Genomic DNA, 230,686 nt, shown 5'->3' with positions numbered 1-230,686 from the left:
CGTTTTAGTACTTTTTCCTTTGATTACATTTCCCTCTTTATCAAGAAACATATCTTTTGTAGCTGCTAATGGTGCTTTTTCACGGTAATCTAAAGTCCCCGTTTCTCCATTGGCTTTTCTATACACCATAAAGCCGCCACCGCCTATGTTACCTGCATAAGGATAAGCAACAGCAAGAGATAATTCTGTGGCAACCATAGCATCAAATGCATTTCCGCCTTTTTTCATGATTTCGACACCAATCTTAGAAGCTTCTTCTCGTGCCGAAACGACCATAGCTTTATTGGCAACCAGTCCTGTTGGTTTTACTGAAGTGTTTTGAGCTTTACAACCGAAACAAATGACACTAAGTAGAATAATAATTTTTTTCATTTCTGGGGTATTTTAATAATTGTTTTGGAATAGAATAAATTATAAATTAATTTTAAAAACCAACGGCTTTATTGTCTTCTCTTTTATCTGCACCACCTTCTAATTTTCCATTGGCCAAGATTAAAATTGCATCAACCTGACCCACTATTTCTTTATTAGTCTCATTGACTTTATATCCTTTTTCTTTTACTTTTTTCAATAGTTCTTTATCAAATGAGTTGGGCTCAAATGTGATTTCGTCAGGCAACCACTGATGATGAAAACGAGGAGCATTAACCGCTTCTTGCATACTCATATTATACTCATATACATTCAAAATCGTTTGTAAAACTGAGGTGATAATAGTAGATCCTCCTGGAGTTCCAACTACCATGAATAGTTTTTTGTCTTTTTCTACAATAGTTGGGGTCATAGAACTTAGCATTCTTTTTCCTGGAGCGATACTATTCGCTTCAGTGCCTGTAAGGCCATAGAGGTTAGGAACACCAGGCTTAGCACTAAAATCATCCATTTGATTGTTTAGAAAAAAGCCTAATTCATCGCAGTATATTTTAGAGCCATAATTATCATTTAAAGTTGTTGTAGCTGAAACGGCGTTACCTTCGGCATCTACTATAGAGTAATGTGTGGTTTGTTTGCTTTCGTAGCCTGGGATTTTACCTTTTCCAATTTCAGAAGATTTTGATGCTTTATCGAATGAGAAATCACTCATTCTATTTTTGATATAAGTAGAATCTAATAGTTCTTTTACAGGAAGTTGTACAAAATCAGGATCGCCTAAGAATGAATTTCTATCCGCATACGCTCTGCGTTCGGCTTCTGTAATTACCTGAATTGCTTTCACGCTGTTGTGTCCCATTTGTGCCAGATCAAAAGGCTCAATCATTTTCATTATTTGGTTCAAACAAATTCCACCGCTACTAGGCGGAGACATAGATGTAATTTTTAAATCTTTGTATTTAAAAGTAATTGGTGTTCTCCATTTTGCTTCATAGGTATTTAAGTCTTTAACAGTCATATTACCTCCTTTGTTATTCAAAAAAGTAATTAGCTTTTGAGCCGTTTCCCCTTTGTAAAACTCATCACGACCATTATCAGATATTCTTTGTAAAGTGGCAGCTAGTGCTGGATATTTTATAGTGTCTCCCGCCTTATATTCTTGAGAAAACAAACTATTTGGGCCATTGGTTTTAATAAAAGTAGCTCTATAATCAGATAAGCTTTTTGCTTGATGATCGGTGACAACGACTCCTTTTTTAGCTAAAGCGATTACGGGAGCCAGAATTTCCGCAATCGGTAAAGAACCGTATTTTTTATGCACGGCAAATAAACCAGCGAGTGTTCCAGGAACTCCTGAAGCAAATGCAGTTTCTCTACTTTTACCTTCGATTACATTTCCATCTTTATCTAGAAACATATCTTTCGATGCAGCCAAAGGTGCTTTTTCTCTATAATCTAAGGCCCCCGTTTCTCCGTTTGCTTTTCTATATACCATAAAACCACCACCACCTATGTTTCCAGCTTGCGGATAAGAAACAGCCAAAGCCAGCTCAGTCGCAACCATAGCATCAAATGCATTTCCGCCTTTTTTCATTATGGCAACTCCTATTGTTGAGGCTTCTTCTCGTGCTGAAACAACCATTGCTTTATTTGTTACAAGACCAGTTGGGGATATTACTTTTTCATTTGACTTACAGCCTAGAATACTTAAGGAAAGGAATAGAATTATTTTTTTCATGGTTTGGTTGTGGTTTATTATATGTTTTATAAGGTTGTTAATTTTTGTATTACATGTGCTCTTAAATCTTCAAAGAAATCAGTGAATTCCTGTTCAAAATCTACATAAAATTCTTGAAGTTCCTCGGTAGCAAAACGCATTTGGGATTCGTTTTTTGTTCGACTGTCCATTTGAGTTAAAATTTGATTTATTCCAGCTACTGTTTGATAACTCAACAACCAATTTTGTTTGATCATATAGGGCATTAACCCAATCGTTTTTTCAGTAAGTACTGGTTTGTTATCATTTAAAGATTGATAAAAACGTTGTATATACTCTTCGAGATTTTCATCAGAATAAGTAGTCCAGTTTTTCGCCAAAAAATGGTCGTAAAACACATCGACAATTACACCAGCATAATGATGGTATCTTTTGTGCAATTTTTTAGTACTTTGTCTAAAAACGGGATGGGCATCTGTAAAAGTATCAATGGCTCTATGCAAGACAATCCCTTTTTGCACATCCAAGGGAAAAGTTTCAAAATGTTTCCCTCGAATACCATCAGCCATAAAATTGCCAATTTTGATTAAATCATTGTCGCCTGAAAGATAGATGTGTGCTAGAAAATTCATTCGCCTAAATTATGAATTCTAATTGACTTTTTTAAACTGTCAATTATTATATTTGTGGAAATTATAAATAAATCACTCAAAATTTAAATAGATATAAATGACTTTAATAAAATCAATTTCAGGAATTCGTGGAACTATAGGAGGTAAAGTGGGAGATAACTTAACGCCAGTGGATGCAGTAAAATTTGCTTCAGCATATGGTACTTGGTTGAAAAACAATACACTAGAAAGAACAAATGCTAAACTAAAAGTAGTCGTAGGTCGTGATGCTCGTATTTCAGGACCAATGATTCATAACTTAGTAGTAAATACCTTGATTGGATTAGGAATTGACGTTATTGATTTAGGTTTATCTACAACTCCTACAGTAGAAATAGCAGTTCCTTTGGAAAATGCAGATGGTGGAATTATTCTTACCGCTTCTCATAATCCAAAACAATGGAATGCCTTAAAGTTATTGAATGGAAAAGGGGAATTCTTGAATGGAATTGAAGGAGAAAAAATCCTTGTTATTGCTGAGGCTGAAGCTTTTGATTTTTCGGATGTAGACAGTTTAGGAGAAATTACAGAGAATGATGCTTATATGGATATTCATATTGATGAAGTATTGAATCTTCCATTAGTGGATGTTGAAGCGGTAAAAGCAGCTAAATTTAAAGTGGTAGTTGATGGTGTGAATTCATCTGGAGGGATTATTATTCCTAAATTACTAGAATTGATGGGAGTGGAAGTAGTAAAATTATACTGTGAACCTAATGGTCATTTTCCTCATAACCCAGAACCTCTAAAAGAACATTTGACTGATATTTCGGAATTAGTTGTTAAAGAAAAAGCAGATTTAGGTGTTGTTGTTGATCCAGATGTGGATCGTTTGGCTTTCATTTGTGAAGACGGAGAAATGTTTGGAGAAGAATATACCCTTGTGGCTTGCGCCGATTATGTATTGAGTAAAACGCCAGGAAATACAGTTTCTAATATGTCGTCTTCTCGTGCTTTGCGTGATGTGACAAACAAGCATAACGGGAATTATGAAGCATCGGCTGTAGGTGAAGTAAATGTAGTTGACTTAATGAAAAAGAACAATGCCATTATAGGTGGTGAAGGGAATGGTGGAATCATTTATCCGGAATCGCATTATGGTCGTGATAGTTTAGTAGGCGTAGCGTTGTTTTTGACGCATTTGGCCAATAAAAAAATGACAGTTTCTGCTTTGCGTGCTTCCTATCCAGAATACTACATGAGTAAGAATAAGATTGAATTGACACCACAAATTGATGTTGATGCTATTCTGGTTGCTATGACTGAGAAGTATAAAAACGAAGATATCACTACAATTGACGGAGTGAAAATTGACTTTGCTAATGAGTGGGTGCATTTAAGAAAATCAAATACGGAACCGATTATTCGTATTTATACAGAAGCACCTACGCAAGCTCAAGCGGATACGTTAGCATTGCGCATTATAGATGAAATAAAAGCGGTAGCTGGAATTTAAAAGACGTATTTATTAAATAGTAAACCCCTTTCAAATTTTATTTTGAAAGGGGTTTTGTTTTTAAGCTTGAAATGGAACGAACATAATTTAAAAAAAAGTAATAGCACTAATTTATTTAATCCCATTTATTTGTTGTTGAAATTGCATATTTCCCACTACCTGAAAAGAATAAAGCAAGGGCACCTAAAAGGTATAAACCTATTAATTCCAATTGCCAACCACCATTTTCGTTTAAAGAAAATAAATCTCCAGTGTGTACTAATAGGGTAGCAAATAATAAACCAAAAATATAGGCTACAGAGGCTAATCTTGTTCTATACCCAATTAGAATTAGGAGCGGTGCAATAATTTCAGTGATATAAACCCCATAGGCTAGAAAAGAGGGTAGCCCTTTTTCGCCTAACATACCTTCAATGAATGATACGCCTCCTAGTTTTGCGATTCCATGAAATAACATTAATGCACCTACTGAAATTCGAAGTATTAATAAGGCTAGATTGGTATTTTTATTCATAATATTAATAATTGATTAGTGTTTTTTTGAAGAGATGAAAAGACAGAATAGTACTTTAAAACTAATTAACTTCATTTATTTAGTTGTACTATTTATATGTTTTGTTATGATTATTATATTTTATCAGATGACAAAGAGTCGAAAGTTTTTCTTTTGTTTTCAAACCATGCATTCATTCCTTCCGGAAAATGCATGAGTTCTTGCATTTCTCTCAAAGCTTTACTATGTGGTTCATCCCCTTTTTGAATCATTTCCATAGCGTGGTTTTTGCTCAATTCAGCTATTTCTTCAAAAGTTTTAGCTTGAAATGCAGTATCACACGCTCCTCCTAGTTGTTTACATGTCATTGTTTTCATAAGGTTGGTTTTTAATTAATAATGGACTAAATACGCAGATTTGAAATTCTATTTAAGATAAAACTAAGCAGATATTTTAGTCATAATACGGTGTTATACTGTAAATATAAAGGAATTAAAATACAAATTGATTGGTTTTGATAAAAGTATTTAGAAGATAACAATTGAGATTAAGTTTAAAAAGGTCTGTTTTTATAAATAGTAAAACCCTTTCAAATGCTTGTTTTGAAAGAGTTTTATTTTTTAAATGCGATTGGGTTGGGTTATAATACCGCTGATTTGGCATTATTATATTCATAGTGTAGCGGTAAAATAACGGGTTTAGGTTCTTTGACACCGTGTTTGTTTAGAATTGGCATTAGCGCTTGTCCAAACTCATTGAACTTATCTGCGTTTTCCCATACATCAACTACTTTGACGCCCTTATCGGTTGGAGCACCAGCATGGTGAATCAATCCTTGTGGGTTTTGATGTCCAGCGGCACGAAGGTCATTCCATATTTGATCGTATTCCTTTACTGACATTCCAGGAAAGTCAAATTGAACCATAACTTTTTTCTTATTTTCCATTTTGTAGTAATTTTATTTTCTACTCGTTTGGCTTTTCGATAACGCCCCGTTTTTAAAATGGTTTCTGGTCTCCACTTTTTATAAAATTATATTTCATTTATAGGAGTAGTTGGTAATTATTCTGGAAAAGTATTTAATAACTAAATAAATAAGAGTTTAGTAGGGTACTCCAATTTTATTTTTATTAAAAATACAAATATTAAAAAATCTAAAGTATTAAATAACAGTTAAATAGATGTTTTTTAACATCCGTAGTTTTATAAATAAAAAAAATAGGACTAAAGGATTGTTAATTAAAAGACTAAAAAAAAAAGAAGCACAATGGCTTCTTGAAATTGCTATGACTTATTGATTTTAAACTCATAGGGGATGGATGTAGAGCGGTTCCGTTTAATACGGTTTTAAGGTTTGTGCTACAAGTGCAACTAAATATAAGCGCTTAGTTATTAATATATTTTATTTTTTTATTAGCTCGAAAGGGTAATTTTCGAAAGGACTAGATGTTAATTTTAGATGTTTTTTTTCATCATTTATTTCAAAAGAAACATCTGCTTCTTGATTATTTTTAAAGTGTAAATCAAGCGTTGTAATATCACCCCTAAATATGTCCCATTTACCCTTTCCCTGCTGTTTTAATCCAAGTAAATTGTTAAGTTCAAAAGTTCCATCAATTTTGATCTTTAAAACTATTTCGTTTTTTCCGAGGATATTATAATGTCCAACTACATTTTTTTCAAAATTATTTTGAATTACTTCCATTAAAAATAAATGAATGATTGGCAATGAAATAAAAAAGATTCCGGTAATGATTCTAGATTTATCTTTTCTTTTATAATATTGAAATATGCCAAAGATTAGTAAAATTATGCCAACTATTGGACAAACAAAATACAGAGGAAAAATCCAAAGTGCTTCCATTAATTAAAGTTTTTTTATTTATGTTCTGTCCAATTTAGACTATAATAATCTTTTCCAATGAATGCTTTTATATCAAACTTATATTTGAACTCTAGATGAGAAAAAGAAAAAGCAAATAATCACAATTGAACAACAAAGAATTGTTGTTAAAATTAATCCCTTGAAAATCTTATGTTTTATAATAGATTTCATTTTACTTTTAATTCGGTTTTCTAAACTAACAGTCAACTTGTATATAGTCGCTACTAAGTAGTGCATTTTAATCAAATATAGCATTCTTTTTACAAGAACAGGGATTTATCTTTAAGACTATTCGTATAAAAATAGCTAAAATGGAATGTATGAATTAAAAGATATACTATTAAAAATTCACTCTAAAACTCAAATTAGGAGTCATAACAAGGGATTTGTTATCCACTTTTATCGTTTTATTAGAATCATTTGGGTCTACTTTGTAATACCGGTTGATTACATTGTCTTCGTTGGTTGTATTAATCACTCCAGCACGAAGGATTCCCTTGATTCCGGTTGCAAGATTAAACTGGTAACTGCAAGAGGCATCGAGACGCATGAAATTATCCAAATTTTTACTATTAGGAGAATCGTAATTCACCATGGTTGTATTACCATTTTTCACTGTTTCATTACCTTCTAATGGTACCGTGTACGGTTGTCCATTTCGCCAAATTCCACCTACTGAGAGTTTGAAATTTTTCACAATATCATAATTGAAACCTAGAGAAACAGAATGTCTGATGTCTACATTGTTTGGAAATGTATTGGGTGTGAAACTATCAAATTCATAATTATTAATACTAAAAGTATAGCTTAACCAAGTGCTGTATTTTCCTGCCGTTTTATTAGCCAAAAACTCAATTCCTTTTGCGGTATAGCTTCCATGAGCATTTTTATATTGAAAATTATTATAAAAACCTTGATTGGACGCAGTGATGCCATTAACCACTTTGTAAAATCCAGTCAGGTCAATATTGAGTTTATTGGCATTAAATTCTACACCAAAAGAACCTTGTTTGCTTGTGGCAATAGGAATACTTTGATTATTGACTAATACCCAACGTCTTTTTTCAACACCTAGAAAATCATCTTCAAAATCAATAATTTGAGTAGCGGTTTGGTTTTTAAATTCCCCTTCCAGTTTTAGTGCAAATTGATTGGATAGTTGCTGCCTGATGTTTATCCTAGGTTCTACGAGTAATTTATCAAACTTTTGAAAATAATTCAAGCGAACGCCAATTCTGAAATAGGTGTTGTTTTTATGGTATTCTCCTTCCGTAAATAGTCCGTGATTATCTAGTACGTCTTTCTTAGTGCTAGAGTAGGATGGAGCACTTACGGTGGTCTGGTTGAGCATACCCGTTTCATTAAATTCATAACCTGCCAAGAGGGTAAAGTATTCGTTGGCTTTATAATGGGTATTTAATTTAATTCCTGTTTCCAATACTTCATTGGCTTCGGTTTGTCGTTGAGCTGTTTCTATTCTGTAATCCGCAGCATCAATATTGTATTTGGAAAAATACGTAATCAGATTGGAACTGAATTTAGAATTCCATTGTGCTTTCCAGTTTCCCCCAAACCCAATATTCTTTTGCGAAAGCGTGCTTGCTTTGGTTTCGGAATTAGTGTCATTAGCATTGTATTCTGTATAATTCAAGGCGTTGTTGATTCCAATAAGATTTGCTCTAAATTGGTTTTTTTCGTTGAGATCAAATAAAATTTTAGCGGTATAATCGTAAAAGTAAAAATCCGAATTGGTATTGTTCTGATGGCTGTCGGCATTAATTTCACTATCCTGAAAACTTCGTTTGTAATAGTTGGTAAACGTTGGCGTGTTAAAAAGATCCGTTACAGAACGCCTTCCAGAGATGTCAATTTCTAAGTTTTTAGCTATGGGAATAGCCAAAAAAGCATCAGCATTGATTAAGTTAATTCCTGCACCGCCCGAAAAGGAATTGCTCACTTCATCATTGGTAAACATATTGATGGTACTGGAAACCCCATCACTATATTCTGCACTGGTTCCATTTTTAGTAACAATAACTTTATTAGTCAAATTGGGATTATAGGCGGATATAAGTCCAAAGAAATGACCTGAATGGTACATTTTTATATTGTCCCAAACCATTAGATTTTGGTCATTTGTGCCACCACGCACATTGATGTTGGCAATACTTTCATTCGTACTTTCTACGCCTGGCAATGCTTGAATCGATTGCAATACGTCAGGTTCAATTAAACCCGGTAAGATTCCGAATTTCTTAGTGTTTAAAACGGTGCTTCCGTCTAAGTATTTTTGTAATCCCGGAGTCAAATACACATTGATTAAAACGGGATTCAGTTCTTCATTGCTGGATTTTAAAAGTATTTCTTTGGGTTTTGTTTGATTCGAAAATAATTCGTTTGCTCTGTATTCTCGAGACTCAAAACCGATATATGAAATAGTAACTGCAGCAGTTATTGGAATATTTGTTAAATTAAAAGACCCGTTTTTGGTTGTAATTGCAACCTGATTATCAGCGATTATTGTTGCTCCATTTAAAGGATTTTTCGAATCTTCTAAAAGGACCACACCAGCGATCGATATTGTTTTGTTAAGAACAGAAACAGTAACATAGCGGTTGTCTAATGCTTTAAAGTTCAACAGCACTTTGGCGTTCAAGTAATCAATTGTTTGTGGTAATGAAAGTGTAGTTGCTGGTTTTTCGATAGTAATTCCAGCGACATCTTCAACAGCATAAGAAAATTTCACATTAAACTGTTGTTCGATTGTACTAATAACTTGAGTAAGCGGAATTTTATCAGTCGCTTTTTGCGCATAACTTATACTTCCTAGGAGCAATAAAAAATAAAAGACCCATTTATTGCACTCCATAGTTGTAAAATATAACGGTTTTCCCTTGTAGCTTGTAACTTAGTTTAAGCGGAATTGTAATGGCTTCTAATGCTATTTTTTGATCTGTATGGGTAAAACTTCCTGTAAACAATTTAGAAGTATCCACGCCTTCGGTTTTTATTTTAATATCATATTGGCGCTCTAATTCGGCTATAACCTGATCTAGAGGAATGCGGTCAAAACTGGATTCTTTTTGCATCCACGAAGGATTTTGGGCATTAAAATCAGGTACATCTTCAATTTTATTATTGATCAATCTAAAGGTTTTTCCTGGTGGTAGCTTAACGGTTTCGTTATTATGGGTTACACTAACTAAGCCTTCAAAACAACTCACCTCGAAATAATTTTTGCGTTGCTTTACGTTAAAATGTGTTCCTAGCACTTGAACAACACCATCAGCAGTGTTGACGCTAAAGGTTTGTCCTTTTTTTACCTGAAAATACGCTTCTCCATCTAAGGTTAAATCACGTTTATTTTCCCATTCTTTTTCCTTGAAAGTTATTTTTGAAGCCGCATTCAATAATACTTCAGAATCATCCGGAAGGTGGAACGTTTTAGTTTGGGCTATTTGTGTTTCAAATGCGGTTGTAGTATTATAAAACAGGAAGTAGGCACTGGTTAATAACACAACGATAGCGGCAGCTATACTATAAATAGTTTTAAAGTGTAGTGTTCGAACTTTAGTTTCGTTTTTAGATTTGTCTCTGGCTTTGAATTGGTCTAATGCTTTTTGTGCATCTACTTTTGGAGTTTCCAACAGTGATGAATAATGAGCGATTTTTTCCAACGTGTCCGATCCTTCCGATTGTTTTAAATCTTCAATTTCTTGATTGGAGAGTTCCCCATTGAGCCATTTTAGTATTTCTTTTTCGTTTTTCATTTTGAACCTCTATAATAGTAAGACAACTCATTATGGAATTACCCTACTACAAATCAATTATTTATATGTTTTCGATCTGCTCTTTTAATATTTTGAGTGCACTGGACATTCTTTTTTCGACTGCTTTTTGTGAAATATCAAGTAACTCGGCAATTTCGCGGTATTTTTTACCGTCAATTCGATTCATTAAAAACACTTCACGTTGTGCTTCTGTTAATGAGGCAATAGTATTTTGAAGTTTCTCTTTGAATTCTTCTTCTTCTAATAGGTATTCAGGACTTTGATTTGTAATGTCGAGATTGGGAGATTCTTTGGCGTAAGCCAGAACCACTTTTTTATGCTTAATAGTGTTTAAAAATAAATTATTTACAGTTGTAAGTAAATAGGTTTTCACTTTTGTAAAATCAATTTTGGAACAATTCTCCCATATTTTGGTAAAGGCATCTTGAACCAAATCTAAAGCCGCATCGCTATCACCACATTTGTAATAAGCAAAATTCGTAGCCGATTGTACATTTTTAAGATAAAAGTGATTGAAGTGCTTTTCGTCACAAAGATTCGTTTTTTCGTCGGTCATTGCATGCAAATTCGTTTTTAATAGATTGTAAAAGTAAAATATTTTTTGAATCTATTGTTTTGATTTTAAATTCCCAATTTGTTTTATGGATAATCGGTAGGAAACAATAGAAAAAAAGAACTGTATTAAGAACCGTAAAATATGGGATATATTTCATTACGCTATTTGATATAGTTTTTGGTTTCTCCAATAATTGTGTAAGTTCTAATGATAATTTTATAATAGTTCTAAAATATATTTTGGATAATTTTGCTTCCAAACCAATAGGAAGTATAAAGGGATATTATAAATTTTTATATTTTTTTTAAAATTTGGGTAGGGTAAAAATAATGTTAGTTGTCTTACTAATAGAAAGGCGTAAAAAACGTCAATAGTGATACAAAACATTAAAAATAAAATTATGAAAAAGTTAAGAATTATTACAGGAATCGCATTAATGTCAATATTAGGTTTTACATCATGTCAAAGTGAAGTTAATGATGTTCAAGGTCAAAACCCAAACACAAATGCTGCTAACTCAACAACAGCTAATAACCTAAAACGTACTTCGATGTATGATGGTTCATTTGATGATTTTATTGATGGTGCTTCATGTTCTTCCATTGTTTTACCTGTAACTGCAACAGTAAATGATACAAAGGTTACTCTTTTAAGCCAATTGGATTATACACAAGTAATATCGATTTTAGGACAGTTTAACAATGATCAAGATTCAGTTACACTTCAATTTCCATTAAAAGTGAAAATGAGTAACTATACAGAAGTTACTGTAAATAGTCAAGCAGAATACAATGCTATTGTAAATGCATGTACAACGGCACAATCTTCTGGTCAAGATGCTATTTCATCTGTAAATATTACTTTTCCTATTACTATTTTAACTTATAACATAAGTTTAGAACAAACAGGAAGTATTGTTATTACATCCGAACAACAATTATATGCGTATATGTCTACAATGAGTAGTTCAGAGTTATTCTCGGTAAAATATCCAATGACAGTAACTCTAATTGACGGAACAAAAACAACTGTGTCTAGTGATGCTGAATTTCAAGCTGCTATAAACGCTTCACTTAAAACGGAAGCTACAATGCAGGAAGCGGTTCAAAATTCAAAAAAACTGGAAACTATATTAGTGAATGGTGCTTTTAAAGTACAGTCTTTTGTAAGTGCAGGAGTAGATTCAGCTAATACCTACAAAGACAATACCATTGATTTCGCAAACGATATGTCAATAAAAGTGGTAAACACCTTGAGTACAACTGCAACAGGAACTTATGCGATGAGTTCGCAAGTAGATGTTTTCTTGAAATTGAATTTCACAGGGAACGCTTCTTTCAATTTATTGAATAACACTTGGAAAGTATCAAGCTTCAGTGCGTCATCAATCACTTTGCAAAGCACTACAAATGCGGGTGTAACATTGGTTTTAAACCAAATATAATCACTAATTGAATTAGTACATTTTTGAACAACAGTTCACTTTGATTAAGGAACTGTTGTTTGAAATAAAAAATTAAAAAGAAAAAAAATGAAAAAAAGAATTGCAGTCTTGGCCATGATTTTTGCTTTAACGCTGTCTTGTTCTAAACAAGATGCTTCAAATGATATTACAGTTGGAGGGAATTTAGTTTCCAATAATAAAAAAGCAACAGGAAGTTCTTCCTATGATTTATTGGCTGAGGATACTTTTAAAAGTATGGTTGTTGAAGTGGTATACGTTCAAGGATATGAGCCATCGACTGCTGCAATTAATAATTTTGTCAGTTTTCTTAATGAAAGAGTTAATAAATCACAGGGAATTAGTATTGTTAAAAGAGCAATTGCATCCTCAGGTAAAGCCACTTTTACCAATGAAGAAATTATAGCCATTGAAGATGGGAACAGAACAAAATACAATACTTCAAATCAAATTGCTGTGTGGGCATTTTTTGTAGATGGAGAATCAGCGAGTAATACCAGTTCAGGACTGGTTCTGGGAACGGCTTATAGAAATACATCATTCGTTATTTACGAAAAAACGATTCAAGGGTTAAGTGATAGTCCTTTTAAGCCCAGTAGAAGTTTATTAGAAACTACGGTCATGACACATGAGTTTGGTCACATATTAGGTTTAACTAATTTAGGAGCAAAGCTGCAAAGCGACCATGAAGATATAGATCATGCAAAACATTGTAATGTACAAAGTTGTTTGATGTATTGGTCAGCCGAATCAGGAAGCGGAATTACTAATATGGTTTCGGGAGGAACAGCCCCAAAACTGGATGCACAATGTTTAGCCGACCTGAAAGCAAACGGAGGAAAGTAAAAACTTAAAATTTGAATACTATTAAAAATAAATAATAAAAAACAAACAAAATGAAAAATACCTATTTAACACTTGCTTTATTTTTTGGTGTACTATCAACAATGAGTGCACAAGACCATTCAGTTCCAAAATCAAATGCTGGGATAAAAGGAGGATACAATTTAGCCGCTGTCAATTATGATGGTAATGGAGAAACAGGACAACGTCATGGTTTTCATGTGGGAGTTTATGGAGAATCTTTCATTAGTGAAAGCTTTTCTATTCAACCAGAATTAATGTATTCTCAACAAGGATATGAGATAAAAGATGCTAATGGTACTTTTACTCAAAAATTAGATTATATCAATTTACCCGTTATGCTTAAAGCATATCCATCTAAAAATTTCTTTTTGGAAGCAGGTCCACAAATTGGATTGGCAGTTTCTCACAAGGAAGTTTATGAAGGGTTATTCAATAGTTCACAGCAGTACGACCCAAACAGTTTTGATTGGGGAATGAATTTTGGAGCTGGTTTTAAAACAGATTCTGGAATAAGCTTAGGAGTACGTTATCATTTAGGTCTAGGAGATTTGTATGATAATGATAAAGCACACAATCGTGTTTGGCAATTTTCAGTAGGATTTGATTTATAATCGTACTAGTTAACTACTATATTTAAACCCTCTCAGAGTACTACTTTGAGAGGGTTTTTTAGTCGAGAGTGATTTAAATTCGATTTATTTATGAATGGACAGTGATGATTTTGATAATTTTATAAATTGTAGAATCCACAATAATCAATATATTTACGCTTTAATAAATGCATATCATGACCGTTACAGATACACCAACTCAATTAGAACAATATTTCCAACAATTTCGTAAGAATATTATAGGAATCGATCAAGATTTTTTATCCCCATACGGACCACAACAAATCATCTATACAGATTGGACAGCAAGTGGACGTCTCTATCGTCCTATTGAAGAAAAGTTGATGAATGATTTTGGACCTTTTGTAGCCAATACGCATACAGAAACAACTGTATCTGGTACGGCTATGACCAAAGCCTATCATAAAGCACGTCATATTATTAAACATCATGTTCATGCGAATGCAAATGATATCTTGATAACAGATGGTACTGGAATGACTGGAGTAGTAAATAAGTTTCAAAGAATATTAGGACTGAAAGTTCCTGAGAATTTGAAAGATTTCATAAATATCCCTGCCGAAAAACGACCTGTTGTTTTTATTTCGCACATGGAGCACCATTCGAATCAAACTTCTTGGTTGGAAACGATTGCTGATGTTGAGGTAATTCCTTCTACTGAAGATGGGTTGTTTAGTATTGAAAATTTAGAAATACTACTTGAAAAATATAAAGATCGAAGCTTTAAAATTGCTTCAATCACTTCTTGTTCTAATGTAACCGGAATACGAACTCCTTACCATGAAGCTGCTAAAGTTATGCATCAACATAGCGGACTTTGTTTTGTTGATTTTGCCTGCTCTGGTCCATATGTAGAAATAGACATGCACCCTAAAGATCCAGAAAGCTATTTAGATGCCGTTTTCTTTTCTCCACATAAATTTCTTGGTGGTCCTGGTACTTCTGGAGTATTAGTTTTTAATAAAAAATTATATCAAAATTTAGTTCCTGATAATCCAGGTGGTGGTACTGTTTCCTGGACCAATCCTTGGGGGGAACATAAATTTATCGATAATATTGAAGATAGGGAAGATGGTGGAACTCCAGGTTTTCTACAAGTGATTAAAACAGCACTTGCGATTCAGTTAAAAGAGAAAATGGGAATTGAGAATATACTAAAAAGAGAACATGAAATTGTTGATTTTGTATTCTCAGAACTGGGAAATGTATCTAATATTAAAATATTGGCTGGTCAACATCAAGATCGATTAGGTGTCATTTCTTTTTATGTTGATGATCTACATTTTAACTTGGGAGTGAAGTTACTGAATGATAAATTCGGAATTCAAACTCGCGGTGGCTGTAGTTGCGCTGGTACTTATGGACATTTTTTACTGCATGTAGATCAAGAAACGTCGCATAAATTGATTGATGAAATTAGTTTAGGGGATTTGATAAGAAAGCCGGGTTGGATTAGAATGTCCATTCATCCTACAACTACTACTGCTGAAATTGAATTTGTATGTAATGCAATTAAGGATTTGGCCAAAAATCATGCATCTTGGGCTTTAGATTACGATTACAATAGAGATACGAATGAGTTTGTGCATAAGAAAGCAAAACCATTAGAGGATGAATTAGTAAAAGAGTGGTTTTCTTTGTAAAAACAATTTTACTAAAAAAAATTGGAGCTATGTTGTCTGTTATGAACTGCAAGACAACATAGAGCTTCCAATTTTTTCTCTGGCCCAATCGGGTCTTTTGGCAAACCATTTTTCAAATTTTTCTTGTTCTAAATAGGGGTTTTTCAATAGAACATGCAATTCTTCTAGTATCGAATAATCCTCTTTTTCTGCCGCTTCAATTGCTACTTGAGCCATATAATTACGCAGCACATATTTTGGGTTTACTTTATCCATACTTAGTTGACGATCGGCATCAGTTGTGTCTTCCTGTTGCAAACGATTTAAATATTGGGTAAACCAATACAACCAAGAGTCTTTTATTTGGGAAGTAATTGCGTCGGTAGTGTAGAATGAGTCAGTAATCACTGAAAATGCATTTTCAACGGATTCCTCTTTCTTTATCTGACTTAATTTTCGAAAGAAAATAGTCATGTCCGTTTCTGTCAGTTGAAGATTTTCGGTTAAAATATGTAGGAGTTGATTGTCATTTTCTTTTTGGGTAACCAATCCTAATTTGTTTCGCATCATATCGGCGTAATCCGCTTCATACAGGGACTGATAATCATGTAAAATGGTTTCTAATGGAGCAGCTTCTTCAATCAAAGGAAATAATGCATTGGCGAGTTGGTATAAATTCCAAAGGGCAATGTGAGGTTGATTCCCAAAACGGTATCTGCGGTTTTCACGATCGGTGGTATTAGGAGTCCAATTTGGATTGTAATCTTCAAGCCAACCGTAAGGTCCATAATCTATAGTAAGTCCTAAAATGGACATGTTATCGGTATTCATCACGCCATGTACAAAGCCCACACGTTGCCATTGTAACACCATTTCGCGGGTTTTATTAGCCACTTCATTAAAAAATTGGATGTAGCTTTCTTTGGGAGTTCCTTTTATTTCAGGAAAATAATATTTGATAGTAAAATCAGCCAATAATTTTAAGGTTTTCAAGTCATTTTGGGAAGAGAAAAGTTCGAAATTCCCAAAACGAATAAACGAAGTGGCAACGCGACAAACTATGGCTCCTTTTTCATACTCAGGATGACCATCGTACATCACGTCACGTAAAACTTGGTCTCCTGTAAGAATTAAAGATAGCGAGCGGGTAGTAGGAATGCCCAGATGAAACATGGCTTCACTGCATAAATGCTCTCTAATAGAAGAACGTAAGACGGCCAGCCCATCAGCTCTACGGGAATAAGGCGTCATTCCTGCTCCTTTTAGCTGTAAGGTATATGTTTTTTGTTGATTGTTTTCTATTTCGGCAAGAATAATAGCTCTCCCATCACCTAATTGTCCAGCCCAATTGCCAAATTGATGTCCTGCATAACTCATAGAATAGGGGCGAGTATTGGGAAGTATTTCTTTTCCAGAAAACACATTGGTAAAGACAGTAGACTGTGCTTCCTCTTTAGAAATTCCAATCAAATCCAAAACTTCTTCCGTAAAATGAATGAGTTGAGGTTTGGATGGGATTTTTGGAGTAACATAGGAAAAACAAGCCTTATGCACTTGGCGTGGTACATTTGTTTCATCAGTATCTGCTGGTAATTCTGTACTAAACCTATTGTTGATTTTTAAATTCATTTGGGTAGTGTATTAGTATCAAAATTAATGAAATATTAGGGGAACAACCGTTAATTAAAACTTAATTAGGCATTTATGTCTTTTAGTCTGTGTTTCCATCTTCGATGTGTCCAGAAATAAAACTCAGGAGCTTCGTGAATTTGTTTTTCAACTTCCTGTAAATAGTCGTGTGTAATTCCAAAATCTGGAATTGACTTTGCATTGTCACTTAGAGGAATTAATGTGGCTTCATAATACCCTCTTTTTACTTTTTTTACTTTTACATAAATGACATTTAAATCATATTTTTTGGCTAACATTTCGGCTCCAGTATGCACAGGAACTTCTATGCCCATGAATTTATCCCAATGAAATATTCTGTTTGCTGCGGGCGATTGGTCACTTGGTATGCCATATATGGAAAGAATGTTTTTTCGATTATTGTCCGCAATCAATGGTATTGTTTTATTTGAGACAACTAATTCGGTATTGTATTTTGATCGAATGTCTCTAATGAGTTTGTCAAAATATTTATTATTTATTTTTTTATAAACTCCTACACCTTTATAGCTTATTTTTTGATTAAGAGTGATAAGCCATTCCCAACTGGCATAATGTGATACTAATAACATGATGCTTTTTTCTTTTGCCTCATATTCTTTAATAACTTCCAAATTTGTGATAACAAATCGTTTATTCATTTCTTTGGATGAAATGGTCATAGTCTTGATCATTTCCATGAACATATCACACATATGGCGGTATGATTTTTTTTCGATCACAAGACGTTCCTCATCGCTAAGATTGGGTAGGGCCATAGCTAGATTCTCTCGTACTGTTTTTTTACGATAGCCTATTATATAATAGATTAAAAAGTAAATGGCATCTGATAATAAATAAAAAATGCGAAAAGGAAGAATAGACAGTAACCAAAGTAGGGGATAAGCTATAATAAAAATGAGAAATTGCATGCACTATTTTTTTTGCAAATATAAGTCAAAAATGAATAAACAGATAAAATTTAAAGACATACTAGACGAATCTTAGAGAATCACTACATTTACAATTCACTATAAATAGATTTTATGAATACCATTTTGATTGCAATAATCGTTGCAAATGCATTGTTTAGTTATAAAGGGTTTAATGATCATACATTTTTCAGAAAATACGAATTCCACATAGGAAGTATTAGATCAGGAGAACAAATAAGATTACTTTCGTCTGCTTTCCTTCATGCTGATATAGGGCATTTGGCTTTTAATATGATTACGCTTTACTTTTTTGCACCAGTTGTAATTGGTTATTTAGGAACCTTTTCATTTGTAATCATCTATTTTGGTAGTTTAATTTTTGGTAGTTTATTGACTATTCTTTTTCATAAAAATGATTATAATTATAGGGCTGTGGGAGCATCTGGCGCTGTTACTGGAATTTTATATTCGGCTATATTACTGGAGCCTAATATGATGTTAGGAATCTTTTTTATCATTCCTATCCCAGCATATATTTTTGGAATTTTATATTTGCTATATTCTATTTATGGTATGAGAGCTAAGAATGATAATATAGGTCATACGGCGCATTTTGGAGGTGCTATTGGGGGGTTTTTAATTACACTTATAACAAACCCTCATTTGCTTATAGAAAACACCTTAATGGTAGTGTTATTAATGATTCCTATAGTAATTCTTTTTGCCATGGCCAAAATGGGGAAAATTTAATGGCATAACTTTTGAAAGAATACTATTGCAAATAAATAATTTAAATATTTTAAAATGAAAAAATCATTATTAATTCTTTCGATGTTGTTTATGACAATGTCATACGCTCAAGAAGTAAAACAAATTCCTCAAATAAGTGTAACTGGAGAGGGGGAGATTAAAGTAGTACCAGATCAAGCAACTATTTCGGCTACGGTTGAAACTAAAGGGAATAATGCTAAAGACGTAAAAAAACAAAATGACGAACAGATTGAATCTGTTTTGAAATTGATAAAAAAGATGAATTTAGCTCCTGCTGATTATAAGACGCAACGTGTTGCTTTAAATCCACAATATGATTACGAAAAAAAGAAAACGACTTACAATGCTACTCAAACAATTGAAATCATAGTGCGTGATCTTTCTAAATATGATGAATTGATGGAGGGTTTAGTTAACCAAGGGATAAATAGAATTGACAATGTTGTTTTCCAGTCTTCTAATTTAGTCAAATATCAATCTGAAGCTAGAAAATTAGCAATTAAGGATGCGAAGATGAAAGCAGAGGATTATGTGTCTGTTTTAGGACAAAAAGTAGGCCGTGCAATGACAATATCCGACAATTCACAAAATTACAATCCGCAGCCAGTCTATGCGAGAATGATGAAAACGGAGATGAGTGATATGGGTGCGCCTAGAGAAACACTAGCAGTAGGTGAAATTAAAATAACGGCTAACGTAAGTGTAAGTTTTATTTTGGAATAAATAGAATATTGGTTTTATAAAAGTCCCGTCTAATTTAATAATTAGACGGGACTTTTTTTTGATATTATAAAATTGTTACAAAGTATATGGAACAAAAAAAACGCTGCAATTACTTGCAGCGTTTTGTGGGGAGAGTAGGATTCGAACCTAGTCGGCTGAACCCTTATCTGTGCTGCATTTCTATAAATTTATAACCTAATGTGCCACGATGTTGCCATAAGAACTGAATGAATTAATTTCAAAGCTAAATTATCTTTTTTTCAGCTAATTGACTTGATTTTAATGAACGAAAATAATTCCTGTTTATTGAATTACAAATATAACTAATTTTAGATTAAAATTGTAGTAGCTTAATGAAATTATTGTTTTTCTTTTGATTCTTAGCAAGAATATTATTCAATCTTTTGAGGGTATACTTTAACGTAGTTGTAAAGATAATCTTCAAATATTTAAGCACTTTTGGAAATCTAAAGGGGCTATTCAATTATGCAAATATTATTTAAAAAGAAGGTAGCAAATTTATAGTCGATTGCAGTTTATAAAATCAAGATGATCTTGATAATATACTTACCGTGATTCCATTACGGTCTCGCGATCACTTGCTAATGTAAAAAAAGGGTTGATTTTCAGTCATTCACTCCAGTAGAGTGGATGGGAGCGCAATCGAGCACCTTTTTCCTATTTTAACTTTTTTAGATGGTCTAAAACTATGATTTTAAATATTAAGTGTATCACTTAAAGAAATGATTTGCTTAAGCTTTTTTTCTTACGGAGAAAGAGGCTCCGATGCCTTTATAACAGTCCCAGTTTTTACTGAGCTTTCGAAACATTTTTTAAGAACGGGGTCACTAATAGGGCCACTAGACTTTCAAAGTCTTTTTTTTAACTTGGTAAATGTAAGAAATAAGAATTTAATTAGTTGATTTTTATAAGGTAAAACGTTATAATTATTCAAAGGTTATGACAATATAAAGAGTTGTTTTTAGAAAAAACCTGAGTAAATGAAAGAATAAAAAAATGTTTAAAAAAACTGTAAAATAAGCTCATCAAATTAGTTAAGTTGTTTGATATTATGTCAGTAAACATTGTTTATTAATTATAACATTAACCTTTTGGGTTTAAGTAAATTATTTGTGTTTTAATATTATTTATTGGTTTCTAAAAAAAATATTTATAGATGAACTGTCTTTTTGGTGTTTCTAATTTAACTTGGTTCTGTCGCATCTGACAATAACTTTTTATCTTAGGGGCTTATAAAACATTCCCTCGATGAATATCAAAGGTCACTGCTATCCAAAATCTATTATTCTTCAAGCTGTATACTTCAAACTTAGGTTTACTATAAGCTATCGAGATGTTGAGGAGATAATGAAGATGCGGAGAGTTCAGGTTGACCATGCTACAATTCAACGTTGGGTATATAAGTTTGCGCCATTTATTGAGGCGAAAATGAGCAAACGTAAACGAATAGTTGGTAGTAGTTGGAGGATGGACGAGACATATATTAAAGTTAAAGGGCAGTGGTGTTATTTATACAGAGCAGTTGATAAATCAGGTAATACAGTTGATTTTCTATTGACCAAACGAAGACAAAGGATGAGTGCTCAATCTTTTCTTATTAAAGCAATTGCTAATAATTGTAAACCAAGAATAATAAACATTGATAAAAGCGTTAAAACATAAGTGCCATCAAAGTTTATAATAAGCGTTCCTTTTCTAAAATAACAATTCGGCAATGTAAATATCTTAATAACATTGTTGAACAAGATCATCGTTTTATCAAGTGGAGAATTTTAAATGGATTAAGATTTAAAAATTTTGAATCTGCCAGACGAACGCTAAGTGGAATAGAGTTTGTACACATGTTGAGAAAGAAACAGATGATTAATCCTAGGATTACTATGTTTAAATCATTCTATAAACTTGTAGCATAAACTTAGTATAGTTTAATTCATTTGCGTTTTATTAAATAGATTCGACAGAACCAGAAAACCCTTTTACTAGATAATTCTAATAAAAGGGTATGTATGATTTTATTAACCAAACCTAAATTAAACCACTGTATTTCTAAGAATTCCAATTCCTTCAATTTCTAATTCTATAATATCTCCTGGTACTAAAGGTCTATGTACTGAAAAGTTGTTTTCTATTAAACTTCCCCAACCTACGGTACCTGAACCTAATATATCTCCGGGCATCAAGGTTACATTGTTTTCTGAGGCGCGTTCCATCATTTGAGGGAAAGTCCAATGAACGGTGTTGTAATTTCCTTCACAAATAGTTTCTCCATTGATTCTAGAAATCATTTTGATGTCAAAACGATCTCCACAGCTTTTCGGCATGGTCAAATGTTCTGGATGTGACTCTCTAGAAATACTGCAACGGTATTTTTCAAACTCATCTTTGGTCACGATACAGGGTCCAAAAGCATTAGCAAAATCCTTTCCTTTATGGGGACCAAGAGGCACTGTCATTTCGTGTTTTTGAATGGCACGGGCTGTCCAGTCATTAAAAACAGTATAACCAAAAATATGGTCATCAGCATTTTCAGGTTTAATATCTTTTCCTTTTCTACCGATTATAACGGCCATTTCTAGTTCGATATCGAGTTTTTCTTCGCCTGTAGGGCGCTGAATTTTATCTTCAGGACCGTAAATTGCTTGGTGGTTGGTGAAATAAAAAATAGGAATTTCGTACCAAGCTGCTCCTACAGTATGTCCGAATGATTTAGAAGCATTCAACATATGTTGCTCAAAACCGATATAATCACGTACACTTCTAGGATTAGGTAATGGAGTTAATAATTTCACTTCCTCTAATGTATAATGTGGTTTTACGACACCAAGTGCTTCGATAATTTTAAAGTTTTCTTCGTGGTTGTCTATAAAAGTAAGCATGTCAATTGGTAATCTAGAATCGGCAAGATTCATATCGACAACAGCGTCGTCTTGTAACCAACCTGCACGGTTTTCACCAGCTTTATTTTCGAATGTAATTAATTTCATTTTGTCTTTTTTAGATAGGTTGTGTAAGAGCCATGCATGTTTTTCCCATTGTTGCTCCAATATTTGCGCCCTCTGGTAATGGTTTTCCTTCGAATGTCATTAATTCCCATTCTCCTAGTTTTTCAGAAGCTTCCACAACCATTTTACATCGATTGTATCTTCGCTCCATAAATCTTGAAAAAATAGCCTCGGCACCATCTTGTTTTTTCATTTCTTCGGCTAAGACCACCGCATCTTCAATTGCCAATGCAGCGCCTGAACCTAATTGTGGAATTGTTGCATGAGCAGCATCACCAATGATAATAACGTTACCTCTATACCATGGTGCAGGTAGATTCATTGTTTCTAAAGGTCTATAGTTTACCAATTTTGGATCGACTACCTGATCAATTAAATCTTGTATCATTGGAATAGGATATTCTTGCATATAAGACTGTAGCTTTGGAATCATTTGGTCCTCTTTAATAAAAGGATTGTCAACTCCTTCAGCGGAAACGACAAATATGTAACAGCTGTCTTCGGTCATAGGAATTATTCCTAATTTACTTTTTTCACCAAAATAGATGTAACCTGTGTCTAAATCCTTAGGTCTTTTAAATGCATAACGCCAGTTCGATAATCCAACATAGTTAGGTTTTGATTTCCCAAATATTAAGTTTCTTACTTTAGAGTTTATGCCGTCCCCACCAATTAAAATATCATAACTTCCTGTCGAACCATCAGAGAAAACAACATCAACACCATCACCTTTATCTGTAATTGTATCTACGGTAAGTCCCATACGATATACAGCGCCAACTTCTTTACTTCTTTCGAATAACACGTCGTGCAAAACTCTTCTTGAAATTCCATTATGACTTGGAAATCGTCCAATAGGAGGTGTTCCCGCTTCGGCTATTTGATGACCAGTTTGGGTGCACATTTTTACCATAGGGTAGGGAGAGCCTCTTTTAAGGGCTTCGTCTGCACAGCCTAATGCATCAAGAGCTCGTAATGCATTGGCTTGTTGAATAATTCCTACGCCATACACATCAAATTTGGGTAGAAGTTCTACTATCTCAACTTCAATACCTATTTGCCTTAAAGCAATTGCTGCAGATTGTCCACCGATACCACCACCAACTATGAGTACTTTCTTCATGTTTTTAAATTTTTAATATTCGATGGATTCTAAATAACGAAATTATTTTTTCATTTCTCTAGCTACCCAATCAAACATGTTATATGTTTTTGTAAAATTATCAATCTGACAATGTGCAGAACCACTACTTTCTTTAGGGATGATTTCAACGGTTTTTTCACAAGTTAAGGCCTCACTTAATTTATAGGCATTTTCTACAAAATTCTGTCTGTCATCTTCTCCATGCAAAATATAAGTCGGCATAGAAATTTTTTCAGCTACTCCTTCTAAAGTAAATTCTTTAAGTAATTCTAATGTATCAGGCATGTTGTCTGCTCCAACAATGTGCATCACGATCTCAGCTAATGGGTGATTTGTTGGACGATTTTTCCATATATCATGATACGACCATACCGCTCCCCAAATACAACAAATTTTAAAACGAGATTCGAATGCTGCCGAGCGCGCCGCCATATAACCTCCCATAGAAACGGCCATAATACCAATTCGTGAAGTGTCAACATCGTTTTTTAAATTTTCCAATACCCAATCAAATGCTACCGTTGCAGGTACATTATAATCATGTCGAGTATGAACGTGATTGACACGTAGAGTAGCACCTTGCCCAGGACCATCTATCACGAGTAGAGCAATCCCTCTTTCATTTAATATTTGGCTTGGGCCAAAATACAATTCTTCGGCCAAACTATCCAATCCACCAAACATAATCATTACTGGTGCATCTATTACACCTTCAGGTGAAAATAAATACCCTTGCATAAATGAATCTTCAAAAGGAATTTTCACTTGTTTTGGTTTGTGATCAAACAAAGCGATTGCTTTATGAAAAGCTTCGATTGCTTTTAAATAGGCGGGTAATTTTCTATCATCTGAGGGTTTTAAAAAAAACTCACAAGTTCTTAAGTAATTAAAAGCTCTTAAATACGCTCTTCTAGCCGTTGCTGTATTGTTGTTTTTTGATGCGTTTTCGCCTTCTTCAAAAATGGTATTTCCAATTTTTGACCAAGCATTATGAAAACTTTCGTTATCACCCGGTGTTATTTCGCTAGCTGCTTCTAGAATTTCAGCAAATTCACCTCCACCATAATGTGCTTGAGTTAGCGCACGGTTTACTTGGTAAGAAGGCATGTATTGATTAGGAAAATAGTGCCACATAAGTTTTTTATTTTATAATTTAAATTATTTTTATGAATGTTGAAAAGTTGAATTTTCAAACGTATTGTTATAAGTCAACTGGTTTTGTTTCTAAACCGCCTATTTTTCCTTTTGCCATTTCTTCAAAAGGGTTTGTATTTCCCCAAGCATCATTCGGATTGTCTCTCAAGTAATGCACATCCGGACCGTGATCTGGTGCAAATATTAATCGGGCACAAGCATATACTTCTAATAGAATTCCAGTGTGAGGCTCCATAATATAGAAGAAAAAGCCTTCGTCTGCTTTATGGCGAGTAGGGGCTCCCCAAACGCTTTTGTATCCTTTTTCAGTAAAATAATCTAAGGCCAAAAGCACTTCTTCGCGACTGTCTAAATTATAACAGATATGATTTGCAATACCTTGTCCAGGTTCTAGATTAGGATCTGAAAACACTGCAATGTCATGAGATAAATTTGCAGTTGTCCATAGCCCACCAATAGGAGGGATGTGGTCTTCGATTCTGATTTCATCTGGATTTTTAAGTCCCATACCTTGCCAGAATTCCTTTTCCTTCGCATATTGATTTTTAGCAACTAGATAAGTAAAGTGGTCAATACGTCGCACATTGGCACCGATTCTTCTATTACTGGAATACCTGTCAGCATAGATACTTGCTTTTTCTCCTGTTTCTCTAAGCCAATTTACATCCCAGAAAACTTCATGTTTATGACCATCAGGTGATTGAAATTTAAAGGCTTTTCCACGACCTAAGTCAGCCTCTATCCATCCTTTTCCAGCCCCAACTTTATCAAGGTAATTGACACATTCATCAAGTGCATCTTGGCTGTCCGCTCTCCAACCAACTGCCCCTAATCCTTTAGTATCGGATTGTGTGATTTTTAATGTGTGAAAGAAATAATCACCCCAAGCTCTTAAATATACCGAATTATCATCTTTACCGGTTTGATCCATTCCAACGATATCCGTATAAAATCGTACCGTTTCGTCAAGATTTGTACTTAATAATTCAATATAGGCTAATTGTGAAAAAAAGTGTGGATTCTTTGCCATTTGTATTTTTATTTATAGTTTTTTTTACATTATATCTAATAACAAAAGTAGAACGATTCGTTATTATAAGTGAATCAATAATATTCTATTGCTATTCAAAATCAATTCAATTTAATTTTTAATGTAGTGATAAGGCATGTTTAGTATTCTTTTTATGCAAATGTGCCTCCATCTACTGCCATGGCGTGGCCTGTAATAAAAGTAGATTGATCTGAGCACATCCATAAAGCTACATCAGCAACTTCTTGTGGTTGTCCCATTCTTTTCATTCTTTGTAAGTTGATTGCTTTTTCCAGTGCTTCTGGGTTGTAGGCCAGTTTTCTTCTGCCTTCCATAATCATAGGTGTTTCAATGGCAGTGGGGCAAATCGCATTGATGCGAATGTTTTTGGTAGCATTTTCTATAGCGGCACTTTTTACAATTCCGATTACTCCATGTTTTGATGCAGAATACGGGACATTATCAGGTTGTCCCACCAATCCAGCAGCCGAGGATACACATACAATGTTTCCACCACCTTGTTTTAGCATTTCAATTAATTGGTATTTCACACAATACCAAGTTCCTGTTAGGTTGATGTTTATTTGTTGCAACCAAGCCTCTTCGGGATATTCATGTGTTGGTAACGACAGTGTTCCAGCTATTCCAGCTGAATTTACAGCACAATCCAATCGGCCGTATGTAGCAACTGTTTGTTGTACTAAGTTTTCAACTTCCATTCTATTAGAGATGTCGCACTTTACAAATAGTGCGTCATGTCCTAAGTCAATAATTTCCTGTACTACAAGTGCTCCTGCTTGTTCATTTACATCCGATACGACTACTTTGCCTCCTTCTTTAGCAAAAGAAATAGCGGTTGCTTTTCCTATTCCTGATGAGGCACCAGTAACTAAGCATACTTTGTTTTCAAATCTTTTCATAATTATTTATTTTTTAAAAAGCTCAATTCAATTCCGCTACCAATTGGTAACAATACAGTGTCAAAAGCTTGGGTTTCTAGTATTCTATTTTTATAAAGGGTTGTTTCTTGTAAGGAATGTGGCGGGAATACCATATTATCACTAAGTACCCATGCTTCTGGATTTAGTTTTGGATAAAACAAATCAAAACAAGGCAAGTATAATTCTTTCCATATATCCACTAATACAAAATCAAATTTTTCAGTTGCGTTTGCAATATTTTCGAGTGCATCTCCTATCCGCCATTCTACAAAATCTGAAAGTCCAGCTTCCTCAATTTTTTGTTTTGCATAAGCTGCCTTTTCAATATTATTTTCTAAAGTAATAACGCGTCCACCATTTGCTCGGGCTGCTTCGGCAAGCCAAATAGTAGAGTAACCATAAGATGTGCCTAATTCTAAAATGATTTTTGAATGTGCTGATTTAATCAGAGTATTAATGAAAATGGCAGTTTCTAAACCAACAGACAATAAAAACTCATCACGACGTTTCATCCCTTCTGCTACAGGAAGTGATTTCATGAGAATAGATTCTGTTTCAATTCGCTGATGATATGTTTTTAAAACAGTATCAATTTTAGTATCAAATGATATCATTGTAATAATTATTTATTATAAAAGAGTTAATTTCCATCACTGATAGTTGTTCCTCCATCAATGATTATATTTTGACCTGTCATATATCCCCCAGCTTTTGATGCTAGTAAAAGGGCCATCCCAGCAACTTCTTCCACTTTTCCAATTCTACGTAAAGGAGTTAGTGCAATTCGTTTATTCATGAGTTCGGGATTTTCTGTCAATGGTTTTGCAAATTCCGTATCAATAACACCTGGCGAAATCGCATTAACTCGAATATTATCGGGTCCAAATTCTACAGCAAGGTTGCGTGCTAATTGTGCTAGCCCCGCTTTTGAAATACCATATAATCCCAAGTTTTTATTGCCTCTTACACTGGATAAACTCGCCAGGAAAATAATAGCACCTTCTTTTTTGGATTGCATAATTGGAACTACTTTTTGAGTTAAGTAAATGGCATTTTCTAAATTAATTTGCATTGTTTTCGCAAAATCCTCCGACTTTATATCTAAAAATGAACCTGGAATAGCTATCCCAACACAATTCACTAAAATGTCAATTGGACCTACTTTTTCTTCTGATTCAAATACTAGTTTATCTATTGCTTCTTTTTTTGAAACATCACAAGTAATTGTAAGTGCGTTTATTCCTTTATTTTCAAATTCTATTAGAGTTGCATTACATCCTTTTTCGTCATTACTGGAAATAATTACTGTAGCTCCGTGAAGCCCTATAATTTCAGCAATTGCTTTGCCCATTCCGCTAGTTGAGCCAGTTATTAAAGCGATTTTACCCCTTAAATCGAATAGATTATTCATATTGTTTTTTGTTTTAAAACGTATTGCATATTAAAACTAATGCTACTTAATAAAATCATTGTGATTACCATAGGAACTGCGCTGCCATTTTGAAAATAGCTGAGTATTCCTGTGACTAGGGCACTCATAGCCATTTGTGTCACCCCCATTATAGCATTGGCACTACCTATGTTTTCTGTAAATGGACGAATGGTTATGGCCATACTGTTGGGAGAAATCAGCGCTAGAAACAACATGAAAAAACACATTCCTACTAGAAGATTAACGACTGTTAAGGAGTAAATAGCGGTATATAATAAATAACAACAAACTATTAATTGCATTCCTACTGCCCAAAAGGCGATGTCATAACTGCTAAATCTGCGCAATAAAAGTCTGTTAAATTGACTGCCTACTATCATGCAGCTGGCTGTGCTGGCGAAGATCCATCCAAATTGCTGCTTGCTAATTCCCAATATTCCAATAAACAATAAGGAAGAACTTGAAATCCAACTAAACAATACTGCTGAAGCCAAAGCTGTAATGAAAGCGTATCCCATATAGCCTTTTGTTAGAATTACTTTTTTATAATTTCCTACTATCGCTTTTGGTTTTAAGGAATAGTTGGCATTCGCTTTTGTTACATGAGGGAGAAAAAAATAAAGTGCTATTAATAAAATCAACGACATTACGGACAAAAAGATAAAAATACCTCTCCAATCAGAAAAGAGAAGAATAAAACTTCCTAAAGTTGGAGCAATAATAGGTGCAATTCCCATAATTAGGGAAAGTGTAGAAAAGGTCGAAGCAATTTTTTCAACAGGAAATACATCTCGCACCATCGCTCTACTTCCTACTGAACAAACACTAATACTAATGGCTTGAAAAAAACGAAAAACACATAGAAGGATTATATTTCCAGCTACCGCACATCCTAAAGAAGTCAGAAAAAATAGAGCTAATGCAATTAACATCGGATTTTTGCGTCCAAACCGATCCAATAATGGCCCATTAAAAAATTGACCAACGCAAGCTCCAGCAAAAAAAGCACTCATAGAAAGAGTAATCATTCCCATATTAGTTCCTAAATTTTCGGCCATTGCAGGAAATGCAGGTAAATATAAATCGGTTGAAAAAGGCATTAACCCATTCAAACAACCTAATAGAATAATTAAGGATTTTATGCTAATTTCTTTCGTTTTTGTCATCTAATCTTATTTCCAATGAATCATTATTAGTTCCATTTATTACTCAATAAGCACTCCATTTGACAATTTCATAATTGCAAAATGTGGCCTATTGTGCTGAATTTTAATGCTGCATGTATTTAGGAAGCGGTATTCCGTTTATTTCAAATGGTTTTGCCTCAATGAGTATAAAAATAATTCTGCAAACTTCAGTTTCACTTGGATTTTTCCATTTGTGAACCGTACCGCGTTGAATAATAATTTCTCCAGCACTAATTCTCTTTGAAACATTGTTTTCTAATTCCAATTCGATTTCCCCGCTAACTATTATTCCATAATCGATGCTGTCCGTTCGGTGTAGTGGAGAAGAAGCTCCCGGCAACATATCAACAATACGAATCACCGATCCTCCTGTTAGCGTTGTGCCGGCATCTCTTTTGGCACCATCCGTTTCGTCATTACAATCTGCTGGAACGGTTGCTGTGGTCCATAATGTAGACATCGCTGCATCTCCAGATGGGATAATCACGGTTTCAAATTCTTCGTCGGAAGTAAATACTGCAGTACCTTCGTGAGTATGACCGGTTACAATTCTTCTTATTGGTAAATTCATTTTGCTTCTTATTTTAATCTTTTTTATTTTCTATTGGAGTTGATTTAAGCTTTTTCATAAAATCACTGAATGCTGGTCTAAAATCACTAAAAAGTGCATTGTCTCTGTTTTTTAACATCACTTCACTAAACATTTTTAGTCCAATTGCAAATTCAGTTGCTTGATTTTCGGTTTGGAAAAGATTTCTATTTTTCATTCGTTCAGCAATTATGAAAATATTATCATGATTGTCAAATTCCAATTCTATCGGTGGATAGATTGTGTCATCAACTCTAGTTGTTGACAACAGTTCGAGTTTTAATTTGTATTTATTGGTTCGTTTTTCCATTTTTTTGTTTTGTGTAAATTATTAAATATAAACTAGTAACTAATTCCATCACCATAATGAAATAGTGCATATCCTTTGGGTTTCAAATATCCTGGAACATCCGATTGGTTTTCTAAAACAGCTTTCATTGAAATAGGTGTTGTAAATGGCATTTTTCCAGTTGGATTAAATTTTCCATTTATTACGGCTAGTAGTGCTTCTGGTGTTGTTCCAAAAGTGGCGAGGACAGTTGTTAGTTTTCCATTGTCTATTTCATCAATTACCCATGGACTGGTATAATTTATAACAACGATAGTGGGTTTGCTTTGTGTAATATCATTGACATGAGCAATATCAATTCTATTTTTTGACAATCTCAAATCTATTGGACTACCATTCGCAGCAAACAAACCTCCTGAATTAGGGATTAGCCAAAGTAAAACCACATCAGCTGCTTCTTTTGAATCGACAAATTCCATATTTAGATACTTGTTGTTTGGTTTGTTAACAGTAATCGGGCTATTCGACTTTCCATTATCATAATAAGTCTCAAAATATACTTTTGTTTTTTTTGTAATGGGTAAAAGTTGGGAATCATTTCGAAGTAAGACAATGGATTTTCTCTGTGCTAAATCAGCTTTCTTTTGAAATTCTGTATTGCCTACTATTTTAATGGCTTCCTCAGTATTTACATAAGGATTTTCAAATAAGCCTAATTCAAATTTCTCTCTTAATAATCGCGTAACCGATTCGTTGATTCTTTCTTCAGTAACAAGTCCTTTTTTTACAGTTTCCAATAGTACAGCAGGATCAGCATTACCTGAAAATAAATCAACACCACATAAAATTGCTTTTTGATAGCGTTCTAAAATACTTTTGTTTTCTACACCCCAAGGCATCATTTCAATGGGACCAGTATCTGAATTAATAATTCCTTTGAAGCCCATTTTTTCTCTTAGTAAATCATGAATTATCGCTTTATTATATGAAAAAGCAACTTCTTCATACGGTGTACCGATAGGTTTTGCATAATAAGGCATAATGGAAGAAGTTCCTGCTTCAATAGCCGATTTGAATGGTTTTAGATGATATTCAAGCATTCCACCAGGATAATGCTGGTCTTTTCCCCATTCAAAATGAGGGTCTTGTCCATCAACTTGTGGCCCTCCACCGGGAAAGTGTTTGGTTGTCATTGCCACTGAATTTTTATTCAATTGCTTACCTTGAAATCCCAATACAATTTCACGAATCATATCGGCACCTAAATCAGCATTTTCACCAAAAGTTCCTTCAATGCGTTGCCAGCGTGGTTCGGTTGCTAAATCGGCCATGTACATATAGCCTTTTCTTAAACCAACAGCACGCCATTCTTTGGCAGCTATTTCTGCAAACTCATGAGTCAATTTTAAATCTCGCATGGCAGCAAGCCCTAATTCACTAGGCCATTTAGAGAAAACAGTGGCACCAACACTTAAACCAATTGCATCATCTACTGTAATGTGATTTCTAGGGTTTGAAGCTATAATCGAAGGGATTCCTAATCGGGAACTTTCAGATAACGCTTGTAAATTATTGGACCAGTCGGCCATGATTTTTGAACTCGTATTGGCTCTTACAATAAAATGACGTAAATTATAGGTCAATATACCTTTTGTCGTTCCTGCAGCAGTCATGATAGGATCCTGTAAAGGTTTGTGAGTAAACATATTTGCATTATCAATTAAATCTTCTTCGTTAAAACCGCTTGTGATTTCAGATTTTGGCGCATTTCGTTGAAAAGAATAGTCACCCGCAAGACGAGTAGTACTGATAATCATAAAACCTATTTTTTCCTCAATTGTCATTTTAGAAATAAGGTCTTTTATTCGAATATCATTAGAAAGTCTCCAATCTTCGTATTGATCCAGCTGATGGTTTTTGTTTAAATCTTTGAATTGTAGTCCATCAATTTTAAAAATAGGGACAGACCGAAAACCCAATTCAGGTTGAATGGTGCTTTTTACTGTTTTGGTAGAATTACAGGACCAAATGGACAGTATAATTATAACGACAAACCAGAAATATTTTTTCATTTTTTATGTTTAATTTAAATTTTACTTATTTTAATACCCTATCTTTTTTCAACCCAAACTCTTTTGTTTGGTTGATATCCAATGAAGAAGCGCCTATTTTAATTGTATATTTTCCTGCTTCGGCTATCCAAGACGAAAGAGTTGGGTCATAAGAAGCTAGTTCACTTTGAGTAAGCGTAAAACTGATGGTTTGTGATTCGTTGGGTTGTAATAGCTTTGTTTTAGCAAAGCCTTTCAACTCTTCAGCTGGTTTTTTTAATTTTCCGGTTGGAGCGGTTAGGTACAATTGAACCACTTCTTTTCCAGCTACTTTTCCCGTATTTTTAATGCTAATGGTTGCAGTGATTTTATCTTTAAAATCAGTTGAATTCAGTTTAATATCGCCATAAGCAAATTGGGTGTAACTCAAACCAAAACCAAATTCATAAGCAGTTTTTACCTTTTTAGTGTTGAAATAACGGTAACCCACATAAATATCATCATCGTATGTTATTTCAGCTGGATAGGTCGGCATTACAGGATCTAAAATTTCACCTTCCTTTAACGGAAATTGTTTTCCAGGGAAATTTTGTGATGATGGCACGTCAAGATAAGCAATAGGAAATGTAGCTGTTAATTTTCCAGACGGATTTACCTTTCCCGAAAGGATATCAGCAATGGCATTACCACCTTCCATTCCTGGTTGCCAAGCCATCAAAATAGCATCGGTTAAATGGCTCCAACTCTCCATTTCAATAACACCACCAGCATTGATTACGACAATAACTTTCTTGTTTTGAGCATGAAATGATTCTGAAAGTGTTTGAAGTGTTTGCTTTTCAGTATCCGTTAAATTGAAATCATCTGCAACTTTGCGATCTTTTGATTCACCGGACAATCTACTAATTGTGATAATAGCCACATCAGATTTAGCTACAGCTGCTGTAATCATCTCGGTTTTAACAGGCATTTCTTTAATAGTAAAAGGATTAAAAACATCCATAAAGGAAGGAACTGGCCTTTTAGTATTTTCATACTTTACGTAATCTTCATAAATAGATTTAGTGTTTTGTTGCAGTTTGAATCCTGAATTAACTAAGCCTTCATCAAGAGAGATAGTGTATTTTTTTACCACATCACCACTTCCTGTTCCACCAGCAATAATGTCATAAGAAGCATTGCCAAATAAGGCAATAGTACTGGATTTTGGTAATGGTAGCGCCTTATCATTTTTTAATAAAACCATTCCTTCGGATGCTATTGTTCTAGAAACAGCTGCATTTGCTGTTAAATCCGGTTTGTTTGAATAGTTGTATTTATTGAAAGTTATGCTTTTGACAATAAGATTTAAAACGCGTTCTACACTTGCATCTAAATCTGTCATTGAGAGTGAACCCTTTTTTGCTGCATTGAAGATAGTTTGTGTTTGATCGGGTCTTCCTGGCATTTGTAAATCATTTCCAGCGCTTAATGAAAGAGCAGCGTTTTGTCCTGCAAACCAATCACTCATCACTAAACCTCTAAAACCCCATTCTTTCCGTAAAATGTTAGTTATTAAATCTTTGCTTTCAGAAGTGTAAATTCCATTGATAAGATTATACGAAGTCATCAATGTCCAAGGATTTGATTTTTTGACCGCTATTTCAAAACCTTTTAGATAGATTTCTCTTAAGGCACGTTCGCTTACAATCGTATTCAATTTCATTCTATTGGTTTCTGTATTATTAGCTGCAAAATGTTTTACTGAAACTCCAATACCCTGTTTTTGAATGCCATTCGTTACCGCTGCAGCAATAGTGCCTGAAAGAAAAGGATCCTCTGAATAGTACTCAAAATTGCGACCCCCTAAAGGATTTCTTTGGATATTAAAAGCAGGAGTCAATACAATATCTATTCCGTATTCTTTAGCTTCACGACCTAATATTTCACCCGCTTTTTGGGTCATAATAGTATCCCAAGTACTGGCTAATAATGTACCAATTGGAATCGCTGTAGCATATTTTGGTTTTGCATTGGTTAAATCCAAAAAATGAATACCCGCCGGTCCATCTGATAGGGTAATGCTAGGAATTCCTAATCGGGTTACAGCATGGGTTCTACCAGAAGTTCCAGGGATTTTTGGTGCTATTTTATCATCTTCGGGGTCATTAGGTGGTAATAAACCTGCTGGAGCTCCCGGAATATACATTCCCATACCTACCACTAATTTGACTTTTTCTTCAAGAGTCAAAGCTTTGATAACTTGCTTTACGTTGCTTTTGTTCAATTGAAGTGTCGATTTTTCTTGTGCCGAAACCATCAAGTTAAAGCAAGCAAAACCTATTATAAGAAGTGATTTTTTCATGATGGTTTTTTAAGAGGATAGACTTCAACCGAATGCTATTTCTGCACTAATTCAATTTTTTATTTTAAAGCTATTTATTGGCTTTAATTATTTTTTGATATTCAAAATAACTTTGTTTAGGAATGCGTTCTTGGGTTTCAAAATCAACATAAATCAATCCAAAACGTTTGGTGTAACCAAAAACCCATTCGAAATTATCCCAACCACTCCAAGGAAAATACCCAATTAGGTTCACACCATCAGTTTTGGCTTTTAGTGCTGCTACAACATGACGTTGAATAAAGTCAGCACGAAGCGGGTCTTTTACAATAGGCTTCACTTTTATATCTTCCCCTTCAAAACCAGCACCGTTTTCAGTAATCATCATTTTTGGACTGCCATAATCATTTTTTATTCGTGTTAATAAATGATATAATTCATCTGGTCGTACGGGACCATTGTGCGATTTTACTTTATCAGTGTTATTGTCCATCCAAGTACTGGCAAAAGGCGCTTTTTCATCATAACTAACTAGTGCAGGGGCATAGTAATTAATCCCTAAAAAATCAGGTTTAGTTTCCGCTAGTATTTTCATTTCAGATCCTGAAGGTTGAAAGGAAGGATCGTATTTTTGGACTGAATCAACAACTTGTTGGGGATAGGTCCCTTTAAATAAGCCGTCCAAAAAGAACTTGTTTAAAAGTTTATCTTCAAATTCACTTGCTTTTATGTCTTTAGGGTTATTTGAATCTAAAGGCAAACAAGGCGATAGATTTAAAGTCATTCCAATTTGACCTTTTAAATTCATTTCATGAAACATTTTGATAGCTGCTGCGTTTGCCAATAATTGACGATGTGCTTTTTGAATTCCTTTAGCAAAACGAACGGTATTTGGTTCTTTGCTTTGCTCCATATTGATTAGGTATTCAGCAACCATGAATTCAATATAAGGTTCATTGAAAGTGATGAAATACTTTACTTTTTTACCATAACGTTTCAAAACAACTTCGGCATAATTTTTATACCAATTAATCATTTCTGGATTTCCCCATCCTCCTTTTTGTACTAAAGCCATTGGGTAATCAAAATGATAAAGCGTAACAACAGGTTCGATCCCTGCGGCTTTTAAATCATCGATGAGGAGGTCATAATGTGCCAAGCCTTTTTCATTAACCGCACCAATACCATCCGGAATAATGCGGCTCCAGTCTAATGAAAAACGATAGGAATTCACCCCTAATTCTTTCATCAATTGAATATCTTTCAAATATTGGGTTCTATCATACATATTGATAGCCACATTTCCTGTTTGTTTTTGACCGATTAAGAACTGAGTTACACCAACTTTATTGGTTAGGAAATCCCATTTTGATTCTCCTTTTCCATCCGCTCGATACCCACCTTCTACTTGATAAGCAGCCGAAGCTATTCCCCATAAAAAAGGGTTTTTATTTTGTGCTTTTACACCAATTCCCGAAAGAAGAATTATGCTTAAGTTTATAATAATTTTTTTCATGATAATTTTTATAATAGTTCAATAATCTCAATTAAATTTCCAGTATTGTCCCTAATGAATCCCATCATAGCATCTTTGGGAGGGCTCAATAGTGGTCCCATGACGACATCAACACCCGTGTTCTTAAAGCGTTCGAATAATGCTATTAAACCAGATTCAACTTCATAACAAATATGTTTGGTTCCTTGTTGTCGCATGTCAGTAAGCGGATGTTTTCGTGTTTCTGGAATGGCTTCGGTTTCATAATGTTCAAATAATTCGAGTTTAAAATTCCCATGTTGCAGAAATACTATTTTGGTTTTTATCTCAGGAAAATCTTTTTCCCAACAAAACTCAAAATCTAAAGTTTGTTGATACCAATCGATTGCGTCTTGCATATTGGCAATACTGATTCCTACATGGTGTGCTTTTAGATAGGTTGTACTCATTTTATTCGAACTCATTTTTGTTTATTGACTCGTCAGATTTTGCTAAATAAGAATGAAATAATCCTTTTGGATCTCTTACAGCTCTAATTGCTTGCAGTTTTGCGAAATTTTCATCCGAAATAAATCTTCTTTGATGTTTTGTAAAATCAGAATCTCCAAGATATTGTCCTTCGGTTACTTTTTCTATTCGATTTATTTGTTCGTTGAGCCAAGTTTTACATTTTACATCTTCGTCTTCGGTTTCCCAAAGCGTATATATAGCTAAATAAATATCAGTTTGAAGCGAAAATGCCATATCTGGCAATTCACGTAAGGGTGCCATGCTGAACCAAAGTGTAAATGTTTTATCGTTTGGTAATTTGATAAAACTATCTTTAATTACTGGCACTACTTCATCAGGAGTCCCTTTTAGCCACGCATTACTGACCGCCCATCGATGTCCTTCGGGATTGTTTTTAACTTGTACCTCATACTCAGCTGCCAAGGTGGTAGGTTGAGCGGTTTTATGAACTATAGCTTTGGTGATAAAAGGACATTCTTCAAAAGGAGCAAGTGCTTTTTGGGCCGCTTCAGCTGTGTCTTCAAATGCCATTGCATGAACGACGATTCCTGTTCCAAAATCAAATGTTTGACCAACTGCTACGATTTCAACGGTGTTTGCAACTGTAGTGTGCATCGTTTGTAACCAATGTAAAACTCCTTCACAAACGTCAGCTGGATATACATAGGTACTGGCAGTTATTGCTTTTGGAAGTGGGCGAGTTTTTAGATGGAAGCAGGTAACAACGCCGAAAAATCCTGGACCAGCACCTCGAGCAGCCCAAAAAAGATCCGGGTTTTGGTTGAGATCCGCTTTCACTAATTCACCACTGGCAGTTACCACATCAATCGATTCAATTTGCTCTGCCGCCCAACCCCAACCACGGGCATTCCAACCTTGTCCACCTTGTAATAAAAAGCCACCAATGCCGACAGTAGGGCAATGGCCTCCTCCAAAAAACAGGTCGTTATCTTTTAAAAAAGGAGCTAATTCTTGTCCGCCTTTAGTTGCAGGACCTGCACTTACAATACCAGTTGTTTTATTTAAGGATATTTTATTTAAATGTTTTAAATCCAATAAAATCCCTTCATCCCGCACGCTCCAAACAGCCCAACTATGGCCACCTGAACGAGTAGCTATTTTATATGATTTTTCATTAGCTAGTTTTACAACTTCCACAACATCATTAGCATCTTCTGGAAAAAAAATAGCAACAGGAAATCGATTTGGACGTAGGTGATTGAAAACCCTTCCCACTCGCGCTTCTTCATAACCAGCATTTCCTTTATAATATATTTTACCTTTGAAATTCATTTGCTTTAAAATCTGTATTAATAAGTATAGTAATCGTTTCTACCATTTTGATGCGCCACCATCAATAGGAAAATCAGCTCCTGTTACCCAACTAGATTCATCTGATGCTAAATATAATGCGGCGTAAGCAATATCGTCAGGTGTACCAATTCTACCAATCATGTGTTTGTCATTTAGGAAAGGTCTAATCTCAGGATCGTTTACCAAATGAGAAGTGGCTTCTGTGTGAACCAATCCAGGAGAAATTGTATTTACCCGAATATTATGTTGACCACCTTCCATAGCCATTTGAATCGACATGGAATAAACAGCACCTTTTGTAGCGCAATGCACTAATGCAGGCGAGCCTTTTAATGCTTGTCTCGCATTTGCGGAAGCAAAATTGATAATAGAACCTCCATTTATTTTTAAATATTTCCAAGCTTTTTGACAACTCAAAAACACGATATCCAATTCTCCTGCAATACTTCTTTTCCAAGTAGTTTCGTAATCTAAATCTTCAATCCACTCAAAAGCGCAAAAAGCAGCAGCATTTACAACAATATCAATACCTCCAAAAGCTTCGACAGCTTTTTCCATTAATAGCTCGACGTCTTTCTCTTTGGTAAGGTCAGAAGGGTGAAAGCTTTGCATAGACAAACCTTCCTGACGGGCTATTTCAAGTGTAGCTTTGGCAGCAGTGGCGTTAATATCACAGCCAAATACATTTGCTCCTTCTCGGGCAAATAGCAGTGCGCAGCCTTTTCCAATACCCGCTCCAATACCCGTTACTATTGCGGTTTTACCTAAAAGTCTTTGATTGTTTTTTTTTGGTGTCATTGTATATTAGTTTGTAATTGTATTGATTTTTACTTTTGTTTCAATCATCATAAATGAGGCAATTCCAGCTACTAAAGCGGCTAAACCAGCAATGTAAAATGGAACCGAAATACCATATTTATCGGCTAATATACCTGCAACTAATGGCGCAATCATACCACCTACAATTTCTCCAGCTCCACCTAACATTCCTATGGCTTTACCAGTAGAATGCATCGGAATTATTTCAGAAGGAATGGCGGATAAAACAATCGGAAATGTTCCAAAGAAGAAGTAGGCTATAAACATACTTGGAACTTGGAGACCAGAATTTTGCATAAAAAGGATTGCCATTGGATAGAAAACACCAACAAAAGCAAAAAGCATTACAAAGGGTTTACGACCATATTTATCGGATAATGTAGGGACAACAATTCCAGAGATCAGTGATGACAATCCCATAAGTCCCATAATAGCTCCAATTTGCCCTTCGGTAAGGTGTTGGACTTCAATAAAAAATTTTGGTAAAAACGCAATACTACAATTAAGCCAAGTCATCATACAACAACTAATTAAAACGCCTACTCGAATGTTTTTATAAGCCCATAATTCTTTAAAACTTAAACTTTTATCTTCTAATTTTTGTACGTTTTCAACTGTATTTTTTCGTAAAAATTTCCAATTTACAAAAGCTATAATTAAACCAGGGACACCTGCAATTAAAAAAGTAGAACGCCAACCAAATTTTTCTGCTAGTAGTACTAAAACTATTGGAGCTATCATAAAACCAAATAGGGTAGAGCCAAAACTTTGTAAAAATCCCATATTAAATCCAATACGATTTTTTGAAGATTCTTTAGCTATAAAAGATTGGATTAAAGGTAAAGTTGGCCCTTCTGACAGTCCCATTAATAAACGAGTTACGAGCAATACAGTAAAAGTTGTTGCTAACGCTGAGCTAATGGAGGAAAGTGAAAATAAAACTACCGCTCCAACAAACACAGTTTTTTTCTTGTTATGCTTTTCTGCCCATGAAGTTGAAATATATCCTGATATTGCCCAAGTAAGGGATAGCCCAGAAACTAACATTCCAAGTTGGGCATTGTTTAATCCTAAGTCTTTTATTAGAAATGGAGATAGGTAGGTCAATGCCATTCGATCAACAAACACCAATCCAAAGGTGATGCTCATTAATACTAAAAGTTTATTTTCGTAGGTAAAAAGTTTGTTTTTCATAAGTAAAAAAGAGTTTTCAATAAGAAACAAGGATTAGTTAATGCTATTTTTATTTTAAAATATTCATTTTTTAATGAGGAGTAATTTTTAATTCCAGTTTTCCAACAGGTCTTTGTATTTGTTTAAATTATGAACTACTCATTATATTTGTGTTTTTATTAAAGGATATTATATATTATTTTCGAATTGAAAACGGTCAATTTTTACTAATTCTTTCTCATATTCGTTATATGATGTTGGGAAACCTAAAAAATTAGTGGTTTTTGGATCTATAATCTGTAACCATAAAGCATGAACTCCTTCGGGTACTTTTACAGGTACTTTTAAGGTAATCCATTCCTCGTTTTGTTTAGCAGGTACTTCAATTTTGCCTACGTTTATTCCCCAAGAATAATCAAGGTTTAAATTAATTACACAAGGTTTATCACTTGGTGCGACTTTTATAGTTATTGAATTGGCTCCTTCTTTGAAATCTAAATATTTGAATGCTGCCTTATCGTTTGATTGGATATTACCTAAACCTTCATTCTCATTCGAAAAAGTCTTAATGCGAATGTTTCCAATTACTAAACAGGCTCTTGCTGCATCTATTTCTTCAAAAGCATTTAAGGGTGGTGCAGCACCTTGTGAAGTCATTTCGACTTCGGGGATTGTGCCGTCTTCTCTAAAAGTAATAGGTTCAAGGCAGGATTTCCTCATCGAAATACTACCGTTGGTTGCACGGTGATAAAACACATACCATTTGTTTTTAAATGCTACTAATGAACCATGATTGTTCCATACAGCTGGGTCAGAATTATTGTTGTCAATGATAATACCTTGATATTTAAAAGGTCCCATTGGAGAACGACTAGTAGCATATCCTAGACAGGTGGGTCTTCCTGCACGACTTATATCAGAATAAATCAAGTAATACAATTCTTTTCGTTTAACCATATATGCTCCTTCATGGAAATAATGTTCTTTTTGTGTAACAATATTTTCTTTTATAGTCGTAGTATCTATTTCGGTCATGTTGGGTTTTAATTTAGCAATTTTAGCATTAAACTGTCCCCAAATGTAATAGCTTTGTCCATCATCATCTACAAAGACACAAGGATCTATTTGACTAATTTTTTTGGTATAAATAGGATGATTGTTTATAAAAGGTCCTGTTGGAGAGTTAGATTCAGCTACCCATTCAGCTTTTACAAAATCAAACATGCAATAGTAGAGGTAATATTTTCCATTGCGGTATTGCACATCAGGCGCTAAGAGCAGATCATCCATAAAGCTAATTTCTGAACCTTTGGCTTTATTAGAAAAACTAACATCTGATAAATCCCATTTATTTAGGTCAGAAGAAGATAATACGCGATAACTCAAAGAACAATAATACTTTGGGCTTTCGTCTCTAGAGCCGTACACGTACATTTTACCATCCTTCCATACATGTGCAGATGGATCAGCAATGAATGTACCGGGAGGCACAATAGGATTTTGTGAATATCCATTTTGGATGTTAATTATAAATAATAGGAATAGATATTTTTTCATTTTTAAAAAACAGTTTGTAAAATGATGTATGATTTTAGTTTTTTTGGAATTTAATAAGTATTTAAAATTACGGACTACTCATTATATTTGTATTTTTTTTACAGTATGTTGTTTTTTATTTTTAATAAAATAAATATAATATAAATTTAAGATTACAAATATGGCAATGAATTAAGCTTATTTGTGAATCAAAAAACAACTAGGGCTATTCAAAATCAATACTTTTTTAATATTTCAATACGATTTATTGAAATATAAGTTTAGATTTTTGACACAATAGATTGCGGTTTTTAAATAAAAAAAGCCTTCCGTTTAGGAAGGCTCTTAATAACTAAAACAAAATACGATTAAAATTTATACGCGAGCGTCAAGAAGTACGCTCTTGCAGGAATTGCAATCGCTTGATGAAAGGCAGTAGGATTAGCAGCAATATCTGCTTTGGTAAGTCCTTCTAAATTTAAGTTGAAAGGAAATGAACCAGGTCCTACCCATCCCATAACGCCATAAGAATTCAATACATTATTTACATTGGCACTCACTCTTAATTTAGCGCTAATATCATAACCCATTGCTAGATTAAATTGACTGAAGGCTGGTAATTCGAAAGCATTGGCAAAATTAGCTTGTCTGGCTCCCATATAAGACCATGTTACATTAGCATAAAAACTATTAGAAGTATATTCAGGAGTAATATTTACCATTAAATTAGGTACGTTTGCCGCCTTATTTCCAGAATTGTCAATCATTATATCCGTTCCAGCTGTTGTATGCGAGTTGTCTGTTTGGTGAATCCAAGCGTTGTATTTTGTTGCTTTTGCATCTTGTGCAGTAATAACTCCTCTAATATTGAAATTATTAGATAACTTAACAGAACTCTCTAATTCGATACCAAAGGTTCTGATGTTATTGTACAAAGCAGGTGGATTGTATAATAAACCAGTTGCGTCATTTGTAAAAGTTACGCTATTAGGAATATCAGATAACAAACTATAAAATGGTGTAATGGTAAATATAGCATTCTCTATTTTTGACTTATAACCTACTTCATATTGCTGGATTATTTGTACTTGAGGATCTAAACTACTTGCTCCAAATTCAGTGCTAACATCATTATAAATATTATATCCAGGTGCTTTTTTACCATTGGAATAACGAAAATATAAGGCCGTTTGATCTGAAACTTTATAATTTAAAGCCCCTGAATACGAAAGATAACCTAAAGTTTTGTCATAGGAAAAAGGGCTTCCTAATGCAGATGAAGTATTGTCAAATAATGTTAACGGATTTCCATCAATACCTCCAGTGTTAGAAACGACTAATGAAGGAGCATTGTTGGTTCCGTGAATGCGAACATTTTCGTATCGTGCTCCCCAATCAAATGTTAATTTGTCATTGATTTCCCAAGTATGGGCAAAATAGATTGCTTTTTGATTTTGTTTAGAATTTATAATCGTATAGCCTTGATCTGCTCCTACGTTTACTATTCCGTTTGGATTGGTAACTTGATAGGTTACATTTCCAGGATTAGTTACGGATATACCAACAGTTTGTGGGTGGTTTTGAATTGTATTTAAAGAAACTCCCATTGATCCAGATACTCTGTATAATGATGAATTATCAAAAAAACCACCAATATTGAAAGTATGATTCTCTATTTTTTTATTAAAATTAAATTGATCTCTAAATTCATTTACCTTACTGTAATTATAAATTAAAGGAGTAAAGAATAATGAATTTGGTGAAAGTGCACTTCCAGGAGCTGTATTGCTAGTAACAGTATAATCAAATCCACTAAATGATTTAATCGTCATAATGGGTTGTCCTCCTTGTGAAACGGTATAAGTACCAGGAATAACCTGTGTTGGTGGATGCAAAGCTCCTAAAACAAAATAGGTAACAATATTATCCATTGCAATAGGAGAAACCGTACTCAAGGGTGTGAATGCTTCTACTGACATAGAAGATAAGCGGGCATTATTTGTGAATTTCCAACCATTTCCTAGTTTTTGCTCCCAGTTTAAACCAACTGAATTGTCTTTTGAATGCCATAAATCTTTCGATTTATAAGTAACATCACCTCTAGTAGGGACATAAGTAGTTAAAGAAATGGCAGGGGGTAAAACTGAAGAGGTATTAGAAAATCCTACCGATGGTTTCATATCGGTATAACTATTTGTAGGGATTCCTTCTGCTGTTAGATTGTGATCATTTAAACTTTTTACTAACAATTTCAAAGACCCAGTCTCATATTTATAAACTAAATTTCCTTTTAATTGTCCGCCAAAGTTAGAAGCATATCCAGGATATTGAGAACCGTCTGATTTTCTATAAAAACCACCAACGTTATAGGTTAAGTTTTTTGCTAATGGCCCTCCAAGATTAAAATCGGCTCTGTAATAAGGATTTTTCCCGTTTCCTTCAAGACCAAGTTTAGTTCTAATTTCACCTGCAAATTTTTCACCACCCGTTTTTGAAATATAGTTAAAAACACCTCCAGGAGCATTTGCGCCTGTAATAGAAGCAGTTCCGCCACGTACTGCCTCTAATTTATCAAGAGTGGCGTCAGCTCTTAAAAACATATCAGGACCAAAGTTAGCAAATATGGCATTGGTCACTGGAAGTCCGTCTTCCTGCATAGAAACGTAATCATATCCCCATCTACCATCATTGTTTCCTGTAGTAACTCCACGGGAATAAACGGTATTTCTTATTTCTCCAAGAGAGTTGTTGACAAAGATTCCAGGCACATTTTTTAATAATTCTGCAGCACTTGTTGGAGCCATTTTTTGAATTTGAACGGCATTAACCGTAGAAATAGCTATAGATGAATTAAGTGCTGAGCGTTTATCAAAAACACCTGTTACAACCACTTCGTCTAAGGCAGCTTGATCTTCTTGTAATGCGATATTTAATATGTTGGATTGAGGAACTTTTACCGTTACTTTTCGGGTGATAAAACCAATATATGAAACAGCGATTTGATAGCTTCCGTTTGCTACATTATTTATGGCAAATTCTCCATTAGCATCTGTATTGGAGCTTTTGTTGTTTTCCACTACAACGATTGAGGAACCTATCAAAACTAAACCTTTAGAATCGGTCACTTTTCCTTGAATTTTTCCCTCCTGCGCTAATGTAGTAGCCGAAAAACTAAATCCGACAATCAGGATTAAAATCCTAATAAATTGCGTTGTTTTCATAATTTTGGTCTTTTTTAAATTAGATTGATTTTTTTTGGTTTGAATAAATGAACAATTAATAATTTTCATTTTACAAATTTGGGGTTCAAAAATCAATTCTGTTAATCAAAAAAAGGCTGCTACTATTCTAAATCAACACTTTTGTAAATATTCCATCGGAGTAGTTCCAGTTTGTTTCTTGAAAAATCGGGCAAAGTTACTAGGGTTTTGATCGCAGAGTTTTATAGCGATTTCAGAGATGTGTAAATCGGAATATTTAAGGAGTGTTTTGGCTTCAAGAATTAACATTTCTTTCAGCAAATCTTGGGCAGTTTTATCAGTACTGGCTTTGACACATTTATTCAGATAATTTGGGGTAATATTCAGTATTTTAGCGTAATCTGAAATGTTTTGGTGTTTATAAATGTGTTGTCCTAAAGCATGTTTGTAGCGCTCTGTAATTTCGAAAAAAGCGTTTTTTGTTTTCTTATTTTGAAAAGGAATTTCCTTTTTTATCTCTTCAAAAATTACTAATAAATTATACGCGATTAGGTTTTTATTCGCCTTGTTTTCTCCTTTATACAATTCTAGCAACCTATTCAAAATACATTCTATGTTATTTAAGGTGCTTTCAGATATTTCAATTACAGGATTAGATTGAAATTGAAAAAAGGAAAATTGTTCACTAAGGTAATTTTTAGGCAGAAATTCGAATATTTTTTCATCAAAATGAAAATAAAAACCTTCGGCATCTGAGCTCATCATCTCATGTTGGGTGATTTGATATGCAGGTAAAAAAAACATAGAAGAAGGACCAAACTCATATTTGCTTAGTCCTTTACTTCTTCTGGAAATACCTTTTTTTAGAAATATAAAATCATGAACCGTTTTGCGGTGTGGTAATACTTGAAAACTCGATTTATTAGAGATTTCTTCTAATCTATTGATGTGGTATTCCTGATGACTAGGGTTAGATATAACTGGAGTCCAACTGGTAGTATGGGAATGAAACCCATGTATTTCAGAGGGAACCAGTGTTGGGATATATTCTTTATTAGACATCTTGATTTGTTTGTTATATTTTATAAAGTTACAAAAAAAATGTTACTCTATTATGGCTACAGCTCTGGTCCATCCTGCGCTTGCTCCCTTGATTTTTGCAGGAAAACAGGCTACTTTAAATCCAAATGGAGGTAAAGCTTCTAAATTTGCTAATTTTTCAATTTGACAATATTCTTTTTCGATTCCAACATAATGGGCTTGCCAGATAATTCCCGGACGTGGATTGTTTCTGAAATCTTCTGCTTGAATGTGTAGCGGAATATCCCAGCCCCAACCGTCAGTTCCCATCACTTTGATACCTTGGTCAATCAACCAGTGCGTCGCTTTTGCGGAAGCGCCCACATGAATGCGGACAAAATCAGCATCATGAATACGCTTATCAGCATCACAACGAATCAGTACAATATCAAAAGGCTTCAACGTATAGTTTATAGCGGCTAATTTCTCTATCAAATCTTCTGGCTCAAACATATAACCATCAGGTTTATCGGTAAAATCCAAAACTACCCCATCATGAAAAAACCAATCTAATGGCATTTCATCAATCGTGCGAGAAGGTTTTCCTTCGCAAGTTGGATAGTAATGATACGGAGCATCAACATGGGTTCCACAGTGACTGGTTACCGATAGGAATTCTCCGGCAGGACCATTGCCTTCAATGAATACATCAGTTAATCCTTCAAAAAGTTTTCCGCCCATTTTTTTAGCCCCTTCTTTGTGGTCTTCATAAACTATTTTGGTTGGTAACGGTTCTTTTATTTCTTCAGAAATCGTAACCGAAAGATCTATTATTTTCATGGTGTCTATTTTTTTAATTTTAAAATGAATCAGGTATCAATAACAATTTTTATTCTTTGTGTTTTAAACAAATGATTATAAAACCATCGTTGCGAAAAAGTTTACCATATAAGGGATATAAGGACATTTAAGCTAGGAACTAAAAAGAGTAATGTCTTATACGGTTAAAATTTAAATGGTTTTTATTTCAAAAGTCTTCCGCCATCTACTGTTATGATATTTCCGGTGGAAAAAGTCAGTTGAGTAGCTACCGAAAAGACAGCATTGGCTACATCTTCACCCAATGCAAATCTTCCCAAAGGTGTATTGTCTTTTTGAATTTTCAAAAAAGCAGGATCCATTGTAGTGGTGTATTCTCCTTCTACAAATCCTGGAGATACGGATACTACTCTTAATTTTGGTGCCAAAGCTCTTGCCAAAGAACGCGTCATAGAATCTAAAGCAGCTTTTGAAGCACAATAAGCAACATTGCTTCCTGTGCCAAAAATCCCTGCTATAGAGGAAATATTTACTATCAATCCGGTATCAGAAGTTGATTTTTGCAACAAATCTTTAAAAGCTCTTGTCATGGCAAAGGAGCCTCGAAAATTAGTTTGCATAATTCGGTCAATCCATTCATCACTCAAACCATCAAGGTCGTCATGAGGAACTGGTGTTGTAATACCGGCATTATTTACTAGAACATCTAATTTACCATATTTCTCTTCAACGAATAGTTTAAAAGCTTTTACTTTTTCTGAATCAGTTGTTGGAGCATGGAACAGCGAATGGTTTCCTTCCGGTAATGTTGCCAGGAATTGTTCGGCTCTTTTAGAATTAGAGTTGTAACTGATTATGATGTCAAATCCATTTTCGGCAAATTTTCGGCAAATTGCTGAACCTATTTCACCTGAACCACCTGTAACTAATACCGTTTTGCGCATGGCGTTTATTTATACGTTTTTATATCTTCTCACTCGAATATCAGCTTGTTCTTTGTGTCCCCAGAAATTTTCTATGGCACACAAACGAGAGCAATATTCTCCAATCATAGCGCTCGCTTCCGGAGTTCTGATTTCTTGATAGGAACAGGTTTTCATGAATTTTCCAACCCATAATCCGCCTGTATATTTTGCTCCGTGTTTCGTTGGTAAAGTATGATTGGTTCCAATTACTTTGTCACCATAAGCCACATTCGTATATTTTCCTAAGAATAAAGCACCAAAATTTGTCATGTGTTTCAAGAAGTATCTTGGATCTGCAGTCATTACCTGAACGTGTTCACTGGCAATTCGGTCTGCTTCGGCTACCATTTCATCAATGGTGTCAACAACTATGATTTGACCGTAATCTCTCCAAGAAATACTGGCTACATCAGCTGTAGGTAACGTTTTTAATTGTCTTTCTACTTCAGCCAAAGTTTCATAAGCTAATTTCTCAGAATTGGTCAATAAAATAGAAGGCGATGTTGGTCCGTGTTCTGCTTGTCCTAACAAATCTACGGCGCAAATCTCTGCATCAGAAGTTTCATCGGCAATTACCAAAGTCTCCGTAGGGCCTGCTAATAAATCAATTCCTATTTTTCCAAATAATTGTCTTTTGGCTTCCGCTACATACGAGTTTCCGGGACCTACAATCATATCTACAGATTCAATGGTTTCAGTTCCTATTCCCATGGCAGCAATAGCTTGAATACCTCCCAGTAAATATATTTCATCGGCACCAGCCATATACATTGCGGCAACAGTTGCAGCGGGAATTTGTCCATTAATTGGTGGCGTACATGCAATAACGCGTTTTACCCCGGCAACTTTTGCAGTAAGTACACTCATGTGAGCCGAAGCTACCATTGGGTAACGACCTCCCGGAATGTAACAGCCTACACTGTTTACGGGTACATTTCTATGTCCTAGAAAAACGCCTGGAAGTGTCTCCACTTCAATATCATGCATGGAATCTTTTTGATGCTGTGCAAAATTTCGAACTTGTGTTTGAGCAAATTTAATGTCTTCTAAAACTTGTTCTGGAACTCCACTAATTATTTCTTCAATTGTTTCTTTTGAAAGCAGAAAACTTGCCGGAGACCATTTGTCAAATTTTTCAGATAAAGAACGAACAGCAGCGTCACCGCCATTTTTAACTTCTTCTAATACGTTTTCAACTATTTCTCTTACTTTTTTATCATTAGATTCCGCTTCAAATAAAGCGATTCCTTCTTTAATTATTCTTTTCATGCGTTGATTATATTTTATTGATGGTTTGAAAATGTTCTGCAATAGGTGGATTCTGGAAATGAGGAGATAAAATAGCTCTCCATTGGGTGAATAAAGGAGATTCCCTAAAGCCAATAGATTGCTCTTTTATGTCAAAAGTTGCTATTTTTAATATCATATTCTAGTTGAAATTATTTTATTGTTTCAGTAATGGCCTCGTAATCTATTTCTAAAAAGTCTTCAACTTTTGTCGACCAATAATTTTTTATGAAAGCAAGATGATTCGGATGGTATGAATAGATTTGATAGGCTTCGTCATCTTTGAATATCATTGAAATGCCATAATCAAATTTGGTTTTTATATTCGTTTGTTTTAATATTTCAAATTTTTCAACTCCAATTATAGCTGCTAATTTATTAACCTCTTCAAAAAACTGTTTTTTATCAAGATCGGTCAGTGTGTTTTTTAATTTAAAAACGACTGAATGACGAATTGAACGATTACTTTTATCCATTGCTAAAATGCTTAAAGGAAGCGGAGTACTAATTGTTGGAGCCACATTAGTGATTTTATCACAATACATTATTGATTGTGTAACTGAATTCAAATTATTAGGCAGGTCTTTTTGGTCTCGTTCAATATTGATGTTTCCTGTGAAATTTTGACGTTTTAATTCCGCGAAAACTTCAGGGAAATTTATCATTCCAGTTCCTATTGTTACGTCTTTTATAGTAACATTATTGTATTCGGCAATATCTTTAAAATGTATTCCTAAAATATGACCTTCTAATTTTTTTAAACCCTTCACTGGATTGATACCGCTTTTAGGCCAGTGCCCTATGTCTGGACAGGCTCCTAAATTAGGATGGTTTTTTAATGCTGCTAATACTAAGTCAGGATTCCAGTAGTCACTTTTACCTTTCCAATGATTGTGAAGTGCCACTTTTATTCCATAAACACCTGCTAAACTATCAATAGCATCCAGCATGTCTAATGGAGGTTCAGCAGAAACGAATTTGACATTTAATCCTTTGGCCAGTTCAAAATCTCTTTTCCACTTATCTATTGTTTCTCCTCCGAGAATAAATAATGATTCCATTTTAAGCCCACTTTTTTGAACCATTTTGTTCAGTTTTTGAATGCCTGACGGAGATAAGTTCATTATTAAAGAATCTCGTAATTCTGGACCCGCTTTTCCAAAAGTATATCCCTCAATATATTTTAAGCCTGTGCTTTTTGCTAATTCCAATTGTTCTGGGAAAGAATAATTGTTAAAAGTAAATAATGCAATCCCTGATTTCCAATGAACCGTTTCGCTAAAACCTGCAGTCTTTTTTATTGCTGTTGGGTAATCTGTGATCGATTCAATGCTAATATCTTTATAATAAACTTCTGCTCCTTCGGATTGTAATTGTATTTTGCCTTTGGATAATGAGGTTACGGACAAATCTTGTTTTTGAGTGCCTATATTTTGTATAGCATTGACAATGTGTCCGTTAACAAGATAAACTGCTGAATTTCCGATAGTATATAAATCAATTGTTGTCCATTTCGAAAGTTCACTTTCAAAGTTTTCAGACCTATTGAATTCGCCCACTTGCAGATTGCCATAGTAAGAATTTAATGGAGATTTTACATTCCATTTTTCTCCTTTCGCCTTTCTTATATTAGCAATTGTATTGGATGTAAAATCATTATTAGGTATTAAAAATGCGTCACCAGTAGATCCTTGAGCAATTTGAAATTCAGCTCCCATCAAAAAAGCTCCCCAAAAGGCATCTTCATCACTACCTGCAAGATGGTACATAATTCCAGTATCTCTAGATAGATTCAATCTAGGTTCCCATTTTTTTGAGCCCCATTTGTATTTTAGTTGCAAATGGTAATTTTCATATTGCGCTTTAGTTGTTAATCCTCCATATATTTCTCCTGTAACTTTTAATACCTTTTCGCCATTTAGAGTGATCACTTTAAACACTTCTTTAGGGTCGTTAGCTCCCATAGATTTTCCATACATTCCATCACCAGTAGGTGTTCCTGGTGGTAAACCTTGTACAGTTTTATGTGGCACCCCCATCAATTTATACCAATAGGTTAAATTATCATCTAAAAGGTTTACTGGGTTGCCAATAGCCTTATTTTTAGTTTGAGCATTGCTGTTAACTATTGTGAATAAACAAAGTATCAATATTAAAACTGAGCTTAATTTAAGTCGTACAGATTGTTTGTTAAATCCTTTTGTTTCTTGCATAATTTAAATTTTATAGTATTATGAAAAAGTTAATATTTTATTATCGTTTTCCGAAAATAGATTTAGTAAAAAAAACACCTAATTAAGCTTATCATCTTTTTAATATTGAATACTAAAATATAATTTTATTGAAAGTTATTAATTTGGCTTCTTTTTTATCGGACAACAATTATTTTTATTAGTATTTAAACTAATTATAAGCTGTCAATAATTTCAAAGTGTTCTGCAATAGGAGGATTCTGGAAATGAGGAGATAAAATAGCTCTCCATTGGGTGAATAAAGGAGATTCCCTAAAGCCAATAGTGTGGTCCTCTAATGTTTCCCATTGTATAAGTACAACAAATTTGGTAGGTATTTCTATGCAATGTTGAAATTCCAATCCAATAAATCCTTTGGATTTTGAGACCACTAATTTGGCTTCCTGAAAGGCATCTATAAAAGCGGTTTGAGATTGCTCTTTTATGTCAAAAGTTGCTATTTCTAAAATCATATTTCTAGTAATGGAGTTAAAATAAGTCTATTAGTTAATTTAAATACTTTATTTTTTATACAATCAATAATTAATCAAAGTAATTTTTACAAAAATCTTAAAAATTAATACAAAAAGAGAATCATTTAAACGCTAGAAACAATCAAAATCAATCATTTTTGACGTTTTATTTTAAATTTAAAGAGGTATAGTATTCAATTTTAACAAATGTTGATAGTCAATAGACTAATTATGATTCTTTTTGGCTGTTGTTACTTCTAAAAATAATAGGCGAAAGACCTGTTTGTTTTTTGAACAATCGAGAGAAATAAGCGGGATCTTTAAAGTGTAACAAATACGAAATTTCAGAGATGGAATAGGAGGAGTACAGCAGGTGTTTTTTTGCTTCTGTAATGCAGTATTCATGTACAACCTGTAAAGCTGTTTTTTGTACTAAAGTCTGGCAAATACGGTTCAAATGTACAGGAGTAATTCGCAATTCACCAGCGTACTCTTTTATGAGTTTAGATTCAGGTAATGTTTTTTTAATCAGTTTTTGAAAAGCGTGAAAATAACCTAATGTTCTATTGTTAGAGGACTCTTTTTGATCTTCAAATGTGCTGTATGAATTATAAAGTCCTATAAAAAATAATTGAAATAGTGATTGAAGGCTGATTTGTTTATAAGGATTACTTTCGGAAATTGTTTTTATTATCTTATTTTTAAGGTAAATAAAATCATTTAAATCATGGTTTTCCAAATTAAAACTGTACTGTTTCACTTTATTTAATTCCAATAAAATAAGTGGGGTGTTTTTAAAAATACTTTCAATAAATTGTTCTGAAATAGTGAATACTTCGCCACTCACATCTGACTGAAATTCAAAACCATGAAAGGTGTTTGTTGGGATTAATAGTATGCAGGGAGTCATTAAATGGATTCGTATGTTGTCTTGAATTAAGACACCTTCTCCCGAAGAAATTATGAAGATTTGGAACAAATCGGTATGCAAGTGAACGTTTATTTCCCAATTGTAGACCTTACTTCTGGTAGCCAATAATTCATGGTGTACAAAATCACCAAAATCACGTTGGTTATTGTCGCCATAGAGCCCTTTGTAATGAAGAAGATTTTTTTTCATAGTCCGTTTGTGATTGCAATAGTATTAATTATTTTTTAATAAAATATACAAAATGTTTCTTTTGTACAAGAATTTAAGTAGATAGTCCAAAAAGGGAACCATCCTATTGGATACATTTGTTTTATAGATTTTTATAACTACTAATACTATTTATATGAGTGATTTTATAGAAAGCTCTTTTGATATAGAAGTGCAACCATCGTTTTTGTATCCAGATTATACTTCTACAATTTTACGGTCACCGAGTAAACCTTTGATTGTTTTGAAAAAATCATTAGCAGAAAAAACGGGGCCACTTTTTGAAGATTTTAATTTGGGAATTTTAGACCATGATTTGACTAAAAATTCAATCAAAAACGGAGAACCAATAGGCGAACGTATTGTGGTTCATGGAAAAGTGATGAATGAAAAAGGACAGCCTATACCGCATACGCTGATTGAAATTTGGCAAGCCAATGCTGCGGGTCGGTATGTGCATAAAGTAGATCAACATGATGCGCCCTTAGATCCTAATTTTTTAGGAACTGGACGTTGTATGACTGATTCTGAAGGAAATTATCGATTTTATACCATTAAACCCGGAGCTTATCCGTGGGGAAATCATCCTAATGCTTGGCGTCCCAATCATATTCATTTTTCGTTATTTGGCAACGAAATTTCCAGCCGATTAATCACACAAATGTATTTTCCTGGTGATCCGTTGTTACAATATGATCCTATTTATCAAGCCGTAAAAGCGAAAGGTCGTGAACTGTTGATTTCTAAATTCGATTTAGACAGTACCGAACCTAATTTTGCACTTGGGTATCGTTTTGATATCGTTTTAAGAGGAAATCAGGCTACACCATTTGAAAACAGATAAGAAATTCCATAGAAATAATGAATAGTAAAATGTTACAAACACCTTCACAAACTGTTGGTCCTTATTTTGCTTATGGACTTGCGCCAGTGCAATATTCCTATGATTTCAAAAGTTTAGTAGGAAATCGCATCGCTGATAAAACCTCGGATTTGATAACGATAAAAGGGAAAATTTTAGATGGGAAAAATAACCCTATTCCTGATGCGATGATAGAACTTTGGCAAAATGACGGAGTAAATCAATTTTTTGGTAGATTTGGTACAGGGACGGATGCTGAAAATCATTTTATTTTTGAAACCATAAAACCACAATCGGTTGATGGTCAGGCTCCTTACGTTACTCTTATTCTATTTATGCGCGGACAATTAATCCATTCGTATACAAGGGTTTACTTTTCGGATGAAGAAGTATTAAATGAACATGATTTTGTTTTAAATACGATCGATTCAGAAAGAAAAAATACCATTATTGCCCAGAAAAAAGAAGGATTTTACGAGTTAGATATTCATATGCAAGGACAAAAGGAGACCGTTTTCTTTGCTATTTAGCCATTAATTTTAAAATAGTATTTATGAGCTTATACACCCAATTATTTTATTCGAAAGAAGTAGATGCGATGTTTTCGGATTCAGAAGCTATCGCACAAATGCTACGTGTGGAAGTGGCTTTGGCGGAAGCCCAAGCAAATAAAGGGTTGTTTTCTAAAATAATTGCCGAAACAATTAAGGCGTGTGGTATTGTTTCTAAAATTGATATTGAAAAATTGAAATCTGAAATTGCACTTGGCGGAAATGCGACAATTCCCTTAGTCAAACAACTGACTCAAATTGTAAAAAATAAAGAGATTGAAGCTTCTAAATATGTTCATTTAGGAGCAACTAGCCAAGATATTGTTGACACTGCAATGGTTTTGCAAATACAATCATTTATATTATGGTTGGAAATAAAATGCAGTCAATTAGAACAGCAATTACTTGAATTAACAATGGCGCATCGAGAAACAATTATGGTAGGCCGCACGCTTTTGCAACAAGCAAAACCTACGACTTTTGGCTTCAAAACTGCGGGATGGTTAACAGCCATTTCAAGAAGTAAACAACGCTTGCAAGAAATTAAGAGAAGAATTTTAGTGGTGCAATTGGGTGGAGCAGTTGGGAATGGGAATACGAATATTTCTATAGAAATTCAAGAAGAATTGGCTCGTTTATTAGGATTGTCGCCTTCTTTTACTTGGCATTCCCACCGAGATAATTTGGCTGAAATGGCTAGTATTTTGGGAATATTAAGCGGCAGTTTAGGTAAAATAGCCAAAGATATTTCGTTGTTAATGCAAACGGAAGTCGGAGAAGTTTTTGAAGGTGCAGCTGAGGGTAAAGGGGGTTCTAGCACAATGCCTCACAAACGCAATCCGGTAACTTGTGCTGCTATTTTGGCGAATACAAATCGGTTGCCCCATTTGGTAGCTACAATTCTTTCGGCAATGGCTCAGGAACATGAGCGTTCGGCTGGGTTATGGCATTCGGAGTGGGAAGTATTGACCGAAATTATGCAATTAACTGCGGGTTCATTAGAAAAAAGTATCGCTTTAATTGAAGGATTGGAAGTAGATGAAAATCGAATGTTAGAAAACCTTGAATTGACAAAAGGGTTGATTTATGCTGAGAATATAACTTTGGCTTTAGCCCAAAAAACAGGAAAATTGGCTGCGCATGAATGGATAGAAAATGCTTGTAAAAAAGCCATTCAAGAAAAGAAACATTTAAAAGAAGTCGCTCTCGAAATGAATATTGATGTAGCGGATTTGGATTCTTTATTTGATCCTAAAAACGCGATTGGATTGAGCTTTGATTTAATTGACCAAGTTGTAAAAAAATTCCAATAAACGGAGATGAAAACAAATTATAAAATATCAGGAACGCCAAACAGTCCCGTATTCGTTTTTTCTAATTCATTAGGAACTACTATGGGAATGTGGGATGAATTAGTTCCGTTTTTAATGCCTTATTTTCGAGTATTGCAATATGATACACGAGGTCATGGCGGAAGTGAAGTTACTCAAAATCCGTATTCAATCGAATTATTAGGGAATGATCTCATTGATTTGTTGGATGACTTAAATATTGAAAAAGTATATTTCTGTGGTCTTTCGATGGGTGGATTAATAGGGCAATGGCTCGGAATTCATCACGCTGATAGAATTATAAAATTGATTGTTAGCAATACTGATTCTAAAATAGGATCGGCTACAACTTGGAATGAGAGAATTGATATCATTACCAAAAAGGGAATGCCGACAATAGTGGATGGGACGATGGAGCGTTGGTTTACAGATGTTTTTAGAGAAAAAAATCCAGGTAGAATTGCTGAAATTAAAGCAGATTTTATTCAAAATAATGCGCTGGGTTATGCCAATTGTTGCGCTGCTGTAAGAGATGCCGACTTTAGGGATCACTTACATAAAATTAGCGCTCATACCCTAGTTATTACAGGAAATGAAGATGTTGTTACCAATGCTGAACAAGCAGAAGTATTGGCGAAAAAAATACCAAATGCAAGTTTAAAAATACTTAAAGCTCGTCATTTATCAAGTACTGAACTTCCAAAAGAATATGCTGGATTACTTATCGATTTTATAATTGGTGAAAGCACTTTTGAAAAAGGAATGCATGTAAGAAGAACCGTTTTGGGAGATGCACATGTAAATATAGCCATAGAAAGTAGCAATGAATTCAATGGCGAATTCCAAAATTTCATCTCTAATTACGCTTGGGGCGAAATCTGGACACGACCAGGATTATCAAAACACAATAGAAGTTTGATCACCATTGCGATGCTAATCGCTTTAAATCGAAAAGCGGAATTACAAATGCACATTAAAGCGGCTTTTAACAATGGAGTTTCTAAAGAAGAAATAAAAGAAGTCATTATGCAATCAGCATTGTATTGTGGCTTACCAGCAGCAAATGAAGCTATTCATACTGTAGAAAACGTGTTTAAAGAAAATAATTTATAGACGAAAAGACACTTTAAAAAATGAAAAATATTAAAACTCAAGTTGGCATCATCGGTGCTGGCCCGGCTGGACTTACACTAGCAATTTGGCTTAAAAAAAATGGAATCGATTCAGTAATATTAGAGCGTAAAAGTCGAGAATACATTGAAAATCGAACACGTGCTGGATTATTAGAACAAAATACGGTTGATATTTTTAAAAGTTTGGGTGTTGCTGATCGTTTAATAGAAAAAGGATTGGAACATCATGGTGTTTTTTTAAGTTTTAATGGTAAAAGAGTAAGAGTGCCATTTGATGAACTTACAGGAGGCCGAAAAATAACCGTTTATGGTCAGCAAGAAGTAATAAAAGACCTTGTTGCAGATTGGATTTCCTCAGGAGGCAAAATTTATTTTGAAGCGCAAGCGGAGAGAATTGAAGATTTTGAAACGAATAATCCAAAAATAAAATTCATTCACGAAGAAGAGGAAGGAATGATTGATTGTGATTTTGTGATTGGTTGTGATGGGTTTCATGGAATTGGAAGAAAAACATTGCCTAAAGAAAGTTATACTGAATATTCCCATTGCTATCCATTTAGTTGGTTGGGAATTTTAGCGCATGTTGCGCCATCGTCTGAAGAATTGATTTATGCCTATCATGAAAATGGTTTTGCACTTTCAAGCCTTCGGTCTGAGAATATTAGTCGTTTGTACCTTCAAGTGGATAATAATGATTCACTGGAAAACTGGTCTGATGAACGCATTTGGGAAGAGTTAGCCATTCGTTTAGGAACAGAAGGATGGGAATTAAAAACAGGCCCTATTTTTGAAAAAAGCATTACACCCATGCGTGGTTTTATGATTGATAATTTACAATTTGGGAGATTATTCCTAGCGGGAGATTCTGCTCATATTGTGCCTCCGACAGGTGGTAAAGGACTCAATTTAGCAGTTGCTGATGTAAAACATTTAGTTGATGGATTACTCGATTTTTATAAAAATAACTCAATGGAAACTTTGAATGGTTACACTGAAACAGCCTTAAAACGCATTTGGCGTGCACAGGATTTTTCAAATTTCATGACAGCGCTTTTCCATAAGCAAGAAGAGCACGGTTCTTTTCAATATAGCATGCAGGCTGCAAAATTTGATTATATAGCAATTTCTAAAGCCTATGCGACAACAATTGCCGAGAATTATGTTGGATTGCCTTTTGAAGTCTTCGAATAAAATTTTGATCTAAAAATTCTATACCATTTACAAAATTATTATAAAAAAAGAAATGAAACAAGTCCCTATTATAGATTTATACACGGCGGCCAAAATGGTCAATGAAGGTGATATACTGCTTCAAGGTGGTTTTGGAATGACAGGAAATCCAGTTCATTTGATGCATGCATTGGCTGAAATTGGAACAAAAAACCTAACATTTATTGGAAACAATACGGGTGAAGCTGGCCTTGGAGGCGGACGTTTATTGAGAAATGGCCAACTTAAAAAGATGATTGGTTCTTTTTTTACTTCTAATCCAGATGCAGTAAAAGCAGCGCAAATTGGTGCAGTGGAGTATGAATTGTTACCACAAGGTTCACTTGCCGAAGCAATTCGAGCTGGTGGCGCCGGAATAGGAGGTTTTTATACGCCAACATCTGCTGGCACTTTGATTGCTGAAGGAAGAGAAACCAAAATAATTGATGGGAAAGAACAGGTTTTTATTAAAGGAATTCGTGGAAACGTTGCCTTTATTAGAGCTTGGAGAGCAGATACGGCTGGGAATTTACAATATAGAATGACCGAGAATAACTTCAATAAAGCGATGGCAACGGCTGCCGATTTAGTGATTGTAGAAGTGGAAGAAATTGTAGAAGTTGGAGAAATAGAACCTGAATTTGTCCATACTCAAGGTTGTTTTGTAGACTTTTTAGTAGAAGCCCAAATTACTATGGAAGATTTAGGAAGTTCAGCTTCTGTTTCAACTTCGAAAAAAGTGGATGAAAGCCGAATGAATATGGCCAAGCGTGCTTTGATGGAATTAAAAAAAGGAGATGTAGTCAATTTAGGTATCGGAATTCCAACATTGGTTGCCGATTTAATTACAGAAGAACATGGGATTATTCTACATACTGAAAATGGAATGTTAGGTGTAGGCCCTGTTCCTAAAGATGGTGGTGGTGCGATGGATTATCCAGTAAATGCAGGTAAAATTCCAGTAACTGCATTAAAAGGAAGTAGTTATTTTGACAGTGCCGATTCCTTTGCAATGATTCGTGGAGGTCACGTAGATACTGCAATTATGGGAGGCTTAGAAGTAGATGAATTTGCAAATTTAGCCAATTGGGCAGTTCCTGGAAAGCCATTATTAGGCGTTGGAGGAGCAATGGATTTAGCAAAAGGAGCCAAACGTTTAATCATCACCATGACCCATTCTAATCCTGATGGTTCGTCTAAGATCGTTCCTAAATGTGTTTTACCATTGACAGCTTCTGGTGTAGTCGATTTAGTCATTACTGATTTAGCCGTTTTTACTTTTGAAGAGGGTAATTTAACATTAATTGAAATTATGCCAGGAAGTACTTTGGAAGAAGTACGAGCCAAAACGAGTGCGAAATTTATTGAAAAATTAAACTAAAAAAATATGAATCAATCGTATATCATAGATGCAATTCGAACTCCGATAGGGAGTTTCGGAGGAAGTTTATCCACTGTAAGAGCCGATGATTTGGCAGCTTTAACCATTCAGGAATTAGTAAAAAGAAATCCGAGTATTCCAGTAGAGGCAATAGATGAAGTAATTTTAGGGAACCACAATCAAGCGGGTGAAGACAATAGAAATGTAGCAAGAATGGCTACTTTATTAGCAGGTTTACCTTTTACGGTTCCGGCTCAAACAGTTAATAGACTTTGTGCTTCGGGTATGTCGGCAATTATAGACGCATCGCGTAGTATAATGGTGGGTGATGCTGATATCATGATAGCAGGTGGAATGGAACACATGACGCGAAGTCCATGGGTAATTTCTAAGACTTCAAAACCTTTTGGGAATGATGCTAAAATGTTTGACTCCAGCTTTGGATGGCGATTTGTAAATCCAAAAATGGAAGCCATGTATGGTACGCATCCAATGGGAATTACGGCAGAGAATTTAGTCGAAATGTATCAAATAAGTCGGGAAGACCAAGATTTATTTGCTTTCAATTCACAACAAAAAGCATTCTTAGCACAACAAAATGGAAGACTTGATAAAGAAATAATTGCAGTAGAGTTAATTGATAAGAAGGGAATTGTAACCCTGTTTTCTATAGATGAATTTATTAAAGGGGCTACTTCATTAGAAAAATTAGCGACATTAAAACCCGCTTTCAAGAAAGATTCTGGAAGTGTGACAGCAGGTAATGCAGCAGGTCTTAATGATGGTGCTGCTGCTATGTTTTTGGCTTCAGAAAAAGCCATAAAAAAATACAATTTGAAACCTTTAGCCCGAATTGTTGCATCGGCAATTGTTGGGGTGGAGCCTCGAATCATGGGGATTGGACCTGTTGGTGCTACTCAAAAAGCACTTCAAAAAGCGGGCTTGACTTTAGATGATATAGGGATTATTGAACTTAACGAAGCCTTTGCTGCACAAGCTTTGGCCTGTACAAGAGCATTAGGAATTCGTGATAATGATCCAAGAGTCAATCCAAATGGAGGAGCAATTGCACTCGGACATCCATTAGGAATGTCGGGAACTCGTTTGATTCAAACCGCTGCAATTGAACTTCAAAAACAAAATAAAAAATATGCCTTGTGTACCATGTGTATTGGTGTAGGTATGGGGTATGCCGTAATAATAGAAAATGTAAATCTTATATAAATAATAATAGAAATTAGAATATTTAATTTTTAAAGAATACAGTACTAAATAATGCTAAATTATGAGTAAAGAAAAATTAAGAAGAGAAGCTTTGGTTTACCATGCTAAACCACAGCCAGGCAAGATAAAAATTGTACCTACAAAACCGTATGCAACCCAGCGCGATTTGGGATTAGCATACTCACCTGGAGTAGCTGAGCCTTGTTTAGAAATTTTTAAAGACAAGGAAAATGTATATAAATATACTGCAAAAGGAAATTTAGTAGCAGTAATTACAAATGGAACGGCAGTTTTAGGACTTGGGGACATAGGACCAGAAGCTTCTAAACCAGTCATGGAAGGGAAAAGTTTGTTATTTAAAATTTTCGCAGATATTGACAGTATAGATATTGAATTGGATACAAAAGATATCGATAAGTTTATTGAAACTGTAAAAATAATGGCGCCAACTTTTGGAGGAATTAATCTGGAAGATATCAAAGCTCCTGAAGCTTTTGAAATCGAAAGAAGGTTAAAAGAAGAATTAGATATTCCAGTAATGCACGATGATCAGCACGGTACGGCCATTATATCGGCCGCTGCTTTATTGAATGCGCTAGAAATCACCAATAAAAGAATTGAAGAAGTCCGTATTGTAATAAGTGGTGCTGGAGCCGCTGCAATTTCATGTACAAGACTGTATAAGGCTTTTGGTGCATTGGGTAAGAATATTGTCATGATTGATAGTAAAGGAGTAATTCGTACCGATAGAGAAAATTTGTCCTCTGAAAAATTAGAGTTTGCTAGTGATCGAAAAATTGATACACTTGAAGAAGCAATGGTTGATGCTGATGTTTTCATCGGGCTTTCAATTGCTGATGTGGTTGATCCAGCCATGTTGCTTTCGATGGCAAGTGACCCTATTGTTTTTGCAATGGCAAATCCTGATCCAGAAATTGCTTATGATCTAGCGATTAGCACAAGAAAAGATATCATTATGGCTACAGGTCGTTCAGACCATCCTAATCAAGTTAATAATGTTCTTGGATTTCCATTTATTTTTAGAGGTGCTTTAGATGTAAGGGCAACTAAGATTAATGAAGCCATGAAGATGGCGGCTGTAAAAGCTTTGGCTGATTTGACTAGAGAAGCTGTTCCTGAAGAAGTGAATATTGCTTACGGTGAGACGCGTCTTACTTTTGGAAGAGATTATATTATTCCAAAACCATTTGATCCAAGATTAATATATTCTATTCCTCCTGCTGTTGCAAAAGCGGCTATAGAAAGTGGTGTAGCCAAAAATCCAATTGAGGATTGGGATAAATACAAAGAAGAATTACTACAGCGTTCAGGAAATGACAATAAGGTAGTTCGAATGTTACATAGCAGAGCAAAAGTGAATGCAAAAAGAATCGTTTTTGCAGAAGCGGATCATTTAGATGTTCTAAAAGCAGCACAAATTGCCTATGAAGAAGGAATTGCACAACCCATATTATTAGGAAATAGAGAAACTATTTTAGAATTAAAAAAAGAAATAGAATTTGACGCCGATATTACAATTATTGACACACATGATGACGAATCCAGTGCTTTAAGAAATAATTACGCTATTAAATTCTGGAATAACAGGAAAAGAAAAGGGTTGACTCTTTATAGTGCAAAATCTAAGATGAGAGAGCGCAATTATTTTGGAGCTATGATGGTTCATGAAGGAGATGCAGATGGGATGATATCGGGATATTCAAGAGCCTATTCAACAGTAGCAAAACCTGTTTTTGAAGTAATCGGCAAAGCCAAAAAAATTAAAAAAGTAGCAACCGTAAACATTTTGACAACTGAAAGAGGCCCTATGTTTTTAGCAGATACCGCTATCAATATTGATCCTACAGCAGAAGAATTGGCTGATATTGCCCAAATGACAGCAAATGTAGCGACCACTTTTGGTTTTGATCCCGTTATGGCGATGTTGTCGTATTCTAATTTTGGCTCTTCCGTACATCCTCATGCTACTAAAGTTAGAGAAGCTGTTGGAATTTTACATGCTAAAAAACCAGACTTGGTTGTGGATGGAGACATACAATCTGATTTTGCGTTGAATACTGACTTGTTGCAAAGTAAATTTCCGTTTTCTAAATTGGCTGGTAAAAAAGTAAATACCTTAATTTTTCCAAATTTAGAATCGGCAAATATTACGTATAAATTAATGAAAGAACTGAATAAATCAGATTCAATAGGTCCAATCATGATGGGATTAAATAAATCAGTTCACATTTTACAACTAGGAGCCAGTGTAAATGAAATGGTGAATATGACTGCGGTAGCCGTAATTGATGCTCAGGAAAGAGAGAAAAGAAAGAGTGCAAAATTAAATATTTAGTAAATTTGTTTATATTAAGATTCCTTTTTTTTTATGAATTTTGATTAACCTAATTTAAGGATTGTCTTTAAATTTATAATGAGTTTTTAGCACCTAATCTGCTTAAAATTATTTAATAAACAAATACAGTTTCAGATTTTTTTAAAAATTTGAAACTGTATTTGTTTTAAAACTATATTAAATCTCAATGCTAAAAAGTACAGCGACATTTTATCCGAGTAAATTTTATTTAACGGATTAAGATATTATTCGTAACATTGTGAATCAAATTACTTCTTAAATTTGTTTCTAATAATTTAATTTTTTATGAAAAAGTCTTCAAAAATCGATAGTCTCAGAATTGATGAATTTTCAGCTACTCCTAAATACCAACAATTGGTTAATGCAGTACTGAATGCCATAAAGCAAGGTGTCTTTAAAAAAGGAGATGCTATGCCTTCAATTAATGAACTAAGTTTTGAATATGAAATATCAAGAGTTACCATTGAAAAGGGGTATAATAAATTAAGGAAAATAGGTATTTTAGAAGCATTTCATGGCAAAGGTTATTTTATTGCTAATACTGATATTTCACAGGATTTAAAAATTTTCTTGATGTTCAATAAATTAAGTGCACATAAGAAAATTATATATGATTCATTTGTTGATACTTTAGGAGAAAAAGCAGCTATAGATTTTTATATTTATAACAATGATTATGCTTTGTTTAAAAAGTTACTAAATAAACAAAAAAATGATTATACCCATTATGTAATCATTCCTCATTTTGTTGAAAAAGCAGAAGGGTATCAGTTGTTAATTGAAGAAATACCAAAAGAAAAACTCATTATAGTTGATAAAAAAATCGAAGGTATTACTGGAAATTATGGTACCGTTTATGAAAATTTTGAAGATGATATCTATAATGCTTTAAGCAAAGCTTTAGATCCTTTGAGCAAATATCATACGCTGAAATTAATTTTTCCTGTTGACAGTTATTTTCCACAAGAGATTGTGAAGGGATTTAAAAACTTTTGTTATAATTATACTTTTAATTATAAAGTCGTAGATGATTTTGACCTTGAAGAAGTACATGAAGGAGAGGTTTATATTAATTTAATGGAATCTGATTTGGTGAAAATTTTAGATAAAATCATTGCTCTTGATTTGACCATTGGGGAACAAGTAGGAGTGATTTCATACAATGAAACCCCTTTAAAAAAATTCATCATGAATGGACTTACAACCATTTCTACTGATTTTGAAAAAATGGGTAGAACTGCAGCACAATTAGTTTTAGACTCTTCTAAAGAACATATCGAAAATCCATTTGAACTGATCCTAAGAGGATCTTTATAATAATATAATAATGGAATTACGTAAATTAAAATCATTTCTTGTTGTTGCTAAAGAATTGCATTTTGGAAAAGCAGCAAAAAAATTAAATATTACACAACCCGCTTTAACCCATCAAATTCAACAATTAGAAAGTGAGCTGGGTTTTGATCTTTTTGATAAGGAAAAAAGGATAAATCATCGAAAAGTAGAGCTTACTGAAGCTGGATCTTTTTTGATGAAAGAAGTGAGTCGTGTCATAGATCTTCTTGATAGGACGTTAAAAAGTGCCAAAGTAAATAGTGAAAAAAACAAACAAATAAAGTTGGGTATTCCTAAAATGTCGTCAGTAAATGAAGTGATCGCTGTTTTGCAAAAACTACAACTGAAGTTTCCTGAAAGTACTTTTAAAATAGTAGAATGTACTACAGTGGTATCTGTGCAAGAAGCATTGTTTAAGGGGACTATTGATATTGGAATTAGTAATTTACCATTGGTTTACAAATCGTTAGATTATGAGGTTTTTGAAAATGGTTTTCTGAATGTGATTATGTCAAAAAATCATCCATTGGCAAAATACCAAAGAATTAAGATAGAACAGCTTCGAAATGACAAATGGATTGAGTTACCTAAAGACTTATGTCCTGCAATTTTGGAAGATGTTGAAGTACTTTGTAGAAATGTAGGATTCTCTCGTGATGCCAATATTGAACAAGAAGTGTCTAATGTTGAATTATTAGTAGGGTTGGTAAATGCAGGAATTGGGATTGCAATATTTCCTAGTAGTTACCCAACAAATTTAGAAGAAGTAGTTTCTAAAGAATTGACTTTTTCTCAAAATACGCAATTAGAAATTACTAAAATAATTGCCTTCAAAGAAACCCTGGATGACGAATACCAACAAAAAATAAAAAAAGGGTGGTAATTAATTTCGTTGTTAAAAAGCTTACTCTTTATTAAGCACATTCTTAACTGTTCTAGTTTCTAACGCACCCTATTTTATTTTTTTTAATTACAGATATTTATCAGAATTAATCAATAAAATTTATTAAAATGCTTGTAACGATAACGATTGAATAGGACAGTTATTTTTTTTATTTTCACTTATTTTACAATCAACAAATACAATAAACCTATTTAATTATTTAAAATGGAGTTTATTGTTTAAAGAAAAGTAGGGTTTTTGCAAATTCCTATTGTTGATTTTAATATTCATTTGATAAAATTAAAAATAACTTTCAATTTATATATTTAAAAAACATGAAAAAATATTCCAGATTAATATCTGTTTTCTCCTTGGTACTTATTTGTAATAGTACATATGCACAAGAAAGTAAAGATGCCTTATTAAATAACTTTGAAACACCTCCTAATTCAGCTAAACCTCGCGTATGGTGGCATTGGATGCATGGAAATATATCCAAGGATGGAATTCAAAAAGATCTTTTGTGGATGAATCGTATAGGTATTGGTGGTTTTATGAATTTTGATGCTGCAATGACAACACCACAAATTGTTTCTAAAAGATTGACATATATGACTGCTGATTGGAAAGATGCTTTTCAATTTACAACAAAATTAGCCGATTCTTTAAAGTTAGAAATGGCAATTGCCGGATCTCCAGGTTGGAGTGAAAGTGGAGGACCATGGGTAGCTCCAAAAGATGGGATGAAAAAATTAGTTTGGAGTGAAATACGTGTAAAAGGCGGAAAGAAATTTACTGGAATTTTACCAAAAGCGCCAACTAAAACGGGACCATTCCAAAATATTCCTTTCTCTGAGGCAATGCCGATAGGAGAACCTGTGGGAGCGCCAGAAGATTATTATGAAGATATCAGTCTAATGGCCTATAAATTGCCAGAAGCCGAAATTAATTTAAGTGATTTAAAGCCAATAATTACTTCAAGCGGAGGAAGTTTTACAATCAAGCAACTTACAGATGGGGATTTAGCTACTACTGTTTTATTGCCGGTAACCAAAAATGATGAAAGTGCATGGATCCAATTTGCTTTCGCAGAAGCAGAGACTTTTAAAGCAATTACCGTTGTAGGAGGTGGAGATAAAGGTCCATTTGGACTTTTTGGAGAAAAAGCAGATACACGCTCACTTGAAGTAAGTGATGATGGTATTCATTTTAATAAAGTTACATTTATACCAGCTGGAGGTGTATTGCAACAAACCATTAATTTTCCAAATACAACAGCTAAATATTTTAGGGTAACGTTTAAAAACCCACCGCCACTTTTTAGTTTTGCAGCGATGATGGGATCTAATGAACCTCCAATTCCTTCACCAGGAACAGATGTTGCTGAAATAGTTTTGCATGCTACAACTCAAATTGATCGATTTGAAGAAAAAGCGGCGAATGCTGCAGTTACAAATATTGATGTAAATGGGACTTCAAGTACTACCGATGCAATTGCTCTCGAAAACATAATTGATTTATCGAATAAAATAAATGCCGATGGCACATTAAACTGGATCGTTCCAGCAGGAAATTGGAAAATAGTACGTTTTGGTTTCTCCTTGTTAGGAATTACGAATCATCCTGCATCACCAGAAGCAACAGGATTAGAAGTAGATAAATTAGATCCAGTTGCTATAAAAGCCTATTTTGAAAATTATTTAGATCAATATAAAAATGCTACTGGAGGTTTAATGGGAAATAAAGGAGGCTTACAGTATATTGTTACGGATAGTTGGGAAGCAGGAGCGCAAAACTGGACTAAAAATTTACCAGCTGAATTTGCGAAACGTAGAGGGTATGAATTAGCACCTTGGATGCCAGTATTAACTGGTGAAATTGTTAGAAGCGCGGAAGCTAGCGAGCATTTTTTATGGGATTATCGTAAAACGTTAAGTGAGATGGTGTCTGAATACCATTACGATCAGTTAACAACATTATTGCATGAACGTGGAATGAAACGCTATTCAGAGTCACATGAAAGCCGACGTGCATTAATTGCTGATGGAATGGAAGTAAAACGAACTGCTGATATTCCTATGGGAGCCATGTGGACACCTGGACAAATTGGAGGTGACGGTAAAACATATAATGTTGATATTAGAGAATCAGCTTCTGTTGCTCATATTTATGGACAAAATTTAGTGGCGGCAGAGTCATTTACCGCAATTGGAAATGCTTTTGCTTTTTCGCCAGAGCGCTTAAAACCAACTGCTGATATGGAATTGGCCAGCGGACTAAACCGTTTTGTTATTCATACTTCGGTACATCAACCTACAGATGATCATTTTCCAGGTCTGGGACTTGGGCCATTCGGACAATGGTTTACACGTCATGAAACTTGGGCAGAGCAAGCAACTGCTTGGACAAAATATTTAGCTAGAAGTTCGTATTTGTTACAGCAAGGTAAATTTGTTGCTGATATTATCTATTATTATGGAGAAGACAATAATATCACTTCACTTTTTGGACAAAAACAGCCTAAAATTCCTGTTGGTTATAATTATGATTTTGTTAATGCTGATGCGTTATTAAACGTGTTATCAGTGAAAGATGGAAAAATTGTAACTCCAAGTGGGATGCATTATAAAATATTGGCTTTGGATACCAATAGTCAACAAATGACACTAAAAGTAGCTAATAAAATAAAAGAGTTGGTAAATGATGGGGCGGTGGTTGTAGGTCTTAAGCCAATTGGAACTCCAAGTTTAACAGATGATAAAGCGACTTTTGATGCCATAATCAATGAATTATGGGGAGCTGATAATACCGTAAAATCAGTTGGAAAAGGAAAAGTGTTTACTGGAGAAAGTATTGAAAAAGTGGTAACCGCTTTAAATGTAAAACCCGATTTTGAATATACTAAACCACAAGCTGATTCTCAATTGTTATATGTGCATCGTGAATTACCGCAACAAGAATTGTATTGGGTGAATAACCGCAACGATAGAACCGAAAATGTAGAAGCTACTTTTAGAGTTTCCGGAAAAACGGTTGAAATATGGCATCCTGAAACTGGAAAAACGGAACCAGCTTCCTATTCATTTGATGGTGGTCGTACCAAAGTAAATTTGCGTTTAGAACCTAATGATGCAGTATTTGTTGTGTTTAAAGAAAATACAACAACTGTGGCTCAGTCAATACCTGCTTTGACAGAAACTAAATTAACGAAAATAGAAGGGAACTGGAATTTAAGTTTCCAAAAAGAAAGAGGAGCGCCTTCAGCAATTACAATTGATAAGTTGACTTCTTGGACTGAAAACATGGATGCTGGAGTAAAATATTTTTCAGGAACTGGAACGTACACTAAAACTATTGATGCTCCAAAAACTTGGTTCAAGAACCAGGGACAGTTGTGGATTGACCTTGGTGAGGTAAAAAACCTAGCCGAAGTTATTGTTAATGGAAAATCAATTGGAATTGTTTGGAAAAAACCATTCAGAGTAGATGCGACTGGTATTTTAAAACCAGGAAAAAATACTTTAGAAATAAAAGTGACCAATCTTTGGGTAAACCGCTTGATTGGTGATATGCAACCCGATGTTGTAAAGAAAATTACGTACACTACCATGCCGTTTTATCAAGCAGATGCTCCCTTATTACCTTCGGGGCTATTGACTACGGTTAATATTTTATCAGTAAAATAAAGGCAATTATAGATTCTAAACTATTTAGAATTTAATTTTAAAGAGGCGAACCACAAACTAAAAATAGTGTGGGTTCGCCTCTTTTTATTTCTAAGATTTAAATCCTTTTCATTGTGTTTGTATTTCAATTTGAGTTACTTTTTATTGATTTTTATATTCTACAAGTTTTCTCATTTATGTGTTTTAATTAAAAAGAGGGTGGTTTTTAAGTAGTTTATTCTCAATTTATTAGAATAGTTGTTAATCATTTCAAATAGTGTATACTCTAGTTTTACTCGACAATCTTTTACTGTCATGGTTTTATAATAATAAAAATTTATTATTATAATAAATAAATTTAATTAATATAGGTCACTTCTATTACGATTGCGTAGGACAGTTGAAAGAATGAGTATTGTTAAATTTGAAATATATAAAACATTTAAATGTGTTATATATAAAAAACACCAAGAATAAATAAATACTAACTAAAAAAACCACAAAATGAAAAATTTTTTAAAACAACATCGAGTTACCCTGTTCCTGTTAAAGGCATTAGTGTTGTATTTGGGATTTTGTACCCAAGCCATGGCGCAACAAGTTATTCAGGGAAAAGTTACTGATGAAAATAATCAACCAATAATTGGAGTTAGTGTAGCAGTAAAAGGTACTACTAATGGAGTCAATACAGATGTTGACGGAAAATATAGTATTGAAGTTAAAATTAATTCTATTTTAATATTTAATTATGTAGGCTTTAAATCAAAACAAGTTGTACTTACAAATCAAACTACTCTCAATGTAGTTTTGCAAGAAGATACACAAGCATTAGATGAGGTTATTGTAACTGGAATGTTTGATAAACGTACCAGAATGCAATCTTCGGTTTCTATTTCTACTATAAGTGCCAAACAATTTGATAAAATTGCGATTACAAGTTCTGCTGATTTGTTGAAAAATATTCCGGGAGTATTTGTGAACTCCTCTTTAGGAGAAATACGTAATACAGTATATTCTCGTGGGGTATCTGTAGGGTCTAATGATGGAGCTTCGGGTTATTATTATATTTCGATGCAAGAGGATGGTTTGCCTGTGACAAATGCTACTTTTGGAAATTATGGACCAGATTATTTCTTACGTACTGATGCTACTTTAGGCAGATTAGAAGCAGTAAGAGGAGGAACAGCGTCAATTTTAGGAAACAATGCACCAGGAGGAATATTTAATTATGTTTCAAAAACAGGAGGTAAAACTTTTGAAGGAGAAATCCGTGCTAAATATGGTTTAGAAGGGAATGGTAAAAATCCATATTACCGTACTGATTTTGATTTTGGCGGACCTTTGAGTAGGGACAAATCAGTTACATTTAATTTAGGTGGATTTTTACGTCAATCTGATGGAGCTAGATATTCTGGATATCCAATGAATAATGGAGGACAAATAAAAGCGAATTTGCAAAAGAAATATAAATCAGGTTCTGTTACGGTATTTGCAAAATACCTTAATGATCACAATGGATGGAACGAATTTACTCCAACTATTGGTTTTACGAACCCACATTATCCTGCAGGCGTTACAAACACTACTTCTGTATTGATTCCTGCAGTTACAGCTGATTTTACAGTAAACCAATCAGGCGAAAAGATGCATTATGACTCAAGAGATAAAGTACATTCGATTGATAAATCTATTGGAATTAATTGGGATCAAGACTTAGGAAGCGGATGGAAACTAGATAATAAAATTCGTTATTCAAATAAAAGTACTGTTTGGAATACTACTGCCGTAGTGTATCCGTTTGCTACTGATACTCCTGTTTTTTATGCTGTTTCTGGAAATTTATTTAATTTTGGAACGTATTCTTTTAATGATCATGCAACTGGAACCCAAATAGGTTCAGTTACTCATTCTCCAAATTTTATTGGTGGAAATTTTGCTGGATTTAATGAAACTGTAAATTACAGTAACTTTCCTGGAGCTTCTATACAGCCTAACTCTTTGTACTTTAATCCTGTGTTCTTCAATCAAAATAAAATGAAAGAAATCATAGATCAATTTACAATTACCAAGAAAATTGATAAAATGACTTTTACGGGAGGTATGTTTTATGCTAAATCTGATTTAGATCGATTATCTTCTACTGGTATTGGAGTATCGTATTCTCAAATGACTTCACCTAGACCTTCTTTAACAGATATTTCATATGTTGGTTTATATGATGGTCAAACCTATAATGTTACTAATCCTGACGGAATTACAGGTGGTTCAGGTAAAAGTGCGCCAGTAGATATTATTACTGTATCTCAAAAACAATTGGCTTTTTTCTTTGGTCATACTTGGGAGATGAGTTCAAAAGTAAATTTTGATTGGGGAATTCGTTCTGAATCCGTTTCTTTTAATGGAAACAATCAAATTTCTGAAAGTGTTGCCACAGTTAATCCTGGTGGAACAGATGGAAATCCATTTACTTTATATGACAATACTATGGGGCAAATTAAAGCCACCTATGCTTATTCTAACAAGAAAGTAAATACATTTTCTTTTTCAAGTGGTTTGAATTATAAATTTGCAGATAATCAAGCAATATATGGCCGTTATTCACTAGGTAACAAAGCGCCAGATATGGATATGTTTGTGACTACAAATACTGCTTTTGGAGCAGCTAACTTAGATCCTACAGCTCAAAAAATTCAACAATATGAGGCGGGATATAAATTGAAAACGGGGGCGACAAATTTATTTATAACTCCTTTTTATAGTATAGTGAGCAATGTTCCGCAACGAACAACTGGTCAAGAAACTGATGATATTACTACAGCTTATAATACACCTGCATTGTATAATAAATTTAGAACAATGGGGGTTGAATTTGAAGTAAATCAGGAATTTACAGAAAAATTTAGTGTAAGAGCAGTAGCTACTTTTCAAGATTCTAAAGCAGTTGTTTACAAAACATGGGATTTGGGTGCTAATGGTTCAGCAGATGATAAAATAGTGGATTACTCTGGAAATGAAACGGATAATAATGCGAAAGTTATTTTAAGAATTTCACCTACTTATACTTCAGGAAAATTCTATTCATCACTAGATTTCTCATATATGGGAAAACGTGCGGCTAACGTTCCAAATGCATTTCAATTGCCTTCTTACAATCAAACTAATTTGAATTTAGGATATAATTTGACTTCAAAAATTCAATTGCAAGCTAACATCAACAACCTTTTCAACCAAATTGGAGTGATGGGGTGGTCAGCTCCAGGAGGATTTCCAGCAGCATTAGACAGACAAGGATTTACAGCAGAAAAATTGGCAGCAAATCCAAACGTAGTATATTCTACTTTGAGCTTACCGGCTAGAGCTTATTTTATTACTGCGACATATAAATTTTAAGTTTCATGATTTGTTAATTATGAATGACCAGATAAGGCTTATTGTCTTATCTGGTTTTTTAGGTAACTTTCAGTCTTTAATTTTATTAAAATAATCTGAAATTTTTCAAAATGATAAAACAAACTTTATTTCTAGTCCTATTATTGAGTTTTACAATAAGTAACGCTCAAAAAGTTATTCCACTTTACAAAGGAAAAGTTCCTAATTCTAAAGATATAGCTGGTTTGACAGATACTACCGCTATTTTTCCTTCTGGAAATAAAATGATTCATTTTGTTCTAAGAGTTGCCAGTCCAGATTTGACTGTTTTTTTGCCAGAGAAAAGTAAAGCTACTGGTATAGCGGTTATTATTTGTCCTGGTGGAGGTTATTCGGGTTTAGCAATTGACCATGAAGGGTATGATATTGCTAAAAAATTAAATGAAAAAGGGATTGCGGGTTTTGTTTTAAGATACCGTCTTCCAAATGCACAATATGTAGAAAATAAGGAAATAGTGCCTTTGCAGGATGCACAACGTGCTATTCAATTGGTTCGGGAAAATGCTAAAAAATGGGGAATCAATCCTCATAAAATTGGTATAGAAGGAAATTCGGCAGGTGGGCATTTAGCTTCCACGGCTGGAACTCATTATCAAAAAGCACTAATTGACAATCCGCTAAAAACCAGTTTGCGTCCGGACTTTATGGTTTTAAATTATCCTGTTATCAGTATGGCGGATAGTTTGACACATATGGGGTCAAGATACAATTTGATAGGTGATGGATTATCTCCTAATGAATTGAAAGTAGTTATGAGTGACTGGAAAACATCGGAACAAAAATTAGCCAATCTACCAGTGAATGGAGATAAAATTAAAGAATATTCTAATGAGCTTCAGGTGACTGCCGATACACCTCCTACATTTATAACGCATTCGGTAGATGATAATACGGTTAAAGTGCAAAATTCATTACTTTTTATCGCTGCATTACAAAAAAACAAAGTTCCAGTTGAATCCTTTTTTTATGCCAAAGGCGGACATGGTTTTAGTATGGATAATCCAACAACTGATGTAGAATGGATAGACTCTTGCATGGATTGGATTTTAAAAATAAATAAATAAAACGAATTAAAATTTTCAAAAAATGAAAAAACACATTTTACTTATAGTATTCATTTGCTTCAGTTCAATAGCTTTTGGACAAACCAATCTTCGAAACCTTACAGTCGAAAATGCAACTAATCCTATTGGAATAGGAGTGGAAACACCTCGTTTTAGTTGGCAATTGGTTTCTAATAAACAGAATGTTAAGCAAACTGCTTACGAAATTCAGGTAAAAGAAGGAACCAATACCCTTTGGAGATCTGGAAAAGTGATATCTGATGCTTCTATTTTTAATAGATACGGAGGTTCGCCATTGGTATCTAATGCTAAATACTATTGGCAAGTACGCGTTTGGGACAATCAAGGAAAAGTTTCTAATTGGGCAACAGCTTCATTTGGAACTGCCTTGCTTCATTCGAATGAGTGGAAAGCGACTTGGATCTCCTCTGGTTTAAAAAGTGATACTGTAAATGGTGTTGTACCCCTGTTCAGAAAATCATTTTTGGCCAATAAAAAAATTGCTTCAGCGAAAGTATATGTCACCTCAAGAGGTTTGTATGAGGTTCAAATCAACGGAAAACGAATGGGTGATTCTTATTTGTCGCCAGGATGGACAAGTTATGATAAGCATTTGCAATATCAAACCTATGATGTTTCTAATTTACTTTCAGAAGGTAAAAATGCCATCGGAGCGATTGTAGGAAGTGGTTGGTACCGCACGCGTTTAGGTTGGGAAAACAGGCAAAATATTTATGGAAAAGAAACAGCGCTGCTTTTTCAAATGGTAATTAAATACACTGATGGAACAACTGAAACGGTAGTTTCTGATACTTCTTGGAAAGCGAGCAATAGTCACATTATCTCTTCTGAAATTTATAACGGCGAAGTTCAAGATGCCCGTTTGGAACAAAAAAACTATAGTGTTGCTAATTTTGATGATAGCAAATGGACAAATGTTGTTAACAAAGACTTTCCAACAAATTATATTACGGCTGCTATCAATGAGCCAATTCGCAAACACGAAAATTTAAAACCAATAGCTGTTTTGACTTCTCCAAAAGGGGAAACAATTTTAGACTTTGGTCAAAATTTAGCCGGTTGGGTAAAAGTAAGTGTTCAAGGAAAAGCGGGTGATATCATCAAACTTTCTCACGTAGAAATGTTGGATAAAAAAGGAACTCCTTATTTTGAAAACTTACGTTCTGCCAAAGCACAAGCTACTTACACTTTAAGTGGTAATGGAATTGAAACTTTCGAACCTCATTTTACGACTTTTGGTTTTCGTTATTTAAAAGTAGAAGGAATTACAGGGAAAATAAACCCAAATGATTTTACGGCAATTGCATTATATTCTGACATTAAAAAAACGGGTGCTTTTGAAACTTCAAATGCATACCTAAACAAATTACAATCTAATATTCAATGGAGCCAAAGAGGGAATTTCTTGGACGTACCTACAGATTGTCCACAACGGGACGAACGTTTAGGCTGGACCGGTGATGCCGAAGTATTTTCAAGAACAGCTTCTTTTAATTTTAATGTGGATCAGTTTTTTGCAAAATGGCTAATTGATGTTGCGGCAGACCAAAAAGAAAATGGAGCAGTGCCATTTGTTATTCCAAATGCTTTGAAAGGATCTTTTTTTGATATGCCTGTTGGAGCTGCAGGTTGGTCGGATGCCAGTATTATAATTCCGTACAATATGTATGTGAGTTTTGGCGACAAGGAAATCGTAGAAAGACAATATCCAAGCATGAAAGCGTATTTGGGCTATGTGCAAAGTACTGCCAAAAATGATTTGTGGAATACTGGTTTTCAGTTTGCGGATTGGTTGAGCTATAGAGTGGATGATTCAAAAGGAATGATAGGAATGAAATCCGCTATTACCGATAACTATTTGGTTGCCCAATGTTTCTATGCCTACAATACTCAAATTATGATAAAAGCTGCTACTTTATTGGGTAAAACCGATGAAGTACAGGAATATCAAGCGCTTTTGGAACGCATAAAGAAAGCATTTCAAACCGAATATATGACAGCATCAGGCAAGTTAATTTCGGAAACACAAACTGCTTATATTTTGGCTTTACAATTTGATATGTTACCAGAAAACTTAAGAGCGCAAGCGGTTGATCGTTTGGTAAAAAATATCGAAAGTTATGAGTATCATTTGACTACCGGATTCTTGGGAACACCTTTTTTAAATCCCGTTTTGACCCGTTTTGGACGAAATGACGTGGCTTACAAATTGTTGCTTCAAGACACCTATCCTTCATGGTTGTATCCAATAAAAGCGCACGGAGCGACTACAATTTGGGAACGTTGGGACTCGATGAAACCGGACGGTACTTTTCAAGATCCAAGCATGACTTCCTTTAATCATTACGCGTATGGTGCAGTGGGAGATTGGATGTATAGAACAATTACAGGTATTGATACTAAAGAAGCCGAAGGTGCGGGTTATAAATCAATTATCATTAAACCTGAAATAGGGGGGGATTTGACTTTTGCCAAAGCAAGTTTAGAAACCAATTATGGCTTGGTGTCTTCTTCTTGGAATATTGAAGGAAACAAATTTATGTTGGATGTTGAAGTTCCAGCCAACACCAATGCGACTATTGAATTTCCAACAAATAAAATGGAAACCATAAAAGAAAATAAAACTGTTATTAATGCCAAAAGTATAACTGTTGGCTCGGGTAAATATCATTATGAAATGGAACTTTAATTTATTTATAATCAATATAATAACGGATCCACTCAGGAGAATGTAATCAACTACTCCTGGATTTACATTAAATATTCCGCTCTTATGGAATTTCCAAAGGATAAGGAGAGTAGAGGAAAAAAAGGTGCTTTTGTAAGGACTGTATAGGACTGTTTTGTTCTAGATATTCTCTTATTTTACAACACCAGAATCAATAACTATAAATTAAATTACCAAATGGAATCATTACTCGGATTGCTTTTTCACTCGATAGGAGGTTTCTCTTCAGGAAGTTTTTATATGCCTTTCAAAAAGGTTAAAGGTTGGGCTTGGGAAAGCTATTGGATTGTTGGAGGTTTTTTCTCCTGGTTAGTAGTTCCGCCAATAGCAGCGTATTTGACTATTCCAAACTTTACTGAAATCATTAGCGCAGCTACACCTACTATAAAAGCGTTTACCTATTCCATGGGATTGATTTGGGGAATTGGAGGACTTACTTACGGTCTTGGTGTTAGATACTTGGGAATGTCTTTAGGAAATTCCATAACCTTAGGTTTCTGTTCTGCATTTGGAGCATTAGTACCTTCAATATACTATAATTTTTACCCTACAGAAGGTAAGGTTTCTTTTTCTGATATGTTGCACAGTACCGGTGGTCAAATTGTTTTATTAGGTGTTTTAGTTTGCCTAATAGGTATTGCCATTTCAGGAAAAGCAGGAATGCTGAAAGAAGCTGATTTTGCTACTGGACATGAAGACAAAGACAAAGATTTTAGCCTTGTCAAAGGATTAATGATTGCCATAATATCAGGGATACTTAGTTCCTTTTTTAATTTCGGAATTGAAGCGGGTAAACCTATGGCAGAAGAAGCGGTAAGACAAGGATTTAATCCTTTGTTTCAAAATAATGTAACCTATGTAGTACTGCTTTGGGGCGGTTTAACAACCAATTTTATCTGGTGTATGTACCTTAATTTCAAAAATAAAACTTTTGGAGACTATACCAATACAGAAACTCCAATAGCAAAAAACACTTTATTCTCAGCTATTGCGGGAACCATGTGGTTTTTACAATTCTTCTTTTATGGAATGGGGGAAAGTAAATTGGGTAACGGAGCTAGTTCTTGGATTGTACATATGGCTACCATTATTTTAACAGCTAATTTTTGGGGGTTTTATCTCAAAGAATGGTCAGGGGTATCCAAAAAGACTTTTAAAACTTTTCTTTGGGGAATTGGTTTGATACTCGCTTCAATCGTATTGGTTGGAATAGGAAATTCACTTTAATAATAAAAAAAATCAGATTCTTATATATATCACTTTTTATACAACACAATATGTCAAATATAAATACAAATAACATGACTTTTCAGCACGTAAGCTACCTTTGGGATGAAGCTAAAGCCAAGGAATTAGCAGGAGACGAAGTAGCACTTTTTATCTATCGTTCTAATTTATTAGGAGCCGATTTGAGGCTAACTAATTATGGAGGAGGAAATACTTCTGTGAAGATTACAGATAAGGACCCATTAACTGGAACGGAGTCCGAAGTAATGTGGATCAAAGGTTCAGGTGGAGACATTGGAACATTAACAAAATCAGGATGTGCGGCACTTTATTTAGAAAGGTTGCGAAACTTGGAAAATGTATACAGAGGCATTGAATTTGAAGATGAAATGGTAGAGTTATTCAATCACTGTATTTTCGATTTAGCTTCAAAAGCCCCTTCAATTGATACGCCTTTACACGGTTTCTTACCTTTCAAACATATTGATCACTTACATCCAGATGCTGCAATAGCAATTTGTGCTGCAAAAGAGGGAAAGAAAATTACAGAAGAATTATTCGACGGAGAAATTGGTTGGGTTGGATGGCAACGTCCTGGTTTCGACTTAGGTTTGCAAATGCGTACATGTCTAGAAGAAGCGGAAAAGAAAGGAAAAAAATTAAAAGGAGTAATGTTAGGTTCTCACGGTTTGTTTACTTGGGGAGATACTTCTTATGAAAGTTACATCAATACACTGGAAGTAATTGAAAAATGTGCAGAGTATTTAAAAAGCAAGTATGGTAAAATACGTCCTGTATTTGGAGGACAAAAAACCGAAAGCCTTCCAGTTGATGCACGTCAATTACAAGCGGCAAAATTAGCTCCAATTTTGAGAGGTTTCTGTTCTTCAGAACGTAAAATGATTGGGCACTATACAGATGATGCTAGAGTGTTGGAATTCATCAATTCGAATGATTTAGAAAAATTAGCTCCTCTTGGAACTTCTTGTCCAGATCATTTCTTGAGAACTAAAATAAGTCCTTTAGTAATTGAATTGGCTCCAAATGAAGATTTGTCGGATGTTGAAGCTATCAAAGCGAAGTTGACTCCAGCTTTTGAAGCATATCGTCAAATGTACTCTGAGTACTATAACACTTGTAAAAAATCAAATTCACCTGCAATGCGTGACCCGAATCCTGTGGTAATTTTATATCCAGGTGTAGGGATGTTTACTTTTGCAAAAGATAAAACAATGGCTCGCTTAGCATCAGAATATTATACAAATGCGGTAAATGTTATGAAAGGTGCGGAAGCAGTTTCAGAATATACGGCTTTACCTCGTCAAGAAGCTTTTGATATTGAATATTGGTTATTGGAAGAGGCGAAGTTGCAACGTATGCCAAAGCCTAAAGCATTGTCTGGACGAATCGCTTTGATTACAGGTTCTGCAGGTGGAATAGGTAAAGCTATTGCAAAAAGATTTGCTGAGGAAGGCGCTTGTGTAGTTATCAACGATATCAATGTAGAACGTTTAGAAGGTGCTACAGCTGATTTTATTAAAACTTTTGGTAAAGATGCTATTTCAAGTACTTTATTAAACGTGACTGATGAAAAAAGTACAGAAAAAGCGTTAGATGCTGCTTGTTTGGCTTTTGGAGGGGTTGATATTGTAGTGAATAATGCTGGAATTAGTATCTCAAAATCAATTGCAGAACACAGTTTAGAAGACTGGGATAAATTATATGATATCTTGGTGAAAGGGCAATTTATTGTTTCTAAGGCCGGAATAGAAGTCATGCGCAAACAAGGATTTGGTGGAGATTTAGTAAATATTGTGTCCAAAAATGCAGTAGTTGCAGGACCTAATAACCCTGGTTATGGTTCTGCCAAAGCGGCTCAAGCGCACCTTACTCGTTTAATGGCTGCCGAATTAGGTCCTGACAAAATCCGTGTGAATACCGTAAACCCAGATGCCGTAATCTCTGATTCCAATATTTGGTCAGGTGGTTGGGCTGAAGGTCGTGCTAAAGCGTATGGAGTTACAGTTGCAGAACTGCCTGCTTATTATGCGAAACGTACGTTATTGAATGAAATTATATTGCCCGATGATATTGCCAATGCTTGTTTTGCATTTGTAGGTGGTTTGTTGAATAAATCAACTGGAAATGCCTTGAATGTGGATGGTGGTGTAGCAATGGGCTTTTACAGATAAATTTGAATTTGGTTTTTAAATTGATTTTTCTAACGTCCGTATCTTTCGGGCGTTAGATTTATTTAAATTTGTAAATAGAATTTATATGGAAAAAGTAGCTTTTAAAATGCAGCTTCATCAAGAGCAGGTTCAAGAATACCAACGCCGACATAATGAAATCTGGCCAGAACTTGTAGCTTTACTAAAAAATACTGGAGTTACCGATTATTCTATTTTCTTAGACCCAAGCACAAATGCTTTGTTTGCAGTCTTAAAAATTAAAACCCCAGCTTTATTAGACGAACTATCGAAGCACCCTACAATACAGAAATGGTGGAAGTATATGAGTGATATTATGGAAACGAATCCTGATAATTCACCATTAACTACTACTTTAAAAGAAGTTTTTTATTTACCTTAAAAAAAACACTATGTTAATTGATTCAAACAAAATAGCCTTACATAATGAAGATTTAATTAAATCTCATACCAATAAATTAGTTTTCACAGCATCAGAAGTTGGTGAAACCGAAAGTATTATCCAAAAATTAATTGACTTTCAAATTGCCATTCCATCTTGGGCTTTAGGTACAGGCGGAACTCGTTTTGGTCGTTTTCCAGGTGGTGGAGAACCTCGTTCATTAGAAGAAAAAATTGAAGATGTTGGTTTACTTCATGCATTAAACAATGCTTCAGGTGCCATTTCGTTGCACATTCCTTGGGACATACCAACTGATTATCAAGCGATCAAAAACTTAGCCACACAGCACAACTTAAAATTTGATGCTGTTAATTCCAATACGTTTCAAGATCAATCTACTCAAGAATATTCGTATAAATTTGGTTCCTTGCAAAACGTAAATAAAGCAGTCCGTAAACAAGCGATTGCTCATAATATTGAAGTAATTCAGCAAGGAATTGCTTTGGGTTCGGAGTCGTTAACAGTTTGGTTAGCGGATGGATCTTCATTTCCAGGGCAATTGAATTTCCGTCGCGCCTACCAGAATACCTTAGAAAGTTTAGAAGAGATTTATGCTGCTTTGCCATCCAATTGGAAATTGTTTTTAGAATACAAATGTGCAGAACCCAATTTTTATTCCACTACAGTTGCTGATTGGGGACAATCGTATTCTTATGTAAAAAAACTGGGAGACAAAGCACTCACTTTAGTCGATTTAGGACATCATTTGCCAAACGCCAATATTGAACAAATCGTTTCTTTATTATTGATGGAAGAAAAATTAGGTGGATTTCACTTTAATGATTCAAAATATGGGGATGATGATTTAACGACAGGTGCATTAAAACCATATCAACTATTCTTGATTTTTAATGAATTAGTGGAAGGAATGGATGCTAGAGGAATGAATCATGCTAAAGATTTAGGGTGGATGATTGACGCTTCTCACAACATTAAAGATCCTATGGAAGACTTATTGCAATCGGTTGAAGCGATAATGGTTGCTTATGCGCAAGCACTTTCTGTGGATAAAAAAGCATTAGAAATTGCTCAAGATGAAAATGATGTGGTTAAGGCACAAGAGATATTACAAAATGCATACCGTACGGATGTTCGCGCACTTGTTGCTGAAGCACGTTTGCGTTCTGGAGCTGCATTAAATCCTGTTGGGCTATACCGTGATCTTGCGGTAAGAAGTAGCCTTATTTCTGAGAGAGGATTCAAAACAATAGCTACAGGCTTATAAAATCACTCAAAAATGAATGTAGTTGCAATTTTTGATATTGGCAAAACAAACAAAAAAGTTTTTCTGTTTAATGAAAACTATCAAATTGTTTGGGAAAAATCAGTAAATCTTCGTGAAACTTTGGATGAAGATGGTTTTACATGTGAGGATATAGTGGAACTTAAAAACTGGATAGTGAATCGATTAGCAGAAATGCAGGCTTTAAAAGAATATTTTTTAAAAGCAATCAATTTCAGTACGTATGGAGCTAGTTTTGTCTATATAGATGAAAACGGAAAAGCGTTGACTCCACTGTACAACTATCTTAAAGAGTATCCCGAAGTTCTTAAAAAAGAATTTTATGGTAAATATAAAGGAGAAGAGTCTTTTGCTTTAAAAACAGCTTCTCCTGTTTTAGGAAGTTTAAATTCTGGAATGCAGATTTACCGTTTAAAAGAAGAAAACCCTGATTTATTTGCTAAAGTAAAGTATTGTTTGCATTTACCTCAATATTTAAGTTCTCTTTTAACAGGCAAGTATTTTGCTGATATTACGAGTATCGGTTGTCATACAAATCTTTGGAATTTTAAAAAGATGAAGTATCACAAATGGATAAAAAAAGAAAATATTGGAGATAAAATTCCGCCTCTTCATAATGCTGAAAATACCATAAATGTATCTGGAGGAATTGCGGTTGGAGTAGGATTACATGATAGTTCATCTGCAATTATTCCTTATATGATAAATTTTACGGAGCCATTTGTTTTATTGTCAACGGGAACCTGGAGTATTTCCATGAATCCGTTTAATGAGACCCCTTTGACTTTTGATGAAATGCAATACGATTGTTTGTGCTATTTACAATACAAAAAAAAGCCTGTAAAGGCAGCTCGTTTGTTTGCAGGAAATGAACATGAAGTGCAAACCAAAAAGTTAGCAAGTCATTTTGGAGTTCCTTTGGATACTTACAAACAAGTGTTATATGATAAAAAAATCATTTCTAAATTAAGAGAGATAAACCTTAAAAAGTATTCTTCTAAAGTTAATAAATATAAAATCCTTCGCGAATCTCCTTTTGGAAAGAGAAATCTTGGAGATTTTGAAAACTATGAAATTGCCTATCATCAATTGCTGTTGGATATCATTGCGCAACAAATTATTTCAACTCAATTAGTTATTCATAACAGTCCCGTTAAAAAAGTATTCGTAGACGGTGGTTTTAGTAAAAATTCTATTTTTATGAATTTACTAGCAGAAGCTTTTCCAGAAATGGAAGTATACGCTGCTTCAATGGCGCAAGCTAGTGCTTTAGGTGCTGCATTGGCGATTCATAATAATTGGAATCCAAAACCGATTCAGAATGATTTAATAGATTTGAAATTTTACAAACATTAATTATTTGTAATCTGTGTTAAAATAATAAAACGTTCGCGTGGCGGACATTCATACTATAAAAAACTACACATGAAAATTGGACTTTTTATACCCTGTTATGTTGACCAGTTTTATCCAAAAGTGGCAATTGCAACCTATGAATTATTACATAAACTAGGTTGTGAAGTTCATTTTCCAATGAAGCAAACCTGTTGCGGCCAGCCTATGGCAAACAGTGGATATTCTCATTTGACTAAAGGTTGTGATGGAAATTTTATTTCTAATTTTGCCGAATTTGATTACATTGTTTGTCCTTCGGGCAGTTGTGTACTGCATGTCAAAGATCATTTACATGATGACAATAAGGAAGAATTGGCTTCTGAAATGAGAAAGCGTGTTTATGAATTAACCGAGTTTATAACGGATGTTTTAAAAGTCGAAATGATTTCTGGAAATTTCCCTTATAAAGTGGGAATGCATCAAAGTTGCCACGGACAACGTGGATTGAAGCTTTCGCAAATGAGTGAGTTGAATGCACCATTTTTCTCCAAACCAGAACAATTATTAGGAAAAATAAAAGGAATTAATCTGGTCTCATTGACTCGAAAAGATGAATGTTGTGGTTTTGGAGGTACGTTTTGTGTAACCGAAGAAGCTATTTCAGTAAAAATGGGACAAGATCGAATAAAAGACCATGAAAAACATCAAGTGGATTATATTACTGGTGGCGATATGTCTTGTTTGATGCATTTAGAAGGCATTTTAAAAAGACAAAACAGCCCAATAAAAATCATTCACATTGCCGAAATATTAAACACTACTATATGAAAAACAATTTAGAACATAGTAGTGCTGCAACGATTTTTAATAAAGATGTAGATAGAGTAGACTGGCATGACGAAACGCTTTGGTTTGTTCGTAAAAAACGTGATAAAGCAGCACATCAAATACCAGAATGGGAAAAACTGAGAGAGACGGCCTCCCAAATTAAGAATAATGTGCTGTCCAATATTCATAATTATTTGCTGGAATTTGAATTGAATGCCAAGAATAATGGGATTATCATTCATTGGGCAGCAGATGGTGATGAACATAATAAAATAGTGCATTCTATTATGGAAAAGTACAGCGTAAAACAAATGGTGAAGTCAAAATCAATGTTGACAGAAGAATGTCATTTGAATGAATTTTTAACCGAAAAAGGAATTGATGTAATCGATTCTGATTTGGGAGAACGCATCGTTCAATTGAGACAAGAACCGCCAAGTCATATTGTTTTGCCTGCCATACATCTCAAAAAAGAAGACGTAAGTGAAACGTTTCACGAACACCTTGGGACAGAAAAAGGGAATAACGACCCACAATATTTAACCGAAGCGGCACGATTGCACCTTAGAGATACTTTCTTAACTAGAAAAGTGGCTTTGACAGGAGTTAATTTTGCAATAGCGGAAACAGGTGAATTCGTGGTTTGTACCAATGAAGGAAATGCAGATATGGGGGCGCATCTTGCCGATGTACATATTGCTTGTATGGGTTTTGAAAAAATTATTCCACAACGCAAACATTTAGGGGTTTTCCTCAGATTGTTAGCAAGAAGTGCAACAGGACAACCGATTACTACTTTTTCCAGTCATTTTAAAAAACCTATTGAAGGAAAAGAAATTCATATCGTTATTGTAGATAATGGGAGAAGTACACAATTAGGCAGAGAAGATTTTAGGAATTCATTGAAATGCATTCGTTGTGGTGCTTGTATGAATACTTGTCCCGTTTATAGACGAAGTGGAGGACACAGTTACCATAATGCAGTTGCTGGACCTATTGGTTCTATTTTGGCACCCAATCTCGACATGAGTAAAAATGCCGATTTACCTTTTGCTAGTACACTTTGTGGTTCTTGTACCAATGTTTGTCCTGTGAAAATCGATATACATGATCAATTGTACAAATGGAGACAGGTATTAGTAAAGGAAGGACATACACCTTTAGGAAAAACGGTAGCCATGAACGGAATGGCAACAGTTCTGGCCAATCCTATGGTTTTTGATTTAGCAGGAAAAGCGGGACGTTTTGTGATGAAACACGCACCTGTTTTAGTAAATAACAGCTTGAATCCTTGGTATAAACAAAGAGAAATGCCTGCACCACCCGATGAATCTTTTAGAGAATGGTACAAGAAAAATGCAAGAGAATCTAAAGAAAAAAACAATGAGTAGTAGAGCCAAAATCTTAGAAAAAATTAAGCAAAATCAGCCTGTAGTTGCTAGTGAGTTACCGAGTTTAAGCTTTTTAGGACTGGATACTTTTGATTTATTGGATCAATACAAAACTGTTTTAAAAAGTATCGGTGGAGATTTTGTAGAAGTTGCAAATTATAATGAAGTAATTTCTTTTGTCAAAAATAATTATAGCAATGAAAAAAGAAAAATTACAACCATTGCAGAACTTGCTGAAATTGCAACGATTGATTGGTTCAAGGAGGATCCACATACGTTAGCAAATGTAGAATTAACATTGGTTAAAGCGCATTTTGGAGTTGCCGAGAATTCAGCATTGTGGGTAACTGATGATTTGTTAGGACAGCGTATTTCGGTTTTTATTCCGCAATATTTGGCCATTATTGTCCATAAAAAAGATATAATAGCGACGATGCATCAAGCGTATGATCGTATTGGAAATCAGGAATATGGTTTTGGTACTTTTATTGCTGGTCCCTCAAAAACTGCTGATATTGAGCAGTCTTTAGTATTAGGAGCGCATGGAGCTAGAGGATTGATAGTGTTTATTATGGATTAGAAAAGTATCTGATATTGCCCATCAAACGGATAAAAATACAATTCTACTACTGGATCTATTATTTTAAGCAGATTGGATATACAAACAAAAACTGCATAGTGAGAACGGAGAAAATTATCTTGACTTTTACTCCTGATTTTTTTGCATATCCACAATTTCGTTTACTAAATTGTTAACCACTCAAAATAAAAAGGCATCAGATGCCAATTGGAAAAACCGGTCAAATTGACCACCCTATTCCAGTGCAAATTGACCACCAGTTTCGGAGCAAACTGACCACCACTTTCCAGTCCAAATTGACCACCTGATTTTGGGTTAAAATTGTACATTAAAAACTAACTTTTTCATGTTGTTAGCGCCATACATTCGTTAAAAAAAAACGGATTATGGCAAACAAAATAACAGACATCAGTAAAATTAGAAAAGCAATTAAGTTCTACCGTAACGGAAGAAGTAAGTTATTTATAAGCAAGTACTTATCTCTTTCTAGAAATACGGTAAAGAAGTATATTCTTTATTTGAAGTCCTCGGATTAAGTTTTGAAGTAATTAGTGAAAAAACTGATGCTGAGTTAGAACTTTTGTTCTCACACACTCCCGTGGAATCAATCAGTGCCAAATTGCAGAAACTTCATGTTTTTTTTCCTAAAATGGAACGGGAACTAAAAAAAGTTGGAGATACCGTACACCATATGTGGGAGCAATATATTGCCGTAAACCCTGATGGCTACAGGAGCTCACAATTCGGCCATCACTACAAAACATGGTGTAAACGAGTCAATCCAATGATGCACATGAATCACAAAGCTGGTGATAAAATGTATGTGGATTATGCTGGAAAAACACTCTCGGTCATTGATAAAGACACGGGAGAAATTAAAGAAGTACAATTTTTTGTAGCTATATTAGGAGCTAGTCAATACACCTATGACGAAGCTTCCACGAGCCAACAAAAGGAAGATTTTGTTACATCGGTAGAAAATGCTATGCGTTTTTTTGAAGGTGCTCCCGCGGCAATTGTTCCGGATAATTTAAAATCTGCAGTGATAAAAAGCAGTCGTTTTGAACCCACCATTAATGAAACCTTGGCTGATTTAGCCGAACATTACCAGACTACAATCTTGCCAGCCAGGGCTTATAAACCTAGAGATAAATCATTAGTTGAAGGAGCTGTTAAGGTATTATATCGAAGGATTTATGTAAACCTAAAAGAAACTAAATTCTTTTCTCTGGAAGAATTAAACCAGCAGATATGGGATTTATTAGATGCTCATAACGGTAGAAAACTCACAGGACGTCCTTACTCTCGTATAGAATTATTTTTAGAAGATGAGCAACAAAAACTAAGTCCATTACCACAAGAACGTTTTGAAATCAAATACCAATCCTTTGCAACAGTGATGTAAAACGGACATGTTCAATTAAGTCAGGACGAAAATTACTACAGTGTTCCGTATCAATATGTCAAGAAAAAAGCGAAACTATTGTATACCAAATCAACGGTAGAGATCTATCACAAATACAATCGAATAACCATCCATCCAAGGAATTACAAACCTTATATCTATACCACAACCCCGGAAAATTTAGCTAGCACGCATCAATTTGTAGCCCAGTGGAGTGCTGCTCGCTTCATTGATTGGGCCAGTAGTATTGATGAATCCGTTGGAGAATATATTTTGCAAATAATCGAAAGCAGAAACCATCCTGAACAGGCTTATAAAAGTTGTTTGGGAATATTAGACTTCGGTTAAATACCGTTTACCGATAGCCCTTAGAAAAGGTAACAACGCTCTGTTTTTTTTTATTATGCGGTGATCACCTTATATATTCATCGCAATAATGCGGTGATAAATTGAAATAATCACCGCATTATTATTTGTTTTCGTTAAATAATCCCACTTAGGTTGAGGCCGAAAAATTTAACTACAATAAATTCTATTAACACATACCTCAAATATAGAAGGTATAGAAGGTATAGAATTTTCATTTTTAGCAGGAAATCAAAAACTCCTTTTTTGACAACTAATAATCCCGAATTGACAAGTGCGCCATATTGCTATAAATCAAAAAAAGATGCCTAGGCATCTTTAAATTATATATTGTAAACTAAAATCATTAATATTGATTGTACTCTAATAATTCTCTTGGATGTTTGCCTAATCCTTTCGCTAAATCTAAAAGAGTAGTAAAAGATAAATTTCTTTTACCATTTTCGATATCGCTTATTGTGGCTTTAATAAGTTTATCACTGTTTAATGCTACATTATCTTGACTCAAATTTAATTCAGTACGAAGCTTCTTAATATGCAAACCAAATTTTATTAACTGCTCTTCCTTAAGTTTATCCATTTTCTAGCTTTTAAACAAAAGGCGTTATATTTATTTAAAAAAATGTTATAAGAACTTATAACAAATAAGTATTTTTTGTTATATTTGTTTATTATTTAAATTTTTATCAAGTAATATTTGCTTTAAGTATTAAATTAAATAATTTTGCGATCCTTCATTTAAAATTTTTGAAGCATTCGCTTTGAATCTCGTTATCGAAAACTGGCGTTTAAATAACCACGAGATGATAAGTAAGATGCTCACGTCCCATGGCGTGGGCTCACTTATTCGTGGTAAGGTACCGCCAGTACCCCGATAACGATAAGCTGAGTTCCATGCCATTTTTTATGCCAATTATTTAGGCAAAACTCAACTTCCATTCTTAGCACTGCCTCTTCTTATTAGTCTCGCAATACCAATAATTATTGAATTAGTTGGGAAAGGCACTGCCTGCGTTTGGCTGCAACAGGCAACGGCAGTAAGCTTTTCCTATTTAAAAAATTTTAAATGAAATGCCTATGCAATAAAAGAAAATCAAATCCACTCTTTTAGTCATCCGTCTAACTTTCGACTTTAAGACTTTAGTCTTTCGACTAATAAAAATGGCCCTCTAACACGCCGGCAAGCTATACTAGAGGACCACCGCTAACAAAACTAACGTTTCAATTAACTAACCCAATATTATGAAAAAAATTTCATTTTACAAAGGTGGATTGGCTTTTTGGTACCTGATTATTATCGGGTTCTCATTATCCTGTACCCCTGCTCTAGCCAACAAGCTACTGAGGCAAAATCACTCCTTACCGCAACAAAGCCAAATAAAAGGTACCATTACGGATGGCATCAACCCCTTAGCTGGTGTTACCATTAGGATACAAGGGCAACAAAAAACAACTATCTCTGACTTTGAAGGGAGATTTACAATCACCGCATCTCCCAACGATATGCTCCTTTTTACCTATATGGGCTACAAAACCCTAACTATTCCTGTTGATGGCCAAACTGTGATCAATATTGAAATGCATCAAGATGCGACTTCACTTCAGGAAGTCAAAATTAATGCTGGTTACTACTCCGTAAAAGAAAGCGAACGAACGGGAAGCATTGCTAAAATTACAGCAAAGGATATCGAAAAACAACCCATAAATAACCCTTTGGCGGCTTTGCAAGGTCGTATGACTGGTGTAAATATTACACAAGCCACTGGAACTCCTGGTGGAGGTTTTGACATACAGATCAGAGGGATAAACAGTATTCGCACTGATGGTAATGCGCCGCTATATATTGTGGATGGAGTACCATACAGTTCGCAATCATTAGGCTCAGTAATGACATCGGGCAATATCTTGGCAGGATCAGCAAGTCCTCTCAACAATATTAACCCCTCAGATATTGAGAGTATGGAAGTACTAAAAGATGCTGATGCTACCGCAATCTACGGTTCAAGAGGATCCAACGGCGTGGTCCTCATAACAACCAAAAAAGGAAAACAAGGAAAAACCAAATTCGATATGACTGCGTATTCCAGTTTTGGAAAACGAACTCGTACCATGGATTTACTAAATACACCACAATATTTATCCATGCGTAAGGAAGCCTTTGCCAATGATGGAATTACAGACTATCCAGGGTACGCCTATGATGTAAATGGCACTTGGGATCAAAACCGTTACACCAATTGGCAAAAAGAATTACTGGGAGGTACTGCAAATACGAACAACATTCAAACTACGGTCTCTGGCGGAAATGCAGAAACTCAATTTTTATTAAGTGGCACCTACCGTAACGAAACCACCGTTTTCCCTGGGGATGCAAAATATGAAAAATTGGCGTTTCATAACAGCCTAACGCACCGCTCTATTGACAATCGTTTTAAAATAAGCTTTACTGCAGATTATGCTACTGATGAGAATAGCCTACCCGCAAACGATCTAATGTACCAAGCTACAATTCTGGCGCCAAATGCCCCAGCTCTATACGATGCCCTAGGAAATTTAAATTGGGAAAATGGCACCTGGAACAATCCGTTAAGCTATTTGGAAGGCAAATATGCAGCCAACACAACCAACCTAATTGCTAATACTGTTCTTTCGTACAACATACTAGAAAACTTGGAAATAAAAACAAATCTAGGATATACAGACTATCATATCTCCGAAAATCGGACATTTCCTTCTACCATGTACAATCCAGCGTATGGACTGGGTAGTGAAGTTTCCACGCTTATTATAAACAATGCCAAACGTAGCTCATGGATTATTGAACCTCAGATCAATTGGAAGAAAACGGTAGGCAATTCAGAATTAATGCTATTGGCAGGCACAACTTTTCAAAAGCAAACCGGGCAACAATTGGCACAAATCGGATCAGGTTTTGCAAGTAACAGTTTACTGCACAATATTGGGCAGTTTTTACAATAATGATAATTCTGAAACACAGGAATTACGCAAACAACTAGAGGAGCTAAAAGAAGAACTAGCAAAAAAGGAAGAACCACCAACTAATGTTGTTGAGAATCAATTGGAGTTAATGGAGAAATCGTATCAGATGGCGGCTAAATATTTGCCAATCAGTTCAGCTTCGAATGAAAACAACGCAACTGAACCTTCTTCACCACCTAAAGAAGTCTTTGTTTCGATAATTCCAGAAAGTCAAATTGTTGTTTCTAACCTGCAGCAAAGAGTTGAGGAAGATCAATTGATAGCGGCTCTCAATAGCACATTCACCAGTAGTAATCAACAACAGCAAGCAAAGAATAGTATTCGTGCTGTTGTTCAAGAAACACAACTAGTATCCGAAGAAACTAGTGTTAGCTTGCGTTTATTGGAACCCGCAAGAATACAGAACAAAACGATCCCAATCGGTACTGTAGTAACTGCAAATTCAAAGTTTCAGCAAGGTAGGTTACAACTGAAGATCAGCTCTATTGAGTTGGAGGGAAATATTCTCCCCATTGAGCTCACTATCTATGGTTTGGACGGACAACAGGGATTGGCAGTGCCTTATTCTCCAGAACGTACCGCTATGACCGACATAGCAGCCAATATGGGACAAACTTCTGGCAGCTGTATAATGCTGTCAACTTCTGCTGGACAACAGATCGCAGGGGATTTAAGCCGAGGATTAGTTCAAGGTGTTTCAAATTATTTCTCAAAAAAAATTAAGACTCCAAAAGTTACCCTAAAAGCAGGATTGCAAGTACTGTTAGTCTCAAAAAAATAATTATTCAAAAAATAAATGGTATAATATGAAAACAGCTGTAAAAAATACTTTGATGATACTAATTTTAATGTTAGGATACACATCAATTACGCACGGGCAAGCGGCCTTGTGCACAAGTGCAAAGAAAGATCTAACTATAATAGAACCATACAGTATAGAACTAACATTCGATAAAACTTCGCATCTATTATTTCCCTCTGGTATACGTTATGTAGATTTAGGTAGTACTAATTTGGTTGCGAGTAAGGCTGATGATGCTGGCAATGTTTTACGAGTTAAGGCTTCTGTACGCGATTTTGAAGAAGAAACCAATTTTTCAGTAATTACAGAAGACGGAACTTTCTATAGTTTTAATGTCGCCTACAATTCATGTCCTAGGGTTACTAATTACAGTTTAACTAAAACTGTTATGAGTGATCGTGGATGGAGCTCAAAACCAATTTTGTTTAAAGAACTTGGAACGAATTCACCCGAATTGGTCGACGAATTAATGGAGGAGATTTATAAGCAAGACAAGCACTTTATAAAACAAATTGGTACCAGAAAATTTGGAATAGAATTTTTATTAAAAGGTATTTATATTAACGATGACAAATTTTATTTTCATACCCAAATTAGGAATTCAAGCTTCGTTACATTTCCAATTGATTTCATCAATTTTAAAGTGATAGATAAAAAGAAAGCCAAACGCACGGTTGTACAAGAAGTAATTAAACATCCAGTACGAGTTTATAAATCTATCGATGAAGTACAAGGAAAAACGGTTTCCAGAAATGTTTTTGTTTTGGATCAATTTACGATCGCAGATGACAAAGTACTTCGCATAGAACTCCATGAAAAGAATGGTAGCCGATTACAGATATTAAAAATTAAGAACTCACATTTACTTAAATCTAAACTAATCCAGCAGGAGAATGTTAGGAAAGATAAAGAGAGATACTTCGAAAGAGATGTCAAATAAAAAACCTGTATAGGATCAAAACGGTTTGATGAAGTGATTGTTTTACTATTTATAGTTTAACAATCACTTTTATTTTAATTAATCAAAAATACATCTTAACTACTTAAAAATGAGTTGTTTATTTTTTAAATAATTAGTTTTTTTATGTACATTTATATTGTTGAATTTTTAAATATTTGCATATGAATCCTGCATTGTTTTTAAGTATAGTTTCTCTCTTTATAGGTTTTAGCCTTCGGTACTGGATCAACAGACGAAAGTTTTACAGAAGAGGACCAATGGGAGTGGAAGGGTTTTCGAGTTATGAAAAAGCAGTAGTAATAACATTCTTTGAAAGAGTGACCAAATGGATTTCCATTGGATTTATAATTTTTGGACTACTTATCTTATGGAGTTATTCAAGAAAGAAGTCAAGCGAAAAGAAACTAACTCAAATCAAAGTTGAAAATGTGAAATAAGAGAGCGGCATTCTTTTGCTTCTTTTCTTTTGACGCTGTTGTGGAAAGAAAAGAAGCCAGAAATAAGCAATAGGATGAAGAATATCCTATCATTTAACTCGAACCTTTTCAGGAAAAATAGAAGAGAGCGTTGCGTACTGATTACTTTTTTCTGAAGTGGTTCAACCAACTTCTTCAAAAAGACTTTCCAGACTATTAAGAAGGGAATGTCTTTTTGAAGTTCAAGATTTCAAGATATGTATTCCGTAAAACTAAAAAACGATACTAATAAAAATAGACGGCCACTATCGAACTGGGCCGTCTATAGTTTTTAAAAGGCTTATTAATTAAAGCAATTCACACCCATTTTTTGAAAATTAGTACAGATTTCAAAAGCTTTTTGAGATTTTAATTGTGCAGTACCTCCCAAAATAATGGATTGCAATTTGGCTTCACTATCCTTGTAGCTACGTACATTTTGGTAGTAGCCTGTTACAGCGTTGTACGCTCCAAATAAAGTTCCTTTTGTCGTGTTCATTTGTTGTGATTCGCTTGTCATAGCATAGGCAAAAGCATCTTCAACGGTATTCTTAAAAACTGTGGATATTTCGTCCTCATTTCCAGCCTTAAGATTTTGTAAGGTTTCTTTGTTAGGGCAAAGTGCGAATTGGATCATTTTTTTAACCTCATGATCGTTCACTTTCACTTTAGCCCAATTATTAAAAATATCCTCTAATTGATTGCTAAATTCGTTTGCTAATCCCATTACTTTGTGCGCATTCTCCAAACGTTGTTTAGCTCCCGAAGTATGGCGTATGCGTACTACATTACTCATATTGCGAAGCGAAGCGTTTAGGGTATTTTGGCAAACTATTCTAACGGGTGTAAAAGCTGCCGTAATGCTTCCGCTACCATCGTGTGAAGTGGTAAGGAAAATATATTTTTCTGTAACATCATCACCATTGCCCACACGAATATAGTCCGGTAATTTAGCCGTAATAAAAATACGCTCTCCATTTCCTAAAGCGCCTGCAGTCTCGTACAAAATCCCATCTGTACCACCTACAATGGAATCGAAAAAACTAAATGCTTCACGATTTTGTACAATGTGATAGTCTTTACCGACTACACCCAAAACGGTATTGTTATCCGTGCGGGTCGTAGCAAAATAATTGGGTACGTTGATCTCGTTATTTTCTAGCTCTAAATTGTCAGTAGGATCGATTATGTTTGACGCCTTGGTATAAAGCGGACTTTTTATCACTTCATAATCAAGTCCTGCGTGCTTAATTGCTTGCGCGCTTGTTGGATAGTCCGTTACTATTTGCCCCAAACCATGCCAAGCTTTTTCTTGTACGCTAAAAAAGGAATAGCGACCAGTTCTTTCGTTGAAATTTAAATTGTGTGCCATGATATTAAAATTTAAGAGTTATAAAAATGATTAAATAATAGTGTTAAAATGGTAGGTCATCTAAAGGCTCCGCTAAAATGATCTTTGTATTTTCTTGTTTTCCGATAGCCTGCGCCTGTTCTATTTTCTTACTACCTCCGTGTAATTTAATAGTCGAGGTGTGAAAATTTAAACTCGATCTTAATTCTCCGTTAGTAGCTGTCCAGGCTCTTGTGCTCACTCTTCCTGTTAGCTCTACTAAAGCCCCTTTAAGGAGTATTTTGGCAACATTTGGACTTATCCAATAGGAGCAATCAAAATAGCTAGTTTGCTCTATGCGTTCGCCTTGCTTATTTCGGTAACTATCATTGATCGCTACTGAAAAATTTACCACTTTTTTTTCCTGCGGTGTTGTGTGTACTTCCGCATCCTTTGTTAATCTTCCGATGATGTTCATAGTTTTTACTTTTTAGATTTATTTTTTTTAATTAATTTATTCGGTAATGAGAGGAGGTGCTGTTTTGTTTCAGTCTAATTCCAATATAAATAGTATTAAATTTCATTGTTGACATTTTTTTTATTCGTCCAAAGAGCCGGAGTATGCTATGTTTCGTTTCGAGAGCATAAAAGGTTAGTGTTTAGTAAAAACAAGGTTTTATCAAATAAATACAACCCGCATGGGTAGAGATTTTTTGATAAACCCGTAGGGCTTGACCTTTTTTTTGCGTTAAAAACACTAGAATACCTTTGCTCTTGAATTGGGACAATTGAGCATACTGGTTTTTGAAGAGTAATAGACTGGAAGCAAGGTTGTAAAGAAGATTATTTGGGATTATAAAGAAAAAGCGACTCTTCAAATAAGTACTGTGTAATATCATCAATGCACTATTTATCCAAAATAATAAAATGGCTATATAAGCCATGTAATAGGATCTTGAAAATTATGGGTAGGTAGCGGCTTAAATTTTCAAGATTCTTTTATTAATTATCCGACTAAGCTCTTTTATGCTGGAGCAGAGCGGAAGTATAAATGTGCTTTGAGGATTCGAGTTAAGTTGAAATTAAGCGAAGTATAGATTTGACTGTTCTAAAAGTTAATTTTGAAAAAGGGATATTAGAATAGTACTATAAGGTTATGTGAACTGCCATTAGAGGACAAATAACACCATTGATAATCAGATATATAAATGACTTGTTTTATTTGCATACTTTAGAGTAAAAGAAGTAGCACTAGACTATTTGCTGAATTGCACTTTGTAAAATTGAATAGCTTTCTGTTTTAAAAAACTGTAAGTAAAATAAAGAGCTACTTGAAATTAAAAGGGAGAGATGTATTGTTTAAATTTTAAATAAAAGGAGATTATGAATGACATGATAACAAAAGAAGATTTGAGGCAGTTTGGTTTGGAGTTATTAGGTAATATTGGTACTTTAATGACACAGACGAAGGAAGTCCAAGGTGAAATAGTAGACCAAGAATGGATAAAAAGCAAGCAAGTAAGAACATTAATGAATATGTCCCCAGGATCTGTTCAAAATTTAAGAGTGACCCAAAAGATACGATTTAAAAAAATACTCGGCTCGTACTACTATAATAAAGTTGATCTACTAAAACTTTTTACAGATGAAAGGCACAAATAAACTTTCCGATGATCGGTTAATGAATTCTTTGCAAATATATATGGAAGATCCAAGATTAAACGTTTGGCACTTCGCGCTGTTGCTAGCTATCCTTACTCTAGGATATAAGCAGAGACAAAAACAAAATATTAAAGTTAGTCGTAGCAAGATCATGGCACTTTCGCATATAAATACGATACCGACTTATCATAAATATTTTAAAGAACTACAAAGTTTAGGATACATCGAATATTTTCCTTCCTACCATCCCGGTGTTAAAAGTGAAGTCTATCTGAAAGACAAAAAGGTTGCTCCATGATGGTAGCAACCTTTTTGCGTTTTGAATTAATATGTTCCAGTTGTCTTCAAGTTCTAGATAATAAACAGTATTTGCTGTGATTTCAAGATAAGTGATACTTCTGTTTGATTTTTTTTATCTCCTTTTCTAATCTGGTAAGGATGGCTAGATCTGACTCACACATTACTGGATCCGTTTTATTTATCCGTTTATTAAGCAATGCCATTTCGCGTCCAACTGTAACTTGCTCGGTAATAGCGTAGGCTTCTGTCTGCTTCACAGAGGAATGTCCAAGCATTTCCTTCACAACATTTATCGGTACATTGTTTTGTAACGTAACAGTGCTTCCGAAGGTCCTGCGAGCCATGTGTGTGTTGAGAGTAAAAGGAAAAGCACACAGTAAAGCAATCTCTTTCAAATATTCGTTCATTTTTTGATTTGAGGCTACAGGCAAGACAGTGCCACGTTGCATACAAAGAGGATGATCCTTATATTTATCGATTATTTTAAGGGCTTGCGGTAGGAGAGGAACATTAGTTGCAGAGCCTGTTTTTTGTCTTTCAGACATGATCCACGATTGTTTATCGACACCCACTTTAATATCAGTCTTTTTTAATTGATATACGTCGATATAAGCTAATCCCGTATAGCATTGGAAGACGAACACGTCTCTAACTACATTGAGTCTATCAGTACTAAAGTAATGTCGTTCTAACTCATATAATTCCTGAGTTGAAAGTGGTTTTTTTATAATTTTTGATTTTTTAGCTTTAAAGTTCTTAAATGGATCTTTCAGGATAACTTCATTATCAATAGCACGAAGTACTATTTTTTTAAAGTTAGCGATATATTTTAAGGTTGTATTATTGCTGCAATTGCGAACAGAACGTAAGTAAAATTGAAAGTCTTTTATAAATTCAAGATTCAAATCAGAAAATTCAAGATCTTCGGCATTAAATTTAAGTCGGATAAAAGCTCTTAAATGATTAATAGTGATAGTAAAACGGTCGAGAGTTCCTTTTGCGTATCCTTTACCCAGCAAAGCCGTCATTTCATCATTATGCTTTTGGAACTCTTCAAGTACTTTGACTCTCGCAGCATTTTTCCCTAAGATGTAATCCATAACTTTCTGAGCAGTAATAAGCTTTCCGTTATACATGTTCTCGGTTTTGTACTCATTGATTTTTAGTGTAAGAGACTCTAAGAACATATTAATAGATTTCGCATCTTCTTTAGTTCCGACTGCTCTTTCTAATTTTTGATCCCAACGCGAGATATCCCATTTGCGTTTTGTAGATGTTTCTTTAGGTATCCCATCTACGGTAATTCTAAGATAAATGGTTCTAATTTTACTTTCATTGCGGGGGATTTTCAAAAAGAAAACCAGCCCAAAACTGCTTTCTAACATAATTCAACTTTTAAGGTTAATAAATGTAGAATTATAACGTCAAAAAATCAAGTCGTTAAGCACGTTAACCCCTGTGTATATAAGGGTTTAACTCATATTCTGTGGCACATTTTCGAAAAACACAAATGTGCCACGATTCTGCCATAGAAACTTTGAGCGCTTTTATAAATTTTGACAAAGTGCAGAAAATGAAAAAAGCCTGCAAATCGTTGGATTTGCAGGCTTAACACTTTTTTTGAGGACTTTTGAAAAGATTGAAAAACTTTCATTTTTTAATCTTAATCCCTTTTAGTGGGGAGAGTAGGATTCGAACCTACGAAGACGTAGTCAGCAGATTTACAGTCTGCCCTCGTTGGCCGCTTGAGTATCTCCCCGAGGCCTTTGAGTACAACACTTATGTTGTTGTAAGCGGTTGCAAATATAGAAACTGTTTTGGTTTATGCAAACTAATTTTGCACTTAATTTCACTATTATTTTTAACGTATTGGTATTGAATAAAATAAAAAAATCTCCACTAGGGAGATTTTTTTATTTTATTCTAAGAATTCGATTATTTAGCCAAAAGTTCAATAATTTTTGCTCTAAGTTCATCGCCTCTTAAGTCTTTTGCAACTATATTACCTGATGCATCAAGTATGAAAGTGGCTGGAATAGCTTCTACTTTATATTGAGCAGCTATTGGTTCATCCCAAAATTTTAAATTGGATACTTGTGTCCAAGTTAATTTATCTTTAGCAATAGCTTCTTTCCATTTTGCTGCGTCTTTATCTAAAGAGACACCTACGATGTTAAGTCCTTTTGAATGTAACTCTTTGTATATAGCTACAACATTTGGATTTTCTTTTCGACACGGACCACACCATGAGGCCCAAAAATCAACGATTGTTACTTTTCCTAAACTTTCTTTAAGAGAAATTACTTTTCCTTCAGGATTGGGTGCCGAAAAATCGGTACTTCATCTAGCGTCACCAGCAGTTGGGGCAGTGGCTCCAGCAGCAGGCGCTTTCATTTGATCAAGTCTAGTTTTTATTGCTTTACCTGGTTTAGTGTTTTTTAATGATGCATCGAAGCTATTATAAATTGCTTCTGTTTTTTTAGAATCAACACTTGGATCGTTAGCCATACCTTGAATAATTAAGGCACTTATGAACGATTTTGGATGAGATTCTGCATAAGTTACATACTTAGCTTTAGACGCTTCTCCAACTTCTTGTTGTATTTCTGAAAACTGTTTCATTAATGAATTGATTACAGCAGTATCCTTAGTTTGTTGTGCTGTATTCATTGCTTGCATGTTTTTAGTTTGGAAATCCATAAGTTTCTTTTGAACTACTTTTATTTCCTCATTAAATTTTACATACTCATCATTGTTATAAGTACCTGATACTTTTGATTTTTGAATACTGTCTTTATCGATAACAATAGAGATTTCTCCAGATTCTAGTATAAAAGGAATTTTACTTGTAGCAGATTCTAATTGTAATGTATGAAATGCGGGTTCAGTAATTTTTCCTTTAATTTCAAATTTACCATTTTCAACCTTTACAGTATCAATAGCAACCATTCCCATATCGTTTTGTGTCTCAAGGATAATTGTTTTTCCATTTTCAATACCTTTTGCAGTACCAGAAATGATGTATTCGTCTTTTCCAACTTTGCTGCAAGAAATTAAAACAACAGCAGCAGAAAGTAATAAAATTATTTTTTTCATTATTAATTAGTTAATTAAGTTAAGTCTGCAAAAGTATTTAATTTTATTAAAGTATAAATAATTTTATAACCTAAATTTTTGTTATAATTTAATTTATTTTTAGTATAAGTTAGTGCATGTATCTCTTTTTAGTTGTTAAAAAAGACAATGGAATTTTTAAAATAATGAGCAGCAGTATTTGATGAGAGTGATTTTTATTGAATTGTACTTGTTTTAGAGATTCAATTAGCTTTCACGATACGTTTTCAGTTGACTCGCATTCTAAAATATCAGATTCTGCTTGTTCGATCTCGTTATTTGTAATTTTTATTTCTAAATTGATTGTTCTTAAGTCTTTATGTAAATCAGAACTTATTGGGTTAGTTTTTAGTTTTGAATCAATTTCTTCTCTTTGTTTTAATAGTGTCTTAAGTGTTTCGGTGGCTTTATTGTATTGAGATTTATACAAATTGCATGGTTTGGTCATGGTTAGTTGGTTTGGTTATTTTTTAAGGTTGGCTAAAATACTAAAAATAAGTATATTACACAATTAAAATTAGTATTGTATGATTTTTTTTACTTTTGAAAAAGTTATGATAAAAAAAAAGCACTCTTTATTAAGAGTGCTGATTTATATAGAAGTTTTAAAACTTAATCTTGGTTAATTGTTTTTCTCCAAGTAAAAGAATTAAGGATGTGTCTTTTTGCGAATCTTCCAGGAGAGTCAGCATTTACCATTTTTACATAAGTAGCTTTAGGAACACTAATGTATTCGTAAACACTACCATTTGAAAAATTAATGATCAATCTTCCTTCAACAAATTTATAATCAGTAATTGTTGATGTTGATATTGTTTCGGTGTATTCTGGTAAGTTTATTTTAGTAGTTTCTGGATTGATGCTTACCAAAAAGTGATATGCTTCAATAATTTTCTTACTATTTTCTTCTGCAGCTTTTAAACCAGCTTCATCTCCTTGAAATTTATCAGGGTGTGCTTCTTTCATCGCGTTGCGATAAATGGTTTTTAAATCTTTTAATTCTGCAGTTTTGTCTACATTTAGCAACTTGCGGTATTCAACTATTTTTTTCATAAATAAGGTAACTACTTGTTTTTTAATATGAAATTATATTTTTTAATTTCAAAAACAACAATTTTTTGCAAAGGTACACTTTTTTTTAAGTTTTTACTTTGTCATAAAAAAAAAATCACTATTTGTCTTTTTTTAATTTAATTTTAAAAAAGAAATACAAGAATTATTGTTCGGGTTTGTTATTTGCTTTGTCAAAGTTTTTTGACTTTTTAGGATATTTATTATAACTAATATCACTTGGGTTTTCAATGATAGATTTTATTGTAATCCAATCACCTACAATATGTTTTGCTTGAACCATTTTATAATCTAAAAGATAAATACCACAAAAAAAATTGTTGTTTTCATCTTTTTCAATTATCCCAGTGTATACCCCTTTTTGCAACATTTTTTCTTCGGAACCTTTAGTCATAATGTAATTTTTAAAATATTCTAAGTTGCAAAGTTAATGATTTATTTAATGGTTTTTCTCTTCTTTACTTTCTGATTATATTTGCGCATGGAAAAAAATTTTCGCCCAAGCCCAAATTCTTTTAAAAATACGTTTTGTATTTTTAATGAAGAATCATTAGAAAAAATTAAAGACCTTAAAATACAATATCAAAGTAAGGCGGGAAGTAGTTATTATTATACAAATCTAGGTATGTATAGAGTTTCTAATCATTGGGGAAGATTAGCTAATAGTAAATGGCGTTTAATTCCATTAGAGCCTGAAACGGCATCAAAATTTAAATTAGGGTTTGCTAGTTGGGAAAGTTTTTACCCAGATAATGATACTGATAAACTCTATTATCTAGAGGCAGATTATACAACAAATACGGTAAACTATCAACATAGAAACAATCCCAATTACGATAATAAAGCTGTACTAAGAACCAGTTTTGAAACTACCAAAAAAATCAAACAAATTCGAAATTTATTTAATTTGACTTCTTGGGCAAAATATTATGAATATGATGATTTAAATGTTTTGAGAAAAAGCATCATTGATCAATTGATATATACCAATACAACTTTAGAAGAAATTAAAAATTTAATTTAATTTCTTCTAATCTGATGAAGCTATTAATTTTAAATCATTTAGGCTGATTGGTTTTGACATATAGCCTTGGATATCACTATTGTTTTTAGCTTTTAATTTATCATCAACAGCAATGGATGAGCTTGAAATATAAATCATTATTTTAGATTGAAGTTTTGATTTTAGAATGGCCATTTCACTCATAAAACCCCATCCGTCCATAACTGGCATTTCAATGTCAAGAAGAATAATTTCGGGTAGGTCATCATTACTTTCTATTGCTTTTTTTAAAGCATCTATAGCTTCTTTTCCATTTGAAAAAGTAACAGTTGAAGTGAAAATTTCGGATTTAAGGATAATTTTTTTCATGATGGTTTTATAAATTATATCATCATCAATTACCCAGATTTTTCTTGTTTTCATGTTATATAAATTTTAAAGGTAGTTCCTACACCAGGTTTGCTTTCTATTGTAATACTTCCTCCCATGGCTTCAATTTGATTTTTAGTAATAAATAACCCAATACCTTTAGCATTAGGATTATCACTAAATGTTTTATACATACCAAAAACTTTGTTTGCATTTTTCTCCAAATCAATTCCAATTCCATTGTCTGAAATTTCAATTACTTTAAGGTTATTCTCTTTTAGAAAATTTATTAAAATTTTTGGTTCTCGATCCTTGTGACTGTACCTGATGGCATTTGATATTATATTAAAAAGAATACTTTCTAGATAAGCTGGGTTATAATTAATTTCAATATCGTCACTAACATTAGAAGTGATATGCGCCCCTTTTATTTTGATTTGTTCTGCAAGGATATTGAAAGTATTGTCTATGTACTTTTTTAAATTTATTTTTTCAGAAACTAACCCAATATTAGTTTGGATATTTACAACTTCATTTAAGTTAAATAAAGTCTCATTAAGGGAATTAGATACAGTTTTTAATAATTGAACCATTTGTTCTCTCTCTTCATCAGATTCCGCAGTTTCAATAAGCCCTGTCAGTGATGTAATATTACTGGTATGCGATCTTAAATTATGTGACACTATATAGGAAAAATTCAGCAATCTTTTATTTTGTTCCGAAACTAAAAAAAAGGAACTGTTTAGATCTTTTTCGATTTCCTTAGTTTTAGTAACATCAATCATAATTCCTCTTAAACTGACTGCTTTATTATTTTTTGTTATTACGTTAACAATATCTCTCAACCAAACGATATTGCCATTTTTGGCAATCATTCGATATTCAAAATCATGGTCTAGCATTAAATTAGTTTGGTTTGAACAATATTTTACTACTTCTTCTTTGTCTTCAGTATAAATATGATCTGCCCAAAAAGTAGGACTTGATAACCATTCTTCAGTAGTATATCCCAAAATATTTTCTACCTTTTTACTAATAAATGTAAATTGGAATGTTTGTGCATCGCATTCCCAAACGATTCCATCAATAGTATTGATTAAAGATTCGATTCTTATTTGCGAATTGAGGATTATTTTTTCCTGTTTTTTTCGTTCGGTAATGTCCTCAGTTGAAATTATGACTCGCTCTAAAGTATCTTCATACCCCTTCATTACACTATAAATAAAATTGACATCTCTTATTTCCCCTTTTGGATTTTTTATTTTAGCATCCATTATTAAACTATTTTCATTTCTGCAAATTGCGATGATATGATTTGTGAATGAGGGGATTGCTACATCACTAAAAATAATGTCAAAATTAGTTAATAGTTCCGATTTAGTTTTGGGATCATATTGTATTAAACATTCATTATTTACATCAATAATATGAACTAAAGAAAAACATTTTTTAATTACTTCAGGATGTTGTTTTAAATATGAACTAATATTTTCCTTGGATTCATTGATTAGATTTAATTCTTGCAGATATTTTTTTACATGTGAATAATCTTGTTCCCACAATGGAAGAGGAGAATCATCAAAAAGACTTTTAAATCTAATTTGGCTTTGTTTAATAAGTTGTTCCGCTTCTTTTTTTTGTGTAATATCTTCAATAATTACAATGTTGCTAGTGGGTTTTTCGTTTTTTTTCCAAAGTGGAGTTACAGATAAATTGACCCAAATAACATCTCCCTTTTTGGTTAGATACCTTTTTTCTACGGTATAGTCATTGATCGTTCCGTTATTAATTTTCTTTACGGTAGCAATGTCATCTTTTAAATCATCTGGATGTGTAATAGATTGATAGTTCTTTTCTTTCATCTCTTTTTGAGTATATCCCAAAAGTTTACAAAATTGATTGTTTATTTCCAAAAATGTACCTGTGATGGGATCAACATTAGAGATACCAATTGCGGCTTGATCAAAAATAGTCTTGAATTTAATTTCGTTATCAATTAAATTAGATGCTTGTTTATCCACTAAGACTTGTAACTCAGCTGGTTTTTTCAACAATAGAAGAGTTAAAAAACCAAAGGTTAGTGCCAAGATGAAGCTTAAAATAATTGATACAATAAAAGAGGTTAGCGCATTCGTTGATTTTGTATCAATTAGATATAATTTCCAGTCCCCATCAGGAATTGTATTGGTTACGAAACTATTTTCTGATAATTTTATTTTTTGAGGTAAAAAATAAACATCTTTTTGAGTAATTGGATTTCTCTTAGAGATTTGAAAATAATATTTAGTTTTATCAATAGCATTTATACCAGAAGTTTTTAAAAGTTTGTCTAATTTAATAATGACTGCCGAAAATCCCCAAAATTTATTTTTTATGTACACAGGAAGCCTGCCCACAATTCCTTGTCCCCCCTGCCTTAATTCAAGAGGTCCTGCAAAGTACATTTTTTGATTTAAGATGGATTTTAAGGCTTCTTTCTTAAGATATGCTGACTTCAAAATATTCAACCCCATAGCAGCTTCATTATCTTTCATTGGGTAGATATACCTAATAATTCCATTTGGTACTAATTGTACAGCTTCGATACTATTATTGGATTCTATTAAACGTTGACCAATGGAATTAAAATCTTCAGGAATTCCATCATCATTAATAGTAAGTGCTAGTGTGAGTGTAGTTGTATAACAGTTTTTTAGAGATTGTTCTATGTTTTGTCGTAATACTTTAAGAGTATTATCCATCTCATCCTTTTTATTTTGTTTTTCTATATGATATTGCTGTATAGAGATATAGGAAAACACAACACTTAGGCTTAGAAATACTATGAAGCCTGTTGATTTGGGTTTATTTAAAAACCAGTTAATCAATTTCGACCAATTTATTTCAGATTTCATTTATTCTTTTTCTTGGTCTTAGATAAACCCATTATATTTAAAAGCTAAATGTAATTATTATGTTTTTAATTAACAAGTAAATATTTGTAACTAACATAAAATTCAAGCTTAAAACTAAAATCATTTAAATCTATGATTTGCTTAAATTTAAGGTTCTCAACTAAATTTATTTTAATAAAGGAAGATCATAAGAATGCATTAATGCAATTCTAAATTAAATTCACGAACTTTGCACGAGTTAAATTCAGGAATTTTCCTTTTTATATTTCATTAAGGATGTTTATGAAAAATTTAGTGCTAAAAAAAATGGAGTCTATTTAAAGTTAGATTTAAATATAAAAAAAATGAGCAGGAATAACGAAAGAAATATTAAAAAGCATAACGACAAGTTGCATAAAGCGCAGGATAAAGTGAAACAAGCTGAAATAACTCGTAAAGAGAAGTTAAAACAAATCGTTAAAATGTTTAACGAAGCTAATGCTATTGATAAAAAATAGAATTTATGGAAAACGATAAATTTGAGTTGTTAAAAAGTAATGTTCAGGAAATTATTGATTTGATTGCAAGTAGTAATGCAATTGAAGCCAATAATAAGTTGGTGGATGTTAGTGAACAATTGGATGAATTATTGGACCATTCTGATGAGGATGAAGATCTACGAGAAATCAGTAGGTATCAAGTTTTATTGAATAAACTTCATGAAAAAATCTTGGCTCTCGATGGTCTAGTTTAAGTGGTAAGTTTGATATATTAAAGATGAAATTAAATTGTTATTGTTGTTCTTCACTTTCGTATGAGGAATGTTGTGAACCTTATTTAAAAGAGATTAAAACAGCAGAAACAGCAGTTGTTCTAATGCGTTCACGTTACTCTGCTTATGCTATACAGCATGCAGATTATCTAGTAGCTACGACACATAGTTCCACTCGAAAACTTCATTCTAAAAGTGCTATTCTTGATTGGTCTCAAAGCAATCAATGGATAAAGTTGGAGGTTTTAAATGCAACAGCTACTACAGTTGAATTTAAAGCGTATTTTTTGGACAGCGATCACCAAATGCAAATTCATCATGAGTTTTCCGCGTTTAAAGAGGAAAACGGAAAATGGTTTTATGTAGATGGTACATTTCATTAATTTATAAGCAAGATTGAATTATAAGTGCGAGTTGCGTGAGTGATGGCAGTGGAAATCCCACGCTTTTTTGCGTGGATTGAGAACGTACAGCACGACCCTTGTGGTCACGCCCAAATTTTTTAGAATTAATTTTTAATTTCGCCAGTTGATCCATTAGTTTGTGGTGTTAATTCATAGATAGCATTTGGCTTTAAATTGGGTTCACTTCTATGAGAAACATATAAAATAGCCATATCAGTTTTTTGAGATAAAACCGTAATTAATTGAGTAACTAAAGCTGCATTTTCATCATCCAAACCTTCCACAGGTTCATCTAGAATTAATAAAGGAGGATGTTTGAGTACTGCTCTTACAATCAAAGCAAGCCTTTGTTGTCCTATTGAAAGTTGATTGAAGATGTTGTTTTTTAAATGAGTCATATTAATTAGTTCCAACCACTGACTCACTAGCTTTTTTTGTAAACTAGTAGGTTGCGTGTACAAACCGATGGAGTCAAAAAAACCAGACAAAATCATTTGTTCAAGAGTGTCTCTTTTTTGAAACAAATCGAGCATAGCAGTCGAAAAATAACCAATATTCTTTTTGATGTCCCAAATGCTTTCTCCGCTGCCTTTCTTTTTCCCAAAAAGGTAAACGTCTTGACCGTAACCTTTAGCATTTTCTCCAGTAATTAACGATAATAGAGTACTTTTTCCCGAACCATTTGGACCTAATAAATGCCAAAATTCTCCTTTTTTAATGGTCCAGTTTATGGTTTTTAAAATCGGTTTTTCCAAGTAACTCACATTGACTCCGTTCATTTGAATTAATATGGTATCTTGATATACAATGGGGTCAAATGCATCCGGAATTGATTTGAAATATGTGGTTGTCGTTTCTTCAGCTAGTTTTAAATCTTCTAACACAAACGAATTGTTTTGAATATGTGCTTTGTTGAGGATGAAGGAATGTAGGTCGGTATTGCGATTTACAATTTGGATCAATAGTACTTTTTTGGCCAGTTCTTCTAATGCAATTGTAATTGATTTTCTTGAATTTATATCCAAATGATCCAATGGATTATCGAGAATTATATAATCAGGTTCTTGCTTGATACAATAATTTAAAAATACTTTTTTTCGTTCCCCCGATGAAAAGCTGCTTAATTTTCGTGTAGTGTCAGTTGCAGCTTCAATGGAGTCGTATTGGTATTCTTTTTTGATGAAATTAGCAATGGCAATATCTGAAAAAAGCATTCCACTTTTGGTATTGAAATGACTTAGTTTCCCAACGGATTTGCCTTTAAGAATGGTTTCTATAAACGCTTTTTTATCTACTTGATTGGACAAAAGTATATCCCAATGTTCGTGTTGTTGCATTTTTAATTTTTAAAAATATAAAATTAAACTTATTTCCTATAATAGGATACAATTAAAATGAATTGTTGTAAAAAAATCCATTTTAACTAAAAATTAGTAATCGTTTGTCAAGGCTTTATTTTAAAATGATGTAATTTTAAAGTCTATGGAAAACGATAATAAAAAAGGTTTTTATTTCAAGCAATATGAAGCGCCAAATCAATCTCCGTTTGACAAACTCTTTGGAATTTTCAAGGAATTAATTACACATACTTCGGGAGATTTTGATGAAGCGATCGATTGGTTGCGGGAATTAGACAAGGAATATAAACTCACCGATGAACACTATACCATTGATGATTTTATCGAAGATTTAAAGAAAAAAGGGTATATCAAAGATGAAGTTAAAGAGGATGGAACTTCAGGATTGGGAATTACTGCTAAGACAGAACGTGCAATTAGACAACAAGCCTTAGACCAAATTTTCGGTAATTTAAAACGTTCTGGAAGTGGTAATCATAAAACGAAACACTCTGGAAACGGTGATGAGCACACTGGAGAGTTTAGAGAATTTCATTTTGGTGATGGTTTAGAACGCATTTCCTTGACGGAGAGTTTGCGTAATGCCCAAATTAATAACGGTGTGACTGATTTTATGTTAACCGAAAATGATTTGGTTGTCGAAGAAACCCAATACAAATCCCAAATGAGTACGGTGCTGATGATTGATATCAGTCACAGTATGATTTTGTATGGAGAAGATCGAATCACACCAGCCAAAAAAGTGGCGATGGCATTAGCTGAATTAATTACTACACGCTATCCGAAAGATACTTTGGATATTTTAGTTTTTGGAAATGATGCATGGACTATTGCCATTAAGGATTTGCCGTACTTAAAAGTAGGTCCTTTTCATACCAATACTGTTGCTGGATTGCAACTAGCAATGGATTTACTGCGTAGAAAACGAAATACGAATAAGCAAATTTTCATGATTACGGATGGAAAACCGAGTTGTGTACGAGAGCGAGATGGATCGTATTACATGAACAGTAATGGACTTGATGAGTACATTGTGGATAAATGTTACAGTCAAGCACAGCAAGCCCGAAAACTGCATATTCCCATAACCACTTTTATGATCGCTAATGATCCATATTTACAAAAATTTGTCAATAAGTTCACCGAAGCCAATCAAGGAAAAGCATTTTATACCGGACTGAAAGGTTTAGGTGAAATGATATTTGAAGATTATGAGACGAATAGGAAGAAGAGAGTGAAGTAAGTTGCAAATTTTCAAAGCTTTAAAGTTTCAAAGAGACAGAGTAACAAAGTTTAAGTGTTTCAAAGTTAAAATAATAAATAAGTTGAATTTTAAATCATTCAATTTTTAAATAATAAATATGAAAATAGAGAATATACATACATTAGGAGAATTAAAAGCAGCAGGATATAAAAGTATCTCGATTAAAGAGGAATTGCGTACTAATTTAAGAGAAAAGATTAAATCTGGAAAATCCGCATTTGAAGGGGTTCATGGTTTTGAAAACACCGTAATTCCAGAACTGGAACGTGCTATATTATCTCGCCATAATATAAATTTGTTAGGGCTTCGTGGTCAAGCCAAAACTAGGTTGGCGCGCAAAATGGTTGATTTATTAGACGAATACATACCGTTTGTGACGGGTTCGGAGATTAATGATGATCCTTTAAATCCAATTTCTCGTTTTGCCAAAGATATCATTGACATCAAAGGCGATGATACTCCAATTTCATGGTTGCATAGAAACGATCGTTTTTCAGAAAAGTTAGCAACACCAGATGTTACGGTAGCCGATTTGATAGGTGATGTTGACCCAATAAAAGCCGCTAATTTAAAGCTTTCCTATGCTGATGATCGTGTGATTCATTTTGGAATGATTCCGCGTGCTAATCGTTGTATTTTTGTTATCAATGAGTTACCTGATTTACAAGCGCGTATTCAAGTGGCTTTGTTTAATATTTTGCAAGAAGGAGACATTCAAATTAGAGGATTTAAATTGCGTATGCCACTAGATATGCAGTTTGTATTTACGGCAAACCCAGAAGATTATACCAACCGTGGTAGTATTGTAACGCCTTTGAAAGACAGAATAGGTTCTCAAATATTAACGCATTACCCAGAAACCATAAAAATTGCTCGTACCATTACGGAGCAAGAAGCGAAGCTTGATACAGTGCAAAGTGATATGGTTTATGTTCCTTCATTGGCCAAAGATTTACTGGAACAAATTGGTTTTGAAGCACGTGAAAGCGAATATATAGATAATAAAAGTGGGGTGAGTGCTAGAATGAGTATTACGGCTTATGAAAACTTATTGAGTACTGCGGAGCGTCGCGCTTTAAAAGCAGGTGTTGATAAAACAAGTTTGCGTTTGTCGGACTTTATGGGAATTATTCCTGCCATTACTGGAAAAGTAGAGTTGGTCTATGAAGGAGAGCAGGAGGGTGCTGCAGCTGTCGCTCAAAACTTGCTAGGTTCAGCAATTCATACTTTTTTCCCCGCTTATTTTCCAAAAATTGAAAAGCTAGAAAAACCAAATGAGAAAACAGCTTATACGGATTTAATAGAATGGTTTTTTGCCGAAAGTGGTTTCGAATTATTAGATGATGCAAGCGATGAAGAGTACCAAAGAATATTGGGAGCCATTGTCCCACTTGAAATTTTAATTAAAAAATACCAACCAGAATTGGCTAAGGAGGATAAGTTATTTATGAAGGAGTTTATTCTTTGGGCTTTGGTAGAGTACAATAAACTGAGCAAAGATCGTATATCAGAAGGATATCAGTTCAAAGATATTTACGGAAGTTATATTAGTAAGCTTTAATAGCTATTATTATCATTATTTAAAAAGCGTTTAGAAGTAGTTTTCTAAGCGCTTTTTTTTATTTCATAATTAAGGCAAAATGAGAATAGTATGTTATAAGTGATGTAATATGTACTACCTTACAACAGTTAGCCGTCCTTGCGGTTAATGAAAACCTAATGGAAAATAGCTTTGAAGCTTTGATTGCCACTTATATTGATAATAAAGTAGGTATATCTGAAAATTTTTTAAGTGATGAATTAGCTAATAATTTAAAGCAAAATTTACTCGCGTTAAACCAACAAGATTTATTGATTACTGCTGGAACAGGAAACTCAGAAGCGATTGCTTATGATAGTGCAGTGCGCAGTGATTCTATTTATTGGTTAGATAAAAAGAATAATAATGTGTTTGAAAATCAATTTTTTGAACAAATGGAAGCGTTTATCAATTATTTAAATGAAAGTTGTTATACCGGAATTACGGGTTATGAATTTCATTACTCCTTGTATGAAAAAGGAGATTTTTATTTGCAACATTATGATCAGTTTCAAAATAACCCGAGTCGAAAATATTCGATGATTAGTTATTTAAATAGTAATTGGCAGCCTGCTGATGGAGGAGAATTATTAATTCACCAGGATAATAACAACCAGAAAATTGCGCCCACACAAGGCAAAACAGTTTTCTTCAAAAGTGATGAGTTACTTCATGAAGTCTTAGTAACTCAAAACACCCGAATGAGTATTACGGGCTGGTTGAAATGTGATTAGTATTGATCTATTATTATTATTATTATTAGGAGAGTGTCAAATGTTCAATCTCTAAATAGCTTTAGTGTATTGTTTCTAGTTCAAGATACAATCTATTGGCTTCGTTTTCTAGTTGATCAATTTCTTTTCTCCAGTTTTCTATATCATTTTGTATGGAACGAATCTGTTCGTCTTTAGTACTTTCTGATCGTAATAATCTAAAATCTTCGGCATCAATTAGGTTGTTTTTCGATTCGACCAATTGATTTTTATCTTCAATAAGTAAATTTTTGATTTCGGCTAGACGAGTAGTAATGGAATCTTTTCTTCTTTTGTTATTATTTTCAGATTCTATTCTTTTTTGTATTTCTTCCTGAATGCGTTGTTCGTTCGATTCTTTTTGTTGTAGATTAATTTGTTCGTTACCAAACTCTGTTTGTTTGTTTTTTATGTCTAATTCATTTCTTTTATTATTCTGAATGATATTCAGTACTAAGACAATTATCATAATCGCTAAAAAAGCTATAGCCAAAAAGAAATAACTTTTCTTAAGGCCTAAAATAGTTTTAGATGTTTCGGTAGATTTTACTTTTTGAGTAGGACTAGCTCGTTTTATAGGTGGAGGAACAATATTAAAAAAAGGCCTCAAATCGGCTATCTCAATTGCATGTTTCCATTCGTCCATACCTTGATGCCAGACTAATGTGGTTTCCTTTATTTGTTGGGTTTTTAGTTCCTCTAGCGTAAATGGTCCGCCATTTTCATTGCCGTTATTAATGTAATACGTTCTCATTGATATGCTACAATTTTCTATGTAAAAGTACAGCGTAATATTACAAAAAAAATAGTATTCCTATTTAATTTCGTGAGTTGAATTGTTTTGAAATTCACTGCTATCACATCAAGAGATAATTAACAAAATACTCTCGTTAATTAGTTTATGGACTTGTTTATAGTTAGTTTTTTATTTATTTGTTTTCACAAAAAATCAACCGTATACTCTTGAAACATAATTTCCTTTTAGAAAGGCATTGGAATCAATTTGACTTTGCAAGATAGCACCTTGTGGATTAGTCTCCAGTAATAGTTGTGCTGCTTGTACTAGAGGAGCTGCCGTAGTAGTTTGTATGGCTCTTAAATAATGTTTCCCTACTAGAATAGGTAATATGGTTTTAGCTATTTCTCGACGGCGCAATACACCCTCTATATCCTTGCCTTCTACAGCAGCATATAATACAATTTGATCGTCTTCAACATGTGGAATAGCTACTTCCATTTTGTGTTGGAGTTTTTGAATTGCTGTCGTAGTATTGTCTTTGGTATTAATTTGTTTTTCTATCCATGCATAGTGACCAGGAAAGCGCAGCGTTTTATAATCGAGTGTACCTACTTTTCCAGTTAAGGCATCAGGCAAATCGGCAGCACCGCCAGAGGTTAAATCTTCCTCGTAGGTAATACCATCAATTATAATTGTAGCTCTTTCAGATAGAGAAGGGAGTGTCGTTTTATTGTAATCACGCAGCACAATGGTGTCTTTCAAATATTCAGTAGCTACACCTACGGGACTCCAAGTAAAACCATAATAATGTGGAGCAACAGCATTTTTAGTTAATGCACCTACTTTGAATTCTAAGGTATGAACGGAGTTGACTTTGTAATCAATACAAAATTGCTGAAATAATCCATTGGCTAATAAATCTATATAACCTGGGGCCAAACCAGTCTGAAGAATAAATCCTGTTTGTGAATTTTTGGCTAAGGCAATTATTTTATTAGTTTCGTCAACATATTCCGTAAGATTGGCGTAATGAAGGTTGTATTCTTTAGCGAGTTGTGCCATTTTGGGTGCTTGACTGCCTGGTAAACAATCCAATATGATATCGGCTTGCTTTAAAATGGTTATCATTTCAGGTGTAATTCCATCTTCAGGCAATAGAAACGGTTTAATAGTGCATGGTTTTGTACATCCGTTTTCTACCCAATGGGCTACTTTTATAGCTTTGGGTATCGATCTATTTCCTATAAAAATGCTGGGAGTAACTTCGCTCCATTCCATCAATAATAAAGCAGCAGCCTCAGCAATGCCTCCCGCACCAGCAATAATAATATGGAATTGCTTTTTCATTTATTAAAGTTAGTGAATTTTATTTAAATTGCTGAATGTTAGTTATTTAATTTAATAGTAAGTAGTTTGATGTAAAAATATTATTTTGTAAAGTAGTCTTTCTGTCAAGGATAGTAACGAAAAGCCCGCAAGGAATGAAGCCTTTTATAAAACAAAGCCCAAAACTGCGACCAAAGGAAGCTCGTTTTTGGGCTTATATTTTATGGGCTGAATACCGCGGACTTGAAGTGAATAGCCTGCTTGGACAGCCAACTTATTTTTAGAAGAAGTTTTGAATGTTAAGTTTATCTTTTGTTAGTTTAAAAATTCTTTAGATGTTATTCTAAAACACTGTTCTGTTCCTAAATACAAAGGATTCCCGTGTTTTTCGGACCAAAAGCCATCGAGTATGTCTTTGTTGATGCATTTGTAGACGGCAACACCTTTGTAGATGGTTTCGTCTTCGCTACGGTAGTTAAAATTAATAACTAGGATATTGTCTTTGAAAAAACCAGTGCCGTTTTGCACTTGATCACTTATTAACCAATGGGCTACAATTCGGTTATTTTCATCAAGAGATAAAGTGAGTACCCCTTTGTAACTGAGTTGTGCAATGCCGTCTTGATTTCTACCTTCAATAGTGTAGGTACCTACTAAATCTTGAATTGTCATTTTTTATTATACTTGATGTTTTTATTATTGCTTCAACGAGTGATTTTTCTTTTTCGACTTTTTGTATTCAAATCTTGCCGGATCATAGCTTTTAATACATTTTACAAATGGTACTATTTTATTTGAAATAGCGGTGCAGTAAAATTTGATATTTTCGACCTATAGGAATAATTTTCCCATCACACATCGTTAATGATTTTTGAGAGGTAGATTGAATTTTATTTGTATTAATGATATAGGAGCGATGTATTTGCAGAAAATTAGCATTATCTAATTCAATGGTTATATTAGATAAAGAACCATATATAATCACTGGTAGTTTTGCTTTTGTACTGTATAGCTTTATATAATTACCTAGGCTCTCAATATAAACAATATCGTCTAGCAGGGATTCCACTATTTGACCGTTAAGACGATAAGTAAGAACTTCGTCTTTTTTATTTTCGTCTTTTTTTAAACTTATTCCAGAATAATAGGTTTTTGCTTTTTCAATTGCTTTTTCAAATTTTTCAAATGAAATTGGCTTTAGTAAATAATCAATGGCATCATTTTGATATGCGGAAAGAGCAAAGTCAGAATAGGCTGTTGTTACAATTGTTATTGGTCTATTTGGTTGCATTTCCATCAGTTCAATTCCTGAAATGATAGGCATATTAATGTCTAAAAAAATAATATCATAGTTATTTTCATTCAGCATTTTAAGTGCTTCTCTTCCATTATAGGCACTTCCAGAATGTTCTAAATCTTCATACTTAGCAATATGTGACGCTAAAGCCTTATGAGCTGGCGTTTCATCATCAATTATGAGACAACGGTAGGTAAGTTCCATATGTTTAATTTTATACTAAATGTACTTTTTTCTTTTTTAAAATTAAGCTCATGTTTCAATCCGTAAACTTCTAAACGTCTGTTAAGGTTTTCGATTCCTATTCCTGTACTTGAAAGATTGGAATCGGTTTCTAAACAATTGTTTTGTAAACTAAAAGATAGATTTCCGTTTTTTAATTTTAATTTTAAAACTATTGTAGGATCAGACATTTCTCCAGAAAATTTAATTGCATTTTCTACCAATGGCAAAAAGAATAAAGGGGGTATTTCAATTTTATCAAAAACGCCTTCAAAGTTTTGGGTAATAACAAGTCGCTCATTTCTAAAAGTATAATATTCGATGTATTTTTTTACAAAGTTTATTTCTTCTTTTAAAGGTACTAAATCTTTTTTGGTTGCCTCAATTTGATAACGAAGCATGTCTGAAAGATTTAATATTCGGTCTGGCAATTTTTCTGGCTTGGTTAAGGATTCTCCATATAAATTATTCATTGCATTAAGAAGAAAATGAGGATTGAGTTGCTGTTTTAAAAATGAAAGTTCCGATTTGAAATTAATAATTTCTTTATCTGTTTCTGTAATTTTTTTTGTGATTACAATATGCAGGAAATAAAAAGCAACTCCATTTACAATAAAAGATAATATAGAAAATGTTCTTAATCTACCAAGTCCAACTGCAGGAAAATACCAATTCATAAAAATGTAAAAACTGACCCAATAAACAATAAAAAGAAAAAGAAAAATTCTATATTTTTTTTTGAATAATAATTGTTTAATTAAAAAAAAGTTAAAAAAGGTGATACAGAGGATACAAGGCAAATAACCCAGTGCTATTTTCTTTAAAATATAGATAAAATTGTGGTTCAGCGGTTGTACTTCGTCATATATACTTAAAAACAGAATGCTTAAAACGATTATATTTAGAAAGAGGTTTCTAAGGAAAAAGTTTTGATATATTTTAAGGATTTTCATAACTGCAAAAATAAAGGAATATTGTGTTTTACAATTATTTTTGTTGTAAAATTATTTGAACGCCATTAGTATAAATTGTAGGCCGTTAGTATAATTAGTCGATTGTATTTGATGCTTCTAGAGTATTTTTGCATTAGTTTCAATAGAAAATGACAATTATAAATTAGCTCCTCAATTATGATAAAAAAGATTATTTGTATTTTAATTCTATGTAATTCATTGCATACATTTGCTCAAGAAAAAACAAGTTTAAAAACTTTTGGTAAAGCAATAACCGATAAGTTTCCAACAACACGAACATTTGATGTTCAGTATGAGCAACTAGGAACGACTAATTTTAATTCAAAGCTCTTTGATCTGCCATTTGAAAATGGTAGAATTGATAATCATAGCCGATTTAAAGTGGCATTTAATTTACCTTTTTATGTTTCAAACTCGAAACGGTTTGTTTTAACAAGTTCGTTGCGCTATAAATATGAAACTTTCGATCTTGGGACTTCAGCTAACACAAATCCCATTGGTCCATTTTCAAACGATAAGCAAGAGTTTCATTATTTATCAGGATCAATAAGTGCTACTTATATATCGACGCTTTTTAAAAAGCCTATAATTTATAATGCAACTTTTACTGTTGATGGAAATGAAAAAAATGCGCAACGTGTAAAAGGATTGATTACTGCAAATTTAGTAATCAAAAAAACCGAATTTACAACCATGACTATTGGTGCTCTGGTCTCTTTAGATCCATCTTCGATAATTCCAGTAACGCCTATTTTTACCTATAATCATAAATTTGAAAATACAAAATGGGATATTGATTTTGTTCTTCCTCAACGTCTTTTGTTTAGAAGACAATTATTAGAAAATGGGCGAGTTTCTTTTGGAACCGAATTGAATTCAGAGAATTTTTATTTAGATCTTAACACCCCCGAATTGAAAGGAATTTATGAATTAAATCAATTAGAGTTAAAATCAGGAATCACTTATGAATTTCGATTTACTCCAAAATTATATGGGTTGTTTAAAACGGGATTAGATAACGTGATCAATACTCGTATTACAAAAAAAGGAGAGCGTACAAATAAATATATCTACGATCAAAAAGTAGATCCTCAGTTTTATTTTAGATTAGGTGTTTCGTATAAATTATTCTAGGAATGTTCTTTTATTTAAATTAATAAGTAGTGTTTAAAAAAGTAATTATGGTAGAGGTTTTTAAAACAAATGTGCAAAAGAAAGCGGTTACGAATTATATAATTTCAATTTTTAAAACTCATTTCCCAGATTATAAAGTCAATTTTGATTTGGAAGATTGTGATAAAATACTCAGAATTGAAGCGGAAAAATTAGATAGTAATAAAATTGTAGAATATGTAAATAGTATTGGGTATCAATGCATAAAATTAGAATAATATTATTCTAATTTTCAAGTCTTTTCATAGAATACTAAAACCATCAAAATTATTATTTTGGTGGTTTTTTATTTTGAATTGGTCTAACCTAATAGATAATAATTGAATTGATTATTGCTAACTAATTATCTATTTGGGGAGCTTTTAATAGTGATTGAAGAATGCCAGATTATTGTGTCTCGATTGCAATAGTAAATAGGTTAATTAGGCTATTAAAAGAATTGGTAAAATTTCTGAACTAGATTCTAAAACCTTTATAAGATTTGCTGATTAAGGCTTAATTAAGAATCAAAATCTAGATAAATAGTATAGTGTTTAATATAGAAAACTATTGACTGAATGGATACTAACTCAAGCAGAATTCTTATTGATTAATATTTTAGATAAAAATAGTTTAATTACAGTAGCACCTGCAAGAAATAGGAATAGTGCAAGCTGGTGTGCTATAGTGGATACTATAATAATTCCTTGAAGACACTAATCCAATAAAGCAAATGAATTAAATCATTTAAATCACCAATACTGTTCTATAATTGTTGTTGGTCGAAATAGTATTTATTGAAACAGAAATTTAGGTTACTATTGTGCGACAATAGTTTAATTAAAAAATTAAATATTCTTCAGATGAAAGATGTTTCGCTATTTATAAGTTTTTTGTTCATCGTACTGTGTACTAGTTGTAAAGAATCAGTGAAGGCACCAAAACCTTATGGTCCATTACCGACCCAAAAACAAATCAATTGGCAAGAAATGGAATCTTATGCTTTTATACATTTCTCGTTAAATACATTCACCAATAAAGAATGGGGTTATGGAGACGAATCACCTCAATTGTTTGATCCTACTGCATTGGATACACATCAATGGGCTCGTGTTGTAAAAGAGGCCGGAATGAAAGGAATCATATTGGTGGCCAAACATCATGATGGTTTTTGCTTGTGGCCTTCAAAATATACGGAGCGCTCTGTGAAAAATTCACCATGGAAAAATGGAAAAGGAGATGTTGTTAAAGAATTAGCAGAGGCATGCAGAGAATACAATTTGAAATTAGGACTGTATCTTTCTCCTTGGGATAGAAACAATCCTGATTATGGCAAACCAGAATATATAACTTATTTCAGAAATCAGTTGAAAGAGTTGTTGACTAATTATGGTGATGTTTTCGAAATGTGGTTTGATGGAGCAAATGGTGGTGATGGATACTATGGAGGTGCTAATGAAACCAGAAAGATTAATACACTGGAATATTATAAATGGGACGAAACCTATCAATTAATTTATAAAATTGCTCCAAAAACATTGGTTTGGGGTGTAGGTCCATCAGAAGCAAGATGGATAGGAAATGAAGAGGGTTATGCTAATGAAACTAACTGGTCTTTATTGCGTCAAAAGGACGAGTTAGCGGGAAAAGTGCCATATACAGATTTTATGTCGGGGCATGAAGATGGAGAAAAATGGGTGCCTGGAGAAACAAATGTGTCGATAAGACCAGGATGGTTTTACCACACTATAGAAGATGATAAAGTACATTCCTTAGATGAAATGGTTGATTTTTATTATCAATCAGTAGGTCGTAATTCGACTTTTTTATTGAACCTGCCTCCAGATAAAAGAGGATTAATCAACGAAAATGATGTCGCAAGATTACAAGAGTTTTCGGCAGTTATTAAAGCCGATTTTAAAATAGAATTATTAGCAGCTAGTACAGTTAGTACTGATAGTTATAGAGGAAGCGAAAGCGAATATGCTGCTAAAAACGTGATTGATGGAGATAAAAATACCTATTGGGCTACCGATGATAATGTTAAAAAAGCTTCATTACTATTTGAATTTAATAAGCCCACAGCTGTTAATCGAATTTTACTTCAGGAATACATAAAATTAGGACAACGAGTGAAAGCTTTTAATGTAGAAGCTAAAGTAGGTGGACAATGGAAAACAATTGCGAAACAAACTACTATAGGATACAAAAGAATTTTAAGATTTGATAGGGTTGTAGTTTCGGCGCTTAGAGTCAATGTTACAGATTCAAAAGCAAGTATAGTAATTGCTAATATTGAAGCATTTAACGCACCTACATTTGTTCGTATGCCAAATATTCAACGGGATAATAAGGGGTTAGTAACCATGAAATCTGATGTAGGGAATAGTATTTTTTATACAGTCGACGGTTCTGTTCCAACGATGAATAGTACCCTGTATAAAGGAGCTTTTAAATATGATGCGGCAGTCGAAATAAAAGCATTTACCAGAAACACTAAGGAGAATATAAGTAGTGCCATTAAAAAGGTAAAGTATGGACAGTCTAAAGAAAAATGGAGAATAGTTTCTATTTCAAGTGGTGATTTAAATAGAGCAAACAGAATAATTGATGGGAACCCAACTACAGATTATAGTTTTGGAGATGGAACGAATAAATTACCGCAAGAAGTGGTGTTAGATATGGGAAGCATTCTTACTATAAACGGGTTTACTTATGTGCCGCAACAAGTAGGAAATAATCTAAACTTAATTTCCTATTATGAATTTTATACCAGTCTTGATGGTAATCAATGGAATAAGCAATCAGAAGGAGAATTTTCAAATATTAAAAATAATCCGATAGAGCAAGTAAAGACATTTGAAAGTGTAAAAGCTAAATACCTTCGATTTGTAGCTAAAGCGGGAGTTGGTAAAATACAAACAGTATCAATTGCAGAAATAAATGTAATTGAAAAACAGCAGACTAATAAAGGAGATTATAAAAACAATTGATTAAAGTTGATAATTATGTTCTTTGCCGAAGACTACTGGTTATTAGTCGAATTTTTATTTTGAACAACTAGCAAATACTTAATTTTATAGTATTAATTAAATGAATTACTGACAAATGATTAAAGAAGGTATAAGTTTTAAAAAGGGTATAGGCTTCAAGGAAGCAGGAAAGTTTGAAGAAACACGTTTTGAAAAAATTCATAATGTAATTTTTGATTCATCGAAAGAAGCTTCAGTATTAGTAGCGCAAGAAATAGCAAATTTAATTCAGAGAAAAGAAGAATTGAATGAGCCTTGTATTTTAGGTTTGGCAACTGGATCTTCACCTATTAAAGTGTATGAAGAACTGGTTAGATTGCATAAGGAAGAAGGGTTGAGCTTTACGAATGTGGTAACCTTTAATTTAGATGAGTATTATTCGATGGATAAAAATAATATTCAGAGTTATTATCACTTTATGCATGAGTATCTTTTTGATCATGTAGATATTAACCCTGAAAATATAAATATCCCAGATGGAAAAGTTAGTAATGAAGAACTACAACAATACTGTATAGATTATGAAATGAAGATTAAATCCTATGGTGGGTTAGATTTTCAACTTTTAGGTATTGGAAGGACTGGGCATATAGGTTTTAATGAACCAGGCTCGCATATCAATTCTGGTACTAGAAGTATTACGCTAGATCATTTAACACGTATGGACGCTGCACCTGCGTTTTTAGGAATTGATAATGTTCCTAGAAAAGCAATAACAATGGGGATTGGTACTGTAAAAAATGCCAAAAGAATTGTACTTCTTGGTTGGGGAATTAGTAAAGCAGGAATCATAAAGGAAACAATTGAAGGAGATGTGTCTTCTCAAGTTCCTGCGACCTATTTACAAGAACATAATAACACAACGTTTGTTTTAGATACTGAGGCTTCGTCGGAGTTAACACGTGTAAAAACACCATGGTTGGTAAAATCATGTTTATGGACCGAAGAGTTAAAATTGAAGGCTGTTGCTTGGTTGAGTGAATTAACGAAGAAGCCGTTTCTTAAATTAACGGATAAAGATTATAACGATAACGGAATGTCTAGTCTTTTAACAGAAGAAGGGACTGCATATGATTTAAATATAAAAATGTTTAATAAAATGCAGCATACCATTACCGGATGGCCTGGTGGAAAACCCAATGAGGATGATACTTATAGACCGGAACGTGCGAGACCAGAGCAAAAACGAATCATCATTTTTAGCCCACATCCCGATGATGATGTTATTTCAATGGGAGGAACTTTTGATCGATTAGTTGAGCAAGGACATGATGTACATGTTGCCTATCAAACTTCAGGTAATATAGCTGTTTCAAATGATGAAGCACTAAAATTTGCCGAAGTTTCTACGGTTTTAAATTCAGTGTCTAGTGAATCTGATAGTATCATCAAATTTTTAAAAAATAAGTCTAAAAATGATATTGATACGATTGAAGTTCGAAAATTAAAGGGCTCAATTAGAAGAAGTGAATCTTTAGGTGCTACAAGATATTTAGGAGTTGCGGATTCAAATGTTCATTTTCTTGATCTTCCTTTTTATGAAACTGGAACAGTAAAGAAAGGGAATCTTACAGATGCTGATATAGATATTATGTGTAATCTCATTGAAGACATAAAACCACATCAAATTTATGCTGCAGGCGATTTAGCTGATCCGCATGGAACACATAAGGTGTGTTTGGATAGTTTGTTTGAAGCTTTAGAGCGACTGAAACATAATAGTTATATGGATGATTGTTGGGTATGGTTGTACCGTGGAGCTTGGCATGAATGGGAATCGTATCAAATTGAGATGGCAGTACCAATGAGTCCGGATCAAGTACTTAAAAAACGTCATGCTATTTTTTATCACCAATCTCAAAAAGATGGAGTGATGTTCCAAGGGGACGATAGCAGAGAGTTTTGGGTACGCGCAGAAGATAGAAATAGATTAACAGCAAAAAAATATCATGATTTGGGATTGGCGGATTATTCAGCCATAGAAGCTTTTAAACGCTATCATTTCTAGTTTTGGTGTTATAATACAGTAAATTATTTGGTTTATAATTTGTTTAGGTTAGTTACCTTGGTTTTAAAATGCAATCATCTTTTTGGTTGCATTTTTTTTGTAATAAATTTTGTGAAAAATGAATAAAAAGAATGCAACATGAAAGCTAAGGAGCACTAGATGGTTTTTTCATGTCTTTAGCAATCTGTAAATGCCAAAAATAAGTACTGAAAATTTAATTTTTTCACCAAATTTTAGATCGATGAGTTTAGAATTCTTTGCTTTACTTCGTCGATGTATGACCTTCCAATAACATATCTAAGTCCTTCTATTTCTATACTATTTCCTTCAACAGCATCAATTTTATCGATAGCAATAGTGTAAGATCGATGTATTCTTATAAAATCTCTTTCAGGTAATAAGTTTGTAAAATCAGCAAGCGTACTGTGAATGATGTATTTCCCTGTTAATGTGTTTATTTTTAAATAATCTTTTAGACTTTCAATGACTAAAATTTCATTTAAAAAGATTTTCTTCATTTTCTTTTTATCAATTTTAACGAAAATGAAGGGATTTTCTTTACTGTTTTCTTGAGGAGCTTTAGAAGTACCTTCCAATCTTTTGTTGATCTTGTTTATCGCTTTCATCAACCTAGGGAATTCAATAGGTTTTACTAAGTAATCTAAAACATCTAATTCGTAGGTTTCAATAGCAAACTGGTCGTAGGCACTGGTAATAACTAGTAAAGGTGGGTTTTCTAAACTTTTTATAAAGTTAATTCCATCAAGGACAGGCATGTTTATGTCTAGAAAAATGACATCAACACTGTTGTTTTTTAAAAAATTAAAACCTTCAATAGGATTACTGAAGCTGTTTATTAATTCAAAATTTTCAATATGTTCTAAGTGATTCTTAATAACATTGATAGCCAATGGCTCATCATCTATAATCAAACAATTTACTTTCATCTCAATCTATTATTTTTTTAAGCGAAATAATTTATAGGGGTATATTCTAAAAAAAAAAGATATCATTTGCTAAGACACTTTAATGATAAGCTTAACGACAAAACTATTCTTTTTATTTTTAAAAGTTAACTTATAATCATTTTTATTGTATCCTAATTCCAGTCTTTTTTTGACATTTTCAATACCAATACCACTTGATCTGTTTAAATTGTCTTTGTGTTTAGTAATTGCAGGCATTGGATTTTTAATGGTAAAATAAAGAAAATCTTCTTTAACTTCGAAGCTAATGTCAATTTTTACTTTTCCAATATTTTTATTTACGCCATGTTTAAAAGCATTCTCAACAAATGTCAGTAATAAAATGGGGCCTATTTCTTTATCATGAATATCTCCAGAAATGGACATATTAATCTCTAATCGGTCGTCATTTCTGATTCTTTCTAAATCCAAATAGTTTTGAATGCATAGAATTTCATTTTCTAAGGTTTGTCTCTTATTTTTTGTTTCATACAACATATAACGCATTAACTCGGAAAGTTTAATTACCACTTTTGGCGTTTTATTTGATTTTTCTACTGATAGCGAGTATATGTTATTAAGTGTATTGAAGAAAAAGTGCGGAGATATTTGAGATTTTAAAAAAAGCAACTCCGTTTCTAATTGTGATTTTTCAAGATCGGTTACTCTTTTTTGTTCATTTAAAAAGTCAAATGTAATTTTTATGGCTGTAACAAATGTAATTACATAAAGTTCGCCAATCATCATGTCTATAAAATAGTTAAACGATAATTTTTCTATTTGTTCGGGGCCTTCTGGCCAAACATTATGGCTAATTAAAAGATAAGTAAGATTAAACTTTACCAAAACCATAATAAATAATGCGGCAATAACCGAAAGGATATATAGTGTATATTTTTTTCGATACACCAAATTAGGCATCAGAATTAAAATATTCAAATAACACAGGGTAATGTGAATTGGGAAACCCAATAAATTTGTTTTAAAAGAGTAGAGATAATCATTGAAATAACTTCCCCATCGAAAGGTGTTGAATAAAAAATAAATCAACCAAAATATTATATGATAATGTAATGGTATTTTGTAAAATTTGCTGGAATTGAAATTCATTTTCTAAAGAATGAGTGTTTGAAACTGTTTTTTTTGATGTTTAGCTCAGTTTATATGTCGTCTGTCTAAATAAGTTTTAAAAAAGGCTAAATTTAAATAATTTTATTTTTATATACAGATAGATTCCTATGAAGAAAATTTCCTTATTTATTTTAGCTGCAGGTTTACTTACAGGTTGTAAGATAAAGATAGATAAAAATGATAGCTCTAAGTTACTTTTTATCGAACATGTTAATCCGTTTATTGGTACTGGTGGGCACGGGCATACTTATCCAGGAGCAACCGTTCCTTTTGGAATGCTTCAAGTAAGTCCTGATAATGGTGTTTCTAGCTGGGATTGGTGTTCGGGCTACCATTATTCTGATTCCATAGTGGCAGGTTTTAGCCATTTGCATTTAAGCGGAACAGGTATTGGTGATTTGGCCGATATATTATTTATGCCAATAAATAAAAAGGTAGATTTAAAAGCACAACCTACTTCTAGAGATTTACTTGCCTATAAGTCGACATATAGCCATTCTAATGAGACATCAATACCTGGATATTACCAAGTTTTTCTTGAAACCCCTAAAATTAATGTGGAGTTAACGGCTTCAAAACGTACTGCTTATCATAAATATACATTTGCTAAAAATGACATGCAGTCTGTAGTAGTGGATCTTGGTTTTGCAATCAATTGGGACAAATCAACAAAAACAGGGATTACGATTGAAAATGATAATACCATAAGTGGTTATCGTTACAGCACAGGTTGGGCTAAAAATCAAAAAGTATTTTTTGTGGCTCAATTTTCTAAGTCTATTACAGGACAGGAATTAATTGCTGACCGAAAAGTTATAAAAGGAACTACAACTTCGGGAGAGAAAGTAACTTCGCAATTGTTTTTTGTTAATAATAAAAACAATGAGTTGTTTGTAAAAGTAGCTTTGTCTTCGGTTAGTTTGGCTAATGCCAAAGAGAATTTAGATACTGGAAATTTTGAAACTACAAAATCAGAAACCAAAACAATTTGGGGTAATACATTATCCAAAATTGAAGTGGAAACTCCAATTGATTCGCTAAAAACGATGTTTTACACTGCTGTTTACCATGCCCAATTAGCGCCAGTTACTTATAGTGATAAGAACGGACAGTTTAGAAGAGAGGATGACCAAATTATAACTGCTACTAATTACACGGCTTATTCTACATTATCGCTTTGGGATACTTTTAGAGCCGAAAATCCTTTGTTGACTTTATTAGCTCCTGACAAGTCTTCGGATATTGTAAATTCTATGTTAGCTTATTACGAAACTAAAAAAATATTGCCTGTTTGGACCTTATACGGGAATGAAACCAATACGATGACAGGTTACCATTCGATTCCTGTGATTCTTAATGCGTATAAAAACGGAATAAAAGGGTTTGATGCTGAAAAAGCCTATTCCGCTATGAAAGCAACCATGATGCAAGACGAACGCGGATTGAATTTATACAAACAATACGGTTATATTCCTTATGACTTACTGGATGAATCAGTAACAATAACTTTAGAGTATGCTTATGATGATTGGTGTGTAGCTCAAATGGCTAAAGAATTAGGAAAAAATGAGGATTATGATTATTTCTTGAAACGTTCTCAAGCGTATCGCTATTTATTTGATCCAATAACTGGCTTTATGCGTGGAAAATCAAAAGACGGAAAAACGTGGAATACACCTTTTGATCCAAAACACTCTAATCATAGAGAACATACTGATTATACGGAAGGTAATGCTTGGCAACACAGTTGGTTTGTACCACAAAATGTAGATGACTTTATTGCATTAAATGGAAGCAACGACATTTTCGTAAAACGTTTAGAACAATTATTTACTGAAAGTTCAGAGATAACTGGAGATAATGTTTCTGCAGATATTTCGGGATTAATCGGACAATATGCACATGGTAATGAGCCAAGTCATCACATTTCCTATATGTTTAATCATGCTAATGAACCATGGAGAACACAGTATTGGGTGCATTATATTTTAGATACACAATACAATACTACACCTAATGGATTGAGTGGTAACGAAGATTGCGGTCAAATGTCAGCTTGGTATGTATTTAGTTCAATGGGATTGTATCCTATGAATCCAGCTTCTGGTGAGTACGAAATAGGAAGTCCAATTTTTGAAAAATCAACAATTCATCTTCAAGATGGAAAAACATTTGTTATACAGGCAGAAAATGTTTCCAACAAGAATTTCTACATTCAATCGGCTACTCTAAATGGAGTTGTATTCAACCAAACAACAATTTCACATCAACAACTTTTACAAGGTGGTATTTTATATTTCGTTATGGGATCTGAACCTAATAAAAAATGGGGTTTAACTATTAAATCAGTAAAGTAATGGATAGCATTGATGTATCAATAATTGTATTTTATATAATATTAACCATAGGTATTGGAGTTTGGATTTCTAGAAAAGCTTCGCAAGGATTAGATGATTATTTTTTAGGGGGAAATTCTATAAAGTGGTATTATCTAGGTTTAAGTAACGGATCAGGTATGTTTGACGTATCTGGAACGGCTTGGATGGTTGGGGTATTGTTTTTATATGGTGTCAAAAGTTTTATGTTTATGTGGCTTTGGCCTATTTGGAACCAAATCTTTGTCATGATGTTTTTGGCAGTTTGGATCCGTAAATCAAATACCATGACAGGATCTGAATGGATTTTAACCCGTTTTGGTAACGACAATGCAGGTAAAGCTTCTCATATAATTGTAGCTGTTTTTGCCATTGTTTCTACGATAGGTTTTATCGCCTACTTTTTTGAAGGAATTGGTAAGTTTATGACCATTATTTTACCTTGGAATTTAGCCCTTCAAATAGGAGATATGATGGTATTAAATTCGGAGCAATCGTATGCTTTATTGGTTATCTTCTTAACAACAATTTACACGATAAAAGGAGGTATGTTTTCGGTGGTGGCAACCGAAGTATTGCAATACGGGATTATGGTGATAGCAGGAGTACTTGTTGCTGGCTATACATTGATTAATTACACTGATGTTCAAATTAATTCTGTAATTACTCCTGAATGGAAAAATGTATTCTTTTCTGCGGAATTAGGATCACACTGGGGGGCAAAATTCAAAGCTTTTGATAATTTAATTAATACTGAAGGCTATAAAATGTTTGGTTCATTAGTGGGAATGTCTTTGTTTAAAGGTTTTTTTGCTAGTATAGCTGGACCAACACCAAGTTATGATTTGCAACGAATTCTTTCCACTAAATCTGTAAAAGAGGCCGCATACATGAGTGGTTTTACAAACCTTATTTTGTTTATTCCTAGATATTTATTAATTGCTGGAATCGTTGTAATAGCATTGGTAACCTTAGCTCCTGAAATGGCTATTAATCCAAATTTAAGTGGTGCCGATTTAGAAGTATTAATGCCAAAAGTAATTAATCTTCATATTCCCGTTGGAATAAAAGGACTGTTATTAGCTGGATTGTTAGCGGCATTTATGTCTACTTTTTCTGCATTTGTAAATGCGGGACCAGCCTATATTGTTAATGATTTATATAAAAAATATTTTAAGCCAAATGAGTCTAGTTCTCATTATATTAAAATAAGTCAAGTTGCTTCTTTCTTAGTAGTTGGTTTGGGTGTTTTTATGGGCTTCTTTGCTGATTCTATTAATTCCTTGACCTTATGGATAACAAGTGCATTGTTTGGGGGTTATGTAGCAGCCAACTTTTTAAAATGGATATGGTGGCGTTTCAATGGTTGGGGGTATTTTTGGGGTATGTTTTCTGGATTAGTGGTTGCGTCTTTAGAATTTGTTTTAGACCAAAATAAAGGGAACTTCACTTCTGGAACATTTCTATACGATTTGTCTGAAATGCAAGCTATCTATTTGTTTCCAGTTATATTGACCTTCTCTACTTTGGGTTGCTTGCTAGGGACTTTCTTTAGTAAACCTACAGATATAGAAGTGTTAAAATCATTTTATACTAATGTAAGACCTTGGGGATGGTGGAAACCAGTTTATAATGAACTAAAAAGTAAAGATCTAACTTTTGAAAAAAATAATGATTTTACAAAAGATATGCTGAACTGTCTTATTGGAATTATATGGCAATCAAGCATGATTGTCCTTCCAATATTTTTTATAATTAGAGATTATCCCAAAACGATAGTATCACTAGTCATTTTCTTGATTACTTCGATTATTTTAAAATATACGTGGTTGGATAAAGTGAGAAAAATAAAAAATTAAAAGAAGAATAGTATAAGTTTAAATCGGGTGTGATTATTAAAAATGAATTAGACCTAAGATAGTGTTAAGTTTAACAAATAAATTAAATATAGTGAGTACAATTCCATGGCAAGATAGACCAGAAAACAGCAATGAAGTAATTTGGAGATATTCAGAAAATCCAATTATTGACAGGTATGCAATACCATCATCAAATAGTATTTTTAATAGTGCAGTCGTTCCTTTTGGAGATGGATTTGCAGGTGTATTTAGATGTGACAACAAAGCAGTCCAAATGAATATTTTTGCTGGATTTAGCAAGAATGGAATGGACTGGGATATCAATCATGAGCCTATTGTAATGCAAGCGGGTAATACTGAAATGATAGAATCAGATTATAAATATGACCCCCGTGTCGTTTTTATTGAAGATCGTTATTGGATTACTTGGTGTAACGGATACAATGGACCAACAATTGGTATTGGATATACATTTGATTTTAAGGAATTTTTTCAATGTGAAAATGCCTATTTGCCTTTCAACAGAAATGGGGTATTGTTTCCACAAAAAATCAACGGTAAATTTGCCATGTTAAGCCGTCCAAGTGATAATGGACATACTCCTTTTGGAGATATTTGGATTAGTTACAGTCCAGATATGAAATATTGGGGAGAGCATAGATGCGTAATGAAGCCAACTCCTTTTGAAGACAGTGCTTGGCAATGTACAAAAATTGGAGCAGGACCTATTCCTATTCTTACTGATGAAGGTTGGTTAATGTTGTATCATGGTGTAATCAATACGTGTAATGGATTCCGTTATAGTATGGGAGCTGCTATTTTAGATACAAATCAGCCTGATATTGTAAAGTATAGAACACAACCTTATTTATTAGCTCCTGCTGAGTTGTATGAGCAAGTGGGTGACGTAGGAAATGTAGTTTTCCCTTGTGCTGCTTTACATGATATGGAAGAAGATAAATTGGCCGTTTATTATGGTGCTGCTGATACTGTTGTAGCGATGGCATTTGGTAAATTAAGCGAAGTACTTCAGTTTACAAAAGACAATAGTTTATAAAAAAAAGCATGGCTGTGAAATTGAAATGGTTATCAGTTGTATTTAGTCTAATTTCTGTTATTGGTTTTTCACAATCAAAAAAAGGAATTATCCCTAAATCGTATGTTGTTCATAAAGTATTTGATACAATCGTTATCGATGGCGATGAATCGGATGCTTCATGGTCAAAAGTGGATTGGTCAGATCCTTTTACCGACATAGAAGGAGTGGAAAAACCAAAGTACAACACTAAGGTGAAAATGCTATGGGATGAGACTAATTTTTACATTCTCGCTAAGATGGAAGAACCACATGTTTGGGCTAATCTAAAACAGCGCGACACTATTATTTTTTACAACAATGATTTTGAGGTTTTTATTGATCCGGATGGTGATACATTCAATTATTACGAATTAGAAATAAACGCTTTAAATACAGCTTGGGATTTATTCTTGACAAAACCCTATCGTGAGAATGATAATGTAGTATTGAATGACTGGAATATATCGGGATTAAAATCGGCCGTTAAAATAAACGGAACAATCAATAATCCCAATGATACCGATGAAGGTTGGGTGCTGGAAATGGCAATTCCTTGGGCAGCTTATAGAAAGTCCTTTGGTGAAAATAATGTTCCAGTAGATCAATTTTGGAGAGTAAATTTCTCTAGGGTAAATTGGCAACATTCTTTAACAAATGGAACATACAAAAGAAAGAAAGGTTCAGACGGGAAATTTTTACAAGAGTATAATTGGGTATGGTCTCCACAAGGTGTAATCAATATGCATGAACCTGAAAAATGGGGTTATGTTTATTTTTCTTCAAAAGCGGGAACCGATAGTTTTATTATTCCACAAGAGGAAAAATTAAAGTGGGAATTATACAGCCTTTACCGAGCTCAAAAAAAATATTACCAAACTCATAAGGCATGGGCTAAATCTTTAGATAGTCTAACTAAATCTAGTATTGTTGTTGATGGTAAAATGGTAAAACCTGTTTTAGAAAATCATTCAACAGGATTTAATATTACAATAAAAAGTCCTTTTTCAAATAAAACGTTAATTATTAAACAAGATGGGAAAATTATATCAAACTAAAAAAACGATGAGACTACCTAAATTATTACTTTTTATCTTAGCATTGAGTATCATTTCATGTGCTAGTAAAAAAGAAGATGAAAAAACTCCATTTGAATTTGGGGTATGGATAACGGCACATAAGGAGAGAACAAATGCAGATTATGCTCAAGAATTTGCGAAGTATAAAAATGCTGGAATTGATGAAGTATTAATTAATACAGGAACCGATCCAAAATTGTTGAAACGATTAGTTCCAATCGCAAAAGAAAATGGGTTAAGAGTGCATGCTTGGATTATGGCCATGAACAGACCAGGTGATTCTATAGCACTTCAGCACCCCGACTGGTATGCTGTTAGTAAAGAAGGAAAGTCTTGTTTTGATAATCGTCCATACGTAGATTATTACCAATGGTTGTGTCCAACTAGAAAAGAATCTAGAAATCACGTATTAGGTTTAGTAGAAGAATTAGCTAAAGTAGACGGAATCGAAAGTGTACATTTAGACTACATTCGGTTCCCCGATATTTTCTTACCAATTGGTTTGTTGCCCAAATACAATTTGGTGCAAGACGAGGAGCTACCCCAATATGATTTCTGTTATTGTGATGAATGTATAAAAGCTTTTGAAAAAATACATCATAAAAATCCAAAAGAAAGCCATAACACATCAATTGATATGGAATGGAAAAATTTCAGACTAAATGCTATAAAAGCAGTTGTTGATGATGCTTACAAAATTGTTCACAAATACCATAAAAATTTAACGGCTGCCGTATTTCCTTACCCAGAAATGGCTGATCACATGGTACGTCAACGCTGGGATAAATGGGATATTGATGAGGTTTATCCTATGATTTATCATGGTTTTTACAATGAAGAAGTAGATTGGGTTGGTTATGCAACTAAACAAGGTGTTTCGGACTTACTAGGAAAAAAAACTAAAATAAATACAGGTGTTTATTTACCCGCTTTTAAATCTCCAGAAGAATTGAAAGAAGCTATTTTATTAGCAAAAGAAAATGGAGCTAAAGGAGTTTGTTTCTTTGATGGACCCGCTATAACTCCTGAACAATTAAGAACGATTAAAGAAACTAAAGAAAGTTTAAAATAATAGTATAATGAAACATGGTCTACTATATATAGTTTTTCTAGCCCTAATATATAATTGCGGTCGGTATGAATCAGGCCATGTTCAATTAACCAATTATGTAAATCCTTTTATAGGCACAGATGGTCCGGGGAATACCTATCCTGGAGCTACTGTGCCCTATGGAATGGTACAGTTAAGTCCAGATATTGGGATTCCAGGTTGGGATAGAATTGCTGGTTATTATTATAAAGATTCTATTATTTCCGGTTTTTCACACCTGCATTTAACGGGTACTGGTGCCGGCGATTTGTATGATATTCTAATAATGCCCACCAACAGTAGATTTGTAAATAGAATAAAAGATAATAACTTCATGCCTTTTTCTAGTTTTTCACATGAAAAAGAAAAAGCTTTTCCAGGCTATTACGCTGTAGATTTATTGGATTTTGGTATAAAAGCGGAGCTAACTGCAACTGCCAGAACAGGTATTCATAAATATACATTTCCTAAAGATAATGCTTCACAAATTCATATCGATTTGGGGTATGCTTTAAATTGGGATGCTCCCACAAAAACATATATAAAAGTAGTCGATAATACCACTATTGAAGGGTATAGAAAATCTACTGGTTGGGCAAAAGACCAAAGGGCATATTTTGTAATAAAACTTTCTAAACCTTTTGAATCCTATCAAATTTACAAAAATGATTCATTGACAACGAGTCCTGCTGAAGCCGTAAAAACAAAAATTGTTTTAAATTATAAGACAACTGATAATGAGGAAATCATTTTAAAAACAGGGCTTTCAACGGCTACTATTAAGGGAGCTTATAAGTCTTTACAAGTGGAAGCACCCGATTTTAATTTTGAAAAATACAAAGAACGAGCAAATAATTTGTGGGAGAAAGAATTACAAAAAATAGAGGTAACCACCGCTGATGAAAATAAGAAGAAGGTTTTTTATAGCATGATGTACCAATCCATGTTAGCACCCACACTTTTAAGTGATTGTTATGGGGATTACAAAGGTGCTGATGGTAAAATTCATAATGCTCAGGTTTTTGATCGGTACGATACCTTTTCATTATGGGATACGTACCGAGCTGCACATCCATTGTACACTATTTTGCACCCAAAAAGGGTGTCAAGTATGATCAATTCTTTATTAGCTCATTATAAAGAAACAGGATTATTGCCCGTGTGGTCTTTGCAAGGAAATGAAACCAATATGATGATTGCAAATCACGCTATTCCAGTAATTGTTGATGCTTATTTTAAAGGAATTAAAAATTTTGATGTAGAGTTGGCTTATAAAGCGTGTAAAGAAAGCTCCATGGTTGATTCAAGACAATATGATAGTTATAAAACTTTAGGATATGTTCCAGCTGATGAAAGCGGCGATAACTGGTCGGTTTCAAAAACGATGGAATACGCATATGATGATTGGTGTTTGGCTCAATTTGCAAAAGCATTAAATAAAGGAACCGATTATAAATATTTCATAAAACGTTCAGAGAATTGGAGAAATGTTTATGATTCAAAAAGTAATTTTATGCGTCCAAAATTTAAGAACGGGCAGTTTTTAAAAGAATTTATACCAAAAGATTATACTCCTTATTTCTGCGAAAGTAACGCATGGCAATATTTCTGGTCTGTTCCTCAAAATATTGAAGGTTTAATTAAAGTGGTTGGTGGAAAGGATGCATTTGAAAAAAAGTTAGATTCTATGTTCACTTTAAAACCATTCCCAGAAGACAAATTACCCATTTTTAGCACAGGGATGATTGGGCAATATGCGCACGGGAACGAACCAAGTCATCATGTGGCTTATTTATATAATTATATTAATAAACCTTGGAAAACCCAAAAGTTAGTGAGAGAGATCTTAGAAACGCAATATAAAAACGAGCCAAATGGACATTGTGGTAATGAAGATTGTGGACAAATGTCTTCCTGGTATATATTGAGCTCATTAGGTTTTTATCCAGTAAATCCAGCACAAAGTATTTATAGTTTTGGTGCACCAATGTTTGACACCGCTACTTTAAATTTAGAGAATAATAAAACATTTGTTATTAAGACAAAGAATAATTCTAAAGATAATATTTATATCCAATCTATTGAATTGAATGGTGAAAAAATGAATAGAAATTATATTACGCATAATGAAATTATGCAAGGAGGGACTTTAATTTTTACAATGGGTAATGTGCCTAAAAGCAACAATAACAGCATGGCATTATCCTCTAAAATTTATAATTAAAAAAATCAAAATCATGTCAAACAGAAGAGATTTTATAAAAAGAACAACTTTAGGAACACTTGCTGTAGGCTCCTTTTTTAGCTTTAAAAGTGTTGCTAATGAAGTAGAGGAAGAAAAAGTAACGGATTTAAAAAAAACTAAAAAACCAGTAATCATTTCTACTTGGAATCATGGTTTGCCTGCCAATGCTGAAACTTGGGTACAATTAAAACAAGGAAAACCTGCATTAGATGCGATTGAATCGGGCTTAAAAATTCCTGAAGCTGATCCCAATATTAGAAGCGTGGGTTATGGGGGATATCCTGATCGTGAAGGAAAAGTAACGCTAGATGCTTGTATTATGGATCACAATAGTAATTGTGGTTCAGTTTCTTTTTTGGAAGGGATAATGCATCCTATTTCGGTAGCCAAAAGAGTTTTACAAAACACTCCACATGTTATGTTATCAGGTCAAGGAGCATTACAATTTGCTTTATCGGAAGGATTTGTAGAGGAGAACTTGTTAACTCCAGAATCCGAAAAGGATTGGAAAAAATGGCTAAATGAATCGAAATATAAACCAGTTATCAATATAGAAAATCATGATACTATTAGTATGCTCATGATTGATGAAGAGGGTAATTTGGCAGGAGGTTGTACTACAAGTGGCGCAGCTTGGAAAATGCACGGACGCGTTGGTGATTCCCCAATCATTGGTGCGGGTCTTTTTCTAGATAACGAAGTTGGTGCAGCAGCAGCTACTGGATTAGGTGAAGCGGTAATAAGAACTGCAGGAAGTGCTATGGTAGTAGAATTAATGCGTCAAGGAAAATCACCCTTTGATGCTTGTAAAGAAATCACCGAGCGCATTTACAACAAGCATAAAAAACATAAAGATATGGAGTACTTGCAAGTTGGTTTTATCGCACTTAATAAAAATGGGGAGTATTCTGGATATAGTTTGCGTTCTGGTTTCAACTATGCAGTTTGCGATGATGAAAAAGGAAACCGAATGGAAGATGCTAAATTCAAAATGACTTGGGATAAATAATTTGTAACTTTTAATGAGAAATACACTCTTTATATTCACTTTTATACTTGCGTCGGTAGCTCCGTCTTTTGCACAGGGGGAAACACCTTTTTGGTTAAATGAAAAAATCAATGCCGATAATAGAGAACCTATGCACGCTTCCTATTTTGTGTATGAAAATGAAGCTTTGTTAGCCAAAAATAATTGGAAACTTTCCGAAAATTATTTGGACATCAATGGATTGTGGAAATTTAAATATGTAGCAAGTCCGAATGATTTGCCTAGTGGATTTGAAAAAAGTGATTTTAATGATACAACTTGGGATGATTTTAAAATTCCAGCCAATTGGGATGTAAACGGTTATGGTTATCCGATTTATACCAATACAACCTACGATTTTGCTAAATATATTGCTATAAATCCCCCTTTTGTCCCAACAAAATACAATCCTACAGGCGTTTATAGAAGAGCAATTACCATCGATAAAAATTGGGATGGGAAACAAATTTTTCTACACATAGGAACAGCCAAATCCAATCTTACTGTGTGGATAAATGGACAGTATGTTGGTTATGGCGAAGATGGTAAATTACCTCAAGAATTCGATATTACCTCTTTTCTAAAAACAGGAAAAAATACCATTACGCTAAAAGTGATGAAATGGAGTGATGGCTCGTATTTAGAATGTCAAGATTTTTGGCGAATGAGTGGCATCACTAGAGAAAGCTATTTGTATGCAAGGAATAAAGTGCATCTTAAAGATTTTGAAGTTACGCCGGATTTAGATGCTTCGTATGTAAACGGGACATTAAAAATTGCAACTGAATTTTCTGGCTATAATAAAAAAGATTCTTATTTCTTAGAAGTAGAATTGAAAGAAGGTGCGAAAACTATTCTTTCGAATACGCAAAAACTAAATACAACCAATAAATTAGTTTTTAATCTTGCTGTAGATAATCCAAAAAAATGGAGTGCTGAAGTTCCAAATTTATACCAACTCAATTTTATTTTAAAGGATAAAAAAGGGAATGTAGTCGAAGTGATTACGCAAAATGTAGGTTTTAGAAAAGTAGAAATCAAAGGAGGACAACTTTTAGTAAATGGTAAAGCGGTTTACATAAAAGGTGTCAATCGTATGGAAACAGACCCTACAACGGGACAAACGATTTCTAGAGCCCGCATGGAGCAAGATATTCAAATATTAAAGCAATACAATATCAATGCGCTTAGAATGTCTCATTATCCTAATGATGAATATTTTTATGAATTGTGTGATAAATATGGAATTTATTTGGTTGATGAAGCCAATTTAGAATCACATGGAATGGGCTATGATGTTGATAAAACCCTAGGAAACAAAACCGCTTGGGAGTTAGCACATTTTCAAAGAATAAGCCGAATGGTCGAAAGAGATAAAAATCACCCTTCGATAATTATTTGGAGTATGGGTAATGAAGGTGGAAATGGTTATAATTTTTATCGTGCCTATTTATGGTTGAAAAATAGAGATGCTTCAAGACCTATTCAGTACGAAAGAGCTTCCTATGCAGGATGGGATGGTAAAAACATGAAATTCGATTGGGATTCAGATATTATTGATCCGCAGTACAGCGCACCAACAGCAATGGAAGAATATATTGCTGCGAATCCAAATCCGGAGCGCCCTTATATTTTAAGTGAATACGCACATGCCATGGGGAATTCAATGGGGAATTTCAAGGATTATTGGGATGTATTTCGCGCACATAAAAATTTTCAAGGTGGTTTTGTTTGGGATATGATAGACCAATCTGTATATAAAACAAGGGAAGACGGAAAGAAGGTTTTTGCTTATGGTGGAGATTTTGGTCCAAAAGATGTTCCTAGTGCCAATAATTTTTTGAACAATGGTGTTTTTAACCCAGAGCGCCAACCAAATCCTCATGCTTTTGAAATGCGAAATGTATATCAAAATATTGGAACTTCTTGGAGTAATAAAGAGGCAACAACTATAAAAGTTTTTAATGAATTTTTCTTCAAAGATTTATCAAATGTGAATCTGCATTGGAAATTAATGTTGGATGGAGTAGAAGATAGTAATGGTACAATTGCTTCTTTGGATATTAATCCACAACAATCTAAAGAGTATGTTTTGCTTATAAATCTACAAGGGAAAAAGTTTCAAGAAGCTTTCGTAAATGTAAGTTATACGTTACAAGAAGAGGAACCATTTTTACCGAAAGATTTCGAAATAGCTACTGAACAACTTATTTTAGTAGGGCGGTGGAAAAATGACGCAAAAGTTGTAGGAGCTGCAAAAATTATAGTTTTAAAAAATCCAAATTCCACAGTTTTTAAAAGTGATAAAACGGAGATCATTTTCGATAAAAAAACAGGATTTATTTCGGGTTATACTTATGATAATCAGACTATTTTAAAAGAAGGCTATCAATTGCGACCAGATTTTTGGCGTGCGCCAAATGACAATGATTTTGGAGCAGGATTGCAACAAAGACTATTGCCATGGAAAGAGGCAATGGAAAATCCAAAGTTGTTATCTTGGAATTTTACAATTACAAAAGACAATAAAATAATTGTAAAAGCAACTTATAGTTTGCCAGAGGTTGCTGCTGAATTAGCTTTGAATTATGAAATCAATAGTAACGGAGAATTGAGTGTTCAGCAAGTTTTGAATATTGATAAAACCAAGGAAGAACCTATGTTGCCTCGTTTTGGGATGGAATTGGTAGTACCAAAAACATTCAACACCATGGAATATTATGGTAGAGGACCACATGAAAATTATATAGATAGAAATTACAGTTCGCATGTAGGTTTGTACAAGCAAACCGTATCGGAACAATATTATCCCTATATACGTCCACAAGAAACGGGAAATAAAACAGATGTTCGCTGGCTGAATTTATCGAATGATAAAATACAATTAAAAGTAGAATCAGAAGATTTATTAGGGATTACCGCTTTGCATTATCTAATGGATGACTGTGATGATGGATTAGAAAAAGATCAGAGAAATGCCGCTGATATTATGGAAAGAGATTTGACGAGTTTAAAGATTGATTTCAAACAAATGGGAATTGGAGGAATTGACAGTTGGCAGTCCTGGCCAATGGAGAAATATAGACTTTTAGATAAAATCTACCAATACCAATTTAAAATTACACCAACCTTAAACCAATAAAAATGAGTAGATTAAAAACAATAATTTTAGCAATACTGCTAGGTATTTCTGGATCTTGTGTGAGTCAAAATGCACTCACAGAGAAAGATATTCATATTATCCCTGTACCTGCTAAGATGATTGTGAATAAGGGAAAATTTCAATTTTCTAATTCCACTAGGTTTATCGTAAATGGAAATTCTCAAAAAGAGATTGCAACTGCTTTAATCAACAAGTTTGAAGCTGCAGCTGGCTGGAAACCGCAATTTGCGACAAAGGTGCCAAAAAGCAATTATATCTTGTTTAAAGTAGATAAAAACCTTAATAGAGAAGCATATAAATTGGAAGTTAATGCTAAAGCTATAATTGTTACAGCTAAGGAAAATGCAGGTTTTATTTATGCTCTTGAAACTATTAGACAATTATCGCCAACTGCGATCGAAAGTAAGTCCATTGTTCCTAATGTAAAATGGGAAGTACCTAATGTGACTATCACTGATGAGCCCCGTTTTCAATGGAGAGGATTGATGCTGGATTTATCCCGTCATTTTTTCGATAAAGCATATGTTCTAGAAACAATTGATCGCTTGGCGATGCTAAAAATGAATGTATTGCATTTGCATTTAGTAGATGATCAAGGATGGAGAATTGAAATCAAAAAATACCCTAAATTAACCGAAGTAGGAGGCTGGAGAGTAAATCAAGAAAATCTATTTTGGAATTCAAGACGTAAGGTCAATGCAGATGAAAAAGGGACTTATGGTGGATTTTTGACACAAGAGGAACTAAAAGAAATTGTAAAATATGCACAATCAAAAAATGTTGAAATAATTCCAGAAATAGAGATGCCCGCACACGTAAGTAGTGCTATTGCTTCTTATCCTGAGTTAGCTTGTTTTAACCAACAGATTGGTGTTCCTTCTGGAGGAGTTTGGCCAATTACTGATATTTATTGCGCAGGTAAAGATTCTACTTTTGAATTTTTGCAAAATGTATTAGATGAAGTTTTTGCTATTTTTCCATCTAAATATATTCATATTGGAGGAGATGAGGCAACCAAAACTAATTGGGAAACTTGTCCGTTTTGCCAAAAAAGAATGAAAGATGAAGGATTGAAAAGTACCCATGAATTACAAAGTTATTTTGTAAAAAGAATGGAAAAATACATCAATTCTAAAGGTAAAAGAGTGATAGGTTGGGATGAGATTTTAGAAGGAGGTCTAGCTCCCGATGCAACTGTTATGAGTTGGAGAGGAACCAAAGGTGGAATTGAAGCTACAGAGCAAGGACATGATATAGTTATGACACCAGATTCTCATTGTTATATTAACTTTTATCAAGGTCCGCAAAACGAAGAACCATTAGCTTTTGATGCCTTTCTTCCATTGAGTAAAGTGTATGAATTTGATCCTATTGTAGAATCAATGACTCCTGCTGAAGCTAAACATGTTTTAGGTGGTCAAGCTAATTTATGGTCGGAATATATTACTACTCCATCAGCATCAGAATATATGATTTTTCCAAGATTAGCTGCTTTGGCGGAAGCCGTATGGAGCCCAAAAGAAGTGAGAAGTTGGAAAAGTTTTATTAATAGATTACCTAGTTTATTGAATCGTTTTGATTATTTAGGAATAAATTATGCTAAAAGTGCTTATCTAATAATTTCTTCTTCAACTGCTGATTTAAAAAATAAAACAGTGAAAGTGGCGTTGAAAAATGAATTGCAAAAAAAAGATATTCGTTATGTTTTTGGCGATAAAAGTTTAACTCATAATCCAATCAAATATACAGATTCGATTGTTCTTAATAAAACAACAATCTTAAAAGCTTCTCTATTCGAAAATGATAAATCAAGAGGAAAAGTCCTTATAGATACCATTCAATTTCATAAAGGGTTTGGCAGTAAAATAAGTTTTAAAACGTCGTACAATGACAATTATAAAGGAAACAGTCCATTAAGCTTAGTAAATATTATTAGAGGTACTAAGGATTTTCATGATGGTCAATGGCAAGCTTGGTTAGCTAATGATATGGAAGCTGTTATTGAGCTGGGAGCTGCTCAAAGTATCAATGAGGTAAGATTAGGTTCGATTGAAAATCAAGGTGCTGGTATATTTTTTCCAATAGCAATAAAAGTATTAGTTTCAAATGACGGAGTTACTTATAAAGAAATGGGGCAACTTTTACATCCATTTGTTACCAATTCAAAATCGGAATTAAAAGATTTTATAATTAATTTTAATGCTATAAATGCCAAATTTGTAAAGGTAATAGCAATCAATTTGAAGAAATCTCCAAAAGGAGAAAGTGTATTTATGTTTTTTGATGAAATTGTAATTAATTAAGATATGAAATATTTAAAATTTTTAGTTTATTTATTGTGTTTTTCTTGTTCGAATAAGACAATTGAATTTTTAAAAACAACAGAAAAAGCAGTCAATGTTGTAGATTATGTTAATCCGTTGATGGGAACTGATTCTGATTATAGTTTATCTAATGGAAATACTTATCCTGTAATTGCGACCCCTTGGGCAATGAACTTTTGGACCCCTACGACATCAAAAATGGGTGATGGTTGGTGTTATAAGTATGATGATAATAAAATTAGAGGGATTAAACAAACACATCAGCCAAGTCCTTGGATTAATGATTACGCTGCCTTTTCATTGATGGCAGTAACAGGAGATTTAAAATATAAAGAAGACGAGCGTGAATCTTGGTTTTCTCACAAAGCCGAAATTGCAAAACCATATTACTATTCTGTTTATTTAGCAGATTATGATGTGACTGCAGAGGTGAGCCCAACGGAAAGAGCAGCTCATTTTAAATTTACTTTTCCAGAAGCTAAAACTTCATACATCATGTTAGATGCCTTTTTTAAAGGATCGATGGTGAAAATTATTCCAGCTGAACGCAAAATAATTGGATACTGTCGTAATAATAGTGGTGGTGTTCCGGATAACTTCCATAATTATTTTGTGGCCGAGTTTGATAAAGATTTTGAAATCAACGATACATGGACTGATGGTTGGAAATTAATGGAAAACTCTACTGAAAGTGAGGGGAAACATGTAGGTGCAATTATTGGTTTTAAAACTAAAAAAGGCGAAGTGGTACATGTAAAAGTAGCTTCATCATTTATTAGTCCAGAACAAGCGCAATTGAATTTAGATAAAGAAATTGGTACTGATACTTTTGAACAAACCAAAGAAAAAGCAAAACAAGCTTGGGAAAAAGAATTAAGTAGAATTCAAGTAGAAGATGATAATATAGATCACATTAGAACATTTTATTCTAGTTTATACCGTGTATTGTTATTTCCAAGAAAGTTCTACGAGTTTGATAAGAATAACAATGTAGTACACTATAGCCCTTATAACGGAAAAGTAAATCCAGGTTATATGTTTACTGATAATGGATTTTGGGACACTTTTAGGGCAGTATTTCCATTCTTTAATATGATGTACCCTGAATTGAATAGTCATATCATGGATGGTCTAGCAAACACTTATAAAGAGTCAGGATGGTTACCAGAGTGGGCAAGTCCAGGACATAGAGATTGTATGGTTGGGTCAAATTCGGCTACGATTATTGCAGATGCATTTCTAAAAGGTGGTAAAAATATCAATGGAGAGTTGCTGTTGGAAGCCATGTTAAAAAATGCAACTGTTGAGAAAGGAAGACCCGTAAGTTCAGTTGGTCGTGAAGGGCTTAATTATTATAATAGTTTAGGATATGTTCCTTATAATGTAAGAATAAACGAAAATGTAGCACGTACTTTAGAATATGCTTTTGCTGATTTTACTATTGGTAAAATGGCTCAAAAATTAGGCAAAACTGATATTGCCAATACGTATTTAAAGAAATCGTTAAACTATAAAAATGTATTTGATCCATCAGTAAATTTAATGAGAGGTAAAAATAAAGAAGGTGATTTTCAAAGTCCTTTTAATCCATTAAAATGGGGAGATGCATTTACAGAAGGAAATAGTTTACACTATACGTGGTCTGTTTTTCATGATGTACAAGGTTTAATTAATTTGATGGGCGGTAAAGATAAATTTGCTTCAAAACTAGATGAAGTCTTTTCAATGCCACCAAGTTTTGATGATTCATACTACGGACAAACTATTCACGAAATTAGAGAAATGCAAGTGGCTAATATGGGGAATTATGCTCATGGAAATCAGCCAATACAACACATGATTTATTTGTATAATTATGCTAATCAATCCTACAAAGCACAGCAAAAAGTAAGAGAAGTGTTAACTAAATTATATGCTGCTACTCCTGATGGATATTGTGGTGATGAAGATAACGGACAAACATCGGCTTGGTATGTGTTTAGTTCACTTGGTTTTTATCCAGTGACTCCAGCAGTGAATCAATATGTAATAGGAAGCCCATTGTTTAAAAAAGCAATACTTCATTTAGAAAATGGAAAAACATTTGAGATTGATGCAAAAGACAACTCTCAAAGCAATTTTTATATTCAGTCTGCTTCATTAAACGGGAAGACGTATTCTAATAGTTATTTAAAATTTGAAGACATTCAAAAAGGAGGGAAATTAGATTTTAATTTAGGAGATATTCCTAATAAAGATTGGGCAGGTAAACCTGAAAATGTGCCTTATTCTTTAAGTAACGAAACTAAATAAGATTTTAAAATTAAAGTTGATTAAAAATTATAAATAGACGAAAGATGAAAAAAGGAATAGTAATACTCGCGATGTTGTTCTCGGCACAACTATTTTCGCAGGCCATATATGAAGATGAACGATATGTACCAGAAACAGATCCATTAGTATTAAAAAATCTAGATGAATGGCAAGGAAAAAAGTTTGGTTTGTTGATGCATTGGGGAACTTATAGTGAATGGGGAATTGTAGAATCTTGGTCAATTTGCCCGGAAGATTATGGATGGTGTGAACGTACAAAGGGAAGCGATCCAGCAAATTATAATACTTACGTAAAAGATTACGAAGGATTAAAAAAGACTTTTAATCCAGTGAAATTTAATCCTGAAAAATGGGCCAAAGTAGCTAAGGCTGCTGGTATGAAATACATGGTATTTACTACAAAACACCATGACGGATTTAATATGTTTGATACTAAATATTCTGATTATAAAGTAACCGATTCCGAATGTGCTTTTAGTACAAACCCTAGAGCAAACATTACAAAAGAAGTTTTTAATGCTTTTCGAAAAGAAAAAATGTGGATTGGAGCTTATTTTTCTAAACCGGACTGGCATAACAAAAACTATTGGAATCCTTATTTCCCGCCTTTTGACAGAAATGTAAATTATGATCCAGCTACTTACCCAGATAAATGGAAAAAATATACTGATTTTACTCATAACCAAATTTTAGAACTGCTTTCTGATTATGGTAAAGTAGATATTTTATGGCTTGATGGTGGTTGGGTTGCTAAAACACCAGAAAATGAAGTGAAAAAAGGGTATGTTGAAAAGTTTGCAGAGAATGAATCAGGAAACGGATTTATAAAACATAGAGTAGTTGACCAAGACATCAAAATGGATGAATTAGTCGTGGAAGCACGTCAAAAACAGCCAGGATTGATTGTAGTAGATAGAGCGGTTCACGGTAAAAATCAAAATTATTTGACACCTGAAAATCGTGTTCCCGAAAAAACGTTGCCTTATCCTTGGGAATCATGTATCACTTCTGGTGGTGGTTGGTCCTATACTCCGGACGCAAAATACATGACAGGAAGGCAAGGAATTCAAATGTTGATAGATGTTGTAGCTAAAGGAGGAAACTTGTTATTAAATGTAGCTCCAGGTCCTGATGGAGAATGGCAGCAAGGAGCTTATGATTTATTAGCACAATATGGAGCTTGGATGAAAGTAAATAGTACTGCTATTTATAATACGAAACCTATTGCTCCTTACAAGGAAAATAATATTTGTATGACTCAAAACAAAGTAGGAAATGTTTTCTTGTTTTATATGGCAAAAACAGGAGAAAATAAAATTCCTTCAGAACTTGTGGTAAAATCAATTAGTCCAAAAAAAGGAACAAAAATTACAATGTTAGGTTCTTCATTAAAATTAAAATGGACAAAACTAGGCGAAGGATTTAGAGTTATCATTCCAGAAAGTTTAAGAAATAATTTACCTTGTAAAGAAGCTTGGACTTTAAAAATTGAAAAGATTAACCGATAGAAAAATTAAAATGTATGTTTTTTAAAAATAGAATTACTATACCCAATACACTGCTTATTTTACTGCTGACTTTTGGTGGTAGTAGTGTGTACGGGCAACAACCAGCAGATTTTGTAAACCCACTTATTGGGACTTCTAATTATGGAGCTACTTTTCCGGGTCCTATTGCACCTAGAGGAATGGCAAGTATCAGTCCGTTCAACGTAGCTGGGTCACAAAATTTGCCTTTAGAAAAAGACAGTCGATGGTTATCAAATTCCTATGTTCATGAAAATACATTTTTAACAGGATTTAGTCAAGTAAATTTAAGCGGTGTAGGCTGTCCCGATTTAGGGGTAATACTGATTATGCCTACAACTGGAGCTGTAGAAATCAATCATTTAAAATACGGTTCAACTTATTCTCAGGAAGTGGCAAAAACGGGGTATTATGGACTTAATATTGACAAATACGATATCAAAGCGGAGTTTACAACTTCCAAAAGAGTAGGAGTAAGCAAGTTTACTTTTCCCAAAGGACAATCCAATATTTTATTAAATCTAGGTTTAGGTTTAACCAATGAAGAAGGTGCGATGGTAAAAGTGGTGTCAAATACTGAAATTGAAGGAATGCGTTCCGTTGGTTCGTTTTGTTACAATAGTCCAGAAGCTGCTTATCCTGTTTATTTTGTTGCAAAATTTTCTAAGCCAGCAGCTACTTTCGGAGTTTGGAAAAAACCATCCAAATATGAAGGTGTAGAAGCACAATGGATGACCTACAATGGCAAAACTAGAATGATGGATAATACCACCAAAATGGTTGTAGGGGACAGTATAGGAACTTATTTTACTTATCAATTTGAAAAAGCCGAAACAGTCGAAGTTAAAATTGGAGTTTCGTATGTAAGTATTGCAAATGCGCGTGAAAATTTAGAAAAAGAAACTGCAAACAAATCCTTTGAAACGGTTTATAAAGAAACCTATGACGAATGGAACGAGGCACTTTCTAAAATTTTAGTAGAAGGTGGATCCACAGAGAATAAGACTATTTTCTATACCGCATTGTACCATACTTTAATTCATCCCAATATTTTAAATGATGTCAACGGAGAATATCCTGAAATAAAAAGAGAGAAAATAGGGAAGACAGATGGGACTCGTTATACCGTTTTTTCACTTTGGGATACGTATCGGAATTTACATCAATTAATGTCATTGGCTTATCCACAGCAACAATCCAATATGATTAAAAGCATGTTAGAAATGTATGATGAAAATGCATGGTTGCCTAAATGGGAATTGAATTCTACCGAAACTTTTACCATGGTGGGTGACCCTGCTAGTATCGTAATTGCTGACACGTACTTAAAAGGCATTCAGGATTTTGATGTGCAAAAAGCCTACGAAGCGATGTTGAAAGGCGCAGATCAAATTGAAAATAATCCATTACGTCCAGGACTGAAAGATTATATTGAAAAAGGATATTTAACGACTAAAGATAGAGGACCTATTTCTACAACACAAGAGTACAATGCATCTGATTTTGCTATTTCACTTTTGGCGAAAGCCTTAGGGAAAAAAGAAGATGCAGATCGTTTTGGAAAACGTTCCTTATCCTACCGTAAATTATTCGATAAAAATTTAAAATTATTGCATCCTAGAACTCCAGATGGGAAATGGTACGAACCTTTCGATCCATTGTCAGGAGCTAATTTTGAAGAAAATATAGGTTTTATTGAAGGCAATGCTTGGCAATATGCTTTTATGATGCCCCACGATATTAAAGGCTTGATAAAATTAATGGGAGGAAATAAATCGTTCAGTAATCAGTTGCAAAAAGTATTTGATAGCAAGCAATTTGATATGGCAAATGAACCAGATATCGCTTATCCTTATTTGTTTAATTATCTAAAAGGAGAAGAATGGAAAAGCCAAGAATTGGTTAAAAAACTAGTTGCTACATACTTTCAAAACAAACCCAATGGATTACCTGGTAATGATGATACAGGAACGATGTCAGCTTGGTTAGTGTATTCTATGATGGGGATTTATCCCATTGCTCCAGGCGAGCCATTGTATGCGATTACTACCCCACTTTTTGATAAAATCACGATAGAATTGGATCCAAAATACTATAAAAAGAAAAGTATAGTCATTGAAAGAGAAATTAATACTGATGGTAAAATAAAAGCCATTCTATTAGACGGAAAAAAACACGATAGTTTCTTTATTTCACATGATGAATTTGTGAATGGAAATACGCTAAAAGTGATTCAGAATTAATTAATACACTACCCAAAATACCACCAAATAATGAAAAGAATACCCTTTATTTTAGTAATGCTACTCGGTTTTTTAAACCAAGGCTTTGCACAAAAAAAATATCCTTATCAAGATGCTAAACTTCCTGTCGAAAATAGACTGCAAGATTTGTTGAGCCGAATGACTTTGGAAGAGAAAGTGCGTCAAATGGATATGTACAAAGGCGAATACTTTAAAGAAAATGAAGATTTTTCGAAAACAAAATCGGATGCTAAAATTGGAAAACTGGGAATAGGTGCTATTCACGATATTTATCCTCGTTCGGCAAAAATGATTAATGATCTTCAAAAAGAAGTAATTAAAAATAACCGTTGGGGAATTCCAGCGCTGATTATGTGTGAGATGCTTCACGGTTATTTAGATGAAGGAAGTACGGCTTTTCCAATGAATATTGGTTTGGGAGCTACTTGGGATACCAATTTAATGGGTAAAGTGGGGCAAGTTATTGGTACGGAAGCCAGAGCTCACGGAGTTCATTTTGGTTTAGGCCCCAATTTAGATTTAGGCCGTGAGCCGCGTTGGGGAAGAGTAGCGGAGACTTTTGGTGAGGATGCGTATTTGAATAGCGAAATTGGATTGGGAATGATTAAAGGAATGCAAGGAGATGATTTAACTTCTGACCGTTCTATAATTGCTGAGCCAAAACACTTTGCTGTTCACGGAATTCCGCAAGCTGGAGGAAATTCGTCTCCTATTTTAGTTGGAGAGCGTTCGGCGCGTGAAGATCATCTTCCCTCTTTTGAAAAAGCATTTAGAAAAGGTGGTGCTTTGGGAACAATGTGTGCTTATTCCGAATTAGACGGAATTCCTTGTGCTGAAAATCATTGGTTATTAACGGATGTTTTGCGAGACGAATGGGGTTTTAAAGGAATTGTTGTTTCTGATTTGGGTGCGATAAAATACCTTCAAACGACGCATTATGTTACCGATTCTCCAAAAGAAAGTATTCATCAAGCGGTTGCAGCTGGTGTAGATATGCAGTTTTATGATTTTACCAATGAGTTCTGGCAACAAACACTGATTGAATTGGTAAACGAGAAAAAATTAACCATGGCAAATATTGACCGTGCTGCGGGAGGTGTGTTGCGATTGAAGTTTTTATTAGGACTTTTTGAAAATCCTTATACCGATAAAAGTTTAATTAAGTTACGTTTTCATTCGAAAGAAAACCAAGCAGTAGCTTTAGAAGCAGGACATAAATCGATTGTATTGTTGAAAAATCAAAACAACCTATTGCCTCTTAGTAAGGATATCAAAACCATTGCAGTTATTGGACCAAATGCCAATGAGTCAAGATTGGGTGGTTATGCTGTAAAAAATAAAGTGGGAACTACTGTTTTAGAAGGAATTCAACAAGTGGTTGGCGATAAGGCTAATGTACTTTATGAAGAAGGAGTTCCACTAATTGTAAAAGGACAAATAATTCCATCCAAATATTTATTTACACCTGATGGTTCGCAACACGGATTAAAAGGAGAATATTTCAATAATAGAAATATAGAAGGAACGCCAGCATTGACTCGAATTGATAGTCAGTTGGAATTTGACTGGCCTTGGAATCCAGGGGCAGGAGTGAATGATGATGATTTCTCGATTCGTTGGACAGGTTATATCCAATCCGAAAAATCATTTGATGGATGGTTGGGTTTAAGTTCTGATGATGGAATCAGAATGTGGGTGGACGATCAATTGGTTATTGACAACTGGACCAAAGGAGCAACGAGTATCGTTACGACTCCCAAAAATATTGAAGCAGGTAAAAAATACAAAGTCCGCATCGAAATGTGGGAAGGAGGCTGGGGAGCCAGAGCCCATTTGCGTTGGAACTTAGATAAGATCAACTTGCAACCCGCCATTGATATTGCTAAAAAAGCCGATGTTGCTATTGTAGTGTTAGGAGAATCGAATGAATTAGTAGAAGAGAATAGAGATGTTGCTACTTTAGACTTGCACGGAATGCAGCAAGAATTGATAGAGGCAATTCAGCAAACAGGAACTCCAGTAGTTTGTGTGTTGTTAAATGGTCGTCCGCTTTCTGTAAATTGGATTAATGATAATATTCCTGCTATTGTTGAAGGATGGTTTCCAGGTGAAGCTGGAGGAAAAGCTGTTGCCGATGTTTTATTTGGCGATTACAATCCAGGAGGAAGATTACCGATTACTTTTCCAAAATCGGTTGGGCAATTGCCAATTTATTACAATCAAAAACCATCAGCAATACATCGATATGTAAGTGAGAGTGAAAGTCCGTTATATACTTTTGGATATGGATTAAGTTACACGACTTTTGAATATTCGAATTTAGCTTTAAATACCAATGAAATTAAAATCGATGGAGAAATAAAAGTAAGTATCGATGTTAAAAATACGGGTAATTATGACGGAGACGAAGTAGTGCAATTGTACATTAATGATATTTATAGTACTGTAACTACACCAAGAAAAACATTAAAAGGTTTCAAACGTGTTTTTATTAAAAAAGGAGAAACCCAACATCTAGAATTTACATTGACTGCTGATGAAATAGCATTATGGAATCGTGAGATGAAAAGAGTAGTAGAACCAGGTGATTTTGAAGTGATGGTTGGAGGGAATTCAACAGATTTATTAAAAACAAAATTTACGGTGGTAAAATAATATTCAAATGAAAAATTTAAGAAAATATTACCCCTTGTTTTTTATAGTATTTCTAGCCAGTTTTACTAAAAGCAATGCTTTAAAAGTTAAATCTCCAAACAAACATATAGAAGTTAGTATTGAAGTAAATGTTGACGCTGTTCAATATTCTGTAAAGTTTAAAAACAAACCATTTATCAAAGCTTCAAAATTGGGTTTTGAATTTAAAGAAGCGCAATCATTAGATAAAAATTTAGAAATTATTGGTTTTGAAAACAGTCATTCTAATACTACTTGGATGCAGGTTTGGGGAGAAAACCAAAAAATTGTTGATGATTACAATAAACTGATAGTTCATTTGCAAGAGAAAGAAGGCTTGAAAAGAAAGATGAATATTATTTTCAAAGTCTATAATGATGGAGTAGGATTTAGGTATGAAATTCCAGAACAAAAAGGAGTTGATAGCATCAATATAACCAAAGAGTTAACTCAGTTTAATTTTATAAAAAATCATACTGCTTGGTACAATCCAGCCAATTTTGATTCTTATGAAATGTTATATAAAAAAGCTTTGGTGTCTGACGTTCCTTCTGCTAATACGCCTATAACATTCGAAACAACGGATGGTTTTTTTGCCAGTATTCACGAAGCAAATTTGACCAATTATGCCGATATGACTTTGTTGAAATCTAAAACGGATCCACTTTCATTCGAATGTAATTTAGTGCCATGGCCAGATGGAGTAAAGGTGAAAACGACTGCACCGATGGAAACACCTTGGAGAACGATTTTAATTACTGATACAGCAGCCGATTTAGTAGCATCAAATACCATTTTGAATTTAAATGAACCTAATAAAATAGAAGATACCTCTTGGATTGAACCTATGAAATACATAGGTATTTGGTGGGGAATGCATATTGGGACTCAAACTTGGTCTATGGGACCACGTCATGGTGCGAACACAATAGATACCAAAAGATATATTGATTTTGCAAAAAAACATAACATTCAAGGTGTATTAACGGAAGGTTGGAATACCGGATGGGAAAATTGGGGTAAAAAAGGAGCTTTTGATTTTGTAACACCCTACGCCGATTTTGATTTGAATGGAATTGCAGCTTATGCAAAAGAAAACAATGTTAGTTACATAGGTCATGTAGAAACTGGAGGCGATGCACAGGCATTTCAAGATAATTTTGACAAGATATTTTCTATGTTTCATAACATAGGAGTTAAAACCTTGAAAACAGGTTATGCAGGTGGAATACAAACACCCGGTCAATTTCATCACGGACAATTTATGGTTAATCATTATGATGCCGTAGTAAAAGTTGCAGCCAAATACCATATTATGATTGATGCTCATGAACCTATAAAAGCGACAGGTCTCCGAAGAACATATCCAAATTTTATGACTAGAGAAGGGGCAAGAGGAATGGAGTGGAACGGTTGGAGTTCTGGTAATCCTCCGGAGCATCATACTATCATACCATTTACTAGAGGCTTGGGCGGTCCTTTTGATTATACTCCAGGAATATTTGATATTTTATATAAAAATGCCAAAAATAGAGTAAAATGGAATGATCTTGATGATGGAACTTCGAGAGTAAATACAACTTTGGCAAAACAATTGGCTTTATTTGTTGTGTTGTACAGTCCGTTGCAAATGGCTTCAGATTTGATTGAAAATTACGAGGACCAACCAGCATTTAAATTTTTTGAAGATTTTGGTACTGATTGGGAAACATCAAAAATCTTAAACGGAAAAATTGGGGATTATATTACAATTGTTAGAAAAGATAAGTTTAGTGACAATTGGTTTTTAGGTAGTATTTCCGATGAAAATACCAGAGATTTAAAAGTTTCCTTATCATTTTTAGAAAAAGGAAAAAAATACCGTGCTGAAATTTATGCAGACGGACCCAATGCAGATTGGAAAACAAATCCACAAGAGATTTCAATTACTCAAAAAGATGTAGATGTAAAAAGCATACTAGATATTAATCTGGCTGCTGGTGGTGGTCAAGCCATCCGATTTACACCAATAAAATAGTTTTTGATAATTGATTAATTACAGTTTGAAATAAAGAGCTGTTTGGGGATCCTAAAGATGATTATTGGTTATCAAAAAAGGTTCCCAAATTGTTTTATGAATTAAAATAGAACAGACAAATTTTTAATATACAATATGAAAATGATAAAAACCCCTAAAAAAATGAAATTAGTTTCACTACGAAAAATCACGTTAGTAAAATGCATTATGATTCTTTTAGTTATAAATTTTCATAATGTAAATGCACAAACAGGCAGTGTTAACGAACCTGTACGCTATATTGGAGGTACACATATTGATCCATTTACCCATGAAGCTGGTTTACAATATGCAATTGGAGTAGAAAATATACAAACATTACGTGCAAATCGTACCCATCCTGAATTAAGTGATGGCTATGGCTGGACATACAATCATGCATCTAATCTGGCTTATTGGAATGGTCAATTTTATCAACAATACATCAGTGGAGAAAAGGATGAACACCGAGCACCGGTTCATACCATGTTGATTACTTCAAAGGATGGGAAAAAATGGAGTTTTCCTAAAGAAATTTTCCCTCCTTACAAAGCACCACAAGGCGTAAAAATTCCTGAAGGTTCAACTGGATATATGATGCACCAACGTATGGGTTTTTATGTGGCACCCAATGGTCGCTTGCTTACTTTAGCTTTTTATGGACATACCGAAAATCCATTTAAAGAAAATGGTATCGGGCGCGTGGTTCGTGAAATCTATAAAGATGGAAGCATGAGCCCAATCTATTTTATTCGATACGACAGCCAAACCAATTGGAATGGATCTAATACTTCCTATCCATTCTATAAAAAATCAAAAGACAAAGGATTTCTTGCCGCTTGTGATGCTCTTTTGGATAATAAATTAATGACCTTACAATGGTTTGAAGAAGATAAGGGAGTGGATAGTTTTTATTCTTTTAACAAGGGCGAACAGGCTTTTAACTGGTATAAGCGAAAAGACGGTAAGATTGTTGGACTTTGGAAAAAATCTTTTTCAGCACTTTCTGATGATGGTGGTAAAACCTTTTCAGATCCTGTAAAAGCAAATACTTTGGTAATGTCTGGCGGTAAAATGTGGGGACAACAAACGGATGATGGGAGATATGCAATTTCGTATAATCCAATTGACCAAACACAATATCGTTTTCCATTATCAATTGTTACTAGTGATGATGGAATTATTTATGATAATCTACTTCTTGTACAAGCCGAAGTTCCAGTACGACGATTCTACGGTATATGGAAGGATTTTGGTCCTTGTTATATGCGAGGAATTAGTCCGGGAAATGGAAACCCTCCAGGTACTGATATGTGGATGACCTACAGCATGAATAAGGAAGACATATGGATATCACGAATTCCAACACCTATTAAATACAAAGTAAATGTAGATGTTACCGATGATTTTGAAAAAATGGATGTTAATGGCTCCATAATCGATTGGAATATTCATTCTCCAATGTGGGCAAAAGCAAGTTTGATAAAAGAAAACAATGGCAATTACATCTTGCAAATGAATGATGAGGATCCTTATGATTATTGCCGTGCAATACGTGTATTTCAGGAAGGGAAAACAGTTACAGCAAGTTTCAAGGTAAAAGTTGTTGCTACAGATACGACTCAATTTGATATTGATATTGCGGATAAGTTTGGTAACAGACCAATACAAATCTCATTCGATACTGACGGTTATATCAAAGCGGCAGCTGGAGTAGCAATGAAACCATTGATCAAGTTTGATGTAGATAAATGGTATTCGTTTAAAGTTGAATATGATACTAATGGAATTGGGAAGTATTCGATTTTTATTGATGGTAAAAAAATTGATGAAAACCTTAATGCAGTAGTGGCTGTAAAATCAGTGGAAAGAATTTCATTTAGAACGGGTACTTATACTAATATGCCTAATAGACAGACGCCAAACGAGGTAGATTATCCTCCATTAAAAGGATCGGATGAAAAGCAAAAGTTATCCACTTATTATATTGATGATGTTTTTATTTCATCCAAAAATAAGGAGTAATAATGATGAAAATAAGTAAGTAGTTTTTCGAATTAATTGTAAAAGTTATTTTTTGTTAGAAAACGAATCCACAAGATATTTCAATTATTCAAAAAGATGTAGATTCAAAAAGTATTTTAAATATTAAGCTGGCTGCTGGTGGTAGTAAAGCCATTCGTTTTAGACCAATTCAATAGTAGTTCATGAAAAAAATAATATGGTTAGTCGTAGCATTTATAGTTTTACCTAATGCTATATTTAGACAAAATTATAAATTTTTTACCTATAATATTCGATATGATAACACAGGAGATGGAGAAAATCAATGATCAAAAAGAAAAGACTTTTTGTGTAGTCAAATCACATTTTATAATCCCGATGTTTTTGGTATTCAAGTAGGATAGCATCATCAAGTTGCATACATTGAAAGTACGTTTGTAGATTATAAATATGCGGGTGTAGGCCGAGATGATGGTTTGAAAAAAGGAGAGTTTAGTGCTGTTTTTTATAATATAAAAAAAATTAAATCTAGTAAAACAAAGGACTTTTTGGTTGTCTGAAACACCTGATAAAGTTTCTGTTGGTTGGGACGCCGCAATGGAGCGTATTTGTACTTATGTTTTATTAGAAGATAAGAAAACAAAACAAAAATTTTGGGTATTCAATACTCATTTTGATCATATAGGTAATGAAGCGAGAATTCAAAGCGCTAAATTGATTGTGGATAAAATTAAGCAATTCAATACAGTGAATTTGCCTGTGATTGAAATGGGTGATTTTAATTTTGAGCCAGAAAGTAAACCCATTCAATATCTTTCATCCGTTTTTAATGATTCTAAAATGGTAAGTATTACTAAGCCTTTTGGACCTTCAGGAACTTTTAATGCATGTAAGCATAACGAAGCTGTAAAAGAACGTATTGATTATATTTTTGCTAGCAAACAAAATATAAAAGTTCAAAAGTTTGCAATTTTAAGTGACTCTAAAGATTGCAAATATCCATCAGATCATTTACCTGTTTTTGTTGAAATTGAAATTCATTAATAGGAGGAGTAAATATTCATGATAAATTTCTACATAAAGAAGATTGTTGATTTAGCAATGGTAATTCATTGTAAAGCTTTTTAAGAAATAACGCAAAAAAATAATGAATCTGAATATATTTTTAGTCGAAAAAGAACTTCAGTAATTGATTAATCTATTTTTTAGTAGGACAACAACATAAAACTAATGGACTTAGATACTCGATGTATTGACCTTTGTAAATTGTTGCTAAATTTTTTGAGGTTTTGACCTAATTCTTACCATTAGATACTTTATCATTTTAATAAGTATTTAGCTTTGCGTTAATAGGGTTTAGTCAATTTTTGATTATAAATATGAACGTATTTTTCATTTGCTAGTATTTTGTTTTTTAACATTAAAATTATTTTTTTTGCTTTTTTTAATTGTAATTATTTAGTTTTTTGGTTTATTTTATTAATTATTTCTGTTAAAATTTCATATAAAAAGATCTCCAAAAACACCTGCATATGTTCTGTGATTTGGTTTGTTTGTCGAAAAATTTGTTAAAAATAACCCAACACCTTTTAAAAATTGTTATTGGTCGAAATTATGATTAAGGTAATGCATTGGATCCTTACTTTTAACTTATGATTAACTTATGATTAACTTAAAAAACATTCTATTAACTTAAAAATTAAATTTATGATTCAAAACGTGCTAAAAGTACTGTTTGTGTTTTGCTTGTTCAGTTTTCACGGTGTTCAAGCTCAAACAACAGTATCGGGAACAATAACAGATGTCAATAGTAGTTTTCCGCTACCTGGGGCAAATGTTAATGTTAAAGGAACAGCAAATGGTGTGTCCTCAGATCTGAATGGGAAATACAGTATTAAAGTACCTAATAAGTCAGCAATATTAGTGTTTACTTATTTAGGTTATGTTGTAAAAGAAGTTGCCGTTTCTGGTTCAACAACTGTAAATGTAGCCTTAGTAGAAAATGCAAATCAGTTAGGTGAAGTTGTTGTAACGGCTTTGGGTATTTCTAAAGATCAAAGAAAATTAGGGTATGCTGTAACGACTGTAGGTGGTGATAACCTAGACAAAGCTAGAGAAACGAACGTAGCCAATGGTTTAGCAGGTCGTGTTTCAGGTCTTGTAGTTAGAGGGACCAATAGTGGTGCTGGTGGAACTTCAAAAGTGCTTTTGAGAGGGATATCAGGAATTACTAGTGGAGGTTCTCCTTTATTTGTAATTGATGGTATTCCAATTGATAATACTCAAAGAGGTTCTGCTGGAGAATGGGGTGGAGCGGATCAAGGAGATGGTATTGGTAATATCAATCCTGATGATATTGATAAAATGACTGTTCTTAAAGGGCAATCAGCTTCTGCACTTTATGGATCTAGAGCTGTAAATGGAGTTATTATCATAACTACTAAAAAAGGTAAAAAGGGTGGCGATTACTCTATTACTTATAATTCAAATTTTATGGCCGATGCACCAGTTGATTATACTGATTTTCAAGATCAATATGGTCAAGGTACAGGGGGGTCAAAACCTTTGACCGCTGGAGCGGCATTAGCTTCAAACAGAAATTCTTGGGGAGGTAGATTAGATGGTAGTTCAGTAATTGGTTTTGATGGTAAACAATATACGTATAGTAAAGCTAAAGAAAGTTATATTGATTTTTATAGAACTGGAACAAACCTTACAAATAGCCTTTCAGTTTCTAAAGGAATGGGTGATGGTGCTTTTCGTTTGTCAGTATCTAATTTAGATTCGAAATCTATTGTGCCAAATAGTGGTCTTAAACGTACTACAATCAATTTAAGTGCGGATCAAAATATTACAAGTAAGTTAAATGTAGCTGCTTCTGTTAATTATACAGATGAAAGTTCAAAAAACAGACCTTTTTTAAGTGATGGTCCTAAAAATCCAAATAACTTTTTATTCTTAGCTCCTAACGTAGATCATAATATTTTTGCTCCAGGTTATGACCCTGTTACGGGTAATGAACTAGTTTTTAGTGATGATAATTACGCTACAAATCCTTATTTTATAGTGAATCAAGGTGTTGAAGATCCTACAAGAAAAAGAACCATTTCTGTATTATCGACTAAATATAGCTTTACAGATAATATCTATGCAATGGTAAGATTAGGAAATGATGTTTCTAATGATACTGAATTTAGTGTTAATCCATGGGGATTAGATTATACTACTAATAAAAAAGGAAGTTTAGATAGTAAAGGGCAATCTACTCGTTCAGAGTTAAATTTGGATGGACTTTTTGGTGCTAAATTTAAAATAACGGAAGATTTTTCAGTAGATGCGTTAGCAGGTGCTAATATTAGACAAAATAAATATGAAAGAATTAAAATAGGAGGAGGTCCATTTGTTTTACCTTATTTATATACGCCAAACAATGTAGTTAATATTAATAGAGAATATAACTATACTGGTAGTGAAAGTCACTCTGCATTTTATTCTTTTGATTTAGGATATAAAAAATATTTAACATTATCTACAACAGGACGTTACGATGTTTATTCTTCATTGTCTTCCGCTGCTTCAACAGAAAATGGAGTATTTACTCCTTCAGTTTCAGGAGCATTTGTTTTTAACGATTTATTACATATTGATGCATTAAATTTCGGTAAATTAAGATTATCATATGCAGTAACAAGTGGTGAAGCAACTCCTTACGCTAATTCTTTGTATTTCAATTCAGGGAATTCATTAGTGAATAATGGAGTAAGTTATGCAACGGGTTCTATTCCATCTACGCTTCCTACTCTTTTAAAACCATTTACAGTAGACGAGGTAGAAGTAGGTTTGGAACTTAGATTTTTCAAAAGTAGGTTAACATTTGATGCTTCTTACTACAAGAAAACATCTCATGATGAGATTTTGAATGCAGAGTATAGTAGGTCTACTGGATTTGCTACAGGTGTAGTTGCAAGTGCTTCTATAGAAAATAAAGGGCTAGAAATTGCTGTAACTGGTGTACCAGTAAAAACAGATAATTTTACTTGGACAACTAGTTTAAATACAACAAATTTTAAAAATAAAGTATTAGCTACTAATGCGGATGCCACTCCAATCGTTTTAGGAAGTAACCGTGGAACCCTAGGAAATGCTGTCACAGCTTATGTTGTAGGCGCTGCTGGGCCACAAATCAGAGCATATGATTATGCATACAATGCAGACGGAAGTATTCAAGTAGATGCTGCTGGATTACCAGTAAGAGGTGAGTTTAAAAATTTCGGTTCCGTTTTACCAACATTTTATGGTGGATGGAATAATGAATTCAAATACAAAAACTTTAATCTGGCATTCTTAATTGATTTCAACTATGGTAATAAAGTAATTTCTGCAACTGAATACTATTCTCGTATAAGAGGATTGAACCAAGCTACATTAGTTGGGAGAGAAACAGGAGTTACAAATAGTGGAATTACTGCTTCAGCGGAAGATTTCTATCAAGCAGAAGCTCGTAACATTACAAGTACAAGTGTTGTGAGTGGAGATTTCATCAAATTGAGACAATTATCATTTGGATATGCTTTCCCAAAAAGTGTAATGGGTAAAATCTCATTCTTAGAAGGAATTGATATTTCATTTGTAGCTAGAAACCTTGCCATCCTAATGCGTAAAGCGGATAATATTGATCCAGAAAGTAGTTTTGGTTCTAACGTTAAATATTATGGAATTGAAGGGACTAGTTTACCTTCAACAAGGTCTTTTGGTCTAAATGTTAACTTTAAAATAAAATAATTATGACTAAATATATTAAAATATTATTCGTGGTCGTTAGTGGTTTGCTAATTTCATGCGATAGTGATTTCGAACAAATTAATACAGATCCAACTAAAGCGGGTTCAGAAATATTTGATCCAAATCTACTTTTACCAAGAGCTCTTTATGATTATGGACAAAGAACTGTTGGTTACGAAGGTCCAATCTTATTTCAAAGTATGTGGGCTCAACTTTTGGCATCACCTTCAACTGGAGGAGCTAATTATTATGATGGTGGTGATAAATATGTGACCACTAGTGGTACTTCTGATTATGATCAAAGAATTTGGAATGGCGTTTACACTGCGGCTTCAACAGCAAATCAAATGTCCATATTAGCAACTCAAAAAAACATGCCAAATTTAGCTGCAATTGGAAAAATCGTAAAGATAATGGCTATTTCTTATATCTCAGATGTATACGGTGACGTTCCTTATTCAGAAGCTTTAATGTTAGATCAAGGTGTTTCTCAACCAAAATACGACAAGCAACAAGATTTATATCCTCAAATGTTAGCTGATTTAGATGCTGCAATTATGACTTTGGATGTTTCTAAAGACAAACCAACAAGTGATATTTATTATAGTGGTGATGTAGCGAAATGGCGTTCTTTTGGGTATTCATTGATGTTGAAAATGGCAATGCGATTAACTGCTGTCGATGCTGCAACTGCTAAAACATATGCTGAAAAAGCGGCTGCAGGGGGTGTTTTTGCTTCTGTCGCTGATGAAGCTATTTCTCCTACTGATGATGCTGATGGTTTTGATAATGGTAATGGTGCTTCATTCACTGTATCTGCGGATGTTTATGAAGTTCGCTGGTCAAAAACATTGATTGATTATTTGAAATCAAACAATGACTTGCGTCTTCCTGTTGTAGCCGAAGTTCCAGCTGCGGGACTTACTGCAAATTATTTATATACAGGAGGAAACACAAGTACAACTGCTCAAATAGGTTTTCCTAATGGATATGATACTAAAGGAGGATCTAGAGATGTAAGTTTAGAGCCGAATTATCCTGGTGCTTCAGGTTCAGGTTCTGATGCTGCTGCAATTGGTAATTATTCTAGACCTACTCCTATGTATAGGAATAGAACTACTCCAGTTTTTATTCTTACTTACGCACAAGTACAACTATTAATGGCTGAGGCTGCTGTAAGAGGTTATTCTGTTTCTGGAACTGCTTCTCAATACTTCAATAATGGATTAGTTGGAGCAATGGTAACTTTGAATAAATTTGGTGGAACTCAAATTACAAATGCAGATGCTGTATTTTATGCTGCGGCACACCCTTTGAACATAACTTCAACTGCTGCTTCTTTAAAAATGATTAATGAGCAAATCTGGGCTACAGCTGGTTTAACTGGTAACTGGGTTGAAGCTTGGAATAACTGGAAAAGATCTGATTTTCCTGTTCTTACTCCAGTAAATTACCCTGGAAACTTTAGTTCAGGACAAATTCCTAGAAGGCAAATTTATCCTTCAACAGAAGGAAGTAATAATACTGCCAGTTATACTCAAGCTGTTTCTAACATGGGTGGAGACACTTGGATTACAAAAATGTGGTGGGATAAATAATATTTTGTTTCAGAAAAGTAATTCTGTTAAAAGGAGAGGAAACTCTCCTTTTAACTTTTTAACTAGTTTACTTGCGTATAAAAAAACTGCTTTTCTATTTAATTTTTTAGAAATTTAGGGGTAATAATTTTTTGTGAATTAATTTTTATTTTAAAAAATATGTTGTTAGAAATCTGTACATCGTCACATCAATCAGCTATAAATGCACAAAATGGCGGAGCACATCGCATTGAATTATGTTCTGAATTAGCTGTTGGAGGCATAACACCTTCATATGGTTTACTTAAAAATGTTTTAGAGAAAGTTACTATTCCAGTTCATGTATTAATCCGACCAAGAAGTGGTAATTTCAACTATTCTGAAGATGAATTTAATTGCATGAAAGCGGATATTAAAATATGTAAAGAATTAGGTTGTAAAGGTATTGTTTCAGGTGTTTTACACGCTAATAATACAATTGATAATAAAAGAACTCAAGAATTAATTGAATTGTCAAAGCCTTTAGAATTTACCTTTCATAGGGCTTTTGATCAGGTTGAAAATTCTCACAAAGCATTACAAGCACTAATTGATATAGGAGTTACAAGGGTTTTAACGTCAGGAGGTAATAATACAGCTGAAAAAGGTATAGAATATCTTAAAAGTTTAAACGAAATAGCAAATGATAAACTTATAATACTGCCTGCAGGTGGAATTAATATCGAAAATGCGCGCTTATTTAAAACAGCAGGTTTTAAAGAAATTCATTGTTCAGCTACATCAATTATTAATAGAATTGAGGTTGTAAAAATCCCAATGAATAATAGTATTTTTTTTGATGAACACATAATTATTCAGTCTGATTACAATAAAATTAAATCTATTTTAGAAAGTATAAATTAGATAATTAAAGTTAAAACGAAAGAATATGAATTTCAGAGATAAGATTTAGAGTCAAATCGTATTATAAATGGTTTGAACATTATAATATAAAATTAAATTTTTAAAATAAGATATATGTCAGCTAGTACTTTATCATCAACTCAGGAAAAAAACACCACATTAATTCCAATTATGATAATTGGGGGATTATTTTTTATTTTTGGATTTGTTACATGGATTAATGGCGCATTAATTCCATTTATGAAAACCATAAACGAATTAACTTCGGCGCAATCTCTATTGGTCGCCTCAGCATCTTATATTTCTTTTGTCATTATGGCTTTACCTGCTTCTTATATTTTATCAAAGGTTGGTTATAAAAAAGGAATGTCATTAGGTTTGTTTATAATGGGATTTGGCGCTTTAGTTTTTATACCAGCAGCCGAAGCAAGAACATATTGGATGTTTTTATCAGGTATTTTTATTCAAGGAGCCGGAATGACTTTATTACAAACGGCATCAAATCCATACATAACTATTTTAGGACCTATTGAAAGTGCCGCTAAACGCATTTCAATAATGGGAATTGCTAATAAAGTAGCAGGAGCTTTAGGTTCTCTTGTTTTTGGAGCCATTTTATTATCTGGTATTGATGAGGTTAAAGAGAAATTAAATGTAGTAGATGCTAGCGAAAAGGCACAATTACTAGATACAATGGCCGATAGTGTGGTTATTCCTTATTTAGTAATGGCAATTGTTTTATTTGTGTTAGGTGTTTTGATAAGAAAGGCTCCCTTACCTGATGTGGAAGCGGAACCAATAAAAAAAGTAAATGATGGAGAAACCACACAAACAAGTATTTTTCAGTTTCCTCACTTATGGTTAGGGGTATTAACACTTTTCATGTATGTTGGTGTTGAAGTTATTGCTGGTGATACAATTATTGCGTATGGTATTTCTTTAGGATTTCCTGTCGCTGATGCTAAATTTTTCACCACTTTTACCTTAATGGCTATGGTAGCAACTTATACATTGGGTGTTTTTTTAATTCCAAAATACATTACTCAAGCTTTAGCATTAAGAATAAGTGCCATTTTAGGCATTGTTCTTTCCTTTTGCATTGTGTTTTCTTCTGGATTTGTTTCCATTTTATTTGTTGCCGCATTAGGAATTGCAAATGCTTTAATATGGCCAGCAATATGGCCTTTAACATTAAGTGGATTAGGAAAATTTACAAAAACAGCTTCGGCATTGTTAATTATGGCAATTTCTGGAGGAGCTATAATTCCACCTTTATATGGTAAGTTGGTAGATTCTAATAAAGCCCAATTTATTGCACAAGGAATGAATGAGGCTTTAGCTACGGCTACGGCATCTACTAAGGGATATTGGATTTTATTGCCTTGTTATATTATAATTTTATATTATGCCATAGCAGGTCATAAGGTAGGTTTAAAGAATAAGTAACCAATTGAAATTACATAGCGCGCTGTAAATTGATTGAATTTATTTTAAGTTTAGTTTTTGTAATTTTATGATTTTGGTCAATACATCATTTATTTTAATATAAAAAATATGAAAAAAGTTTGGTTTTTTATAGGCACAAGTTTATTGGTTTTATCACCTGTTTTTTCACAGCAGACAAAGTTATTTTCTTTGTTAGCTTCAAATGATACAGGGATTACTTTTAATAATCTACTTCCAGAATCTCCGCAACTTAATATTATTACCTATGAATATTTTTATAATGGAGGCGGAGTTGCATCGGGTGATTTCAATAACGATGGATTGATTGATTTGTATTTTACTTCTAATCTTCAACCTAATAAATTATACATCAACCAAGGGAATTTAAAGTTTAACGATGTTACAAAAAAAGCAGGCGTTACAGGACGAAGAGGTTGGAAAACTGGAGTTAGTGTAGCCGATGTAAATGGAGATGGCTGGTTGGATATTTATGTTAGTTACTCAGGTGATGTGGAACCCGAAAAGAGAAGAAATCAATTGTTTATCAATAACGGACCTTCAGCTAATGGTGAAATTACATTCAAAGACAAAGCAGTAGAGATGGGTGTTGCTGATGAGGGACATTCTACACAGGCTGCTTTTTTTGATTATGATAATGATGGTGATTTAGATCTTTATGTTTTGAATCATAATATTAAACAACTTCGTAATTTTGACGCTTCTTTTGTAAAAAAAATGATTGATCCTGATGCGGGTGATCGTTTGTATCGCAATGATAACAATCATTTTACAGATGTTACTGCTCAGGCCAATATTCTTTCAAATCCCATTGGATATGGTTTGTCAGTAATTGTGAGCGATATCAATAATGACGGCTGGGCTGATTTGTATGTTTCTAATGATTATGTAGAAGAAGATTATTTATACATCAATAATGGAGATGGCACTTTTACGGATCATTTAAAAGATGAAATAGGACACATATCTAACTTTTCAATGGGAGCTGATATAGCCGATATTAATAATGATGGTTGGACAGATATTTACACTTTAGACATGCTTCCTGCCGATAATAAAAGACAAAAATTATTATATGCTCCAGACAATTATGAACTCTATAAAAACACATTACAAAATGGATTTTACCATCAGTTAATGCGTAATATGTTACAAGTAAATAATGGAAATAACACCTTTAGCGAGACGGGACAGTTAAGTGGGATCTCGAATACAGATTGGAGCTGGTCTGCTCTATTTGCTGATTTTAACAATGATGGGAACAAAGATTTATTTGTCTCCAATGGTTACGCAAAAGACATGATTAATAGAGATTTTGTTAAGTTTTATGCTAATGAACGATTGAAACACCTTAAAGGTGAAACCGAAGACAATATGTTTCAAATGTTGAAAGGAGTTCCCTCAACACCGCTTCATAATTATGTTTTTGAAAATAAAGGAAATCTTCAATTTAAAGATGTGTCAATGGAATGGGGACTCGAAGATGAAAACTTTTCTCATGGTGCGGTTTATACTGACCTTGATAACGATGGTGATCTTGATTTAGTTGTTAATCGAATGAATGATGTTGCAGCGGTTTATAGAAATAATGCAGTTGAGATGGGAAATGCAGGGCATTATGTGAATATTGGTTTACAAATGCTTGGACAAAATAGAAATGCTTTGGGTACTAAGGTCAAAGTATTCACCCCCAAAGGAACTATAACTCAAGAAAATTATCCCGTGCATGGATTTCAAAGTTCAATGCAACAACCGATGCATTTAGGGATTCCATCTGCTACAATTGATTCTATTTCAATTTATTGGCCTGATGGAAAAATACAGACGATAAATAAGGATATTACAGCAAATAAATCCTTTGTCGTAAAATATGAGGATACCAATACGGCTATAAATACGGCTCAGGAAATTAAAAAAACAGTTTTTACTTCAGTAAGCAATACTATTCCTTTTAGTCATTTAGAGCAAGAAACCAATGATTTTAAAGTACAACCTTTAATGCCAAATATGCTGTCCTATAGTGGCCCTCGTATAACAAAAGGGGATATTAATAAGGATGATTTAGAAGATATTTTTATTGGAGGGGCAAAAGGGCAGGCAGGTCAATTAGTATTGCAACAACCCAACGGGGAATTTATGGCTTACAATCAAAAAGATTTTGATACTGATCGTGCTTCTGAAGATGTAGATGCTTTATTTTTTGATGCTGATAACGATGGTGATTTAGATCTATATGTGGTAAGTGGAGGATATGCTTTTAGTGAAAAAGACCCTGCATTACAAGATCGATTGTACATTAATACAAATGGCATTTTTGAAAGAAAAGAAAATGCATTACCTCCTGAATCAAATAGCGGTTCTTGTGTAAAGGCTGCGGACGTTGATGGAGATGGGGATTTAGACTTATTTGTTGGGAGCAGAGTAGTGCCAGGTAGATATCCTGAAGCTCCAGCAAATATGTTGTTAATAAATGACGGCAAGGGCGTTTTTACGAATCAAATTGCAGCTTTTGCTCCAGGATTAGAACATGTTGGAATGATTACTGATGCTTTGTGGGATGATATCAATAAAGACGGCAAACCAGAATTGATTGTTTGTGGGGAATGGATGAAAATTAGTTGTTTTGAAAACAAAAATGGAAAACTAGTAGACGCCACACAAAAATACTTTCCTCAATCTTTAGATGGCTGGTGGAATAGATTGGCTTTGGCTGATTTAGATGGAGATGGAGATCTTGATTTGGTTGCTGGAAATTGGGGTGACAATAGCCAAATTCATGTAAATGAAAAAGAACCTGCAACACTTTGTTATGGTGATTTTGATAAAAATGGCTCGATTGATCCATTTATTTCCTGCTATGTACAAGGAAAATCTTACCCTATGGCTAGCAGAGATGAATTTACGGATCAAATTGTTAGTTTTCGTCAGCGGTTTCCAAATTATGAATCCTATTCTGATGCTACTATTTCCGAAATTTTGTCTCCCGAGCAATTGAAGTCCGCAAAGGAATTAAAGGCCAGTACTTTTGAGACCCTTTGGTTTGAGAACAAGAATGGCGTTTTTATAAAGCACAGTTTACCTGTTCAGGCAAATTATGCACCTGTTTATGCTATTGGATTAAATGACTACAATAATGATGGAAAAATTGATATTTTATTGGGGGGTAATATTGAAAAAACAAGACTAAAAATCGGAAAAATTGATGCCAACTATGGTGTTTTATTAACAGGAGATGGCAAAGGTAATTTTACTTACGTTCCCCAGTTAAGTTCTGGTTTAAAAGTAAATGGATGTGTTAAGGATATTATTTCTCTTGACGCAAATGGTAGAAAAAGAATCATTTTTGGTGTAAACAATCAAATACCAGAGGTATACAATTATTAATAAAAAACTATGAAAAAAATCTATATCATTTTAAGCATCATTTTGGTAGGAGCTACAACTTTTTCACAAAATAAGGAGTTCTCTTCAAATGACTATGTATCTGCTTTAAAAAAAGTAACAGATGTAATGGTAAATGACGTAACCTCGCCTGTCGCGGCAGCAAGATATTATTCGTATGTTACTCTTGGTTCAAATGAAGCTACTTCAATATTTTATAATTCTAAAAATTCATTTGCACCATCAATAAATCAATTTAAGAAAATTGAAGTACCAAATGAACTTATCGCAAAAAGTAATGCTTCTTTTGCGACCGTATTTACGGTATTCAAAATGGCTGAAAAACTTTTACCATCAGGCTATTTGTTAGCAACAGAAGCCAATTCTTTAAAGGAATTAGCTATAAAAAGAGGCATTTCTAAAGAACAAGTAGAATACACCGCTAAGCTGGTAGAATTGGTTGTAAATCAAATGATGGAATATGTAAAAGCGGATGGATTTAGTAAACTAAGTAGTTATAAGAAATATACTCCTACAGAAGGAGATGGATATTGGCAACCTACAGGTCCTGGATATATGATGGCTATTGAGCCAAATTGGTTTCAAATTAGACCTTTTTACCTAGTGTCATGTGATCAATTTAAGCCAGCACCACCTGCGCCGTTTGATTTAACAAAGACTTCTTCTTTTTACATACAATTGAATGAAGTTTATAAAGTTGTAAATAAATTATCCAAAAAACAACGCGCTATTGCTAGTTTTTGGGATTGTAATCCTTTTATTTTAAATCAAATTGGGCATGTTGAATTTGGTCTAAAGAAAATTTCTCCAGGCGGACATTGGATGGGAATTACTGGAATTGCCTGTTTGAAAAAAGGAACTAGCTTGACACAAACAGCCTTCATTCATTGCAGCGTGGCAATTACTTTGTCTGATGCTTTTATAAGTTGTTGGGACGAAAAATACAGAAGCAATAGAATAAGGCCAGAAACGGCTATCAACAAATGGATTGATAAACGTTGGAAATCAGTTTTACAAACACCTCCATTTCCAGAATATACCTCAGGCCACAGTGTGATTTCGACAGCTGCCGCAACGGTGTTGACACAAATTTTGGGAACTAATTTCTCATTTACTGATACTACTGAATTAGAGTTTGGTTTGTCCCAAAGAAAATTCAAATCATTTTTACAGGCTTCACAAGAAGCAGCTATTTCTAGATTATATGGAGGAATTCATTATAGAGATGCAATTGAAAACGGGGTTTTACAAGGAAGTCAAATTGGAAAATACATTGGGGATAAAATATTGAAATCGGATAAGATGAATGTCGATTTTATAAAATAATTTGTATAATTTTTTAATCCAAACAATAAGTAATGCATTTAAAATTAAAATACTCATTGCTTTTATTAATACTTGGGTATATGTTGTTACCTCTGTACCAAAAAATCCAACAGCGACCCATATAAAGCAGCAATATATTGCTATAGAACCGGTAACAACAAATAGTCATGCTTTTACTCTTGTGGAGTTAAAACCAAATGTGTTACTAGCTGCTTGGTTTGGAGTAAAATATGAAGGAGCTAAAGATGTAGGGATTTATGTATCAAATTATAAAGATGAAAAGTGGTCTAGTCCAAAATGTTTGATCCAAGCGCTAATTCGTGAAAAAGATACTTTGCCTTGCTAGAATCCAGTTTTGTTCAAGAGTAAAAGAAACTCTCTGTATTTGTTCTATAGAGTAGGAAAAAATCCAAGAGAATGGTTTGGAGCAATGATAACTTCTAATGACCAGGGATTAACTTGGAGCAAACCTAAATATTTACCAGAAAATATTTTAGGTTCTATTAGAAATAAACTATTGAAGCAAGTCCAGGTGTTATTTTATGTGGCAGCAGTACCGAAAGTACCATAAATAATGAATGGAGAGCACATGTTGAAAAATATGTAGAAGCCACAGGGAAATGGAGTACCATTTCAATTGAAAATAAGCAAGATTTTGAGATTATTCAGCCTACATTTTTGATTCATTCAAAAAATAAAATTCAACTGTTGTTTAGAAGTAAACGCAATAAAATAATAACTAGTTGGTCTGGTGATAAAGGGGAAAACTGGACACGTACTGATAGTATCAATGTGGTCAATTCAAACTCAGGAATTGATGCATTAACAATTTCTAAAAAGTCTTTTCTATTGGTCAATAATCCTTTGTATCAAGGAAAAGACTGGTTTAATGGTCGTAATATTTTGGATGTTGAACATTCTAAAGACGGTGTACATTGGAAAAAATTATTTGATCTTGAAAACCAAGAGAAAGGGGAATATAGCTATCCTGCCATAATTCAAACAGCTGATGGGAAAGTACATGTTTTGTATACTTATAATAGAAAGTATATCAAGCATGTTTCATTTGAATTGAATGATTATATCTTTTTTAAATTCCAAAAATTCAAAATGACTATATTTAAATGGGGTCCCTTTTTAGTATTAGAAGAAGGGATTTTTTTCCAATTCAGAAAACACCAAAATACACTAAAACCCTTGATTTACAAAGGGTTTAGTGTGTTTCGTGATATTTTGCTAAATAATGCGATTTTATTTACCGATGCAGAAATTCGCAAATATATTACCTAACAATTCATCATTGGTCACTTGGCCAGTAATTGTCCCAAAATGGTACAAAGCTTCCCGAATATCAAGTGCCATTAAATCGCTTGATAAATTTGTTTCTAGTCCGTATTTTACATTTTGTATTTCATTTAATGCTTTAAGTAAAGAGTCGTAATGTCTTGTATTAGTAACGATTGTTTCATTATTTCTTAAAGCTCCTGTATTGATAAAAGAGAGTAACTGATTTTTAAGTTCATCAACACCTATATTATTTTTAGCACTCAAGAAAATGAGTTTAATGTTTAAGGTTTCAAGTTCTAGGCGAATGGTCGTAATTTCTTGATCAGTTAGTAAATCCAGTTTATTGATAACAACGACCAATGGTTTTAAAGGAAACTGATTTTTTATTTTTTCAATTTCGATGATGTATTCTGAACTTTGAACCTTAAATTTTAAACTATCAAACAAGTATAAAACCACTTGGGCTTGTTCTATTTTTTCAAATGTTTTCTTGATTCCAATGCTTTCTACTACATCCTGAGTTTCACGAATTCCAGCTGTATCAATAAAACGGAAGCCAATGCCACCAATAACTAATTCGTCTTCGATAGTGTCACGTGTTGTTCCAGCAATTTCAGATACAATAGCGCGTTCTTCATTCAATAATGCGTTTAACAAAGTCGATTTTCCTACATTAGGTTCACCAACAATAGCCACAGGAATTCCGTTTTTGATAACGTTACCCACTGCGAAGGAATCAATAAGACGTTTCAGGACAAATTCGATTCGGTTCAATAATTCATGAAACTGCGTACGATCTGCAAATTCTACGTCTTCTTCGGCAAAGTCTAATTCTAATTCGATAAGCGAAGCAAAATTCAATAATTCCTCTCTTAATTTGGCAATTTCATTAGAGAAACCACCACGCATTTGCTGCATTGCAATTTGGTGACTAGCTTCGTTATCTGACGAAATTAAATCAGCAACGGCTTCGGCTTGTGATAAATCAAGTTTACCGTTTAGAAAGGCTCTAAGGGTGAATTCACCAGCATTGGCCATACGACATCCTTTGCGGAGCAATAACTGTATGATTTGTTGTTGTATGTAAGTCGAACCGTGACAGGAGATTTCTATGGTATTCTCTCCTGTATAAGAATTGGGCCCTTTGAAGATAGACACCAAAACCTCGTCTAAGGTTTTATTATCATCTACTATATGACCTAAATGTAATGTATGTGTTTTCTGTTTGAGTAAATCTTTGTTTTTAATGGACTTAAAAACGCTGTTACCTATAGTAATTGCTTCATTTCCGGAAATTCGGATTACCGCTATGGCTCCCGCTCCTGAAGGTGTAGCCAGTGCTACTATGGAATCGTTGTACAACATATTTTTTATTATAAGGTGCAAAGGTAGTAAATCTGTAGAAGTATTCGTTTTTTTAAAGGACAGTGCTTTTTCGAAGTTAAAATCAACTTAATTTACTGATATTTAACTATTTAATTTGTAACTTTAGTATGTAGTTTACTATAATAGCCTACCTTAAATAGTCGTAATGATGAAACACATCTTGTTTCCAACGGATTTTTCTGAAATCGCTACTCACGCTTTTGTGCATGCATTGGAATTTGCCAATGCCGTGGGAGCGGATCTTATTGTATTGCATTCCTATGAATTATTGACTTTTGACGAACAGTTTTTTCATGAAAATTATTCAATGATTTATGATTCGATTGAATTTTCAGAACTGGATCGATTTAAAGAGGAAGTACCTAAAATGCATAAATTGGCGCAAGCCCTTGCTTTGGATCAAATAAAAATGACACATCGATTAATGGAAGGCAACTTGGTTAGCAATATTAAAAAAGCAGTCAAAGAAGATAAAATTGACTTTGTGGTAATGGGAACTTCTGGAATGACTGGCTGGGATGCTTTTTTTGTCGGTTCAAATTCGGGTTCTGTAATTATTGGAGTTGAAGTTCCTATGTTGTGTGTGCCTTTGTCAGCAAAATACCGTCCCATTAAAAACATTGGTTTTACCACACGATTTAGGCCTAAAGATAAAAAGCCATTACAAGCTGTATTAGAAATTGCTAAGAAACTAAATGCTAAAGTAAAATGCCTATATGTAAAAACCAATACTTCGGATGTTTCTTTTGAAACGATTGATTTATGGAAAAAAGAATACCGTAAAGAACCGATCTCTTTTTATATTGTGCTTAGTGATGCCATAAAAGAAACAGTCATTGATTTTGTTTCGACAAAAAATATTGATGTGCTGACTATGTTAACTTATAAAAGAGGTTTTTTTGAAGGGTTGTTTGTTCCGAGTTATGGTAAAAAAGAAGAACAGGAATTAGACATTCCTATTTTAGCAATTCACAGTGATTAGAATTATAGAGTTGTATTTTGTATTTTTTTAAAATAAGAAATAATAAAATAAACTACTGATAATTATCATATTAATACCGTAACTTTAAGTATAACTTTGAATAACGAATTACAATTAACGCTATATAACATGAAACGTATCCTCTTCCCGACCGATTTTTCTGAAACAGCAACAAATGCCTTTATTCATGCTTTAGAATTTGCGAAAATTGTTCAAGGTGAGCTCATTTTGTTGCATACATTTGAATTGCCTGTATTTGACAATCAGTTTTTTCCAGAGAATTATATGATAATTTATGAATCATTGCAATTATCACAGTTCGATATGTTTAAAGACGAAATACCCAAATTAAGAGCGATAGCCGAAGAACATCATTTAGATAAAATAAAAATGACACATCGATTGATGGATGGTGATTTAATCTATAACATAAAAAAATCAATTAAGGACGATAAAATTGATTATGTAGTAATGGGAACGGAAGGTGCCTCAGGTTGGTCAGCATTTTTTTCAGGTACAAATACTGGAAATGTGCTAACTGATATTAATGTTCCTTTACTAAGTATTCCGATTGATGCCAAATTCAAACCAATAAAAACGATTGGTTTTACTACTCGATTTAGACCTAAAGATAAAAAAGCATTAAAAAAAATACTTTCGGTTGCTAAAATGGCTGATGCTGAAGTAAAATGCCTTTATGTGAAAACAGGAAATTCTGATGTTACTAGGGACACAGTAAAAAAATGGGAAAAAGACTTTGAAGATGAGCCTATCGAGTTTTTTGTTATTACCAGTGATGAAGTGAAAGAAACGATATTGGACTTTATTTTATATAAAGAAATTGATCTTTTAACAATGTTAACTTATAAAAGAAGCTTTTTTGAAGGATTATTTCATCCTAGTTTGACTAAGAAATTTGCTAATAATTTTGATGTTCCAATCCTTGCCATTCCTATTGAGGAGTAATTTAAAATGCACATAATTCATTGTCGTTAGAACCTATTTACTAATGAAATGGAGCAAAATATTTTTTGAGTAAGAAACAGCAGCTGAAACCGTATTGGTTTTGGTTGCTTTTCTTTTTTTAGATGGAATGCCTCTTATTTTCTTAATTTAACTAACCGTTGCGATAGGTATTCCTATCGGGAATCTTATATTTGTCTTTCATTAATAAGTCAGATGAAAATATATAAATCAAAGGTTAAAAGTGTTACGGAAGAATTAAAGACAATCAATAAAAAATACAATAGTATCAGTTTTTTTAGATTAGTCAGTATTGTGCTGTTTTTGGGTTCTCTTTATTTTTATATGCAAAATAGTACTATTCTCTTTATAGGATTGGCGGCAGTATTTTTTATCGCTTTTATTATATTAATGCGTTTCCATTCGAAATTACTTTTTGAACGAAAAAAGAGCGAGGCGCTTTTAAAAATCAATCAAGAAGAGATTTCTTATTTGGAAAGCAAAGCGCTTCCTTTTGAAAACGGACAAGAATTTAATGATTTTCATCATCCTTATGCGTATGATTTAGATATTTTTGGAGAACATTCTCTATTTCAAAATTTAAATAGAACGGCTACTTTTATCGGAAAGAAAACATTGGCACAGCAGTTACTTACTTTGTCAACTAATGAAACAATTCTAGACAATCAAGAAGCAACTAATGAGTTATCTGAAAAGTTAGATTGGCGTCAGGATTTTTTGGCTTTGGCCAAAATGAGTCTGGATACTAAATCAAGTTATGAAGCACTACTACAATGGAGCAAATTCCCAATAACCCCTTTACCTAAATGGGCTAGTATAGTATCATATGTCACTCCAGTATTATTTTTAGGAACTTTGATTGCTTATGTAGTAACTTCTAAAGTTATTTTACTAAGCTTCTTGACCTATATCTTTCTTGTTAATTTAGCGATTTTAGGTAATTTTTTCAAACGAATCCAAATAGAAATTGCCAATGCTGAGGATATTGATAAAGTCATTAGCCAATATAGTTTATTGCTTAAAAAAATAGAAGAAGAATCATTTCAGTCAAAAAAATTAACGCAATTACAAAAAAGACTAAAGTTTAAGGCTGAAAATGCAAGTCATCATCTTAAAGTTTTGTCTGAATTGTTTTCTAATATGGATACTGTTGGGAATTTGTTGGCAGCATCATTGTTCAACGGAACTTTTCTATTTAATCTTCATGTATTAAAAAAATTATTGAGTTGGAAAGAAGAGCATGCAGCTATTCTAGAGGAATGGTTGGAAGTGATCGGAGAATTTGAAATGTTGTGTAGCTTGGGTAATTTCTCCTATAATAATCCCGATTTTGTATTTCCAAATTTGAATTCTGAGTTCAAAATAGTGTTTTCAAATTTAAGTCATCCTTTGCTAAATGAAAAAACGAGAGTAGGGAATGGGGTACGTTTTCAGCCTGAATCCTTTATGATATTGACAGGCTCTAACATGTCTGGTAAAAGTACCTTTCTACGAAGTCTAGGTGTTAATATGGTGTTATCAGGAATGGGATCAGTGGTTTGCGCCAGCGAAGCTACAGTGCATCCTTTGCCTATATTAGTTTCCATGCGATTGTCGGACTCATTATCGGATAGTGAATCATATTTCTTTGCAGAAATTAAGCGTTTAAAACAAATCATGGACGCATTAGAAGACCAACCTGCGTTCGTATTATTGGATGAGATTTTGAGAGGAACCAACTCAGATGATAAACGAAATGGAACTATAGAAGTAGTAAAGAAAGTAATAGCTAAGAAAGCTATTGGTGCCATTGCAACCCATGATATTGAAGTTTGCTTAACGACAAATGAATATCCGGACCTACTTACCAATAAATGTTTTGAAGTTGAAATTCAGAATAATGAATTACATTTTGATTACAAACTGCGTGATGGAATTTGTAAAAATAAAAGCGCTACTTTTCTAATGAAAAAAATGGGAGTTATTTAATAAAATAAATATTTCTCTTAAAATATTGACCACAAAAAAAAACCGCATATCCCAAAAGGAAATAGCGGTTTTTTTAAATATAAAAATGGTTTGGTTAATAGCTTATATCGAATGACAATGATAAGTATTATATTTCAATTTCAAAAATGAATATACAACAATTTCAAGGTTTAATGTTAACTATTTAACATTACAGGCATTACTAGCATAGTTACTGTTTCCCCTTCTTCTAATCCATCAACAGGAGTAAGAATTCCAGCTCTATTAGGTAATGACATTTCAAGCATAATCATGTCAGATTGTAGGTTAGTCAACATTTCAGTCAAGAAACGAGAATTGTATCCTATTTGCATATCGTCACCTTGGTAATCACATGTCAATCTTTCTTCTGCTTTATTTGAGTAATCAATATCTTCAGCAGAAACATTCAACTCCGCACCAGCAATTTTTAAACGAATTTGGTGTGTTGTTTTGTTAGAGAAAATAGCCACACGACGTACAGAACTCAAGAATTGAGAACGGTCAATCATTAATTTATTAGGATTCTCTTTTGGGATAACCGCTTCATAGTTTGGATATTTTCCATCTATTAAACGACACATTAAAATATAGTTGTCGAATGAGAAAGTAGCATTTGAATCATTGTATTCAATTTTCACTTCCGCATCAGATGTGGAAAGAATGCTCTTTAAAATTGTCAAAGGTTTTTTTGGCATAATAAAATCAGCCACTTGTGATGCTTTTACATCAGTACGAGCATATTTTACCAGTTTGTGAGCATCTGTTGCTACAAAAGTCAAACCTTCCGGAGAAAATTGAAAAAACACTCCAGACATTACTGGGCGTAAATCATCATTTCCTGCTGCAAAGATTGTTTTGCTAATGGCGGTTGCCAATACATCAGCAGGAACTAAAGTCACTGAAGGCTCTTCAAGATTTACTGCTTTAGGAAATTCTTGACCTGGAGCATATGCTAATGCATATTTTCCTGAATTTGAACTTATTTCTATAGTACTATTCTCTTGAACGGTAAAAGTTAAAGGTTGCTCAGGAAACGTTTTAAGAATTTCCAAAAGTAACTTTGCAGGTACAGCAACACTTCCTTGACTTGTAGAATCAATCGCCAAACTTGCAGACATAGTCGTCTCTAAATCGGAGGCTGAAACCGTTAATTCATTATTGTTTAATTCAAATAGGAAGTTGTCCAAAATTGGCAAAGTATTACTGCTATTGATAACACTACCTAAAACTTGTAACTGTTTTAATAAGTACGAACTCGATACTATAAATTTCATCTGTTTTATTTTATTTTTTGAGTTTCTCTTTTAGTTTAAATTCTAAAATAGAATACATTTTACAAATATATCGTAAACTATTCTAGTATTGAAACTTTTTTATTAACATCTATTTACTGTATTTTCTTTTTCTAATAAAGGTAAATAAAAGTCCAAAAAGGGTTAATATTAGGATTGGAAGCCCGATAGTTATGATTTGTGTCTGAGTATAGTTTTCGTATACTTTTTCTTTGTCTAATAAAGGAAGGTCAAGATCCTTTGATCGAATGTTAATAAGTCCAGTGTCATCTAGTAAATAATTGACACAATTTAACAAGAAATCTTTGTTGTCATACAAATTACCAGATCTTTGATCAAAGCCCAATTCAACGGGTTGAAAATTTTTGTCCAATTGGTTTTTTATCAAATCTCCATCAGAAATCACAATCATTTTGCTGGCTTTTCCTTCTTTTTTGAAATTGCTTTGCTCAAATGGTAGAACACGATTTTCAAATACCGAGTGAAATTGACCTTCAAGTAAAACTCCCATTGGAATATTCCCTGTTTTGATATAATGATTCGGGCTCGTTTCTTCAGCAACAATTTCTAAATTAACTTCGACAGGAGTACCGACTTTTTTGGAATATTGAGATGATTTTAGAAGCACCGTTTTCTTAATTCCATTTTTTAAAGTATCAATAGGATTGGCAAAATCAAATTTTATTCCACCTAAATTCTTTACAATAGGATGGGTACTTTCTGGGTAAACTAATGGGGCAAATTTCCAGTTGAAATCTTGATACTGTGTAGCACTTCCTTGTTCACCAGTGGCCAATTTTATAGGACTTCCTTGTTCGTCTTTTATAATATCTGGGTTAATTCTAAAGCCGTATTTAAAGAACATATCATTTAGATTTAGTTCTCTAGGATAAGCTAAAGTAGCACCAGCAGAATTGTACAAACTGTCCATTTCAACCGCTACTTGGTCCACAAGCCATAATGTTTTACCTCCGTTAATAATATACTGGTCTAAAACTTGTTTTTCGGCGTCTGAGAAGGCTTCTGTAGGTTTTGCAATAACAGCCAAATCATATTTTTCTAAAGCTTCTAAACTTTGTATCGGACTTTTGGCAACCGAATCCAATGTAAATGGGCCAATGTGGTAACTTTCTCTTATTTGCAAAAGAAATTTAGCCATTAAAATATCTTGCAACTCTCCATTTCCTTTAATTACCGCAATTTTTTTCTGTTTAACGGTAGTGATTTTATTAATGGCATCAGCAATAGAATACTCTAGGTGTTGTACAGATCCAATTACTTTTTCAGTTGTAGTAGCGCCCATTTTATTTTTCAATAATGGGATGTTGACTTCCTTATTGTTATACACAGCAATAGCCCAAGGAAATACCATAGCTTGGGATTGTTTCCCTTTGTCGTCAACAGTTATGTTTACTGGTGTCAATCCTTTTCGATACAATTCTTTGATGTTGTCCATGCTCGAATCTTCATTTTCTAATGGATTGACAAATTCGAAAACAATATTTTTATTATAAGCTTGAAATTCTTCTAATAATTGTTGTGTTTCTTGCTGCAATCGCTTGAACTCAGCAGGCAATTCCCCTTGCATGTATATCTTTATCGAAAGCGGTTCTTGTACTTGCTTGATGATATTCAAAGAGGTTTCAGAAAGGGTATATCTTTTGTCCTTAGTTAAATCAAAACGATGAAAAAATCGCATGCTGATTCCGTTTGCAATCAATAAAAAGGCAATAGTTATCAGTAATGTTTTTAAGTTGCTTTTTTGAATTGGTACCATTACAATTTAAAAGATTTTAGTTTATAAACAGTAAACGAAAGGAATAAAATAGTGATGCTTACAAAATAGAGAATATCTCTAGTGTCGATTACACCACGGCCCATACTTTTAAAATGATCTTGCATTCCTATTGCCGAAATTAAAGTAGAAACTGAAGGCACAATTGATGCCAATCCTTCGAATCCAAAATAGAAAAAGAAGCATAAAAATACGGCTACAATAAAAGCGACGATCTGATTATCGGATAGGGTAGAAGTAAATATTCCAATTGCGGAATAAGCTGCAATTAAAAACAATAAACCAAAATAAGATCCAATAGTACTTCCCATATCAATATTTCCTTCGGGCATTCCTAAGCTAGAAATTACAAAAACATAGATAATTGTTGGAACAATTGCCATTACAATAAGCAGCATGGCACCAAAGAATTTTCCGTTAACAATTTCCCATATACTCAAAGGTTTAGTAAGTAATAATTCAAGTGTTCCTTGCTTCTTTTCATCCGAAAAACTGCGCATGGTAACGGCAGGAATTAAGAATATTAAAATCCATGGAGATAGAGTGAAAAACGGACTCATATCAGCAAATCCAGTATTGAGGATATTATAATCACCTTGAAAAACCCAAAGAAATAATCCGTTGAGAATTAGAAATAATGCGATTACTAAATAACCGATTGGCGAACCAAAAAAGGATTTAATTTCTCGTAATAATATTGCTTTCATTTTTTTGTTTAAAAAGTTTAAGATTTAAGGTTTAATGCTGCTCAACTTCGAACATTAAACTTTAAACCAAAGAAGCTAATTTATCGACACTCCAAGCTTCGGGTTTATCATTGAATAGTTTTTTGGTAAAAGTCCAAACTTCATCAAAAAAGGCAGAGTTTCTGTAATTTTCTAAATCGGCTTCGGTTTCCCAGTAGCTGTACGTAAAAAAGATGCTTTTATTATTTTTATCTTGATATAGTTCCAATAGTTTATTTCCTGGTGCTGATCGAATTCTATCTTTTATGGATTCAAAATTTTCTAAAAAAGCAGGGATTTTTTCTTCGTGAAAACTCAATTTTACTATTCGTACAAACATTTAGATTTTTGATTTAGGATTAACGATTGATGATTTTAGATGTAGGTGCTGGATTAAAATCTTAATTTTTAAATTGAATAGAAACTACATCTCTATAATTGAGTCCCAATAAACTATTAGCCGAACCCACTTTATCAGGATTGCTTCTAAATATTGCAATTTCAAGGAAACCAGCTTCGTTGAATATGGCTAATTTTTCCCCTTCATAGTTCTTAATTGGATATTTATCTGAACTAGCAATTGCCGAATAATTAGGCAAAATGGTTTTGATATTTTTCGTTTTCATGATAATTTCATAAGGACGTCCTTTGGCCACTTCTAGAAATTGCTTTTTGGAAATATTAGTTATTACATTTCCAAAATGGTCAATATAAATCACATGTCCTTTCAATAAATTGTTGTCATCTGAAGCAACTGCTTTTAATTCAGTTATTTGTTTTATGGTACTAATTTCTTTGCCAATTACGTTTAGTAACCCTCCTTTGGCAATATGACAAGCCACTTTTACAAAAACATCTAGACCAGAAGCATCACTTGGTAAACGATCATGAATGTTGATGGCGACTATTTTTTGAGGAACAATTTTTTGCGAAAGCATGCTTAAAATTCCATTATCGGCAGCAATAAAAAAAGAATCATTCCATTGCATTACAATATGGAGGTTCTCTTTATTTAATTCCATATCCACTCCTATCAGGTGAACAGTCCCTTTTGGGAAACTGGAAAAGGCTGCGCCAATTATGTAACTTGCTTCAACAGTGTTGAATGCGTCAATATGATGTGAAATATCAATAATTGTAGCATCAGAGTATTCAGATAAAATCTTCCCTTTTAACGCACCTACAAAGTGGTCTTTCAAGCCGTAATCGGTAGTAAGGGTAATTATTGACATAATTTTGTTTATAACTATTGGTGTAATCTAAAACTAATTTTCATTAAATTTGATAAATGCAAAGCTAATAATAGTAAATTCAAAAAAGCAAAAAAGAAAAACAAATTCTAATTATTAAAGCAAATATTACAAAGGTTTAAAACCAAAACGGATTAGATTTATTGATTGATTAATTTTAATATAAAACTACAACTTTTGAACGAAAGAATAATCGAGCTCATAGACATCGCACCAAAAGAGTTTTGGGGCGCTCAAGACTCTCATCTTGAAATGATTAAAAAATATTATCCAAAACTTAAAATCGTAGCTCGAGGAACCACCTTGAAAGCTTTTGGAGAAAAAGAAATTTTAGACGAGTTCGAAAAACGGTTTCAACGCTTAATGTTGCATTTTACCCGCTATAATAATATTGATAACAATGTTATAGAACGTGTTATTTTGGGTGATGCACAAGATGACCGAAAAATGGCTATTAATGATAAAATCCTAGTTCATGGAGTAGGAGGTAAAATCATTAAAGCGATGACTCCCAATCAACAGCTTTTAGTGGATACCATTAATACTAACGATATGGTTTTTGCTGTAGGTCCTGCTGGAACTGGGAAAACCTATACGGGAGTTGCGATGGCAGTAAAAGCATTGAAAGAGAAACAAGTTAAGCGAATAATTCTAACCCGTCCCGCTGTAGAAGCTGGTGAAAATCTTGGTTTTTTACCAGGAGACATGAAAGAAAAATTAGATCCGTATATGCAACCACTTTATGATGCTTTAAGAGATATGTTGCCCAATGAAAAACTGGAAGACTATATCTTGAAGGGAATTATTCAAATTGCACCATTGGCTTTTATGCGTGGTAGAACACTGGATAATGCTTTTGTAATTTTGGATGAAGCTCAAAACACAACGCATTCACAAATGAAAATGTTCTTAACCCGTATGGGGAAAAGTGCAAAATTCATGGTGACTGGTGATCCAGGACAAGTTGATTTGCCTAGAAGAACTATTTCGGGGCTCAAAGAAGCATTATTAGTATTAAAAGATATTGAAGGAATTGGAATTATATATCTTGATGATAAAGATATTGTGAGACATAGGTTAGTGAAAAAGGTAATTGATGCTTATAAGTATACTGAGAATATAGATTAAAAATTTGCCATAAAAAGGCATATAACAGACTTTTACGACCCCAAATAGGGGTCGTATTTATTAAATAGAGTATCAATTTTTTGATCTTATATTTAATAAAGAATGTATAATAATTAAAGAAAATAGAATTGAAAAATGTTGTCATAACTGGTGCTTCAGGTGGTATAGGTAAAGAAATTGCGTTGCATTTTGCTGAAAATGGTTGGAATGTTATTGCAACAATGATTTGCTTAGAACAAGGAAAAGAGCTTCAAGATATAAAAAATATAAATTGTTTTTTATTGGATGTTACTTGTAGCTCCAGTATTGAGAATGCGTATGAAAAAATTATTGATGAATATAAGACTATTGATGTAGTAATTAATAATGCAGGAGTAGGGTATAGGAGTTTTGTGGAGTTATCTGAAGATTCAATGATTAATCATATTGTTGATGTGAATTATTTGGGAGTTGTAAAGGTGTGCAGGTCTTTTATTCCTTTATTTAGAGTCCAGAAAAAAGGGCATTTTATAAATATTACTTCAATAGCAGGTTTAGTAAATTTACCTTTGGGTAGTTTTTATCATTCTACCAAACATGCGGTAGAAAGTTTTTCAGAATGTATGGCTTATGAATTAATTGATTTTAATGTAAGTGTTGCTACAGTACAATTTGGAAATACTCCTTCTAATTTTCAAAAAAATGTGACCAAATCAGATTGCTCTTCCTTACCTTCTTATAATTATTTAATGAATAAAATTGGAAAAATTTTAGACAATAAGACCAAGAAAAACAAAGATTTAAAACCTCAGATTATAAAAGAAATATTAAAAATTGCCGAAAACCCATCAAATAACTTTAAAAGACATACCATTGGTTTCGATGCTAATTTCCTGAGTATACTTCGATCAAATATTGGATATCGATTATTTGGTAGAATTATTAGGCAGTCAGTTTTTAAATAATGATTATTATTTAAACTTCTTACTTTATGTTAAATAGGTTAATTTGATGTTATTTTCATCAGGTGCCCTATTGTTTTGTTTTGTATTTTGTTTGAATTAGAATAAATTTGTGCCATAAATAGATCAATTAGGATAATGAAAATAGATAATAATATAAAAGTAGTAATCAGTGACTTAGATGGAACATTACTGAATCAAGATCATAAAATATCAGAATATACTAAAACAGTTTTTAGGGAATTATACAATCAAAATTATTTAATAATTGTAGCAACAGGGCGTCATCATCTAGATGCGCTGCCTATAGTTGAAACGTTGGGATTTCCAGTTTACTTAGTTACTTCCAATGGAGCAAGAATCCATTCTCCTAAAAAGGAACTTCTATTTTCTATCGACATCGATAGTGAGTCTATAAAATCCATATTATCTTTAAAAATCGATTCAGAAATTACGACTGTTTTATTTAAAGAAAATGTATGGCAAACCAATAAACATAATGAAAAGCTGAATAGTTTTCAAACTAAATTAAATTATTTACCGGAATTGGTAGATTTTAATACTATTGAAGATTTTAGTGCTATTAAAATATTTTTCACGCATGAAAGGCATTCTAAATTGATGGAATTGCGAGATCAAATTTTGGTTGACCATTCGGATCTTTTTAGTCACGCTTTCAGTTTGCCACTTTGTCTTGAATTTATGGACAAATCTGTTGATAAAAGTGTCGCTATTGCAAAAATTTTGGAAATTGAAAAGTTAGAATTTCATGAAACTATATCTTTTGGTGACGGATACAATGATGAAAAAATGTTAGAGTCTACTGCTAAAGGGCTACTAATGGGTAATGCGCCTGATAGTTTGAAAAATAAATTATCTCATTTAGAAGTAATTAATACAAACCATGAAGATGGGGTAGCAAACTATTTAGCAAATAAAATATTAGGTAAAATCAGTACAAAGTAAATAGAATTACAGTAAATATACATTGTTTTAAATTTTTTTGTGAGATCTGTTTTTTTGTAATTTACAGCAACGGATTCTTTGCATTTCTGTCTAAAATAATCCTAAATTTGCATTTATTAAAAAACACAACACACACAACAATAATGAGCAATACAATTACAACCACTAATTTTAATTTCCCAAACCAAAAATCAGTTTATCGCGGTAAAGTAAGAGAAGTTTACAATATCAATGACGAGCTTTTGGTTATGGTGGCTACTGATAGGCTTTCGGCTTTTGATGTAGTTTTACCAAAAGGGATTCCTTATAAAGGACAAATTTTGAATCAAATTGCTACTAAATTCATGGAATTGACTCAAGATATAGTTCCTAATTGGTTGATTGCAACTCCCGATCCCAATGTAGCAGTAGGTCATTTATGTGAACCTTTTAAAGTTGAAATGGTGATTCGTGGTTATGTATCCGGTCATGCTGCTCGTGAATATGCTTTAGGAAAAAGAGAAATTTGTGGTGTAAAAATGCCAGAAGGTTTAAAAGAGAATGATAAATTCCCAGAGCCAATTATTACCCCAACTACAAAAGCGGATAATGGAGAACATGATGCCGATATTTCTCGTGAAGAAATTTTGTCAAAAGGTATTGTTACTGAAGAAGACTATTTAGTTTTAGAAAAATATACTAGAGCTTTATTTCAAAGAGGGACAGAGATTGCAGCAAGTCGCGGATTAATATTAGTAGATACCAAATATGAATTTGGAAAAACGAAAGAAGGAGTGATTGTTTTAATTGATGAAATTCATACACCAGATTCTTCTCGTTATTTTTATTCAGAAGGATATCAAGAAAGACAAGATAAAGGGGAAGAGCAAAAACAATTATCTAAAGAGTTTGTACGTCGTTGGTTAATTGAAAATGGATTTCAGGGACTAGAAGGGCAACAAATTCCAGAAATGACTGAAGCGTATATTGAATCAGTATCGGAAAGATATATTGAATTATATGAAAATATTCTTGGAGAAAAATTCGTAAAAGCGGATATTGACAATATTGATGAACGAATTGACAAAAACGTATCAGCTTATTTAGCGGTATAAGCTTAATTTTCATAATTGAAATAAATTTTTTAATTATGAATAAAATAGCATTTTATAAAATCATATGTACGGTATTATTGGCATTGACAGGAAATTTTGTTTTTGGACAAATTGACAAAAATGCAACAATAGAGACCAAAGCATTATACAAAAACCTAAAGGATATTTCTAAACGAAGTATCCTTTTTGCACATCAGCACGATACGGAATATGGACATGGTTGGTCTGGTGATGTCAATCGTTCCGATGTAAAATCAGTTACAGGTTCTTTTCCTGCAATGGTTGGAGTTGACTTTAATGGTTTATCTGGAAAATCAGCAGTAGATATTGAACTCACAAAACAAGCTCTAATAAAAAATGTTGTAGACACTTACAATCGAGGAGGAGTGACGACTGCAGCTTGGCATTTTTCTAACCCAGCTTCTGAAGGAGGTTTCTATTGGAAAGATGGGGTTTCTGTTGCATCCATGTCTTTAATTAAACCAGGAGGATCAAAACACGAAGAATACAAACAAATTTTAAATACAATAGCTGATTTTGCTCATTCGGTAAAAGGGAAAGATGGGAGTTTGGCTCCTATTATTTTTAGACCTTATCATGAATTTGACGGAGATTGGTTTTGGTGGGGAAAACCGTATACATCCCGTGAAGATTTTATTGCCGTTTGGCAGTTCACTGTTTCTTATTTGAGAGATTCTCTTGGAGTGCATAATTTTATTTATGCTTTTTCACCAGATAATAAATTCAATACGAAAGCAGAGTATTTAGAGCGTTTTCCGGGTAATGAGTACGTAGACATGGTAGGAATGGATAATTATGGAGATTATGGAAGAGACGGTCATTATGATATTGAAACTGCAGTAAAGAAACTTAAAATTGTTTCTGATTATGGTATAAAAAACAATAAATTGGCTGCATTGACAGAAACAGGCTTAGAATCAATACCAAATCCAACTTGGTGGACTGAGACTTTACTCCCTATTTTAAAATCAGAAAAGATGGAATTGTGTTATGTTCTAGTTTGGAGAAATGACATTCAGAGTCCAACACATTATTACGCACCTTTTCCAGGACAAATAAGTGTTCCTGATTTTATTAAATTTTATAATGATCCCTTTACTCTTTTTGAGAAAGACATAAAGAATATCTATAAATAAGAGTAATTGAATTGAAAACTCCCCCTAATTTAAGGGGAGTTTTCAATTCAATTATTTTTCTAAAATTATTTTAAGATCGTTTAGTCCTTTTTCTAAATCTTTTCCAAGCATTTCATCCATGTTCATTACAGGTAGCATGAGATTCATTGGGTAGGGCATTTTACCATTAAATCCCCATTTTACCTTAGTTTCTGATGCCGAAATAGATTCTGTAGTAAAATAAGCGTTATCTGTTGACTCAAAAGGTTTCTTAAAGCGCAGTTCAAAATCAATACGTTCTCCTGGTGTTATTTTTTTAATCTCTTGCTCACCAAAACCTACGTTCTTATCATCACTTTCCCATGCAGCAATAGCGCCTACTGTTCCATCTACTCCAGAAAAAGTCTTTTTCATATTTGGGTCTGTTTTAGACCAAACACTAAAATTATCTTGGTTTTTCAAATGTTTGATATAATTAAATACACTATCTTTTTGTTGATTGATTATAATTTCTCTTTCAACAGCATACTCTTTAGGCATAATCAAAGCTGCTATTAATGCCAAAACAATAATTCCTAAAATTGCAAATAGAATTCGTTTGATGATTTTCATAATTAAAATTTTAAAGGTTACTACTTTTTTATTTGAGATTCAAAACACTTTATCCATTCTTTAACTGTCATTTTCTGAACGAGCTGAGCAATTAAATCATAAGGTATATTTTTTATTTTTTTGAATCGAATACAACTTTTCCCCATATCAAGTTTTAAAGAACTGTAGTTTGGGAATTCATCAACAAACCACTTTAAAAGAGATGGATTAGTATAAATTCCCATATGATATATTGCGATGAAATTTTTTTGTGAGGCAATATTGATAAAAGGCAACGGAAGTTTAGGATTACAATGATATCCATCTGGATATAAGGAATGTGGAACTACATACCCAATCATACCATAATTCATTTCTTCTACAAAACCACTTGGGATATTTTTTACGATCGTCTCTCTAAGCATGTTTATTACTTCTTTCCTTTCGTCAGAAAGTTCAGTTATATATTCATCTACTGTTTTAGCTTTTGATTGCATTTTAGCATTTTTTATTATAAAATTAATGAAATAAATCATTCTTATAGTGTTGAAATACATTTTTTTGTCGAGTAAATTGTAAATTACCTTGTCTGTTTATGTTGAAAAATAATTAGTATTTTCCATTTTTCGAAAACTATATCGTAATAGTTATCTTAAAAAAGTGTGATTTACTCAATATTTAACGATTTGATAGATTGGCTTTTTTTTAACATACTAGTTATTTTAACATTCGGTTTTTTTTATAAATTTGCTCCTAAATGAGAGCATTACTATTTATAACATATCTCTTCACCTCGCTTCTTATAGGAGGGAATAAAATGCATGCTACTACGCATACAACTGCTAGCGCTCCCATTTCAAATTTTAATAGTACTTATAAATTACACAATAAATTTTTACATTCTAAAAGAGGACATTCATCCCAAACAATTGTAAATAAAGATTTTGATTTAAATGAGGAATATTCTAGTAATGACGATTATAAAAATGCAGGGGATACTAAAATAGTTAAATTTAAACAAACTCTTTTTGCTAAGTGGTATTTTTCAAATGATAATTCTTTTATCACTTCTTTTCCTTACAATAGATTTTATTTTACTAAGCCCATTAGCGGCCAATCTACACCTATTTATATTACTCAAAGCGTATTAAGAATTTGATAATCAGTACACATTAGTTGTTAGACTAAGCGGTACTTGTAAATTTAATAATACAGCTCATTCTTCCTGAAAGGCAATTTTGTCACTTTCAGGCAACTGATGGTTTTTTACTTTCAAAAGGAATCTATGTATTCCAAAACATCAATTGCTAAATTTCCATTTTCACACCATGAAAAAAATTGTCATGATTACGGGCTTAATGGCCACGTTGTTCCTTGTAAGTTGTAACTCAAAAAAGGAAGAAAAAGAAGAGGTTGTAAAATATGCGGTAACAAATCCTATGGTATTGGATACTTCATTTACAAAACAATATGTCTCTCAAATTAAGTCGGTTAAAAATATCGAAATTAGATCTCAAGAAAAAGGATATCTTCAAAATATTTATGTTGATGAAGGGCAGTATGTGAAAGCAGGCCAAATTATGTTTCGTATTATGTCTAAATTTCAAGAAGCTGATTTGTTAAAGTCGCAAGCTGAAGTTAAGGCCGCCGAAATTGATTTACAAAACACTAAAGTTTTAGCAGATAAAAATATTGTATCTAAGAATGAATTAGCTATGGCTTTAACTAAGCTTCAAGGAGCCAAAGCTGAAGTAGCTTCTGCAAATTTGCATTTATCGTACACTATAATTAAAGCTCCGTTTTCAGGAACGATTGATAGAATTCCAAAAAAGTTAGGGAGTCTGATTGAAGAAGGAGATTTGTTGACCTCGCTTTCAGACAATAGTGCGGTTTACGCCTATTTTAATTTATCAGAACCTGAATATCTGAATTATCAAATGGATGTTAAGGATCGTGGAGATAAAAAAGTAGACTTGCTTTTGGCTAATAATGAAATATTTAAAGATAAAGGAGTTGTAGAACTTGTAGAAGGTGAATTTGATAGTGAAACAGGTAATATTGCTTTTAGAGCTCGTTTTCCAAATCCAGATAAATTATTAAGAAATGGAGAAACAGGGAGTATTATTATGACAAATCCTATAAAAAATGCCATGGTAATTCCTCAAAAAACAACTTATGAAATTCAAGATAAAAAATATGTTTTTGTAGTGGATAAAAACAATGTTGTGAAAGTAAGAGAAATTACAATTATTGGTGAAATGCCAGATATCTATATAGTTAAAAGTGGTATTAATGCTAATGATAGAATTTTGTTAGAAGGTGTTCAGAAAGTAAAAGATAATGACAAAATAAAAGTTGATTATCAAAAGCCAGAGGATGTATTGAACCACCTGAGGTATAAATCTAACTAGTCTTAACTAAAAAAAATAAAAAATGTTTAATAAATTTATTGAAAGACCAGTATTGTCGATAGTTATATCGCTGATGATTGTTTTGATAGGTGTTTTGGCTATGACGACTTTACCAGTTACACAATTGCCATCAATATCTCCACCAAAAGTAAATGTTACTGCAGATTATCCAGGAGCAAATAATGAATTATTGGTTAAATCTGTCATAATTCCAATTGAGAGAGCTTTAAATGGTGCTCCTGGTATAAAATATATTACTTCAGATGCAGGTAATGATGGTGAAGCATCAATTCAAGTAGTATTTAAGTTAGGAACAGATCCTAATCAAGCGGCAATAAATATTCAAAATAGAGTTTCTACTATTGTAAATAAGTTACCACCCTTAGTAATTAGGGAAGGAGTGAAAATTACGAGAGAAGAATCAAATAATTTAATGTACATAAACGTGTTTAGTACAGATCCAACAATGGATCAAAAATTCTTATTTAATTATACGGATATTAATTTATTATCTGAAATTAAAAAAGTAGATGGAGTAGGTGATGCTGATATTATTGGAAACCGTGATTATGCTATGCGTATCTGGTTGAAACCTGATAGAATGCTAGCATTTAAGGTTTCTACAGATGAAGTTATGAATGCTTTATCGCAACAAAGTTTAGAAGCGGCACCTGGTAAAACAGGAGAAAGTTCAGGAAAACGCTCTCAGACATTTGAATATGTTTTAAAATATCCTGGTCGATTTACTACTGCTGAAGAATATGGGAATATAATCATCAAATCTAATTCTGATGGTGCCATACTTCGTTTGAAAGATATTGCAAAAATAGAATTTGGAAGTTCGATGTATGATATTTATTCAAATTTAAATGGAAGACCTTCCTCTGCAATAACAATTAAACAATCTTATGGTAGTAATGCTTCTCAAGTTATTAAAGATGTTAAAGCAAAACTGGAAGAAATAAAGAAAACTTCATTTCCAAAAGGAGTTGATTATGAAATTAGTTATGATGCTTCTAAATTCCTAGATGCTTCTATTGAAAAAGTAATTCATACTTTACTTGAAGCTTTCGTTTTAGTTGGATTGGTAGTGTTTTTGTTTCTCGGTGACTGGCGTTCGACTATAATTCCAGCAATTGCAGTACCTGTTTCGCTTATTGGAACTTTTGTTTTTATGCAATTTTTCGGAATTTCTATAAACTTAGTAACTTTATTCGCTTTGGTTTTAGCCATTGGAGTTGTTGTTGATGATGCAATTGTTGTAATCGAGGCGGTACATGCCAAGATGGAAGAGGAGCATTTACCACCGATTGAAGCTACTAAAAAAGCGATGCATGAAATTAGTGGTGCTATTATAGCTATTACATTTTTGATGGCTGCAGTATTTATACCCGTTGCTTTTATGACTGGTCCAGTAGGAGTATTCTACAGACAATTTTCAATAACAATGGCATCAGGAATTATTCTTTCCGGTGTAGTAGCATTGACATTAACACCGGCTCTATGTGCAATGATGTTAAAAAACAACCATGGTGTAGCTAGAAAGAAGACCCCAATTAATAATTTTTTAGATGGTTTTAATTCTAAATTCAACCGTCTTAATGGAAAATACAGCGCCTTACTAGGGAAAATTGTTAGTCGAAGATTAGTGACTTTTGGAATTTTGATTGCTTTTTGTATTGGGATCTTTTTTATGAACAATAGTCTTCCATCTGGATTTATCCCAACCGAAGATCAAGGAACAATTTATGCAATTATTCAAACGCCTCCTGGTTCTACATTAGAGAGAACGAATGATATCGCTTTACAACTTCAAAAAATTGCTGAAAAAATTGACGGGGTGCAATCTGTATCTGCTTTGGCTGGTTTTGAAATACTTACCGAAGGTACTGGAGCAAATTCAGGTACCTGTCTAGTAAATTTAAAAAATTGGTCAGATAGGAAACATTCTGCAGTTGAGATAATGAAAGAACTAGAAGAGAAATCAAAAACAATTACTGGAGCTTCTCTTGAGTTTTTTCAGCCACCTGCAGTTCCAGGTTATGGCGCAGCTGGAGGATTTGAATTAAGATTACTTGATATAGCTGGTTCTGGGGATTACAAAAAGATGGAAACAGTCAATAACGATTTTGTAAAAGAATTGAATAAGCGTCCTGAATTAACTTCGACTTTTAGTTTCTATAGTGCAAGTTTCCCTCAATATATGTTGCGAATTGATAATGATCTGGCACAACAAAAAGGGGTTACTATAGATAATGCTATGAACACACTTTCCACATTGATTGGAAGTAATTATGAAATTAGTTTCATCAAGTATGATAGACAATATAAGGTAATTGTTCAATCGTCACCTGAATATAGAGCGCTACCAGAAGATGTTTTAAAGTTGTATGTAAAAAACGATCGTGATGAAATGGTGCCATTTTCGGCATTCATGCACATGGAAAAGGTTTATGGACTATCGGAGATTACACGTCATAATATGTTTAACTCTTCTGAGATTAGTGGACAAGCCGCGCCTGGGTATAGTAGTGGTGAAGCAATTAAAGCAATTCAAGAAGTCGCTGCAAAAGACTTACCTAGAGGTTATGGTATTGACTGGGCAGGTATTTCTAAGGATGAAGTAGGTCGTGGTAACGAAGCCATTATTATTTTTCTAATTTCTTTGTTATTTGTTTACTTTGTTTTGGCTGCACAATATGAAAGTTTTGTTTTACCATTTGCCGTAATTCTATCACTTCCAGCGGGTATTTTTGGTTCCTATTTACTACTTTCAATTATGGGGCTAGATAATAATATATACGCTCAGGTAGCCTTTGTAATGCTTATAGGTTTGCTAGGTAAAAATGCAGTTTTAATTGTTGAGTTTGCAGTCCAGAAGCATGAAGCTGGCGCCACAGTATTTGAAGCGGCGATGGAAGGTGCAAAAGTGAGGTTCCGACCAATTTTAATGACATCATTTGCATTTATAGCAGGATTAATTCCACTTGTGTTTGCCGAAGGTCCAGGGAAAATTGGTAACCGTACTATCGGTACTGCAGCTGCGGGAGGAATGCTTCTAGGAACCGTTTGTGGTGTTTTAATTATTCCCGGATTGTATTTTATTTTTGGTAGCATTGCTGCCAAAATTAAAATGATTAAAATACAAAATAATAATCCATTAACTGAAGAAATTGACAACCATGTATAAAATCAAATTACAACAATTTAGTATAGTTTTAAGCATTTGTCTTGCTGTTGTAAGCTGTAAAGCTCCGTCTGCTGTAACAATGTCTGAAAACAAAATGATTCCAGAAAGTTTTGGAATTAGCAAGGACACAGTTAATAGTTCAAATCTGAGTTGGAATAACTATTTTAAAGATCCTAATCTTGTCAATTTAATTGATATTGCACTAAAAAACAATCAGGAGTTGATGATTACTTTGCAAGAAATTGAAATGGCAAAGAATGATATCCGTGTTCGAAAAGGGGCATTATTGCCATCTGTTGGACTAAGAGCAGGAACTGGAGTAGAAAAAGTAGGAAGATATACCAGCCAAGGCGCTGGTGATGCTAGTACTGAAATTGCGCCAGGTAAAGAGTTTCCAGATCCATTGACTGATTTTAATGTTGGAGCCTATGCCAATTGGGAAGTTGATATTTGGAAAAAATTGCATAATTCTAAGAAAGCTGCTGTGACTAGATATTTATCTACTATTGAAGGAAAGAATTTTGTAATTACAAATCTTATTTCTGAAGTTGCTGACTCCTATTATGAGTTATTGGCTTTGGATAGCCAATTGGAAATTGTAAAACAAAACATCCAATTGCAACAGAATGCGCTTGAAATTGTAAAAGTGCAAAAAGAAGCAGCAAGAGCAACAGAATTAGCCGTTCAAAAATTTCAAGCTGAAGTTTTGGCTTCTAAAAGTATGGAGTTTCAAATAAACCAAAAAATTGTAGAAACTGAAAACACGATCAACTTTTTGCTGGGACGTTATCCTGAAAAAATCACCAGAGACAGTGCTAGTTTTTTAAATCTAATACCAGCAACAATTCAGTCCGGTATACCATCTCAATTATTAATTAATAGACCGGATGTAAAACAAGCCGAATTAGATTTGACTGCTGCTAAACTAGATGTAAAAGTAGCGCGGGCTGAGTTTTATCCCTCACTTGATATTTCAGCGGCTTTTGGGCTGCAAGCTTTTAAAACTTCCTATTTGGTTAAATTTCCAGAATCTTTATTGTACAATTTAGTGGGTGACATAGCTGCACCTTTAATTAATAGAAATGCTATTAAAGCCGAGTTTGCTAATGCCAATGCACGCCAATTGCAAGCTTTGTATAATTATGATCGTACGATTTTGAATGCCTATTTAGAAGTTTCGAATCAATTAGCAAATATTGGTAATTTAGAAAAAAGTTATGCACTTAAACAACAGCAAGTAACTGCTTTGAATACTTCTATTAGTGTAGCCAATGATTTATTTAAATCGGCTAGAGCTGATTATTTTGAAGTTTTGATGACCCAACGGGATGCACTTGATGCTAAACTGGAATTGGTAGAAACCAAAAAAGACCAACTGAATGCTTTTGTGCAAGTGTATAAAGCACTTGGTGGAGGTTGGAAATAAAATAGAATAAGGTTATAAATAATAAAATCCGGATAGAGATATCCGGATTTTGTTGTTATAATAGTATGTAAAGCTAAAAAAGCATTGTGAAATTTAGGTTTATATGTAGACTAAATTTTTTGAAGCTGTTTATCCTGAATCTTTGAAAACAGTATTAAACCAGTTATTGCACCAATTGTAGCAAATAACATGTCTGATTGGGTGTCCCAAATATCACCTTGAGTTCCTAAAAAAGCATCACCTTCATCTCCCGAAGCGATAGAAACAAACCATTCAATCCATTCGTAAGCAGCACTAATGGCTAAACAGATGGAAACAATAATAAAATTAAAAAAGCTTTTATTGCTGATTACGTTTTTACGAATAAATAATTCTCTTATAATCATTGCTGGTACTAAACCTTGTGCAAAGTGACCCACTTTATCATAATTGTTTCTACTTTGATGAAATGCATCTTTAATATAATCGAAAAAGGGAACTTCGGCATACGTATAATGACCACCTATGAATAATATAATGCAATGAATAAGAATAAGGAAGTAGGTGAAATTGGTAAATCTAAATTTATTAAAAGTAAAAGCTAAAACCAAAACACCAATGATAGCAGGGATAATTTCAAGAAAACAAGTAAAAACTTCTTTTGGATTAATAATAGACCATAAAAAAGTCCCAAAAAATACAATTAACATTAAGCAGATATACTTCATATTTTGGTGATTTTTAGCCCTGATAGAAGCGATATCTCCCGATAGAGAAAAATAAGGCTTTTTGGCCGTAGTTTTTCCTATCGGGAATAAAGCAGATAGCAGGAATAGCTCCTAATCCTATTTGAAGTAAGAGAAAGTTTCGTTATTCTCTAATTTTAATAATGTTTCATAGATTAATTTAATCACGTTTTCAACATCATCACGGTGCACCATTTCAACTGTAGTATGCATGTAACGCAACGGAAGTGAAATCAAAGCCGATGCTACACCACCATTACTGTAGGCAAATGCGTCTGTATCAGTTCCAGTAACGCGGGAAGAAGCAAGACGTTGAAAAGGAATTTTCTTTTCCTCGGCAGTGTCTAGGATCAGTTCTCTTAGATTATTTTGAACCGCTGGAGCATAAGTTACAACTGGTCCTTTTCCTATTTTAGTATCTCCTTCGATTTTCTTGTCAATCATAGGAGTTGTAGAGTCATGACATACATCAGTAACTATGGCTACATTTGGTTTGATAGTTTTGGTAATCATTTCAGCACCACGCAAACCTACTTCTTCTTGAACGGAGTTAGTAATGTACAATCCAAAAGGAAGTTTTACTTTGTTTTCATGCAGTAAACGCGCTACTTCGGCAATCATAAAACCTCCCATACGGTTATCAATTGCGCGACAAACAAATTTGTTCTCGTTTAAAATAATGAATTCATCAGGATAAGTAATCACGCAACCTACATGAACACCCATTTTTTCTACTTCTTCTTTGGTTTCACAACCAAGATCGATGAAAATATTGCTGATTTTTGGATTTTCTTCTTTGTCTCTATTTCTGGTATGAATGGCAGGCCAACCAAAAACTCCTTTTACAATTCCTTTTTTGGTGTGAATGTTCACACGTTTAGAAGGGGCAATTTGGTGATCCGAACCTCCATTTCTAATGACGTATATCAATCCATCATCAGTAATGTAGTTTACATACCAAGAAATTTCATCGGCATGACCTTCAATCACTACTTTATAAGGAGCGTCAGGGTTGATGATTCCTACGGCCGTTCCGTAAGTATCGGTTATAAAAGTATCAACGTATGGTTTTAAATAATCCATCCAAATTTTTTGCCCTTCGGCTTCAAACCCAGTAGGAGAGGCGTTGTTTAAGTATTGCTCTAAAAAAGTGATAGAGGATTTTTTTAATATCGATTTTGTGCTCATAAAAATATTTTTTGCTAATTTATAAATTTGGTATAACAGTTGTACATATAATGTATAATTTTACAATTAAATTATGCCTCATGAAGTTTACAGCCTATACCATATTCTTTTTATTACTATCGTTTTTTGCCAAAGCTCAGGAGATTCCTCCAGCTCCTACGCCAATGGGGTACGAATTAAAAGAATCAGATGATGTAGTAAATGACACGATCCAGTTGGAGGAAATTGTGGTTTCAAAAGAGAAACTAGATCCCGATGCCAAAAAACAATTTTTAATTCTTCAAAACAGGGTTTATAAAACATACCCTTATGCAAAACTCGCATCCGAAAGATTGACCAATCTCAATAGAGGTATGGATCGCTTATCTACAAATAAAGAAAAGAAAAAGTATTTTAAAATTGTCGAAGATTACCTTAATAATGAGTTTGAAGCCAAACTAAAGAAGCTTTCCCGAAGTCAAGGTAGAATTTTAGTAAAATTGATTCATCGTCAAACCGGAACCACCACTTATGAATTGGTTAAAACGCTAAAAAGCGGATGGAAAGCGTTTTGGTCCAATACTGCTGCGAGTATGTTTGATATTAATTTAAAATCGGAATATGCTCCATATACAGTAAATGAAGATTTTTTGATAGAAACAATATTACAAAGAGCCTTTGAATCAGGAAGATTAGTAAATCAAACCCCCGCAAATCCTGTTGATATAGATAAACTAAATGAATTTTGGGAATCCAAAGCTGAACAGGTAAAGAAGAAATAACTTACCCAATTTTTCTACCTAATATAGTATAGCCAATTTAAAACATGATTTTGCATTCTAGTAACTACAGTTATATGGAGCTATTTCCTGCTATCCGCTTCAATCTACCTCGCCGAAACCCGGCTCAGTAGGATTTTCGCTGCTATCAGGGCTAGAGGTGCATTGGTTTTAATTACAATGTATAATAGAGAATAATTTTGACTCCTATATATAAGGAGTCGCTTTCTCTGTTTAGCTTATATGTCTTTCTGTAGCTTATGTAGTAATTCTTCAAACGAGTTTCATAAAGGCTTAAAAATTTTGTCATAAGATCTTCAATATAACTAATATGTTCTTTTATGTCTTATAGGTTTAAAAGAAAAGCGTAGCGATAGCCCATAGATTGTATAGTTGTTTTCAATATTATCACATAAGATCTCCAAGAAGTAGCAAAGTAATATGTCTAATCTAACTTCTATGTCCTTCTATGTCTTATATGGTTAAAAGAAACTGAAAACAAGACCTGCGAGAAATATATGATCCAACTTCTATGACCTATATGTTTAAAAATACCGTTGTATTGAATAGTAAATCTCAAACTATTTCATTTATTTTACCATTTACATCAAACGGTAGTTGATAGAGCAAAAATATATTTCTTTCAACTTAAACATTTCCAATGTGTTAAAAATAAATCGCTAATAAAGCAAAGAAAAGCGGTTAAAAAGTATTGAATAACGGTTTAAAGAGTCTACTTTTGCACCCGCAACAACGCAGACGTTCTTTCAAATACTGGCAAGCAAACGAAACAAGGCAGAAAATTTATTTTCAAAAAAAGTTTAAAAAAGCTTGTGAGATTTAAAAGTGATAGTTACTTTTGCACCCCGCTAAACGCCCAACGTTCCTTGATAAGCTGATAAGAGAAGAGAAGAAAAAGAAAGATTTATTTTTCTAAAAAACTTCAAATTTTTCTTGCCAGATAAAAAGAGAAGTTGTACTTTTGCACCCGCTTCGAGCGACACGTTAAGTGTTGCTACGAGTGGAAAACAAGATAAGACACGTTCCTAGACATATTGAATTGACAGCCGTTTTTGAGAGAGATTTCAAAGACAAAAGAATAAGAGTAATAGAATCGAGAGATTTGAAAAAACCACTAGACCTTCAGTCAAACATAAATAGAGACAAAGTAATTTGTTTCGCATAATATACGATGAAGAGTTTGATCCTGGCTCAGGATGAACGCTAGCGGCAGGCTTAACACATGCAAGTCGAGGGGTATAGTTCTTCGGAATTAGAGACCGGCGCACGGGTGCGTAACGCGTATGCAATCTACCTTTCACAGAGGGATAGCCCAGAGAAATTTGGATTAATACCTCATAGTATAATTGAATGGCATCATTTAATTATTAAAGATTTATCGGTGAAAGATGAGCATGCGTCCCATTAGCTAGTTGGTATGGTAACGGCATACCAAGGCTACGATGGGTAGGGGTCCTGAGAGGGAGATCCCCCACACTGGTACTGAGACACGGACCAGACTCCTACGGGAGGCAGCAGTGAGGAATATTGGACAATGGGCGCAAGCCTGATCCAGCCATGCCGCGTGCAGGATGACGGTCCTATGGATTGTAAACTGCTTTTATACGAGAAGAAACACTCCTTCGTGAAGGAGCTTGACGGTATCGTAAGAATAAGGATCGGCTAACTCCGTGCCAGCAGCCGCGGTAATACGGAGGATCCAAGCGTTATCCGGAATCATTGGGTTTAAAGGGTCCGTAGGCGGTTTAGTAAGTCAGTGGTGAAAGCCCATCGCTCAACGGTGGAACGGCCATTGATACTGCTAGACTTGAATTATTAGGAAGTAACTAGAATATGTAGTGTAGCGGTGAAATGCTTAGAGATTACATGGAATACCAATTGCGAAGGCAGGTTACTACTAATATATTGACGCTGATGGACGAAAGCGTGGGTAGCGAACAGGATTAGATACCCTGGTAGTCCACGCCGTAAACGATGGATACTAGCTGTTGGGAGCAATCTCAGTGGCTAAGCGAAAGTGATAAGTATCCCACCTGGGGAGTACGAACGCAAGTTTGAAACTCAAAGGAATTGACGGGGGCCCGCACAAGCGGTGGAGCATGTGGTTTAATTCGATGATACGCGAGGAACCTTACCAAGGCTTAAATGTAGATTGACCGGTTTGGAAACAGACTTTTCGCAAGACAATTTACAAGGTGCTGCATGGTTGTCGTCAGCTCGTGCCGTGAGGTGTCAGGTTAAGTCCTATAACGAGCGCAACCCCTGTTGTTAGTTGCCAGCGAGTCATGTCGGGAACTCTAACGAGACTGCCAGTGCAAACTGTGAGGAAGGTGGGGATGACGTCAAATCATCACGGCCCTTACGCCTTGGGCTACACACGTGCTACAATGGCCGGTACAGAGAGCAGCCACTGGGTGACCAGGAGCGAATCTACAAAACCGGTCACAGTTCGGATCGGAGTCTGCAACTCGACTCCGTGAAGCTGGAATCGCTAGTAATCGGATATCAGCCATGATCCGGTGAATACGTTCCCGGGCCTTGTACACACCGCCCGTCAAGCCATGGAAGCTGGGGGTGCCTGAAGTCGGTGACCGCAAGGAGCTGCCTAGGGTAAAACTGGTAACTAGGGCTAAGTCGTAACAAGGTAGCCGTACCGGAAGGTGCGGCTGGAACACCTCCTTTCTAGAGCCTTAGTGTTAGCTTATTTATAAGCACGGTAGGGAAAGAGACGAAAAGAGAAAGTGGAAACAAAGATTGAGAATTTATTACTCTTGCTGTTAGTTCAAATAATACCATTTAAGAATAAGAGTGTCTCGTAGCTCAGCTGGTTAGAGTACTACACTGATAATGTAGGGGTCGACAGTTCGAGTCTGTCCGAGACAACTATTTATACTTAAATAAAAAAGAAGAAATCTGGAGTTGAGAAATCATGGATCAAAGATTCATGCTTAATTAATTCACAATTCATAAATAGATTGGGGGATTAGCTCAGCTGGCTAGAGCGCCTGCCTTGCACGCAGGAGGTCAACGGTTCGACTCCGTTATTCTCCACAAATCAAAAGTTGATACGTTGATTTGTTAAATCGGTTAAACGATTAAACGAAAAAACGATTAAACTAGCGATACAAGTTCATTGACATATTGAGATAAGAAAAATATAAAAAGTAGAAAGCGTTTTTTACTATTTATAGTAAAAGACAAACAAAAACGGTCTTAATTAATTTTAAGATTGGTACAATAAGCAAAATAAGGGCGTATGGGGGATGCCTTGGCTCTCAGAGGCGATGAAAGGCGTGATAAGCTGCGAAAAGCTACGGGGACGGGCACACACCGATTGATCCGTAGATACCTGAATGGGGCAACCCACTAGATTGAAGATCTAGTACACCGATAGGTGGGCAAACCCGCTGAACTGAAACATCTAAGTAGGCGGAGGAGAAGAAAACAAAAGTGATTCCGTAAGTAGTGGCGAGCGAACGCGGATTAGCCCAAACCAATGTTGTTACGGCAATGTTGGGGTTGTAGGACCACGATATTCAATGTAAAACGAACTAGAATCTACTGGAAAGTAGAACCAAAGAGGGTGATAGTCCTGTATAGGTAAGTGATATAATTGATAGTGGTATCCTGAGTAGGGCGGGACACGAGAAATCCTGTCTGAATTTGGCGGGACCATCCGCTAAGGCTAAATACTCCTGAGAGACCGATAGTGAACCAGTACCGTGAGGGAAAGGTGAAAAGAACCGTGAATAACGGAGTGAAATAGATCCTGAAACCATACGCTTACAAGCGGTCGGAGCCCTTTCGTGGGGTGACGGCGTGCCTTTTGCATAATGAGCCTACGAGTTAACGTTGCTGGCAAGGATAAGTGGTTAAGCCACGGATCCGTAGCGAAAGCGAGTCTGAATAGGGCGCTTTAGTCAGTAGTGTTAGACGCGAAACCGTGTGATCTACCCATGGACAGGTTGAAGCTGTGGTAACACATAGTGGAGGACCGAACCCGTTGACGTTGAAAAGTCTTGGGATGATCTGTGGGTAGGGGTGAAAGGCCAATCAAACTCGGAAATAGCTCGTACTCCCCGAAATGCATTTAGGTGCAGCGTTAGTTATAAAGTTATATAGAGGTAGAGCTACTGATTGGATGCGGGGGCTTCACCGCCTACCAATTCCTGACAAACTCCGAATGCTATATAATGTTCACTAACAGTGAGGGCTTGGGTGCTAAGGTCCAAGTCCGAGAGGGAAAGAACCCAGACCATCAGCTAAGGTCCCCAAATATATACTAAGTTGAAAGAACGAGGTTTGTCTGCATAGACAGCTAGGATGTTGGCTTGGAAGCAGCCATTCATTTAAAGAGTGCGTAACAGCTCACTAGTCGAGCGGACGAGCATGGATAATAATCGGGCATAAGTATATTACCGAAGCTATGGATTTACAATTTATTGTAAGTGGTAGGGGAGCATTCTCACAGGGTAGAAGGTGTATCGTAAGGTATGCTGGACCGGTGAGAAAAGAAAATGTAGGCATAAGTAACGATAATGCGGGCGAGAAACCCGCACACCGAAAGACTAAGGTTTCCACAGCTATGCTAATCAGCTGTGGGTTAGTCGGGACCTAAGGCGAACCCGAAAGGGACAGTCGATGGACAACGGGTTAATATTCCCGTACTACTGTTAACTGTGATGGGGTGACGGAGTGATGAAAGTGCCGCGAACTGACGGAATAGTTCGTTGAAGTACCTACCTATAAGACCCGCAGGCAAATCCACGGGTTTTGGGGAAATACGATAGTACTCGGCGTCTTCGGACAAAGAGATAGTGCACCTAAGGGCTTCCAAGAAAAACCTCTAAACTTCAGGTTAATAGTACCCGTACCGCAAACCGACACAGGTAGTCGAGATGAGAATTCTAAGGTGCTCGAGAGATTCATGGCTAAGGAATTAGGCAAAATAGACCCGTAACTTCGGGAGAAGGGTCGCCAGCAGCAATGCTGGCCGCAGTGAAGAGGTCCAGGCGACTGTTTATCAAAAACACAGGGCTCTGCAAAATCGTAAGATGAAGTATAGGGCCTGACACCTGCCCGGTGCTGGAAGGTTAAGTGGAGATGTTATGGGTAACCAGAAGCATTGAAATGAAGCCCCAGTAAACGGCGGCCGTAACTATAACGGTCCTAAGGTAGCGAAATTCCTTGTCGGGTAAGTTCCGACCTGCACGAATGGTGTAACGATCTGGACACTGTCTCAGCCATGAGCTCGGTGAAATTGTAGTAACGGTGAAGATGCCGTTTACCCGCAGTGGGACGAAAAGACCCTGTGCACCTTTACTATAGCTTAGTATTGACCTTGGATAAATGATGTGTAGGATAGGTTGGAGACTGTGAAGTGGCGTCGCTAGGCGTTGTGGAGTCATTGTTGAAATACAACCCTTTGTTTATCTGAGGCCTAACCCCGTTTTGCGGGGGACATTGCTTGGTGGGTAGTTTGACTGGGGTGGTCGCCTCCAAAAGAGTAACGGAGGCTTCTAAAGGTTCCCTCAGTACGCTTGGTAACCGTGCGTAGAGTGCAATGGCATAAGGGAGCTTGACTGAGAGACATACAGGTCGATCAGGTACGAAAGTAGAGCATAGTGATCCGGTGGTTCCGCATGGAAGGGCCATCGCTCAAAGGATAAAAGGTACGCCGGGGATAACAGGCTGATCTCCCCCAAGAGCTCATATCGACGGGGGGGTTTGGCACCTCGATGTCGGCTCGTCACATCCTGGGGCTGGAGAAGGTCCCAAGGGTTGGGCTGTTCGCCCATTAAAGTGGCACGCGAGCTGGGTTCAGAACGTCGTGAGACAGTTCGGTCTCTATCTACTGTGGGCGCAAGAAATTTGAGTGGATCTGATTCTAGTACGAGAGGACCGAATTGGACAAACCTCTAGTGTATCTGTTGTCACGCCAGTGGCATGGCAGAGTAGCTACGTTTGGAAGGGATAAGCGCTGAAAGCATATAAGCGCGAAACCCACCACAAGATGAGATTTCTTTTAAGGATCGTGGGAGATGACCACGTTGATAGGCTATAGATGTAAAGGCAGTAATGTCATAGTCGAGTAGTACTAATAATCCGTAAGCTTATGTACACCTTTCCAGCCTCGCAAGAGGCTGGGGAAACTTTCTTTTATCCTGAATTTATTTCAGGAACTAATATTTTTTTCTTTATCTCAGTATGTTAAGATATTGTTCAATAGATTTTTATCGTAAGATAAACAATCATTGAAAAATTGCCCAAAGCAATTATAACTTCTTAAGGTGGTTATTGCGGCGGGGCTCACCTCTTCCCATCCCGAACAGAGTAGTTAAGCCCGCCTGCGCAGATGGTACTGCAGTTATGTGGGAGAGTATGTCGTCGCCTTTCTTTTGAGAACCCGTTTTGCAAGAAACGGGTTTTTTTATTAAAATGTGCATTTTATAGTAAATTATAATGGTACCTTAGCTCAGATGGTAGAGCAATGGACTGAAAATCCATGTGTCCCTGGTTCGATCCCTGGAGGTACCACAAAATGCTCGGATGGTGAAATTGGTAGACACGCTGGACTTAAAATCCAGTGAACAGCAATGTTCGTGCGGGTTCAAGTCCCGCTCTGAGTACAAGAAACTTCAGTTGGCTAGCGCTACTGAAGTTTTTTTATTTTAAAATCTCTTTCATTTATTTGTGAGGTTTTTTTTTAAAGTTTTATATTCACTCTGTTTTTATGTATTTTTTAAAGGTATATGGGAAATGGAAGTGTCAAATGCAATAGGATTGTTTTTTGCAAATATTTTAGTTCTACTAATTAGTAGTTAAAATATATTTATTCATTTTAGATGTTAAAGTCATTACTTTGGTGTAATAATGTAGAAAATGCTTGCAAATGTCGCATGTTTATAAGGTATGTTTTTAGCGTGAGTGATAGCAGTGAAAAGCTCACAGTTCCATTGAGTCTCGGACTCAATGGAACGAGGACTTGTAATGAATAGCCCGACCTGACTTTTTTTTAGGAAGGTCACGCCCAAATTTTACTAACAGCTTTAATATGATTTTAAGTATTTACTTTTATATACTAGGCACGCATAGTATATTTTGATATCTTTGATGTAAATTTAAAACTAAAGATGATAAAACCAACGTTAACTTCCCTTTTAAATATTAAACATCCATTAATAATGGCTCCTATGTTTCTTGTTTCCAATACTAAAATGGTTATTGAAGGAATGAAATCGGGTGTGGCGGGTTGTATTCCAGCTTTAAATTACCGTACTCTAGATGAATTACGAGCTTCTATAATTGAACTTAAAGCAGCTAAAGTTGAAGGAGGTAGTTTTGGTTACAATCTAATAGTGAATAAATCTAATATAAAATACAAGAATCAGTTGGCTGTATTATGTGAGGAAAAGGTGGACTTCATAATAACATCTTTAGGCTCTCCCGAGGAGACTATTAATCAAGCTCATAAGGTAGGTATTAAAGTTTTTTGCGATGTTACTGACTTGGCTTTTGCTAAAAAAGTGGAAAGTTTAGGTGGAGATGCTTTAATTGCAGTAAATAATGAGGCTGGAGGACATCGTGGGGATTTATCTGCTGAAGAGTTGATTAAAGAGTTGAATTTAAACACTTCTTTACCCGTTATTTCTGCAGGAGGAGTAAGTACAAAAGCCGATTTAGATAAAATGCTAGGCTTTGGTGCTGTTGGGGTTTCTGTTGGTAGCCCATTTATTGCTTCATTTGAGTCGGGTGTTTCAGAGGAATACAAACAAGCTTGTGTTGATTATGGAGCTAAAGATATTGTTTTAACTAAGAAAATATCGGGCACACCTTGTACCGTTATTAATACTCCATATGTTAATAAGGTAGGGACACAACAAACTTGGATTGAAAATACTTTAAATAGAAATAAAACCCTAAAAAAATGGGTGAAGATGATTCGTTATATGAAAGGATCCAATGCTGTTACTAAAGCAGCTACCGAAGTGACTTACAAAACGGTATGGGTTGCTGGTCCAACTATTGAAAACACAACCGAGATAAGTGCTGTTGCTAAAATAGTTGACAAGATTTGTTCGTACTAGTAGGGATCAATTTAAAAATAAAAAAGCTATACTATTAATAACTTATAGTATAGCTTTTTTATTCTAAATTTATTTTGAACTAATTGATTGTATCTTTGATTTCTTCAAGTTCTTCTGATTTTCTTCCAATTTTAATTTTAGGATGGTCTTTGTTTCCAGTAATAACTAGAGGAACTCCAAATATTCCTAAAGGAGGTAAACCTAAGCGCATTTTTAGATTTAGTTTTCCGTCTAGACTTGTTTGTCCTTCAATCCTTGGTCTAAAACCGGCAAATTTAAATTTAAATCGCTCTAGTATTATGATGTTATTTTTAATAGAACTTTTAACATCTACTTTTGTTAATTGTGGATTTTTTATACCTTCATGGTTTGTTTTTTTACTTACAGCATTAAACATTTTCATACCGTATAATTTAACGTCTTTTATAGAAACAACACCTTCACCAGTTAAGGATGGGTATACAGGTTCCATTTTACCATTTAACTTTCCTTTAAGCTTATAATCTAATGAAATTATTCCTTGTGCTTTTTCGGCAGCACTGGCCATTTCTCTAAAGATTTTTATTTCTTTATAGGCTCTTTTAATGTCAAAGTCACTGGCTTTAATGCTGTATTCAAATAGTGCTTTTTTTGTTGAAATTCCTTGGTATTTTGCATTCATAGTAACACTACAGCCTATTAAGTTAAAGCCTGTATTTTCCATCGTTAATTTACCTTTTTTCATTTGGAGGTTTCCCTGTGCATCGTTAAGCGTAAGTCCATTGAAATTAACTTTATTCGCATTAGCTTGAAATCTTAAATCAAAATTTGAAGGTATAAGAATAACTCCTGTTTCTGGTTTTTCGATCTCTATTTCCGTTTTTGTAGTATCAGTTGTAGTAGTTGTGTTAGCAGTAGTCGACATGAATTCGTCGGCATTGATATATTTTGAATTTAGTATAAATGATCCTCTCAAGACACCATTTTTGGTTGTAAGAAAATTGAAGACATTTTGTAAATAACCATTCATTTTAAAATCGGATTGACCATATGCTGCCAAAAAGTGATTAAAATTCATTTTGTCTTGATTAATTTTAAAAACGCCTTCTTTTATAAGAAATGGTTTTGGCAAGTATTCCGATACTAAAAGGATGTTTCGTAATTCAAGTTTGCCTTTGTTGTATAGTTTACTATAATTCCCTTTTTCGGCATCACTTTGTTTTCCTTTTAATGCTAGATCTGCTTTAATAAATCCGTCAATATCCAACCCTTTTTGTGAGAAGACCTTGTATATTCTACTAATATCAAGTGTACCTTTGGCTTTTATATCATAACTTAAATCTTCAAAATTAGATAGATCAGCAGTTACAAAAACTGGCTTCCCTTCAAATGTAAATTGAGTAGGTTGTAGTAGTATTTTAAGGTCGCTGAATGTTCCTTTTTGATTGCTGATTTTTGAAACAATATTAATATTTGTAATGGGGTTTGGATAGTATTTTGTTTGGATAAAACCATTTTGCAAATTCAAAGTAACATCCGTAATAGGGAAAATATGATTTTTAGCATCGAATGTACCTTTTGAACTTCCTTTACCAATAAGCATTCCTTTTAATTGTATATCTGGAATTCCGAGTGCAAGATTCAGTTTTTCTAAATCTATTTTAGCATCCATAGTAAGATCAATTTCAGGATTATTGATTCCTTTTACATATAATTTTGTTTTTAAATAATCTTTATTGATGTCTAATGATATGTTTTTTGCATCAACAATCAAAAGATCAGGATTTAAAGAAGGAAGTGAGGTTGAAATATCTAAATTTAGATTGGAAACAGGAAATGCACTACTGTTATAATTGACAAAACCGTCTTTTATTTTTAAATCTAGATTTAAATTTGGTGCTTTGTTTTCTGAGGCAATATAAGGACCTTTAAGCGTAAGAAGTAAGTCTGTTTTTCCTTTAAGTTCTGTTTTTTCAAGCCAAGTAATGTATTTTGGAGGAAATGCAGTAAACAGGTCTTCTAGATTACTATTGGTTGATTTTACAATAAAATCAATATTATAACCATCTTTTAGGAAGTCGAATTTCCCTTTGAAGTCAACTAATAATTTGTTTATTTTTAAATCATTTTGTTCAAAAATAAACGATAATGAGTTTACATTCACTTTTGTAATCAAGTCAGCGTCGACTTTTTTATTCATCAAGTAAGGCTCGTTTTCATAGATGATATTCAATTTGTCAATTTTGGCTTTAGAATATAAATCAAATACGTCCTTACTTAAATCTCCATTTCCTAAATAGTTAAAACCTATTGCGTCAAAATGAATTTTAGTAGATTGATCGTCATAATTAATTTGGCTGTTTTTAACTTCAATTTTTTCTAATTTTAAAGCCGTTTCTTTTTTTTCATCATCTAAAGCTTCTTTGGGTGCGATGTATACATTGTAGTTTGCTTGGCCGTCTCTATTGACTTTTATATTGATTTTGGAATTATTCAAATAAATTTGATCAATATTTATAGTGCTACTAAAAATAAGGCTGGACACATTGATACCAAAAGAAACTTCATCAGCTGTAATAAAGGCTTCTTTTTGATAAGGTGCAGAACCATTTAATTTAAAGTTATTTAGTGAGATTGTTAATGAAGGGAAATGGTGGAAAAAAGAAACTTTTGCTTCAGAATAATTTAGTTCTCCATTTAGTTTGTTATTTGCCTCTTTTTTTATTTCTGTTTCAATCTTTTCTGCGAAAATAAAAGGCAAAATAAACATCAACATAAGAATGCTTATAATTGTTATTCCTATGAATTTTAATGCTTTAATAGCAACGATCCTAAATTTGGTTGAAGACATAGATGAAGACTTATATTTAAAACTTTATTTTGATAAAAAAGTGCAAATGTACTTATAAACACGTTGCTTTTTTTTTTAAATGTTTTTTTTTTCAAGTCATGATATAAAAGATTTTAACTAGATCATTTTGGCTTTATAGTTCTGAAAAATAGTTTTTAATTAATAATTTACACTGGAAACATTTACTTTATAAACTATCATTTTAATTTTAACTATTGTTCATTGTGATATTTTATTGAATTTAACAAAAAACGATTAAATTAGTTTTCTAAAATCTTGTAAATATCTAAATATGAAAAGAAGATCTTTTTTAAGAACAGCAACGTTAGCATCTGCTGGGCTAAGTACTTTATTGGTTACAAGTTGTGCTCAAGGTGAAAAAAAACCGGAAGAAACATTAGCGACAGTTAATATTTCAAATGTTGATTTTGAATTAGATGAAGAAACAATTAGCAGTTTAAGGGAGAAATTATCTTCGGGAAAATTTACTTCGGAACAATTAGTTAGAATGTATTTAGAACGTATAGAATCTATCGATAAGAAAGGATTCACTTTAAATTCAGTTATTGAAATTAATCCTGATGCAATTGCTATAGCAAAGGAGTTGGATGATGAATTGAAGGCTGGTAAAAACAGGGGATCTTTGCATGGAATTCCAATTTTGATAAAAGACAATATAGACACAGGAGATAAAATGCAAACAACTGCGGGTTCACTTGCTTTAGTAGGTAATATTGCAGGTACTGATGCTTTTATGATTAAAAAAATAAGAGAAGCAGGAGCAGTATTAATAGGAAAAACGAATTTAAGTGAATGGGCTAATTTCAGATCGACTTCTTCTTGTTCTGGATGGAGTAGTAAAGGTGGACAAACTAAAAATCCTTATATTTTAGATCATAATCCATGTGGTTCTAGTGCAGGATCAGGGGTTGCTGTAGCTTCCAATCTTTGTGTAGTTGCGATCGGTACTGAAACAGATGGATCAGTCGTATGTCCAGCTTCTGTAAGTGGCATAGTAGGGATAAAACCTACTGTAGGTTTAGTTAGTAGAACGGGTATTATTCCCATTTCAAGTACGCAGGATACTGCTGGACCAATGGCAAGAACAGTAACTGATGCTGCAATTTTATTAGGTGCTATGACTGGTGTAGATGAAAAAGATTCAGTAACAAATGAAAGCAACGGAAAAGCATATCATGATTACACTAAATTCTTGGACAAGGAAGCACTAAATGGTAAAAGAATTGGTGTAGAACGAAAACCTCAAGGCAAGAATCAATTTATGCATGAATTGCAGCAAAAAGCAATTGACTTGCTTAAAAGTAAAGGAGCAACAATTATAGAAATTGATTATTTAGATGAAATAGGTAAGTTGGGAGAATCTGAGTTTGAAGTGATGCAATTTGAGTTTAAAACTGGGCTGAACAATTATCTAAGTACTTCAAATAGTAAAGTTAAAAGTTTGAAGGATGTCATTGATTTCAATATTGCCAATGAAAACAAAGCCATGCCATACTTCAAACAAGAAACCTTAATTAGTTCGAATGAAAAAGGAAATTTAACTGATAAAAAATATATTGAAGCACGTAATAAAAGTCACTTTGGTTCCAAAGAGATAATTGACAAAGTCATTTCAATAAATAAATTGGATGCTATTTGTGGTCTTACTATGGGGCCTGCTTGTAGTATCGACATGATTTATGGTGATCGATGGGGAGATGTCTTCTTGACAACTCCCGCAGCTGCTAGTGGTTATCCACACATTACTGTTCCTGGAGGGATGGTTTATGATTTGCCTGTTGGATTATCTTTTTTTGGATTGGCCTATTCAGAACCAAAATTAATAGGAATAGGGTACGCATATGAACAAGCATCAAAAAATAGGACAAAGCCTAGTTTTAAGAAATCATTTCTATAAAATTCTTTTATCCTTTAAAATCTACAGATAAAGAATTTACACAGAATCGTTGTCCAGTTTTTGTTGGGCCATCATTAAATACATGTCCAAGATGACCACCACAATTAGCGCATACAATTTCTGTACGAATCATTCCGTGAGTTTTGTCAAGAATGTATTTTACTTTTCCTGGAATAGAATCATCAAAAGAAGGCCAGCCACAGTGTGCATCAAACTTAGAATTACTCTCAAATAGTGGTTCTGAACAAGCCCCGCAACAGTATGTTCCTTTTTCGTAATGTAAATTGTAAGTACCTGTGTGAGCACGTTCTGTTCCTTTTTGACGTAGAATATGGTATCTCTCTTCGCCTAATTCTTCTTTCCATTGTGCCTCCGTTTTTTCTAAAGGATATTTCATATTATTATTATTATTATTATTATTATTGATTTTTAGTTATAAAGGTAATTACTTTTTGCACGACATTATGGTCTCCCAAAATTTTTCGATGCCCTAAACCGTTTGTAATAACTAATTCTCCATTTTGTAAATGTTTATGAATATGAATTCCCGCTTTTACTGGTACTTCAAAATCATCTTGGTCATGTATAACTAGAACTGGTATAGTTGTATTTTTAGCAGCAATATAAGCGGAGTAATTGTTCATTGGTTCGTTATATTTTTTTTCAAAATGCAATTGCATTCTTTTTGCAATATTGGGCTTTAATTTTAGGTTTGAGACAAAGTCATCAATAATATCCTGAACAATATCCCCACTTCCAATAATTGTAGCAGATTTCACTTTTAATCCATTTTTTATAGCATTTAATATTGACATTCCTCCTAAAGAATGACCAATAGCAGCTTCAAATGGCCCGTATTGTTTGTCTATTTCTATTATTGAAGCAATAAAATCAATCATAATTGAGCTATTACCAGGTGATTTTCCATGTGCAGGAGCATCAAAACTTATTGTCGAGTACTCTTCTTTTAGTAATTCATCAGCTATTTTTACTAGTTGTGTACCACGTCCTGACCATCCGTGAACTAATAGTATTTTTTTATCACTTTTACCATATTGATAAATAACAACATGCTTATTTATTTGCGGAATTAACAATGCTTTTTGCTCACTTTTTCGATTCATGTCCCATTCTCTTTTAGGAAGAGTATGTTTTATTGGTGTTGTAAACAGTTTTGCTGCATATAATACAGCTAATTTTGGAGAGATTAGCGAGATAAATTTACTCGTTACTATAATAAGCTTAGGAATTTTTAATTTTTGTTGGTTAATAGAAGTATTTTTTGACATTTCAATAAATTTTTATTAGGGCTTTCATTTTATTTATTTTTTACTAAATTTAGAAAAACATAAAAGTAATATAATTTATAAAAGGTTTTTGTCTTTTATAGGTAATTACCCTAAACTAAGAATTAGCTCTAATTCAAATATTAAAGCCATTCTTTTGTAAATAATTGAAAAAACAAATTTTATAAAATGGAAATATTTCATATTAGTGCAGAATGTTATCCTGTAGCAAAAGTGGGTGGACTAGCTGATGTTGTTGGAGCTTTACCCAAATACCAAAATAATGCTGGACATCAAGTTAGAGTTGTAATACCATGTTATGATACAAAGTTTAGAAAAGAGAATGATTTTGAATGTGTACACTGGGGATCAATAAAATTAGGAAAGTTTAATTTTCCTTTTAGTGTTCTCAAAGAAACTACTGATAAACTTGGTTTTGAATTATACCTTATTGAAATTCCAGAACTTTTTGACAGAAAAGAGGTTTATGGATATGAAGATGATATTGAACGATTTTTATCTTTTCAAATAGCAACTTTAGATTGGATCATAGGTAGAAGTGAAATTCCTGACGTTATTAATTGCCATGATCATCATACAGGGTTGATTCCATTTATGATGTTATATTGTGATAAGTATTTAAAATTACAAAATACACCATCAATGATTACGATTCATAATGGTTTGTATCAAGGTCAATTTGGTTTTGATAAATTAAATTACTTTCCAGAATTTGATCTTTCTCATGTAAAAGTTTTAGAATGGGATAATTGTATTAATTCTCTTGCTGTAGCTGTAAAATGTGCTTGGGCTGTAACTACGGTTTCTCCCAACTACCTTAATGAAATTAATTATTCAGCTAATGGATTAGAATCATTGTTTAATCTTGTTAGATATAAATCAAAAGGAATTTTAAATGGAATAGACACAGAAGTATGGGATCCAGCTAAAGATGTAATGTTAGAGAAAAAATATTCTATCAAAAATTTCGAAAAAGGAAAACAGCAAAATAAAGAAATATTATGTACTCTTTTTAATTTAGATCCTACAAAACCTTTATTTAGTTTTATTGGTCGATTACTGGAAGAAAAAGGAGGTGATTTATTGCCTCATGCTTCAGCTTTAGCGTTATCAGAAAATTTTAAAGAAATTAATATTTTGATATTAGGATCTGGAAATGCAGATATTGAAAATAGATTAAATAGCTTATTGATTGATTATAAAGGAAATTATAATACGTTTATTGGATACAATGAAGAATTAGCTCATTTAATTTATGCGGGAGCCGATTTCTTAATGATGCCATCTAGAGTAGAACCATGTGGTTTGAATCAAATGTATTCTTTGCGATATGGAACAATTCCAATAGTAAGAAGAACTGGTGGTTTAAAAGATACTGTAATTGATTTTGGAGATGATGGTAATGGAATTTGTCATGATCAATCATCTGTTGGAGATATTTGTTACTCCATTAATAGAGCTGTAAATTTATATAAGAATAAAGAGCATTTAAATAAAATTATAAAACGTGGAATGAAAACCGACCATTCCTGGGAAAGAGTTTGTCAAGAATATATAGATATGTATAATTTAATAATCAACAAAATATGAAAGCTAAAAAGAATAATGTTGTTTCAATCATTCTTGGGGGAGGCCAAGGTTCTAGATTATATCCCTTAACCGCAACTAGATCAAAACCTGCGGTGCCTATTGCAGGAAAATATAGATTGGTTGATATTCCTATTTCAAATTGTATGAATTCGGATATTAAAAGAATGTTTGTATTAACACAATTTAATTCGGCTTCTTTAAACGCACATATAAAAAACACCTATACTTTTAATGCTTTTAGTCAAGCTTTTGTAGATATTCTAGCTGCCGAGCAAACTCCTGATAACCCTACTTGGTTTCAAGGAACTGCTGATGCTGTTAGACAATGTATGCCTCATTTTTTAAATCATGATTTTGATTATGCTTTGATACTTTCTGGAGATCAACTGTATCAAATGGATTTTAACGAAATGCTTGATGAACATATAAAACATGGGGCTGATATAACTATAGCAACTTTACCTGTAAACGCTAAAGATGCTCCCGAGTTTGGTATTCTAAAAACTAATAGCGAAAGCTGTATTGAATCATTTATTGAAAAACCAGCTGCTTCATTGTTGCCTGATTGGGAATCAAATGTAAGTGAGCAAATGAAAAGTGAAGGAAAGCATTATCTTGCTTCAATGGGGATTTATATTTTCAATAGAAAATTATTAATTGATTTAATGGCAAATCCTGATACCAAAGATTTTGGTAAAGAAATTATACCGCAAGCTGTTGGAAATAAAAAAATATTAAGCTATCAATATGAAGGGTATTGGACTGATATTGGTAATATTGATTCTTTTTTTGAAGCTAACATAGGTCTTACTGATGATGTTCCAAAATTTAATTTATTTGATAATGAAAATAAAATTTACACTAGACCTAGATTATTGCCTCCATCAAAATTCCGTAATACACTTATTGAGCAATCACTTATTTCAGAAGGTTGTATCATAAGTGCCAAAGAAATTAAAAAATCAGTTATAGGAATTCGTTCTAGAATTGGCGATGAAACAATTATTCAAAACTCCTATGTTATGGGTAATGATTTTTATCAAAGCATTGATATAATGGATGAAGAAAAAGCGAATAATAAAATTTTAATGGGAATAGGGGAAAGATGTTTTATTAACAATGCTCTAGTTGATAAAAATTGTAGAATTGGGAATGATGTTTATATCAATGGAGGAAAGCATTTAGAAGATTTTTCAAATGATTTGTATTCTATCAGAGAAGGAATTGTTGTAATTAAAAAAGGTTCAGTAATACCGGATAATTACAAAATTAATTAAGTTATTAAACTGTTTTTAAACTAATATTCTAATGAATTAAACATTAGAACTATAAAATTGCCATATGAGTAAAGTTATCACGCATTCTCTTTTTACTGACTTTGATATTAACTTATTCAAAGCTGGGAAACATTATAGACTCTATGAAAAGCTTGGGGCGCATTTGATTGAGTTAGATGGTGTAAAAGGAGTGTATTTTGCCGTTTGGGCACCTACAGCTCATTCCGTTTCTGTAGTTGGAGATTTTAATTTTTGGAAACAAGGAGAACATTTGTTGCAAGTAAGATGGGATTCTTCAGGAATATGGGAAGGTTTTATTCCAAATATTGAAAAAGGAACTACCTATAAATATAAAATTCAATCTAATAATGATGGGATTATTACTGAAAAAGCAGATCCGTTTGCTTTTTATTGTGAGCAACCACCACATACTGCCTCAGTAATTTGGGATTTAGACTACAAATGGGATGATAATAAATGGATGAAATCACGCCAAGACCATAATGGATTAGACAAACCTTATTCTGTTTATGAAGTTCATTTGGGATCTTGGAAACGTCATGCTGAAGAAAATCGTTTTTTGACTTATCTAGAATTTGCTGAGGATTTAGTAAACTATGTAAAAGAAACTGGTTTTACTCATGTGGAATTTATGCCTATAATGGAATATCCTTATGATCCTTCATGGGGTTATCAATTAGTTGGTTATTTTGCACCGACATCTCGTTTTGGTAAACCACAAGATTTTATGGTTTTAGTTGATAAGCTGCATCAAGCTGGGATAGGTGTTATTTTAGACTGGGTTCCATCACATTTTCCTGACGACGCACATGGTTTAGGGTTCTTTGATGGTTCTAATCTTTTTGAACACCCAGATCGAAGAAAAGGATATCATCCTGATTGGAAAAGTTTAGTGTTTAATTATGGACGAAATGAAGTTCGTTCCTTTTTAATTAGTAATGCTTTATTCTGGTTGCAGTACTATCATGCTGATGGTTTACGAGTAGATGCCGTTGCTTCGATGTTGTATTTAGATTATTCAAGAAATGATGGTGAATGGGAACCAAATATTTATGGAGGTAGAGAAAATCTAGATACCATTAGTTTTTTGAAAGAATTTAATGAAGCTGTTTACTCTAATTATGAAGGAGTACAAACGATAGCAGAAGAAAGCACTTCGTTTCCAATGGTTTCAAGACCAACATCTGTTGGTGGATTGGGATTTGGAATGAAATGGATGATGGGTTGGATGCATGATACTTTAGAATATTTTCAAAAAGAAACGGTTTATCGCAAATACCATCAAAATGAATTGACATTTTCGATGACGTATACTTTTTCTGAAAATTTCATGCTGCCTTTATCTCATGATGAAGTGGTGTATGGTAAAAAATCAATTGCTGGCAGGATGCCTGGTGATGAATGGCAAAAATTTGCTAATTTAAGATTACTTTACGGTTATATGTTTACACATCCAGGAACCAAATTATTGTTTATGGGTTGTGAATTTGGACAAAGTGCAGAGTGGAATTTTGAAGGAAGTTTAGATTGGCATTTGTTACAATATCCTTTTCATGAAGGGATAAAGAAATTGATTACTGATTTAAATAATTTATACAAAACAGAACCTGCTTTGCATGAAAAGCAGTTTAATCCAGAAGGTTTTGAATGGATTAATTATTCAGACCATCAAAATGCTGTTTTTTCATTTATTCGAAAAGGAAATAAACCGAAAGAGGATTTGATTGTGGTTTGTAATTTTACTCAAATTGTTCGCCCTAATTATAGAATAGGTCTTCCTAAAAAAGGAAAAATCAAAGAAATTTTTAATAGTGATGCAATAATATATGGAGGTAGTGGTGTAATTAATTCTGATAAATTAACAATTGAATCCTCTCCTTATGACGGAAGGGACTATTCTATTGAATTACTGCTTCCTCCGTTAAGTGTTAATGTTTTCAAGATATCATAGAATTGTTTTTTAATATTGTTGTAAAGTTCAGCTTAATAAAAGGAACTTTACAACAATATTTAATTTCTATTACAACTTTTTTGTGAATAAAGTCCTTATTTTAAAAGGCTAATAGAGATTTTTTGTAGGTTTGGAAAGAAACAAAACATCTTATTAATAATACCACAATTCCATGATTACTAATACAGAATTAGAATATAAAGGGGATCTATACCCATCAAAAATAGTCTCTTTTAAACTGGAAGGGGATTCAATTTATTTTAACACCGATAATAGTGTTGTTTTAAAAGTTACCATTTTAAGAGATAGTTTACTGCGTTTTCGATTTACTACAAAAGGATATTTTAGTAATGATTTTTCTTATGCCATTGATAAAACTCAATTGCATGGATATAATTTTCTAGAGATATCAGAAGAACCAGATTATTACCAAATAGTTACTAGTAAAATAAAATGTGTTATTCAAAAATTAGACATGAGGAAGTCTATTTATGATTTAAAAGGAAATATTTTATTAGAAGACGAGCTTGGTTTTCATTGGGAAGAAAGTTACGAATATGGTGGTAACATTGTAAAGATGAGTAAAGCTTCCAAAGATGGGGAATGTTTTTATGGTCTTGGTGATAAAGCAACCCAAATGAATTTAAAAGGGAAGCGATTAGAGAATTTTGCTACAGATCAATATGCTTTTCAAAAGGATCAGGAACCACTATACAAAGTAGTTCCTTTTTATATCGGATTGCAAAATAAACAAGCCTACGGAATTTTCTTTGATAATACATTTCGAACTTTTTTTGACTTTTGTCATGAGAGAAGAAATGTAACCAGTTTTTGGGCCGAAGGCGGAGAGATGAATTATTATTTCTTTTACGGACCCAAAATGCAAGATGTTGTAACGACTTATACAGATTTAACTGGTAAACCGGAATTACCTCCCTTATGGGCTTTGGGATATCACCAATGCAAATGGAGTTACTATCCAGAGCGTAATGTAAAAGAAGTTGCAGCTAAATTTAGAGAATTACAAATACCATGTGATGCTATTTATTTAGATATAGATTATATGGAAGGATTCCGTTGTTTTACATGGAATAAAGAGTATTTTCCTGATCCAAAAAGAATGGTTGCAGAATTGGCCGAAGATGGATTTAAAACGGTTGTTATTATAGACCCAGGGATAAAGATTGATAAAGAATATGCTGTATATAAAGAAGCTTTAGAAAAAGATTATTTTTGTAAAAGAGCTGATGGTCCTTATATGAAGGGAAAAGTTTGGCCCGGAGAATGTAATTTTCCAGACTATACTAATCCTGAAGTTAGAGAATGGTGGGCAGGATTATTTAAAGAATTAGTTTCGGAAATAGGTGTAAAAGGAGTATGGAATGACATGAATGAACCAGCCGTAATGGAGGTTCCAAATAAAACATTTCCTATGGATGTACGTCACGATTATGACGGAAATCCTTGCAGTCATAGAAAAGCACATAATATTTATGGTACTCAAATGGCAAGAGCTACCTACCATGGAGTAAAAAGATTTGCTTACCCCAAAAGACCTTTTGTAATAACTAGGTCTGCATATGCAGGTTCACAACGTTATACTTCTTCGTGGACAGGTGATAATGTTGCCACTTGGGAACATTTATGGGTTGCTAATATACAAGTGCAAAGAATGTCTATATCTGGAATGGGTTTTACTGGTTCAGATATTGGAGGATTTGCTGAGCAACCTTCAGGAGAGTTATACGCTCGTTGGATTCAGTTAGGTGTTTTTCATCCTTTTTGTAGAACTCACTCGTCAGGTGATCATGGAGACCAAGAACCGTGGGCCTTTGACGATGAAGTCATTGATATTACTAGAAAATTCGTAAGTCTCCGTTACCAGTTATTACCGTATTTATACACCATGTTTTACCAATATATTGAAGAAGGAATACCAATGTTAAAACCATTAGTGTACTTTGATCAAGATGATATTCAAACTCATTATCGAAATGATGAATTTGTTTTTGGAAATCAGATATTGGTTTGCCCTATATTAGAACCTAATGCAATAGGAAGAAGAATGTATATTCCTAAAGGGGAATGGTATAATTACTGGACTAATAAAATAGTAAAAGGAGGAAAAGAAATGTGGGTAGATACTCATTTTGATGAGATTCCAGTTTTTGTCAAAGCGGGTTCGATGATTCCTAAATACCCTGTTCAACAATATGTAGGTGAATTAGAATTTGATGAATTAACTTTAGATTTATATTATAAAAAAGGAAAAGAAAAATCAGTTGTTTATGAAGATGCTCAAGATGGGTATGATTATAAAAAAGGCAGATATAGTTTTTTAACTTTCAGAGTAACTGGAAAGGAGAAAGAACTTAATATTCAACAACATAAAGAAGGGAAATATGACACTAATTATTCTAAGTATAAAATAAACCTTATTGGATTACCATTTAAAGTAAAAAGTATTGAAATCGATAACGAAGAAGTTTCATTTAATAGCTTGGCTTTTGAAATTAATGATTATCTAATTGTAGATAAGGAATTTAATGTTTTGCACATTACTGGAGAATAAAGAAAACAATAAAATTGATACAATTGCTTTTAATTTTGTAACTCATAAACTTAGTTAAAATTGTATTTTTGTTTTTATTAAAATCTAATATCATGAAAAAACAGTCAATAATAGCAGGAATTTGTACGCTAGGTCTATTCATCTCTTGTGCGACCAACCCTCTTACAGGGAAAAAAACATTAAATTTTGTTTCTAATAGTGAATTATTCCCTTCTTCTTTTCAGGAGTATGGAACTTTTTTGAAAGAAAACAAAGTCATTACTGGAACTGCAGACGCAAAAAGAGTGGAAAATGTGGGTATGAAAATTAAAGTAGCTGCTGAAAAATATTTAGCGTACTTAGGTCAAACTCAATATTTAAATGATTACCGTTGGGAATATAAATTAGTTGATAGTAAAGAAGTTAACGCTTGGTGTATGCCCGGTGGAAAAATCGTTGTTTATTCGGGGATTTTACCCATTACAAAAGACGATGCTGGTTTAGCAACTGTTATGGGGCATGAAGTTTCTCATGCACTAGCAAATCATGGAGCACAACGTATGAGTGCATCACAACTTCAGAGTCTTGGCGCTGTAGGTGTTGCTGTTGCAACTGGGAGTCAAAGCGCTGAAAAACAACAAATGTGGCAACAATATTACGGTATAGGTTCACAAGTAGGAGTAATGTTGCCTTACAGTAGAAGTCATGAAACCGAAGCTGACAAAATAGGCCTTACTCTTATGGCTATTGCAGGTTATAATCCAGATGATGCAATTTCATTTTGGACAAGAATGGCTGCAAGTTCTAATGGTCAAGCACCACCTGAGTTTTTAAGTTCACACCCTTCAGATGCAACAAGAATTGCCAATTTGAAAGCAATGGTTCCGGAAGCTAAAGCAACGGCGGCAAAATTTGGAGTTATTTTCAGATAAAAAAATATATTTTAATAGATAATGGAAAGCCAATTCAACTGAATTGGCTTTCTGTTTTTAACAAATCATTATTATTACAAAGTTTATCCTGATTTATAGTTTAAATACTCAAAAAATAAATAAATTCGTTTTAAAAATATTTATATGATAGCTTTACAAAAAGGAGATAAGAAGTTAATAAACGCTTGGGCATTTTATGATTGGGCAAACTCAGTGTACAGTCTGGTTATTGCAACTGCAGTATTTCCCATTTATTTTGAATCTGTAACCAGTGATAATAATGGTATTGTCCATTTTTTGGGTCTGGAAATTAATAACTCCTCTTTGCTATCTTATTCATTATCAATTTCTTTTTTAATAGTTGCATTTCTGTCACCTATACTATCCGGCATAGCTGATTATACGGGTAATAAGAAACGTTTTATGCAGTTTTTTTGTTATTTGGGTTCGTTTTCAGTTATGGGATTGTTCTTTTTTAAAGGACAGGATACACTATGGATAGGTGTTTTAGGAACTATTTTGGCTAGCATTGGATTTTGGGGAAGTATTGTTTTTTATAATTCTTATTTGCCAGAAATTGCTTTTCCAGAGCAGCATGACCGTGTGAGTGCGAAAGGTTTTATGTTTGGTTATTTTGGATCTTTAATTTTGTTAGCATTTAATTTAACCATGGTTATGATGCCTGAATGGTATGGAATAACTGATTCGTCGATACCAGCGCGAATTTCATTTCTATCAGTAGGTATTTGGTGGATGGGTTTTGCTCAAATTACTTTTCATTATTTACCTAATAATGTATTTCATAAAAAACCAGAGAAAGATTTTATATTTAAAGGATTGAGAGAACTTAAAGTTGTTTTTAAAAGCTTGAAAGAACTTACTAGGTTAAAACAGTTTTTAACCGCTTTTTTTCTTTACAGTATTGGTGTTCAAACTGTAATATTATTAGCAGGTATTTTTGGTAAAAAAGAATTAGGGATTACTACAAGTAAATTAATCATAATCATTTTATTAATCAATGTTGTAGCTATATTTGGCGCTTTTTTATTTTCTAGAATATCCGAGAAAATAGGGAACATAAAAACCTTAAAAATTACAATTGTAATTTGGGGTTTTATTTGTTTTGCGGCGTATTTATTAGATGCTAAAAGTCAATATATTGATCTTCAATTTTATGCGCTTGGAGGTACGATTGGGATGGTTTTAGGAGCAATTCAATCCCTTTCAAGATCAACATATTCTAAACTATTACCTGAAACGGAAGATCATGCCACTTACTTTAGTTTTTTTGATGTTACAGAGAAAATCTCGATTGTAGTAGGAACCTTTATTTTTGGTTTTGTAGCTTCGATTACAAACTCAATGCGAAATTCGTTTTTTATATTAGCCATATTCTTCGTATTAGGTTTTATAGTTTTGAGTTTTATGAAAAAGAGTGATGAAACAGTATAAATAATTATTTTTAATCTCTTTTAAAAAAGTCATTTATAATAATTTAAAATAAACTTCGTATTTAAAATTCTATCAATATGACCTTTTTCTTTTTACTAAAGTATTAGGAAAAAAACATCATAAATCAACTATTTAATAGTTGATTTATCACCAATATTTACAATTTTGATTACTGCTTATTTCTACAATGGCATAATGATTGCATTTTTTATACAACTAATGAATAACAAAGGATAATACCAGTTATATTGGTATTTAAAGTGTTTAAACTCTTTGTTTATTCATAAGATTAAAATTTTTAATGACAAAAAGACTTAAATATACTATGTCAAACCATAAAATACTTACAATTGACAATCTGTCACTACAAGAATTCGACTCAGAAGCAGAATTAATTCCATTATTGACTCCAGAAGATGAGGAGGAAATGATAAATGAAGAATTACCAGATTCGCTATCTATTTTACCCTTAAGAAACATGGTTTTATTTCCTGGTGTTGTAATTCCTATTACTGCAGGGCGTGATAAATCAATTAAATTAATAGATGATGCAAATGCTGTTGGTAAAATTATTGGTGTAGTTGCTCAAAAGAATGAAGAAGTTGAAGATCCTACAAAAAACGATATACATAAAATAGGAACAGTAGCCAGAATATTACGAGTTTTAAAAATGCCTGATGGAACGACAACAGTTATTCTTCAAGGGAAAAAACGTTTTGAAATTGACACTGTAGTTTCTGAAGAGCCTTATATCACAGCTACAATTAAAGATTTTGAAGAGAAAAGACCAGAAAAAAAAGATACCGAGTTTTTGGCTATTTTAGATTCTGTCAAAGAACTGGCAATTCAAATAATTAAAGAGAGTCCAAATATTCCAAGCGAAGCTACATTTGCAATCAAAAATATTGAAAGTCAATCTTTCTTGATCAATTTTGTGACTTCTAATATGAATTTATCTGTCAAAGAAAAACAAGATTTACTAGAAGTTAATGATTTGAAAGACAGGGCTTTGGAAACTTTGCGTTACATGAATATTGAGTTGCAAAAATTAGAACTCAAAAACGATATTCAATCTAAAGTTCGTTTTGATTTAGATCAACAGCAAAAAGAATATTTTCTTCATCAACAAATGAAAACCATCCAGGAAGAACTGGGAGGTGTTTCACAAGAAGAAGAAATGGACGAAATGCTTCAAAAGTCGAAGACTAAGAAGTGGGACGAGAAAACACAAAAACATTTCGAAAAAGAATTGTCAAAAATGCGTCGAATGAATCCACAAGCGCCAGATTTTGGAATTCAAAGAAATTATTTAGAACTGTTTCTTGAATTGCCTTGGAATGTGTATTCTAAAGATAATTTTGACTTGAAAAGAGCTCAAAAAATTCTAGACCGAGATCATTTTGGTTTAGAAGACGTGAAGAAAAGAATGATTGAGCATTTGGCCGTTTTGAAATTGCGAAATGACATGAAATCACCTATCATCTGTTTAACAGGACCTCCAGGTGTTGGTAAAACCTCCATTGGTAGATCTGTTGCAGAAGCCTTAGGTAGAGAATATGTTCGAATTTCACTTGGAGGGTTACGTGACGAAGCGGAAATTAGAGGACATAGAAAAACCTATATTGGTGCAATGCCAGGGAGAATTATTCAGAGTTTAAAAAAGGCAGGTACATCAAATCCAGTATTTGTTCTAGATGAGATTGATAAATTAGCGAGCGGGAATCAAGGAGATCCTTCTTCAGCCTTATTAGAAGTTTTAGATCCGGAACAAAACAATTCATTTTATGACAATTTCCTTGAAATGGGGTATGATTTATCAAAGGTGATGTTTATTGCTACCTCTAATAATTTAGGAGCAATTCAACCAGCGTTAAGAGACCGTATGGAGGTAATTAAAATGTCGGGTTATACAATTGAAGAAAAAGTGGAGATTGCACGTCAGCACTTATTTCCAAGACAGTTAAAAGAACATGGATTAACATCCAAGGATTTAACTATTGGAAAAAAGCAATTAGAAAAAATTGTTGAAGGATATACTCGAGAGTCTGGAGTACGTGGATTGGAAGCTAAAATTGCTCAGGTTATTCGTAATGCAGCAAAATCAGTTGCAATGGAAGAAGAATATAACAAAAAAGTAACTGATGCTGATATTGTAAAAGTACTAGGAGTTCCTAGATTAGAAAGAGATAAATACGAAAGTAATGATGTTGCTGGGGTTGTAACTGGACTTGCATGGACAAGTGTTGGTGGTGATATTTTGTTTATTGAGTCACTTATTTCTCCTGGTAAAGGGACGATGACAATTACTGGAAATTTAGGTACAGTAATGAAGGAATCGGCAACTATTGCATTAGAATATATTAAAGCAAATACTGAACTTTTAGGTCTTAATCCAGATATTTTAAAAAATCACAATATTCACTTGCACGTTCCAGAAGGAGCAACACCAAAAGATGGTCCAAGTGCGGGAATAGCGATGTTAACGTCTTTGGTTTCCTTGTTTACACAAAAGAGAGTCAAAAAACATTTGGCTATGACGGGTGAAATTACATTAAGAGGAAAGGTGTTACCTGTTGGAGGTATAAAAGAAAAAATATTAGCTGCTAAACGTGCTGGTATTAAGGAAATTATTTTGTGCCATGAAAATAAAAGCGATATTGACGAAATAAAACCAGAATATATTGAAGGGATGCACTTCCATTTTGTAAAAGAAATGAGCGAAGTTTTAAAAATTGCAATTACAGATCAGAAAGTAAAAAATGCAAAAACCTTGTAAAGACTATTTTTTAATTTAAATAATAATTCCAAAATCAAATCTTAAAATAATTGAGAGATGATTTTGGAATTTTATTTGTTTGGAATTTGGAGAAGCAAAATCACCAATTATTGGTATTATAATTTTATCTTCGTTATTGCGTTTTATTTTAAAAAAAATAGAAACCTAAAGCATGTTCAAAAAACTTTTTTTATATTTTTTACTTCTTATATGTACTGTTTCTTACGGTCAAATAGGAGGGAAGTATACGTATCAGTTTTTAAACTTAGTTACTTCGCCTAGACAGGCATCACTTGGAGGGAAAACAATCACTATTTATGATGATGATGTAAATCAAGTAAATTTTAATCCAGCAACAATTAATGTAGAAATGGACAACCATTTAGCTATTAATTACGGGAGTTATTATGGGGAGATTACTTACGGGACTGCTTCTTATGCATACACTTATGATCGGCATTTACAAACTTTTCAAGTTGGGGTTAATTACGTCAACTATGGTAGCTTTGAAGGATATGATGAAAATGGTCAAACTACCTCCTCATTTACTGGAAGTGAAACAGCATTGTCATTTGGATATTCATATAATGTACCAAACACAACATTATATTTAGGGGCAAATGCTAAATTAATTTCATCCACCTTAGAGAGTTATAATTCGTTAGGAGGAGCAATTGATATTGGTGCTATTTTTATTGACGAAAGGAATGATGTCAATTGGGGGTTGGTTATACGCAATATTGGTACCCAATTCACAACCTATTCTGAAGTTCATGAAAGGTTACCTTTAGAGCTACTTGCGGGAGTTTCACAAGAATTAGAAAATGTACCTATTCGATGGCATTTGACATTAGAGAATTTACAACAATGGAATATTTCTTTTTCAAATCCAGAAAGGACTCAATCTTCAATTGACGGTAGTTCAACTGAAGAAAAAATATCATTTGTGAACAACGCCTTGCGTCATGTAATTTTTGGAGTCGAATTATTCCCCAAAAAAGCATTTAATTTGCGTCTTGGATATAATTTTCGAAGAGCGGAAGAACTACGTATTGTAGAACAACGCAATTTTTCAGGCATTTCGTTAGGTTTTGGATTAAAATTAAATAAATTAAAATTTAATTACTCGTATTCACGTTATACTCTAGCGGGAAATACAAGTTTATTTGGTTTAACGATAAATTTTCAATAGAAGGGTTAATTAAAAATAGGTAAAGAGATGAAGAAGCTATTTATTTTTTTATTTTTTCTGGTATTTGTTTTCTCTAGCTTTAGTAATAAAGACGAAAAAACAGTTGTACAAGAAAAATTGAATTCACAAATTAAGGAAGTAAAAGACCTAGTTAATAGATACTCAAAGTACAATAAAGAAATTGGTTTTTTTATTGATATGAAAATAGAATCAGGAAAATATCGGTTTTTTGTTTGTAATTTGAAAACAAATGAAATTATAGACGAAGGCTTAGTTAGCCATGGTTTAGGTTCTGAAACAGGCATAGAAGGAGAGCTGAAATTTAGTAATGAGAATCATTCTTTTTGTACTTCTTTAGGAAAGTACTCTATAGGTAACAAGTATATTGGTACATATGGGAAGGCGTATAAATTATATGGATTGGACGCTACAAATAGTAATGCATTTAGTAGAAATATAGTTTTGCATCAATTTGAAAGTGTTCCATATGAAGAGCAAGGGCAATTTATTTGTAAGAGTTTGGGTTGTCCAATGGTTAATGAATTGTTTTTTAATAGAATAGGGGAGTTGATTGATCATTCTAAAACAAAAATTATTTTAAGTGTCTATTATTGATATATAAAAATAAGATGTTTTCTTATAAAATTTAGAGCAGCTAGGAGTAGGTTTAATAACATCAAATTAAAATATAAAATTGAAAAAAATTACCATTGCAATTGACGGGTTTTCATCCACAGGAAAAAGTACTTTAGCAAAACAATTAGCCAATCATTTGGGATATGTATACGTGGATACTGGCGCAATGTACCGTGCAGTTGCTTTTTTTGCTATGCAAAATGGCTATATAGGTGCTTCGTTTTTTGACAAAGAAACTTTAATTAATAGTTTGCCATTTATTCGATTAGAATTTAAATTCAATCCAGATTTAGGTTTTGGCGAAATGTATTTGAATGATACTAATGTAGAAACTCAAATACGAACTATTGAAGTTTCTAATTTTGTAAGTAAAGTAGCTGAAATTTCAGAAGTACGTGCCAAATTAGTAGAGCAACAAAAAGAAATGGGAGAGAATAAAGGAATTGTGATGGACGGAAGAGATATTGGTACCGTTGTTTTTCCAGATGCTGAACTTAAGATATTTATGACTGCCAGTGCAACTACAAGAGCCGAAAGACGATTTGCTGAATTGAAGCAAAAAGGCGACAATGTTACCTATGAAGAAGTGTTGAAGAATGTTGAAGAGCGTGATTATATTGATACCCATAGAGAAGATTCTCCCTTAGTAATGGCAGAAGATGCTATAGAAATTGATAATTCACACCTAACACGTGAAGAACAATTTGAAGTGGTGTTGAGTCTAGTAAGTGAAATTACTAAAACGAATTAATTCTTTTGTTTATCACATTTTAAATATTAGATTTACGCCTTACATTTTTTTAAAATAATATAATTCATAATATGGGAATTAAATACAGACTGATTTTAATGAATTTCCTTCAGTTTTTCATTTGGGGTTCGTGGTTGCTTACAATTGGAGCCTATTGGTTTAATAATAAACATTGGTCAGGTACTGAGTTTGGTATCATCTTTTCAACAATGGGTATTTCTTCTGTTTTTATGCCTGCTCTTACAGGAATTATATCAGATCGTTTTTTAAATGCTGAAAAATTATATGGTTTGCTTCATTTTTTTGGTGCTGCTGCTTTGTTTTTCTTACCGCAAGTAGATAATCCTACCACTTTTTTCTGGGTTATGTTGGTGAACATGTTTTTCTACATGCCTACTATTTCATTATCAATAACTGTAGCTTATAATGCATTAATTGCTAAAGACATGGATGTTGTAAAGGATTATCCACCTATCAGAATATGGGGGACAATAGGTTTTATTGTTGCTTTATGGGTTGTTAGTTTAACGCATAATGAAACATCAGCTAATCAATTTTATATTGCTGGAGTAGTGTCATTAATTTTAGGAATATATGCGTTTACATTGCCTAAATGTCCTCCGTTGTGTAAAGGCGAGAAAAACAGCTCTTTTTCACGAGCTTTGGGTTTAAATGCTTTTGAATTATTCAAACAAAGAAAATTTGCTATTTTCTTTATCTTTTCGATGTTGTTAGGAGCTGCATTGCAGTTGACTAATGCGTATGGAGATACTTATATTCATGATTTTGCCACTGTCGATGCCTATAAAAACACTATCGCGGTGCGGTATCCAGCTATAATTATGTCAATCTCTCAAGTTTCTGAAACCTTATTCATATTAGCAATTCCTTTCTTTTTGAGAAAATTTGGAATTAAGTATGTGATGTTGTTTAGTATGTTGGCTTGGGTATTGCGTTTTGGATTATTTGCTTTTGGAAATCCAGCGGATGGATTATGGATGATTATTATGTCCTGTATTGTATATGGAATGGCGTTTGATTTCTTTAATATTTCAGGATCTTTGTTTGTAGAAACGCAAACTGATTCTAAAATTAGAGGAAGTGCGCAAGGGATGTTTATGATGATGGTAAATGGTTTTGGTGCTTTGATTGGTAGTTTTGCTAGTGGCTATATTATTCAGGAGTATTTTACTCTAGCGGATGGTAGTAAGGAATGGCAAAACATTTGGATCACATTTTCAACCTATGCCTTAGTGCTGGCAATTGTATTTCCGTTTGTGTTTAAATACAAACACGATCCTAAAATTGTAGAGAAATTTAGTCATTAAAAAATGATTTTTAAAATACAACCCGATAACTACTAGTTAGTTGTCGGGTTTTTTATTGCTAAGAAAAAACCATAAAACCTATTTAGCCCTGATGGAGCCGATATCCTCGTAGTCCTTTTTTTTAGGACGGAGAGATAAAGGCGAGAGCGGGAATCCATCACTGCAAGAAAGATGGTTCATTCGCTACTGATTTTCAGTTGATTATCTTTTTAATAATATTTTGTTGTTTGAAATAAATGTGTTACTTTTGCACACCTTTTGGTGGATAAGAGTTTCCATTAGGTATTATTTATTTATACAAACAACTTCTGTTGTTTTCTACTACTTTAAGAAACTCAAGAAAATACAGAATACAAATTTTTATCAGCATGTCTGAACAAATCCAATCACAAGAAGAGTTTTTAGCAAATTTTAACTGGCATAACTTCGAAGAAGGTATCGATCCAGTAGATGAAAAAAACTTATTAGAATTCGAAGAATTAGTATCAAAAACTTTTATCGCTACTGACCAAGAAGAAGTAGTAGATGGTACTGTTGTTAGAATCACAGATAGAGACGTTATCGTTGATATCAACGCAAAATCGGAAGGTGTTATTTCTTTAAACGAATTCCGTTACAACCCAGCATTAAAAGTAGGTGATACTGTTGAAGTATTAATTGACATCCGTGAAGACAAAACTGGACAACTAGTTTTATCTCACAGAAAAGCACGTACTATCAAATCATGGGATAGAGTTATTTCGGCTAACGAAACAGGAGAAATCGTTAATGGTTTTGTAAAATGCAGAACTAAAGGTGGTATGATCGTTGACGTTTTCGGAATTGAAGCGTTTTTACCAGGATCTCAAATTGATGTTAAACCAATTAGAGATTACGATGTATACGTAAACAAAACAATGGAATTCAAAGTGGTGAAAATCAACCACGAATTTAAAAACGTTGTTGTATCTCACAAAGCGCTTATTGAAGCGGATATTGAAGTACAGAAAAAAGAAATCATCGGTCAATTACAAAAAGGACAAGTATTAGAAGGTGTTGTTAAAAACATTACTTCTTATGGTGTCTTTATTGACTTAGGTGGAGTTGATGGATTAATTCATATTACTGACCTTTCTTGGTCAAGAATTAACCACCCATCTGAAGTTCTTGAATTAGACCAAAAATTAAATGTTGTAATCCTTGATTTCGATGATGAGAAAACAAGAATTCAATTAGGATTGAAACAATTAAACGCTCACCCTTGGGATGCTCTTGATGCTAAATTAGCAATTGGAGACAAAGTAAAAGGTAAAGTAGTTGTAATCGCTGATTACGGTGCTTTTATCGAAGTTGCTGAAGGTGTTGAAGGTTTAATCCACGTTTCTGAAATGTCATGGTCTACTCATTTACGTTCTGCTCAAGATTTCGTAAAAGTAGGTGATGTTGTTGAAGCAGTTATCTTAACTTTAGATAGAGATGACCGTAAAATGTCATTAGGTATCAAACAATTGTCTCAAGACCCTTGGACTGATATCACTTCTAAATATCCTGTAGGTTCTAAACATTCAGGTATCGTTAGAAACTTTACAAACTTTGGTATTTTCGTAGAATTAGAAGAAGGAATTGATGGATTAATTTACATCTCTGACTTATCTTGGACTAAGAAAATCAAACACCCATCTGAATTTGTAAATGTTGGTGAGAAACTTGATGTTGTAGTATTAGAATTAGATGTTGAAGGACGTAAATTATCTTTAGGTCACAAACAAACTACTGCTAATCCTTGGGATCAATACGAAGATTCATTCGCAGTGGGAACTATCCACAACGGAGAGATCTCTGAAATTGTTGACAAAGGAGCTACTGTAGAATTTGGAGATGATATCGTTGCTTTCATTCCTACTCGTCACCTTGAAAAAGAAGATGGTAAGAAATTGAAAAAAGGAGAATCTGCTGATTTCAAAGTAATCGAATTCAACAAAGAATTTAAAAGAGTTGTTGCATCTCACACTGCTATCTTCCGTGAAGAAGAAGAGAAAAATGTGAAAGCAGCTACAGAAAATACTTCTTCAGCTTCTACTTCAACAAATGCACCTGCTTCTACTTTAGGAGATAGCAATGATGTATTAGCTGCTTTGAAAGCTAAAATGGAAAAGTCTGAGAAAAAATAATTCTCAATCTTTCTTATAATAGAAAAGCCTCACAGGGATGTGAGGCTTTTTTTTATGTTGTGATTTTTGATTAATTTTTAAAAAGAATTTAGTATTAAATTTGCAGCACAACTTTCAATGTAGTTGGGATTAAGAATATAGTAACGATATAAGAATTTGCGAGAATAAATCAATTAATGAGCGTTTTGAATCGGAATTCTAAAAATTAAAATAAACATGAAATATACAAGATTAACTAAAGAACAATTTGAAGAGTTAACACAAGAATTTAGTACTTTCTTAGCAACTCAGACAATTGATAAAGCGGAATGGGATACAATTAAAAAAGACAAGCCAGAAGTTGCTGAGCAAGAATTAGACGTTTTTTCAGATCTAGTTTGGGAAGGCGTTCTTACAAGAGCAGAATATTTAGAGCATTTTTCAAAAAATCATATTTTCCTATTCCATAGTTTTGATACTTATGTTCAATCCATTGTGCTTAAATCATTAGTTCCTGAAGTTGATTTTTTAACTAAAGAGGGATTGCAATGGCTTAGTGATAATATGTTTACAGATACTATCGAAATGAAGACTGGTAAAAAAGAGTTTACTGAGGAGCGTAATTCGTCTCTTTTTGCATTGATTCAGCAAGGTGCTTTCTTAAGTGACGGTCAGTTGTACAAGCAAATAAATACGATTATTGAATCATAATTCAGTAGTTATTTATTCTTCAAATTAATTAATTTTGAAAGGTCAGAAACTCACTTTTATTTCATTGGAAGAAAAATGTTTTTTTGATGTGGGTTTCTTTTTAATTGGTTATTTTAGTCCTTTATTTTAAAGACTAAAATAGCCAATTTTATTTTCTATGGATATTCAAAATTCGATTAAAACTTTAAGGGAGGAGTTAAATCAACACAATTACAATTACTATGTGCTCGATAAACCAGTAATTTCTGATTATGAGTTTGATATAAAACTGAAAGAGCTACTAGATTTAGAAAATCAATATCCAGAATTTTTTGATGAAAATTCACCTACACAAAGAGTAGGTGGTTCTATTACAAAGAATTTTCAAACTGTTCCTCATGAATATCGCATGTATTCTCTAGATAATTCTTATTCTAAAGAAGATTTAATGGAATGGGAAAAGCGAATTCAAAAAGTTTTAGGCGAAGTACCTTTACAATACACTTGTGAATTGAAATATGATGGTGCTTCTATAAGTATAACTTATGAAAATGGAAAACTGAAACGCGCTGTTACTCGTGGAGACGGATTTCAAGGGGATGATGTTACTAATAATATTAAAACAATACGATCCATTCCATTACAATTAAAAGGCAATTACCCCGAAAAATTTGATGTTAGAGGAGAGATTATTTTACCATTTGCTGGTTTCGAAAAAATGAATCAAGAACTCATTGAAATAGGAGAAACGCCGTATTCTAATCCTAGAAATACAGCTTCTGGTAGTTTAAAACTAAAAGAAAGCGCCGAAGTGGCTAAGAGACCCTTAGACTGCTTGCTTTATTTTTTAATTGGTAATCAATTGCCATTTACTACACAATACGATGGCTTGGAAACAGCTAGAAATTGGGGATTTAAAGTACCAAAAGAAGCTAAATTAGCACACAATCTAGATGAAGTTTTTCAGTTTATTGACTACTGGGATGTTCATCGACATGATTTACCTTATGAAACGGATGGAGTAGTCGTAAAAGTAAATTCATTTCAATATCAGGATGAATTGGGTTATACTGCAAAGTCACCACGCTGGGCTATGGCGTACAAATTCAAATCAGAGCAAGTTTCGACAAAATTAAATTCAATTTCTTATCAAGTTGGGAGAACGGGAGCTATTACTCCTGTCGCTAATTTAGAGCCTGTACAACTAGCAGGAACAATTGTAAAACGAGCTTCTTTGCATAATGCAGATCAAATTGAAAAACTAGATATTCGTGTTGGAGACACTGTTTTTGTTGAAAAAGGTGGGGAGATAATCCCTAAGATTATTGCTGTTGATTTAACGAAACGTCCAGAAAACACAGAACCAACTGCATATATTACACACTGTCCTGAATGCAATACTGAGCTGGTGCGTTCTGAAGGCGAAGCGAATCATTACTGTCCTAATTTTTATGGTTGCCCTCCACAAATAATTGGAAGAATTCAGCATTTTATTTCTAGAAAAGCGATGGATATTGAAGGACTAGGAGGAGAAACGGTAGCACTACTTTTTAATAATGATCTAGTTCATAATTATGCTGATTTGTATGAGTTGACTGTGGAGCAAATTCTCCCTTTGGAAAGAATGGCACAAAAATCAGCTGAAAATTTAGTTAAGGGTGTGGCTGAATCTAAGAATATTCCTTTTGAACGTGTTTTATTTGCTCTTGGAATTCGGTTTGTAGGTGAAACGGTGGCTAAAAAACTGGCTAAACACTATAAAAATATTAATGCTTTAAGTGAGGCAAGCTTGATGGATTTAGTATTGGTGGATGAAATTGGGGAACGAATTGCGCAAAGTGTGATTGATTTTTTCGAAAACAATGAAAATAGAATTATTATCGAAAGGTTAAAAGAGTACGGACTACAATTTGAAATCGTTGAAAAAGTGAACCCTAATGCTACGGATAAATTGATTGGAAAAACATTTGTGGTTTCAGGTGTATTTTCTAAATTTTCAAGAGATGATTTGAAAAAAGCAATTGAAGAAAATGGTGGTAAAGTAGGAAGTTCAATTTCTACCAAAACAGATTATGTTGTTGCAGGTGACAATATGGGGCCGGCTAAATTAGAAAAAGCCAATAAGTTAAATATTCCTATTCTATCTGAAGATGATTTTTTGAAGATGGTTACTGATAATTTTTAAAAAAATGAAGGTTTTAAGTAAAGAAACTACTCTTGAAAAATCATTAATTGCATTATTTTTTTTAATGGGATTTATTGAGGTAGTTTCTGACGATAGTTATATTCTATATATAATTAAGCCCTTAGAAATAGTTTTGTTATTTGCATTGTATAGCTATTCTTCCATACGGAAAAACCCGCTCTTTTTTATTAACATGCTATTCTTGTTAATAGGTAGATTGTTATTTATACCAAACGACAAAAACATGCTTTTTTATGCCTTGATAGCTGTTTTTTTTCATCGTATAATTGAGATATATTATGTAGTAAAGTTGGTTAAAATAAAGGATTACATACCGCCATTATTGGCTTCAATACCCTTTTTGATTTATTTTTTGTATTTAGTTTCTATCCCCGATGATATATTGATAAGAAGTTATGTGGTTTTAGTAGTTCAAATTATCTTAATATCAGTACTTAGCGGAATTATATTGTCCCAATATCTGTTAACTTTTAATAGAAAAGACATTTGGTTATTTGTTTTTGGAATCATGTCTCTTATGCAGACTTTTGTAGTATTTATTGAGAAGTTTTACCTTTCTGATTTTAAGATTACCAGTTTAAGACCAATGGCTCTATTTTTAAACACCATAGTTTGTTTTTCTTTTTATAAGTTTGTTATTACCACGGAACGATTAAACGATAATTGATTTCCCTTCAGAAGCTTTTCTCTTATTTGAATCAAAATAAAAATCGATTCGGCCCAGATTTATTCCATAACAACCAACTTGGTTGACCAAAACATCATTTCCTGATAGATTCTTAGTAACTGTTGGTTTATCAAGAAAAGTATGGGTGTGTCCCCCAATTATTAAGTCTATATCATCCGTAAGTGCTGCAAATTTTAAATCAGAAATTTTATTTGGTTCATTTTTATAATTATAACCCAGATGTGAAAGACAAATAATTAAATCACATTTTTGTTCCTTTTTTAATATCCGAACCATTTCTTGCGCCGTTTCAACAGGATTGTTATACACCGTTTCTTGGTACATTTTTTTATCAACTAGACCATCAAGTTCAATTCCAATTCCAAAAACGCCAACCTTAATTCCATTTTTATTAAAAACTTTATACGGTTTTACTAAGCCATTCATCATGGTATTTTTAAAATCATAGTTGGCCGATAGAAACTCAAATTTTGCATGAGGCATTTGAGCATACAACCCTGCAATACCATTATCAAAGTCATGATTCCCTATCGTAGAAGCATCATATTGCATCATGCTCATTAATTTAAATTCCAGTTCTCCACCATAATAATTAAAATACGGCGTCCCTTGAAAAATATCTCCAGCATCAAGCAACAATACATTAGGATCTTCTTTTCGTATGTTTTCTATCAACGAAGCTCTTCTTGCAACACCACCCATATTTGCGTTTCTAGGATCATCAGCAGGAAAAGGATCAATGTGGCTGTGCACATCATTGGTGTGAAGAATTGTTATTTTCTTTATATCAGGAGTTGTAAAACTACTCAATGATAAACCTAAACTCAACATTGCGGTGCTTGCAGCCGTTTTCTCTATAAAATCTCTTCTTTTCATTTGTTTGTTTTTGGAGCTGTTTCCCGCTTTCCGTTGCAATCTTTTTATTTTTAAAGAAAAAATAAAAAGGATTTTTACTTCAATCGGGGCTAAAATACAGTGCTAATAAATAGGTTATAATTATTCAACAATAATTCGATTGTCTTGAGTTGATTTAATCGTATCGGTTTCTTTGAAATAATCAATTAATATGTTTCTTAATTTGTAATCTAGATCATAGGTAGCTATTCCTTTTTTGAAGAAATTCATATTGTCACCACCATTAGATAAGTAATCATTGGTGCCCACATAATAAACTTTGTCGTTTTCAATAGGTTTGCCTTGTACTAATACATTTTTGGGATGATTGTTTTTGTCAATAGTAAATGTCAATCCAGCAAGTGGATGTGGTTGTTTTTCAAGTATGAAATAATCAACAATTTCAAAAACTTGTTCTCCTTTTAGGGCAATCACAACCATCGTATTTTCAAAAGGCATTATTTCAAATGCGGTTCTTGTAGTAACATTACCCTTTGGAAGTATAGCGCGAATACCGCCATGGTTAAGCAAGCAGATGTCAATTGTTTTATTTTCACGCATTTTAAAAACAGTGTTTCCTCTTTTTAAAGTAACATCTGCCATTAGATTCCCAATAGTGGTTTGCCCATTTATGGCTTTTTTATCTAATGTTATGGGGCAGTATGCTAAAACACTATCCAAATCTTTATTAATGTGTTCTCTGTAGGGTTTGATAAAGTTTTCTATTTCAGTAACTTGATTTTCTTTATCGGTGATTGGTATTTGTTTTCCTTCTATTCTTGCAACTTGCAGTTTCGAACTACCGCAAGAAAAAACGAAAAAAAATGTTA

Annotated in this window: 175 protein-coding genes, 5 tRNA genes, 3 rRNA genes and 3 pseudogenes (2 of these 186 cut by a window edge); 112 read left to right on the top strand and 74 right to left on the bottom strand. The window is 33.5% G+C overall.

Translation table 11 applies throughout. The features are described from left to right. The 3 genes in view from ggt (AB3G34_RS07870) to AB3G34_RS07860 are tightly spaced (at most 52 nt apart) and all read right to left on the bottom strand, a layout consistent with a single transcriptional unit that may run on beyond the window. Positions 1–372: the 5' portion of a gamma-glutamyltransferase gene (gene ggt, locus AB3G34_RS07870; protein WP_369754006.1), read on the bottom strand. 1,314 nt of this gene lie to the left of the window's left edge; the window shows 372 of its 1,686 coding nt (coding positions 1–372); the start codon lies at positions 370–372; its stop codon lies beyond the left edge, outside the window. Positions 373–424: 52 nt separating this feature from the next. After that, entirely contained in the window at positions 425–2,110 is a 1,686-nt protein-coding gene (ggt, locus tag AB3G34_RS07865) for a gamma-glutamyltransferase (RefSeq protein ID WP_369754005.1), read from the bottom strand. 26 nt (positions 2,111–2,136) lie between these two features. Further along, a complete protein-coding gene (locus AB3G34_RS07860; protein ID WP_369754004.1) occupies positions 2,137–2,721 on the bottom strand; it encodes an ACP phosphodiesterase in 585 nt (194 codons plus the stop codon). Between the two features lie 97 nt (positions 2,722–2,818). Between AB3G34_RS07860 and glmM the strand changes: the two genes are divergently transcribed. Then, the gene (glmM, locus tag AB3G34_RS07855) at positions 2,819–4,216 is read left to right on the top strand and encodes a phosphoglucosamine mutase (protein ID WP_369754003.1); all 1,398 of its coding nucleotides are present in this window, start codon (positions 2,819–2,821) and stop codon (positions 4,214–4,216) included. Between the two features lie 115 nt (positions 4,217–4,331). On the opposite strand, the gene AB3G34_RS07850 is transcribed toward glmM, so the two are convergent. The 7 genes from AB3G34_RS07850 to AB3G34_RS07820 all read right to left on the bottom strand — a co-directional run bounded on the left by AB3G34_RS07850 (position 4,332) and on the right by AB3G34_RS07820 (position 10,941). Beyond that, positions 4,332–4,730 carry a DoxX family protein gene (locus AB3G34_RS07850; protein ID WP_367770481.1) on the bottom strand — a complete coding sequence of 133 codons (399 nt, stop codon included), beginning with the start codon at positions 4,728–4,730 and terminating at the stop codon, positions 4,332–4,334. Positions 4,731–4,843: 113 nt separating this feature from the next. Beyond that, positions 4,844–5,086: a DUF1059 domain-containing protein gene (locus AB3G34_RS07845; RefSeq protein WP_367753574.1), complete on the bottom strand. Its 243-nt coding sequence runs from the start codon at positions 5,084–5,086 to the stop codon at positions 4,844–4,846. 263 nt (positions 5,087–5,349) lie between these two features. Next, positions 5,350–5,655 carry a hypothetical protein gene (locus tag AB3G34_RS07840; protein ID WP_367770478.1) on the bottom strand — a complete coding sequence of 102 codons (306 nt, stop codon included), beginning with the start codon at positions 5,653–5,655 and terminating at the stop codon, positions 5,350–5,352. Positions 5,656–6,111: 456 nt separating this feature from the next. Then, positions 6,112–6,573, bottom strand: coding sequence for a hypothetical protein (locus AB3G34_RS07835; protein WP_367770476.1), 462 nt, complete (start codon positions 6,571–6,573; stop codon positions 6,112–6,114). A gap of 361 nt (positions 6,574–6,934) precedes the next feature. Then, the gene (locus AB3G34_RS07830; RefSeq protein WP_369754002.1) at positions 6,935–9,463 is read right to left on the bottom strand and encodes a carboxypeptidase-like regulatory domain-containing protein; all 2,529 of its coding nucleotides are present in this window, start codon (positions 9,461–9,463) and stop codon (positions 6,935–6,937) included. After that, positions 9,450–10,364 carry a FecR family protein gene (locus AB3G34_RS07825; protein ID WP_369754001.1) on the bottom strand — a complete coding sequence of 305 codons (915 nt, stop codon included), beginning with the start codon at positions 10,362–10,364 and terminating at the stop codon, positions 9,450–9,452. Before AB3G34_RS07825 ends, AB3G34_RS07830 begins: the two co-directional genes overlap by 14 nt. A 61-nt stretch (positions 10,365–10,425) precedes the next feature. After that, a complete protein-coding gene (locus tag AB3G34_RS07820; RefSeq protein WP_369753999.1) occupies positions 10,426–10,941 on the bottom strand; it encodes an RNA polymerase sigma factor in 516 nt (171 codons plus the stop codon). A gap of 400 nt (positions 10,942–11,341) precedes the next feature. On the opposite strand from AB3G34_RS07820, the gene AB3G34_RS07815 reads away from it, so the two are divergent. The 4 genes from AB3G34_RS07815 (at position 11,342) to AB3G34_RS07800 (ending at position 15,545) form a co-directional block, all read left to right on the top strand. After that, entirely contained in the window at positions 11,342–12,385 is a 1,044-nt protein-coding gene (locus tag AB3G34_RS07815) for a hypothetical protein (RefSeq protein ID WP_367770464.1), read from the top strand. Between the two features lie 87 nt (positions 12,386–12,472). Continuing rightward, positions 12,473–13,249: a membrane metalloprotease gene (locus AB3G34_RS07810; RefSeq protein ID WP_369753998.1), complete on the top strand. Its 777-nt coding sequence runs from the start codon at positions 12,473–12,475 to the stop codon at positions 13,247–13,249. Positions 13,250–13,299: 50 nt separating this feature from the next. Beyond that, a complete protein-coding gene (locus AB3G34_RS07805; RefSeq protein WP_367770458.1) occupies positions 13,300–13,881 on the top strand; it encodes a porin family protein in 582 nt (193 codons plus the stop codon). A 176-nt stretch (positions 13,882–14,057) separates the two neighbouring features. Then, the gene (locus tag AB3G34_RS07800; RefSeq protein ID WP_369753997.1) at positions 14,058–15,545 is read left to right on the top strand and encodes an aminotransferase class V-fold PLP-dependent enzyme; all 1,488 of its coding nucleotides are present in this window, start codon (positions 14,058–14,060) and stop codon (positions 15,543–15,545) included. A 39-nt stretch (positions 15,546–15,584) separates the two neighbouring features. Here the strand turns inward: AB3G34_RS07800 and AB3G34_RS07795 are convergent, their stop codons facing one another. Next, complete coding sequence (locus tag AB3G34_RS07795; protein WP_367770453.1) at positions 15,585–17,153, bottom strand: YdiU family protein; 1,569 nt, start codon at positions 17,151–17,153, stop codon at positions 15,585–15,587. Between the two features lie 65 nt (positions 17,154–17,218). Continuing rightward, positions 17,219–18,103 carry a lysophospholipid acyltransferase family protein gene (locus AB3G34_RS07790; RefSeq protein ID WP_369753996.1) on the bottom strand — a complete coding sequence of 295 codons (885 nt, stop codon included), beginning with the start codon at positions 18,101–18,103 and terminating at the stop codon, positions 17,219–17,221. A 114-nt stretch (positions 18,104–18,217) separates the two neighbouring features. Between AB3G34_RS07790 and AB3G34_RS07785 the strand changes: the two genes are divergently transcribed. The 3 genes and pseudogenes from AB3G34_RS07785 to AB3G34_RS07775 all read left to right on the top strand — a co-directional run bounded on the left by AB3G34_RS07785 (position 18,218) and on the right by AB3G34_RS07775 (position 21,534). Then, on the top strand, positions 18,218–18,856 hold the full coding sequence (locus AB3G34_RS07785; RefSeq protein ID WP_367770448.1) for a rhomboid family intramembrane serine protease: 639 nt from the start codon (positions 18,218–18,220) through the stop codon (positions 18,854–18,856). A gap of 54 nt (positions 18,857–18,910) precedes the next feature. Next, the gene (locus tag AB3G34_RS07780; RefSeq protein WP_369753995.1) at positions 18,911–19,600 is read left to right on the top strand and encodes an SIMPL domain-containing protein; all 690 of its coding nucleotides are present in this window, start codon (positions 18,911–18,913) and stop codon (positions 19,598–19,600) included. Between the two features lie 1,269 nt (positions 19,601–20,869). After that, positions 20,870–21,534: pseudogene (locus AB3G34_RS07775) on the top strand (IS6 family transposase). 117 nt (positions 21,535–21,651) lie between these two features. On the opposite strand, the gene AB3G34_RS07770 reads toward AB3G34_RS07775, so the two are convergent. From AB3G34_RS07770 to AB3G34_RS07640, 27 genes are all read right to left on the bottom strand, one after another. Further along, positions 21,652–22,605 carry a fumarylacetoacetate hydrolase family protein gene (locus AB3G34_RS07770; protein ID WP_369753994.1) on the bottom strand — a complete coding sequence of 318 codons (954 nt, stop codon included), beginning with the start codon at positions 22,603–22,605 and terminating at the stop codon, positions 21,652–21,654. A 10-nt stretch (positions 22,606–22,615) separates the two neighbouring features. Beyond that, a complete protein-coding gene (locus AB3G34_RS07765; protein ID WP_369753993.1) occupies positions 22,616–23,746 on the bottom strand; it encodes an FAD-dependent monooxygenase in 1,131 nt (376 codons plus the stop codon). A 42-nt stretch (positions 23,747–23,788) separates the two neighbouring features. Further along, a complete protein-coding gene (locus AB3G34_RS07760; protein ID WP_369753992.1) occupies positions 23,789–24,901 on the bottom strand; it encodes an alpha/beta hydrolase family protein in 1,113 nt (370 codons plus the stop codon). Between the two features lie 67 nt (positions 24,902–24,968). After that, positions 24,969–25,952, bottom strand: coding sequence for a VOC family protein (locus AB3G34_RS07755; RefSeq protein WP_369753991.1), 984 nt, complete (start codon positions 25,950–25,952; stop codon positions 24,969–24,971). A gap of 152 nt (positions 25,953–26,104) precedes the next feature. Further along, positions 26,105–26,872 (bottom strand): SDR family oxidoreductase, encoded by a 768-nt coding sequence (locus tag AB3G34_RS07750; protein WP_369753990.1) that lies wholly within the window; start codon positions 26,870–26,872, stop codon positions 26,105–26,107. Positions 26,873–26,874: 2 nt separating this feature from the next. Continuing rightward, complete coding sequence (locus tag AB3G34_RS07745) at positions 26,875–27,507, bottom strand: O-methyltransferase (protein WP_369753989.1); 633 nt, start codon at positions 27,505–27,507, stop codon at positions 26,875–26,877. 26 nt (positions 27,508–27,533) lie between these two features. Next, positions 27,534–28,304 (bottom strand): SDR family NAD(P)-dependent oxidoreductase, encoded by a 771-nt coding sequence (locus tag AB3G34_RS07740; protein ID WP_369753988.1) that lies wholly within the window; start codon positions 28,302–28,304, stop codon positions 27,534–27,536. Next, positions 28,301–29,491 (bottom strand): multidrug effflux MFS transporter, encoded by a 1,191-nt coding sequence (locus tag AB3G34_RS07735; protein ID WP_369753987.1) that lies wholly within the window; start codon positions 29,489–29,491, stop codon positions 28,301–28,303. The genes AB3G34_RS07740 and AB3G34_RS07735 overlap by 4 nt, the downstream gene beginning before the upstream one ends. A gap of 103 nt (positions 29,492–29,594) precedes the next feature. Further along, positions 29,595–30,083, bottom strand: a complete 489-nt coding sequence (locus AB3G34_RS07730) for a cupin domain-containing protein (RefSeq protein ID WP_369753986.1) — start codon at positions 30,081–30,083, stop codon at positions 29,595–29,597. Positions 30,084–30,096: 13 nt separating this feature from the next. Beyond that, positions 30,097–30,411 carry a DUF3861 domain-containing protein gene (locus AB3G34_RS07725; protein WP_369753985.1) on the bottom strand — a complete coding sequence of 105 codons (315 nt, stop codon included), beginning with the start codon at positions 30,409–30,411 and terminating at the stop codon, positions 30,097–30,099. Between the two features lie 32 nt (positions 30,412–30,443). Continuing rightward, positions 30,444–32,462 carry a glycoside hydrolase family 3 N-terminal domain-containing protein gene (locus AB3G34_RS07720; protein ID WP_369753984.1) on the bottom strand — a complete coding sequence of 673 codons (2,019 nt, stop codon included), beginning with the start codon at positions 32,460–32,462 and terminating at the stop codon, positions 30,444–30,446. Between the two features lie 25 nt (positions 32,463–32,487). After that, positions 32,488–34,785, bottom strand: coding sequence for a glycoside hydrolase family 3 C-terminal domain-containing protein (locus tag AB3G34_RS07715; RefSeq protein WP_369753983.1), 2,298 nt, complete (start codon positions 34,783–34,785; stop codon positions 32,488–32,490). 70 nt (positions 34,786–34,855) lie between these two features. Next, the gene (locus tag AB3G34_RS07710) at positions 34,856–36,280 is read right to left on the bottom strand and encodes a glycoside hydrolase family 1 protein (protein WP_369753982.1); all 1,425 of its coding nucleotides are present in this window, start codon (positions 36,278–36,280) and stop codon (positions 34,856–34,858) included. An 8-nt stretch (positions 36,281–36,288) separates the two neighbouring features. Continuing rightward, positions 36,289–36,723 (bottom strand): VOC family protein, encoded by a 435-nt coding sequence (locus AB3G34_RS07705; protein ID WP_369753981.1) that lies wholly within the window; start codon positions 36,721–36,723, stop codon positions 36,289–36,291. After that, positions 36,710–38,062: an FAD-binding oxidoreductase gene (locus AB3G34_RS07700; RefSeq protein ID WP_369753980.1), complete on the bottom strand. Its 1,353-nt coding sequence runs from the start codon at positions 38,060–38,062 to the stop codon at positions 36,710–36,712. The genes AB3G34_RS07705 and AB3G34_RS07700 overlap by 14 nt, the downstream gene beginning before the upstream one ends. Before the next feature lie 39 nt (positions 38,063–38,101). Then, positions 38,102–38,881 carry an SDR family NAD(P)-dependent oxidoreductase gene (locus tag AB3G34_RS07695; RefSeq protein WP_369753979.1) on the bottom strand — a complete coding sequence of 260 codons (780 nt, stop codon included), beginning with the start codon at positions 38,879–38,881 and terminating at the stop codon, positions 38,102–38,104. Between the two features lie 6 nt (positions 38,882–38,887). Continuing rightward, complete coding sequence (locus AB3G34_RS07690; RefSeq protein WP_369753978.1) at positions 38,888–40,096, bottom strand: MFS transporter; 1,209 nt, start codon at positions 40,094–40,096, stop codon at positions 38,888–38,890. Positions 40,097–40,264: 168 nt separating this feature from the next. Beyond that, positions 40,265–41,632 carry a family 43 glycosylhydrolase gene (locus tag AB3G34_RS07685; RefSeq protein ID WP_369753977.1) on the bottom strand — a complete coding sequence of 456 codons (1,368 nt, stop codon included), beginning with the start codon at positions 41,630–41,632 and terminating at the stop codon, positions 40,265–40,267. A 347-nt stretch (positions 41,633–41,979) separates the two neighbouring features. Then, a complete protein-coding gene (locus tag AB3G34_RS07680) occupies positions 41,980–44,832 on the bottom strand; it encodes a TonB-dependent receptor domain-containing protein (protein ID WP_369753976.1) in 2,853 nt (950 codons plus the stop codon). A gap of 132 nt (positions 44,833–44,964) precedes the next feature. Next, a complete protein-coding gene (locus AB3G34_RS07675; RefSeq protein ID WP_369753975.1) occupies positions 44,965–45,873 on the bottom strand; it encodes a helix-turn-helix domain-containing protein in 909 nt (302 codons plus the stop codon). A 42-nt stretch (positions 45,874–45,915) separates the two neighbouring features. Further along, the gene (locus AB3G34_RS07670; protein ID WP_291247396.1) at positions 45,916–46,671 is read right to left on the bottom strand and encodes a cyclase family protein; all 756 of its coding nucleotides are present in this window, start codon (positions 46,669–46,671) and stop codon (positions 45,916–45,918) included. A gap of 182 nt (positions 46,672–46,853) precedes the next feature. After that, entirely contained in the window at positions 46,854–47,594 is a 741-nt protein-coding gene (locus AB3G34_RS07665; RefSeq protein ID WP_369753973.1) for an SDR family NAD(P)-dependent oxidoreductase, read from the bottom strand. A 9-nt stretch (positions 47,595–47,603) separates the two neighbouring features. Further along, positions 47,604–48,884: a histidinol dehydrogenase gene (gene hisD, locus AB3G34_RS07660; protein ID WP_369753972.1), complete on the bottom strand. Its 1,281-nt coding sequence runs from the start codon at positions 48,882–48,884 to the stop codon at positions 47,604–47,606. Positions 48,885–48,891: 7 nt separating this feature from the next. After that, positions 48,892–49,041 (bottom strand): hypothetical protein, encoded by a 150-nt coding sequence (locus tag AB3G34_RS07655; protein ID WP_369753971.1) that lies wholly within the window; start codon positions 49,039–49,041, stop codon positions 48,892–48,894. A gap of 13 nt (positions 49,042–49,054) precedes the next feature. Continuing rightward, positions 49,055–51,115, bottom strand: coding sequence for a family 16 glycoside hydrolase (locus tag AB3G34_RS07650; RefSeq protein WP_369753970.1), 2,061 nt, complete (start codon positions 51,113–51,115; stop codon positions 49,055–49,057). 194 nt (positions 51,116–51,309) lie between these two features. Continuing rightward, positions 51,310–51,606, bottom strand: coding sequence for an antibiotic biosynthesis monooxygenase (locus AB3G34_RS07645; protein WP_369753969.1), 297 nt, complete (start codon positions 51,604–51,606; stop codon positions 51,310–51,312). A 229-nt stretch (positions 51,607–51,835) separates the two neighbouring features. Further along, a complete protein-coding gene (locus AB3G34_RS07640; protein ID WP_369753968.1) occupies positions 51,836–52,726 on the bottom strand; it encodes a helix-turn-helix domain-containing protein in 891 nt (296 codons plus the stop codon). A 154-nt stretch (positions 52,727–52,880) separates the two neighbouring features. Between AB3G34_RS07640 and pcaH the strand changes: the two genes are divergently transcribed. From pcaH to istA, 25 genes and pseudogenes are all read left to right on the top strand, one after another. After that, the gene (gene pcaH / locus AB3G34_RS07635; RefSeq protein ID WP_369753967.1) at positions 52,881–53,588 is read left to right on the top strand and encodes a protocatechuate 3,4-dioxygenase subunit beta; all 708 of its coding nucleotides are present in this window, start codon (positions 52,881–52,883) and stop codon (positions 53,586–53,588) included. Positions 53,589–53,605: 17 nt separating this feature from the next. Further along, positions 53,606–54,136, top strand: a complete 531-nt coding sequence (gene pcaG, locus AB3G34_RS07630; protein WP_369753966.1) for a protocatechuate 3,4-dioxygenase subunit alpha — start codon at positions 53,606–53,608, stop codon at positions 54,134–54,136. 23 nt (positions 54,137–54,159) lie between these two features. Further along, entirely contained in the window at positions 54,160–55,470 is a 1,311-nt protein-coding gene (gene pcaB / locus AB3G34_RS07625) for a 3-carboxy-cis,cis-muconate cycloisomerase (protein ID WP_369753965.1), read from the top strand. A gap of 6 nt (positions 55,471–55,476) precedes the next feature. Beyond that, positions 55,477–56,211, top strand: a pseudogene (gene pcaD / locus AB3G34_RS07620) (3-oxoadipate enol-lactonase); the annotation flags it as partial. A 9-nt stretch (positions 56,212–56,220) separates the two neighbouring features. After that, a complete protein-coding gene (pcaC, locus tag AB3G34_RS07615) occupies positions 56,221–56,601 on the top strand; it encodes a 4-carboxymuconolactone decarboxylase (protein ID WP_369754086.1) in 381 nt (126 codons plus the stop codon). 20 nt (positions 56,602–56,621) lie between these two features. Continuing rightward, entirely contained in the window at positions 56,622–57,812 is a 1,191-nt protein-coding gene (locus AB3G34_RS07610) for a 4-hydroxybenzoate 3-monooxygenase (RefSeq protein ID WP_369753964.1), read from the top strand. A gap of 52 nt (positions 57,813–57,864) precedes the next feature. Then, on the top strand, positions 57,865–59,211 hold the full coding sequence (locus AB3G34_RS07605) for a 3-oxoacid CoA-transferase (RefSeq protein WP_369753963.1): 1,347 nt from the start codon (positions 57,865–57,867) through the stop codon (positions 59,209–59,211). A gap of 6 nt (positions 59,212–59,217) precedes the next feature. Further along, positions 59,218–60,435 (top strand): acetyl-CoA C-acyltransferase, encoded by a 1,218-nt coding sequence (locus AB3G34_RS07600; RefSeq protein WP_369753962.1) that lies wholly within the window; start codon positions 59,218–59,220, stop codon positions 60,433–60,435. A gap of 61 nt (positions 60,436–60,496) precedes the next feature. Next, the gene (locus tag AB3G34_RS07595) at positions 60,497–62,791 is read left to right on the top strand and encodes an NADP-dependent malic enzyme (RefSeq protein WP_369753961.1); all 2,295 of its coding nucleotides are present in this window, start codon (positions 60,497–60,499) and stop codon (positions 62,789–62,791) included. Positions 62,792–63,097: 306 nt separating this feature from the next. Further along, positions 63,098–64,129, top strand: a complete 1,032-nt coding sequence (locus AB3G34_RS07590) for a GntR family transcriptional regulator (RefSeq protein ID WP_369753960.1) — start codon at positions 63,098–63,100, stop codon at positions 64,127–64,129. 10 nt (positions 64,130–64,139) lie between these two features. Further along, the gene (locus AB3G34_RS07585) at positions 64,140–65,030 is read left to right on the top strand and encodes a LysR family transcriptional regulator (RefSeq protein WP_369753959.1); all 891 of its coding nucleotides are present in this window, start codon (positions 64,140–64,142) and stop codon (positions 65,028–65,030) included. 335 nt (positions 65,031–65,365) lie between these two features. Further along, entirely contained in the window at positions 65,366–68,716 is a 3,351-nt protein-coding gene (locus tag AB3G34_RS07580; protein ID WP_369753958.1) for a glycosyl hydrolase, read from the top strand. 483 nt (positions 68,717–69,199) lie between these two features. Continuing rightward, on the top strand, positions 69,200–72,085 hold the full coding sequence (locus AB3G34_RS07575; RefSeq protein ID WP_369753956.1) for a TonB-dependent receptor domain-containing protein: 2,886 nt from the start codon (positions 69,200–69,202) through the stop codon (positions 72,083–72,085). Positions 72,086–72,195: 110 nt separating this feature from the next. Further along, a complete protein-coding gene (locus tag AB3G34_RS07570; RefSeq protein ID WP_369753955.1) occupies positions 72,196–73,188 on the top strand; it encodes an alpha/beta hydrolase in 993 nt (330 codons plus the stop codon). Between the two features lie 22 nt (positions 73,189–73,210). After that, positions 73,211–75,898, top strand: a complete 2,688-nt coding sequence (locus AB3G34_RS07565) for a family 78 glycoside hydrolase catalytic domain (RefSeq protein ID WP_369753954.1) — start codon at positions 73,211–73,213, stop codon at positions 75,896–75,898. A gap of 216 nt (positions 75,899–76,114) precedes the next feature. Next, complete coding sequence (gene rhaT, locus AB3G34_RS07560; RefSeq protein ID WP_369753952.1) at positions 76,115–77,164, top strand: L-rhamnose/proton symporter RhaT; 1,050 nt, start codon at positions 76,115–76,117, stop codon at positions 77,162–77,164. A 50-nt stretch (positions 77,165–77,214) separates the two neighbouring features. Beyond that, complete coding sequence (locus AB3G34_RS07555; protein ID WP_369753951.1) at positions 77,215–79,356, top strand: bifunctional aldolase/short-chain dehydrogenase; 2,142 nt, start codon at positions 77,215–77,217, stop codon at positions 79,354–79,356. Between the two features lie 85 nt (positions 79,357–79,441). Further along, the gene (gene rhaM / locus AB3G34_RS07550; protein WP_369753950.1) at positions 79,442–79,756 is read left to right on the top strand and encodes an L-rhamnose mutarotase; all 315 of its coding nucleotides are present in this window, start codon (positions 79,442–79,444) and stop codon (positions 79,754–79,756) included. 10 nt (positions 79,757–79,766) lie between these two features. Beyond that, on the top strand, positions 79,767–81,041 hold the full coding sequence (locus tag AB3G34_RS07545; RefSeq protein WP_369753949.1) for a TIM barrel protein: 1,275 nt from the start codon (positions 79,767–79,769) through the stop codon (positions 81,039–81,041). Between the two features lie 12 nt (positions 81,042–81,053). Then, positions 81,054–82,415 (top strand): FGGY-family carbohydrate kinase, encoded by a 1,362-nt coding sequence (locus tag AB3G34_RS07540; RefSeq protein ID WP_369753948.1) that lies wholly within the window; start codon positions 81,054–81,056, stop codon positions 82,413–82,415. A 69-nt stretch (positions 82,416–82,484) separates the two neighbouring features. Beyond that, positions 82,485–83,222 (top strand): (Fe-S)-binding protein, encoded by a 738-nt coding sequence (locus AB3G34_RS07535; protein WP_369753947.1) that lies wholly within the window; start codon positions 82,485–82,487, stop codon positions 83,220–83,222. Further along, on the top strand, positions 83,219–84,613 hold the full coding sequence (locus AB3G34_RS07530; RefSeq protein ID WP_369753946.1) for a lactate utilization protein B: 1,395 nt from the start codon (positions 83,219–83,221) through the stop codon (positions 84,611–84,613). Before AB3G34_RS07535 ends, AB3G34_RS07530 begins: the two co-directional genes overlap by 4 nt. Next, positions 84,606–85,193, top strand: coding sequence for a lactate utilization protein C (locus AB3G34_RS07525; protein WP_369753945.1), 588 nt, complete (start codon positions 84,606–84,608; stop codon positions 85,191–85,193). Before AB3G34_RS07530 ends, AB3G34_RS07525 begins: the two co-directional genes overlap by 8 nt. A 386-nt stretch (positions 85,194–85,579) precedes the next feature. Continuing rightward, a complete protein-coding gene (locus AB3G34_RS07520) occupies positions 85,580–85,729 on the top strand; it encodes a hypothetical protein (protein ID WP_369753944.1) in 150 nt (49 codons plus the stop codon). 62 nt (positions 85,730–85,791) lie between these two features. Continuing rightward, the gene (istA, locus tag AB3G34_RS07515) at positions 85,792–86,598 is read left to right on the top strand and encodes an IS21 family transposase (protein WP_369753943.1); all 807 of its coding nucleotides are present in this window, start codon (positions 85,792–85,794) and stop codon (positions 86,596–86,598) included. 712 nt (positions 86,599–87,310) lie between these two features. Here istA and AB3G34_RS07510 read toward each other — a convergent pair. Beyond that, positions 87,311–87,544, bottom strand: a complete 234-nt coding sequence (locus tag AB3G34_RS07510) for a helix-turn-helix domain-containing protein (protein ID WP_369753942.1) — start codon at positions 87,542–87,544, stop codon at positions 87,311–87,313. Positions 87,545–88,206: 662 nt separating this feature from the next. Between AB3G34_RS07510 and AB3G34_RS07505 the strand changes: the two genes are divergently transcribed. The 4 genes from AB3G34_RS07505 (at position 88,207) to AB3G34_RS07490 (ending at position 92,164) form a co-directional block, all read left to right on the top strand. Next, on the top strand, positions 88,207–89,943 hold the full coding sequence (locus AB3G34_RS07505) for a SusC/RagA family TonB-linked outer membrane protein (protein ID WP_369753941.1): 1,737 nt from the start codon (positions 88,207–88,209) through the stop codon (positions 89,941–89,943). Next, the gene (traM, locus tag AB3G34_RS07500; RefSeq protein WP_369753940.1) at positions 89,897–90,745 is read left to right on the top strand and encodes a conjugative transposon protein TraM; all 849 of its coding nucleotides are present in this window, start codon (positions 89,897–89,899) and stop codon (positions 90,743–90,745) included. Before AB3G34_RS07505 ends, traM begins: the two co-directional genes overlap by 47 nt. A gap of 25 nt (positions 90,746–90,770) precedes the next feature. Next, positions 90,771–91,706: a conjugative transposon protein TraN gene (gene traN, locus AB3G34_RS07495; RefSeq protein ID WP_369753939.1), complete on the top strand. Its 936-nt coding sequence runs from the start codon at positions 90,771–90,773 to the stop codon at positions 91,704–91,706. Positions 91,707–91,888: 182 nt separating this feature from the next. Beyond that, a complete protein-coding gene (locus AB3G34_RS07490) occupies positions 91,889–92,164 on the top strand; it encodes a molybdenum ABC transporter permease (RefSeq protein ID WP_369753938.1) in 276 nt (91 codons plus the stop codon). A 322-nt stretch (positions 92,165–92,486) separates the two neighbouring features. Here AB3G34_RS07490 and AB3G34_RS07485 read toward each other — a convergent pair whose 3' ends face one another. Beyond that, positions 92,487–93,554: a DUF932 domain-containing protein gene (locus tag AB3G34_RS07485; protein ID WP_369753937.1), complete on the bottom strand. Its 1,068-nt coding sequence runs from the start codon at positions 93,552–93,554 to the stop codon at positions 92,487–92,489. Positions 93,555–93,597: 43 nt separating this feature from the next. Further along, entirely contained in the window at positions 93,598–93,990 is a 393-nt protein-coding gene (locus AB3G34_RS07480; protein WP_369753936.1) for a single-stranded DNA-binding protein, read from the bottom strand. A gap of 905 nt (positions 93,991–94,895) precedes the next feature. Between AB3G34_RS07480 and AB3G34_RS07475 the strand changes: the two genes are divergently transcribed. Then, entirely contained in the window at positions 94,896–95,174 is a 279-nt protein-coding gene (locus tag AB3G34_RS07475; protein ID WP_369753935.1) for a DNA-binding protein, read from the top strand. Next, on the top strand, positions 95,158–95,472 hold the full coding sequence (locus tag AB3G34_RS07470) for a hypothetical protein (RefSeq protein ID WP_369753934.1): 315 nt from the start codon (positions 95,158–95,160) through the stop codon (positions 95,470–95,472). The genes AB3G34_RS07475 and AB3G34_RS07470 overlap by 17 nt, the downstream gene beginning before the upstream one ends. An 82-nt stretch (positions 95,473–95,554) precedes the next feature. Here AB3G34_RS07470 and AB3G34_RS07465 read toward each other — a convergent pair whose 3' ends face one another. From AB3G34_RS07465 to AB3G34_RS07435, 7 genes are all read right to left on the bottom strand, one after another. Next, positions 95,555–96,859, bottom strand: a complete 1,305-nt coding sequence (locus tag AB3G34_RS07465) for a site-specific integrase (RefSeq protein ID WP_369753933.1) — start codon at positions 96,857–96,859, stop codon at positions 95,555–95,557. 292 nt (positions 96,860–97,151) lie between these two features. Further along, positions 97,152–97,233, bottom strand: a tRNA-Tyr gene (locus AB3G34_RS07460). 176 nt (positions 97,234–97,409) lie between these two features. Continuing rightward, positions 97,410–97,775 (bottom strand): TlpA family protein disulfide reductase, encoded by a 366-nt coding sequence (locus tag AB3G34_RS07455; protein ID WP_367774151.1) that lies wholly within the window; start codon positions 97,773–97,775, stop codon positions 97,410–97,412. Between the two features lie 39 nt (positions 97,776–97,814). After that, on the bottom strand, positions 97,815–98,570 hold the full coding sequence (locus tag AB3G34_RS07450; RefSeq protein WP_367753546.1) for a DUF4369 domain-containing protein: 756 nt from the start codon (positions 98,568–98,570) through the stop codon (positions 97,815–97,817). Positions 98,571–98,802: 232 nt separating this feature from the next. Beyond that, on the bottom strand, positions 98,803–99,036 hold the full coding sequence (locus AB3G34_RS07445) for a hypothetical protein (protein WP_367770443.1): 234 nt from the start codon (positions 99,034–99,036) through the stop codon (positions 98,803–98,805). Between the two features lie 164 nt (positions 99,037–99,200). Continuing rightward, positions 99,201–99,641: a KTSC domain-containing protein gene (locus AB3G34_RS07440; RefSeq protein ID WP_367753544.1), complete on the bottom strand. Its 441-nt coding sequence runs from the start codon at positions 99,639–99,641 to the stop codon at positions 99,201–99,203. Positions 99,642–99,804: 163 nt separating this feature from the next. Beyond that, the gene (locus tag AB3G34_RS07435; protein WP_367770440.1) at positions 99,805–100,053 is read right to left on the bottom strand and encodes a hypothetical protein; all 249 of its coding nucleotides are present in this window, start codon (positions 100,051–100,053) and stop codon (positions 99,805–99,807) included. Between the two features lie 87 nt (positions 100,054–100,140). Here AB3G34_RS07435 and AB3G34_RS07430 point away from each other — a divergent pair, with 87 nt between their 5' ends. Then, positions 100,141–100,683 (top strand): hypothetical protein, encoded by a 543-nt coding sequence (locus AB3G34_RS07430; protein WP_369753932.1) that lies wholly within the window; start codon positions 100,141–100,143, stop codon positions 100,681–100,683. Positions 100,684–100,689: 6 nt separating this feature from the next. Here AB3G34_RS07430 and AB3G34_RS07425 read toward each other — a convergent pair whose 3' ends face one another. Further along, positions 100,690–101,085 (bottom strand): response regulator, encoded by a 396-nt coding sequence (locus tag AB3G34_RS07425; protein WP_367770434.1) that lies wholly within the window; start codon positions 101,083–101,085, stop codon positions 100,690–100,692. Beyond that, the gene (locus AB3G34_RS07420; protein ID WP_369753931.1) at positions 101,082–103,772 is read right to left on the bottom strand and encodes a PAS domain S-box protein; all 2,691 of its coding nucleotides are present in this window, start codon (positions 103,770–103,772) and stop codon (positions 101,082–101,084) included. Before AB3G34_RS07420 ends, AB3G34_RS07425 begins: the two co-directional genes overlap by 4 nt. Before the next feature lie 497 nt (positions 103,773–104,269). Here AB3G34_RS07420 and AB3G34_RS07415 point away from each other — a divergent pair, with 497 nt between their 5' ends. Genes AB3G34_RS07415 through AB3G34_RS07405 form a run of 3 tightly spaced genes read left to right on the top strand, consistent with a single transcriptional unit; the run spans position 104,270 to position 105,059 of the window. Beyond that, positions 104,270–104,422 carry a hypothetical protein gene (locus AB3G34_RS07415; RefSeq protein ID WP_369753930.1) on the top strand — a complete coding sequence of 51 codons (153 nt, stop codon included), beginning with the start codon at positions 104,270–104,272 and terminating at the stop codon, positions 104,420–104,422. Between the two features lie 5 nt (positions 104,423–104,427). After that, positions 104,428–104,658 carry a hypothetical protein gene (locus tag AB3G34_RS07410; protein WP_367770426.1) on the top strand — a complete coding sequence of 77 codons (231 nt, stop codon included), beginning with the start codon at positions 104,428–104,430 and terminating at the stop codon, positions 104,656–104,658. A 23-nt stretch (positions 104,659–104,681) separates the two neighbouring features. Continuing rightward, positions 104,682–105,059: a YchJ family protein gene (locus tag AB3G34_RS07405; protein ID WP_369753929.1), complete on the top strand. Its 378-nt coding sequence runs from the start codon at positions 104,682–104,684 to the stop codon at positions 105,057–105,059. Positions 105,060–105,184: 125 nt separating this feature from the next. Here the strand turns inward: AB3G34_RS07405 and AB3G34_RS07400 are convergent, their stop codons facing one another. Further along, entirely contained in the window at positions 105,185–106,417 is a 1,233-nt protein-coding gene (locus AB3G34_RS07400) for an ATP-binding cassette domain-containing protein (protein WP_369753928.1), read from the bottom strand. Positions 106,418–106,562: 145 nt separating this feature from the next. Here AB3G34_RS07400 and AB3G34_RS07395 point away from each other — a divergent pair, with 145 nt between their 5' ends. From AB3G34_RS07395 to AB3G34_RS07385, 3 genes are all read left to right on the top strand, one after another. Continuing rightward, positions 106,563–107,681, top strand: coding sequence for a VWA domain-containing protein (locus AB3G34_RS07395; RefSeq protein ID WP_369753927.1), 1,119 nt, complete (start codon positions 106,563–106,565; stop codon positions 107,679–107,681). 118 nt (positions 107,682–107,799) lie between these two features. Further along, positions 107,800–109,263 carry a magnesium chelatase gene (locus tag AB3G34_RS07390; RefSeq protein WP_369753926.1) on the top strand — a complete coding sequence of 488 codons (1,464 nt, stop codon included), beginning with the start codon at positions 107,800–107,802 and terminating at the stop codon, positions 109,261–109,263. Positions 109,264–109,421: 158 nt separating this feature from the next. Beyond that, positions 109,422–110,015 carry a 2OG-Fe(II) oxygenase gene (locus AB3G34_RS07385; protein WP_369753925.1) on the top strand — a complete coding sequence of 198 codons (594 nt, stop codon included), beginning with the start codon at positions 109,422–109,424 and terminating at the stop codon, positions 110,013–110,015. A gap of 61 nt (positions 110,016–110,076) precedes the next feature. On the opposite strand, the gene AB3G34_RS07380 is transcribed toward AB3G34_RS07385, so the two are convergent. From AB3G34_RS07380 to AB3G34_RS07360, 5 genes are all read right to left on the bottom strand, one after another. Continuing rightward, the gene (locus AB3G34_RS07380) at positions 110,077–110,787 is read right to left on the bottom strand and encodes a GYF domain-containing protein (RefSeq protein ID WP_369753924.1); all 711 of its coding nucleotides are present in this window, start codon (positions 110,785–110,787) and stop codon (positions 110,077–110,079) included. A 195-nt stretch (positions 110,788–110,982) separates the two neighbouring features. Next, on the bottom strand, positions 110,983–112,119 hold the full coding sequence (locus AB3G34_RS07375; protein WP_369753923.1) for a saccharopine dehydrogenase family protein: 1,137 nt from the start codon (positions 112,117–112,119) through the stop codon (positions 110,983–110,985). Positions 112,120–112,413: 294 nt separating this feature from the next. Beyond that, complete coding sequence (locus AB3G34_RS07370; RefSeq protein WP_367770403.1) at positions 112,414–112,770, bottom strand: hypothetical protein; 357 nt, start codon at positions 112,768–112,770, stop codon at positions 112,414–112,416. A 118-nt stretch (positions 112,771–112,888) separates the two neighbouring features. Next, on the bottom strand, positions 112,889–113,599 hold the full coding sequence (locus AB3G34_RS07365; RefSeq protein ID WP_369753922.1) for a LytR/AlgR family response regulator transcription factor: 711 nt from the start codon (positions 113,597–113,599) through the stop codon (positions 112,889–112,891). Beyond that, complete coding sequence (locus tag AB3G34_RS07360) at positions 113,572–114,294, bottom strand: sensor histidine kinase (protein ID WP_367770398.1); 723 nt, start codon at positions 114,292–114,294, stop codon at positions 113,572–113,574. Before AB3G34_RS07360 ends, AB3G34_RS07365 begins: the two co-directional genes overlap by 28 nt. Before the next feature lie 453 nt (positions 114,295–114,747). On the opposite strand from AB3G34_RS07360, the gene AB3G34_RS07355 reads away from it, so the two are divergent. The 4 genes from AB3G34_RS07355 (at position 114,748) to nagB (ending at position 120,783) form a co-directional block, all read left to right on the top strand. Next, the gene (locus tag AB3G34_RS07355) at positions 114,748–115,725 is read left to right on the top strand and encodes a hypothetical protein (RefSeq protein ID WP_367770396.1); all 978 of its coding nucleotides are present in this window, start codon (positions 114,748–114,750) and stop codon (positions 115,723–115,725) included. A gap of 47 nt (positions 115,726–115,772) precedes the next feature. Beyond that, positions 115,773–115,982 (top strand): hypothetical protein, encoded by a 210-nt coding sequence (locus AB3G34_RS07350; protein ID WP_367770394.1) that lies wholly within the window; start codon positions 115,773–115,775, stop codon positions 115,980–115,982. Positions 115,983–116,606: 624 nt separating this feature from the next. After that, on the top strand, positions 116,607–118,736 hold the full coding sequence (locus AB3G34_RS07345; RefSeq protein ID WP_369753921.1) for an alpha-L-fucosidase: 2,130 nt from the start codon (positions 116,607–116,609) through the stop codon (positions 118,734–118,736). A gap of 115 nt (positions 118,737–118,851) precedes the next feature. Then, a complete protein-coding gene (gene nagB / locus AB3G34_RS07340) occupies positions 118,852–120,783 on the top strand; it encodes a glucosamine-6-phosphate deaminase (protein ID WP_367753518.1) in 1,932 nt (643 codons plus the stop codon). A 233-nt stretch (positions 120,784–121,016) separates the two neighbouring features. On the opposite strand, the gene AB3G34_RS07335 is transcribed toward nagB, so the two are convergent. Together AB3G34_RS07335 and AB3G34_RS07330 are read right to left on the bottom strand one after the other, a co-directional pair. Continuing rightward, the gene (locus AB3G34_RS07335; RefSeq protein WP_367753516.1) at positions 121,017–121,730 is read right to left on the bottom strand and encodes a LytR/AlgR family response regulator transcription factor; all 714 of its coding nucleotides are present in this window, start codon (positions 121,728–121,730) and stop codon (positions 121,017–121,019) included. Positions 121,731–121,799: 69 nt separating this feature from the next. Further along, on the bottom strand, positions 121,800–122,858 hold the full coding sequence (locus AB3G34_RS07330; protein ID WP_367770392.1) for a sensor histidine kinase: 1,059 nt from the start codon (positions 122,856–122,858) through the stop codon (positions 121,800–121,802). Positions 122,859–122,986: 128 nt separating this feature from the next. On the opposite strand from AB3G34_RS07330, the gene AB3G34_RS07325 reads away from it, so the two are divergent. From AB3G34_RS07325 to AB3G34_RS07210, 24 genes and pseudogenes are all read left to right on the top strand, one after another. Beyond that, entirely contained in the window at positions 122,987–125,236 is a 2,250-nt protein-coding gene (locus AB3G34_RS07325; protein WP_367770390.1) for a GH92 family glycosyl hydrolase, read from the top strand. Next, positions 125,236–127,113, top strand: coding sequence for a sodium:solute symporter family protein (locus tag AB3G34_RS07320; RefSeq protein ID WP_367770387.1), 1,878 nt, complete (start codon positions 125,236–125,238; stop codon positions 127,111–127,113). Before AB3G34_RS07325 ends, AB3G34_RS07320 begins: the two co-directional genes overlap by 1 nt. Before the next feature lie 91 nt (positions 127,114–127,204). Continuing rightward, positions 127,205–128,170 carry a glycosidase gene (locus AB3G34_RS07315; protein WP_367770384.1) on the top strand — a complete coding sequence of 322 codons (966 nt, stop codon included), beginning with the start codon at positions 127,205–127,207 and terminating at the stop codon, positions 128,168–128,170. Between the two features lie 8 nt (positions 128,171–128,178). Next, positions 128,179–129,246: a carbohydrate-binding family 9-like protein gene (locus tag AB3G34_RS07310; RefSeq protein WP_367770381.1), complete on the top strand. Its 1,068-nt coding sequence runs from the start codon at positions 128,179–128,181 to the stop codon at positions 129,244–129,246. 7 nt (positions 129,247–129,253) lie between these two features. Next, complete coding sequence (locus AB3G34_RS07305) at positions 129,254–130,339, top strand: putative glycoside hydrolase (protein WP_367753504.1); 1,086 nt, start codon at positions 129,254–129,256, stop codon at positions 130,337–130,339. Between the two features lie 7 nt (positions 130,340–130,346). Continuing rightward, positions 130,347–132,581, top strand: a complete 2,235-nt coding sequence (locus AB3G34_RS07300) for a GH92 family glycosyl hydrolase (protein ID WP_367770375.1) — start codon at positions 130,347–130,349, stop codon at positions 132,579–132,581. A 13-nt stretch (positions 132,582–132,594) separates the two neighbouring features. Beyond that, complete coding sequence (locus tag AB3G34_RS07295; protein ID WP_367753500.1) at positions 132,595–133,611, top strand: isoaspartyl peptidase/L-asparaginase family protein; 1,017 nt, start codon at positions 132,595–132,597, stop codon at positions 133,609–133,611. A gap of 13 nt (positions 133,612–133,624) precedes the next feature. Continuing rightward, positions 133,625–136,771 carry a glycoside hydrolase family 2 TIM barrel-domain containing protein gene (locus AB3G34_RS07290; RefSeq protein WP_369753920.1) on the top strand — a complete coding sequence of 1,049 codons (3,147 nt, stop codon included), beginning with the start codon at positions 133,625–133,627 and terminating at the stop codon, positions 136,769–136,771. A 2-nt stretch (positions 136,772–136,773) separates the two neighbouring features. Continuing rightward, positions 136,774–139,095: a beta-N-acetylhexosaminidase gene (locus AB3G34_RS07285; RefSeq protein WP_369753919.1), complete on the top strand. Its 2,322-nt coding sequence runs from the start codon at positions 136,774–136,776 to the stop codon at positions 139,093–139,095. A gap of 3 nt (positions 139,096–139,098) precedes the next feature. Next, positions 139,099–141,408: a GH92 family glycosyl hydrolase gene (locus AB3G34_RS07280; RefSeq protein ID WP_367770370.1), complete on the top strand. Its 2,310-nt coding sequence runs from the start codon at positions 139,099–139,101 to the stop codon at positions 141,406–141,408. A gap of 44 nt (positions 141,409–141,452) precedes the next feature. Then, the gene (locus AB3G34_RS07275; RefSeq protein ID WP_367770369.1) at positions 141,453–142,937 is read left to right on the top strand and encodes an alpha-L-fucosidase; all 1,485 of its coding nucleotides are present in this window, start codon (positions 141,453–141,455) and stop codon (positions 142,935–142,937) included. A 14-nt stretch (positions 142,938–142,951) separates the two neighbouring features. Next, entirely contained in the window at positions 142,952–145,198 is a 2,247-nt protein-coding gene (locus AB3G34_RS07270) for a GH92 family glycosyl hydrolase (protein ID WP_369753918.1), read from the top strand. A 30-nt stretch (positions 145,199–145,228) separates the two neighbouring features. Continuing rightward, positions 145,229–147,874, top strand: coding sequence for a glycoside hydrolase family 3 N-terminal domain-containing protein (locus AB3G34_RS07265; RefSeq protein WP_367770363.1), 2,646 nt, complete (start codon positions 145,229–145,231; stop codon positions 147,872–147,874). 7 nt (positions 147,875–147,881) lie between these two features. Next, positions 147,882–149,909: a glycoside hydrolase family 97 protein gene (locus AB3G34_RS07260; RefSeq protein WP_369753917.1), complete on the top strand. Its 2,028-nt coding sequence runs from the start codon at positions 147,882–147,884 to the stop codon at positions 149,907–149,909. Positions 149,910–150,071: 162 nt separating this feature from the next. Further along, positions 150,072–151,952, top strand: coding sequence for a six-hairpin glycosidase (locus tag AB3G34_RS07255; RefSeq protein ID WP_367770357.1), 1,881 nt, complete (start codon positions 150,072–150,074; stop codon positions 151,950–151,952). A 531-nt stretch (positions 151,953–152,483) separates the two neighbouring features. Continuing rightward, a complete protein-coding gene (locus AB3G34_RS07250) occupies positions 152,484–152,975 on the top strand; it encodes an endonuclease/exonuclease/phosphatase family protein (RefSeq protein WP_369753916.1) in 492 nt (163 codons plus the stop codon). 663 nt (positions 152,976–153,638) lie between these two features. Then, positions 153,639–156,713: a SusC/RagA family TonB-linked outer membrane protein gene (locus AB3G34_RS07245; protein WP_369753915.1), complete on the top strand. Its 3,075-nt coding sequence runs from the start codon at positions 153,639–153,641 to the stop codon at positions 156,711–156,713. Between the two features lie 2 nt (positions 156,714–156,715). Continuing rightward, on the top strand, positions 156,716–158,311 hold the full coding sequence (locus AB3G34_RS07240; protein WP_367770348.1) for a SusD/RagB family nutrient-binding outer membrane lipoprotein: 1,596 nt from the start codon (positions 156,716–156,718) through the stop codon (positions 158,309–158,311). Positions 158,312–158,470: 159 nt separating this feature from the next. Then, the gene (locus tag AB3G34_RS07235; protein WP_367770345.1) at positions 158,471–159,193 is read left to right on the top strand and encodes a copper homeostasis protein CutC; all 723 of its coding nucleotides are present in this window, start codon (positions 158,471–158,473) and stop codon (positions 159,191–159,193) included. A gap of 114 nt (positions 159,194–159,307) precedes the next feature. Continuing rightward, a complete protein-coding gene (locus AB3G34_RS07230; RefSeq protein ID WP_367770342.1) occupies positions 159,308–160,639 on the top strand; it encodes a sugar MFS transporter in 1,332 nt (443 codons plus the stop codon). Between the two features lie 108 nt (positions 160,640–160,747). Beyond that, positions 160,748–164,041: a VCBS repeat-containing protein gene (locus tag AB3G34_RS07225; protein ID WP_369753913.1), complete on the top strand. Its 3,294-nt coding sequence runs from the start codon at positions 160,748–160,750 to the stop codon at positions 164,039–164,041. Positions 164,042–164,050: 9 nt separating this feature from the next. Beyond that, entirely contained in the window at positions 164,051–165,385 is a 1,335-nt protein-coding gene (locus tag AB3G34_RS07220; protein ID WP_367770336.1) for a vanadium-dependent haloperoxidase, read from the top strand. Positions 165,386–165,566: 181 nt separating this feature from the next. Further along, a pseudogene (locus tag AB3G34_RS07215) lies at positions 165,567–165,956 on the top strand (exo-alpha-sialidase). Continuing rightward, positions 165,902–166,675, top strand: coding sequence for an exo-alpha-sialidase (locus tag AB3G34_RS07210; protein WP_369754085.1), 774 nt, complete (start codon positions 165,902–165,904; stop codon positions 166,673–166,675). Before AB3G34_RS07215 ends, AB3G34_RS07210 begins: the two are co-directional and overlap by 55 nt. Here AB3G34_RS07210 and mnmE read toward each other — a convergent pair. After that, a complete protein-coding gene (mnmE, locus tag AB3G34_RS07205) occupies positions 166,637–168,037 on the bottom strand; it encodes a tRNA uridine-5-carboxymethylaminomethyl(34) synthesis GTPase MnmE (RefSeq protein ID WP_367770333.1) in 1,401 nt (466 codons plus the stop codon). The genes AB3G34_RS07210 and mnmE overlap by 39 nt on opposite strands. 166 nt (positions 168,038–168,203) lie before the next feature. On the opposite strand from mnmE, the gene AB3G34_RS07200 reads away from it, so the two are divergent. The 3 genes from AB3G34_RS07200 to AB3G34_RS07190 all read left to right on the top strand — a co-directional run bounded on the left by AB3G34_RS07200 (position 168,204) and on the right by AB3G34_RS07190 (position 171,992). Then, positions 168,204–169,040 (top strand): universal stress protein, encoded by an 837-nt coding sequence (locus AB3G34_RS07200; RefSeq protein ID WP_369753912.1) that lies wholly within the window; start codon positions 168,204–168,206, stop codon positions 169,038–169,040. A 129-nt stretch (positions 169,041–169,169) separates the two neighbouring features. Continuing rightward, positions 169,170–170,006 (top strand): universal stress protein, encoded by an 837-nt coding sequence (locus AB3G34_RS07195; protein ID WP_369753911.1) that lies wholly within the window; start codon positions 169,170–169,172, stop codon positions 170,004–170,006. A gap of 213 nt (positions 170,007–170,219) precedes the next feature. Further along, on the top strand, positions 170,220–171,992 hold the full coding sequence (locus AB3G34_RS07190; protein ID WP_369753910.1) for a DNA mismatch repair protein: 1,773 nt from the start codon (positions 170,220–170,222) through the stop codon (positions 171,990–171,992). A 176-nt stretch (positions 171,993–172,168) separates the two neighbouring features. Here the strand turns inward: AB3G34_RS07190 and dnaN are convergent, their stop codons facing one another. The 5 genes from dnaN to AB3G34_RS07165 form a co-directional block, all read right to left on the bottom strand. Next, positions 172,169–173,287, bottom strand: a complete 1,119-nt coding sequence (gene dnaN / locus AB3G34_RS07185) for a DNA polymerase III subunit beta (protein ID WP_367770321.1) — start codon at positions 173,285–173,287, stop codon at positions 172,169–172,171. Between the two features lie 109 nt (positions 173,288–173,396). Continuing rightward, complete coding sequence (gene gldG / locus AB3G34_RS07180; RefSeq protein ID WP_367753454.1) at positions 173,397–175,082, bottom strand: gliding motility-associated ABC transporter substrate-binding protein GldG; 1,686 nt, start codon at positions 175,080–175,082, stop codon at positions 173,397–173,399. Beyond that, a complete protein-coding gene (gene gldF / locus AB3G34_RS07175) occupies positions 175,082–175,807 on the bottom strand; it encodes a gliding motility-associated ABC transporter permease subunit GldF (protein ID WP_367770315.1) in 726 nt (241 codons plus the stop codon). Before gldF ends, gldG begins: the two co-directional genes overlap by 1 nt. A 61-nt stretch (positions 175,808–175,868) precedes the next feature. After that, positions 175,869–176,165, bottom strand: coding sequence for a putative quinol monooxygenase (locus AB3G34_RS07170; RefSeq protein WP_367753450.1), 297 nt, complete (start codon positions 176,163–176,165; stop codon positions 175,869–175,871). A gap of 61 nt (positions 176,166–176,226) precedes the next feature. Next, entirely contained in the window at positions 176,227–177,057 is an 831-nt protein-coding gene (locus AB3G34_RS07165) for an S-adenosyl-l-methionine hydroxide adenosyltransferase family protein (RefSeq protein ID WP_367753448.1), read from the bottom strand. A 195-nt stretch (positions 177,058–177,252) separates the two neighbouring features. Between AB3G34_RS07165 and AB3G34_RS07160 the strand changes: the two genes are divergently transcribed. The 5 genes from AB3G34_RS07160 (at position 177,253) to AB3G34_RS07140 (ending at position 182,361) form a co-directional block, all read left to right on the top strand. Beyond that, positions 177,253–178,203, top strand: a complete 951-nt coding sequence (locus AB3G34_RS07160; protein ID WP_367770309.1) for a PhoH family protein — start codon at positions 177,253–177,255, stop codon at positions 178,201–178,203. A 128-nt stretch (positions 178,204–178,331) separates the two neighbouring features. Further along, complete coding sequence (locus AB3G34_RS07155; protein WP_369753909.1) at positions 178,332–179,147, top strand: SDR family NAD(P)-dependent oxidoreductase; 816 nt, start codon at positions 178,332–178,334, stop codon at positions 179,145–179,147. A gap of 135 nt (positions 179,148–179,282) precedes the next feature. Next, positions 179,283–180,110 carry a Cof-type HAD-IIB family hydrolase gene (locus tag AB3G34_RS07150; protein ID WP_369753908.1) on the top strand — a complete coding sequence of 276 codons (828 nt, stop codon included), beginning with the start codon at positions 179,283–179,285 and terminating at the stop codon, positions 180,108–180,110. Between the two features lie 143 nt (positions 180,111–180,253). Next, positions 180,254–181,204, top strand: coding sequence for a phosphoribosylaminoimidazolesuccinocarboxamide synthase (locus AB3G34_RS07145; protein ID WP_367770302.1), 951 nt, complete (start codon positions 180,254–180,256; stop codon positions 181,202–181,204). Positions 181,205–181,239: 35 nt separating this feature from the next. After that, positions 181,240–182,361 (top strand): glycoside hydrolase family 26 protein, encoded by a 1,122-nt coding sequence (locus AB3G34_RS07140; protein ID WP_369753907.1) that lies wholly within the window; start codon positions 181,240–181,242, stop codon positions 182,359–182,361. Positions 182,362–182,412: 51 nt separating this feature from the next. Here AB3G34_RS07140 and AB3G34_RS07135 read toward each other — a convergent pair whose 3' ends face one another. Both AB3G34_RS07135 and AB3G34_RS07130 read right to left on the bottom strand, forming a co-directional pair. Then, complete coding sequence (locus AB3G34_RS07135) at positions 182,413–182,952, bottom strand: SRPBCC family protein (protein WP_369753906.1); 540 nt, start codon at positions 182,950–182,952, stop codon at positions 182,413–182,415. Positions 182,953–182,972: 20 nt separating this feature from the next. Next, positions 182,973–183,428, bottom strand: a complete 456-nt coding sequence (locus tag AB3G34_RS07130) for a DUF1801 domain-containing protein (RefSeq protein ID WP_367753434.1) — start codon at positions 183,426–183,428, stop codon at positions 182,973–182,975. Positions 183,429–183,688: 260 nt separating this feature from the next. Between AB3G34_RS07130 and AB3G34_RS07125 the strand changes: the two genes are divergently transcribed. From AB3G34_RS07125 to AB3G34_RS07110, 4 genes are all read left to right on the top strand, one after another. Then, positions 183,689–184,090: a hypothetical protein gene (locus tag AB3G34_RS07125; protein ID WP_367770290.1), complete on the top strand. Its 402-nt coding sequence runs from the start codon at positions 183,689–183,691 to the stop codon at positions 184,088–184,090. Between the two features lie 169 nt (positions 184,091–184,259). After that, a complete protein-coding gene (locus tag AB3G34_RS07120; RefSeq protein WP_369753904.1) occupies positions 184,260–185,342 on the top strand; it encodes an efflux RND transporter periplasmic adaptor subunit in 1,083 nt (360 codons plus the stop codon). A gap of 22 nt (positions 185,343–185,364) precedes the next feature. Beyond that, positions 185,365–188,532 (top strand): efflux RND transporter permease subunit, encoded by a 3,168-nt coding sequence (locus AB3G34_RS07115; RefSeq protein ID WP_367770284.1) that lies wholly within the window; start codon positions 185,365–185,367, stop codon positions 188,530–188,532. Continuing rightward, positions 188,525–189,958 (top strand): TolC family protein, encoded by a 1,434-nt coding sequence (locus AB3G34_RS07110; protein ID WP_367770281.1) that lies wholly within the window; start codon positions 188,525–188,527, stop codon positions 189,956–189,958. Before AB3G34_RS07115 ends, AB3G34_RS07110 begins: the two co-directional genes overlap by 8 nt. Before the next feature lie 110 nt (positions 189,959–190,068). Here the strand turns inward: AB3G34_RS07110 and AB3G34_RS07105 are convergent, their stop codons facing one another. Together AB3G34_RS07105 and AB3G34_RS07100 are read right to left on the bottom strand one after the other, a co-directional pair. Beyond that, positions 190,069–190,665 (bottom strand): DUF2238 domain-containing protein, encoded by a 597-nt coding sequence (locus AB3G34_RS07105; RefSeq protein ID WP_369753903.1) that lies wholly within the window; start codon positions 190,663–190,665, stop codon positions 190,069–190,071. A gap of 117 nt (positions 190,666–190,782) precedes the next feature. Then, complete coding sequence (locus AB3G34_RS07100; protein ID WP_367770274.1) at positions 190,783–191,871, bottom strand: M42 family metallopeptidase; 1,089 nt, start codon at positions 191,869–191,871, stop codon at positions 190,783–190,785. Between the two features lie 80 nt (positions 191,872–191,951). Between AB3G34_RS07100 and AB3G34_RS07095 the strand changes: the two genes are divergently transcribed. From AB3G34_RS07095 to AB3G34_RS07050, 10 genes are all read left to right on the top strand, one after another. Then, a complete protein-coding gene (locus tag AB3G34_RS07095) occupies positions 191,952–192,632 on the top strand; it encodes a DUF4294 domain-containing protein (protein ID WP_369753902.1) in 681 nt (226 codons plus the stop codon). A gap of 1,018 nt (positions 192,633–193,650) precedes the next feature. Continuing rightward, on the top strand, positions 193,651–193,815 hold the full coding sequence (locus tag AB3G34_RS07090) for a hypothetical protein (protein ID WP_369753901.1): 165 nt from the start codon (positions 193,651–193,653) through the stop codon (positions 193,813–193,815). A 3-nt stretch (positions 193,816–193,818) separates the two neighbouring features. Further along, positions 193,819–195,332, top strand: a 16S ribosomal RNA gene (locus AB3G34_RS07085). Between the two features lie 127 nt (positions 195,333–195,459). Next, a tRNA-Ile gene (locus AB3G34_RS07080) sits at positions 195,460–195,533 on the top strand. A 94-nt stretch (positions 195,534–195,627) separates the two neighbouring features. Continuing rightward, positions 195,628–195,701, top strand: a tRNA-Ala gene (locus AB3G34_RS07075). Positions 195,702–195,885: 184 nt separating this feature from the next. Beyond that, positions 195,886–198,771: ribosomal RNA gene (locus AB3G34_RS07070) — 23S ribosomal RNA — on the top strand. Between the two features lie 165 nt (positions 198,772–198,936). Next, positions 198,937–199,046 (top strand): 5S ribosomal RNA (gene rrf, locus AB3G34_RS07065). The 16S, 23S and 5S rRNA genes sit together here with 4 tRNA genes alongside, the layout of an rRNA operon. Before the next feature lie 68 nt (positions 199,047–199,114). Beyond that, positions 199,115–199,187, top strand: a tRNA-Phe gene (locus tag AB3G34_RS07060). Between the two features lie 6 nt (positions 199,188–199,193). Then, positions 199,194–199,279: transfer RNA gene (locus tag AB3G34_RS07055), tRNA-Leu, on the top strand. Positions 199,280–199,783: 504 nt separating this feature from the next. Further along, on the top strand, positions 199,784–200,737 hold the full coding sequence (locus AB3G34_RS07050) for an NAD(P)H-dependent flavin oxidoreductase (RefSeq protein WP_369753900.1): 954 nt from the start codon (positions 199,784–199,786) through the stop codon (positions 200,735–200,737). Positions 200,738–200,816: 79 nt separating this feature from the next. On the opposite strand, the gene AB3G34_RS07045 is transcribed toward AB3G34_RS07050, so the two are convergent. Continuing rightward, entirely contained in the window at positions 200,817–203,567 is a 2,751-nt protein-coding gene (locus AB3G34_RS07045; protein WP_369753898.1) for an AsmA-like C-terminal region-containing protein, read from the bottom strand. Between the two features lie 292 nt (positions 203,568–203,859). Here AB3G34_RS07045 and AB3G34_RS07040 point away from each other — a divergent pair, with 292 nt between their 5' ends. Further along, positions 203,860–205,485 (top strand): amidase, encoded by a 1,626-nt coding sequence (locus AB3G34_RS07040; protein ID WP_369753897.1) that lies wholly within the window; start codon positions 203,860–203,862, stop codon positions 205,483–205,485. A 7-nt stretch (positions 205,486–205,492) separates the two neighbouring features. Here AB3G34_RS07040 and msrB read toward each other — a convergent pair whose 3' ends face one another. After that, a complete protein-coding gene (gene msrB, locus AB3G34_RS07035; RefSeq protein ID WP_367770262.1) occupies positions 205,493–205,882 on the bottom strand; it encodes a peptide-methionine (R)-S-oxide reductase MsrB in 390 nt (129 codons plus the stop codon). 22 nt (positions 205,883–205,904) lie between these two features. Next, positions 205,905–206,774: an alpha/beta fold hydrolase gene (locus AB3G34_RS07030; RefSeq protein ID WP_367770260.1), complete on the bottom strand. Its 870-nt coding sequence runs from the start codon at positions 206,772–206,774 to the stop codon at positions 205,905–205,907. 186 nt (positions 206,775–206,960) lie between these two features. Here AB3G34_RS07030 and AB3G34_RS07025 point away from each other — a divergent pair, with 186 nt between their 5' ends. The 15 genes from AB3G34_RS07025 (at position 206,961) to AB3G34_RS06955 (ending at position 228,941) form a co-directional block, all read left to right on the top strand. Further along, positions 206,961–208,382, top strand: a complete 1,422-nt coding sequence (locus AB3G34_RS07025) for a glycogen synthase (protein WP_367770258.1) — start codon at positions 206,961–206,963, stop codon at positions 208,380–208,382. Beyond that, on the top strand, positions 208,379–209,659 hold the full coding sequence (locus AB3G34_RS07020) for a glucose-1-phosphate adenylyltransferase (RefSeq protein WP_367753399.1): 1,281 nt from the start codon (positions 208,379–208,381) through the stop codon (positions 209,657–209,659). Before AB3G34_RS07025 ends, AB3G34_RS07020 begins: the two co-directional genes overlap by 4 nt. Positions 209,660–209,723: 64 nt before the next feature. Beyond that, on the top strand, positions 209,724–211,631 hold the full coding sequence (gene glgB, locus AB3G34_RS07015) for a 1,4-alpha-glucan branching protein GlgB (protein WP_369753896.1): 1,908 nt from the start codon (positions 209,724–209,726) through the stop codon (positions 211,629–211,631). A 172-nt stretch (positions 211,632–211,803) separates the two neighbouring features. After that, positions 211,804–214,203 carry a glycoside hydrolase family 31 protein gene (locus AB3G34_RS07010; protein WP_367770251.1) on the top strand — a complete coding sequence of 800 codons (2,400 nt, stop codon included), beginning with the start codon at positions 211,804–211,806 and terminating at the stop codon, positions 214,201–214,203. A gap of 92 nt (positions 214,204–214,295) precedes the next feature. Beyond that, positions 214,296–215,114 carry a M48 family metallopeptidase gene (locus AB3G34_RS07005; protein ID WP_369753895.1) on the top strand — a complete coding sequence of 273 codons (819 nt, stop codon included), beginning with the start codon at positions 214,296–214,298 and terminating at the stop codon, positions 215,112–215,114. Positions 215,115–215,258: 144 nt separating this feature from the next. Continuing rightward, positions 215,259–216,566, top strand: a complete 1,308-nt coding sequence (locus AB3G34_RS07000; RefSeq protein ID WP_367770245.1) for an MFS transporter — start codon at positions 215,259–215,261, stop codon at positions 216,564–216,566. 325 nt (positions 216,567–216,891) lie between these two features. After that, positions 216,892–219,342, top strand: coding sequence for an endopeptidase La (lon, locus tag AB3G34_RS06995; RefSeq protein ID WP_369754084.1), 2,451 nt, complete (start codon positions 216,892–216,894; stop codon positions 219,340–219,342). Positions 219,343–219,514: 172 nt separating this feature from the next. Then, on the top strand, positions 219,515–220,534 hold the full coding sequence (gene porQ / locus AB3G34_RS06990) for a type IX secretion system protein PorQ (protein WP_369753894.1): 1,020 nt from the start codon (positions 219,515–219,517) through the stop codon (positions 220,532–220,534). A 27-nt stretch (positions 220,535–220,561) separates the two neighbouring features. Further along, complete coding sequence (locus AB3G34_RS06985) at positions 220,562–221,149, top strand: murein L,D-transpeptidase catalytic domain-containing protein (RefSeq protein ID WP_367770239.1); 588 nt, start codon at positions 220,562–220,564, stop codon at positions 221,147–221,149. A 79-nt stretch (positions 221,150–221,228) separates the two neighbouring features. After that, a complete protein-coding gene (gene cmk / locus AB3G34_RS06980; protein ID WP_369753892.1) occupies positions 221,229–221,921 on the top strand; it encodes a (d)CMP kinase in 693 nt (230 codons plus the stop codon). A gap of 71 nt (positions 221,922–221,992) precedes the next feature. Continuing rightward, positions 221,993–223,249, top strand: coding sequence for a nucleoside permease (locus AB3G34_RS06975; protein WP_369753891.1), 1,257 nt, complete (start codon positions 221,993–221,995; stop codon positions 223,247–223,249). A 368-nt stretch (positions 223,250–223,617) separates the two neighbouring features. Then, the gene (gene rpsA, locus AB3G34_RS06970; protein ID WP_367753379.1) at positions 223,618–225,399 is read left to right on the top strand and encodes a 30S ribosomal protein S1; all 1,782 of its coding nucleotides are present in this window, start codon (positions 223,618–223,620) and stop codon (positions 225,397–225,399) included. Between the two features lie 216 nt (positions 225,400–225,615). After that, positions 225,616–226,089 carry a DUF6495 family protein gene (locus tag AB3G34_RS06965; RefSeq protein ID WP_367770228.1) on the top strand — a complete coding sequence of 158 codons (474 nt, stop codon included), beginning with the start codon at positions 225,616–225,618 and terminating at the stop codon, positions 226,087–226,089. Between the two features lie 157 nt (positions 226,090–226,246). Continuing rightward, entirely contained in the window at positions 226,247–228,253 is a 2,007-nt protein-coding gene (gene ligA / locus AB3G34_RS06960) for an NAD-dependent DNA ligase LigA (protein WP_369753890.1), read from the top strand. A 4-nt stretch (positions 228,254–228,257) separates the two neighbouring features. Continuing rightward, complete coding sequence (locus tag AB3G34_RS06955) at positions 228,258–228,941, top strand: hypothetical protein (protein ID WP_367770223.1); 684 nt, start codon at positions 228,258–228,260, stop codon at positions 228,939–228,941. Here AB3G34_RS06955 and AB3G34_RS06950 read toward each other — a convergent pair. Both AB3G34_RS06950 and AB3G34_RS06945 read right to left on the bottom strand, forming a co-directional pair. After that, positions 228,927–229,838: a bifunctional UDP-sugar hydrolase/5'-nucleotidase gene (locus tag AB3G34_RS06950; RefSeq protein WP_367770220.1), complete on the bottom strand. Its 912-nt coding sequence runs from the start codon at positions 229,836–229,838 to the stop codon at positions 228,927–228,929. The two genes, AB3G34_RS06955 and AB3G34_RS06950, sit on opposite strands and share 15 nt — an antisense overlap. A 120-nt stretch (positions 229,839–229,958) precedes the next feature. Next, positions 229,959–230,686 carry the 3' portion of a 5'-nucleotidase C-terminal domain-containing protein gene (locus tag AB3G34_RS06945; protein ID WP_367770218.1) on the bottom strand. Its footprint extends 52 nt past the window's final position, so the window shows 728 of its 780 coding nt (coding positions 53–780); its start codon lies beyond the right edge, outside the window — the gene reads right to left on this strand; the stop codon is at positions 229,959–229,961.

Source organism: Flavobacterium sp. WC2409 (assembly GCF_041200085.1).
Taxonomy (GTDB): domain Bacteria; phylum Bacteroidota; class Bacteroidia; order Flavobacteriales; family Flavobacteriaceae; genus Flavobacterium.
Note: the sequence above shows the minus strand (reverse complement) of the source record. Positions and strands in the feature narration are given on the sequence as shown.

What these genes read in the sequence shown, in the direction of transcription:
- ggt (WP_369754005.1), bottom strand. Translation starts at nt 2,110, where the DNA reads ATGAAAAAAATAATTCTATTCCTTTCCTTAAGTATTCTAGGCTGTAAG.
- AB3G34_RS07860 (WP_369754004.1), bottom strand. Translation starts at nt 2,721, where the DNA reads ATGAATTTTCTAGCACACATCTATCTTTCAGGCGACAATGATTTAATC.
- glmM (WP_369754003.1), top strand. Translation starts at nt 2,819, where the DNA reads ATGACTTTAATAAAATCAATTTCAGGAATTCGTGGAACTATAGGAGGT.
- AB3G34_RS07850 (WP_367770481.1), bottom strand. Translation starts at nt 4,730, where the DNA reads ATGAATAAAAATACCAATCTAGCCTTATTAATACTTCGAATTTCAGTA.
- AB3G34_RS07845 (WP_367753574.1), bottom strand. Translation starts at nt 5,086, where the DNA reads ATGAAAACAATGACATGTAAACAACTAGGAGGAGCGTGTGATACTGCA.
- AB3G34_RS07840 (WP_367770478.1), bottom strand. Translation starts at nt 5,655, where the DNA reads ATGGAAAATAAGAAAAAAGTTATGGTTCAATTTGACTTTCCTGGAATG.
- AB3G34_RS07835 (WP_367770476.1), bottom strand. Translation starts at nt 6,573, where the DNA reads ATGGAAGCACTTTGGATTTTTCCTCTGTATTTTGTTTGTCCAATAGTT.
- AB3G34_RS07830 (WP_369754002.1), bottom strand. Translation starts at nt 9,463, where the DNA reads ATGGAGTGCAATAAATGGGTCTTTTATTTTTTATTGCTCCTAGGAAGT.
- AB3G34_RS07825 (WP_369754001.1), bottom strand. Translation starts at nt 10,364, where the DNA reads ATGAAAAACGAAAAAGAAATACTAAAATGGCTCAATGGGGAACTCTCC.
- AB3G34_RS07820 (WP_369753999.1), bottom strand. Translation starts at nt 10,941, where the DNA reads ATGACCGACGAAAAAACGAATCTTTGTGACGAAAAGCACTTCAATCAC.
- AB3G34_RS07815 (WP_367770464.1), top strand. Translation starts at nt 11,342, where the DNA reads ATGAAAAAGTTAAGAATTATTACAGGAATCGCATTAATGTCAATATTA.
- AB3G34_RS07810 (WP_369753998.1), top strand. Translation starts at nt 12,473, where the DNA reads ATGAAAAAAAGAATTGCAGTCTTGGCCATGATTTTTGCTTTAACGCTG.
- AB3G34_RS07805 (WP_367770458.1), top strand. Translation starts at nt 13,300, where the DNA reads ATGAAAAATACCTATTTAACACTTGCTTTATTTTTTGGTGTACTATCA.
- AB3G34_RS07800 (WP_369753997.1), top strand. Translation starts at nt 14,058, where the DNA reads ATGACCGTTACAGATACACCAACTCAATTAGAACAATATTTCCAACAA.
- AB3G34_RS07795 (WP_367770453.1), bottom strand. Translation starts at nt 17,153, where the DNA reads ATGAATTTAAAAATCAACAATAGGTTTAGTACAGAATTACCAGCAGAT.
- AB3G34_RS07790 (WP_369753996.1), bottom strand. Translation starts at nt 18,103, where the DNA reads ATGCAATTTCTCATTTTTATTATAGCTTATCCCCTACTTTGGTTACTG.
- AB3G34_RS07785 (WP_367770448.1), top strand. Translation starts at nt 18,218, where the DNA reads ATGAATACCATTTTGATTGCAATAATCGTTGCAAATGCATTGTTTAGT.
- AB3G34_RS07780 (WP_369753995.1), top strand. Translation starts at nt 18,911, where the DNA reads ATGAAAAAATCATTATTAATTCTTTCGATGTTGTTTATGACAATGTCA.
- AB3G34_RS07770 (WP_369753994.1), bottom strand. Translation starts at nt 22,605, where the DNA reads ATGAAATTAATTACATTCGAAAATAAAGCTGGTGAAAACCGTGCAGGT.
- AB3G34_RS07765 (WP_369753993.1), bottom strand. Translation starts at nt 23,746, where the DNA reads ATGAAGAAAGTACTCATAGTTGGTGGTGGTATCGGTGGACAATCTGCA.
- AB3G34_RS07760 (WP_369753992.1), bottom strand. Translation starts at nt 24,901, where the DNA reads ATGTGGCACTATTTTCCTAATCAATACATGCCTTCTTACCAAGTAAAC.
- AB3G34_RS07755 (WP_369753991.1), bottom strand. Translation starts at nt 25,952, where the DNA reads ATGGCAAAGAATCCACACTTTTTTTCACAATTAGCCTATATTGAATTA.
- AB3G34_RS07750 (WP_369753990.1), bottom strand. Translation starts at nt 26,872, where the DNA reads ATGAAAAGATTTGAAAACAAAGTATGCTTAGTTACTGGTGCCTCATCA.
- AB3G34_RS07745 (WP_369753989.1), bottom strand. Translation starts at nt 27,507, where the DNA reads ATGATATCATTTGATACTAAAATTGATACTGTTTTAAAAACATATCAT.
- AB3G34_RS07740 (WP_369753988.1), bottom strand. Translation starts at nt 28,304, where the DNA reads ATGAATAATCTATTCGATTTAAGGGGTAAAATCGCTTTAATAACTGGC.
- AB3G34_RS07735 (WP_369753987.1), bottom strand. Translation starts at nt 29,491, where the DNA reads ATGACAAAAACGAAAGAAATTAGCATAAAATCCTTAATTATTCTATTA.
- AB3G34_RS07730 (WP_369753986.1), bottom strand. Translation starts at nt 30,083, where the DNA reads ATGAATTTACCAATAAGAAGAATTGTAACCGGTCATACTCACGAAGGT.
- AB3G34_RS07725 (WP_369753985.1), bottom strand. Translation starts at nt 30,411, where the DNA reads ATGGAAAAACGAACCAATAAATACAAATTAAAACTCGAACTGTTGTCA.
- AB3G34_RS07720 (WP_369753984.1), bottom strand. Translation starts at nt 32,462, where the DNA reads ATGAAAAAATATTTCTGGTTTGTCGTTATAATTATACTGTCCATTTGG.
- AB3G34_RS07715 (WP_369753983.1), bottom strand. Translation starts at nt 34,785, where the DNA reads ATGAAAAAATCACTTCTTATAATAGGTTTTGCTTGCTTTAACTTGATG.
- AB3G34_RS07710 (WP_369753982.1), bottom strand. Translation starts at nt 36,280, where the DNA reads ATGAAAAAAATTATTATAAACTTAAGCATAATTCTTCTTTCGGGAATT.
- AB3G34_RS07705 (WP_369753981.1), bottom strand. Translation starts at nt 36,723, where the DNA reads ATGAGTTCGAATAAAATGAGTACAACCTATCTAAAAGCACACCATGTA.
- AB3G34_RS07700 (WP_369753980.1), bottom strand. Translation starts at nt 38,062, where the DNA reads ATGAATTTCAAAGGTAAAATATATTATAAAGGAAATGCTGGTTATGAA.
- AB3G34_RS07695 (WP_369753979.1), bottom strand. Translation starts at nt 38,881, where the DNA reads ATGACACCAAAAAAAAACAATCAAAGACTTTTAGGTAAAACCGCAATA.
- AB3G34_RS07690 (WP_369753978.1), bottom strand. Translation starts at nt 40,096, where the DNA reads ATGAAAAACAAACTTTTTACCTACGAAAATAAACTTTTAGTATTAATG.
- AB3G34_RS07685 (WP_369753977.1), bottom strand. Translation starts at nt 41,632, where the DNA reads ATGAAAAAATATCTATTCCTATTATTTATAATTAACATCCAAAATGGA.
- AB3G34_RS07680 (WP_369753976.1), bottom strand. Translation starts at nt 44,832, where the DNA reads ATGAAAACAACGCAATTTATTAGGATTTTAATCCTGATTGTCGGATTT.
- AB3G34_RS07675 (WP_369753975.1), bottom strand. Translation starts at nt 45,873, where the DNA reads ATGTCTAATAAAGAATATATCCCAACACTGGTTCCCTCTGAAATACAT.
- AB3G34_RS07670 (WP_291247396.1), bottom strand. Translation starts at nt 46,671, where the DNA reads ATGAAAATAATAGATCTTTCGGTTACGATTTCTGAAGAAATAAAAGAA.
- AB3G34_RS07665 (WP_369753973.1), bottom strand. Translation starts at nt 47,594, where the DNA reads ATGCGCAAAACGGTATTAGTTACAGGTGGTTCAGGTGAAATAGGTTCA.
- hisD (WP_369753972.1), bottom strand. Translation starts at nt 48,884, where the DNA reads ATGAAAAGAATAATTAAAGAAGGAATCGCTTTATTTGAAGCGGAATCT.
- AB3G34_RS07655 (WP_369753971.1), bottom strand. Translation starts at nt 49,041, where the DNA reads ATGATATTAAAAATAGCAACTTTTGACATAAAAGAGCAATCTATTGGC.
- AB3G34_RS07650 (WP_369753970.1), bottom strand. Translation starts at nt 51,115, where the DNA reads ATGCAAGAAACAAAAGGATTTAACAAACAATCTGTACGACTTAAATTA.
- AB3G34_RS07645 (WP_369753969.1), bottom strand. Translation starts at nt 51,606, where the DNA reads ATGATTTTAGAAATAGCAACTTTTGACATAAAAGAGCAATCTCAAACC.
- AB3G34_RS07640 (WP_369753968.1), bottom strand. Translation starts at nt 52,726, where the DNA reads ATGAAAAAAAATCTTCTTCATTACAAAGGGCTCTATGGCGACAATAAC.
- pcaH (WP_369753967.1), top strand. Translation starts at nt 52,881, where the DNA reads ATGAGTGATTTTATAGAAAGCTCTTTTGATATAGAAGTGCAACCATCG.
- pcaG (WP_369753966.1), top strand. Translation starts at nt 53,606, where the DNA reads ATGAATAGTAAAATGTTACAAACACCTTCACAAACTGTTGGTCCTTAT.
- pcaB (WP_369753965.1), top strand. Translation starts at nt 54,160, where the DNA reads ATGAGCTTATACACCCAATTATTTTATTCGAAAGAAGTAGATGCGATG.
- AB3G34_RS07610 (WP_369753964.1), top strand. Translation starts at nt 56,622, where the DNA reads ATGAAAAATATTAAAACTCAAGTTGGCATCATCGGTGCTGGCCCGGCT.
- AB3G34_RS07605 (WP_369753963.1), top strand. Translation starts at nt 57,865, where the DNA reads ATGAAACAAGTCCCTATTATAGATTTATACACGGCGGCCAAAATGGTC.
- AB3G34_RS07600 (WP_369753962.1), top strand. Translation starts at nt 59,218, where the DNA reads ATGAATCAATCGTATATCATAGATGCAATTCGAACTCCGATAGGGAGT.
- AB3G34_RS07595 (WP_369753961.1), top strand. Translation starts at nt 60,497, where the DNA reads ATGAGTAAAGAAAAATTAAGAAGAGAAGCTTTGGTTTACCATGCTAAA.
- AB3G34_RS07590 (WP_369753960.1), top strand. Translation starts at nt 63,098, where the DNA reads ATGAAAAAGTCTTCAAAAATCGATAGTCTCAGAATTGATGAATTTTCA.
- AB3G34_RS07585 (WP_369753959.1), top strand. Translation starts at nt 64,140, where the DNA reads ATGGAATTACGTAAATTAAAATCATTTCTTGTTGTTGCTAAAGAATTG.
- AB3G34_RS07580 (WP_369753958.1), top strand. Translation starts at nt 65,366, where the DNA reads ATGAAAAAATATTCCAGATTAATATCTGTTTTCTCCTTGGTACTTATT.
- AB3G34_RS07575 (WP_369753956.1), top strand. Translation starts at nt 69,200, where the DNA reads ATGAAAAATTTTTTAAAACAACATCGAGTTACCCTGTTCCTGTTAAAG.
- AB3G34_RS07570 (WP_369753955.1), top strand. Translation starts at nt 72,196, where the DNA reads ATGATAAAACAAACTTTATTTCTAGTCCTATTATTGAGTTTTACAATA.
- AB3G34_RS07565 (WP_369753954.1), top strand. Translation starts at nt 73,211, where the DNA reads ATGAAAAAACACATTTTACTTATAGTATTCATTTGCTTCAGTTCAATA.
- rhaT (WP_369753952.1), top strand. Translation starts at nt 76,115, where the DNA reads ATGGAATCATTACTCGGATTGCTTTTTCACTCGATAGGAGGTTTCTCT.
- AB3G34_RS07555 (WP_369753951.1), top strand. Translation starts at nt 77,215, where the DNA reads ATGTCAAATATAAATACAAATAACATGACTTTTCAGCACGTAAGCTAC.
- rhaM (WP_369753950.1), top strand. Translation starts at nt 79,442, where the DNA reads ATGGAAAAAGTAGCTTTTAAAATGCAGCTTCATCAAGAGCAGGTTCAA.
- AB3G34_RS07545 (WP_369753949.1), top strand. Translation starts at nt 79,767, where the DNA reads ATGTTAATTGATTCAAACAAAATAGCCTTACATAATGAAGATTTAATT.
- AB3G34_RS07540 (WP_369753948.1), top strand. Translation starts at nt 81,054, where the DNA reads ATGAATGTAGTTGCAATTTTTGATATTGGCAAAACAAACAAAAAAGTT.
- AB3G34_RS07535 (WP_369753947.1), top strand. Translation starts at nt 82,485, where the DNA reads ATGAAAATTGGACTTTTTATACCCTGTTATGTTGACCAGTTTTATCCA.
- AB3G34_RS07530 (WP_369753946.1), top strand. Translation starts at nt 83,219, where the DNA reads ATGAAAAACAATTTAGAACATAGTAGTGCTGCAACGATTTTTAATAAA.
- AB3G34_RS07525 (WP_369753945.1), top strand. Translation starts at nt 84,606, where the DNA reads ATGAGTAGTAGAGCCAAAATCTTAGAAAAAATTAAGCAAAATCAGCCT.
- AB3G34_RS07520 (WP_369753944.1), top strand. Translation starts at nt 85,580, where the DNA reads ATGGCAAACAAAATAACAGACATCAGTAAAATTAGAAAAGCAATTAAG.
- AB3G34_RS07510 (WP_369753942.1), bottom strand. Translation starts at nt 87,544, where the DNA reads ATGGATAAACTTAAGGAAGAGCAGTTAATAAAATTTGGTTTGCATATT.
- AB3G34_RS07505 (WP_369753941.1), top strand. Translation starts at nt 88,207, where the DNA reads ATGAAAAAAATTTCATTTTACAAAGGTGGATTGGCTTTTTGGTACCTG.
- traN (WP_369753939.1), top strand. Translation starts at nt 90,771, where the DNA reads ATGAAAACAGCTGTAAAAAATACTTTGATGATACTAATTTTAATGTTA.
- AB3G34_RS07490 (WP_369753938.1), top strand. Translation starts at nt 91,889, where the DNA reads ATGAATCCTGCATTGTTTTTAAGTATAGTTTCTCTCTTTATAGGTTTT.
- AB3G34_RS07485 (WP_369753937.1), bottom strand. Translation starts at nt 93,554, where the DNA reads ATGGCACACAATTTAAATTTCAACGAAAGAACTGGTCGCTATTCCTTT.
- AB3G34_RS07480 (WP_369753936.1), bottom strand. Translation starts at nt 93,990, where the DNA reads ATGAACATCATCGGAAGATTAACAAAGGATGCGGAAGTACACACAACA.
- AB3G34_RS07475 (WP_369753935.1), top strand. Translation starts at nt 94,896, where the DNA reads ATGAATGACATGATAACAAAAGAAGATTTGAGGCAGTTTGGTTTGGAG.
- AB3G34_RS07470 (WP_369753934.1), top strand. Translation starts at nt 95,158, where the DNA reads ATGAAAGGCACAAATAAACTTTCCGATGATCGGTTAATGAATTCTTTG.
- AB3G34_RS07465 (WP_369753933.1), bottom strand. Translation starts at nt 96,859, where the DNA reads ATGTTAGAAAGCAGTTTTGGGCTGGTTTTCTTTTTGAAAATCCCCCGC.
- AB3G34_RS07450 (WP_367753546.1), bottom strand. Translation starts at nt 98,570, where the DNA reads ATGAAAAAAATAATTTTATTACTTTCTGCTGCTGTTGTTTTAATTTCT.
- AB3G34_RS07445 (WP_367770443.1), bottom strand. Translation starts at nt 99,036, where the DNA reads ATGACCAAACCATGCAATTTGTATAAATCTCAATACAATAAAGCCACC.
- AB3G34_RS07440 (WP_367753544.1), bottom strand. Translation starts at nt 99,641, where the DNA reads ATGAAAAAAATAGTTGAATACCGCAAGTTGCTAAATGTAGACAAAACT.
- AB3G34_RS07435 (WP_367770440.1), bottom strand. Translation starts at nt 100,053, where the DNA reads ATGACTAAAGGTTCCGAAGAAAAAATGTTGCAAAAAGGGGTATACACT.
- AB3G34_RS07430 (WP_369753932.1), top strand. Translation starts at nt 100,141, where the DNA reads ATGGAAAAAAATTTTCGCCCAAGCCCAAATTCTTTTAAAAATACGTTT.
- AB3G34_RS07425 (WP_367770434.1), bottom strand. Translation starts at nt 101,085, where the DNA reads ATGAAAACAAGAAAAATCTGGGTAATTGATGATGATATAATTTATAAA.
- AB3G34_RS07420 (WP_369753931.1), bottom strand. Translation starts at nt 103,772, where the DNA reads ATGGATAATACTCTTAAAGTATTACGACAAAACATAGAACAATCTCTA.
- AB3G34_RS07415 (WP_369753930.1), top strand. Translation starts at nt 104,270, where the DNA reads ATGAGCAGGAATAACGAAAGAAATATTAAAAAGCATAACGACAAGTTG.
- AB3G34_RS07410 (WP_367770426.1), top strand. Translation starts at nt 104,428, where the DNA reads ATGGAAAACGATAAATTTGAGTTGTTAAAAAGTAATGTTCAGGAAATT.
- AB3G34_RS07405 (WP_369753929.1), top strand. Translation starts at nt 104,682, where the DNA reads ATGAAATTAAATTGTTATTGTTGTTCTTCACTTTCGTATGAGGAATGT.
- AB3G34_RS07400 (WP_369753928.1), bottom strand. Translation starts at nt 106,417, where the DNA reads ATGCAACAACACGAACATTGGGATATACTTTTGTCCAATCAAGTAGAT.
- AB3G34_RS07395 (WP_369753927.1), top strand. Translation starts at nt 106,563, where the DNA reads ATGGAAAACGATAATAAAAAAGGTTTTTATTTCAAGCAATATGAAGCG.
- AB3G34_RS07390 (WP_369753926.1), top strand. Translation starts at nt 107,800, where the DNA reads ATGAAAATAGAGAATATACATACATTAGGAGAATTAAAAGCAGCAGGA.
- AB3G34_RS07385 (WP_369753925.1), top strand. Translation starts at nt 109,422, where the DNA reads ATGGAAAATAGCTTTGAAGCTTTGATTGCCACTTATATTGATAATAAA.
- AB3G34_RS07380 (WP_369753924.1), bottom strand. Translation starts at nt 110,787, where the DNA reads ATGAGAACGTATTACATTAATAACGGCAATGAAAATGGCGGACCATTT.
- AB3G34_RS07375 (WP_369753923.1), bottom strand. Translation starts at nt 112,119, where the DNA reads ATGAAAAAGCAATTCCATATTATTATTGCTGGTGCGGGAGGCATTGCT.
- AB3G34_RS07370 (WP_367770403.1), bottom strand. Translation starts at nt 112,770, where the DNA reads ATGACAATTCAAGATTTAGTAGGTACCTACACTATTGAAGGTAGAAAT.
- AB3G34_RS07365 (WP_369753922.1), bottom strand. Translation starts at nt 113,599, where the DNA reads ATGGAACTTACCTACCGTTGTCTCATAATTGATGATGAAACGCCAGCT.
- AB3G34_RS07360 (WP_367770398.1), bottom strand. Translation starts at nt 114,294, where the DNA reads ATGAATTGGTATTTTCCTGCAGTTGGACTTGGTAGATTAAGAACATTT.
- AB3G34_RS07355 (WP_367770396.1), top strand. Translation starts at nt 114,748, where the DNA reads ATGATAAAAAAGATTATTTGTATTTTAATTCTATGTAATTCATTGCAT.
- AB3G34_RS07350 (WP_367770394.1), top strand. Translation starts at nt 115,773, where the DNA reads ATGGTAGAGGTTTTTAAAACAAATGTGCAAAAGAAAGCGGTTACGAAT.
- AB3G34_RS07345 (WP_369753921.1), top strand. Translation starts at nt 116,607, where the DNA reads ATGAAAGATGTTTCGCTATTTATAAGTTTTTTGTTCATCGTACTGTGT.
- nagB (WP_367753518.1), top strand. Translation starts at nt 118,852, where the DNA reads ATGATTAAAGAAGGTATAAGTTTTAAAAAGGGTATAGGCTTCAAGGAA.
- AB3G34_RS07335 (WP_367753516.1), bottom strand. Translation starts at nt 121,730, where the DNA reads ATGAAAGTAAATTGTTTGATTATAGATGATGAGCCATTGGCTATCAAT.
- AB3G34_RS07330 (WP_367770392.1), bottom strand. Translation starts at nt 122,858, where the DNA reads ATGAATTTCAATTCCAGCAAATTTTACAAAATACCATTACATTATCAT.
- AB3G34_RS07325 (WP_367770390.1), top strand. Translation starts at nt 122,987, where the DNA reads ATGAAGAAAATTTCCTTATTTATTTTAGCTGCAGGTTTACTTACAGGT.
- AB3G34_RS07320 (WP_367770387.1), top strand. Translation starts at nt 125,236, where the DNA reads ATGGATAGCATTGATGTATCAATAATTGTATTTTATATAATATTAACC.
- AB3G34_RS07310 (WP_367770381.1), top strand. Translation starts at nt 128,179, where the DNA reads ATGGCTGTGAAATTGAAATGGTTATCAGTTGTATTTAGTCTAATTTCT.
- AB3G34_RS07305 (WP_367753504.1), top strand. Translation starts at nt 129,254, where the DNA reads ATGAGACTACCTAAATTATTACTTTTTATCTTAGCATTGAGTATCATT.
- AB3G34_RS07300 (WP_367770375.1), top strand. Translation starts at nt 130,347, where the DNA reads ATGAAACATGGTCTACTATATATAGTTTTTCTAGCCCTAATATATAAT.
- AB3G34_RS07295 (WP_367753500.1), top strand. Translation starts at nt 132,595, where the DNA reads ATGTCAAACAGAAGAGATTTTATAAAAAGAACAACTTTAGGAACACTT.
- AB3G34_RS07290 (WP_369753920.1), top strand. Translation starts at nt 133,625, where the DNA reads ATGAGAAATACACTCTTTATATTCACTTTTATACTTGCGTCGGTAGCT.
- AB3G34_RS07285 (WP_369753919.1), top strand. Translation starts at nt 136,774, where the DNA reads ATGAGTAGATTAAAAACAATAATTTTAGCAATACTGCTAGGTATTTCT.
- AB3G34_RS07280 (WP_367770370.1), top strand. Translation starts at nt 139,099, where the DNA reads ATGAAATATTTAAAATTTTTAGTTTATTTATTGTGTTTTTCTTGTTCG.
- AB3G34_RS07275 (WP_367770369.1), top strand. Translation starts at nt 141,453, where the DNA reads ATGAAAAAAGGAATAGTAATACTCGCGATGTTGTTCTCGGCACAACTA.
- AB3G34_RS07270 (WP_369753918.1), top strand. Translation starts at nt 142,952, where the DNA reads ATGTTTTTTAAAAATAGAATTACTATACCCAATACACTGCTTATTTTA.
- AB3G34_RS07265 (WP_367770363.1), top strand. Translation starts at nt 145,229, where the DNA reads ATGAAAAGAATACCCTTTATTTTAGTAATGCTACTCGGTTTTTTAAAC.
- AB3G34_RS07260 (WP_369753917.1), top strand. Translation starts at nt 147,882, where the DNA reads ATGAAAAATTTAAGAAAATATTACCCCTTGTTTTTTATAGTATTTCTA.
- AB3G34_RS07255 (WP_367770357.1), top strand. Translation starts at nt 150,072, where the DNA reads ATGAAATTAGTTTCACTACGAAAAATCACGTTAGTAAAATGCATTATG.
- AB3G34_RS07245 (WP_369753915.1), top strand. Translation starts at nt 153,639, where the DNA reads ATGATTCAAAACGTGCTAAAAGTACTGTTTGTGTTTTGCTTGTTCAGT.
- AB3G34_RS07240 (WP_367770348.1), top strand. Translation starts at nt 156,716, where the DNA reads ATGACTAAATATATTAAAATATTATTCGTGGTCGTTAGTGGTTTGCTA.
- AB3G34_RS07235 (WP_367770345.1), top strand. Translation starts at nt 158,471, where the DNA reads ATGTTGTTAGAAATCTGTACATCGTCACATCAATCAGCTATAAATGCA.
- AB3G34_RS07230 (WP_367770342.1), top strand. Translation starts at nt 159,308, where the DNA reads ATGTCAGCTAGTACTTTATCATCAACTCAGGAAAAAAACACCACATTA.
- AB3G34_RS07225 (WP_369753913.1), top strand. Translation starts at nt 160,748, where the DNA reads ATGAAAAAAGTTTGGTTTTTTATAGGCACAAGTTTATTGGTTTTATCA.
- AB3G34_RS07220 (WP_367770336.1), top strand. Translation starts at nt 164,051, where the DNA reads ATGAAAAAAATCTATATCATTTTAAGCATCATTTTGGTAGGAGCTACA.
- mnmE (WP_367770333.1), bottom strand. Translation starts at nt 168,037, where the DNA reads ATGTTGTACAACGATTCCATAGTAGCACTGGCTACACCTTCAGGAGCG.
- AB3G34_RS07200 (WP_369753912.1), top strand. Translation starts at nt 168,204, where the DNA reads ATGATGAAACACATCTTGTTTCCAACGGATTTTTCTGAAATCGCTACT.
- AB3G34_RS07195 (WP_369753911.1), top strand. Translation starts at nt 169,170, where the DNA reads ATGAAACGTATCCTCTTCCCGACCGATTTTTCTGAAACAGCAACAAAT.
- AB3G34_RS07190 (WP_369753910.1), top strand. Translation starts at nt 170,220, where the DNA reads ATGAAAATATATAAATCAAAGGTTAAAAGTGTTACGGAAGAATTAAAG.
- dnaN (WP_367770321.1), bottom strand. Translation starts at nt 173,287, where the DNA reads ATGAAATTTATAGTATCGAGTTCGTACTTATTAAAACAGTTACAAGTT.
- gldG (WP_367753454.1), bottom strand. Translation starts at nt 175,082, where the DNA reads ATGGTACCAATTCAAAAAAGCAACTTAAAAACATTACTGATAACTATT.
- gldF (WP_367770315.1), bottom strand. Translation starts at nt 175,807, where the DNA reads ATGAAAGCAATATTATTACGAGAAATTAAATCCTTTTTTGGTTCGCCA.
- AB3G34_RS07170 (WP_367753450.1), bottom strand. Translation starts at nt 176,165, where the DNA reads ATGTTTGTACGAATAGTAAAATTGAGTTTTCACGAAGAAAAAATCCCT.
- AB3G34_RS07165 (WP_367753448.1), bottom strand. Translation starts at nt 177,057, where the DNA reads ATGTCAATAATTACCCTTACTACCGATTACGGCTTGAAAGACCACTTT.
- AB3G34_RS07150 (WP_369753908.1), top strand. Translation starts at nt 179,283, where the DNA reads ATGAAAATAGATAATAATATAAAAGTAGTAATCAGTGACTTAGATGGA.
- AB3G34_RS07145 (WP_367770302.1), top strand. Translation starts at nt 180,254, where the DNA reads ATGAGCAATACAATTACAACCACTAATTTTAATTTCCCAAACCAAAAA.
- AB3G34_RS07140 (WP_369753907.1), top strand. Translation starts at nt 181,240, where the DNA reads ATGAATAAAATAGCATTTTATAAAATCATATGTACGGTATTATTGGCA.
- AB3G34_RS07135 (WP_369753906.1), bottom strand. Translation starts at nt 182,952, where the DNA reads ATGAAAATCATCAAACGAATTCTATTTGCAATTTTAGGAATTATTGTT.
- AB3G34_RS07130 (WP_367753434.1), bottom strand. Translation starts at nt 183,428, where the DNA reads ATGCAATCAAAAGCTAAAACAGTAGATGAATATATAACTGAACTTTCT.
- AB3G34_RS07125 (WP_367770290.1), top strand. Translation starts at nt 183,689, where the DNA reads ATGAGAGCATTACTATTTATAACATATCTCTTCACCTCGCTTCTTATA.
- AB3G34_RS07120 (WP_369753904.1), top strand. Translation starts at nt 184,260, where the DNA reads ATGAAAAAAATTGTCATGATTACGGGCTTAATGGCCACGTTGTTCCTT.
- AB3G34_RS07115 (WP_367770284.1), top strand. Translation starts at nt 185,365, where the DNA reads ATGTTTAATAAATTTATTGAAAGACCAGTATTGTCGATAGTTATATCG.
- AB3G34_RS07110 (WP_367770281.1), top strand. Translation starts at nt 188,525, where the DNA reads ATGTATAAAATCAAATTACAACAATTTAGTATAGTTTTAAGCATTTGT.
- AB3G34_RS07105 (WP_369753903.1), bottom strand. Translation starts at nt 190,665, where the DNA reads ATGAAGTATATCTGCTTAATGTTAATTGTATTTTTTGGGACTTTTTTA.
- AB3G34_RS07100 (WP_367770274.1), bottom strand. Translation starts at nt 191,871, where the DNA reads ATGAGCACAAAATCGATATTAAAAAAATCCTCTATCACTTTTTTAGAG.
- AB3G34_RS07095 (WP_369753902.1), top strand. Translation starts at nt 191,952, where the DNA reads ATGAAGTTTACAGCCTATACCATATTCTTTTTATTACTATCGTTTTTT.
- AB3G34_RS07050 (WP_369753900.1), top strand. Translation starts at nt 199,784, where the DNA reads ATGATAAAACCAACGTTAACTTCCCTTTTAAATATTAAACATCCATTA.
- AB3G34_RS07045 (WP_369753898.1), bottom strand. Translation starts at nt 203,567, where the DNA reads ATGTCTTCAACCAAATTTAGGATCGTTGCTATTAAAGCATTAAAATTC.
- AB3G34_RS07040 (WP_369753897.1), top strand. Translation starts at nt 203,860, where the DNA reads ATGAAAAGAAGATCTTTTTTAAGAACAGCAACGTTAGCATCTGCTGGG.
- msrB (WP_367770262.1), bottom strand. Translation starts at nt 205,882, where the DNA reads ATGAAATATCCTTTAGAAAAAACGGAGGCACAATGGAAAGAAGAATTA.
- AB3G34_RS07030 (WP_367770260.1), bottom strand. Translation starts at nt 206,774, where the DNA reads ATGTCAAAAAATACTTCTATTAACCAACAAAAATTAAAAATTCCTAAG.
- AB3G34_RS07025 (WP_367770258.1), top strand. Translation starts at nt 206,961, where the DNA reads ATGGAAATATTTCATATTAGTGCAGAATGTTATCCTGTAGCAAAAGTG.
- AB3G34_RS07020 (WP_367753399.1), top strand. Translation starts at nt 208,379, where the DNA reads ATGAAAGCTAAAAAGAATAATGTTGTTTCAATCATTCTTGGGGGAGGC.
- glgB (WP_369753896.1), top strand. Translation starts at nt 209,724, where the DNA reads ATGAGTAAAGTTATCACGCATTCTCTTTTTACTGACTTTGATATTAAC.
- AB3G34_RS07010 (WP_367770251.1), top strand. Translation starts at nt 211,804, where the DNA reads ATGATTACTAATACAGAATTAGAATATAAAGGGGATCTATACCCATCA.
- AB3G34_RS07005 (WP_369753895.1), top strand. Translation starts at nt 214,296, where the DNA reads ATGAAAAAACAGTCAATAATAGCAGGAATTTGTACGCTAGGTCTATTC.
- AB3G34_RS07000 (WP_367770245.1), top strand. Translation starts at nt 215,259, where the DNA reads ATGATAGCTTTACAAAAAGGAGATAAGAAGTTAATAAACGCTTGGGCA.
- lon (WP_369754084.1), top strand. Translation starts at nt 216,892, where the DNA reads ATGTCAAACCATAAAATACTTACAATTGACAATCTGTCACTACAAGAA.
- porQ (WP_369753894.1), top strand. Translation starts at nt 219,515, where the DNA reads ATGTTCAAAAAACTTTTTTTATATTTTTTACTTCTTATATGTACTGTT.
- AB3G34_RS06985 (WP_367770239.1), top strand. Translation starts at nt 220,562, where the DNA reads ATGAAGAAGCTATTTATTTTTTTATTTTTTCTGGTATTTGTTTTCTCT.
- AB3G34_RS06975 (WP_369753891.1), top strand. Translation starts at nt 221,993, where the DNA reads ATGGGAATTAAATACAGACTGATTTTAATGAATTTCCTTCAGTTTTTC.
- rpsA (WP_367753379.1), top strand. Translation starts at nt 223,618, where the DNA reads ATGTCTGAACAAATCCAATCACAAGAAGAGTTTTTAGCAAATTTTAAC.
- AB3G34_RS06965 (WP_367770228.1), top strand. Translation starts at nt 225,616, where the DNA reads ATGAAATATACAAGATTAACTAAAGAACAATTTGAAGAGTTAACACAA.
- ligA (WP_369753890.1), top strand. Translation starts at nt 226,247, where the DNA reads ATGGATATTCAAAATTCGATTAAAACTTTAAGGGAGGAGTTAAATCAA.
- AB3G34_RS06955 (WP_367770223.1), top strand. Translation starts at nt 228,258, where the DNA reads ATGAAGGTTTTAAGTAAAGAAACTACTCTTGAAAAATCATTAATTGCA.
- AB3G34_RS06950 (WP_367770220.1), bottom strand. Translation starts at nt 229,838, where the DNA reads ATGAAAAGAAGAGATTTTATAGAGAAAACGGCTGCAAGCACCGCAATG.